General features: G+C 47.0%; 196 protein-coding genes, 17 tRNA genes, 8 rRNA genes and 1 riboswitch (2 of these 222 running past the window's edge). Of the genes, 134 read left to right on the top strand and 87 right to left on the bottom strand.

Translation table 11 applies throughout. The features are described 5' to 3' along the window. The 10 genes in view from gspL to gspC are tightly spaced (at most 45 nt apart) and all read right to left on the bottom strand, a layout consistent with a single transcriptional unit that may run on beyond the window. Nucleotides 1-534, bottom strand: partial view of a type II secretion system protein GspL gene (gene gspL / locus U9J37_RS11885; protein WP_005472454.1) — the start only. 678 nt of this gene lie to the left of the window's left edge; the window shows 534 of its 1,212 coding nt (coding positions 1-534); its start codon is at nt 532-534; the stop codon falls past the left edge of the window. After that, nucleotides 500-1,519, bottom strand: a complete 1,020-nt coding sequence (gspK, locus tag U9J37_RS11880; protein ID WP_005472558.1) for a type II secretion system minor pseudopilin GspK — start codon at nt 1,517-1,519, stop codon at nt 500-502. Before gspK ends, gspL begins: the two co-directional genes overlap by 35 nt. Further along, nucleotides 1,506-2,162 (bottom strand): type II secretion system minor pseudopilin GspJ, encoded by a 657-nt coding sequence (gene gspJ / locus U9J37_RS11875; protein ID WP_005472512.1) that lies wholly within the window; start codon nt 2,160-2,162, stop codon nt 1,506-1,508. The genes gspK and gspJ overlap by 14 nt, the downstream gene beginning before the upstream one ends. Then, entirely contained in the window at nt 2,149-2,505 is a 357-nt protein-coding gene (gspI, locus tag U9J37_RS11870; protein WP_005472493.1) for a type II secretion system minor pseudopilin GspI, read from the bottom strand. The genes gspJ and gspI overlap by 14 nt, the downstream gene beginning before the upstream one ends. Beyond that, nucleotides 2,489-3,076, bottom strand: a complete 588-nt coding sequence (gene gspH / locus U9J37_RS11865; RefSeq protein ID WP_005472571.1) for a type II secretion system minor pseudopilin GspH — start codon at nt 3,074-3,076, stop codon at nt 2,489-2,491. The genes gspI and gspH overlap by 17 nt, the downstream gene beginning before the upstream one ends. A 44-nt stretch (nt 3,077-3,120) precedes the next feature. Further along, a complete protein-coding gene (gspG, locus tag U9J37_RS11860) occupies nt 3,121-3,564 on the bottom strand; it encodes a type II secretion system major pseudopilin GspG (protein ID WP_005472556.1) in 444 nt (147 codons plus the stop codon). Between the two features lie 45 nt (nt 3,565-3,609). Next, nucleotides 3,610-4,833, bottom strand: a complete 1,224-nt coding sequence (gene gspF / locus U9J37_RS11855; protein ID WP_005472568.1) for a type II secretion system inner membrane protein GspF — start codon at nt 4,831-4,833, stop codon at nt 3,610-3,612. After that, the gene (gspE, locus tag U9J37_RS11850) at nt 4,833-6,323 is read right to left on the bottom strand and encodes a type II secretion system ATPase GspE (RefSeq protein WP_038213293.1); all 1,491 of its coding nucleotides are present in this window, start codon (nt 6,321-6,323) and stop codon (nt 4,833-4,835) included. Before gspE ends, gspF begins: the two co-directional genes overlap by 1 nt. After that, nucleotides 6,323-8,359: a type II secretion system secretin GspD gene (gspD, locus tag U9J37_RS11845; protein WP_005472447.1), complete on the bottom strand. Its 2,037-nt coding sequence runs from the start codon at nt 8,357-8,359 to the stop codon at nt 6,323-6,325. Before gspD ends, gspE begins: the two co-directional genes overlap by 1 nt. A gap of 38 nt (nt 8,360-8,397) precedes the next feature. Next, nucleotides 8,398-9,288, bottom strand: coding sequence for a type II secretion system protein GspC (gene gspC / locus U9J37_RS11840; protein WP_005472460.1), 891 nt, complete (start codon nt 9,286-9,288; stop codon nt 8,398-8,400). Between the two features lie 224 nt (nt 9,289-9,512). On the opposite strand from gspC, the gene hslR reads away from it, so the two are divergent. The 4 genes from hslR (at nt 9,513) to U9J37_RS11820 (ending at nt 14,840) form a co-directional block, all read left to right on the top strand. Beyond that, nucleotides 9,513-9,899: a ribosome-associated heat shock protein Hsp15 gene (hslR, locus tag U9J37_RS11835; RefSeq protein ID WP_005472530.1), complete on the top strand. Its 387-nt coding sequence runs from the start codon at nt 9,513-9,515 to the stop codon at nt 9,897-9,899. Between the two features lie 27 nt (nt 9,900-9,926). Beyond that, nucleotides 9,927-10,802 (top strand): Hsp33 family molecular chaperone HslO, encoded by an 876-nt coding sequence (hslO, locus tag U9J37_RS11830; RefSeq protein ID WP_005472509.1) that lies wholly within the window; start codon nt 9,927-9,929, stop codon nt 10,800-10,802. 338 nt (nt 10,803-11,140) lie between these two features. After that, nucleotides 11,141-12,772, top strand: coding sequence for a phosphoenolpyruvate carboxykinase (ATP) (gene pckA, locus U9J37_RS11825; RefSeq protein WP_005472588.1), 1,632 nt, complete (start codon nt 11,141-11,143; stop codon nt 12,770-12,772). Nucleotides 12,773-12,881: 109 nt separating this feature from the next. Beyond that, nucleotides 12,882-14,840 carry an AsmA family protein gene (locus tag U9J37_RS11820; RefSeq protein WP_043886988.1) on the top strand — a complete coding sequence of 653 codons (1,959 nt, stop codon included), beginning with the start codon at nt 12,882-12,884 and terminating at the stop codon, nt 14,838-14,840. Here U9J37_RS11820 and U9J37_RS11815 read toward each other — a convergent pair. From U9J37_RS11815 to U9J37_RS11805, 3 genes are all read right to left on the bottom strand, one after another. After that, nucleotides 14,798-15,733, bottom strand: coding sequence for a bifunctional GNAT family N-acetyltransferase/hotdog fold thioesterase (locus tag U9J37_RS11815; protein ID WP_005472601.1), 936 nt, complete (start codon nt 15,731-15,733; stop codon nt 14,798-14,800). The genes U9J37_RS11820 and U9J37_RS11815 overlap by 43 nt on opposite strands. Before the next feature lie 66 nt (nt 15,734-15,799). After that, nucleotides 15,800-16,234 (bottom strand): D-aminoacyl-tRNA deacylase, encoded by a 435-nt coding sequence (gene dtd, locus U9J37_RS11810; protein WP_043886987.1) that lies wholly within the window; start codon nt 16,232-16,234, stop codon nt 15,800-15,802. Beyond that, nucleotides 16,206-17,153, bottom strand: a complete 948-nt coding sequence (locus U9J37_RS11805; RefSeq protein ID WP_411572129.1) for a virulence factor BrkB family protein — start codon at nt 17,151-17,153, stop codon at nt 16,206-16,208. Before U9J37_RS11805 ends, dtd begins: the two co-directional genes overlap by 29 nt. A gap of 35 nt (nt 17,154-17,188) precedes the next feature. Between U9J37_RS11805 and U9J37_RS11800 the strand changes: the two genes are divergently transcribed. Beyond that, nucleotides 17,189-17,830 (top strand): DUF2959 domain-containing protein, encoded by a 642-nt coding sequence (locus U9J37_RS11800; protein ID WP_005472618.1) that lies wholly within the window; start codon nt 17,189-17,191, stop codon nt 17,828-17,830. A 30-nt stretch (nt 17,831-17,860) separates the two neighbouring features. On the opposite strand, the gene U9J37_RS11795 is transcribed toward U9J37_RS11800, so the two are convergent. Further along, complete coding sequence (locus U9J37_RS11795; protein WP_005472482.1) at nt 17,861-18,397, bottom strand: AAA family ATPase; 537 nt, start codon at nt 18,395-18,397, stop codon at nt 17,861-17,863. Nucleotides 18,398-18,471: 74 nt separating this feature from the next. After that, on the bottom strand, nt 18,472-20,301 hold the full coding sequence (gene typA / locus U9J37_RS11790; RefSeq protein WP_005472550.1) for a translational GTPase TypA: 1,830 nt from the start codon (nt 20,299-20,301) through the stop codon (nt 18,472-18,474). Between the two features lie 476 nt (nt 20,302-20,777). Between typA and glnA the strand changes: the two genes are divergently transcribed. The 6 genes from glnA to U9J37_RS11760 all read left to right on the top strand — a co-directional run bounded on the left by glnA (nt 20,778) and on the right by U9J37_RS11760 (nt 28,901). After that, nucleotides 20,778-22,187: a glutamate--ammonia ligase gene (gene glnA / locus U9J37_RS11785; protein WP_005472535.1), complete on the top strand. Its 1,410-nt coding sequence runs from the start codon at nt 20,778-20,780 to the stop codon at nt 22,185-22,187. Between the two features lie 136 nt (nt 22,188-22,323). Further along, nucleotides 22,324-22,884 carry a DUF4124 domain-containing protein gene (locus U9J37_RS11780; protein WP_005472608.1) on the top strand — a complete coding sequence of 187 codons (561 nt, stop codon included), beginning with the start codon at nt 22,324-22,326 and terminating at the stop codon, nt 22,882-22,884. 91 nt (nt 22,885-22,975) lie between these two features. After that, entirely contained in the window at nt 22,976-24,040 is a 1,065-nt protein-coding gene (gene glnL / locus U9J37_RS11775) for a nitrogen regulation protein NR(II) (protein WP_005472605.1), read from the top strand. A 39-nt stretch (nt 24,041-24,079) separates the two neighbouring features. Next, on the top strand, nt 24,080-25,483 hold the full coding sequence (glnG, locus tag U9J37_RS11770; RefSeq protein ID WP_005472508.1) for a nitrogen regulation protein NR(I): 1,404 nt from the start codon (nt 24,080-24,082) through the stop codon (nt 25,481-25,483). Nucleotides 25,484-25,639: 156 nt separating this feature from the next. After that, the gene (locus U9J37_RS11765; RefSeq protein ID WP_043886986.1) at nt 25,640-28,171 is read left to right on the top strand and encodes a phosphodiesterase GepA; all 2,532 of its coding nucleotides are present in this window, start codon (nt 25,640-25,642) and stop codon (nt 28,169-28,171) included. 163 nt (nt 28,172-28,334) lie between these two features. Next, nucleotides 28,335-28,901 carry a substrate-binding periplasmic protein gene (locus U9J37_RS11760; RefSeq protein ID WP_322413818.1) on the top strand — a complete coding sequence of 189 codons (567 nt, stop codon included), beginning with the start codon at nt 28,335-28,337 and terminating at the stop codon, nt 28,899-28,901. Between the two features lie 200 nt (nt 28,902-29,101). On the opposite strand, the gene U9J37_RS11755 is transcribed toward U9J37_RS11760, so the two are convergent. The 7 genes from U9J37_RS11755 to U9J37_RS11725 form a co-directional block, all read right to left on the bottom strand. Beyond that, nucleotides 29,102-29,192 (bottom strand) — tRNA-Ser (locus U9J37_RS11755). Nucleotides 29,193-29,298: 106 nt separating this feature from the next. Then, nucleotides 29,299-29,414 (bottom strand): 5S ribosomal RNA (gene rrf / locus U9J37_RS11750). A gap of 84 nt (nt 29,415-29,498) precedes the next feature. Next, nucleotides 29,499-32,387: ribosomal RNA gene (locus U9J37_RS11745) — 23S ribosomal RNA — on the bottom strand. 308 nt (nt 32,388-32,695) lie between these two features. Next, nucleotides 32,696-32,771: transfer RNA gene (locus U9J37_RS11740), tRNA-Val, on the bottom strand. 30 nt (nt 32,772-32,801) lie between these two features. Then, a tRNA-Lys gene (locus U9J37_RS11735) sits at nt 32,802-32,877 on the bottom strand. Between the two features lie 2 nt (nt 32,878-32,879). Then, nucleotides 32,880-32,955 (bottom strand) — tRNA-Glu (locus U9J37_RS11730). Nucleotides 32,956-33,043: 88 nt separating this feature from the next. Beyond that, nucleotides 33,044-34,595: ribosomal RNA gene (locus tag U9J37_RS11725) — 16S ribosomal RNA — on the bottom strand. Between the two features lie 501 nt (nt 34,596-35,096). On the opposite strand from U9J37_RS11725, the gene U9J37_RS11720 reads away from it, so the two are divergent. Further along, the gene (locus U9J37_RS11720) at nt 35,097-35,645 is read left to right on the top strand and encodes a gamma carbonic anhydrase family protein (protein ID WP_322413817.1); all 549 of its coding nucleotides are present in this window, start codon (nt 35,097-35,099) and stop codon (nt 35,643-35,645) included. Here U9J37_RS11720 and U9J37_RS11715 read toward each other — a convergent pair. From U9J37_RS11715 to U9J37_RS11700, 4 genes are all read right to left on the bottom strand, one after another. After that, a complete protein-coding gene (locus tag U9J37_RS11715) occupies nt 35,638-35,904 on the bottom strand; it encodes a DUF1488 family protein (protein WP_005472590.1) in 267 nt (88 codons plus the stop codon). The genes U9J37_RS11720 and U9J37_RS11715 overlap by 8 nt on opposite strands. Next, entirely contained in the window at nt 35,904-36,737 is an 834-nt protein-coding gene (aroE, locus tag U9J37_RS11710) for a shikimate dehydrogenase (RefSeq protein WP_043886984.1), read from the bottom strand. The genes U9J37_RS11715 and aroE overlap by 1 nt, the downstream gene beginning before the upstream one ends. Nucleotides 36,738-36,813: 76 nt before the next feature. Next, entirely contained in the window at nt 36,814-37,731 is a 918-nt protein-coding gene (gene hemF, locus U9J37_RS11705; protein ID WP_005472448.1) for an oxygen-dependent coproporphyrinogen oxidase, read from the bottom strand. Between the two features lie 18 nt (nt 37,732-37,749). After that, a complete protein-coding gene (locus U9J37_RS11700) occupies nt 37,750-38,307 on the bottom strand; it encodes an L-threonylcarbamoyladenylate synthase type 1 TsaC (RefSeq protein WP_038141280.1) in 558 nt (185 codons plus the stop codon). Nucleotides 38,308-38,499: 192 nt separating this feature from the next. On the opposite strand from U9J37_RS11700, the gene purE reads away from it, so the two are divergent. Then, on the top strand, nt 38,500-38,985 hold the full coding sequence (purE, locus tag U9J37_RS11695) for a 5-(carboxyamino)imidazole ribonucleotide mutase (protein WP_004410971.1): 486 nt from the start codon (nt 38,500-38,502) through the stop codon (nt 38,983-38,985). A gap of 4 nt (nt 38,986-38,989) precedes the next feature. Continuing rightward, nucleotides 38,990-40,123, top strand: coding sequence for a 5-(carboxyamino)imidazole ribonucleotide synthase (locus tag U9J37_RS11690; protein ID WP_005472459.1), 1,134 nt, complete (start codon nt 38,990-38,992; stop codon nt 40,121-40,123). 45 nt (nt 40,124-40,168) lie between these two features. Here the strand turns inward: U9J37_RS11690 and U9J37_RS11685 are convergent, their stop codons facing one another. Genes U9J37_RS11685 through U9J37_RS11670 form a run of 4 tightly spaced genes read right to left on the bottom strand, consistent with a single transcriptional unit; the run spans nt 40,169 to nt 43,388 of the window. Beyond that, entirely contained in the window at nt 40,169-40,759 is a 591-nt protein-coding gene (locus U9J37_RS11685) for a DNA topoisomerase family protein (protein ID WP_005472528.1), read from the bottom strand. A gap of 12 nt (nt 40,760-40,771) precedes the next feature. Continuing rightward, nucleotides 40,772-41,251 carry a DUF494 family protein gene (locus U9J37_RS11680; RefSeq protein ID WP_005472594.1) on the bottom strand — a complete coding sequence of 160 codons (480 nt, stop codon included), beginning with the start codon at nt 41,249-41,251 and terminating at the stop codon, nt 40,772-40,774. After that, nucleotides 41,248-42,369 carry a DNA-processing protein DprA gene (dprA, locus tag U9J37_RS11675; RefSeq protein WP_005472488.1) on the bottom strand — a complete coding sequence of 374 codons (1,122 nt, stop codon included), beginning with the start codon at nt 42,367-42,369 and terminating at the stop codon, nt 41,248-41,250. Before dprA ends, U9J37_RS11680 begins: the two co-directional genes overlap by 4 nt. Then, entirely contained in the window at nt 42,369-43,388 is a 1,020-nt protein-coding gene (locus tag U9J37_RS11670; RefSeq protein WP_043886981.1) for a LysM peptidoglycan-binding domain-containing protein, read from the bottom strand. The genes dprA and U9J37_RS11670 overlap by 1 nt, the downstream gene beginning before the upstream one ends. Before the next feature lie 164 nt (nt 43,389-43,552). On the opposite strand from U9J37_RS11670, the gene def reads away from it, so the two are divergent. From def to U9J37_RS11645, 5 genes are all read left to right on the top strand, one after another. Next, nucleotides 43,553-44,071 (top strand): peptide deformylase, encoded by a 519-nt coding sequence (def, locus tag U9J37_RS11665; RefSeq protein WP_005472495.1) that lies wholly within the window; start codon nt 43,553-43,555, stop codon nt 44,069-44,071. A gap of 25 nt (nt 44,072-44,096) precedes the next feature. Next, nucleotides 44,097-45,044, top strand: a complete 948-nt coding sequence (gene fmt / locus U9J37_RS11660) for a methionyl-tRNA formyltransferase (RefSeq protein ID WP_005472603.1) — start codon at nt 44,097-44,099, stop codon at nt 45,042-45,044. 71 nt (nt 45,045-45,115) lie between these two features. Further along, the gene (gene rsmB, locus U9J37_RS11655; protein WP_005472536.1) at nt 45,116-46,396 is read left to right on the top strand and encodes a 16S rRNA (cytosine(967)-C(5))-methyltransferase RsmB; all 1,281 of its coding nucleotides are present in this window, start codon (nt 45,116-45,118) and stop codon (nt 46,394-46,396) included. Nucleotides 46,397-46,497: 101 nt separating this feature from the next. Continuing rightward, nucleotides 46,498-47,874 (top strand): Trk system potassium transporter TrkA, encoded by a 1,377-nt coding sequence (trkA, locus tag U9J37_RS11650; protein WP_005472471.1) that lies wholly within the window; start codon nt 46,498-46,500, stop codon nt 47,872-47,874. Between the two features lie 10 nt (nt 47,875-47,884). After that, on the top strand, nt 47,885-49,330 hold the full coding sequence (locus tag U9J37_RS11645) for a TrkH family potassium uptake protein (RefSeq protein WP_038215845.1): 1,446 nt from the start codon (nt 47,885-47,887) through the stop codon (nt 49,328-49,330). Here U9J37_RS11645 and trhA read toward each other — a convergent pair. Together trhA and U9J37_RS11635 are read right to left on the bottom strand one after the other, a co-directional pair. Continuing rightward, nucleotides 49,327-49,980, bottom strand: coding sequence for a PAQR family membrane homeostasis protein TrhA (gene trhA, locus U9J37_RS11640; RefSeq protein WP_005472564.1), 654 nt, complete (start codon nt 49,978-49,980; stop codon nt 49,327-49,329). The genes U9J37_RS11645 and trhA overlap by 4 nt on opposite strands. Nucleotides 49,981-50,067: 87 nt before the next feature. After that, a complete protein-coding gene (locus U9J37_RS11635; protein WP_005472489.1) occupies nt 50,068-50,865 on the bottom strand; it encodes a sporulation protein in 798 nt (265 codons plus the stop codon). Between the two features lie 305 nt (nt 50,866-51,170). Between U9J37_RS11635 and U9J37_RS11630 the strand changes: the two genes are divergently transcribed. The 5 genes from U9J37_RS11630 to U9J37_RS11610 all read left to right on the top strand — a co-directional run bounded on the left by U9J37_RS11630 (nt 51,171) and on the right by U9J37_RS11610 (nt 55,041). Continuing rightward, nucleotides 51,171-51,338 (top strand): hypothetical protein, encoded by a 168-nt coding sequence (locus tag U9J37_RS11630; RefSeq protein WP_086028707.1) that lies wholly within the window; start codon nt 51,171-51,173, stop codon nt 51,336-51,338. Nucleotides 51,339-51,435: 97 nt separating this feature from the next. Continuing rightward, a complete protein-coding gene (locus U9J37_RS11625; RefSeq protein WP_005472551.1) occupies nt 51,436-51,702 on the top strand; it encodes a YihD family protein in 267 nt (88 codons plus the stop codon). A gap of 249 nt (nt 51,703-51,951) precedes the next feature. Next, nucleotides 51,952-53,370, top strand: coding sequence for a cytochrome c oxidase accessory protein CcoG (gene ccoG / locus U9J37_RS11620; RefSeq protein WP_005472451.1), 1,419 nt, complete (start codon nt 51,952-51,954; stop codon nt 53,368-53,370). A gap of 49 nt (nt 53,371-53,419) precedes the next feature. Next, complete coding sequence (locus tag U9J37_RS11615) at nt 53,420-54,406, top strand: serine/threonine protein kinase (RefSeq protein WP_005472580.1); 987 nt, start codon at nt 53,420-53,422, stop codon at nt 54,404-54,406. A 32-nt stretch (nt 54,407-54,438) separates the two neighbouring features. Beyond that, nucleotides 54,439-55,041 carry a thiol:disulfide interchange protein DsbA/DsbL gene (locus U9J37_RS11610; RefSeq protein ID WP_043886978.1) on the top strand — a complete coding sequence of 201 codons (603 nt, stop codon included), beginning with the start codon at nt 54,439-54,441 and terminating at the stop codon, nt 55,039-55,041. A gap of 33 nt (nt 55,042-55,074) precedes the next feature. On the opposite strand, the gene U9J37_RS11605 is transcribed toward U9J37_RS11610, so the two are convergent. Then, on the bottom strand, nt 55,075-55,962 hold the full coding sequence (locus tag U9J37_RS11605; protein WP_005472613.1) for a 1-acylglycerol-3-phosphate O-acyltransferase, YihG family: 888 nt from the start codon (nt 55,960-55,962) through the stop codon (nt 55,075-55,077). A gap of 169 nt (nt 55,963-56,131) precedes the next feature. On the opposite strand from U9J37_RS11605, the gene U9J37_RS11600 reads away from it, so the two are divergent. Further along, the gene (locus U9J37_RS11600; RefSeq protein ID WP_005472462.1) at nt 56,132-57,112 is read left to right on the top strand and encodes a DUF2860 domain-containing protein; all 981 of its coding nucleotides are present in this window, start codon (nt 56,132-56,134) and stop codon (nt 57,110-57,112) included. Between the two features lie 52 nt (nt 57,113-57,164). On the opposite strand, the gene U9J37_RS11595 is transcribed toward U9J37_RS11600, so the two are convergent. Further along, nucleotides 57,165-58,688, bottom strand: a complete 1,524-nt coding sequence (locus U9J37_RS11595; RefSeq protein ID WP_005472480.1) for a YifB family Mg chelatase-like AAA ATPase — start codon at nt 58,686-58,688, stop codon at nt 57,165-57,167. A gap of 479 nt (nt 58,689-59,167) precedes the next feature. Here U9J37_RS11595 and ilvG point away from each other — a divergent pair, with 479 nt between their 5' ends. From ilvG to U9J37_RS11565, 6 genes are all read left to right on the top strand, one after another. Then, entirely contained in the window at nt 59,168-60,814 is a 1,647-nt protein-coding gene (gene ilvG, locus U9J37_RS11590) for an acetolactate synthase 2 catalytic subunit (protein WP_005472582.1), read from the top strand. A gap of 1 nt (nt 60,815) precedes the next feature. After that, the gene (gene ilvM, locus U9J37_RS11585) at nt 60,816-61,100 is read left to right on the top strand and encodes an acetolactate synthase 2 small subunit (protein ID WP_005472540.1); all 285 of its coding nucleotides are present in this window, start codon (nt 60,816-60,818) and stop codon (nt 61,098-61,100) included. Nucleotides 61,101-61,112: 12 nt separating this feature from the next. After that, nucleotides 61,113-62,060 (top strand): branched-chain-amino-acid transaminase, encoded by a 948-nt coding sequence (gene ilvE, locus U9J37_RS11580; RefSeq protein ID WP_005472570.1) that lies wholly within the window; start codon nt 61,113-61,115, stop codon nt 62,058-62,060. Between the two features lie 30 nt (nt 62,061-62,090). Continuing rightward, the gene (gene ilvD, locus U9J37_RS11575) at nt 62,091-63,932 is read left to right on the top strand and encodes a dihydroxy-acid dehydratase (protein ID WP_043886977.1); all 1,842 of its coding nucleotides are present in this window, start codon (nt 62,091-62,093) and stop codon (nt 63,930-63,932) included. Between the two features lie 3 nt (nt 63,933-63,935). Beyond that, entirely contained in the window at nt 63,936-65,465 is a 1,530-nt protein-coding gene (gene ilvA, locus U9J37_RS11570; RefSeq protein WP_005472468.1) for a threonine ammonia-lyase, biosynthetic, read from the top strand. A 166-nt stretch (nt 65,466-65,631) separates the two neighbouring features. Next, nucleotides 65,632-66,612, top strand: coding sequence for an acrylyl-CoA reductase (NADPH) (locus tag U9J37_RS11565; protein ID WP_005472498.1), 981 nt, complete (start codon nt 65,632-65,634; stop codon nt 66,610-66,612). A gap of 52 nt (nt 66,613-66,664) precedes the next feature. Here the strand turns inward: U9J37_RS11565 and U9J37_RS11560 are convergent, their stop codons facing one another. Further along, nucleotides 66,665-67,606, bottom strand: a complete 942-nt coding sequence (locus U9J37_RS11560) for a LysR family transcriptional regulator (RefSeq protein ID WP_005472544.1) — start codon at nt 67,604-67,606, stop codon at nt 66,665-66,667. A 149-nt stretch (nt 67,607-67,755) separates the two neighbouring features. Continuing rightward, entirely contained in the window at nt 67,756-67,950 is a 195-nt protein-coding gene (locus U9J37_RS11555; protein ID WP_038141338.1) for a hypothetical protein, read from the bottom strand. 134 nt (nt 67,951-68,084) lie between these two features. Between U9J37_RS11555 and tusA the strand changes: the two genes are divergently transcribed. The 3 genes from tusA (at nt 68,085) to U9J37_RS11540 (ending at nt 69,976) form a co-directional block, all read left to right on the top strand. After that, nucleotides 68,085-68,333, top strand: coding sequence for a sulfurtransferase TusA (gene tusA, locus U9J37_RS11550; RefSeq protein WP_038141339.1), 249 nt, complete (start codon nt 68,085-68,087; stop codon nt 68,331-68,333). A gap of 98 nt (nt 68,334-68,431) precedes the next feature. Then, nucleotides 68,432-69,541: an OpgC domain-containing protein gene (gene opgC, locus U9J37_RS11545; RefSeq protein WP_005472553.1), complete on the top strand. Its 1,110-nt coding sequence runs from the start codon at nt 68,432-68,434 to the stop codon at nt 69,539-69,541. Continuing rightward, entirely contained in the window at nt 69,542-69,976 is a 435-nt protein-coding gene (locus tag U9J37_RS11540) for a DUF2141 domain-containing protein (RefSeq protein WP_052131378.1), read from the top strand. It begins immediately after the preceding gene. Here U9J37_RS11540 and U9J37_RS11535 read toward each other — a convergent pair. The 4 genes from U9J37_RS11535 to U9J37_RS11520 all read right to left on the bottom strand — a co-directional run bounded on the left by U9J37_RS11535 (nt 69,973) and on the right by U9J37_RS11520 (nt 74,368). Further along, nucleotides 69,973-71,298: a helix-turn-helix transcriptional regulator gene (locus U9J37_RS11535; RefSeq protein WP_005472615.1), complete on the bottom strand. Its 1,326-nt coding sequence runs from the start codon at nt 71,296-71,298 to the stop codon at nt 69,973-69,975. The two genes, U9J37_RS11540 and U9J37_RS11535, sit on opposite strands and share 4 nt — an antisense overlap. 105 nt (nt 71,299-71,403) lie before the next feature. Then, nucleotides 71,404-71,664, bottom strand: a complete 261-nt coding sequence (locus U9J37_RS11530; RefSeq protein ID WP_038141340.1) for a hypothetical protein — start codon at nt 71,662-71,664, stop codon at nt 71,404-71,406. A 178-nt stretch (nt 71,665-71,842) separates the two neighbouring features. After that, nucleotides 71,843-73,516 carry an ABC transporter substrate-binding protein gene (locus tag U9J37_RS11525; RefSeq protein ID WP_043886975.1) on the bottom strand — a complete coding sequence of 558 codons (1,674 nt, stop codon included), beginning with the start codon at nt 73,514-73,516 and terminating at the stop codon, nt 71,843-71,845. A 294-nt stretch (nt 73,517-73,810) separates the two neighbouring features. Further along, complete coding sequence (locus U9J37_RS11520) at nt 73,811-74,368, bottom strand: TMEM165/GDT1 family protein (RefSeq protein WP_005472519.1); 558 nt, start codon at nt 74,366-74,368, stop codon at nt 73,811-73,813. Nucleotides 74,369-74,796: 428 nt separating this feature from the next. Here U9J37_RS11520 and glyQ point away from each other — a divergent pair, with 428 nt between their 5' ends. The 3 genes from glyQ to U9J37_RS11505 all read left to right on the top strand — a co-directional run bounded on the left by glyQ (nt 74,797) and on the right by U9J37_RS11505 (nt 79,258). After that, nucleotides 74,797-75,717, top strand: a complete 921-nt coding sequence (gene glyQ / locus U9J37_RS11515; protein ID WP_005472497.1) for a glycine--tRNA ligase subunit alpha — start codon at nt 74,797-74,799, stop codon at nt 75,715-75,717. A 2-nt stretch (nt 75,718-75,719) separates the two neighbouring features. Then, entirely contained in the window at nt 75,720-77,786 is a 2,067-nt protein-coding gene (gene glyS, locus U9J37_RS11510) for a glycine--tRNA ligase subunit beta (protein ID WP_322413816.1), read from the top strand. Between the two features lie 221 nt (nt 77,787-78,007). Next, nucleotides 78,008-79,258: a valine--pyruvate transaminase gene (locus U9J37_RS11505; RefSeq protein ID WP_005472566.1), complete on the top strand. Its 1,251-nt coding sequence runs from the start codon at nt 78,008-78,010 to the stop codon at nt 79,256-79,258. A gap of 99 nt (nt 79,259-79,357) precedes the next feature. On the opposite strand, the gene U9J37_RS11500 is transcribed toward U9J37_RS11505, so the two are convergent. From U9J37_RS11500 to dnaA, 5 genes are all read right to left on the bottom strand, one after another. Further along, a complete protein-coding gene (locus U9J37_RS11500) occupies nt 79,358-79,795 on the bottom strand; it encodes an Hsp20 family protein (RefSeq protein ID WP_005472612.1) in 438 nt (145 codons plus the stop codon). 538 nt (nt 79,796-80,333) lie between these two features. Beyond that, a complete protein-coding gene (gene gyrB / locus U9J37_RS11495; RefSeq protein WP_005472610.1) occupies nt 80,334-82,751 on the bottom strand; it encodes a DNA topoisomerase (ATP-hydrolyzing) subunit B in 2,418 nt (805 codons plus the stop codon). 13 nt (nt 82,752-82,764) lie between these two features. After that, the gene (gene recF, locus U9J37_RS11490) at nt 82,765-83,847 is read right to left on the bottom strand and encodes a DNA replication/repair protein RecF (protein ID WP_005472484.1); all 1,083 of its coding nucleotides are present in this window, start codon (nt 83,845-83,847) and stop codon (nt 82,765-82,767) included. 1 nt (nt 83,848) lies between these two features. Then, on the bottom strand, nt 83,849-84,949 hold the full coding sequence (gene dnaN / locus U9J37_RS11485; RefSeq protein ID WP_005472478.1) for a DNA polymerase III subunit beta: 1,101 nt from the start codon (nt 84,947-84,949) through the stop codon (nt 83,849-83,851). 92 nt (nt 84,950-85,041) lie between these two features. Beyond that, entirely contained in the window at nt 85,042-86,448 is a 1,407-nt protein-coding gene (gene dnaA, locus U9J37_RS11480; protein WP_038215816.1) for a chromosomal replication initiator protein DnaA, read from the bottom strand. Nucleotides 86,449-86,846: 398 nt separating this feature from the next. Between dnaA and U9J37_RS11475 the strand changes: the two genes are divergently transcribed. The 23 genes from U9J37_RS11475 (at nt 86,847) to glmU (ending at nt 106,998) form a co-directional block, all read left to right on the top strand. Continuing rightward, on the top strand, nt 86,847-87,593 hold the full coding sequence (locus U9J37_RS11475) for an amino acid ABC transporter substrate-binding protein (protein WP_039478832.1): 747 nt from the start codon (nt 86,847-86,849) through the stop codon (nt 87,591-87,593). A 106-nt stretch (nt 87,594-87,699) separates the two neighbouring features. Beyond that, nucleotides 87,700-88,371, top strand: coding sequence for an amino acid ABC transporter permease (locus U9J37_RS11470; RefSeq protein ID WP_005472539.1), 672 nt, complete (start codon nt 87,700-87,702; stop codon nt 88,369-88,371). Beyond that, nucleotides 88,368-89,105: an amino acid ABC transporter ATP-binding protein gene (locus U9J37_RS11465; RefSeq protein WP_005472464.1), complete on the top strand. Its 738-nt coding sequence runs from the start codon at nt 88,368-88,370 to the stop codon at nt 89,103-89,105. The genes U9J37_RS11470 and U9J37_RS11465 overlap by 4 nt, the downstream gene beginning before the upstream one ends. Before the next feature lie 230 nt (nt 89,106-89,335). Then, nucleotides 89,336-89,473, top strand: a complete 138-nt coding sequence (gene rpmH, locus U9J37_RS11460) for a 50S ribosomal protein L34 (RefSeq protein WP_038141364.1) — start codon at nt 89,336-89,338, stop codon at nt 89,471-89,473. 45 nt (nt 89,474-89,518) lie between these two features. After that, nucleotides 89,519-89,842: a ribonuclease P protein component gene (gene rnpA / locus U9J37_RS11455; protein WP_050796250.1), complete on the top strand. Its 324-nt coding sequence runs from the start codon at nt 89,519-89,521 to the stop codon at nt 89,840-89,842. Further along, nucleotides 89,809-90,072 carry a membrane protein insertion efficiency factor YidD gene (gene yidD / locus U9J37_RS11450; RefSeq protein ID WP_072016668.1) on the top strand — a complete coding sequence of 88 codons (264 nt, stop codon included), beginning with the start codon at nt 89,809-89,811 and terminating at the stop codon, nt 90,070-90,072. The genes rnpA and yidD overlap by 34 nt, the downstream gene beginning before the upstream one ends. Before the next feature lie 2 nt (nt 90,073-90,074). Continuing rightward, a complete protein-coding gene (gene yidC / locus U9J37_RS11445) occupies nt 90,075-91,694 on the top strand; it encodes a membrane protein insertase YidC (protein ID WP_322413815.1) in 1,620 nt (539 codons plus the stop codon). Nucleotides 91,695-91,815: 121 nt separating this feature from the next. Further along, nucleotides 91,816-93,177: a tRNA uridine-5-carboxymethylaminomethyl(34) synthesis GTPase MnmE gene (gene mnmE, locus U9J37_RS11440; RefSeq protein WP_005476209.1), complete on the top strand. Its 1,362-nt coding sequence runs from the start codon at nt 91,816-91,818 to the stop codon at nt 93,175-93,177. Nucleotides 93,178-93,228: 51 nt separating this feature from the next. Next, complete coding sequence (gene mioC / locus U9J37_RS11435) at nt 93,229-93,663, top strand: FMN-binding protein MioC (protein WP_038141374.1); 435 nt, start codon at nt 93,229-93,231, stop codon at nt 93,661-93,663. Nucleotides 93,664-94,128: 465 nt separating this feature from the next. After that, complete coding sequence (mnmG, locus tag U9J37_RS11430; protein WP_005476191.1) at nt 94,129-96,024, top strand: tRNA uridine-5-carboxymethylaminomethyl(34) synthesis enzyme MnmG; 1,896 nt, start codon at nt 94,129-94,131, stop codon at nt 96,022-96,024. Further along, nucleotides 96,024-96,656: a 16S rRNA (guanine(527)-N(7))-methyltransferase RsmG gene (gene rsmG, locus U9J37_RS11425; protein WP_005476187.1), complete on the top strand. Its 633-nt coding sequence runs from the start codon at nt 96,024-96,026 to the stop codon at nt 96,654-96,656. Before mnmG ends, rsmG begins: the two co-directional genes overlap by 1 nt. A gap of 14 nt (nt 96,657-96,670) precedes the next feature. Further along, nucleotides 96,671-97,444 (top strand): ParA family protein, encoded by a 774-nt coding sequence (locus tag U9J37_RS11420; RefSeq protein WP_005476196.1) that lies wholly within the window; start codon nt 96,671-96,673, stop codon nt 97,442-97,444. Nucleotides 97,445-97,467: 23 nt separating this feature from the next. Further along, on the top strand, nt 97,468-98,349 hold the full coding sequence (locus U9J37_RS11415) for a ParB/RepB/Spo0J family partition protein (protein WP_005476204.1): 882 nt from the start codon (nt 97,468-97,470) through the stop codon (nt 98,347-98,349). Between the two features lie 189 nt (nt 98,350-98,538). Further along, nucleotides 98,539-98,928 (top strand): F0F1 ATP synthase subunit I, encoded by a 390-nt coding sequence (locus tag U9J37_RS11410; protein WP_005476182.1) that lies wholly within the window; start codon nt 98,539-98,541, stop codon nt 98,926-98,928. Between the two features lie 8 nt (nt 98,929-98,936). Further along, on the top strand, nt 98,937-99,749 hold the full coding sequence (gene atpB / locus U9J37_RS11405) for a F0F1 ATP synthase subunit A (protein WP_005476192.1): 813 nt from the start codon (nt 98,937-98,939) through the stop codon (nt 99,747-99,749). A gap of 43 nt (nt 99,750-99,792) precedes the next feature. Then, nucleotides 99,793-100,050 (top strand): F0F1 ATP synthase subunit C, encoded by a 258-nt coding sequence (gene atpE, locus U9J37_RS11400; RefSeq protein WP_000450922.1) that lies wholly within the window; start codon nt 99,793-99,795, stop codon nt 100,048-100,050. Nucleotides 100,051-100,122: 72 nt separating this feature from the next. Next, on the top strand, nt 100,123-100,593 hold the full coding sequence (atpF, locus tag U9J37_RS11395; RefSeq protein WP_043887446.1) for a F0F1 ATP synthase subunit B: 471 nt from the start codon (nt 100,123-100,125) through the stop codon (nt 100,591-100,593). A gap of 14 nt (nt 100,594-100,607) precedes the next feature. Further along, a complete protein-coding gene (atpH, locus tag U9J37_RS11390) occupies nt 100,608-101,141 on the top strand; it encodes a F0F1 ATP synthase subunit delta (protein WP_005476190.1) in 534 nt (177 codons plus the stop codon). 13 nt (nt 101,142-101,154) lie between these two features. Beyond that, a complete protein-coding gene (atpA, locus tag U9J37_RS11385) occupies nt 101,155-102,696 on the top strand; it encodes a F0F1 ATP synthase subunit alpha (protein ID WP_005476202.1) in 1,542 nt (513 codons plus the stop codon). 42 nt (nt 102,697-102,738) lie between these two features. Further along, a complete protein-coding gene (gene atpG / locus U9J37_RS11380; RefSeq protein WP_005476185.1) occupies nt 102,739-103,605 on the top strand; it encodes a F0F1 ATP synthase subunit gamma in 867 nt (288 codons plus the stop codon). 35 nt (nt 103,606-103,640) lie between these two features. Beyond that, nucleotides 103,641-105,044 carry a F0F1 ATP synthase subunit beta gene (gene atpD / locus U9J37_RS11375; RefSeq protein WP_005476194.1) on the top strand — a complete coding sequence of 468 codons (1,404 nt, stop codon included), beginning with the start codon at nt 103,641-103,643 and terminating at the stop codon, nt 105,042-105,044. Between the two features lie 18 nt (nt 105,045-105,062). Next, a complete protein-coding gene (locus tag U9J37_RS11370; protein WP_005476200.1) occupies nt 105,063-105,485 on the top strand; it encodes a F0F1 ATP synthase subunit epsilon in 423 nt (140 codons plus the stop codon). A 151-nt stretch (nt 105,486-105,636) separates the two neighbouring features. Further along, nucleotides 105,637-106,998, top strand: a complete 1,362-nt coding sequence (gene glmU / locus U9J37_RS11365; RefSeq protein ID WP_005476183.1) for a bifunctional UDP-N-acetylglucosamine diphosphorylase/glucosamine-1-phosphate N-acetyltransferase GlmU — start codon at nt 105,637-105,639, stop codon at nt 106,996-106,998. A 64-nt stretch (nt 106,999-107,062) separates the two neighbouring features. On the opposite strand, the gene U9J37_RS11360 is transcribed toward glmU, so the two are convergent. After that, nucleotides 107,063-107,803, bottom strand: coding sequence for an amino acid ABC transporter permease (locus tag U9J37_RS11360; protein WP_005476213.1), 741 nt, complete (start codon nt 107,801-107,803; stop codon nt 107,063-107,065). Nucleotides 107,804-107,905: 102 nt separating this feature from the next. Between U9J37_RS11360 and U9J37_RS11355 the strand changes: the two genes are divergently transcribed. After that, on the top strand, nt 107,906-108,682 hold the full coding sequence (locus U9J37_RS11355) for a transporter substrate-binding domain-containing protein (RefSeq protein WP_005476211.1): 777 nt from the start codon (nt 107,906-107,908) through the stop codon (nt 108,680-108,682). Between the two features lie 52 nt (nt 108,683-108,734). On the opposite strand, the gene punC is transcribed toward U9J37_RS11355, so the two are convergent. After that, nucleotides 108,735-109,940: a purine nucleoside transporter PunC gene (punC, locus tag U9J37_RS11350; protein ID WP_043887444.1), complete on the bottom strand. Its 1,206-nt coding sequence runs from the start codon at nt 109,938-109,940 to the stop codon at nt 108,735-108,737. Nucleotides 109,941-110,081: 141 nt separating this feature from the next. Between punC and punR the strand changes: the two genes are divergently transcribed. Further along, a complete protein-coding gene (gene punR, locus U9J37_RS11345) occupies nt 110,082-110,990 on the top strand; it encodes a DNA-binding transcriptional activator PunR (RefSeq protein ID WP_005476188.1) in 909 nt (302 codons plus the stop codon). A 57-nt stretch (nt 110,991-111,047) separates the two neighbouring features. Here the strand turns inward: punR and fadA are convergent, their stop codons facing one another. Further along, nucleotides 111,048-112,223, bottom strand: a complete 1,176-nt coding sequence (gene fadA / locus U9J37_RS11340) for an acetyl-CoA C-acyltransferase FadA (protein ID WP_043887442.1) — start codon at nt 112,221-112,223, stop codon at nt 111,048-111,050. Between the two features lie 14 nt (nt 112,224-112,237). Next, nucleotides 112,238-114,409, bottom strand: a complete 2,172-nt coding sequence (fadB, locus tag U9J37_RS11335) for a fatty acid oxidation complex subunit alpha FadB (RefSeq protein WP_005476206.1) — start codon at nt 114,407-114,409, stop codon at nt 112,238-112,240. 250 nt (nt 114,410-114,659) lie between these two features. Here fadB and U9J37_RS11330 point away from each other — a divergent pair, with 250 nt between their 5' ends. From U9J37_RS11330 to thiH, 19 genes are all read left to right on the top strand, one after another. Then, on the top strand, nt 114,660-115,283 hold the full coding sequence (locus tag U9J37_RS11330; protein WP_005476215.1) for a YigZ family protein: 624 nt from the start codon (nt 114,660-114,662) through the stop codon (nt 115,281-115,283). 42 nt (nt 115,284-115,325) lie between these two features. Further along, nucleotides 115,326-116,783, top strand: coding sequence for a TrkH family potassium uptake protein (locus U9J37_RS11325; protein WP_005476124.1), 1,458 nt, complete (start codon nt 115,326-115,328; stop codon nt 116,781-116,783). Nucleotides 116,784-116,792: 9 nt separating this feature from the next. Beyond that, nucleotides 116,793-117,320 (top strand): menaquinone-dependent protoporphyrinogen IX dehydrogenase, encoded by a 528-nt coding sequence (gene hemG, locus U9J37_RS11320; RefSeq protein ID WP_005476198.1) that lies wholly within the window; start codon nt 116,793-116,795, stop codon nt 117,318-117,320. A gap of 468 nt (nt 117,321-117,788) precedes the next feature. Next, nucleotides 117,789-119,340, top strand: a 16S ribosomal RNA gene (locus U9J37_RS11315). Between the two features lie 88 nt (nt 119,341-119,428). Beyond that, a tRNA-Glu gene (locus tag U9J37_RS11310) sits at nt 119,429-119,504 on the top strand. Nucleotides 119,505-119,506: 2 nt separating this feature from the next. Further along, nucleotides 119,507-119,582: transfer RNA gene (locus U9J37_RS11305), tRNA-Lys, on the top strand. Between the two features lie 9 nt (nt 119,583-119,591). After that, a tRNA-Ala gene (locus U9J37_RS11300) sits at nt 119,592-119,667 on the top strand. A 38-nt stretch (nt 119,668-119,705) separates the two neighbouring features. Next, a tRNA-Val gene (locus U9J37_RS11295) sits at nt 119,706-119,781 on the top strand. A 265-nt stretch (nt 119,782-120,046) separates the two neighbouring features. Continuing rightward, nucleotides 120,047-122,935, top strand: a 23S ribosomal RNA gene (locus tag U9J37_RS11290). Between the two features lie 90 nt (nt 122,936-123,025). After that, nucleotides 123,026-123,141, top strand: a 5S ribosomal RNA gene (rrf, locus tag U9J37_RS11285). Between the two features lie 41 nt (nt 123,142-123,182). After that, nucleotides 123,183-123,259, top strand: a tRNA-Asp gene (locus U9J37_RS11280). Between the two features lie 62 nt (nt 123,260-123,321). Then, nucleotides 123,322-123,398: transfer RNA gene (locus U9J37_RS11275), tRNA-Trp, on the top strand. A 582-nt stretch (nt 123,399-123,980) separates the two neighbouring features. Next, nucleotides 123,981-124,364 (top strand): fluoride efflux transporter CrcB, encoded by a 384-nt coding sequence (gene crcB / locus U9J37_RS11270; protein ID WP_005474414.1) that lies wholly within the window; start codon nt 123,981-123,983, stop codon nt 124,362-124,364. 68 nt (nt 124,365-124,432) lie between these two features. Further along, nucleotides 124,433-124,531: riboswitch (TPP riboswitch) on the top strand. A 125-nt stretch (nt 124,532-124,656) separates the two neighbouring features. After that, complete coding sequence (thiC, locus tag U9J37_RS11265) at nt 124,657-126,597, top strand: phosphomethylpyrimidine synthase ThiC (RefSeq protein WP_005474464.1); 1,941 nt, start codon at nt 124,657-124,659, stop codon at nt 126,595-126,597. Continuing rightward, on the top strand, nt 126,597-128,012 hold the full coding sequence (locus U9J37_RS11260; RefSeq protein ID WP_005474445.1) for a thiamine phosphate synthase: 1,416 nt from the start codon (nt 126,597-126,599) through the stop codon (nt 128,010-128,012). Before thiC ends, U9J37_RS11260 begins: the two co-directional genes overlap by 1 nt. Beyond that, the gene (locus U9J37_RS11255; RefSeq protein WP_005474408.1) at nt 127,999-128,772 is read left to right on the top strand and encodes a HesA/MoeB/ThiF family protein; all 774 of its coding nucleotides are present in this window, start codon (nt 127,999-128,001) and stop codon (nt 128,770-128,772) included. The genes U9J37_RS11260 and U9J37_RS11255 overlap by 14 nt, the downstream gene beginning before the upstream one ends. 38 nt (nt 128,773-128,810) lie before the next feature. Beyond that, nucleotides 128,811-129,065, top strand: a complete 255-nt coding sequence (thiS, locus tag U9J37_RS11250) for a sulfur carrier protein ThiS (RefSeq protein ID WP_005474472.1) — start codon at nt 128,811-128,813, stop codon at nt 129,063-129,065. Nucleotides 129,066-129,070: 5 nt separating this feature from the next. Beyond that, nucleotides 129,071-129,838, top strand: coding sequence for a thiazole synthase (locus U9J37_RS11245; RefSeq protein WP_005474379.1), 768 nt, complete (start codon nt 129,071-129,073; stop codon nt 129,836-129,838). A gap of 34 nt (nt 129,839-129,872) precedes the next feature. Then, nucleotides 129,873-130,985 carry a 2-iminoacetate synthase ThiH gene (gene thiH, locus U9J37_RS11240; RefSeq protein WP_005474474.1) on the top strand — a complete coding sequence of 371 codons (1,113 nt, stop codon included), beginning with the start codon at nt 129,873-129,875 and terminating at the stop codon, nt 130,983-130,985. A gap of 134 nt (nt 130,986-131,119) precedes the next feature. Here thiH and U9J37_RS11235 read toward each other — a convergent pair whose 3' ends face one another. Beyond that, nucleotides 131,120-132,910 (bottom strand): aminopeptidase P family protein, encoded by a 1,791-nt coding sequence (locus U9J37_RS11235; protein WP_005474427.1) that lies wholly within the window; start codon nt 132,908-132,910, stop codon nt 131,120-131,122. An 86-nt stretch (nt 132,911-132,996) separates the two neighbouring features. Then, nucleotides 132,997-133,938, bottom strand: a complete 942-nt coding sequence (locus U9J37_RS11230; RefSeq protein ID WP_039479028.1) for a LysR family transcriptional regulator — start codon at nt 133,936-133,938, stop codon at nt 132,997-132,999. Between the two features lie 106 nt (nt 133,939-134,044). Between U9J37_RS11230 and U9J37_RS11225 the strand changes: the two genes are divergently transcribed. After that, nucleotides 134,045-135,241: a multidrug effflux MFS transporter gene (locus tag U9J37_RS11225; protein ID WP_043887206.1), complete on the top strand. Its 1,197-nt coding sequence runs from the start codon at nt 134,045-134,047 to the stop codon at nt 135,239-135,241. A gap of 82 nt (nt 135,242-135,323) precedes the next feature. Beyond that, the gene (locus U9J37_RS11220) at nt 135,324-135,608 is read left to right on the top strand and encodes an H-NS-like global regulator TsrA (RefSeq protein WP_005474424.1); all 285 of its coding nucleotides are present in this window, start codon (nt 135,324-135,326) and stop codon (nt 135,606-135,608) included. Nucleotides 135,609-135,639: 31 nt separating this feature from the next. Here U9J37_RS11220 and asnC read toward each other — a convergent pair whose 3' ends face one another. After that, nucleotides 135,640-136,047 (bottom strand): transcriptional regulator AsnC, encoded by a 408-nt coding sequence (gene asnC / locus U9J37_RS11215; RefSeq protein WP_005474435.1) that lies wholly within the window; start codon nt 136,045-136,047, stop codon nt 135,640-135,642. Nucleotides 136,048-136,196: 149 nt separating this feature from the next. On the opposite strand from asnC, the gene U9J37_RS11210 reads away from it, so the two are divergent. The 3 genes from U9J37_RS11210 (at nt 136,197) to U9J37_RS11200 (ending at nt 140,825) form a co-directional block, all read left to right on the top strand. Further along, nucleotides 136,197-139,340 carry an EAL domain-containing protein gene (locus tag U9J37_RS11210; protein ID WP_005474407.1) on the top strand — a complete coding sequence of 1,048 codons (3,144 nt, stop codon included), beginning with the start codon at nt 136,197-136,199 and terminating at the stop codon, nt 139,338-139,340. Nucleotides 139,341-139,390: 50 nt separating this feature from the next. Beyond that, a complete protein-coding gene (locus tag U9J37_RS11205) occupies nt 139,391-140,170 on the top strand; it encodes a class I SAM-dependent methyltransferase (protein WP_005474457.1) in 780 nt (259 codons plus the stop codon). Between the two features lie 100 nt (nt 140,171-140,270). After that, on the top strand, nt 140,271-140,825 hold the full coding sequence (locus U9J37_RS11200) for a hypothetical protein (RefSeq protein WP_005474387.1): 555 nt from the start codon (nt 140,271-140,273) through the stop codon (nt 140,823-140,825). A 37-nt stretch (nt 140,826-140,862) separates the two neighbouring features. Here U9J37_RS11200 and U9J37_RS11195 read toward each other — a convergent pair whose 3' ends face one another. Both U9J37_RS11195 and uspA read right to left on the bottom strand, forming a co-directional pair. Further along, entirely contained in the window at nt 140,863-141,741 is an 879-nt protein-coding gene (locus U9J37_RS11195) for a carboxylate/amino acid/amine transporter (RefSeq protein WP_005474381.1), read from the bottom strand. 56 nt (nt 141,742-141,797) lie between these two features. Then, nucleotides 141,798-142,223 (bottom strand): universal stress protein UspA, encoded by a 426-nt coding sequence (gene uspA, locus U9J37_RS11190; RefSeq protein WP_005474439.1) that lies wholly within the window; start codon nt 142,221-142,223, stop codon nt 141,798-141,800. Nucleotides 142,224-142,377: 154 nt separating this feature from the next. Between uspA and ftnA the strand changes: the two genes are divergently transcribed. The 4 genes from ftnA (at nt 142,378) to U9J37_RS11170 (ending at nt 145,515) form a co-directional block, all read left to right on the top strand. After that, nucleotides 142,378-142,905, top strand: coding sequence for a non-heme ferritin (ftnA, locus tag U9J37_RS11185; RefSeq protein WP_005474447.1), 528 nt, complete (start codon nt 142,378-142,380; stop codon nt 142,903-142,905). Nucleotides 142,906-142,976: 71 nt separating this feature from the next. Beyond that, nucleotides 142,977-143,300, top strand: a complete 324-nt coding sequence (uspB, locus tag U9J37_RS11180; RefSeq protein ID WP_005474468.1) for a universal stress protein UspB — start codon at nt 142,977-142,979, stop codon at nt 143,298-143,300. 111 nt (nt 143,301-143,411) lie between these two features. Then, nucleotides 143,412-144,605 carry a BaiN/RdsA family NAD(P)/FAD-dependent oxidoreductase gene (locus U9J37_RS11175; protein WP_043887205.1) on the top strand — a complete coding sequence of 398 codons (1,194 nt, stop codon included), beginning with the start codon at nt 143,412-143,414 and terminating at the stop codon, nt 144,603-144,605. An 85-nt stretch (nt 144,606-144,690) separates the two neighbouring features. Then, entirely contained in the window at nt 144,691-145,515 is an 825-nt protein-coding gene (locus tag U9J37_RS11170; protein WP_005474459.1) for an HDOD domain-containing protein, read from the top strand. Here U9J37_RS11170 and U9J37_RS11165 read toward each other — a convergent pair. Beyond that, nucleotides 145,512-146,435 carry a DMT family transporter gene (locus tag U9J37_RS11165; RefSeq protein ID WP_038216060.1) on the bottom strand — a complete coding sequence of 308 codons (924 nt, stop codon included), beginning with the start codon at nt 146,433-146,435 and terminating at the stop codon, nt 145,512-145,514. The two genes, U9J37_RS11170 and U9J37_RS11165, sit on opposite strands and share 4 nt — an antisense overlap. Nucleotides 146,436-146,601: 166 nt before the next feature. Between U9J37_RS11165 and rmuC the strand changes: the two genes are divergently transcribed. From rmuC to tatC, 7 genes are all read left to right on the top strand, one after another. Beyond that, complete coding sequence (rmuC, locus tag U9J37_RS11160) at nt 146,602-148,152, top strand: DNA recombination protein RmuC (RefSeq protein ID WP_005474425.1); 1,551 nt, start codon at nt 146,602-146,604, stop codon at nt 148,150-148,152. A gap of 57 nt (nt 148,153-148,209) precedes the next feature. Next, complete coding sequence (ubiE, locus tag U9J37_RS11155) at nt 148,210-148,992, top strand: bifunctional demethylmenaquinone methyltransferase/2-methoxy-6-polyprenyl-1,4-benzoquinol methylase UbiE (protein ID WP_005474404.1); 783 nt, start codon at nt 148,210-148,212, stop codon at nt 148,990-148,992. A gap of 11 nt (nt 148,993-149,003) precedes the next feature. Then, complete coding sequence (locus U9J37_RS11150) at nt 149,004-149,609, top strand: ubiquinone biosynthesis accessory factor UbiJ (protein WP_005474410.1); 606 nt, start codon at nt 149,004-149,006, stop codon at nt 149,607-149,609. Then, nucleotides 149,606-151,240 carry a ubiquinone biosynthesis regulatory protein kinase UbiB gene (ubiB, locus tag U9J37_RS11145; RefSeq protein ID WP_005474418.1) on the top strand — a complete coding sequence of 545 codons (1,635 nt, stop codon included), beginning with the start codon at nt 149,606-149,608 and terminating at the stop codon, nt 151,238-151,240. The genes U9J37_RS11150 and ubiB overlap by 4 nt, the downstream gene beginning before the upstream one ends. Before the next feature lie 48 nt (nt 151,241-151,288). After that, a complete protein-coding gene (gene tatA / locus U9J37_RS11140) occupies nt 151,289-151,543 on the top strand; it encodes a Sec-independent protein translocase subunit TatA (RefSeq protein ID WP_005474461.1) in 255 nt (84 codons plus the stop codon). Nucleotides 151,544-151,546: 3 nt separating this feature from the next. Continuing rightward, nucleotides 151,547-151,978, top strand: a complete 432-nt coding sequence (gene tatB / locus U9J37_RS11135) for a Sec-independent protein translocase protein TatB (RefSeq protein WP_005474370.1) — start codon at nt 151,547-151,549, stop codon at nt 151,976-151,978. A gap of 64 nt (nt 151,979-152,042) precedes the next feature. Further along, complete coding sequence (gene tatC, locus U9J37_RS11130) at nt 152,043-152,795, top strand: twin-arginine translocase subunit TatC (RefSeq protein ID WP_005474477.1); 753 nt, start codon at nt 152,043-152,045, stop codon at nt 152,793-152,795. A gap of 331 nt (nt 152,796-153,126) precedes the next feature. Here tatC and U9J37_RS11125 read toward each other — a convergent pair whose 3' ends face one another. Next, nucleotides 153,127-153,888 carry a TatD family hydrolase gene (locus U9J37_RS11125; RefSeq protein WP_005474416.1) on the bottom strand — a complete coding sequence of 254 codons (762 nt, stop codon included), beginning with the start codon at nt 153,886-153,888 and terminating at the stop codon, nt 153,127-153,129. A gap of 147 nt (nt 153,889-154,035) precedes the next feature. On the opposite strand from U9J37_RS11125, the gene hemB reads away from it, so the two are divergent. From hemB to polA, 3 genes are all read left to right on the top strand, one after another. Then, on the top strand, nt 154,036-155,085 hold the full coding sequence (hemB, locus tag U9J37_RS11120) for a porphobilinogen synthase (RefSeq protein ID WP_005474478.1): 1,050 nt from the start codon (nt 154,036-154,038) through the stop codon (nt 155,083-155,085). Between the two features lie 62 nt (nt 155,086-155,147). Beyond that, nucleotides 155,148-155,603 (top strand): GNAT family N-acetyltransferase, encoded by a 456-nt coding sequence (locus U9J37_RS11115; RefSeq protein WP_038192489.1) that lies wholly within the window; start codon nt 155,148-155,150, stop codon nt 155,601-155,603. A 605-nt stretch (nt 155,604-156,208) separates the two neighbouring features. Then, nucleotides 156,209-159,004, top strand: coding sequence for a DNA polymerase I (gene polA, locus U9J37_RS11110; protein WP_005474383.1), 2,796 nt, complete (start codon nt 156,209-156,211; stop codon nt 159,002-159,004). A gap of 727 nt (nt 159,005-159,731) precedes the next feature. Here the strand turns inward: polA and yihA are convergent. Continuing rightward, on the bottom strand, nt 159,732-160,397 hold the full coding sequence (gene yihA, locus U9J37_RS11105; RefSeq protein WP_043887204.1) for a ribosome biogenesis GTP-binding protein YihA/YsxC: 666 nt from the start codon (nt 160,395-160,397) through the stop codon (nt 159,732-159,734). A gap of 148 nt (nt 160,398-160,545) precedes the next feature. On the opposite strand from yihA, the gene U9J37_RS11100 reads away from it, so the two are divergent. The 5 genes from U9J37_RS11100 to hemN all read left to right on the top strand — a co-directional run bounded on the left by U9J37_RS11100 (nt 160,546) and on the right by hemN (nt 165,123). After that, nucleotides 160,546-161,163 (top strand): c-type cytochrome, encoded by a 618-nt coding sequence (locus U9J37_RS11100; RefSeq protein ID WP_005474466.1) that lies wholly within the window; start codon nt 160,546-160,548, stop codon nt 161,161-161,163. 723 nt (nt 161,164-161,886) lie between these two features. Beyond that, nucleotides 161,887-162,525, top strand: a complete 639-nt coding sequence (locus U9J37_RS11095) for a class I SAM-dependent methyltransferase (RefSeq protein ID WP_005474479.1) — start codon at nt 161,887-161,889, stop codon at nt 162,523-162,525. Continuing rightward, complete coding sequence (gene yihI / locus U9J37_RS11090) at nt 162,525-163,067, top strand: Der GTPase-activating protein YihI (RefSeq protein WP_005474403.1); 543 nt, start codon at nt 162,525-162,527, stop codon at nt 163,065-163,067. The genes U9J37_RS11095 and yihI overlap by 1 nt, the downstream gene beginning before the upstream one ends. A 7-nt stretch (nt 163,068-163,074) precedes the next feature. Next, the gene (locus U9J37_RS11085) at nt 163,075-163,563 is read left to right on the top strand and encodes a DUF2489 domain-containing protein (protein WP_005474481.1); all 489 of its coding nucleotides are present in this window, start codon (nt 163,075-163,077) and stop codon (nt 163,561-163,563) included. A 171-nt stretch (nt 163,564-163,734) separates the two neighbouring features. Beyond that, entirely contained in the window at nt 163,735-165,123 is a 1,389-nt protein-coding gene (gene hemN, locus U9J37_RS11080; RefSeq protein ID WP_005474431.1) for an oxygen-independent coproporphyrinogen III oxidase, read from the top strand. 212 nt (nt 165,124-165,335) lie between these two features. Here the strand turns inward: hemN and ilvY are convergent, their stop codons facing one another. Beyond that, complete coding sequence (ilvY, locus tag U9J37_RS11075; RefSeq protein ID WP_005474389.1) at nt 165,336-166,226, bottom strand: HTH-type transcriptional activator IlvY; 891 nt, start codon at nt 166,224-166,226, stop codon at nt 165,336-165,338. Nucleotides 166,227-166,369: 143 nt separating this feature from the next. On the opposite strand from ilvY, the gene ilvC reads away from it, so the two are divergent. Continuing rightward, the gene (gene ilvC, locus U9J37_RS11070; RefSeq protein WP_005474476.1) at nt 166,370-167,854 is read left to right on the top strand and encodes a ketol-acid reductoisomerase; all 1,485 of its coding nucleotides are present in this window, start codon (nt 166,370-166,372) and stop codon (nt 167,852-167,854) included. Between the two features lie 336 nt (nt 167,855-168,190). Here the strand turns inward: ilvC and ubiK are convergent, their stop codons facing one another. From ubiK to U9J37_RS11050, 4 genes are all read right to left on the bottom strand, one after another. Then, the gene (gene ubiK, locus U9J37_RS11065) at nt 168,191-168,442 is read right to left on the bottom strand and encodes a ubiquinone biosynthesis accessory factor UbiK (RefSeq protein ID WP_005474420.1); all 252 of its coding nucleotides are present in this window, start codon (nt 168,440-168,442) and stop codon (nt 168,191-168,193) included. 134 nt (nt 168,443-168,576) lie between these two features. Further along, nucleotides 168,577-171,711 carry a multidrug efflux RND transporter permease subunit gene (locus U9J37_RS11060; RefSeq protein ID WP_039481855.1) on the bottom strand — a complete coding sequence of 1,045 codons (3,135 nt, stop codon included), beginning with the start codon at nt 171,709-171,711 and terminating at the stop codon, nt 168,577-168,579. Between the two features lie 11 nt (nt 171,712-171,722). After that, the gene (locus U9J37_RS11055) at nt 171,723-172,829 is read right to left on the bottom strand and encodes an efflux RND transporter periplasmic adaptor subunit (protein ID WP_005474359.1); all 1,107 of its coding nucleotides are present in this window, start codon (nt 172,827-172,829) and stop codon (nt 171,723-171,725) included. An 18-nt stretch (nt 172,830-172,847) separates the two neighbouring features. Next, nucleotides 172,848-173,429 carry a TetR/AcrR family transcriptional regulator gene (locus tag U9J37_RS11050; protein WP_269979466.1) on the bottom strand — a complete coding sequence of 194 codons (582 nt, stop codon included), beginning with the start codon at nt 173,427-173,429 and terminating at the stop codon, nt 172,848-172,850. Nucleotides 173,430-173,628: 199 nt separating this feature from the next. On the opposite strand from U9J37_RS11050, the gene rep reads away from it, so the two are divergent. Next, complete coding sequence (rep, locus tag U9J37_RS11045; RefSeq protein WP_322413814.1) at nt 173,629-175,647, top strand: DNA helicase Rep; 2,019 nt, start codon at nt 173,629-173,631, stop codon at nt 175,645-175,647. 69 nt (nt 175,648-175,716) lie between these two features. Here the strand turns inward: rep and U9J37_RS11040 are convergent, their stop codons facing one another. Beyond that, entirely contained in the window at nt 175,717-176,130 is a 414-nt protein-coding gene (locus tag U9J37_RS11040; RefSeq protein ID WP_005474391.1) for a c-type cytochrome, read from the bottom strand. A 313-nt stretch (nt 176,131-176,443) separates the two neighbouring features. On the opposite strand from U9J37_RS11040, the gene U9J37_RS11035 reads away from it, so the two are divergent. From U9J37_RS11035 to U9J37_RS10985, 11 genes are all read left to right on the top strand, one after another. Further along, nucleotides 176,444-176,520 (top strand) — tRNA-Arg (locus U9J37_RS11035). A 33-nt stretch (nt 176,521-176,553) separates the two neighbouring features. Further along, nucleotides 176,554-176,629 (top strand) — tRNA-His (locus tag U9J37_RS11030). Between the two features lie 71 nt (nt 176,630-176,700). Beyond that, a tRNA-Pro gene (locus U9J37_RS11025) sits at nt 176,701-176,777 on the top strand. A gap of 46 nt (nt 176,778-176,823) precedes the next feature. After that, nucleotides 176,824-176,899 (top strand) — tRNA-His (locus U9J37_RS11020). A 53-nt stretch (nt 176,900-176,952) separates the two neighbouring features. Beyond that, nucleotides 176,953-177,029 (top strand) — tRNA-Pro (locus U9J37_RS11015). A 755-nt stretch (nt 177,030-177,784) separates the two neighbouring features. Next, nucleotides 177,785-179,500, top strand: coding sequence for a dipeptide ABC transporter ATP-binding protein (locus U9J37_RS11010; protein WP_005475073.1), 1,716 nt, complete (start codon nt 177,785-177,787; stop codon nt 179,498-179,500). 90 nt (nt 179,501-179,590) lie between these two features. Further along, nucleotides 179,591-181,144: an ABC transporter substrate-binding protein gene (locus tag U9J37_RS11005; protein WP_005475040.1), complete on the top strand. Its 1,554-nt coding sequence runs from the start codon at nt 179,591-179,593 to the stop codon at nt 181,142-181,144. 190 nt (nt 181,145-181,334) lie between these two features. After that, nucleotides 181,335-182,312 (top strand): ABC transporter permease, encoded by a 978-nt coding sequence (locus tag U9J37_RS11000; protein WP_005475081.1) that lies wholly within the window; start codon nt 181,335-181,337, stop codon nt 182,310-182,312. A 2-nt stretch (nt 182,313-182,314) separates the two neighbouring features. Further along, complete coding sequence (locus U9J37_RS10995; protein WP_005475087.1) at nt 182,315-183,253, top strand: ABC transporter permease; 939 nt, start codon at nt 182,315-182,317, stop codon at nt 183,251-183,253. A 158-nt stretch (nt 183,254-183,411) separates the two neighbouring features. After that, complete coding sequence (locus U9J37_RS10990; RefSeq protein WP_232280843.1) at nt 183,412-184,365, top strand: SPOR domain-containing protein; 954 nt, start codon at nt 183,412-183,414, stop codon at nt 184,363-184,365. A 149-nt stretch (nt 184,366-184,514) separates the two neighbouring features. Further along, complete coding sequence (locus U9J37_RS10985) at nt 184,515-185,765, top strand: NADH:ubiquinone reductase (Na(+)-transporting) subunit B (protein WP_005475056.1); 1,251 nt, start codon at nt 184,515-184,517, stop codon at nt 185,763-185,765. A gap of 35 nt (nt 185,766-185,800) precedes the next feature. Here the strand turns inward: U9J37_RS10985 and U9J37_RS10980 are convergent, their stop codons facing one another. The 15 genes from U9J37_RS10980 to U9J37_RS10910 form a co-directional block, all read right to left on the bottom strand. Then, nucleotides 185,801-186,073, bottom strand: coding sequence for a DUF6482 family protein (locus U9J37_RS10980; protein WP_269722139.1), 273 nt, complete (start codon nt 186,071-186,073; stop codon nt 185,801-185,803). 104 nt (nt 186,074-186,177) lie between these two features. Beyond that, nucleotides 186,178-188,487, bottom strand: a complete 2,310-nt coding sequence (locus tag U9J37_RS10975) for a hypothetical protein (protein ID WP_005475038.1) — start codon at nt 188,485-188,487, stop codon at nt 186,178-186,180. A 191-nt stretch (nt 188,488-188,678) separates the two neighbouring features. Then, a complete protein-coding gene (locus tag U9J37_RS10970; RefSeq protein ID WP_005475090.1) occupies nt 188,679-190,235 on the bottom strand; it encodes a hypothetical protein in 1,557 nt (518 codons plus the stop codon). Then, a complete protein-coding gene (locus U9J37_RS10965; RefSeq protein WP_005475111.1) occupies nt 190,232-190,807 on the bottom strand; it encodes an ECF-type sigma factor in 576 nt (191 codons plus the stop codon). The genes U9J37_RS10970 and U9J37_RS10965 overlap by 4 nt, the downstream gene beginning before the upstream one ends. Continuing rightward, a complete protein-coding gene (locus U9J37_RS10960; protein ID WP_005475071.1) occupies nt 190,807-192,258 on the bottom strand; it encodes a hypothetical protein in 1,452 nt (483 codons plus the stop codon). Before U9J37_RS10960 ends, U9J37_RS10965 begins: the two co-directional genes overlap by 1 nt. A 1-nt stretch (nt 192,259) precedes the next feature. Further along, nucleotides 192,260-193,585 carry a serine/threonine protein kinase gene (locus U9J37_RS10955; protein WP_005475025.1) on the bottom strand — a complete coding sequence of 442 codons (1,326 nt, stop codon included), beginning with the start codon at nt 193,583-193,585 and terminating at the stop codon, nt 192,260-192,262. Between the two features lie 374 nt (nt 193,586-193,959). Further along, nucleotides 193,960-194,499 carry a hypothetical protein gene (locus tag U9J37_RS10950; RefSeq protein ID WP_005475026.1) on the bottom strand — a complete coding sequence of 180 codons (540 nt, stop codon included), beginning with the start codon at nt 194,497-194,499 and terminating at the stop codon, nt 193,960-193,962. Continuing rightward, complete coding sequence (locus U9J37_RS10945) at nt 194,500-195,036, bottom strand: hypothetical protein (protein ID WP_157607868.1); 537 nt, start codon at nt 195,034-195,036, stop codon at nt 194,500-194,502. Between the two features lie 8 nt (nt 195,037-195,044). Beyond that, entirely contained in the window at nt 195,045-195,740 is a 696-nt protein-coding gene (locus tag U9J37_RS10940; protein ID WP_052297974.1) for a hypothetical protein, read from the bottom strand. 121 nt (nt 195,741-195,861) lie between these two features. After that, nucleotides 195,862-196,335 carry a hypothetical protein gene (locus U9J37_RS10935; RefSeq protein ID WP_005475031.1) on the bottom strand — a complete coding sequence of 158 codons (474 nt, stop codon included), beginning with the start codon at nt 196,333-196,335 and terminating at the stop codon, nt 195,862-195,864. 2 nt (nt 196,336-196,337) lie between these two features. Further along, the gene (locus U9J37_RS10930; protein WP_005475042.1) at nt 196,338-198,398 is read right to left on the bottom strand and encodes a hypothetical protein; all 2,061 of its coding nucleotides are present in this window, start codon (nt 198,396-198,398) and stop codon (nt 196,338-196,340) included. Then, nucleotides 198,395-200,137, bottom strand: a complete 1,743-nt coding sequence (locus tag U9J37_RS10925) for a hypothetical protein (protein ID WP_005475093.1) — start codon at nt 200,135-200,137, stop codon at nt 198,395-198,397. The genes U9J37_RS10930 and U9J37_RS10925 overlap by 4 nt, the downstream gene beginning before the upstream one ends. Beyond that, complete coding sequence (locus tag U9J37_RS10920; RefSeq protein ID WP_005475064.1) at nt 200,130-201,449, bottom strand: tyrosine-type recombinase/integrase; 1,320 nt, start codon at nt 201,447-201,449, stop codon at nt 200,130-200,132. The genes U9J37_RS10925 and U9J37_RS10920 overlap by 8 nt, the downstream gene beginning before the upstream one ends. A gap of 95 nt (nt 201,450-201,544) precedes the next feature. Beyond that, the gene (gorA, locus tag U9J37_RS10915) at nt 201,545-202,903 is read right to left on the bottom strand and encodes a glutathione-disulfide reductase (RefSeq protein ID WP_005475053.1); all 1,359 of its coding nucleotides are present in this window, start codon (nt 202,901-202,903) and stop codon (nt 201,545-201,547) included. Between the two features lie 202 nt (nt 202,904-203,105). Further along, nucleotides 203,106-203,945, bottom strand: a complete 840-nt coding sequence (locus tag U9J37_RS10910; RefSeq protein WP_005475054.1) for a 23S rRNA (adenine(2030)-N(6))-methyltransferase RlmJ — start codon at nt 203,943-203,945, stop codon at nt 203,106-203,108. A gap of 152 nt (nt 203,946-204,097) precedes the next feature. Here U9J37_RS10910 and prlC point away from each other — a divergent pair, with 152 nt between their 5' ends. Both prlC and U9J37_RS10900 read left to right on the top strand, forming a co-directional pair. Continuing rightward, nucleotides 204,098-206,140, top strand: a complete 2,043-nt coding sequence (prlC, locus tag U9J37_RS10905; RefSeq protein WP_005475037.1) for an oligopeptidase A — start codon at nt 204,098-204,100, stop codon at nt 206,138-206,140. Between the two features lie 95 nt (nt 206,141-206,235). Further along, nucleotides 206,236-206,454, top strand: a complete 219-nt coding sequence (locus tag U9J37_RS10900) for a hypothetical protein (protein WP_043887271.1) — start codon at nt 206,236-206,238, stop codon at nt 206,452-206,454. Here the strand turns inward: U9J37_RS10900 and U9J37_RS10895 are convergent. The 4 genes from U9J37_RS10895 to U9J37_RS10880 form a co-directional block, all read right to left on the bottom strand. Then, nucleotides 206,451-206,906 (bottom strand): DoxX family protein, encoded by a 456-nt coding sequence (locus U9J37_RS10895; RefSeq protein ID WP_005475062.1) that lies wholly within the window; start codon nt 206,904-206,906, stop codon nt 206,451-206,453. The genes U9J37_RS10900 and U9J37_RS10895 overlap by 4 nt on opposite strands. 9 nt (nt 206,907-206,915) lie before the next feature. Continuing rightward, nucleotides 206,916-207,677, bottom strand: a complete 762-nt coding sequence (locus U9J37_RS10890; protein ID WP_005475059.1) for an HvfC/BufC N-terminal domain-containing protein — start codon at nt 207,675-207,677, stop codon at nt 206,916-206,918. Further along, nucleotides 207,674-208,537 (bottom strand): MNIO family bufferin maturase, encoded by an 864-nt coding sequence (locus U9J37_RS10885; RefSeq protein ID WP_005475022.1) that lies wholly within the window; start codon nt 208,535-208,537, stop codon nt 207,674-207,676. Before U9J37_RS10885 ends, U9J37_RS10890 begins: the two co-directional genes overlap by 4 nt. Before the next feature lie 79 nt (nt 208,538-208,616). Beyond that, nucleotides 208,617-208,877, bottom strand: a complete 261-nt coding sequence (locus U9J37_RS10880) for a BufA1 family periplasmic bufferin-type metallophore (RefSeq protein ID WP_005475027.1) — start codon at nt 208,875-208,877, stop codon at nt 208,617-208,619. A gap of 269 nt (nt 208,878-209,146) precedes the next feature. Here U9J37_RS10880 and uvrD point away from each other — a divergent pair, with 269 nt between their 5' ends. After that, nucleotides 209,147-211,318, top strand: coding sequence for a DNA helicase II (gene uvrD / locus U9J37_RS10875; RefSeq protein WP_005475069.1), 2,172 nt, complete (start codon nt 209,147-209,149; stop codon nt 211,316-211,318). Between the two features lie 887 nt (nt 211,319-212,205). On the opposite strand, the gene U9J37_RS10870 is transcribed toward uvrD, so the two are convergent. The 3 genes from U9J37_RS10870 to rarD all read right to left on the bottom strand — a co-directional run bounded on the left by U9J37_RS10870 (nt 212,206) and on the right by rarD (nt 214,723). Next, on the bottom strand, nt 212,206-212,868 hold the full coding sequence (locus tag U9J37_RS10870) for a LysE family translocator (RefSeq protein ID WP_005475077.1): 663 nt from the start codon (nt 212,866-212,868) through the stop codon (nt 212,206-212,208). Nucleotides 212,869-212,941: 73 nt separating this feature from the next. Further along, entirely contained in the window at nt 212,942-213,736 is a 795-nt protein-coding gene (locus tag U9J37_RS10865) for an AraC family transcriptional regulator (RefSeq protein ID WP_005475032.1), read from the bottom strand. Between the two features lie 72 nt (nt 213,737-213,808). Next, a complete protein-coding gene (gene rarD / locus U9J37_RS10860; protein WP_005475113.1) occupies nt 213,809-214,723 on the bottom strand; it encodes an EamA family transporter RarD in 915 nt (304 codons plus the stop codon). A gap of 152 nt (nt 214,724-214,875) precedes the next feature. On the opposite strand from rarD, the gene recQ reads away from it, so the two are divergent. The 3 genes from recQ (at nt 214,876) to U9J37_RS10845 (ending at nt 217,892) form a co-directional block, all read left to right on the top strand. Continuing rightward, entirely contained in the window at nt 214,876-216,711 is a 1,836-nt protein-coding gene (recQ, locus tag U9J37_RS10855) for an ATP-dependent DNA helicase RecQ (RefSeq protein ID WP_005475098.1), read from the top strand. Further along, nucleotides 216,704-217,021, top strand: a complete 318-nt coding sequence (locus tag U9J37_RS10850) for a DUF3630 family protein (protein WP_005475036.1) — start codon at nt 216,704-216,706, stop codon at nt 217,019-217,021. Before recQ ends, U9J37_RS10850 begins: the two co-directional genes overlap by 8 nt. A 205-nt stretch (nt 217,022-217,226) precedes the next feature. After that, nucleotides 217,227-217,892 (top strand): 7-cyano-7-deazaguanine/7-aminomethyl-7-deazaguanine transporter, encoded by a 666-nt coding sequence (locus U9J37_RS10845; RefSeq protein ID WP_005475039.1) that lies wholly within the window; start codon nt 217,227-217,229, stop codon nt 217,890-217,892. A gap of 119 nt (nt 217,893-218,011) precedes the next feature. Here the strand turns inward: U9J37_RS10845 and gppA are convergent, their stop codons facing one another. Then, the gene (gene gppA / locus U9J37_RS10840; protein WP_005475083.1) at nt 218,012-219,502 is read right to left on the bottom strand and encodes a guanosine-5'-triphosphate,3'-diphosphate diphosphatase; all 1,491 of its coding nucleotides are present in this window, start codon (nt 219,500-219,502) and stop codon (nt 218,012-218,014) included. A gap of 6 nt (nt 219,503-219,508) precedes the next feature. After that, nucleotides 219,509-220,810 carry an ATP-dependent RNA helicase RhlB gene (rhlB, locus tag U9J37_RS10835; RefSeq protein WP_005475024.1) on the bottom strand — a complete coding sequence of 434 codons (1,302 nt, stop codon included), beginning with the start codon at nt 220,808-220,810 and terminating at the stop codon, nt 219,509-219,511. A gap of 111 nt (nt 220,811-220,921) precedes the next feature. On the opposite strand from rhlB, the gene trxA reads away from it, so the two are divergent. From trxA to U9J37_RS10785, 10 genes are all read left to right on the top strand, one after another. Beyond that, nucleotides 220,922-221,248 (top strand): thioredoxin TrxA, encoded by a 327-nt coding sequence (gene trxA / locus U9J37_RS10830; RefSeq protein ID WP_038139762.1) that lies wholly within the window; start codon nt 220,922-220,924, stop codon nt 221,246-221,248. Between the two features lie 192 nt (nt 221,249-221,440). Next, entirely contained in the window at nt 221,441-222,700 is a 1,260-nt protein-coding gene (rho, locus tag U9J37_RS10825) for a transcription termination factor Rho (protein WP_005475035.1), read from the top strand. Nucleotides 222,701-222,808: 108 nt separating this feature from the next. Further along, complete coding sequence (locus U9J37_RS10820; protein ID WP_005475052.1) at nt 222,809-223,801, top strand: hypothetical protein; 993 nt, start codon at nt 222,809-222,811, stop codon at nt 223,799-223,801. 95 nt (nt 223,802-223,896) lie between these two features. After that, complete coding sequence (gene ubiD, locus U9J37_RS10815; protein WP_005475075.1) at nt 223,897-225,753, top strand: 4-hydroxy-3-polyprenylbenzoate decarboxylase; 1,857 nt, start codon at nt 223,897-223,899, stop codon at nt 225,751-225,753. Continuing rightward, nucleotides 225,750-226,019, top strand: a complete 270-nt coding sequence (locus tag U9J37_RS10810) for a 2Fe-2S iron-sulfur cluster-binding protein (protein ID WP_038139759.1) — start codon at nt 225,750-225,752, stop codon at nt 226,017-226,019. The genes ubiD and U9J37_RS10810 overlap by 4 nt, the downstream gene beginning before the upstream one ends. A gap of 14 nt (nt 226,020-226,033) precedes the next feature. Next, on the top strand, nt 226,034-226,747 hold the full coding sequence (gene fre, locus U9J37_RS10805) for an NAD(P)H-flavin reductase (protein ID WP_038193155.1): 714 nt from the start codon (nt 226,034-226,036) through the stop codon (nt 226,745-226,747). 495 nt (nt 226,748-227,242) lie between these two features. Beyond that, a 16S ribosomal RNA gene (locus tag U9J37_RS10800) occupies nt 227,243-228,794 on the top strand. 64 nt (nt 228,795-228,858) lie between these two features. Beyond that, a tRNA-Ile gene (locus U9J37_RS10795) sits at nt 228,859-228,935 on the top strand. 38 nt (nt 228,936-228,973) lie between these two features. Further along, nucleotides 228,974-229,049 (top strand) — tRNA-Ala (locus U9J37_RS10790). Nucleotides 229,050-229,314: 265 nt separating this feature from the next. Then, nucleotides 229,315-230,686: ribosomal RNA gene (locus tag U9J37_RS10785) — 23S ribosomal RNA — on the top strand (it continues 1,517 nt past the right edge of the window).

The following is a 230,686-nucleotide window of genomic DNA, read 5'->3' as shown; positions in this document are numbered from 1 at the left end:
CGCCACCATGCCTAGCCACTCTGAGTGAATAGCAAGGCCTTGATGCGGCCCTTTTTTCAGTAGCCACATGTCATCTAACTCAACCGCGCTGATGCCCTCTTGCGTTGGTAGCGCCAGCACGTCAGGCATCACCTTTTGGACTTGGCAGCCTGCCTCCGCCAACCCATGAAGAATCTGCTTCAACCAACTTTTTTCAACCGCACACACTTGAGCGTGGCCAGCCTGTTTACCCAAAATAGTAAAGTGAAGCTGCTCTACATCTTGAGCCAATTCATCTTCAACAATAAATGGCAGCATGGCTTCAAATTGGCGGCTGCCACCCGCGGGAATTTCAACCTCAGTCAAAACAATGCTCGCCGTCGATAGCAGCACAATGGTGCGACGGTTGTCAGCATAATCGGTCAGATCAGAGAGATGCTCCCAACTCGCCAGCTCTCCGCTCGCGATCACTTCCTTTTGCTGCTCAGACCAAACCAACCATTGAATGACGGCGTTGGTATTATTGCTCAGTCGAACGATCAGAAACTCGCTCACCGATACCTCCAAAGCGACGGCTAATTACCGTGGCAGTTTCTCGATTATCACTAAATAGCAGGCTACGAATCCGCACTCGCGAATCCCCTACTAGTATTTCTGCATCCATTTCAAAATATTTACTATCAACCGATAGGTAACCTTTGATGGGTTTCAATGTTTCTTGTTTGATACTTGCAAACGCACCTTCATTCAAAAAGTCTTCGACGCTTGCCCAGCCGTCAAACGGTCGATCTTCCAATACCTGCTTGGCTTGGTCGACACTGATATGGGGCTGAAACAACGCACTCAGGAGTTCTGCTTGCTCTGGGCGAACGGTATTGACGTTCAATCGAAACTCCGTCGTGGGTATGGCGCAAACGTAAGGCGCTAAGGTATTCATCACCTCGCCAGAGACTTGGTGGATTGCGCGCAATTCAGAACTGTCTGCCAGCAAGCCGTTAGCCGCTAAGTAGGCAGGCGTCATTGACTCGTAGTAGCTGTCTTCCACGCCAGAAACGGAGTTAACCGTGGTATTTCGGTCAACAAATTCCCATACGGACTGGGCAACCGCTTCTGCTTGGTAATTCTCAACTTCTAACTGTTCCATCAGGTTCTGTAGGCTCTCGACAAGATACGGTACTTTATCTGAGCCAGCATCTTGCTTCGCATCCACTAAGGCATTGAGGTTAAAACAAGCCTGCTGATCCACCAATCGGCCTTTTAGGGTGCCGTAATCAAGTGGGTAAGTCTGCTCTTCGAGCGCCCAAGGCTGTGACAGGTTGATGGTGTCCGCATCTTTGTAGCTCTGTTCAATACCAACCTTAGCCAAGGCTTCGACGCCAATGCTGTACCAGTAGGCTTGCTGGTAATTAATTTGATTAGTGGCTCGCTTAAACTGACCAAATAGGCGATCGGCCATACTCGCAGCAATACTGACCATAACCGCCAGAAGGAGTAATACGACGATCAAAGCAACACCGCGCTGAGGCTTAACTCGACTCATCGGTACCTCCGGTCGGCGTCAACTCACCACCATTGGTGAGATAAATTCGCTCAATGCGCCCGTAATCCTTAAGCTCCAAAATGACCGTGATGGCTTGAGGCAGAGCGTTTTTCTTTTCCCACGTTTGTTGCCAGTTTTGACCATCAAAAAAGCGCAAATCAAAACTCTCGACCTTATCAATCAGTGGCATCACCACAGGCGCTTGCCCTGCTGGTGTGTCTGGGTATCGCCACCACACACGCTCAAGTTGTTCATCTTTGATTCGATACCCCACTTTGGTTACCTCTCCACGAGGAAACTGCTGCTGTGGGTTATGCCAGCCACTACGAGCAAACATCACCCCTTTGGAGTCTGAGTCGAGCAGATAATCTTGCCAATGAACAAGCTGTGACGACGGCACCTCACCTTGAGTACGTGTTTGTCTGAGAGCCATTTGGCGAAAGTCATTGTTCATAAAGACCAAGGCGCGCTGCAAGGTTTTAAGCCGCTCGCTGCGCTCCAAAGAGAGCTCATTACTGCGCTGAACTTGGTTTAGCACTTGATAGGCTCCAACACTCAAGCTGGCAAAAATAGCTATCGCAACCAAAACCTCAATAAGAGTAAAGCCTTGCTGGCGGCGCTGGGAACGCTTATTTGGCGACATAGCTTCTTACCGTCACGATGGAGGCGCCACCTTTTTGGTCTGACACACTGACATCAAAAGCCTGCAATAAATCGCCAGTTGTCGAAACAGGCTCGATTGTCCAGAACCACTCTCGACCAGCCAACTCTTCGCTTCCTTGTTTCTTGGTGGGTTTGCGACCCGACAAGATCACTTTCGCCATTTGATTATCCACCACCATTGAAGCGAAGGTTTTTTCCTCTAGGTAGCTGAGCGTATTAATGTGCTGACTCACTGAACGAATCGTAGCGATGGCAGCGGTGGCAAAAATCGCCAATGCAACCAACACCTCTAACAAGGTGAAACCTTTATTGTTCTTCTTCATCGCTCTCTCCCGGGGCTAGAACAATGATTTGGCCATTTTCTTTTGCCACTACGCGCCATGCATCCTTTTCGACACTTCGCTCTTGAGGATAAATGGCAATAGAAAATGGGGTCACTTCTCCGCTCGACATAATAAACACTTGCGGCGGCTTGAGCTTTTTCTCATCTTCGACATCGGCAAACATCTCCTCATCAAACAGGCTACCTGGTTTGAAAAGTCGATCTTCGTCTTTCCAACTGTTTCCACCTAACTCCAGGAGCATCGCCAGTGAATCAGGTAGTTGTGCTTGTTCCGGAATCTGTTCATCGTCGAGTTTTTTCCAACCTTCGCTCTCAAGTGCCATTAAAAGGTAACTCGAGCGTTTTTCGTCAAAGCGCACACCGTAATCTCGGCCACTCAAAATCGCCTCCTCATTGAGAAGTTGTAAGCGATGATAAAGGGAGAGCGCCTGACTTTTCGCTTCGTCTGAGCTTTTCTGCGGTAATGTTGAGATGACAGCGACCGATGCAACTGAAAGCAGCACAAGTACTAATAAGATCTCAATGAGGGTAAACCCTTTACGGCTGAGCATAAGAATCGGGAGCAGCTGCCTGCCCCCTTTGCAAAGATTAGCGGTTACTGGAAGTCTTGAATGTTCCAGTTACCAATATCGGCATTGGCACCTTCACCACCTTCTTGACCATCAGCACCTAGCGTGAAGATGTCCACTGACCCTTTGTCGCCCGGGCTTAGGTATTGGTAGTCGTTACCCCAAGGGTCTGTCGGTAGACGCTTGATATAACCACCATCGCGATAGTTGCGTGGCTCTGGGCTAGATGGTTTGGTAACTAGTGCATCCAACCCTTGGTCTGTATTCGGGTACACGCTGTTATCAAGCTTGTACATGTCTAGCGCATTTTCCAATGCCACGATATCAGTGATCGCTTTTTGTTGATCGGCTTTCTCTTTGTTGCCCAGCAAGTTAGGCACAACAAAGCTCGCCAGAATGCCTAAGATAACAACAACAACCATGACTTCCAGTAAGGTAAAGCCAGACTGTTTCTTAGTTTTATTTTTCATTATTTTCTCCAAACCAAAATCTGAGGTACACGAGTGTCCTCTACGTTATCCACTCATTAAGTTGTTCATTTCTAGAATTGGCATCAAGGTCGCCATCACAATGAACAGTACTAACCCCGCCATCAAAGCAATCAACGCAGGGGTGAAAATTCCTAAAGCAATATTGATGGTCGACTCGAAGTTAGCGTCTTGGTTGTCCGCTGCACGGGTCAGCATCCCTTCCAGTTCACCACTTTGCTCACCACTGGCAATCATATGCAGCATCATCGGTGGGAACAACTTGGTCTGATCGAGAGCTTTGCGCAAACTTGCCCCTTCACGGACATTATCTCGCGCCAACATCACTTGCTGTTTAACAAAATGGTTGGACATAACATCCACCGCCACTTTCATCCCATCCAGAATCGGGATTGCGCTCGAGGTACAAATAGAGAGCGTTCGCGCAAATCGAGAGGTGTTGAGCCCGCGCGATATTTTACCAATTAGAGGCAAACGGACGACACGGCGATCCCAATTCAATCGCACGTTTGGCGAGCGCAGCATCATCTTGATCGCGTAAACCAAGACGATAATCGCAAGCAGCAGTTGCAAGCCCCAGTGCTGAATAAAATCACTGGACGCCAACAAAAACTGCGTTGATTGAGGCAATTCTTGGCCCATTTGCACAAACTGACCGACGATTTTTGGCACCACTGCCGCAAGCAAGAACGCCACGATACCAACAGCAAACACCACCAGCACTACCGGATAAATCATCGCTTGCTGCAACTTTGAGCGCAGCTTCTGGCGATTTTCCGCATAGTCAGCTAGACGCTCGAGTACGCCATCAAGGTGACCTGATTTTTCGCCCGCTTGAACCATCGAACGAAACAGTTCGTCAAAGATGTGTGGGTAGTCCGCTAAGCTGTCGGCTAAGGTATAACCTTCAACCACTTTTGAGCGCACCGCGAGCAACATGGTGCGAATACGTGGCTTCTCGGATTGCTCAGAGACCGCCTTCAAGCACTCTTCCAGCGGCATACCGGATTGAACTAGGGTCGCAAGTTGACGAGTGATCAGCGCTAAATCCGGCGTACTGATACCACGCTTGAAACTTAGGGTCGATTGGCTACTCTGCTTCTTGGCTTTTTGGCGAGTTTCGTTCACCTCAACCGGCACCAGCCCTTGCTCTTTAAGACGAGCACGCACCTGACGGGCGTTATCACCTTCGATCACGCCTTTCTGAGTCTTACCTTTGGCATTGAGAGCCTTATACTCAAATGCTGCCATTACCCTTCCTTAGTCACTCGCATCACTTCTTCAAGAGAGGTGATCCCATTGCGCACTTTGGATAAACCGTCTTCACGAATACTCGGTACGTCCTCACGAATCGCTTTTTCAATCGCTTGTTCACCCGCTTCACCATGAATCAATTCTTGGACTTGCTCGTTCACCACCAAGAGTTCATGGATACCGGTACGTCCGCGATAACCTTTAAAGTTACACGCCTCACAGCCACAAGCGCGATATAGCGTAAGATCTTCTTTCTTCTTCAGACCAAACAGCTTTTTGGTCTCTTTGTCTGCTTCATAAGGCTCTTTACAGTCCGAGCACAACGTTCTGACTAGTCTCTGAGCCAGCACGCCAAGTAGTGAAGAAGAAATCAGGAAAGGTTCAATGCCCATATCACGAAGACGTGTAATGGCACCTACTGCGGTATTGGTGTGCAGCGTCGACATCACTAAGTGACCTGTCAACGAGGCTTGGACTGCGATTTGCGCCGTTTCCAAGTCACGGATCTCACCGACCATCACCACATCAGGGTCTTGACGCAAAATAGCACGCAAACCGCGAGCAAAGGTCATATCGACCTTCGGGTTGACCTGCGTTTGGCCAATTCCATCAATATCAAATTCAATCGGGTCTTCGACGGTCAGGATATTTCGCTCGTTGCTGTTGAGCTCTTGTAAACCTGCGTACAAGGTTGTCGACTTACCCGAGCCAGTTGGACCGGTCACCAAAATGATGCCGTGCGGTCGCGCAATCATGGTTCGGAAGTGATCATGGTTACGCTCTGTCATGCCCAAGCTGTGTAAATCTAAGCGGGTCGCATTTTTATCAAGCAGACGCATTACCACGCGTTCACCATGGGATGAAGGCATGGTTGAAACACGCACATCCACCGCTCGGCCACCGATACGCAGGGAAATACGGCCATCTTGTGGCACGCGCTTTTCTGCAATATCCAGTTTGGCCATTACCTTGACACGAGAAACCAACAGCGGTGACAGCTTGCGGCTTGGAGACAAGACGTCACGAAGCACACCATCCACGCGGAATCGAATCGCTAGGCTCTTTTCAAACGTCTCAATATGAATATCAGAGGCGCCTTCTTTGATGGCTTCACCCAACATCGCGTTGATCAACTTGATGATTGGCGCATCGTCTTCTGATTCGAGCAAATCTTCATCTTGAGGAAGGTCTTCTGCAAGCGAGAAGAAATCGTCATTATCAGCGCCAATGTCTTCCATTAACTGGCGAGCTTCCGACGAGTCACGCTGATACGCCTGCGTGAGCTTGTGTTCAAACGCCTCTTTCGTGAGCTCTTCTAGGGTGATGTTTTGCCCAGCCACGCGCTGCACTTCAAGCAGCGCCGGCACTGCGAGAGGCGCAATGTAATAGAGTACTGCCCCACGCTCGCTTGGTTCTAGAACCAATTTAAAACGATTAGCGAAGCTGAAAGGCAAACGACGCACCGTGGTTACCGCTTCCATAGTCATTAGTTGGTTTCCATTTGATCAACGAATGCTTGGATTTCGGCAGGGTGGCGAATGTCATCCCCATATTTCGGCAGTACTGGAATATGACCATCATCCATCAATTTCAAACCTTGGTCGGCTTTATAGAGCTGTTCCGCTCGGATGAAGTTGTACTTACGCTGGGTAATACCATCGGCCGTCATGCCATCGCGAATGATGGTTGGCTTGATAAATACCATGAGGTTTTTCTTTTCAACCTGAGTGCTGGTCGACTTGAACAAATGCCCGAGAACAGGGATATCGCCAAGCAACGGCACTTTTGATTCACTTTCTAACGCTCGCTCGTCAATCAATCCACCTAGCACAATCATCTGGCCGTCATTCACCATCACCGACGTGTTCAATTGACGCTTAGCAAAACGTACGTCCACAGCGCCATTTGCACCCAAGACGTTAGAAACTTCTTGCTCAATGTTAAGTTGAACAGAGTTACCTTCATTGATTTGTGGAACCACTTTAAGCTTGATGCCCACTTCTTTACGATCAACGGTTTGGAATGGATTGTCGTTATTTGAGCCTGCGGTAGAACCTGTGATAACTGGCACTTCTTCACCAACAATGAACGACGCTTCACCATTATCCATAACGGTAATACTTGGAGAGGACAGGATGTTTGAGTTTGAATCGGTCGACACGGCACTGATCAACGCAGTCCAGTCTCCCATCACTAGGCTCACCGCCGCGCCGTTTACGCCAGCCAAAGCAGCTGCTAATGTCGAGTAATCGCCTTGTTTAGTCGTTTCTTCGTAATACTTAATGGCACCGGTATTACTATCGCGAATTGGTTTCTTTTCGGTAGTGTCTTTCGCCTCTTCTAGGCCTACCATCACCTGACCAATTGGTGCACCTGCGTTGCCATACTGAATCATGGCACCCGTCTCTAACGAGCCCCATTGCACGCCAAGATTAATACCGTCACCTTCAGCCATCTCAACAATAAGTGCCTCAATCAATACCTGAGCTCGGCGAATATCTAGCTGAGAAATCACATCTTGAAGTGCATTCATGATATCTGGCGGCGCAGTCAGTACTAGCGCATTGGTATCTGGATGCGCTGCGATCATCACTTCACCACGCTTGGCACTTGAACTGCTCTTGCTTCCCGCAGACTTTTCAGCTTGAAGGTTGTCTGACACGCCTTTAAGCACATCAACCAACTCTTCTGCTTTGGCATATTTAAGATACACAACGCGATTGTTGCCTTTCGACGCCATTTCTACATCAAGCTGCTTGATCAACTTACGTAAACGCTGACGCACTTGAGGGTCACCAGAAATGAGGATTGAGTTTGTTCGGTCGTCAGCCACAAGTTTAGGCTGTAGAAAAGCAGGGGTATTTTTGCTGTCATTGGTTTTATTAAGAGCTTCAACGATTCGCACCATTTCAGCGGCTGATGCGTTATCAAGATCAACCACTTCGATCTCTTTGTCACCCGCTTGGTCGACACGCTTAATGATGTCAGCCAAACGGTTCACAACCGCAGCACGGCCTGTAATCAAGATGATGTTTGCCGGATCGTAGTGCACGACGTTACCCGCACCGGCATTGTCGTTTAACTGGCGTAATAGAGGAGAAAGCTCACGGACAGAAACGTTGCGCACCGCGACCACTCGCGTCACGACTTCATCGCCTTTTACCGAGCCGTCGCCCACCACTGGAATCGCAGAAGTCTTGGCGTCTTTCGACTTAACGACCTTAACAACGCCGTTGTCCATTTCAACCACGGCATAACCATACACTTCCAATACATTGAGGAAGAAGCTGTAGTATTGCTCTTCCGTCAACATATCGTAACTACGCACGTCCACTTTGCCGCGAACGGAAGGGTCAACAATAATGGTTTTATCTAGGTTACGGCCAACAATATTGATGAATTCTTGAATGTCTGTGCCTTTGAAGCTGGCACTGAACGTGTTTTCGTTCGCCGTGACTAAGCTAGGTGCGGTCAGTAAGCTTCCTGCTAAAAGCCATGCGCTTTTCTTGAGCCAATGGTTCACTCGTTACTCCTCATGCGATGAACAAAGCCAACGCTGTTTTATAATTCAATGTATATCTCGTAGGGTTGGCCATCTCGCTCAACCGTGAGAGTCAACTCAGTCATGTCAGAGATGGTTTGGAAAATCTCTCCCATCGCCGCTGAGTCTTTTAAATCCAATCCATTTATTTGTGTCGCGACATCGCCCGGTTTTAAACCTACAGAGTCAAACAGCGCTTTATCTTTACCTGGTGTCAGTCGATAACCCAAGACGTCGCCATCTCGCTTCACCTGTGACATTCGGACATATTGGAAGATTTGCTTCGCGTCCTGTTGGATCTCTTGGCGAATCTGCTCGAGTTTTTGCTCTGAGACTTGAGCAGGTTGGCGAACAGGTGAAGTGTCTGGTGTCGGCTGAGGTTTGGTGTACTTCAAGCCTTCCAACATGACCGTCTCGTTACGACCGGCATTGTCGATAATCACACGGTCAACCTGTACTTGGTATAATTTCGCTCGCGTGCCTTCTATAACTTCGCCAATCCCGTAGGTGGCTTGCTTGCCTCGATTGGCGATCACCGCGAGGCTCTTATTAGAGTTTGTACTCTGAACCACGCCCACCAATACCACATTCAAACGGCTTTTCGGAGCATCTTCGACTTTTGGTTGTGTAACAACTTGACGTTGCTCCTGATATTCACCGAATAAGTGACTATTCTGCAGCTCTGACAAGTTGACGGTTTGTGAGGTGGTAGGCTTCCCAGACGAGGCGAGGACAGGTTGCCATTTCGTCACGCTATCAGACACTAAAGGTTGCCAAATCAGTTGTCCTAAAATCCACGCACTCAACGCGAGCAACAACGTCATTAAGGTAAAGCTAATACGCTGCTGCACTTGAACTTCTTTTACTGACTCGCCCAACTTATAAAGTGCGCTTACGCCTTGTTGCTTCACTGAATATCCTTCTCGTTTGCGCTGAGTAAAAATGGCGCCCGATAATCAAAAGGGCAGCCAATCATTGTACCAAAATATGAAACAAGCTAAACCGTTTACTCTATTTGTACAGCCTTGCAAAAGACATTTTTGCAACTCTCGCTTGAAAAATGGGCGGCATGTCACCATTGTTACTTCAACATATTGGCATCCACATCCACCATCCTTAGAGGTCACTATTCCCAATGGGTTCCCAAACAGAAGCAGTCAGACTCGATAAATGGCTTTGGGCCGCGCGCTTTTATAAGACTCGCTCCATTGCTCGAAATATGGTCGATGGCGGCAAAGTTCACTATAATGGCCAACGAAGCAAGCCGAGTAAGGCTGTTGAACTCGGTGCCATCATTACCCTTCGTCAAGGTCACGAAGAGAAAACCGTTGTAATAGAAAAGATTTCTGATCAACGCCGTGGCGCCCCAGAAGCTCAAACCCTATACAGTGAAACCGCCGAAAGCGTAAATAAGCGTGAAGAAAACGCCATGCAGCGCAAACTTCATGCTCACAACCCTAGCCCTGATCGTCGCCCCGATAAGAAACAGCGTCGCGACATCATCAAGTTTAAACATCAGTAAGTACCATACGTACGAGGAAACCACTCCATGTCAAACAACGTATTAAACCGCTACCTTTTCGAAGATCTCTCTGTACGTGGTGAGTTGGTACAATTGGATGAAGCATACCAACGTATTATTTCTAGCAAGGAATACCCAGCTGCACTGCAAAAGCTGCTTGGTGAGCTACTCGTTTCAACAACCCTTCTTACGGCAACACTAAAGTTCGAAGGTTCCATTACCATGCAACTTCAAGGTGATGGACCGGTATCACTGGCGGTTATCAACGGTGATCACGACCAAAAGATCCGTGGCGTTGCACGCTGGGAAGGTGACATCGCTGAAGACGCGTCAATCCATGACATGATGGGTAAAGGTTATCTTGTCATTACGATTGAGCCGAAAAAAGGTGAGCGATACCAAGGTATTGTTGCGCTAGAAGGCGACAATCTGGCAGAAATCCTAGAAGGTTACTTCGCCAACTCCGAGCAGCTTAAAACGCGCATTTGGATCCGCAATGGCGAGATCGACGGCAAGAAGCACGCTGCAGGTATGCTTATTCAGGTAATGCCAGACGGTACAGGCTCACCAGAGGACTTTGAGCACCTCGAGCAGTTGACGGACACCGTCAAAAACGAAGAGTTGTTCACGCTTGAAGCCAATGAGCTGCTATATCGTTTATACAATCAGGAGAAAGTTCGTCTATTTGAACCGCAACCTGTTGAATTCCACTGTGGCTGTTCACGTGAACGCAGCGGTGCCGCGATCGTGACGATCGATCGAGCAGAAGTGAACGACATTTTAGCCGAGCTTGGTTCAATTTCTTTACATTGTGATTACTGCGGCACGACATATACGTATGACGAAGCAGAGGTCTCTGAGCTATTTATTGAAGCAAATTCGGGCAATAAAACCCTGCATTAATTTTCATAGCTTATCAAGCACGTAATTTTCCTATCAAAAGGCCTGCACCACGCAGGCCTTTTTGTGATCAAAAGCCCGCTACACCTAGCCTGAACTGTAATAAAACAACTGGTTAATTTTAATCAATTATTAATTCTTTTGCCCTAGCGCAAAGCTTTGCGCACACGATAAACTATCCCAGCCAATATGTGATGAGTCGCTTAAAACCCCACGAAAATCATGGATATTTTTTGAGCTATATCCCTGTTTTCTCGCAAGCCCATTGCTAGCATGGTGAGCAGATAAAAATTACAAAAATTCTTACAAAATCCCTACAAATATTCCGATAAGGAGCACCTATGACCGTTATGGAACATACAAAGGCTGCAACAATTGATCTTACTAAACATGGGCTGCAAAACGTAAAAGAGGTTGTTCGTAACCCAAGCTACGAAATGTTGTTCGAAGAAGAGACTCGTGCTGATCTGGAAGGCTACGAAAAAGGTGTAGTCACCGAATTAGGCGCTGTTGCAGTTGATACCGGTATTTTTACTGGCCGCTCACCGAAAGATAAGTACATCGTCAAAGACGCAACCACAGAAGAGCATATGTGGTGGACCTCTGACGCCGTTAAAAATGACAATAAGCCAATCGATCAAGCGGTATGGAATGATCTTAAAAAACTCGTGACCAACCAGCTTTCTGGTAAACGCGTGTTTGTCATTGACGGTTACTGTGGTGCAAACCCTGATACTCGTTTGAGTATTCGTGTTATCACCGAGGTGGCATGGCAAGCGCACTTCGTGAAAAACATGTTCATCCGCCCTTCAGAAGAAGAGCTTGCAACGTTTGAACCTGACTTCGTGGTCATGAATGGCGCAAAATGCACCAACCAGAAGTGGAAAGAGCATGGTCTGAACTCTGAAAACTTCACCGTGTTTAACTTAACTGAGCGCATGCAGTTAATCGGCGGTACTTGGTATGGCGGCGAGATGAAGAAAGGTATGTTCGCCATGATGAACTACTTCCTGCCACTTAAAGGTATCGCGTCAATGCACTGTAGTGCGAACAAGTGCAAAGAAAACGGCGATGTGGCGATCTTCTTTGGCCTTTCTGGTACGGGTAAAACAACCCTATCGACAGACCCTAAACGTGAGTTAATCGGCGACGATGAGCACGGCTGGGACGACGACGGTATCTTCAACTTCGAAGGCGGTTGTTACGCGAAGACAATCAAGCTCTCTAAAGAAGCTGAGCCGGACATCTACAACGCGATTCGCCGTGATGCGCTGCTAGAAAACGTCACCGTACGTAATGATGGTTCTATTGACTTTGATGACGGTTCTAAAACAGAGAACACGCGTGTCTCTTACCCAATCGAGCACATTGAGAACATCGTGAAGCCGGTGTCTAAAGCAGGCCATGCCAACAAGGTTATCTTCCTATCAGCAGATGCGTTTGGTGTACTTCCACCAGTATCAAAACTGACTCCGGAACAAACTAAGTACCACTTCCTATCAGGCTTTACCGCAAAACTGGCGGGCACTGAGCGTGGCATTACAGAGCCAACACCAACGTTCTCAGCGTGTTTTGGCGCGGCATTCCTGACACTGCACCCAACCAAATACGCTGAAGTATTGGTTAAGCGTATGGAAGCGGCAGGCGCAGAGGCGTACCTTGTCAACACGGGCTGGAACGGCAGCGGTAAACGTATCTCTATCCAAGATACGCGCGGCATCATTGACGCAATCCTAGATGGCTCTATCGAAGAAGCGGAAACGAAGCACATTCCGATCTTCAACCTAGAAGTGCCAACCGCGCTACACGATGTGGATCCGACCATTCTCGACCCTCGCGATACTTACACTGACCCACTTCAATGGGAAAGTAAGGCAAAAGATCTTGCGAGCCGCTTTATCAATAACTTTGATAAGTACACCGACAACGATGAAGGTAAATCATTAGTCGCAGCTGGTCCTCAGCTTGATTAGTGATATCGACATCAAATCGTAATCTAAGCCCCTCTTTTGAGGGGCTTTTTGTTGCCTGATGGTCAAAAATGTTTCAAGCTAACAGCACTAAAGCGAGGGAATACGTGCTGTGAAGAAACCGCTGATACTGACCACCATCATCCTGATAAGCCTAATTTGCCTTTCGTTGCTATCGTTGTTTGCCATACTGCAGACACGCCACGCGCCGCAAGTGGTTAGCTATTTGTTCGAGCAACTCACCCCCTACCGAGTAAATGCCCAGCAAGTTACCTACACACCACCACTCCAGCTTTCTCTACAGGATGTGGTTGTCGAACGAGAACAACAACAAGCACGCATTCCAAAGCTGACCGTATGGCTCAGCCAGTCGTTCTGGCAAAATGGCAAGCTCGCTTTCGATTCATTACTCGTTGAAAGCGCAATACTCGACCTTAGCCACAATTACGCTTCGATGCTGGACGGCATTACCCTTCGCCAAGTGGCGCTGCAGCATGTCGATCTTACTTCGGAGCAATGGTCAGCAAGAGAGGTCAATTTGCAGGTCGAGAATCCTGAATGGAAGCAAAACAATCAGGCCCTGCCCTTTGGCGATATTCAATTTTCAGCAAAACAGCTTTATGTTCGTGGCGAAGCCCTGAACGACGTCTTAGTTGATGCTCAATACAAACCTCAGAACAGCACTCTCTATGGCGCATCATTCAAATGGCATGGCGCTGAGTTCTCTGGTCAAGCAGAGCAATTTCAACAAGGCTGGTCACTCATCAATGTGACGGTTTTTGATCTCAATCTCGACAGCGTTGCCCCGGCAACAAAACTGGTCAACACATTGAACTCTCTAGAGTTTCCGGTCTACCACATCAACAGCCTTGATATACTGCGAAGCAACGTTAACTACCAAGGTTGGCATTTTGAACAGTTGGATGCCTCAATCGAGAATCTTTATCTCAATCAGTCGCTTTGGCAACAGGAAAATGGCTACTTCTCGTTTGATGCCGAACTGCTCACCTACCAAGAGTTAAGGTTTATTAACCCAACGGCCGAGCTTGGATTTGGGAACAATGACATTAACGTTGAGCTGTTTAACGCCGACTTCAAACAAGGCTGGCTGCAATTTAAAGGCAAACTATCCCAAGAACGTATTGCACTTGATGAGCTTAGAGTCTCTGGCGTGAAGTGGCTTGAAGACCTTCCTCAGATGAGCAGCGAGTTAAAGGCGTTGGTTTCATCACTTAGCTCTCTGACCATCAAAGAGCTCGACGTGCGTAACAGTCAATTTATTCAAGTGGAAAAACGCCCCTATTGGCAGGTATCAGGACTGAGCATCGAAGGGCGTGACCTTGAGTTCATCAATCCCCAGCAAACAGGATTACTGAACGGCAAAATTGAGCTAAGCGCCAGTAACGCCAGCCTAGATAACCTATTGAGCACTCAGTTGGTTGTGGAGATGCAAGCTGAGCAAGGGAAACTGAATCTGGAGCGCGCTTTCTTCCCGCTTCAGGCTGGCTACATCGAAGCCAATGGCCAGTGGGATCGTAGCAGCATCAGCGCTCCGTGGAGGCTGACCCTGCATGCCGATGGCGTACCTACCGACTTACCACTGTTTGATGCACAGCTGCCATTTCACCTGCAAGGGATGGCGGAAGTGGAGCTTGAGCTATCCGGTTTATCTGGTGATTACGCCATGTTTGCACATAGCCTGTCCGGAGATGCCAAACTGCAACTGCATCAAACCACGCTCAAAGCAAAGAGCGCCGACGGTGAAACCAGTTTTGAACAGGAATGGCCATTAGAGACGATTTCGATTCAGGCCGACCGAGGGCGGCTGAGCCTTTCTTCCAAAGGAGAAGAAGCCGAACTGACAGGGCATATTGATATGCTAAAGTCGGAATTTGCGACGCTGCTCTTTCGCACTCAAACCCCATGTCAGCGGTTGTGGTCGGATATTTTCAGTTTAACCAATGTAATTGAACAAACCTGCCAAGAGGCAGAGGCCGCGCCACCAGCCCATGCTGATGGCGTGCAACATCAAGAAGAGGCGTCTGACTCTTCCGGCAAAATCGCCTTGTAGTTGGGTAGCAGCATGTAGGTGCCAATGAACTCAACGGCGGCGTCATCACCGCTGTAGATAGTCACATGAATGACAATCCGCGCTTTGCGGCCAGACGCAAGTCGGTCTAAATCTCCGCTGATGCCGTCAAGAGATGTCGACGCAACTGGATTCTGGGTCACTGGATGACGATAGCGGATCTGGCTGTCTGCCAGCACGATATCTCCGGTAAGATTACGCTCTTTCATCAATAACCATGTCATGCCCCATCCGGTTAAGGTCGCCAGCGTAAAGGCCGAGCCAGCAAACATCGTATTGTGTGGGTTTAGGTTGGGGTTTAACTGGGCACTACACTCAAACTGATAACCCGTGTATTGGTTAATCTTGATGCCCATTTTGTCACTGATGGGAATTTGATTCTCCCAACGCTCTTGCAGCTCCGTGCACCACTCCGGCTTGCGAAGGACATTGGCCATTGGGTCAAGGGGTTTAACCATCTGTAGGTGGCGAACAGGGCCACGCTCATCCGTCAACTCACCTCGCCTCTCAAAGCCGTTTTTCTCATAGAAGGCGATCGCATCTTCACGAGCATTACACACCAAGCGCTTTGCCCCTTCTTGGCGAGCCAAGGATTCAAGAGCAACAAGCACAAGCGACCCCATCCCTTTGCTTCGGCGAGCACCTTTTACCGCCATGTAACGAATCTGACCTTCGCTATCAGGGGTGATGTATAAGCGCCCAATCGCCATAGGTCGTCCACGGCCATCGACAATCATGCGGTGGTGACTCATTGGATCGTACTCATCTCGCTCTGAACCAAGCGGCATGCGCCAAGGCTCACGCAGCATTTGCCAACGAAAGTGATAGTACTTGTTCAGTTGGTTTTCCGTTTTTGGCGTAATCAGCTTAAACATAAAAGTCCTTTTTTATGAAAGAGCACCGCTCTTCCCTTCTAGCCTTTGTCTTTCATTATAGTGTGGCTAAACTTGTAGCCAGAATGTCACGGGGCCGTCATTCACCAGCGACACTTTCATATCTGCGGCAAACTGGCCTCGCTCCGTGGGTAATACCTCTGCACAGCGATCGGCAAAATATTCGTACAAGCGCTCAGCGTCTGCAGGGTGAGCACCACGAGAAAACCCTGCGCGTGTTCCCTTCTTGGTATCAGCGGGCAACGTAAACTGCGACACTACTAAGACCTTGCCCTCAACTTGTTTGACATTGAGGTTCATTTTGCCTTCGTCGTCACCAAACACACGGTAGGTGGTGACTCGCTCCATAAGACGCTTCGCTTTTGCTTCGTCGTCACCTTTTTCAACGCCCAATAGCACCAAAAGGCCGTGCTCAATTTCGCCAACGACTTCACCGTCGACACGAACGGCGGCTTCACTCACTCTCTGGATCAGGGCTATCACTGTGGTTTCCTTTCTTAGATGTTGATTGCGTTAAGTTTTCAGGCGAGTGTACCATTTCTTGCGGCTTGCTCCAGTGCTCTTTCTCCCCGAGCGCCGCGGTCACTTCAGCGCCAACAAGCACAATCAGCCAACACAAATAGACCCAAACAAACAAGATTGGGATAGCGGCTAACGCGCCATAAATCAATTGATAAGAAGGGAACTGGGTAATGTAAGCCGCAAATCCTTTCTTACTCGCTTCAAACAAAATGGCCGCAACAACAGCACCAATTAAAGCATGAGAAATGTGTACTTTTTTGTTGGGGACCAAAAGATAGAGGCCAACAAAGGCAAACAGGGAGAGCAAAAACGGTAACCAGCGCAACAATAAGTTATACACACCCGATACCGCTTCACTTTCTATAATTTTCAGCGAAGTCACGTAAGAGGTCGCGGCAATACTGGCTCCAACCAGAATTGGCCCTAAAGTCAGTACCATCCAATACATCGAGAAAGAGAACACCGCTCTGCGCTTGCGTCTGACTCGCCAGATGTAATTCAAATTCTTATCAATGTTAGAGATCAACATCAACGCAGCCACAAACAGAAAGCCACCACCGACCGCACTCATCTTGCCGGTATTTGAGACAAACTCGAGCAACGCTCCTTTCACTGCATCACCCGCAGCAGGGACGAAATGGGTAATCACAAAGTCTTGAATCGCGTCACCCGCGTTTTCGAAAATGGAGAATGATGACAGAACAGACAACAACACCGTCAACATGGGTACGATCGACAATAAAGTAATATACGCAAGGTAGCCCGCATTGACGTTGACGCGATCATGCGCCATTCGGGCGATCAAATATTGCCCAAAAATCAGACTTTGCTTAAGAGTTTGCTCTAATTTCAACTTGTATCTCCTGACCGTCTCAGCCATCCTAACATCGTAATTCTAAAAGAAAGGACACAATCATGCCGTACATACTGGCTTTGGTATTATCCATTTTTACTCTAACAGGCTGCCAGTCCGCCTACTACTCAGCCATGGAACAAGTAGGCTACCACAAACGTGACATTATGGTGGATCGCGTTGAAGAAGCCAAAAAATCACAACAAGAAGCACAGCAAGAGTTCACGAGTGCACTGGACGCGCTCTCAGCACTCACCAACTTTGATGGTGGCGAGCTAGAAAGCGTCTATAACCAGATTAACGACAAATACCAAGACAGCGAAAAAGCAGCAGAAGATGTACGTTCACGTATTGCGGCGATTGAAGATGTGTCCGACGCTCTCTTTGCCGAGTGGCAAGATGAGTTAGAACTGTATACCAGCTCAAAACTGCGTCGTGCGAGCGAACAGAAGCTACGTGATACCAAATCGTCATACGCCACCATGCTTAAAGCGATGAAGCGTGCTGAGCAGAAAATGACGCCAGTCCTCAATACTCTGCGCGACAATACGCTCTATTTGAAACATAACCTCAATGCGAGTGCGATTGGCTCCCTACAAGGCGAGTTTTCGAATCTCGAGCAAGACATTCAGTTCGCAATCAAACAAATGAATGCCGCGATAGCGGAATCGGATAAGTTCTTGCAAAAACTCAACCAAAAGTAAACAGACTCACCTCCTCCTTGTGGGGAGGTTTTAGCTTTCCCTCTCAAGCCCCAACGTTATTCGAACAAAGTCCACCCGCTCCGCCACACTTCCCCAAGGTACTTCCACCACGTGATAGCCAAGCTCTGCATAAGTCTCGACTAGGGTTTGATGAATTTGCAGCGCTTCTTCGAAACTGTGTGGGCGCACTTCATCTTGAACATAGATAGAGGCTTCTGTTCGACAAGCAAGTACCTGGGAATGATATTCCCTACTCTCAGTGATAAACCTTGGCTCAACGTTACAGCCACCCACCTGAAGATACGCCACAATATCTGGGATTGCTCGGTCAACAAACGCAACCTTGTGGTTCTCTGCTTCTCGCTTCTGATTTCCCATTAGCTCAAGGCACAAGTTGGCGAACTCAGGCAAGTTCGTCCAAGGCAGAATCCCCTCATCGAGTTGGCTTTGCTGTTCAATCAAGGTACGTGAACCTTCAGCAAACGTGGCGTAGCCTAACTCTCCAAGCGCATTGAGCAAGGTGGTTTTGCCTGCTCCTGGCCCACCAGTGATGACAATTGGCTTCACAATGTTATTCCTTCAAATACAAAAAGCCCCAAGCAATGCTCGGGGCTTTAATGATTCTAATCTGTTAGCGCAGATTATTTTGCAGCGCGAGACGCACGCTTACGATCCGACTCTGTTAGGAACTTCTTACGGATACGAATGCTTTCCGGCGTCACTTCTACTAGTTCGTCGTCATCGATGAACTCTAGAGCTTGCTCAAGCGTCATCACGATTGGCGGAGTAAGAACCTGTGCGTCATCCGTACCTGATGCACGAACGTTGGTTAGCTGCTTACCTTTCAGTACGTTTACGGTTAGGTCGTTGTCACGGCTGTGGATACCAACAACCATGCCTTCGTATACTTCAACACCGTGACCAATGAACATACGGCCACGCTCTTGTAGGTTGAATAGTGCGTTTGTAAGCGCCTTACCCATACCGTTGGAGATAAGTACACCGTTGATACGCTGGCCGATCTCGCCGCCTTTGTGTGGACCGTAGTGATCAAATGTATGGTAAAGAAGACCAGAACCTGACGTTAGCGTCATGAATTCAGTTTGGAAACCAATCAGACCACGAGATGGCATGATGAAGTCCATACGCACACGGCCTTTACCATCTGGAGACATGTCAGTCAGCTCACCTTTACGTAGGCCGATGTTCTCCATGATGCCACCTTGGTGCTCTTCCATCACGTCGATAGTTACCGTTTCAAACGGTTCCATTAGCTGGCCATCTTCTTCTTTGATGATAACTTCTGGACGAGATACTGCTAGCTCGAAGCCTTCACGACGCATGTTTTCGATCAGGATAGATAGGTGAAGTTCACCACGGCCTGATACGCGGAATTTGTCTGGATCGTCAGTTTGCTCTACACGTAGTGCAACGTTGTGTACCAATTCTTTCTCAAGGCGCTCAAGGATGTTACGTGAAGTCACGAACTTACCTTCTTTACCCGCGAATGGAGACGTGTTTACTTGGAACGTCATGGTTACTGTTGGTTCATCTACAGACAGTGCAGGAAGCGCTTCTACTGCGTTTTGTGCACAGATAGTGTCAGAGATTTTCAGCTCACCAAGGCCAGTGATTGCGATGATATCACCCGCGTTTGCTTGCTCTACTTCATGACGCTCTAGGCCAAGGTAGCCCATTACTGTGCCTACTTTACCGTTGCGAGTCTTACCGTCTGCACCGATAACTGTTACCTGTTGGTTTGGCTTAACAGAGCCACGAGTTACACGCGCAACACCGATAACACCAACGTAAGAGCTGTAGTCTAGCTGAGAAACTTGCATCTGCAGTGGACCTTCAAGGTCAACATTTGGCGCATCAACAACGTCAACGATAGTTTGGAATAGAGGTTCCATGTTCTCGCCAGTTTCGCCTTCTTCTAGAGAAGCCCAACCGTTTAGTGCAGAAGCATAAACCACTTTAAAGTCTAGCTGGTCGTCAGTTGCACCTAGGTTATCGAATAGGTCGAAGACTTGATCCATAACCCAATCAGGACGCGCGCCTGGGCGGTCAATCTTGTTGATAACAACGATAGGCTTAAGACCGTGAGCAAAAGCTTTCTGTGTTACGAAACGCGTTTGTGGCATTGGGCCATCTACTGCGTCAACGATAAGTAGTACTGAATCTACCATCGACATGATACGTTCTACTTCACCACCGAAGTCCGCGTGTCCCGGAGTATCTACGATGTTGATACGGTAGTCATTCCAGTTGATTGCTGTGTTTTTAGCAAGAATGGTAATGCCACGCTCTTTTTCGATGTCATTCGAGTCCATGACGCGCTCTTCTGCTTCGCCGCGAGACTCTAAAGTACCTGATTGCTGTAGTAGTTTATCAACCAGTGTAGTTTTACCGTGGTCAACGTGCGCGATGATCGCGATATTTCTTAATTTATCAATCTGTGGAGTAGCCATGGATTTGATTCACTCGATATAAGAAGCTCGCCGAGAATCTCCGCGAACTTATTTGATTAAAAAAACGGCCATAATGTACCAGATTTTAGCGAAAAACCCAGAAATATGTGATCTGTTCCGCTTCTTTTCAGCAGATATTTGATGACCACACCCAAGTTCCTTGTCCGATAAGCGAAAACCTCATTGACATAAGGGGTAAAACTAGGCTGAATGGAGTACGATTTTGTTTACTCTTGGTGCAACACAGATACAAATGCACCAATTTAGTGCAAAACAAGATCATTTTGGTGCAACTTTTCTGCACCAAGGTTAATCAAGCCCGCTAATTTATTGAAATTAATGGATTAATTTTTTTGGCACGGTTTTGGCTTTATTAAATTCAGCATCGATTAATACGATTGAAACGAAGTTAATCAATGCTGGATTATGAAACCAATCGAGCTAAACCGCTTTAATAACACTGGAGGTTATCCAAGATGTCAGTAGAAAACGTTCTATCGCTGATCCAAGAAAACGAAGTTAAGTTTGTTGACCTACGTTTTACAGATACAAAAGGTAAAGAGCAGCACGTATCTATCCCTGCTCACCAAGTGGACGCAGACTTCTTTGAAGAAGGTAAGATGTTCGATGGTTCTTCAGTTGCTGGCTGGAAGGGTATCAACGAATCTGACATGGTAATGATGCCAGACGCAGCATCTGCTGTTCTTGACCCATTCACAGAAGACGCAACACTAAACATCCGTTGTGACATTCTTGAGCCTGCAACAATGCAAGGCTACGATCGTGACCCACGTTCTATTGCTAAACGTGCTGAAGACTACCTACGTGCAACTGGCATCGCTGATACTGTTCTTGTTGGTCCAGAGCCAGAGTTCTTCCTATTTGACGATGTTAAGTTCGCAACTGACATGTCAGGTTCTTTCTTCAAAATTGACGACGTAGAAGCAGCTTGGAACACAGGTTCTGACTACGAAGGTGGTAACAAAGGTCACCGCCCAGGCGTTAAAGGTGGTTACTTCCCAGTAGCTCCAGTGGATTCTTCTCAAGACATCCGCTCTGCAATGTGTCTAATCCTTGAAGAGATGGGCCAAGTTGTAGAAGCGCACCACCACGAAGTTGCAACTGCGGGTCAGAACGAAATCGCTACTCGCTTCAACACGCTAACAGCTAAAGCTGATGAAATTCAGGTTTACAAGTACGTTGTTCATAACGTTGCTCACGCGTTCGGCAAAACAGCGACATTTATGCCTAAGCCACTCGTTGGCGACAACGGTAGCGGCATGCACGTTCACCAATCTCTAGCGAAAGACGGTGTTAACCTATTCGCGGGTGACAAGTACGGCGGCCTATCTGAAATGGCACTTTACTACATCGGTGGTGTTATCAAGCACGCTAAAGCAATCAACGCATTTGCTAACGCATCAACGAACTCGTACAAGCGTCTTGTACCTGGTTTCGAAGCGCCTGTTATGCTTGCATACTCTGCACGTAACCGCTCTGCTTCTATCCGTATCCCTGTGGTACCAAGCCCTAAAGCACGTCGTATCGAGCTACGTTTCGGTGACCCATCAGCGAACCCATACCTATGTTTCGCAGCAATGTTAATGGCTGGTCTTGACGGTATTAAGAACAAGATCCACCCAGGCGAAGCGATGGATAAAGACCTTTACGACCTACCTGCAGAAGAAGCAGCAGAAATCCCAACAGTGGCTTACTCACTAAAAGAAGCGCTAGAGTGTCTAGACGCTGACCGTGAGTTCCTAACCGCTGGTGGTGTATTCTCTGACGACTTCATCGACTCTTACATCGACCTTAAGTCTCAAGATGTAGAGAAAGTGAACATGACAACTCACCCACTAGAGTTCGAACTTTACTACTCTGTTTAATCAGATTACGTAAGCAACAAAACGCTTTGTTGCACAAATTCAAGGCTCGCCTCGCAGGCGGGCCTTTTTCATATTTGTCACCTGACCGAGACCCTTTAGTATCATGCTGTCCACGATAATCCATCCGGAGAACAAGATGCACAAAGTGATCACTCTTCTAAGCATACTGCTCACCATATCCAGCTTAGCTTTCGCTCAAACTGTCTATACGTGGACAGACAACAATGGCGTGATTCATTTCAGTGACACTCCGAGTGGTAAGAACGTCAAAGCAATCCAAATGCCAGACTATCATCAGCCGTCCCCACCCCCTGCTTTTGAAGCTGAAACAAAAGTTGACCCTAAGTCAGACAAAAAAGATAACCAACCAACAGCCTTGTCCCCTCTTGAAATCACGATAACCTCCCCTGAGCACGATCAGGCCTTACGTAGCAATGCCGGTATGATAACCATACGAGCCGAACTTAATCGTAAACTCTCTGTTGATGAGACCCTCCAACTCCAGATGGATGGTGCCCATTATCACGCTCCTACGACTCGCCCTCTATGGGAACTAAGAAACATCGATCGTGGAACTCATACCTTTGCCATTCAAGCCTATAGAGACGGCAAGCTTATTGCATCATCAAGTCCTATAACGGTGCATCTACTACGCAGTAGCCAGCAAAAAGCAGTCTCTCCAGTCAAAGCTCAGTAAATTGGTGACTTTTTTCTTCTGCTACGCCTAATCATGCGCCATACTTGAAAGAATCGTCGCACCATAATGGTGCAATGCACATTTTAAGTTCATGGATGAGAGGTTTTTTGTGAGTAGCGAGCTCGATACGATTGTTTTAAATCACCAAGTCACCGCGATTTTAGTGATGAATGAAACACTGCAAGTCAAATATGCCAATCCTTCAGCGGAGCAATTGTTTTCACAAAGTGCAAAACGCATTGTTGAACAACCTTTGTCTAAGCTCATCCAACACGCCTCGATGGACCTCGCGTTGCTTTCTCAGCCACTGCAAAGCGGACAAAGTATCACCGATAGCGACGTCACTTTTGTGGTCGATGGCAAACCCTTAATGCTTGAGGTCACGGTGAGCCCAATTTCCTGGCATAGAGAACTGATGTTGCTAGTGGAAATGCGCAAAATCGGTCAACAACGACGTCTATCTCAAGAGCTCAACCAACATGCGCAGCAACAAGCGGCCAAACTACTGGTCAGAGGCTTAGCCCATGAAATCAAAAATCCGCTTGGTGGTCTGAGAGGGGCGGCTCAGCTGCTGGAGCGTATGCTACCCGATCAATCATTAACCGAATACACTCAAATCATCATTGAGCAAGCCGATCGCCTTAGAAATTTGGTCGACCGACTACTGGGGCCACAAAAGCCAGGGAAAAAGCAGCACGAAAATCTGCATTTAATCTTGGAGAAAGTTCGCCAACTGGTCGAGCTTGAGATTGGTCAATCGATCGTCATCGAACGCGACTACGACCCGAGCCTACCGGAGTTCTTAATGGATGCCGATCAAATAGAGCAAGCACTACTCAATATCGTTAGCAACGCGGGGCAAATCCTACAAGGCCAAGAAAACGGTAAGATCGTCATACGCACCAGAACAGTGCATCAAGCCAACATCCATGGTCAGCGCTGCAAGCTCGCCGCTCGAATCGAGATCATGGATAACGGCCCCGGCATTCCAGCCGATTTACAAGACACCCTTTTCTACCCGATGGTCAGCGGTAGAGAAGGCGGGACAGGCTTAGGGCTATCGATTTCTCAAAACCTGATCGATCAGCATCAAGGCAAGATTGATGTCGAAAGCTGGCCAGGCAGAACCATTTTTACAATTTACCTGCCAATTTAATATTAAACACCATTTGCATTGCTGTGAGGATACCAGAATATGAGTAAAGGATACGTTTGGGTGGTCGACGATGACAGTTCCATCCGTTGGGTAATGGAGAAAACCCTCTCTTCAGCAGGCATTAAATGCGACACTTTTTCCGATGCCGAAAGCGTTCTGCTCGCATTAGAGCGTGAAAGCCCCGATGTTTTGGTATCGGATATCCGTATGCCTGGCATCGATGGTATAGAGTTATTACGCCAAGTGCATGAGCGATCACCCGATTTACCGGTCATCATTATGACAGCTCACTCTGATTTGGATGCAGCTGTGAATGCCTACCAAAAAGGGGCATTTGAATATCTACCAAAGCCATTCGATGTTGATGAAACACTGACCCTGGTTGAACGAGCGATTACACACAGCCACGAACAACGCCGAGAACAAGCCAATGCCGACACTGGCGATTACAGTGCGCCAGAAATCATAGGTGAAGCACCGGCCATGCAGGAGGTATTTCGCGCGATTGGACGCCTCTCTCGCTCTTCAATTTCTGTTTTAATCAATGGTGAATCAGGCACAGGTAAGGAGCTGGTCGCCCATGCACTACATAGACATAGTCCAAGAGCGGCTAAACCATTTATTGCGCTGAATATGGCAGCCATTCCCAAAGATCTCATCGAATCCGAGCTTTTTGGTCACGAAAAAGGGGCTTTTACTGGCGCTAACACGGTACGACAAGGGCGATTTGAACAAGCCAATGGCGGAACACTGTTTCTCGATGAAATTGGCGATATGCCACTCGATATTCAAACCCGACTGCTGCGTGTACTCGCTGATGGTCAGTTTTATCGAGTGGGGGGGCACTCTCCCATCAAAGTCGACGTGAGAATTGTGGCAGCGACTCACCAAAACTTGGAAAAACTGGTTCATCAAGGGGATTTTCGTGAAGACCTTTTTCACCGTTTGAACGTCATTCGAATTCAAATCCCAGCCCTACGAGAGCGCAGACAAGACATCGAAAAACTCACTTTACACTTTCTGGCTCTTGCCGCGGAAGAATTGGGCGTCGATGTAAAAACACTTCATCCTTCAACGGTGGAGCGCCTCAATAACCTCGAGTGGCCAGGCAACGTACGCCAGCTAGAAAACATCTGCCGTTGGCTAACCGTTATGGCAAGTGGCAGTGAAGTCTTACCAAATGACTTACCTGCAGAATTGATTGAAGAGAAGCCTCATTTAGGTTTTGATAGCGACACGACTTGGCAAAAACAGCTCGCGACGTGGGCAAAAAAGTCGCTCACCCAAGGAGATACCGAGTTACTTTCTTACGCACTTCCTGAATTTGAACGTATACTTTTGGAAGTAGCACTCGAACATACGAATGGTCATAAGCAAGATGCCGCAAAAGTTTTGGGGTGGGGACGCAACACACTCACTAGGAAACTCAAAGAGCTTTACTAAAGAAAGATATACTCAGTAATGCAAAAAAGAGGCGTAAAAAACGCTCGTAAGTTCTCGCTTCTAAAAACACAGTGGTCTCTTTTTCACCAAAAATGGCTCGCTCGTTGTATTTAAAGAATATAGAATCCAGTATATTGCATTAATAGAATTAATAGTATGTCAACGACCACACAGATTACGCTCCGAACTGCCGTTGTCCTCCCATTCGTAATGATTTTTATTATTACAATTGGGGTGATTATCGCTGTTCAGAAAAAGAGCTATGAAGAGATGGTGGTTGACATCAGTGATAAGCAGCTCTCTTCGTTAACTGACAATGTGACACTGGAGCTCAATAAGTTCTTAACCAAACCTTTCGAAGCGAGCCTCGCCCTCAGTCATAGTATTGGCTACAACCAACTCTACACCCCCGGAAATACGACCCAGATTGAACAATTTCTTCTTTCAAGCTTTAGAGATCTGTATCAATCCATCCCTCACCTCGATGTGATTGGGTTCGGCGGCGAGAATGCCGAATATACTGGCTTTCGCAAGGAGGCGAACAAAGGCTACACCCTAATGATTCAAGATGACCGTACAGAGCAAAAGCTGGTGATATATCGCGGTCAGGTAATCAGTGAAGATGTACGTTCGGTCATTCATGGCTATGACCCTAGAGTGCGCCCTTGGTACGCTCCTGTAGCGGATCGCCAAGTGCCCATGTGGTCGTCGATTTATGCCAACGCTGATGAGCGTCAAGAAATTACGCTCTCCGCGCTCACTCCTGTATTTCATGGCGATGAGTTTCAAGGAGTCGTCGTCACAGACGTAAAAATTGATACCTTCAATACTTTCTTAAATCGACTTCAACAAAACACCAATGCCGTCGTTTTTATTGTCGATGATAAGAAGCGCTTGGTCGCTCACTCCACAGGTGGCAGTGTTGTCTCTTGGGGTACCCCCTATAGTAAAAAAGGTGACCGTTTATTAGCAGTAGAGAGTGCGAACCCTGTCGTCAATTCAAGCGCAGAGTATGCTGAGTCATTGGGCCTGTATGAGAAACAAGAAACCCAGCACTTTACTGTCGATATTAATGGTGAACGTTACTTCAATCATCTCACCCCTTATGTTGATCAGTACGGTCTGAACTGGCAAATAGGCATGGCGATCTCTGAGTCAGACCTGCTCGGTAAACTTCCCGAGAGCCAAAGACACAGTTGGATTTTGGGGATTGTGGCCAGCTTAATTGGTATCTTCATTGGCTTAATCGCCTTCAATCGCATCGTCGCACCCATTACCTCTACCGCTGATGCAGCCAAACATCTAGCGAAGGGGGACTGGGATAGTCACATGCCAAAACCTGGAAGCATCTACGAAACCAGTATGTTGGTGTTTGCTTTCAATGAAATGGCCAACAACCTCAAAGCCTCTTTTCGGGCCCTACGCACGCAATTGCTCTACGATTCACTGACAAAACTCTACAGTCGTGAAGGTTTGATCGATACCTGTGACACCCTTGATAAGCTCGATGGCACACTCATGCTTATTGGGATAAATAAGTTTAGAGACATCAATGACAGCTTAGGCCACTACAAAGGGGATCAACTTCTCGTCATCATCTCTGAGCGTTTGAGGTCTGTATTCTCCAATGAGTGCTATTTATCTCGAATTGGCGGTGATGAGTTCGCGATCTACATCCCTGGTCCTCAAGACAAAGAACAAAATAGCTTAACGGCAAATCGAGTATTGCAGGCTTTTGCTTCTCCATTTGTTATGGAGTACGAGAGTATTTTGGTCAGCATCTCTGTAGGGATCGTTACTCAAGGTCCAGACCAAAATATGACTCTATGGCTAAGAAACGGCAGTATTGCTCTGAGCAATGCGAAACAAGAGCTCACTCGAATCAGTTACTACAGCCCAGAGATGGCCGATGTGTCACGTAAACGAACTCTGATGCTATCAAAAATTAGAGAAGCTATTGAGAACAAAGAGTTTATTCCTTTCTACCAGCCAATTGTTGATATCCGCAGTGGCAAAGTATTAGGCGCAGAAGCACTCGCTCGCTGGCAGTCTCCGAGCTCAGGCCTCGTTTCCCCACTCGACTTCATTCCAATCGCGGAAGAAAGCGGGTTAATCGGTCAAATAGGTGAGCAAATTCTCATGCAGGCGTGTAACGATGCCGTAAAAGGCATAAGAGAAGGCAAGTGGGATACGGAGTTCCACCTACACGTTAACCTTTCGGTGAACCAACTGTCACAACCGGACTTCATCGAGACATTGCAAAAAGTGCTGACTATCTCAGATTTAAATCCGAGCAACTTAACCTTAGAAATCACCGAGTCTCGCATCGTCGATAACGATCCAGTGACGATTCAAAACATGCAGGCAATTAGAGAGCTAGGTGTGCAAATCGCGATAGATGACTTCGGTACAGGCTACAGTTCACTTGCCTACTTGCATAAACTACCCTTTGATTGCCTCAAAATAGACAGAACTTTCATCAACAAGTTAACTCCCAACGATCTCGATACTTCAATTGTTGCCGCTGTCATCAACATGACGCGCGGAATGAAAGTCGACATTGTCGCAGAAGGGGTCGAGACAACAGAACAGGCTAAGATGCTTGCTCAGTTGAACTGCCATCAAGCACAAGGATTCCTTTATAGCCGCCCCGTTCCTTTCCAGGAGTGGCCGTCTAACTTGGGTTAATGGTACCAATCCCCCCTCCCAGTTTTCAAATTAGAGCTACAGTTGCAATCCACCTCTTACGATCCATATCCCTCAACGTTGGCTAAACTGTATGTGTTCCCTCAACATAATTTTGAAGGAGTACAGCATGCAATGGAAGGCTTGGATATGGTGGTCATTACTCATGTACGCTAGCAGTTCATGGTCTGCCGACACCTGCATCTTAAAAATGGGTTATCGCACGAATGAAAGGCTCCCACTGATTTCCGCTTCCCCTGACAACAGTGGTCTTTATCAACACTTCTATCAAGCCATGGCGGATCATCTAGGTTGTGAATTGAAAATTATTCGTGGACCCAAGAAACGTATCCTGAAACAGCTCGAAGATGGTGAAATAGACTTCTATCCAGGCTTTAACTACAACGAGTACAGAGCCCTGTACACCTACTACATTGAAAACGGATTTCCCGGAGGGGAAATAGGCATATCACGCTCTGACTTTGCTGATATAAATCATTTGGAAGAGTTAGAAGGCGCAACAATCCTGCAATCTCTTGGCTCTCCAGACTTTGTCCGAGATCTCGAGAACATTCGCATCTATGCTGTCCCGGAAATGACTATCGACAAAGCAGTCTATCTATTGAGGAAAAAACGAGGCGACTTTTATATCTATAACCGCGCTTCACTGCTCTACTATCTGAGCACTATTCGGAAGCCCCAAATCCCCATTTTGATCCTAGCCAAGAGTTGAGTCCCACTAACTTTCCCGTAACGCTCAGTACAGATTCCAAAGTATTCCAGATTGAAAAGATATTAAGGGAAATGAAAGAGAGTGGAGAAACAGACGCCATCTACAAGCAATACTACTAAGCACTCACTGATGACAGAAACGCAATTTATACAGAGATGAAATGAAAAAAGCCTCGCTATTTCTAGCGAGGCTTTTCAATGTGGCGGAGAGATAGGGATTTGAACCCTAGATACGCTATTAACGTATGCCGGTTTTCAAGACCGGTGCTTTCAACCACTCAGCCATCTCTCCACAAATTGTCATCGTCAGATTAGTACACTGATGATGTTGTTACACGTATTACGGGTAACGATACCTTTTTGTCTTCACTTTTTAAAAAAGTGAAAATAAATTGGAAGCCTGGCGATGTCCTACTCTCACATGGGGAAGCCCCACACTACCATCGGCGCTAATTCGTTTCACTTCTGAGTTCGGCATGGAATCAGGTGGGTCCAAATCGCTATGGTCGCCAAGCAAATTCTTTAATCTGGAAAGCTGTTTGCGTTCTTACACATTCAATGTTCTAGTTTGAGTCCATCAAAACCCTTTGGGTGTTGTATGGTTAAGCCTCACGGGCAATTAGTACAGGTTAGCTCAATGCCTCACAGCACTTACACACCCTGCCTATCAACGTTCTAGTCTCGAACAACCCTTTAGGACTCTCAAGGAGTCAGGGAAGACTCATCTCAGGGCTCGCTTCCCGCTTAGATGCTTTCAGCGGTTATCGATTCCGAACTTAGCTACCGGGCAATGCGTCTGGCGACACAACCCGAACACCAGAGGTTCGTCCACTCCGGTCCTCTCGTACTAGGAGCAGCCCCCTTCAATCTTCCAACGCCCACGGCAGATAGGGACCGAACTGTCTCACGACGTTCTAAACCCAGCTCGCGTACCACTTTAAATGGCGAACAGCCATACCCTTGGGACCGACTTCAGCCCCAGGATGTGATGAGCCGACATCGAGGTGCCAAACACCGCCGTCGATATGAACTCTTGGGCGGTATCAGCCTGTTATCCCCGGAGTACCTTTTATCCGTTGAGCGATGGCCCTTCCATTCAGAACCACCGGATCACTATGACCTGCTTTCGCACCTGCTCGAATTGTCATTCTCGCAGTCAAGCGGGCTTATGCCATTGCACTAACCTCACGATGTCCAACCGTGATTAGCCCACCTTCGTGCTCCTCCGTTACTCTTTGGGAGGAGACCGCCCCAGTCAAACTACCCACCAGGCACTGTCCTCATCCCCGATTAGGGGACCAAGTTAGAACATCAACACTACAAGGGTGGTATTTCAAGGACGGCTCCAACGATACTGGCGTACCGTCTTCAAAGCCTCCCACCTATCCTACACATGTAGGGTCAATGTTCAGTGCCAAGCTGTAGTAAAGGTTCACGGGGTCTTTCCGTCTAGCCGCGGGTACACTGCATCTTCACAGCGATTTCAATTTCACTGAGTCTCGGGTGGAGACAGCGTGGCCATCATTACGCCATTCGTGCAGGTCGGAACTTACCCGACAAGGAATTTCGCTACCTTAGGACCGTTATAGTTACGGCCGCCGTTTACCGGGGCTTCGATCAAGAGCTTCGACCGAAGTCTAACCCCATCAATTAACCTTCCGGCACCGGGCAGGCGTCACACCGTATACGTCATCTTACGATTTTGCACAGTGCTGTGTTTTTAATAAACAGTTGCAGCCACCTGGTATCTGCGACTCTCAATAGCTCCATCCGCAAGGGACTTCACCGTCAAGAGCGTACCTTCTCCCGAAGTTACGGTACCATTTTGCCTAGTTCCTTCACCCGAGTTCTCTCAAGCGCCTTGGTATTCTCTACCCGACCACCTGTGTCGGTTTGGGGTACGATTCCTTACAATCTGAAGCTTAGAGGCTTTTCCTGGAAGCATGGCATCAATGACTTCACACCCGTAGGTGCTCGACGTCGTGTCTCAGCCTTAAAGAGAGCCGGATTTACCTAACTCTCAAGCCTACGCACTTGAACCTGGACAACCGTCGCCAGGCCCACCTAGCCTTCTCCGTCCCCCCATCGCAATTGTAAGAAGTACGGGAATATTAACCCGTTTCCCATCGACTACGCCTTTCGGCCTCGCCTTAGGGGTCGACTTACCCTGCCCCGATTAACGTTGGACAGGAACCCTTGGTCTTCCGGCGAGGAGGTTTTTCACCCCCTTTATCGTTACTCATGTCAGCATTCGCACTTCTGATACCTCCAGCATGCTTTACAACACACCTTCAACGGCTTACAGAACGCTCCCCTACCCAATGACTAAAAGTCATTGCCGCAGCTTCGGTTTATAGCTTAGCCCCGTTACATCTTCCGCGCAGGCCGACTCGACTAGTGAGCTATTACGCTTTCTTTAAATGATGGCTGCTTCTAAGCCAACATCCTAGCTGTCTAAGCCTTCCCACATCGTTTCCCACTTAGCTATAATTTGGGACCTTAGCTGGCGGTCTGGGTTGTTTCCCTCTCCACGACGGACGTTAGCACCCGCCGTGTGTCTCCCGGATAGTACTTACTGGTATTCGGAGTTTGCAAAGGGTTGGTAAGTCGGGATGACCCCCTAGCCTTAACAGTGCTCTACCCCCAGTAGTATTCATCCGAGGCTCTACCTAAATAGATTTCGGGGAGAACCAGCTATCTCCAGGTTTGATTGGCCTTTCACCCCTAGCCACAAGTCATCCGCTAATTTTTCAACATTAGTCGGTTCGGTCCTCCAGTTGATGTTACTCAACCTTCAACCTGCCCATGGCTAGATCACCTGGTTTCGGGTCTATATCCAGCAACTCGACGCCCAGTTAAGACTCGATTTCTCTACGGCTCCCCTAGATGGTTAACCTTGCTACTGAATATAAGTCGCTGACCCATTATACAAAAGGTACGCAGTCACACCACGAAGGTGCTCCTACTGCTTGTACGTACACGGTTTCAGGTTCTATTTCACTCCCCTCACAGGGGTTCTTTTCGCCTTTCCCTCACGGTACTGGTTCACTATCGGTCAGTCAGTAGTATTTAGCCTTGGAGGATGGTCCCCCCATATTCAGACAGGATATCACGTGTCCCGCCCTACTCGATTTCACTGAACACACATCGTCAACTACGGGACTATCACCCTGTATCGTCGGACTTTCCAGACCGTTCGTCTAACGTGTGTAAAGCTTAAGGGCTAGTCCAATTTCGCTCGCCGCTACTTTCGGAATCTCGGTTGATTTCTTTTCCTCGGGGTACTTAGATGTTTCAGTTCCCCCGGTTCGCCCTGTTAACCTATGTATTCAGTTAACAGTAACTGCTTATGCAGTTGGGTTTCCCCATTCGGAAATCCCAGACTCAAATGGTTTTTACTACCTAATCTGGGCTTATCGCAAGTTAATACGTCCTTCATCGCCTCTGACTGCCAAGGCATCCACCGTGTACGCTTAGTCACTTAACCATACAACCCCAAAGGGTCTTTGTTACGTAACCAAAGTTGTCTGCATTTTTATACATGTGCAGACACGATTTTGCCGGACTCAAATTCCAAGAACACTTGAATGTGTTGTTTGGTGTTTGTCATAAAGACAAACATTGAGAACTTTACAATCAACAATAATTTGTTGATTTGTCAGCTTTCCAAATTGTTAAAGAGCTATGCTTTCCGAAGAAATACATTTTCTAAATATTCTTAGACGGTCGAAAACTCCAACCACACACGTTTTACTGAAGTGGTTTGGAAATCCTAATCCAAAAACATTTAGAGAATGGTGGGCGATACCGGGCTCGAACCAGTGACCCCCTGCTTGTAAGGCAGGTGCTCTCCCAACTGAGCTAATCGCCCACATAAGTTTTGATTCTTCGTGGAGAAGAATGGTGGGTCGTGCAGGATTCGAACCTGCGACCAATTGATTAAAAGTCAACTGCTCTACCAACTGAGCTAACGACCCAATGGTATCCCGTAGGGGAGTCGAACCCCTGTTACCGCCGTGAAAGGGCGGTGTCCTAGGCCTCTAGACGAACGGGACACTAAGTTGAAGATATTGGGATATCTTCTATCTCTTAAACTTTATAAACCATCAATCTGTGTGAACACTCATCGCAATAATCATCGTATAAGGAGGTGATCCAGCGCCAGGTTCCCCTAGCGCTACCTTGTTACGACTTCACCCCAGTCATGAACCACAAAGTGGTGAGCGTCCCCCCGAAGGTTAAACTACCCACTTCTTTTGCAGCCCACTCCCATGGTGTGACGGGCGGTGTGTACAAGGCCCGGGAACGTATTCACCGTGGCATTCTGATCCACGATTACTAGCGATTCCGACTTCATGGAGTCGAGTTGCAGACTCCAATCCGGACTACGACGCACTTTTTGGGATTCGCTCACTCTCGCAAGTTGGCCGCCCTCTGTATGCGCCATTGTAGCACGTGTGTAGCCCTACTCGTAAGGGCCATGATGACTTGACGTCGTCCCCACCTTCCTCCGGTTTATCACCGGCAGTCTCCCTGGAGTTCCCACCCGAAGTGCTGGCAAACAAGGATAAGGGTTGCGCTCGTTGCGGGACTTAACCCAACATTTCACAACACGAGCTGACGACAGCCATGCAGCACCTGTCTCTCAGTTCCCGAAGGCACACTCGTATCTCTACAAGCTTCTGAGGATGTCAAGAGTAGGTAAGGTTCTTCGCGTTGCATCGAATTAAACCACATGCTCCACCGCTTGTGCGGGCCCCCGTCAATTCATTTGAGTTTTAATCTTGCGACCGTACTCCCCAGGCGGTCTACTTAACGCGTTAGCTCCGAAAGCCACGGCTCAAGGCCACAACCTCCAAGTAGACATCGTTTACGGCGTGGACTACCAGGGTATCTAATCCTGTTTGCTCCCCACGCTTTCGCATCTGAGTGTCAGTATCTGTCCAGGGGGCCGCCTTCGCCACCGGTATTCCTTCAGATCTCTACGCATTTCACCGCTACACCTGAAATTCTACCCCCCTCTACAGTACTCTAGTCTGCCAGTTTCAAATGCAATTCCGAGGTTGAGCCCCGGGCTTTCACATCTGACTTAACAAACCACCTGCATGCGCTTTACGCCCAGTAATTCCGATTAACGCTCGCACCCTCCGTATTACCGCGGCTGCTGGCACGGAGTTAGCCGGTGCTTCTTCTGCAGCTAACGTCAAATGGTGCCGCTATTAACGACAACACCTTCCTCACTGCTGAAAGTACTTTACAACCCGAAGGCCTTCTTCATACACGCGGCATGGCTGCATCAGGCTTGCGCCCATTGTGCAATATTCCCCACTGCTGCCTCCCGTAGGAGTCTGGACCGTGTCTCAGTTCCAGTGTGGCTGATCATCCTCTCAGACCAGCTAGGGATCGTCGCCTTGGTGAGCCCTTACCTCACCAACTAGCTAATCCCACCTGGGCATATCCTGACGCGAGAGGCCCGAAGGTCCCCCTCTTTGAGCCGAAGCTATTATGCGGTATTAGCCATCGTTTCCAATGGTTATCCCCCACATCAGGGCAATTTCCCAGGCATTACTCACCCGTCCGCCGCTCGACGCCGTTATCGTTCCCCGAAGGTTCAGATAACTCGTTTCCGCTCGACTTGCATGTGTTAGGCCTGCCGCCAGCGTTCAATCTGAGCCATGATCAAACTCTTCAATTTAAGATTTTGTCGGCTCAATGAATACTGAACATTACATAAAGTAATGTTTGAATTGACTGTGCTGAATCTTTCGATTCAGTGGTCACTTCGTTTCATTGAAACCTAAATTGTTTCCGAAGAAACTATTTGGATTATCATCAACGAGTGCCCACACAGATTGATAGGTTTATATTGTTAAAGAGCTCTCTTCTTTGTGACTCATATCACTTCGGAAGAGGCGGTCATTTTAGCGAGATAAAGTTTAGTGTCAACCACTTTTTTCAAACTTTTTTCAAGCGTTTCCGCTTGGCTAATTGACCTTGCTAACTGGGCTCTCGTTTCTTTCGAAGCGTTCCCGTGTCAGCGAGGGGGCATTATAGAGATCGCCATCACATTGGCAAGCCCTTTTTGCAGTTTTTTTTGATTTTTTTATTGTTTGGGTATTTTCTATTCAAAACGACCTATTTTTAGTACTTTTCTAAGCCTATAAGCACGATATAACAAGAGTAAAAGGATAAATACATGAGCTCACTACGCAGTTACAAAGGTATTTCCCCTCAGATTGGTGAGCGCGTCTATATAGATAGTAGCTCTGTTTTGGTTGGTGATATCAAAATCGGCAGCGACTCAAGCATCTGGCCATTGGTGGCTGCACGAGGTGATGTAAACCATATCCATATCGGCGAACGCACTAATGTTCAAGATGGTAGTGTTTTGCATGTCACCCATAAGAATAAAGAGAACCCTAACGGATACCCTCTGATTATTGGAAATGATGTCACGATCGGACATAAGGTGATGCTGCATGGCTGCGTGATTAAAGATCGCGTTTTGGTCGGTATGGGCGCGATTGTATTAGACGCCGCTATTATAGAAGAAGAGGTAATGATTGGTGCGGGCAGTCTGGTCCCCCCAGGAAAGCGACTCGAAAGCGGTTACCTTTATGTAGGAAGTCCGGTCAAGCAAGCTCGCCCCCTCAACGATAAGGAACGAGCTTTCTTACAGAAGTCTGCGGATAACTATGTGCAGAATAAAGAAGATTACCTACATGAGGTTAAAAAGATTAACTAACAACCTCTATATTACCTTCTGAGTTGAATTCTTCCTCTTCAATTAGTTCTTCAGCAAGCTCTTCAAGATCGAATCGATATTGTGAAAAGACTTCCAGAGCTTGCTGTTCGTTCTCGATGTCCTGTCCCGACAGCTGTTTCAGTTCACTGATACTCACTAGGCATTGAATCAGAGCACCTGATTGCTGCGCTGGAAAGAGAACAGCTTGTTTGTCTTCATCCCATGTTTGCATGTCTGGGAATAAGATCGATTGATTCATTACAATCCCTCTAGGTTCTTTCTCAACTCACGTAAAATTTGTTTGGTACCTGGTCTTAAACCACGCCAAAGCATAAAGCTTTCTGCCGCTTGACCGACCAGCATTCCTAATCCATCAAAGACTTGCACCACCCCATGCTCATGTGCCCACTGATTGAAGGTCGTTTTACCCGCGCCATACATCATGTCATACACTACCGCCTGTTCCGTAAAGATAGCTGCGGATATCTCTGGTAGTTCACCGCTCAAGCTAGAAGAGGTGGAGTTGATGATCACGTCAAACGCTTGGTTGACGTCACTCATCTCACAAGCGCTAATCGTTCCATACGGAGCAAACATCTCGGCAAGCAGTTGCGCTTTAGCAAAGGTTCGGTTGGTAACAACAAGTTCAGCGGGCTGCTGATCTAATAGTGGCTTAATGACGCCACGCGCGGCACCACCTGCACCAATAAGTAAAATACGCGCTCCTTTTAAAGGCGCTTGATATTGAAGTAAGTCTTGCACTAGCCCTTCACCATCGGTGTTGTCACCAATAATCTCACCATCATCGAGCTTCTTTAGCGTATTCACCGCCCCAGCCAACTGAGCACGCTCTGTCAGTCGATTGGCAAAGCGATAAGCATCTTCCTTAAATGGAACCGTGACATTGCAGCCTTTACCACCTTGAGCAAAAAACTCAGACGCCGCTTGTTGAAACGCGTCCTTATTTGGGCTTTCTGCAGTATAGATCAATGACTGATTGGTTTGACGAGCAAATAGGGTATGAATAAAAGGCGATTTACTTTGAGAGATGGGATTACCAAAAACGGCGTAACGATCTATTTGCTGAGTCATTTCCTTTACCTGCAGAACTAAAAAAGGGCCAATGCGAAACATTGACCCTATCACTATCTATATATTGAAGAAAGTCTTACCACTCTCTTGGTTTGAGGTAATGATCGTATAGTTCAGCTTCTGCAGAACCCGGCTCAACTTGGTAAGCATATTCCCAGCGCGCTAACGGTGGCATCGACATCAAGATAGATTCTGTGCGCCCACCGCTCTGAAGGCCAAATAGAGTGCCACGGTCAAACACTAGGTTAAATTCAACGTAACGACCTCGGCGATATAGTTGGAACTGACGTTCACGCTCGCCGTATTCTGTTTCTTTGCGACGCTCTACAATCGGTAGGTAGGCATCTGTATAACCTTGGCCAACCGCTTTGATGTACTCAAAGCACTTATCAAACTCCCAATGATTAAGATCATCAAAGAACAAGCCACCGACGCCTCTGGTTTCATCACGGTGTGGCAGGTAAAAGTATTTATCACACCACGCTTTATGCTCAGAGTAGACTTCACTGCCAAATGGCGCGCACACTTCTTTCGCAGTGTTGTGCCAATATTGCGCGTCTTCTTCAAAAGGATAAAACGGTGTTAGGTCAAAGCCCCCACCAAACCACCAAATTGGCTCTTCGCCCTCTTTTTCGGCAATAAAGAAACGAACGTTAGCGTGAGAAGTTGGGACATAAGGGTTGTTCGGGTGCATAACTAAAGACACCCCCATCGCTTCAAAGCGTCGACCAGCTAACTCAGGTCGGTGAGCCGTTGCTGAAGCCGGCATTTCTTTTCCTTGCACATGAGAAAAGTTCACGCCGCCTTGCTCAAACACTGCGCCTTCTTTCATCACGCGAGTTCGACCACCACCACCTAACTTCTCACCAGGTTCGCGATGCCATGCATCTTCAACAAATTCTGCCTGACCGTCTGCTGCTTCTAACTTCTGACAGATCGAGTCTTGCAGTTCCATTAAGAATTGCTTTACCGCTTGTTTATCAATTGCCGACATCTTTCTTCCTTTGCAAGGTTAGCCTTGTCTTAATACTTGTGACGTTTTCGCATCACGAATCTCACTAGGCTTTTCTCTTCCACCCGTTTCACCTTCCAAAACAGCCACCAGCTTATCGCCTAGCTGCTGATAGACTTGTTCTGTGGTCATACATGGCGGTTCACCGGTTAGGTTCGCGCTGGTAGAGGTTAACGGCTTTCCAAACGCATTACACATCTTTTGTACCAAAGGATGATCCGTTACACGCACTGCAATAGAATCGAATTGGCCAGAAACCCAGTTGGACACTTTATCGCTGCAAGGCATTATCCAAGTGACTGGACCTGGCCAAGTTTGATGGACTTGCTCAAGCTGCTGCGCAGTCAATTGTGATTCATCAATGTAGGGCAGCAGCTGCTCATAGCTTGCAGCAATCAAAATCAACCCTTTTTCGACAGGGCGCTGCTTGAGCTCTAGTAGTTTTTGAATAGCTTCTGGGTTATCCGGATCACACCCGACACCAAATACGCCCTCTGTAGGGTAGGCAATCACTTCACCATCATTTAAAGCGTTGAGCGCTCGATCAAAATTATCCACGAATACTTCCTGTTCAATCTTTGTTTTTGATAAGTGTACAAACAATCACAACCAGTGACTAAAGCTATTTATTTATAAATTGTATCAATCTGATTTCAACGCCGGCGCAAACGTTTGCTTAAGAGTAAAATCCCCGTATAATGCGCACAAATTGAATGCTCACCTATTACGCGCAGCTTTAAGGAGTTCGAGATGAAAGTCGGTATCATCATGGGTTCAAAATCAGATTGGCCAACAATGAAACTAGCAGCAGAAATGCTAGACAGATTCGGAGTTGAGTACGAAACAAAAGTCGTCTCTGCACACCGCACTCCTCAACTTCTCGCTGATTACGCGACTAGCGCGAAAGAACGTGGCCTTAAAGTGATCATCGCCGGCGCCGGCGGCGCTGCTCACTTACCTGGCATGGCAGCGGCGTTTACGTCTTTGCCTGTTCTTGGTGTTCCTGTTCAGTCACGAGCATTGAGTGGCTTAGATTCTCTCTATTCTATTGTTCAAATGCCAAAAGGGATTGCGGTAGGCACGCTAGCCATCGGTGAAGCTGGCGCAGCAAACGCAGGTATACTAGCGGCACAAATCCTTGGTACGCATGACGAAGAAGTGATGGCTAAGGTTGAAGCGTTCCGCAGTGAACAGACTGAAACTGTATTAGCTAACCCAAATCCGGCAGAGGACTAATACTATGCATGTGTTAGTGCTAGGTGCCGGTCAACTGGCTCGTATGATGTCATTGGCAGGCGCACCTCTTAACATCGAGATCTCTGCGTACGATGTGGGGAGCAAAAATATCGTTCATCCGCTAACCCAAATGGTGACTGGCCATGGTTTAGAGAATGCGATTGCGCAAGCTGACGTCATCACTGCTGAGTTTGAGCATATCCCTCATGACATTCTTGCGGTGTGTGAGCAAAGTGGCAAGTTCTTACCATCAACACAGGCCATTAAAGCTGGTGGTGACCGCCGCATCGAGAAGCAGTTACTCGATGATGCTGGCGTACGCAATGCAAAATACTACGTCATCAACTCCCGTGAAGACTTTGATCATGCAATCCATCACGTAGGCATTCCTATGGTGCTTAAAAGCGCTTTGGGCGGATACGACGGAAAGGGCCAGTGGCGCTTAAGAGATGCAGATCAAGCAGATGCAATCTGGGCTGAAATGGCAGAATGCATTGCCGCGACAGAAACCCAAGCGATTGTCGCTGAAGAGTTTGTCCCGTTTAATCGTGAAGTCTCTCTGGTTGGTGCCCGTGGCAAAGATGGCAACGTGGCGGTTTACCCTCTAGCGGAGAACGTTCATACCAATGGTGTCCTGACACTGTCTACCGCTATTGCAGACACAGATCTACAAGAACAAGCGAAGAACATGTTCACTGCGGTTGCCAACAGCCTCGACTACGTGGGCGTGTTAGCCCTCGAGTTCTTTGATGTAGATGGCACTTTACTCGTCAATGAAATCGCACCGCGCGTTCACAACTCTGGTCACTGGACTCAACAAGGCGCGGAAACGTGTCAGTTTGAGAACCACCTGCGCGCCGTTTGTGGCATGCCACTGGGGTCAACCAAGCTGATCCGATCCACATCGATGATCAACATTTTGGGTGAAGATACGTTACCAGAAGCTGTGATCGCGATGGATGGTTGCCATGTGCATTGGTACGGAAAAGAGAAACGCGAAGGCCGTAAAATGGGCCACATCAATGTGTGTGGTGATTACAATGGCGAACTGCAACGCAAATTATGTGCGCTCGCCGATGTCCTAGACAAGAAGGCTTTTCCAGCCGTACATAATTTCGCAGAGAACTTCACTGAGTAATCTTAATAACCAGTAAACAAAAACGGCGCTCTAGGCGCCGTTTTGCTATTTGTTCTCTTGGGTGTGATGACATTTACGATTAGCACACTGTAATCGGTCCCCACTGGCTAGCTTTTTCTCAATCAGTAATGGAAAACCACACTTCTCGCACTGCCCAGCGACTGGAGGCAGGTTAACCGCAAACTTGCATTTAGGGTAGTTATCACAGGCATAGAATAACTTACCAAAGCGTGTTTTGCGCTCAACTAGATGGCCTTTGTGACATTCCGGGCAAGTTAAATGCGGTGACTCTGGCTCTTCTTCAGGTTGATCCTGAGACTCAATATGGTGGCACTGCGGATAATGGCTACAACCAATAAACATACCGTAACGCCCTTGGCGAAGGACCAACTCGTTGCCACATTCTGGGCAAGGCACACCAAGCTCTTTGATGATATGCCCATCATTTTGATGTAATGGTTTAATGTAATCGCAGGTTGGATACAGGGTACAGCCAAGAAATGGGCCATGCTTGCCATGGCGAAGCTGAAGCTCGCCATCGCGCTGCTCGGATTGGCATTTCGGGCACGCTTGATGCTCTAATGCGTGTTCATGAGCTGAAAACAGCTGCTGATCTATTTTACTGTTTTTGGTCACTTGGAAAGCTCGTTAATGTAGAACACCTTGTTCTTTGGTGTATAACAGCTCTTCCATAAGCGTATAAGCGTTTTCATTGCCTGGTACATTGAACAGCACCATCAATACAATCCACTTGAGATCATCCAGCTCAAACTCATCCGTCTCGAGGCCCATAATGCGGTCAATCACCATTTCACGCGTTTCCGTTGTCAACACGTTCACTTGTTCAAGGAAAGTAATGAAACCGCGGCACTCTAGACTCAAACGCTCACACTCTTTGGTGGTGTAAATACGTGTCGAGGTCGATGTACTGCACACAGAAATCGCTGAGTGGGCCTCGCTTTGCTGCAGAGCGGCTAACTCTTCCAGCCAGACAAGGGCTTTATAGATGTCATTTTGATGAAAGCCTGCACGAAGCAACTCTTCTTCAAGCTCATCTTGATTGACTTGTAACTCTGCATCGCTATGGATGTAAGTCTCGAACAGATACATTAGGATATCCATCATCATAGCTCGCCCCTCCCCTTTCGAATATAGCCACCGGAAACTGCAACAACATGCCCTGAGAGCTCAAGCTCTAAGAGCTGCATCATGACTTCTTGAACAGGTATATTGGTCCTGCTTGCAAGAATATCAACTGGTGTAGCCCTACTTCCTACGTTAGCTAACAGCTGAGGAAATGGCAATTCTTCTTTGCTATCTTCTAGAGGAAAAATTTCCTGCTGAACTGCACCGATACCTTGATCAGACCAGCGAACCAGTGTCTCGATTTCAGCGACAATATCTTCGACATTCTGAACCAAGCAAGCACCTTGCTTTATCAATAGGTTACAGCCACGACCTTGAGTGTGGTGAATAGAGCTTGGAATCGCAAACACGTCTCTACCTTGCTCCGCGGCATAACGCGCGGTAATCAAAGAACCGCTTTTTTCTGCTGCTTCAATCACCAGCACTCCTGCCGATAAGCCACTAATAATTCTATTTCTGCGAGGAAAATGATCCGCCTTCGGTTTTGCCAGTGGGTGAAATTCGGAAATCAATGCTCCACTTTGGCATATTCTTTCAGCCAACTGACGATGGCGAGCAGGATATACTGAGTCCAACCCACTCCCCAGTACCGCTACTGTTTTCCCTCCCCCCTGCAAGGCACCATCATGCGCATAGCCATCAACTCCCAAAGCCAGACCACTGGTAATTACCAGTCCATGTTCAACAAGTGATTGAGCAAAACGGCGGGCACAGTTCAAGCCATCGATACTGGCATTGCGACTGCCAACCATGGCCAGTTGAGGGTGAGATAAACAAGAAACATCACCTTCAACAAATAGTATTGCTGGAGCGGTGCCTGTTTGTTTCAATAGTGGAGGGTAGGCTGAGTCTCGCAACGTCAATATCGCCCGCTGCGAGCAAGCATCTAGCCAATTGAAGCAATCGACAATGTCTTTCTCAGCGCGATGCTTTAAGTACTCAATTTGCTGCGTGCTAAAACCTACCGATTGAAGCTCTGAAACGCTTAATTGAGCAATACTTTCAGGGCTCTCGATTGCTGTTAGCTTAGCAAATGTTTTGGGGCCAACGCGCGGGGTAAAATAGAGAGCTAGCCAAGCTGCTAAAGCTTCTCGATTCATTATTCCAAAGTGTCTAACGGTGACCGAAGTAACGTTTGCTGACTGATAGGCTGAGCGCTTTGCGTTACCAATGCCAAACTAAAATGTTCGTACGGGCGAATCACCATTAAATGGCCAATGAAGGTATCTGGCAGGTGTTTACCATCCTCAATCTTCGCACCCGGAGAATAGAGTTCAAACATGGAACCTTGGCGCAGTTGGTCTATGTCACCTCGGTCGATAACCACAACTTGGTTTTGCCCCACATAATGACTGCCCTCCAGCGAGCCTAACAAGTTCGCCACACTCTGCGAAGGAGAAGGCGCAGGGTAAAAGGTCGTAGATAGCGAATCAGTAACACCTTCAATCACTGGTAGTGCGATGTCATCTGCCAGAATCTCTTGGTTCTGGACACTAATTTCCAAACCACTAAAGCCTTGCCCTTGCGAGTTCAACGTCGCCTTAGCTATCTGTTTAAGCGCCGTCATTTTGTGCGTGTCGCGCTGGTATTCATCAAGCGGTCGGTAGATCACCCAGTCTGAGTGATTGTGCTCCCCCGTGATGTAAATGAGTTTGTGGTTTGTTAAATATTGATCGCCATCGCTCGAGCCAAGCACGCGAGCGCTTGTCGATAACTCTTCCCCTGTCAGTAGGCGATCCGACTCTAAATAAGGCAAGACTAAGGATTCATTGATGGTAGGCAGCGCCTTTTTATCCAAAACACGGACTTTAGGGCTCAGTTTCACCATCGGCTTCAAGCTCAGTACTGGCTGCCCATTGTGCCAAACTAAACTGAGTTTATCGCCTGGGTAAATAAGGTGGGGGTTATCGATCTCTGGGTTGACCTGCCACAATCGTGGCCACAACCATGGGCTATCTAAATAGAGCGCCGAAATATCCCATAAGGTATCCCCTTTCACCACGGTATAGGTCGTAGGCGCACCCTTTTTTACGGTGAGAACTTCTTCCTGTGCAAAAACGAAATGTGAGGCACAAAAAGACAACAATGCCACAAGCGAAAACCCGAACCGTACTGACATAACCGTTCATCCCTGAGAGTAAAAAGTGGTGGTGATTAGAATCGCGAGAACTGCCTATAAACGCGTCAAAAACGCAATGATGCTGTCATTTGGTCTACAAAATGTCTAGAATTGAGCCATCAAGGATTATCCTGATTCGGCACAGTTCAACATTTCGAGTGTATATGTCTGTATTACAAGTATTAACATTCCCAGATGATCGCCTTCGCACCGTCGCAAAGCCGGTTGAAGCCGTGACTCCTGAGATTCAAAAATTCGTTGATGACATGATTGAAACCATGTACGACGAAGAAGGTATTGGCTTGGCAGCAACCCAAGTTGATTTCCACCAACGCATTGTTGTTATCGATATTTCTGAGACTCGTGACGAGCCAATGGTTCTGATCAACCCAGAAATCATCGAGAAACGCGGTGAAGATGGCATCGAAGAAGGCTGTCTATCTGTTCCTGGTGCAAGAGCACTCGTACCACGTGCGGCAGAAGTAACAGTAAAAGCGCTTAACCGTGATGGCGAAGAGTACACTTTTGAAGCTGATGACCTATTAGCAATCTGTGTACAGCACGAACTTGATCACCTAGAAGGCAAACTGTTTGTAGACTACCTTTCGCCTTTAAAACGCAAGCGTATTCAAGACAAGCTAGCTAAGATCAAGCGCTTCAACGAGAAAAACGCTAAAGCTTAACCGCCATAAATAGAAGGAAGGTACCTTGAGCAAACCTTTGAAGATTGTTTTTGCTGGTACTCCGGATTTCGCCGCCCATCACTTGGCGGCGTTGTTGTCTTCGGAGCATGAAGTTATTGCTGTTTACACACAGCCAGATCGCCCAGCAGGTCGCGGTAAAAAGCTTACTGCCAGCCCAGTGAAGAACATTGCCCTAGAGCACAACATTCCGGTTTATCAACCTGAAAACTTTAAGTCTGATGAAGCCAAACAAGAGCTTGCAGATCTCAACGCTGACATCATGGTTGTAGTGGCTTATGGCCTACTGCTTCCTCAAGCGGTACTGGACACACCAAAGCTAGGTTGTATCAACGTTCATGGTTCAATCTTACCTCGCTGGCGTGGCGCCGCTCCGATTCAACGTTCAATTTGGGCGGGTGATAACGAGACTGGCGTAACCATCATGCAAATGGACATCGGCCTTGATACTGGTGACATGCTAAAAATCGCGACCTTGCCAATTGAAGCGACTGACACCAGTGCCACTATGTATGAAAAGCTGGCAGAGCTTGGTCCTGATGCATTGGTTGAATGCTTGGCCGATATTGCAGAAGGTAAAGCAGTGCCTGAAAAGCAAGATGATGAACTGGCAAACTACGCGAAGAAACTGAGTAAAGAAGAAGCGCGTATTAACTGGGCTGACGATGCTGCGCACATTGAACGCTGCGTACGCGCTTTCAATCCATGGCCAATGAGCTACTTTGAAGCGGCTGAAAACAGCATCAAAGTCTGGCAAAGCCGAGTTGATGAGCAAACGTCAGACAAACCAGCAGGCACCATCCTGCAAGCGGATAAAACCGGTATCTACGTTGCCACTGGCAATGGCGTACTAGTACTAGAACAACTGCAAGTACCAGGTAAAAAAGCCATGTCAGTTCAAGACATTTTGAACTCACGTGCTAGCTGGTTTGAAGTCGGCACTCAACTGGTTTAAACACATTATCCCTAACGGGAAACGTACATTTTGAGGGTGGAGACACCCTCCCTTAATTTAAGGTATTCATCATGAATGTTCGCGCTGCTGCAGCCAACGTCCTATTCCAAGTGGTCGACAAAGGCCAATCTCTTTCACATGCACTACCTGCGGCGCAAAAAACCATCAGACCAAGAGACCATGCTCTCTTACAAGAGATCTGTTATGGCGCACTGCGTTACTTGCCACGTTTGGAATCCATCGCCAATGAGCTGATGGATAATCCGCTGAAAGGGAAAAAGCGTGTATTCCACCATCTAATTCTGGTTGGTATTTACCAACTTAGCTTTATGCGTATTCCCGCTCATGCGGCAGTAGCAGAAACGGTGGAAGGCACCAAGACGTTAAAAGGTCCAAGCCTGCGCGGCCTAATCAATGCCGTATTACGTAGCTACTTACGTGATCAAGAAGCATTAGATGAAAAAGCCGTTAGTCATAATGCTGGCAAATATGGTCACCCGAATTGGCTATTGAATATGCTGCGTGAAAGCTACCCAGAGCAATGGGAGCAATTGGTCGAAGCAAACAACAGCAAGGCACCAATGTGGCTACGCGTGAATCGCCAGCACCACACGCGCGATGAATACCTAGAACTGCTGAAAGATGCAAACATTGAATTCAGCATTCACCCAGAAGCAGAAGATGCCATAAAATTGGCCTCGCCTTGTGACGTAACCCTCCTTCCAGGCTTTGACCGCGGTTGGGTATCAGTCCAAGACGCTGCCGCTCAGCTGTCTGTAAACTACTTACAGCCACAAAATGGCGAGCTGATCCTTGATTGCTGTGCGGCGCCAGGTGGCAAAACCGCCCACATTCTTGAGCACACAGAAGATACCGAAGTGGTTGCGATTGATTGTGATGCTAAGCGTCTTGATCGCGTCTATGACAACTTAGAGCGTCTACAACTGCGTGCGGATGTGATTTGTGGCGATGCTCGCTACCCTCAAGAGTGGTGGAGCGGCGAAAAATTTGACCGAATTCTGCTTGATGCCCCGTGTTCAGCGACTGGCGTTATCCGCCGTCACCCTGATATTAAGTGGCTACGCCGAGCAAACGACATTGATGCGCTTGCTGAGCTGCAAAGTGAAATCATGGATGCAATGTGGGGTCAACTGAAAGCCGGTGGCACTATGGTTTACGCAACCTGCTCAATTACGCCAAAAGAGAATGTCCTTCAAGTGAAATCATTCTTAGAACGCACAAGTGATGCGACACTAGTCGGCTCTGACATCAACAATCCAGGACGCCAAATCTTACCTGGCGAAGAGGATATGGATGGTTTCTACTACGCAGTGCTAGTGAAACAAGCATAATTAATTTGAGCGGCTAATGACTTTGTCTTAGCCGCTATTTCATTGCAACGAGTAAATACTTAAGCTGTATTCAACCAGCTAAGCGAATAAAGAGAAAAGCTATGAAAATCATCATTCTTGGCGCAGGTCAGGTCGGCGGTACTTTGGCTGAAAACCTGGTAGGTGAAAACAACGACATTACCATCGTTGACCGAGATAATGACCGGCTGCGTGAACTGCAAGACAAGTATGACTTACGTGTCGTCCACGGTCATGCAAGCCACCCAGACTCTCTGCGTGAAGCAGGGGCCCAAGATGCCGATATGCTGGTTGCGGTCACCAATACCGATGAAACCAATATGGCCGCGTGTCAGGTCGCGTTTTCTCTCTTTAACACGCCAAACCGAATTGCTCGCATTCGATCTCCACAATACCTTGCTGAAAAAGAAGCACTCTTCCAATCAGGCGCCGTTCCAGTCGATCACCTGATTGCGCCAGAAGAGTTGGTGACAAGCTACATTGAGCGTTTAATCCAATACCCAGGTGCGCTGCAAGTGGTGAGCTTTGCCGAGCAAAAAGTCAGCTTAGTTGCCGTTAAAGCCTACTATGGGGGTCCACTGGTTGGTAATGCTCTTTCCACTCTACGCGAGCACATGCCACACATCGATACTCGTGTTGCGGCTATCTTCCGTCAAGGGCGCCCAATTCGCCCACAAGGCACCACCATTATCGAAGCGGATGACGAAGTCTTCTTCGTGGCGGCAAGTAACCATATTCGTTCAGTGATGAGTGAACTGCAGCGCCTAGAAAAACCGTACCGCCGCATCATGATTGTCGGTGGGGGTAACATCGGCGCAAGCTTGGCACGACGCCTTGAACAGACTTACAGCGTAAAACTGATTGAGCGCAGCTATCAACGTGCAGAAAAACTCTCTGAAGAGTTAGAGAATACCATCGTTTTCTGTGGTGACGCCGCAGACCAAGAACTGCTAAGCGAAGAGAACGTCGACCAAGTGGACGTGTTCATCGCCCTCACCAACGAAGATGAAACCAACATCATGTCAGCCATGCTTGCCAAACGCATGGGGGCGAAAAAAGTGATGGTGCTTATCCAGCGTGGCGCCTATGTTGATCTCGTCCAAGGTGGCGCAATTGATGTAGCCATCTCACCTCAGCAAGCCACCATCTCTGCGCTTCTCACTCACGTACGCCGTGCTGACATTGTCAATGTATCCTCATTACGCCGTGGTGCGGCCGAAGCCATCGAAGCCGTTGCCCATGGCGATGAAACTACTTCGAAAGTGGTGGGACGTGCGATTGGTGATATCAAACTACCACCGGGCACCACCATCGGTGCGATTGTCCGCGGTGAAGAAGTCCTGATCGCCCATGACCGAACCGTGATTGAACAAGATGACCACGTGGTGATGTTCTTAGTTGATAAGAAATATGTACCAGACGTGGAAGCGCTATTCCAACCGAGCCCATTCTTCCTTTAGGATTGGCACAATGGTCAATTTCCGCCCTGTATTGTTCGTGATAGGGCTAGTGCTTTCGAAACTAGCTCTGTTCATGTACGTGCCAACACTGGTGGCATTTTTTAGTGGTACTCCGGGATTCTTGGAGTTTGGTCAAGCGGTACTGATCACCCATCTGGCCGCCTTTGCCTGCCTCAGTTTAGGCAGAACCAAAAACTTTAAGCTCAGCGTGCGCGACATGTTCCTAATTACCAGCTTGGTTTGGACCATCGCCAGCGCTTTCGCCGCCTTACCATTTGTATTTATCAACCACATTAGCTTTACCGACGCGTACTTTGAGACCATGTCTGGCATCACCACCACAGGCTCTACAGTGCTGAGTGGCCTAGATAACATGGCACCCAGTATTTTGCTGTGGCGCTCTATCTTGCAGTGGTTAGGTGGGATTGGCTTCATAGTGATGGCGGTAGCGGTATTGCCGATGCTCAACGTCGGCGGGATGAAACTATTCCACACCGAGTCTTCGGATTGGTCAGATAAAAGCAGCCCTCGAGCTAAAACCGTCGCCAAAAACATTATGTCCGTGTATGTGGTACTGACAGGGCTTTGCCTGATTGGCTTTATGCTGACTGGGATGAACTTGTTTGAAGCCATCAACCATTCGTTTACCACGTTATCAACGGGTGGCTATTCAACCTCCGATGGGTCAATGAACCACTTTTCGAATGGCGCTCATTGGGTCGCAACCTTGTTTATGTTCTTGGGTGGCTTGCCGTTCTTGTTGTTCGTGTCTGCGATCCGTAAACGCCGCCTCGACGAACTGTTAGAAGATGCACAAGTTCGTGGTTTTACCTACCTGTTCCTTGGCAGCAGCTTAGTGATTGCCGCATGGTTAGTGATTCGAGATGGCTACACCGTCCTTGATGCGCTGCGCGTATCCATGTTCAACATAGTATCAGTCGTCACAACAACAGGATTCGGCTTAGAAGACTTTACCGCTTGGGGCGCACTGCCAACCACACTCTTTGCCTTTTTGATGATGGCTGGCGCTTGCTCGGGTTCAACCTCGGGCGGAATCAAAATCTTCCGCTTTCAGATTGCTCTGACTCTGTTAAACAAACAGATGATGAAGTTGATTCATCCTTCAGGTGTCTTTGTCCAGCGCTACAATCGCCGTCCAGTGAATGATGATATTGTCCGCTCAATCGTCGCGTTTGGGTTGATGTTTTTCATCACCATCATTGTCGTTGCTGGCTGCTTGAGTGCAATGGGGCTTGACCCAATCACCAGCATTTCTGGCGCGATTACCGCCGTGGCCAATGTCGGTCCTGGGATGGGCAGCATTATAGGACCAACGGGCAACTTTGCTCCTCTACCAGACGCTGCGAAATGGATACTGAGCTTAGGCATGCTGATGGGGAGGCTTGAAATTCTTACCTTACTGGTGCTGTTCTTCCCGGCATTTTGGCGCCGTTAGATGGGTTTTACATACAGATAAATAGCAAAGAAGTGGCAAGCGCAACCCGCTAGTACAAACCCGTGCCAAATCGCGTGGTTGTATGGGATGCGTTTCGCCACATAGAAAATAACCCCTAGCGAGTAAATTAAACCGCCGACAGCCAAAAGGGTCAGGCCACCTACTTCCAAGTTCAGCGCTAACTGATAAATCACGATCAATGATAACCACCCCATCAGCAGGTAGGTCACCAAAGATAGTTTCTTAAAGCGATAAACAAAGGCAAGCTTCATAATGATGCCGATCAGCGCTATCGACCAAATCACAATCATCAAACCGATCGCAAGTGGCGTTCTTAAGCTGACCAGTAAAAACGGCGTGTAACTGCCAGCAATTAATAAGTAAATCGCGCAATGATCAAAGGTTTTTAACGCTCGTTTGGCGCGCTGATAAGGAATGGCATGGTACAGCGTCGAAGCGAGAAACAGCACGATAATACTACTGCCGTAAATGCTCATACTGGTGATGGTCAGTGCGTCGGCATTGTGATCAATCGCTTTGACCAACAATAGAACCAGGCCAACAATGCCCAGCACCATGCCTAGTGCATGCGTAATCGTATTGGCGATCTCTTCTTTGACGCTATATTGAGATGACTCGCTGACGGACATAGCAGTGCCTACTCCAGAATTTGAATAATTACTCCAGAGTATGGCACATTCAGCTTACACTTGTAAGCCTAAAATATGAAAGCTAGGTTAAGAGTGGTTATCTAAGTACTCAAGGACCAGTTCACCGGCTGTTTCAGCGGAGGTGTGCAATGGGATTTTCAGCTCTCGCTTTAACTGGCCAACCCCCAACAGACTCGCGAGCATTCCTTTCGCCCCCTCGCGATGGCGATCGATTTCAAACCACATCTGAAGCGATTCTTCACTGCGATACGCGACCACTTCCAATTCACGCCAGCGACCATGAAATGGCCCCGTGGTTGGAACAAATTCAAACTCCTGAACAAAGGGCATCGCAAACCCATCCACTTGCTCACACTCAACCTGGCGGATACGCAGACCTTGCTCTTCCAACGCGGTAAAGATGCCATCTAAAAGCGGGTCAGGACGTACTGTTAAGATGTCTTTATCGCTAGGGTCTTTGGCCATCGCAATGTCGAGACCAGTCTCTAACCATACTTTGGAGTCGCCAATCGTCACTGGTGTGTTCCATGGCACCTCTAATTCGACATCAAACGTCCGTTCCTCGCCAGGTTGCAGAGTAAAAGCGTACGGCAGTTTCCAGTCGGCGAGTTGATAACTGGCTGGGACACGGCGCATTCGTCCTGCCGTGTGCTTGTTCTTATCATGATCCGCAGGCACTTCTTTGATATAGCGACAAAAGAGTTTGAGCTCTATGTTGTCGATTTCTTGCGCCGTCGCGCCACCATAAACATGGATCACCACATTCGCCTTTTGGCCAGGATAAAGGACCTCTTGCTGCAACACAGAATCAACTTTCGCTGAACCGATTCCAAAACTCGCCAGTGTCTTTTTAAAAAACGACATGCGCTCCTCCTTGGCAATCTTCGCTTTAACTATGCTTAAAGTAACATACTAATCTGCCACGATGTATCAGGGATGCAACACCTCTCACAGAAACTTTCTCCTACGACTAAGGCCGTAGTGAATAGCTGTCGATCAATAAAAGTCTTGGTGCTAATCTAACCAATGATATGCACGCATATCAGCATTCCTGTCCCGCAGTTTGGATTGGCGAAAGCCAGAGAGCCACCCTTCAGTAATGAAGCTCAACTCAAAGCGGGCCAGGCCATTACATTGGCAATGGAATTGCCTGACAGTTAGGTCAAGAAATGCGCCCAACAACCGTCAGGTTCTCGCACACTAACCGTAGTGCGATGCGTCGTCGCAGTGGCTTTGTGGCTGCTCCAACGGCAAAGAAATCAGCTCCTGGTATGACTTTAGTGGAAAAGAGTGTCTTCATGAGCTCAACACCCACCAAAATCGTTAAAGCAGCTTAATAAAAAGCGCGGCTTCGGCTGCGCTTTTTTCTTAACTCAAATACGCCAATCTGATACCTTAATCAGCAAATCATTATAATTATTGTGGAGAAAGAAGATGAAATGTCATCGCATTGAGGAGCTGCTTGAGCTACTAGAGCCAGAATGGCAAAAAGACCAAGAGCTCAACTTACTGCAAATGATCGTAAAACTGGCTCAAGAAGCGGGCTACGAAGGTAAGCTGGAAGAGTTGACCGATGATGTCCTCATCTACCATCTCAAAATGCGCAACAGCGCCAAAGATGAAATGATTCCGGGTCTAAAAAAGGACCAAGAAGATGACTTTAAAACCGCGATTCTTCGCGCTCGCGGCATCATCAAATAAAACAAACAGATTCGGTTAAGGCGGCCACTTGGTCGCCTTTTTTATACCCAAACCATCACAACACCACGAACTGTTAGGACATTTATTTATAAAACTGTACTGACCTTTGTTGTTAAAGGTTGATAACCTTAAAGAAATAAAAATGTTATTGCGTATATAATCGCCGCCCATAAGTATTTACTAAAATAGCAATGTCTACAGAGTGTGAGCTCAATAAATCACACCGTTCAAGCCTAAGAAGGAAGCTTCATGAGTCAGGATAAGATCGATGTAAAAGATGTGACTCCTAAAACCTTTAACCCTAAGACCCATAAAACTAAGGGCGACAGGTTTAACCCAAGTAATCGTATTTACGTGCGAGAAAGTAAAGGCACATTCCAAAAGCTACGCCGCTACGGGGGATGGTTTTTACTGGTGCTTTTCGCCTCCATTCCATGGTTTTCGTACGGCGATCGCCAGGCTATCTTGCTCGACATTGGTAACCAACAGTTCAACTTTATTGGCACAACCCTTTACCCTCAAGATCTCACCCTACTCGCGCTGCTATTTATGATTGCCGCGTTCGGCTTATTCTTTATTACCACCTTTTTGGGCCGTGTGTGGTGTGGTTATCTTTGCCCGCAAACCGTTTGGACTTTTATGTACATCTGGTTTGAAGAAAAACTCGAAGGCAGCGCGAACAAACGACGCAAACAAGATTCCAATAAGCTCACCTCGAATCTACTGATGCGTAAAGTGGCCAAACATGCTGCTTGGATTGCCATTGCTATCGCCACAGGCCTGACATTCGTCGGCTATTTTGTTCCCGTGAAAGAGCTGGTAGTGGGCTTCTTTACCTTTGATGCCGATTTCTGGCCCGTGTTTTGGGTACTGTTCTTTGCAGGATGTACCTATGCCAACGCGGGTTGGATGCGCTCTATCGTATGTGTTCATATGTGTCCTTACGCGCGATTCCAATCGGCCATGTTTGATAAAGATACCTTTATCGTTGGCTACGACAGCCAGCGAGGAGAGAACCGAGGACCGCGTTCACGCAAAGCGGATCCGAAAGCACTGGGTTTGGGTGACTGTATCGACTGTGACCTGTGTGTTCAGGTATGTCCAACCGGTATCGACATCCGTGACGGCCTGCAATATGAATGTATCAACTGTGGTGCCTGTATCGATGCGTGTGACAAGACTATGGAGCGTATGGGGTATGACAAAGGCCTCATTAGCTACACGACTGAGCATAGATTGTCGGGCAAACACACCAAAGTACTGCGCCCTAAACTGCTGGGCTATGGCGCCGTCCTGCTTGTTATGATTGGGTTGTTCTTCGCTCAAATTGCGGCCGTCGAACCTGCGGGCTTAAGTGTGCTTCGCGATCGAAACCAGCTCTTCCGCGTCAACAGTGCCGGAGAAGTCGAAAACACCTACACGCTAAAAGTAATCAATAAAACTCAACAGCAGCAGGTTTACAATCTAGATGTAGAAGGGCTGGGCGATGTCTCTTGGTATGGCAAACAAACCGTTCAAGTTGCACCAGGTGAAGTACTGAGCTTACCAATGAGCCTAGGCGTCAACCCTGAGAATCTAGACTCTTCCGTTTCCAAGATTCAGTTTATACTGTCTGACAGCGAAGACTTTACGATAGCCGTCGAGAGCCGATTCATTAAGAAGCTCTAGACCTTCATTACTCTATGGAAAAAGGCTCAGCAATGAGCCTTTTTTATTTATGACTCAACACGCTTTTAACTTTGATGCTCTGACGCCAGACTTTATGTGGTACGCACTGGAAAGCATTGGCATTCGCGCAGAATCCGGTTTCTTGGCCCTCAACAGCTACGAAAACCGCGTCTACCAATTTACTGATGAAGAGCGCCAACGCTACGTGGTTAAGTTTTACCGACCAGAACGCTGGAGCCAAGCTCAGATTCAAGAAGAGCACGACTTTACCCTCGAGTTGATCGAATCCGAGATTCCAGTCGCGCCTCCTGTGATCATCAACGGTCAGTCACTCCATCAATACCAAGGCTATCTGTTTGCTTTGTTTGCGAGCGTCGGCGGACGTCAGTTTGAAGTGGATAATTTGGAACAACTCGAAGGGGTTGGCCGTTTCCTAGGGCGCATTCACAAGGTTGGCGAAAAACAGACATTTGAGCACCGCCCCTCCATCAGCTTAGAGGAATACCTTTATCAGCCTCGCACCTTGCTGCAAAACTCTCAGTTTATTCCAATGCACCTAGAGAATGCTTTTTTTAACGATCTAGACCTACTGATCAAAACGCTTGAACAGCATTGGACAACGCCAAGTTCCCAGATTCGTCTCCACGGCGATTGCCACCCTGGTAACATCTTATGGCGTGATGGACCTATGTTTGTCGACTTGGATGACGCTCGCAATGGACCCGCGATTCAAGATCTATGGATGTTGCTCAACGGAGAGCATGCCGATAAGCTGATGCAACTGGACATTCTCTTGGAAGCCTACCAAGAATTTAGTGACTTTGATTCGAATCAATTGAAACTAATCGAACCATTACGCGGTCTACGTATGGTGCACTATATGGCATGGTTAGCAAAAAGATGGCAGGATCCTGCTTTCCCGCTCGCCTTCCCATGGTTTGATGATCCAAAATATTGGGAAAGCCAAGTGTTGGCATTCAAAGAACAAATCTCAGCACTGAATGAGCCACCATTATCACTGATGCCGCAGTGGTAAAAAGCCAAACAACGACAAACATGGAGTCAATAATGAAAAAGCTGTTTGCACTATTTGCAACCTTGATGCTGAGCCTTACTGCTCACGCAGCGCAATTTAAAGAAGGCGAGTATTTTAAGGTTCTTGAGCTAGAAGCATCTAAAAAGCCAACTGTGACCGAATTTTTCTCTTTCTACTGCCCTCACTGTAATACCTTTGAACCTATCATTCAGCAGTTGAAAGCGCAGTTGCCTGACAACGCAAAGTTCCAAAAGAACCACGTTTCGTTTATGGGTGGAAACATGGGCGAGTCCATGAGCAAGGCATACGCAACCATGCTGGTGCTAAAAGTGGAAGACAAAATGACACCTGTGCTGTTTAACCGCATTCATAACATGCGCAAAGCCCCTAAAAATGACGAAGAGTTACGCCAGATTTTCCTAGATGAAGGTGTGGATGCGAAAAAATTTGACGCGGCATTTAACGGTTTTGCGGTGGACTCAATGGTTCGTCGCTTCGACAAACAGTTTAAAGATAGCGGCTTATCAGGTGTACCCGCTGTAGTGGTGAATAACAAGTACTTGGTTCAAGCACAAAGCATCAAAACGATCGATGAATACTTTGAACTGGTTAACTACTTGCTGACACAAAAATAAACACACTAAAAAGGGAGCGTTTCGCTCCCTTTTCTATGATTGCTTGTGATAAATCTCTTTCAGTAACTCATCTTTCTCTTGCCATACATTACCCAGCCACTGCTGGAACTGACGCTTAAACGGCTTATCTTTAAAGTAATCACCTCGAACTTGCTGATCGACAGGCAAGACATTTATCCGAACCACCACTTTCGTCATTCGCCCCATCAACATGTCTCGAAAAGGTTTATGGGTGTTTTCTGGGTAGGCGAGAGTCACATCAATAATATTCTCAAACTGATCCCCCATTGCCGCTAGCGTATAGGCGATGCCACCCGTTTTGGGTTGAAGTAGGTAATCGTAACCGGCTTTACTCTTGCGCTGCTTTTCCGGTGTAAAGCGCGTGCCTTCCACATAGTTCACCACCGTTGTGGGAGAGTATTTGAACTTTTCACATGAACGGCGCGTCGTTTCTAAGTCTTTACCCCGCATTTCCGGATGACGAATCAAGTATTCTCGCGAGTAACGACGCATAAACGGCATATCGAGCGCCCAGCAAGCCATCCCAATAAATGGCACATACAGTAGCTGCTGTTTAAGGAAAAACTTCGGCATCGGAATACGATCTTTAAACACGCAGCAAAGCACCACGATATCGGTCCAACTTAAATGGTTGCTAATCAGCAAGTACCAACCGTGCTTTTTCAGCTCATCTCCACCTTCTATGTCCCAATCAACTCGATTGAACATGGCCAAGATGACTGCATTAATGGATGCCCAAAGCCACATTGTCTTGTTCGCCATTTCAGTCGCTTTAGCTTTTAACAGGGCGGTGGGCAATACAATCTTAAACACAGCGATGATACAAATGATTAAAGAGCAGACAGCGGAGTTTAAAGCAACCAACACAACGTTTAGGATAAGAGTCAGATAGGCCAACATAGCGATTAATTGTGAGCTCCGTATGAAAGTTTAATGAGGTTCATATATGAACAATAAAACAGCGTGTAATTATACTGGTCCTCAAGCACATTGGAATCACTGCGACTATGGTCAGATTAGTTAGGTTACTCAGGCCATACAACCAACGTTAGATCTAGGAAGAAAATTTATGAAAACAACATTATCAGTGCTTACTCTCTCGCTCTTTGCCAGCCCAGCTTTCGCCCAACTCTCGGATAGCGCGGGTTTTAGTGGAGAGCTGAGCTTTAATGTAGGATACACCTCTTCCACATCCAACTTTAATACGTCTGGTGATAAAACCATCGATAGCCTTGATCATCAGCCATCAAGTGACAATGGCTTTATTGCCGCCCCCCTTGGCAATTTAGCCTATACCTTTGGCGTACCACTTAATCAGCAATTTTATGTGGGTACGTCCCGTGAAGATTTGGCGGTAGGTACGCTAGCACTCGAAGTGGGCTACAAGCATAAGCTCGGTTCAGGTACCGTTGTCGACATTTCATACCTACCGACAATTATGTCAGGCAAGACATGGGAAGACCCTTATCTCGTCGGAGAAAAACGCAGTACAACAGAAGAAACTGGTCATGCCTACCGACTCAAACTCAGCAATCTGTTTGGCAGCGGCTTGAGTATCGATACCGCTTATGCCAATAAAAACGTGGAAGACGAAGCGTCGGGCACGTCTCAGCTTAATAGCGCTGAAGCAAATCGTCTCAGACGTGATGCCCAATCCTACTACATCAAAGGCAGTTACCGATTCCCTCTAAGCCGAACCGCTTTTATCCAACCCTCGATGACGTTTATCAAAACCGACGCCAAGGGAGAGGCGAATTCTCTTAACTCTGTCGGCGGCGAAATTTCCTACTTCAAGATCATGAATCGTCATCAGCTCGCTCTCACGGCAGGCTACACCACTCGTTCTTATGACGAAGAAAATCCGCTGTATAACAAAACACGCGAGGATGGCGAGTGGAGCTTATTCGCCGCCTACGAGTACAAGCAGTTTATGGGATGGCAAAACTGGTCGCTGATTGGTCTTGCGGGTTACGGCTCTAACCAAGCCAATATAAACTTTTACGATACCCAAGAGTCACTGGTTTCCGCTGGTATAAACTACCGCTTTTAACGCAAAGCTCCCTTACTCTCAGACGATCAAGGCTCGCATTTCGCGAGCCTTTCTATACAGCTTGAGCCGTTAACTGTTTGAGCAGCCTATCCATCGAACGATAACCTAACGCTTCCGCCAAATGATTACGTTCAATGTGCTCTGCCCCCTCCAAATCAGCAATGGTGCGTGCCACCTTGATAATTCGATGATAAGCACGAATAGACAATCCCAATCGGTGTAACGCGCTTTCCAGAAACTGGGCATCTTCTTTACGTAGCGGGCAATATCGCTCAATTTCACGACTGCCTAGCAAAGCATTCACTTTGTTTGATCGACTCAACATTCTCTCGCGCGCCTCAATGACTCGCTGCTTCACCACTTGAGTTGTTTCACCGCGATCTCCTCCTTCCGCCAAGGTTCCTTTGGGCAAAGCGGGAATCTCTAGCGACATATCAAACCGGTCTAATAACGGCCCAGATAGGCGACTTAAATAACGCAAAATCACTTGAGGGTTCACTCGAGACTGATTGCCTTCATAGTAACCTGTCGGACTTGGGTTGAGTGCGCCGACCAATTGAAAGCGAGCAGGAAAACGCGTTTTCCCTTGAGCACGAGAAATAATAATTTCCCCTGATTCCAAAGGCTCACGCAAAGAATCCAACACTTTCCGCTCAAACTCGGGCATTTCATCAAGAAACAGCAAACCATTGTGCGCCAAAGAGATCTCTCCGGGTCTCGGTACTGACCCACCGCCCACCAATGCTGCGGTCGAGCTAGAGTGGTGCGGCGAGCGAAATGGACGCTGTTTCCAGTTGTAGGCGTTGATTTCTTGTTGCGTTAGAGAGGCAACGGAGGCCGTTTCCATCGCCTCTTCATCGGTCATTTCAGGCAACAAATCACAAAGGCGAGAGGCAAGCATGGTTTTCCCTGTCCCCGGCGGACCAAGAAATAAGAGGTTGTGATTGCCTGCAGCAGCGATCTCTAGTGCACGCTTCCCTTGTTGCTGACCAATAATATCTTGCAAGTCACGCTCTAGCGCGGGTGACGACATCTTGTGTGGAGATTGGTGGAGCTGCAGTTCATTTTGGCCACACAACGCCGCGCAGACCTCCAGTAAAGTGCTGGCTGACTTATGTTGTTTTTCTCCAACTAACGCCGCTTGGTCGCCATTGCTCTGCGGAACCACCAAACAACGTTGTGCTTGATTCACCGCCAATGCCGCAGGTAACACACCTTTTACGCGCCGCAACTCTCCCGATAACGCCAATTCACCAATAAACTCCTTGTCGGCCAAATGGGTTAACGGGATCTGCTCTGAAGCGGCAAGGATGCCCAGCGCGATCGGCAGATCAAAGCGGCCTCCCTCTTTAGGTAAATCTGCTGGGGCTAAATTGACCGTAATCCGCTTGGCTGGAAACTCAAAACGAGAGTTAATAATCGCGCTACGCACCCGATCGCGGGATTCTTTGACGGTTGTTTCCGGTAGACCAACCAAGGTAAACCCTGGCATTCCATTACTGATGTGTACTTCAACTGTGACGCTGGGCGCTTCAACTCCCACAGACGCTCGGCTATGGATGATGGCTAACCCCATAATTGACTCACATTCCAATCCATTATTTATCTCCCTGATAGTTCGCTGAATTTGTCATCAAGGTTGTTATATAGCCTGCCCAGTTGCTGAAAGAATGTGAAAAAAGTATGAGTTTTTGCTTGTCATTTAACGGAATTGTATGTTACCACTAGTGACGCAAACAATTTCGTACCAGTATTGAGTACCAAAAGACTTAAAAGAACTATGAATTTAAACGCCCGCTTCAACGCACTGATTCTCCTGATTATCGTGGTCATTATTGATTCCACGCGGGGGCTAGTGGGCGACAAATAACCACAGCATTTTAAAAACCCCCGCACTGAAAAGTCCGGGGGTTTTTTTACAACTTACGCCAGACAATTAAAATAGAGTTCATCTTGGTCAACGTCGTTCTTGACCCTGATGACAGGAAGAATGGGAGCGCACATGAAGTGCAATGCAACACAACATCGCTCAAGCGGTAAACAAGGAGGCTTACGATGACAGGTGCCGAATTAGTCGTAGCCGCATTAAAACAACAAGGGATCAAAACCGTATTTGGTTATCCTGGTGGTGCCATAATGCCAATCTATGACGCCCTTTATGATGGTGGCGTCGAACACATTCTTTGCCGCCATGAACAAGGCGCTGCAATGGCTGCCATAGGAATGGCACGAGCAACGCAAGATGTTGCCGTGTGTATGGCCACTTCTGGACCCGGCGCAACCAATCTAGTGACAGGTCTTGCCGATGCCTTTATGGACTCCATCCCCCTTGTGGCGATAACAGGTCAGGTTGCCAGCTCCCACATCGGTACCGATGCATTCCAAGAAATGGATGTGATCGGTATGTCACTCTCCTGTACCAAGCACAGTTATCTTGTCACTGACATCCATGAGCTAGCACCAACCCTTGCTGAAGCGTTTGAAGTGGCAAAAACGGGGCGACCCGGTCCAGTCATTGTCGATATCGCAAAAGATGTTCAATTAGGTCAAGCACCTGTCACTCTTCTTCCTCCTTTCACACCACCTGCAATGCCAGTTGCAAGCAACGACGATATAGCCAAAGCGCAAGCCTTGTTATCGCAAAGTTCACGTCCTGTCATGTATGTTGGTGGCGGTGTTCAGCTTGGTCATGCGACTGACGCAGTGCGCGAGTTCTTGCGTTTAAATCCAATGCCATCGGTCAGTACGCTAAAAGGCTTAGGTACTATTGAACGTCACGACCCGCACTATCTCGGTATGCTAGGCATGCACGGAACCAAAGCGGCGAACTTAGTGGTGCAAGAGTGTGACCTATTGATTGCTGTGGGTGCCCGTTTCGATGACCGAGTTACGGGTAAGCTCGATACCTTTGCGCCAAACGCTAAAGTCATCCATATCGATATCGATGCCGCAGAAATCCACAAGTTGCGCCAAGCCAATGCACCAGTTCGTGGAGAGATCCCTGCCGTGCTTCCTCAACTTGAATTGACGCAAGACATCACCCCTTGGGTGAAGCACAGTGAAAGTCTGCGTAGTGACTTTAAATGGAACTACAATCACCCAGGCGAACTTATCTACGCCCCAGGTCTGCTGAATCAGCTGTCTGACATGATGCCAGACAGCTCGATCGTCTCAACCGACGTTGGTCAACACCAAATGTGGGCAGCGCAGCACATTCAACCACGCGAACCACAAAACTTCATCACGTCGGCAGGCCTTGGCACCATGGGCTTTGGCCTTCCTGCTGCCATGGGTGCGGCAGTGGCGCGTCCTGATGACCAATCTATCCTTATTACAGGTGATGGGTCGTTTATGATGAACGTGCAGGAACTTGGGACACTTAAGCGTCGTCAAATCCCAGTGAAAATCGTCCTGCTCAATAACCAACGCCTAGGCATGGTTCGTCAATGGCAATCACTGTTCTTTGATGGACGCCACAGTGAAACGATTTTGGATGACAACCCAGATTTCGTCATGCTAGCAAAAGCTTTTGATATTCCTGGAAAAACCATCACCAAGAAAGAAGAAGTTGAGCCAGCACTGAAAGAAATGCTAGAAAGTAAGACGTCATACTTACTTCATGTTTTAATCGATGAAGAAGAAAACGTATGGCCACTTGTACCGCCAGGTGCATCAAACAATGACATGCTGGAGAACACCTAACATGGAAAGATACTTAATCGACATCAAAGCTGACGATAAACCGGTACTGTTAGAGCGTGTTCTTCGCGTCGTGCGTCACCGCGGATTTGTGGTGAAACAAGTGGCTGGCACTCAAAATCACGAAAGCAAGGTTGCCAGCGTTGAAATCATTGTCGACAGCGATCGCCCTATCTCATTCTTAACCAATCAAATTGAGAAGCTTTGGGATGTGCGCACTGTTGAAGTCACGCAAATCGCTCGTGACGAACTCCCAAATAACAATCTACAACAAAAAATCTGTGCATAAGGAAGGCAATAAATGGCTACAAAAACAGCAGACTACATTTGGTTTAATGGTGAAATGGTTCCTTGGGCGGAGGCAAATGTACACGTTTTGACTCACGCGATGCACTATGGAACGTCAGTATTCGAAGGTGTACGTTGCTACAACACACCCAAAGGCCCAATTGTCTTCCGCCATCTAGAGCACGCAAAGCGCCTTAAAGATTCGGCAAAAATCTATCGCTTCCCAATCCCATACACGGTTGAGGAGATCATGGAAGCAACGCGTGAAACACTGCGTCAAAACAAACTTGAAAGCGCCTACATTCGTCCACTGGGCTTTGTTGGTAATGTAGGTCTAGGTGTATGCCCGCCTGTCGGCACTGAAATGGATCTGATCATTGCGGCTTTCCCTTGGGGGTCTTACCTAGGTGAAGAAGCACTAGAGAAAGGCGTAGACGCGATGATCTCTAGCTGGAACCGCGCAGCACCAAACACCATTCCTACCGCAGCAAAAGCGGGGGGTAACTACCTATCATCACTACTTGTCGGCGGTGAAGCCCGTCGTCACGGTTACGACGAAGGTATCGCGCTAAGCGTTGATGGTTACCTATCTGAAGGTGCGGGCGAAAACATCTTTGTGATTAAAGATGGTGTTATCACCACGCCACCAGCAACCAGTGCAATCCTGCCGGGTATCACTCGCGATTCCATCATGACAATCGCTCGTGATCGCGGTTATGAAGTTCGTGAAGCAAACATTGCTCGTGAAGCACTTTACCTAGCAGATGAAGTCTTTATGACCGGTACAGCAGCAGAGGTCGTTCCTGTTGCCACTATCGATAAGATTGAAGTCGGCACAGGCAAACGCGGCCCAATCACCAAAGAGCTCCAAGAAGCTTACTTCGGCCTATTCAATGGCACTACAGAAGATAAATGGGGTTGGCTCGATTACGTGTACCCACAAGACGCAGAAAAAGCTTAAAAAGCACCGGCAAATATAGGAAGTAACACAATGCCAAAATACAGATCAGCAACCACAACACATGGACGCAATATGGCCGGTGCGCGCGCTTTATGGCGTGCGACAGGTGTCAAAGACGAAGATTTCGGTAAACCGATCATCGCCGTGGTGAACTCATTCACCCAGTTTGTACCAGGCCACGTTCACCTAAAAGATATGGGCCAATTGGTTGCAGGTGAAATCGAAAAAGCGGGCGGTATCGCCAAAGAATTTAACACCATCGCCGTTGATGATGGTATCGCAATGGGTCACGGCGGCATGCTGTACTCACTGCCTTCACGTGAGCTTATCGCAGATTCGGTAGAGTACATGGTCAACGCACACTGCGCCGATGCCATGGTATGTATCTCTAACTGTGACAAAATCACTCCGGGAATGCTGATGGCGTCAATGCGCCTAAACATCCCAGTAATCTTTGTCTCTGGCGGTCCAATGGAAGCGGGTAAAACCAAGCTTTCTGACCAAATCATCAAGCTCGACCTTGTTGATGCGATGATCCAAGGCGCAGACCCGAAAGTCTCAGACGAGCAGAGTGAGCAGATCGAGCGTAGTGCGTGTCCGACTTGCGGTTCATGTTCAGGCATGTTCACAGCAAACTCGATGAACTGTCTAACAGAAGCGCTAGGTCTTTCTCAGCCAGGTAATGGCTCAATGCTAGCAACGCACGCAGACCGTGAGCAGCTGTTCATCAACGCGGGTAAACGCATTGTTGAACTAACTAAACGTTACTACGAGCAAGACGATGAATCTGCATTGCCACGCAACATCGCAACGTTTGATGCGTTTGAAAATGCGATGGCACTCGATATCGCGATGGGTGGATCTACCAACACTATCCTTCATCTACTCGCGGCAGCGCAAGAAGGTGAAGTTGACTTCGATATGGAAGATATCGATCGCCTATCTCGCCAAGTTCCTCACCTATGTAAAGTGGCGCCATCAACCCAGAAATATCACATGGAAGATGTACACCGCGCTGGTGGTGTCATGGCGATCCTTGGTGAACTGGACCGCGCAGGCCTACTTCATAATCAAGCTCGCACGGTACTTGGCTTGTCCATGAAAGAGCAACTTGCGAAATACGACATCATCCAAACGGAAGACGAAGACGTATTGAAGTTCTTCCGCGCAGGCCCTGCTGGTATTCGTACCACTAAAGCGTTTTCACAAGATTGTCGCTGGGACCGTCTTGATGATGACCGCGCTGAAGGTTGTATCCGTTCCATCGATAACGCGTTCTCACAAGAAGGTGGCTTAGCAGTGCTTTCAGGCAATATCGCCCTTGATGGCTGTATCGTTAAGACAGCGGGTGTTGATGAAAGCATCCACAAATTCACCGGACCTGCGGTGGTATTTGAAAGCCAAGAAGATGCGGTTGAAGGCATCTTAGGCGGCAAAGTCAAAGCCGGTGATGTTGTAGTGATTCGTTATGAAGGCCCTAAAGGTGGTCCGGGAATGCAAGAAATGCTCTATCCAACCACTTATCTAAAATCGATGGGTCTTGGTAAAGAGTGTGCACTGCTGACGGATGGCCGTTTCTCGGGTGGTACATCAGGTTTGTCTATCGGTCACGCTTCTCCTGAAGCAGCAAATGGCGGCGCAATTGGTCTGGTAAAACAAGGCGATATTATCGCGATTGATATTCCAAACCGTTCAATTTCTTTAGAAGTTTCTGAACAAGAGCTTGAAGAGCGCCGTGCAAAACAAGACGAGTTAGGCTGGAAACCAGTTGACCGTCAACGTGAAGTTTCATTTGCACTAAAAGCGTACGCAAGTATGGCGACCAGTGCAGACAAAGGCGCTGTACGAGATAAATCTAAGCTAGAGGACTAGCTTATGACTCTGACAAACCAAACTGGCGCAGATTATCTGCGCCAGATATTAAGAGCTCCAGTCTACGAAGTGGCAACGGTAACGCCACTTCAAGAGATGCCTCGCTTAGCCGCTCGCATTGGCAACAATGTACAAATCAAACGTGAAGACCGCCAACCGGTGCACTCGTTCAAGCTGCGCGGTGCGTACAACATGGTAGCAAGCCTCACGGATGAGCAAAAAGCAGCAGGTGTAATTGCAGCATCAGCAGGTAATCACGCTCAAGGCATGGCGCTGTCTGGCACCAAGCTGGGGATTAAGACCACCATTGTGATGCCAAAAACCACCCCAGACATCAAAGTCGAGGCGGTGCGCGGTTTTGGTGGTAACGTGGTGCTGCACGGTAGCAACTTTGATGAAGCTAAAGCCGAAGCAGAGCGCTTATCTGCTGAGCATGGCTACACCTTTGTGCCCCCATTCGATCACCCACTTGTGATTGCAGGTCAAGGGACGATTGGTATGGAGATGCTGCAGCAAAATGGCCATCTCGATTACATCTTCGTGCCTGTCGGTGGCGGCGGTCTTGCTGCAGGTGTTGCGGTACTGGTGAAACAGCTGATGCCTGAAATCAAAGTGATTGCGGTTGAGCCTGAAGATTCTGCTTGTCTAAAAGCAGCACTCGATGCGGGCGAACCTGTGGTGCTTGACCAAGTCAGCATGTTTGCCGACGGTGTTGCGGTAAAACGCATCGGTGAAGAGACGTTCCGTTTATGTCAGCAATTCATCGATGGTCATATTTCGGTATCCAGTGATGAAATCTGTGCAGCAGTCAAAGATATCTTTGAAGATACTCGTGCGATTGCTGAACCTTCTGGTGCGTTAGCTTTGGCGGGATTGAAGAAGTTTGCCGAGCAAAACGAGCTTAAGGGTCAGAATCTAGGTACGGTTTTATCAGGGGCCAATACCAACTTCCACGGTCTACGCTACGTTTCTGAGCGTTGTGAACTGGGTGAAAAACGTGAAGGCTTGCTGGCAGTGACGATTCCTGAACGTCAGGGCGCTTTCTTTGAGTTCTGCAATCTCATTGGCGGCCGAGCGGTAACGGAATTTAACTACCGTTACAACGATGATGCGTTAGCCAATATTTTCGTCGGTGTCCGCCTGCAAGGTGGCCAAGATGAGCTAAACCACATCATTCACGATCTACGTGACGGAGGCTACCCAGTGGTTGACCTCTCCGATGACGAAATGGCAAAACTGCACGTACGCTACATGATTGGTGGTAAGCCTTCCAAGCCTCTCAAAGAACGTTTGTACAGCTTTGAGTTCCCAGAGTACCCAGGAGCGCTACTGAAGTTCTTGAGCACGCTCGGGACACACTGGAACATTAGCTTGTTCAACTATCGCAATCACGGTGCGGATTATGGTCGTGTCCTATGTGGTTTTGAGCTTGATGAATCAGACTTATCACGCTTCTCAGCACATCTGCGCGAACTTGGTTACCAGTGCAAGGACGAAACCGACAACCCGTCATACAAGTTCTTCCTCTCTTAACAATCTTAGAGCCAGTCAATCGACTGGCTTTAATTTTTATTGCAGCATTGCCACAGAATGCGTGATACGCATAGATATAATGCTAAAGTTTCATTTTAGTCATACCCAAATTAGGTCTACACTCATAACCAGTTTTTAAATTGCTGCTCTATTTGTGGAGATCACTATGTTTAACGCACTGATTCTAAACCAAGAAGAAAAACGTACTATCGCAACCATCGAACAGATCGATGAAGCGCAACTGCCGGAAGGCGAAGTACTGATCGATGTGGACTACTCATCACTAAACTACAAAGACGGTTTAGCAATCACAGGTAAGGGAAAAATCATCCGTAACTTCCCTATGGTACCGGGTATCGACCTCGCGGGTACGGTAGTGAGCTCAGTCGATGACCGTTACCAAGCAGGCGACAAAGTTGTGCTTACTGGTTGGGGTGTGGGTGAGAACCACTGGGGCGGCATGGCACAGCGTGCACGCCTAAAAGCAGATTGGCTAGTGCCACTACCAAAAGGTATCGACAGCAAAAAAGCCATGATGGTCGGTACAGCGGGCTTCACGGCAATGCTGTGTGTTCAAGCCATCATTGATGGTGGTGTGAAACCAGAAGACGGTGAAATCCTAGTCACTGGCGCAAGTGGTGGTGTTGGCTCAGTAGCAGTGACGCTTCTATCAACACTAGGCTACAAAGTGGCAGCAGTGACAGGCCGCATTGAACAGAACGGTCCACTACTTGAAAAACTTGGCGCGAGCCGCATCATTGAGCGTGGCGAGTTTGAAGAGCCAGCGCGTCCACTCGAAAAACAAGTTTGGGCAGGTGCGGTTGATACCGTTGGTAGCAAAGTGCTCGCGAAAGTTCTCGCTCAAATGGATTACAACAGCGTAGTTGCAGCGTGTGGTCTGGCTGGTGGCTTTGACCTACCAACAACAGTAATGCCATTCATCCTACGTAACGTGCGCTTACAGGGTGTGGACTCGGTCATGTGTCCAACAGACAAACGAATCGCAGCATGGGAAAAACTGGTTGAGCTACTTCCAGAGAGCTACTTTGAGCAAGCATGTACCGAAGTTGAATTAGCCGAAGCACCAAAATACGCAGAAGACATCACTAACGGCCAAGTCACGGGTCGCGTTGTGATTAAGCTGTAATAAACGCTACAAAGAAAAAGAGCCAGCACCTGTAATGCTGGCTCTTTTACATTTAGTCCAATCCAATGTCGTCAATGCGTTTAGCAATCAAGCGACTGCACTCTTCCTTTACAATTCCCCGCAACCACTCTTGAGCCGGAGAGTGCTCACAGCGTGGGTGCCAAATCATTGAGTAGTCAAACGGCGTAAACTGAAATGGTAACGGCTTGATGACTAAGTCGTAACGCTCTGCGACTAGATACGCTAAGTCAGCGGGTACGGTAATAATGATAGGCATGGTATCGACAATCGCTAATGCCGCTTCCAAATGATAAGCACGCAGCACCATCTTACGCTTTGGCTGATCGACCAGAGCCCCCTCAATTAACGCTTTCACTCCATCACTGATTGCGATCATCGCGTGCGGATAAGTCAGATAATCCGCCAAGCTCATTTCTGCGTCCGCTAAAGGATGCTGTTTAGAGAGCAAACAAAGCACCCCCACTCGGCCTAAGATCTCGCTACGCAGAGGCTCAACAGGACCAATCGGGCGACAAATGGCTAAATCGGCATTCTCGTAAGTGAGTTGGTCTGCCAATCTGTCATGCTGCAAGGGTAAAAAGTTAAACGAGACATTTGGCGCTTCTTGATAAATACGCGGCAAGGCAAACGGCAATATGGTTTGCATCGCGTAATCGGTCGTGGCGATAGTAAAGGTCTGATCGCAGCTTTGTGGATCGAACTCCAACGGTGACAGCAACTGACGCAATGACTCTAGCGGTTCTCCCAAAGACCGATCAATTTCCAGTGCTTTTTCGGTCGGAATCAAATGTTGTCCTTGGCGGGTAAAGAGCGGGTCTCCTAACATGTCACGCAACCGCCCCAGCACTCGACTCATCGCCGATTGGCTTAGATTTAAACGGTTTGCCGCTTTGCTTACACTGCATTCTTCGATTAAAACTCGCAGTGCCACCAGCAAATTCAGATCACGACGATAGATGTCTTCTAGTTCCACGTTCTGCCAAGGTCATTAAAATGGGATGCGCTATTGTACCTTTTTCAGGCAAAAAAAATCCCGCTTTTCAGCGGGGAAGCCCAAGAAAACTGGGGATAGTGTCGGAATGTAGTTGAGTGTAGTGGCAAGTGCGGTCAATAGTTGGAAGTCTATTGACCGTTCTCATGCTCTTCAGATGCACTCGGCCAGCGGTGCATCTCGAGCCAAATCCCTACGACCGTCGCGCCCATACCAAGTAACGGCATAAATGACGACGATTCAGATGGTGAACGTAAAACAAGAGCGCAAAAGGAAATAAAACACAGCACTGAATAGATTGTTAGCCGATCTAAAGCTGTCATAATATCTGCTCTCCGTTTTAAATGTTACCAACTTGTTAACTAAGTTAAAACAAAATGATCACTTTGCCAAGGGGTTATTGAATATTTTTTCTTCAGCAGTATCATCTAGGCCCAATTGAGGTAAAACAGATATGACCATGACATTCAATCCAGAACAGGCAAATAAAACACTAGAGGCAGAAGGATTACGTTGCCCAGAGCCAGTAATGATGGTCAGGAAGACAATTCGAACTATGCAAGATGGGGAAGTTTTGTTGGTCAAAGCAGACGACCCATCAACCACTCGAGATATCCCGAGTTTCTGTCGCTTTATGGATCATCAATTAATTGGTTCTCAGACAGAGGCGTTACCCTACCTGTATCTCATCAAGAAAGGGCTTAGCTAGACTAACCGCCGGATCGCACTTCATCGATTCACCACACAATTAGTCAGTTTTTCATTTTTCCTCCCTTCTAAGCTAGCAGCATTAAGGGAGGAAATTTTATGCAACGTAATCATTCCATTGATGCCATTCGCGGCACTTTGCTGCTGATCATGTCCGTTAACCACTTTATTTGGCTTACTGTGGGGTGGACAGAGATTCAATACTTTACTCTTCAACCGCTCGGGCAAGTCGGGGCTGCGGAAGGCTTTATTCTCATTTCAGGCCTGATGGTTGGGCTAATATACTCGGCCTATGATCGCCAAGTGACCCGCCAAAAACTGTTCCGCAGAGCCAAGCAACTCTACTTCTATCACATGGCAGCGATTGTCGGTTTACTGATCATCGCGTCGCTACAAATTGCGCTGGAACCTTCGATTCAAGCCTTTTACAACAAGATATTTCCTGGCCTAATGGAGAACAAACTGCTTGCGGTCGCGGCGAGTGCCACCTTGATTCACAAGCCGGCGTACTTCGATATTTTGCCCATGTACATTGTTTTCCTGCTACTTGCTCCACTTGTCCTGAGCCAGTTGCAAAACGGTCGCACGGCCCAAGTGCTGATCGTCAGTGTTTTGCTCTGGCTGTCGAGTCGAGTGATAAATCTGTCTGAGTGGCTCACTCCATATTTCCCCGACAGCGAACTCAATACTGGCTACTTCAGTTTACTGGCTTGGCAGTTGATATTTGTAATTGGCATCACCTTGGGATACTACGCAAAGTACCAGCCGATAAACTGGTTTAAATATCGCGCTGTCACGGTTGCCGTAGCTATCATCGCGACGATCATTTTCTTTCTCAATCGCAACGTATTGGCCGAGTATGGCATCCACTATGGAACGCTGTATGAACTTGCAGATAAGCCGCTCATCGGCTGGCTAAGAGCCTTTAACTTGTTGCTGTTAGTCTACTTATTTTCTTGGCTGTTGCACTGCAAACCCAATGCGCTCGCCTTTAAGCCACTGGCCCTTCTTGGCCGCTATTCCCTACACGTTTTTACTTGGCACTACGTGGTGATTTTTGCTTTAGCACCGTTTGCATTAGGTCACTTTAACTTCCAGCCAAATTTCAACCTCTGCTTAGTTGCTGTCGCATTGTTGCTCTTTATTCCACCACTCATTAAACAGCGACAACAACAGCTCAATACATTAAATCTGACAAGGAGTTCCTAAATGAAAAGAAAACTGATTGCCCTAATGGTGACCTCTATTGCCTTAATCGGGTGTAACGAGAGTGAAGAAGTCACCGTAGATGCGAGTAAAAAGCATGATCTGCAAGTGACTGTCACAGGTATCACCGAAGAGGGCGGAAATCTCTATATTGGAGTACGGGATAAACACAGTAATGTGGTCGCGGAGCATATGGCGCAGGCAGTAGCAGCATCGTCATCAATCCTGCTTGAGCAAATCCCTGCTGGAGAGTATGACATTTTTACTTTTCAAGATATTGACGGGAATAATGAACTGACCATGGCCGGTATGATGCCAAAAGAGCCGCTTGGCTACTCTGGCAATAACATTCTGACAGGTCCACCCCAGTTCTCTTCGACCAGTTTTAAACTGACTCAAAATAGCGAACAAACCGTCACGTTGTTTGATTATCGCTAACGCTTAGAAACCGGGATAAGCAGTTCAATACACCACTCTTGTCCCGGTAATTCGTCTGCTCGGGTTATCCACTCAAACCCTTGACGCAATACATACCCCACTTCGTGTAGGTGAGAGAAGTAAAGGCTATCAAGGTCTTCGCCAATTTTTGCCAAGCTTCCTTGCAAAACACACTTTAAGATCATGCCCGACTCTACACCGTTTGTACTGCCACCTTCTGGGGTAATCCGGCTCACACGGTAATCGTGGTTAGGCGCATAATCCGAGCTCATTGGTCGCCCAATCAGCCACTTTTCAGCGCCGGAGTTTAGCTTGGGTAATGATGCTCGAAAGTGGTTTAACACAAACGCTAAGCGCTGGTATTTCTCCACACAAGTCTGTGGAATATCCGCCCCTTCAAGGCGACCAGAGAAAGATTGCCCTTCCACTCGAGTAAGCAATTGAATCGACGAGGGCAGCGTTACTGGGCCTGCAAAACTTCTGAGTTCGACCCAAAACACCAACTCTCCTTCGCTATCCATTTGCCAAATGTAAGGTAAACGCTTAAGCGTCAGTTTACGTGGGATACAAAAGACTTGGTTGAGGTAGACAAATAAGGCCTTTAGAGGTGGGTTGTGGGACAATTGAAAACGCCACATTTTACGCTGTGGCAGGTCGATCCGCGCTATAGGATATGGGGACTCCTCTTTCTCCCCATTGCACACCGCCAGCATCTGAAATTGACCGGACCTTACCGAACAATTATTACGATATTCCAACGCATAGTAGTCCCGTGCTTCATGTTGCCAGTCCGCAGTCGCCTCAACAAACGTTTGCCACATCTGCTCAACTTTATCGCCAGTCTCTTTCTCATCAAAAAAGACCGAAGCAAAATCACTGACCACGCCATAAAAGGTATCCGCAGGGAAGATCACCTCCTCAGGTGGACAAGATTGCATTCGCTGAAAAAACGTTAAGTAGCTGATATCAATTGGCGGCACACCGAAGTACTTGGCCAAGGTTGGGTTGCGTTTAAAGTGCTTTGGAGAGATGAGGAAGTTTTGTCTAACAGCGCGATACAAGGCTTCTTGCGATTCAAACCCATAGTCGAGCGCAATATCGAGCACATTTCGCTCTGAACACGCCAGCGCCTTCATCGCTAACGTCAGCAACCGCAAGCGGTAGTAACGCCCCAGAGGAATCCCCGTATAACGCTTAAATTCATGCTGAAGATGCCATCGACTGACGTTTAAAGTGTCAGCAAGTGCGTTGATCTCAAGCTTGCACGGTAAGCGAGTTTCAACGGCTTCAACAATACGTAAAATAAAACAAAACTGGCGCATAACGCTAGTTGTAACAGCCCCTTAGAGCAGAGCAACAGCCTTACCGAGAGTTTACGTTTCACTTCAAAAATTGGACAAAAAAAGCAGCCTGACGGCTGCTTTCAATTATTCATCATATTCTAAGGTGCGGACTTCCGATTGGAGCTTATTGATCTGTTTTCTCATCGCTCTCATCTCCTCATGCATAGGAATAATGTGTGCGACGCGAATCCACGCCTCTACCGTCAACCCAGTTAAAATAAACGTCCCGGCGACAATGGGTAACCACATGTCGGTGAGTACCATTGCTAGTAAGCATAAGGCGAGACCAAAGGTGAACAAATAACTCTGACTTTTTGGGGTCATCCCCATGTAACGTGTAAGCATAAACTAGCCCTCTCGCTATCATCCACAAGATTAAATTAGCATGACAATTGTGACACTAATATGTCAGCGATCACGACTTCCACCGAATCTATTCAATGCGTCACGAAACTTGCTTTCTCATTGAAAAATAAAGGCCCTAATCGAAATCAGGGCCTTGAAGGTTGGGGGTATCTTGCCCCTAGCTACGAGGCTTTAAGTCAAGCACATGCAGTAAGCGCTCAGGTGTGCCTTCCCAAATCATTGGGCGCCCTTTCGGATTATCCGCATTCCACCAGCCGGTAAAGCGGGTCGTATTGTATTGGTAGAAGTTCGGCCCAGACAAAACAGGAACCGTGACCTGATTTTCAGCAATGGTCTTTTGGATTGAGTGAGCGATGGCTCTCTGCTCTTTAATATCAGCCGTCTTATAGAAACTGTCTAACAAGTTATCTAACTTTTCACTCTTCCAGTGGTGCATGGCAAATCGTGGCATTCCTTCCGATGCTTGCAAGCGTGAGTGATAGCCACTGTCCCAATATTTGTGTGGCGTCGGTCCATGGAAATAGTTGGTATACGCAATGTCGTAGTCCGCCCCTAACATACTCTTGTTGTAGATTGAAAAATCAGGCGTACGTGCTTTGACCTTAATCCCAACACTGACGAGCTGCTCTGCGGCCAGCATGACCGTATTATTGAAATCGGTCCATCCTTGCGGAGACTGAATACTCAACTCAAATTTGTCACCCGACGGAGACTCAACAAAGCCATCATTGTCGATATCTTTATAACCTGACTTGGCAAGTAACGCTTTGGCCTTCTCAGGCGAGTAAGTCATAAATGGCTTGTACTGGTTATGCACTTTTTCATCTGACCAAGCTTCAAACGCGTAGCCCAAACCAGAAGCAAAGTCATTCAAGACCGCATTTCCGTAGTTAGCGATGTCAATCAGTGTCTGACGGTCGATCGCCATAGAGAAAGCACGACGGAAGTTAATATCGTTCAGCACCGCATGTTTGACTTTATCTTTCGATGCATAGTTAAACATAAATGCTTGAGTCCCTGCGGGTGGATACCAGTAACCATGGTGGCTTGACGCTTTCATGTAGGTTTGGTCAATATCAGGAACAAAAGAGCCAGCCCAGTCAATGCGCGAGTTCATCAACTCTGCAAGTACTTGGTCATTATGATTCATTTGCGGGACGCGTAAGCAGTCGACATCTAGGTTAGCTTGATCCCAATAGTGCGCATTACGACACTGGAGAAATAGTGTTGAAGTGAATTGAGGCAGCTCAGTAAATGGTCCAGTACCAACAGGATTTGGGTTCATGAATGCGGCAGGATCGTCAACGGACTTCCATTGATGCTCAGGAACAACAGGTACTTGAGCGATCTCATAACCGATATTGGTATTCACCTTGTCTAGATTGAAACGCACCAGATATGGCCCTAACTTCTCAACCGACTTAATTTTGCTGTTGATACCACGATCATCGATATTCGGGTTTTTACGCACAAGGTCAAAGGTAAACAACACATCATCGGCATCGAAGGTTTCACCGTCTGACCATTTCACTCCTTCGCGAAGGTCAAAAGTGATACTCAGTAGATCATCACTCATCGTATACCCCGTCGCAAGGCGGTACTCAGGGACATTGCCTTTTAGTTCATTGAAGATAACCAAAGGCTCAAAAATGAAGTCTCGAGCCGTATGCAAACGAGAAACCGCATAAGGGTTGAAGTTTCGAATCAGAGAAGGGTTGTGATTGGGAATGATCGTCAACTTCGACATGTTGTCTAAGTTAGCATCGGCCACAGAATGGGCGGAAAATACTAATGATGACGTAATCAGAGTAGATAGAAGTTTTGTTTTCATGGCAATACCTTACGAGTAGAGATGCATAAAAACTAACCGGACTATCGCTCTGCTTCAATATGAGTAATTTTTGATAAAAAACAGAAAGTTGCAAAAATAACACAAGCAAACACTGTTTAATTATTAAGCAACCACAATTCTATCAAGATAGCGGATCCTTTGCGTGTCATATCATTAAATGACGCCGTGTTTGAAGGAAAATTACCACATATTCCAGTGACATCAACAACATACCAATCAACAAAAATGCGACCAGATTAAAACTCTTTCTGGTCGCCTTGAGAATACCGACGTTTAAGAGAAAACCGCAGCGGCAACAGCCAAAGCAACAAACAGCAATGCGGTCACTTTTCGGATCAAGCCAAGGGGCATCTTATCGGCGGACAATTTGCCAATCAGCACAACCGGAACATTGGCAAGCAGCATACCAATCGTGGTACCTAGAATGACCCAAGTTAAGGCATCGGAGTACTGCGCCCCTAAGATAGAGGTAGCGATCTGCGTTTTATCGCCAATTTCCGCAATGAAAAAGGCAATAAAACTGGCAACAAAAGGACCGCGATTGGAGATCTCTTCATCGTCATCCAGTTTGTCTGGAATCAACACCCAAGCTGCCATGGCTAAAAAGCTAACAACGACCACCCACTTTAAGACTTCTGGAGAAAGGTAATCCGCCACTACAACCCCAAGCCATGCCGCTAACGCATGATTGGCAATAGTGGCAAAAAAGATCGCTGCAACAATGGGAATGGGTTTACGGTATCGACTGGCCAGTAGCAAGGATAGCAATTGGGTCTTATCGCCAATTTCTGCTAAGGCTACGGTAGTAATTGAAATAGCTAAAACGCTCACGACATGCTCATTGGGGCAGGGATTATAGTTTTTTAACCATAGACAAACCTCGCGCCCTACCCCGGTTCACGATGTTTATCTAAGGTCTTGCTAAGCTCATGTGCATGAGCCTCGAACGCCATGGTGATTTTGCACCAATTATGTTGACGGACGAACCTGATAAACGTGGTATCTATCAAGTAAGCTACTCCCCAAAGATGGCTGCATTTTAGTCATCTCATTGCAACATCTCAAGCAATAAACTGGTGAAAAACTCCCTTTTAGGAAAATTTGGACGAATAAGCCATTAAAAATCTACTAAAGGAGAATTTCGACTAGGAATTAATCAAGATTAGCGCTACTCCCATGCCAATTATCTGGGTATACTTGATTGTTATTTTTTGTCTATTTTAGACACAACTATTACTCAAAGAATCGCGCGAATTACTATGCAAAAATACGATATCAAAACCTTCCAGGGAATGATCCTCGCGCTGCAGGATTACTGGGCACAAAACGGTTGTACCATTGTTCAACCTCTAGATATGGAAGTAGGTGCTGGCACCTCTCACCCAATGACATGTCTACGTGCACTTGGCCCAGAGCCAATGTCGACAGCTTACGTTCAACCTTCACGTCGCCCGACCGATGGTCGCTACGGTGAAAACCCGAACCGTCTGCAGCACTATTATCAGTTCCAAGTAGCTCTAAAACCTTCTCCAGATAACATTCAGGAGTTGTACCTAGGCTCGCTTGAAGTTCTTGGTATCGACCCGCTAGTTCACGATATTCGTTTCGTAGAAGATAACTGGGAAAACCCAACGCTAGGCGCATGGGGTCTTGGTTGGGAAGTATGGCTAAACGGTATGGAAGTGACTCAGTTTACTTACTTCCAGCAAGTTGGTGGCCTTGAGTGTAAACCAGTTACTGGCGAGATCACTTACGGTATCGAACGTCTAGCTATGTACATCCAAGAAGTAGACTCAGTTTACGACCTAGTATGGAACGTAGCACCAGACGGTTCTAACGTAACTTACGGTGACATCTTCCACCAAAATGAAGTTGAGCAATCAACGTACAACTTTGAACACGCTGACGTTGATTTCCTATTCAGCTTCTTCGACCAGTGTGAAAAAGAATCAAAAGAACTATTAGAGCTAGAGAAGCCTCTACCTCTACCAGCTTACGAGCGCATCCTAAAAGCGGCACACGCTTTCAACTTGTTAGACGCACGTAAAGCTATCTCTGTTACAGAGCGCCAACGTTACATCCTTCGTATCCGCAACCTGACCAAATCAGTTGCTGAAGCATACTACGCATCACGTGAAGCGCTTGGCTTCCCAATGTGCAAGAAGGACGAGGAGAAGTAATCATGGCAAAAGAATTTCTAATTGAACTTGGTACTGAAGAGCTACCACCAACGCAGCTTCGCACTCTAGCGGAAGCGTTCGCAGCAAACTTCGAAGCTGAGCTAAAAGGCGCAGACCTAGCACATGAAGGTGTGAAATGGTACGCCGCTCCTCGTCGTCTAGCGCTTAAGGTTTCAGCTCTAGCTGAAGGCCAAGCAGACAAAGTGGTTGAGAAGCGTGGTCCTGCAGTTTCTGTCGCATTCGATGCTGACGGCAATGCAACTAAAGCGGCTCAAGGCTGGGCGCGTGGTAACGGTATCACTGTTGAACAAGCTGACCGTCTAGTGACAGACAAAGGCGAATGGCTACTGTTCAAACAAGAAGTGAAAGGCCAAGCTACGTCTGAAATCGTTGTTGAGCTGGCAGCAAAAGCATTAGGTAACCTACCTATCGCTAAGCCGATGCGTTGGGGTAACAAGACCACTCAGTTTATCCGCCCGGTTAAAACACTAACTATGCTAATGGGCTCTGACCTTATTGAAGGTGAGATCCTAGGCGTAGCATCAGACCGCACTATCCGTGGTCACCGTTTCATGGGTGAGCAAGAGTTCACTATCGAATCTGCAGAGCAATACCCAGCGATCCTAGAAGAGCGCGGTAAAGTAATGGCAGATTACGAAGCGCGTAAAGCGATCATCCTTGCTGATTCGCAAAAAGCAGCAGCAGCGGTTGGTGGTACAGCGGATCTAGAAGATGACCTAGTAGAAGAAGTAACGTCTCTGGTTGAGTGGCCAGTAGTCCTAACGGCGAAGTTTGAAGAAGAGTTCCTAAAAGTGCCTTCTGAAGCTTTGGTTTACACCATGAAGGGTGATCAGAAGTACTTCCCTGTTTACGATAACAACAAGAAGCTACTACCTAACTTCATCTTCGTTTCAAACATCGAATCAAAAGAGCCTCGCTACGTAATCGAAGGTAACGAGAAGGTTGTACGTCCACGTCTTGCGGATGCAGAATTCTTCTTCAACACTGACCGTAAGCGTCCTCTAATCGATCGTCTACCTGAGCTAGAGCAAGCTATCTTCCAGAAGCAGCTTGGTACTATCAAAGACAAGACTGACCGTATTACTGAACTAGCTGGCTACATCGCTGAGCAGATCGATGCTGACGTTGAAAAGTCGAAGCGTGCTGGTCTACTGGCGAAGTGTGACCTAATGACCTCTATGGTATTCGAGTTTACCGATACTCAAGGTGTCATGGGCATGCACTATGCGACTCACGATGGTGAAGACGAGCAAGTTGCACTAGCACTTTACGAGCAGTACATGCCTCGTTTCGCTGGTGATGACCTACCAAGCACAGGTATCTCATCTGCTGTAGCAATGGCAGACAAGCTAGATACTATCGTTGGTATTTTCGGTATTGGCCAAGCGCCTAAAGGCAGCGACCCATTCGCACTTCGTCGTGCATCACTAGGTGTACTACGTATCATCGTAGAAAACGGCTACAACCTAGACCTAACTGACCTAATCGCGAAATCTCAGTCTCTATTCGGCGACAAGCTGACTAACGCAAATGTTGCGGACGACGTTATCGAGTTTATGCTTGGTCGCTTCAATGCATGGTACAAAGACCAAGGCTTCAGCGTGGATATCATCCAAGCGGTACTGGCTAACCGTCCAACTAAACCTGCAGACTTCGACCAGCGTGTGAAAGCGGTATCTCACTTCCGTGAACTAGAAGCCGCTGAAGCACTAGCCGCTGCGAACAAGCGTGTAGGCAACATCCTTGCGAAGTTCGACGGTGAACTCGCTGCTGAGATCAACCTAGCTCTTCTACAAGAAGACGCAGAGAAAGCTCTAGCAGAAAGCGTTGAAGTAATGACAGAAGCGCTAGAGCCGGCATTCGCTACAGGTAACTACCAAGAAGCGCTAAGCAAGCTAGCGGGTCTACGCGAGCCTGTTGATGCCTTCTTCGATAACGTAATGGTAATGGCTGACGACGAAGCTCTGAAGAAGAACCGTCTAACACTACTGAACAACCTACGTAACCTGTTCCTACAGATTGCAGATATCTCTTTACTACAAAAGTAAGCCTTCGATTAAACCTCAGAAGACCTTACTTAAAGTAAGACCTTTAAAGCCCAACTCCACGGAGTTGGGCTTTATTTTTCCGCTTATTCTAGCCTGCCCCAATTTAGTGCTTTTCGTCTTATGACCATTAAGGTATGTTCAAGGATTACTCGATTGATCAGCCACGCACTGATCTCTGATAACAAAAAGCAATGACAATAATGAATTAGGTAAAATCTGCGATGCAATTCTCTCAATTTGGTGAAAAATTTAATCAGTACTCAGGTATCACACAATTAATGGATGATCTCAATGATGGTCTACGCACTCCAGGTGCCATCATGCTCGGAGGCGGTAACCCTGCCGCGATTCCAGCCATGCTCGATTACTTTCATCAAACCAGTGAAGAGATGCTCGCCAGTGGTGAACTCGTGGCCGCCATGGCGAACTACGATGGTCCCCAGGGCAAAGATGCCTTTGTTAAAGCACTCGCTCAATTACTCAAAGATACCTATGGTTGGAACATCAGCGAGAAGAACATTAGCCTGACCAATGGCAGTCAAAGTGGCTTCTTCTACTTATTCAACTTACTGGCAGGCAAGCAACCTGACGGTTCGCATAAAAAGATTCTTCTGCCGCTTGCCCCTGAATACATCGGCTATGGCGACGCTGGCATTGATGAAGATATCTTCGTCTCTTACCACCCAGAAATTGAGCTACTTGATAACGGCTTGTTTAAATACCACGTTGATTTTGAACAGCTTAAAGTCGATGACTCAGTTGCCGCAATTTGTGCCTCTCGCCCAACCAACCCGACAGGTAATGTACTCACTGATGAAGAAATCCATAAATTGGATAAGCTAGCACGTGAAAACAACATTCCACTGATCATCGATAACGCCTACGGTTTACCGTTCCCAAATATTATTTTTGAAGACGTTGAACCCTTCTGGAATGAGAACACCATCCTGTGTATGAGCCTGTCCAAACTCGGTCTACCAGGTGTTCGCTGCGGGATTGTGATTGCGAGTGAAGAGATAACCCAAGCGATGACCAACATGAATGGCATCATCAGCCTAGCTCCAGGCAGCTTAGGCCCTGCGATGGCCAATCGTATGATCGAAAAAGGCGATCTGCTTGAGCTGAGTTCCAATGTGATTAAGCCGTTTTACCAACAAAAGTCTCAACGTGCGGTTCAATTGCTGCAAGAAGCCATTACCGATAAGCGCTTTCGTATCCATAAACCTGAAGGCGCCATCTTCCTATGGCTATGGTTTGATGAGCTGCCTATCACCACAATGGAGCTCTACAAACGCCTTAAATCCCTTGGTGTATTGATTGTCCCAGGTGAGTACTTCTTTATCGGTCAAGAAGATGACTGGGAGCATGCGCATCAGTGCTTGCGCATGAACTATGTTCAGGATGACGAGATGATGCAGAAAGGCATCAAGATTATCGCTGAAGAGGTCGAAAAGGCGTACCAACAAGGATAATACCTAGCCAGCGACCTGAATAATGAATGCTTGCCAAGTCGCTTACGCAAGATACAAAAAAGAGCACCTAGATGGTGCTCTTTCACTCGTTACTCGCAATTATTTGCTTTCAATAAGCTTGCTGCCGTTAATCGCAATTTTACGTGGCTGCATCGCTTCTGGGATTTCGCGTTCTAGGTCAATATGCAGTAGACCATTTTCCATAGTTGCCCCCACGACTTTCACGTAGTCTGCCAGCTGGAATTTTCGCTCAAAATCGCGCTCTGCAATACCTTGATAAACGTATTGTTTCTCTTCTTCTGCTTTACGCTCACCTTTAACAATTAGCATGTTCTCTTTCTGAGTCAGATCTAACTGCTCTTCTGCAAAACCCGCCACGGCCATGGTAATACGGTAGTGGTTTTCGTCTTGCTGCTCGATGTTGTATGGAGGGTAACCGCCAGAAGAGTTCTTTGATGTATTCGCTTCCATCATATTCAAAAGACGATCGAAGCCAATTGCGTTGCGGTAAAGTGGAGTGAAATCTACAGTTCTCATAATGCTATCCTCATAATAAGCAATAGTCTTAGCCGTGAGTTTGCTCAGATCGATGCTCTGTTCGATCCTTGCCAGCTAAGGGATTTATCTTCTACTCCTCGGGCTCAATCAGCACTGGGACGTAGTAATAAATCAGTTCAATTGTGTGCCTCTAAAGTCATCCTCTCTTGAGCGATACCTTATCAGCGAGTCCAGAGGCCTGTTTCTTCTCTCTTGAGCAAGACAGCTTTCCTCTTCACCAATAGATATGTGGATACCACAAATCAGTTTCAAGGGATCGGATTAAAAAATTTTCTATACGCTTCTAGATATCCCCAACTAGGTCGTTCCTCTCTCTTGAGGATAACGCTCCAGCCAATTGAAAAATAATGAAAACATCGGAAATAAAAAAGACCACCATTTCTGGCAGTCCTTTAAAAATTTAGTTTTTTGAGACGAAGCTATTTGGCTTTAGTTCAAGGAAGAGGCGCGGAGCATACGAAGGTATGTGAGCACCTCTGACACAGAAATTAAGCTAAAGAGCGAAGTATCAAAGATACTAAACGTCCAGGTTAGCTACTTTCAATGCATTCTCTTCGATGAAGTTACGACGCGGCTCAACTTGGTCACCCATTAGTGTCGTGAACAACTGGTCAGCACCAACTGCATCTTCGATCGTTACTTGCATCATACGGCGCGTTTCTGGGTCCATTGTGGTTTCCCAAAGCTGATCTGGGTTCATCTCACCTAGACCTTTGTAGCGCTGTAGACTTAGACCGCGACGCGACTCTTTGATTAGCCACTCTAGTGCATCAACAAAGCTTGCAACAGGCTGAGTACGCTCACCACGTTTAATGTATGCGCCCTCTTCGATCAGGCCATCTAGTGCTTCCGATAGGCTTGCTAGCTTGCCGTACTCTTTCGAATTAACTAGGTCAATGCTTAGTACATGCTCATGCGTCACGCCGTGAGTGCGTACCACAATCTTAGGTAGGCTTAGACCTAGCTCTGCGTGCTGCTCAACTTCTGCGTTGTATTGGCTTGCGCCCACTTCTTTCGCGTTTAGCTGCTCGACAAGTTGCTTAGTCCAAGCTTCTACTGCCGCGGCGTCATGACACTGTTCAGCAGTTAAACGCGGCGTGTAGATGAACTCATGAACGAGCGCGCGTGGGTAACGACGGCTCATGCGATCCACCAGCTTGATGCCAGCGTTGTATTGCTGAACCAGTTTCTCTAGTGCTTCACCCGCCAGTGCTGGTGCTTCTGCGTTTACGTGCAGAGATGCGTTATCAAGCGCCAATGCCACTTGGTATTGGTTCATCGCATCTTCATCTTTAATGTACTGCTCTTGCTTACCTTTCTTCACTTTGTAAAGCGGTGGCTGAGCAATGTACACGTAGCCACGCTCGATAAGCTCTGGCATTTGACGGTAGAAGAAGGTCAATAGTAGCGTACGGATGTGCGAACCATCGACGTCAGCATCGGTCATGATGATGATGTTGTGGTAACGCAGTTTGTCTGGGTTGTACTCGTCACGACCGATACCACAGCCTAGTGCAGTAATCAGCGTTGCGACTTCTTGAGAAGAAAGCATCTTGTCGAAACGCGCTTTCTCTACGTTAAGGATTTTACCTTTCAGAGGAAGAATCGCTTGGTTCTTACGGTTACGGCCTTGTTTTGCGGAGCCGCCTGCCGAGTCACCCTCCACTATGTACAGTTCAGAGAGCGCTGGATCTTTTTCCTGACAGTCCGCCAATTTGCCTGGTAGACCGGCTAAGTCTAGTGCGCCTTTCCGACGAGTCATCTCACGTGCTTTACGCGCTGCATCACGAGCACGTGCCGCATCAATGATCTTGGTACAAACGATTTTTGCTTCTGTTGGATGCTCCACAAGGAATTCTGACAGTTTCTCGCCCATTGCAGACTCAACCGCAGATTTCACTTCAGAAGAAACCAGCTTGTCTTTGGTTTGGCTTGAGAATTTTGGATCTGGCACTTTCACCGAGATAACCGCCGTTAGACCTTCACGCGCATCATCACCAGAAGTCGCGGTTTTCGCTTTCTTCGAGAAGCCTTCTTTGTCCATGAACGAGTTCAAGGTACGCGTTAGCGCAGCACGGAAACCCGCAAGGTGGGTACCACCATCACGCTGAGGAATGTTGTTGGTGAAACAGAAGATGTTCTCTTGGTAACCGTCATTCCACTGCATCGCCACTTCAACTGCGATACCATCTTCACGCTCTGCGTTGAAGTGGAAGACTTTCTCGATAATTGGAGTCTTGTTGGTGTTCAAGTGATCAACAAAGGCTTGAATACCACCTTCGTACATGAAGTGATCTTGTTTGTCTTCTTCACGCTCGTCACGTAGCTTGATCGATACGCCAGAGTTTAGAAAAGATAGCTCACGCAGACGTTTTGCGAGAATATCGTAATGGAACTCAGTGTTAGAGAAAGTCTCTTCACTCGGCCAGAAACGGATTTCTGTACCCGTTTTATCTGTCTCACCAATCACAGCCAGTGGTGCTTGAGGCTCACCATGATGATAAGTTTGAGTGTGAATTTGCCCACCGCGATGGATTGTCAGCGTTACTTGCTTAGACAGTGCGTTTACTACCGAAACACCAACACCGTGCAGACCACCCGATACCTTGTATGAGTTGTCGTCAAACTTACCACCCGCGTGAAGTACCGTCATGATAACTTCCGCCGCTGAGACTTTTTCTTCTGGGTGCATCTCGGTAGGGATACCACGACCATCGTCGCGTACCGATACCGAGTTATCTTCATGAATTGTAACCACGATGTCCTGACAGTGACCCGCTAACGCTTCATCAATTGAGTTATCCACCACCTCAAAAACCATGTGGTGCAGACCGGTACCATCATCCGTGTCGCCGATGTACATACCAGGACGCTTACGTACCGCGTCCAGACCTTTTAGTACTTTAATACTCGATGAATCGTAATTTTCAGACATGAGTTATCTTCCACTATATATTTTGCTCTATTGTGCCATGTTCCACATGGAACATCTTACCATTTTCATCTGCCATATCGGCAATCTGGCTTTGCGTAATAGAGCTTACAAAAACTTGTGCCCCCGTCTCTTTTAAGCAGTCCGCAAGACGCTCCCGACGTTGGCTATCTAATTCCGATGCAAAGTCATCTATAAGGTAAACACACTGTTTGCCTGTCATTTCAGTCAAGTGTTGGCCTTGCGCCACTCGTAAGGCACATACCATCAACTTCAGTTGGCCACGAGATAACACATCCTCAACAGGCGTGCCATTTACCTTAATTTTTAAATCTGCCTTATTTGGGCCACTAAAGGTGTAACCTAGGGCCTGATCCCGTTCAAAATTCTTCTCCAGAATTTGCTGATATGGGGTCTCTTTGTCCCAGCCTCGGTAATACTTCAACTGGATATCAAACTCCGGCAGGAAAGTTTGACAGATTTCTTCAGCCTTTGACTTCATTTGCTCAACATACACTGAGCGCCACTGACTGATATTTTCAGCCAACCGAGCCATCTCTTGATCCCAATAACTGAGCTCTCGATAACTGGTTGCTGTTTTCAATAAGGCATTGCGCTGCTTGTTCAAGCGCTTAAATCGCCCCCACGCATCATAGAATGCCGACTCGGTATGAAATACCCCCCAATCGATAAATGCGCGGCGATGTTTCGGCCCATCCGTCAGCAAATCGAACCCTTCAGGGTGTATTAATTGCAGGGGTAAAACCTGCGCCAACTGAGCGAGCTTTTGCCCAGATTGACCGCCTATTTTAACCTCTGTTGAGCCATCACGCTGCTTATTAATGCCAATTGGTAGCTCAAATTGATCCGAGTTCAAAAAACGCCCATGAACAAACAGTTCATTACAGTCATTTTGAATAATTCTGCCGGTCAAAGAGCTCTTGAAAGAACGGCCGTGACCCAACAAATAGATCGCCTCTAAGACGCTGGTTTTGCCACTGCCATTCGGGCCAATAAGAAAGTTAAAGCCTGCTGACAGGTTAATGTCACAGGCTTCAATGTTTCTAAACTGCTTAATGATGAGACGTGTAAGCGGCATGCTAGAGTCGAATTGGCATCACCACGTACATGGCACTGTCGTCTTCTGCGTTTTCAATCAGAGCACTGGCATTCGCATCCGACATCGAGACCCGTACTTTTTCGCAGCGTAACGTGTTGAGCACATCCAATACGTAGCTAACGTTGAAGCCAATTTCGATCGGCTCACCATCAAAGCTCACATCCAACATCTCTTCCGCTTCTTCCTGCTCTGGGTTGTTGGCGGTAATGCGCATTTCAGTATCGGCTAGATTAACGCGAACCCCACGGAATTTTTCGTTGGAAAGAATCGCAGCTCGAGAAAATGCGGAACGCAATTCGTCGCAACCCGCTTCCAACGTCTTGGTTGTATTTTGCGGCATTACGCGGCGATAATCTGGGAAACGGCCATCAACAAGCTTGGATGTGAAGACAAAGTTATTCACTTCAGCGCGCACATTGGAGCTGCCAATTTGCAACGTGACGGGTTGCTCTGGCGCATCCATCAACTTGACCAGCTCAAGGACCCCTTTACGCGGCACAATGATCTGTTGCTGAGCAAAATCAGCGCCCAGTGCCGTTTGCGAAACGGCCATTCGGTGACCATCAGTCGCCACACTGCGTAATGTTGAACCTTCAATTTCAAACAACATACCATTGAGGTAGTAGCGCACATCTTGGTTGGCCATTGAGAACTGAGTTTTCTCAATCAGACCGCGCAGCTCTGCTTGGGTCAATGAGATTTCAACTTCGCTTTGCCAATCTTCGATATTCGGAAAGTCATTAGCTGGTAGCGTCGCTAGAGAGAAGCGGCTACGACCAGAGCGAACTTGAACGCGATCACCTTCTAAGACAAAGGTAATCACCGAGTCATCGGGTAAACCACGACAAATATCAAGGAACTTACGCGACGGGACAGTAATGCTCCCCGCCTCAAAATCGCCTTCTAACGTCACTCGGCTGATCAATTCCACTTCTAAGTCGGTTGCTGTCATTGACAGTACATTGTCTTCGACTTTGAGTAGCAGGTTACCAAGAATAGGCAGAGTTGGACGACCACCTAAAGCCCCTGAGACTTGCTGGAGAGGCTTCAGTAAATGGCTACGCTCAATGGAAAATTTCATAGGACGCTCTTATCAGAATTCTTCTAGCTTTATAAAAGAGATTAGTTCAGGTGCAATGGCCTCGAACATTCAAGGCCATAGAATACTTCGAATTACGAAGAAAGGGTACGAATCAAATTCGAGTAGTCTTCTTTGATGTCATGGCTCTCTTCGCGAAGCTGCTCAATCTTACGACAAGCATGTAAAACTGTCGTGTGGTCACGACCACCAAACGCATCACCGATTTCAGGCAAGCTGTGGTTGGTGAGCTCTTTGGCCAATGCCATCGCAAGCTGACGCGGACGAGCCACCGAACGTGAACGGCGTTTGGACAGGAGATCCGCCACTTTAATCTTGTAGTATTCCGCGACCGTCTTTTGAATGTTATCAATGGTCACTAGCTTCTCTTGCAGAGCAAGCAAGTCGCGCAGTGCTTCACGAACAAAGTCGATGGTAATAGGACGACCAGTAAAGTTAGCGTTGGCGATAACACGGTTCAATGCCCCTTCCAACTCACGAACATTAGAGCGCAGGCGCTTAGCAATGAAGAATGCCACTTCATCTGCAAGGTGGATTTGGTGGTCTTCCGCTTTTTTCATCAAGATCGCAACGCGCGTTTCAAGCTCAGGTGGCTCGATCGCAACCGTCAGACCCCAACCAAAACGGGATTTTAAACGATCTTCTACACCGTTGATCTCTTTCGGGTAACGGTCAGATGTGAGGATGATCTGTTGATTGCCTTCCAATAACGCATTGAAGGTATGGAAAAACTCTTCTTGCGAACGCTCTTTGTTGGCGAAAAATTGAATATCATCGATAAGTAGAGCGTCAACACTGCGATAGTAACGTTTGAACTCTTCGATCGCGTTATTCTGTAGCGCTTTTACCATATCTTGCACGAAACGCTCAGAATGCATGTAAACCACTTTAGCATTCGGTTTGTTGTCCACAATCGCGTTACCGACCGCGTGCAACAAGTGTGTTTTACCTAGGCCAGTACCACCGTATAAGAACAGCGGGTTGTATGCTGAACCAGGGTTATCCGACACCTGACGCGCTGCCGCTAAACCGAGCTGGTTCGATTTACCTTCAACGAAGTTAGTAAACTTGTGTTTTGGGTTGACGTTAGAGCGGTGATTAATGTCTGCAATGGCTTGTGCGTCGTCATCCCAGGTTTTATGAACCGGTTTACGAGCTTGCAATTGTGCCGGTGCCGACGACTCTGCAGCAACATCGGCTGGCGTGCGTTTCGGTGTCGGCTTAGGTGCAGAAACAGGTCTGCTACCCACTTCAAAGCGTAGGCTCGGAATGTCATTACCACAATACTCTTGCAGCAGTCGATTAATGCTGTTGAGGTACTTATCGCGAACCCAATCGAGGACAAAGCGGTTTGGGGCAAACAAGGTGAGCGTATTGTCATTAAGCTCCGCTTGTAGCGGACGAACCCACATGCTGAATTCAGTTGCTGGTAGCTCTTCTTGAAGCTGTTGCAGACATTGCAACCAAAGCGAAGATGACACGGTGCCCCCACTCGAAGTAATTGATTGGAAAAGATTGGCAATTTTACCTGTTGATAACCAAGATCGCTAGCAATAGATCGACGATCCAGTGAATAAGATCCAAGTTATTCACAATATTTTCGACATTATTCGGCGGATCCCCACACACTGCCCCATTTTTACTCACACATTGATCCACATAAGGGCAATTTCCGCCCGATCCTGACTCTGGTGATAACTCTGTGCATGAAATATCGATCGCCACCGTCACAGGATCGAAAAATAATCCTCTGAGCCGTAAGATTTAGACCAAAATATCAACCTTATTACTCTACTATCTAGGATATTTCTCTTAGTTATTTATCTAATTAACTAAAGTAACAGTAATATTTATCCCCATAATTATATGGAGTTGTACTATGAAAATCTGGTTTAAGGCTGCAGTTGCAGCAATCGCTCTGTCTGCTGCGACTGTGCAGGCTGCTACGGAAGTCAAAGTCGGCATGTCTGGCCGTTACTTCCCATTCACTTTCGTTAAGCAAGATCAGCTACAAGGCTTCGAAGTGGACCTATGGGACGAGATTGGTAAACGTAATGATTACAAAGTGGAATACGTAACCGCAAACTTCTCTGGTTTGTTCGGTCTACTCGAAACAGGCCGCATCGATACAATTTCTAACCAAATTACAATGACAGACGCTCGTAAAGCAAAATACCTATTTGCTGACCCATACGTGGTGGATGGTGCACAAATTACGGTTCGTAAAGGCAACGACGAGATCAAAGGTGTTCAAGATCTTGCGGGCAAGACGGTAGCTGTAAACCTAGGTTCAAACTTTGAACAGCTACTGCGTGATTACGACAAAGATGGCAAGATCAATATCAAAACTTACGACACAGGTATCGAGCACGATGTTGCACTAGGCCGCGCTGATGCATTCGTGATGGATCGCCTTTCAGCACTAGAGCTAATTAAAAAGACAGGTCTTCCTCTTCAACTTGCAGGCGAACCGTTTGAAACGATTCAAAACGCTTGGCCATTTGTAAACAATGAAAATGGTAAGAAACTGCAAGCAGAAGTTAACCAAGCGCTTGCAGCAATGCGCGCAGACGGTACTCTAGCGCAAATTTCTGAAAAGTGGTTTGGTGCAGACATCACTAAATAATGTGACCACTCCGCTACTTTTGTTGAAGTAGGCTTTTCTAACCCACTGCTTTCCTTCCTTTGCAGTGGGTTTTGCTTTTCTATGTCGTTATACACTGGGACACGTTATGGGATTCGATTTTAACTACATGCTGGAGTTGATGCCGATACTGCTTAAGTATCTGGGAACAACTATGGAGATGGCCGTTTGGGGTCTGATCTTCTCTTTAATACTGTCAGTGATTCTCGCCAATATCCGCGTATTCAAGGTTCCAGTGCTCGATCAACTGAGCCAGCTGTATATCAGCTTCTTCCGTGGCACGCCTCTGTTAGTACAGCTATTTTTGCTTTACTACGGCTTACCACAGATTTTCCCATGGATGGTCGGGCTAGATGCTTTCAGTGCCGCTGTCATCGGTTTGACCTTGCACTTCGCCGCCTACATGGCAGAAAGTATTCGCGCTGCCATTATTGGTATTGATCGTAGCCAGATGGAAGCGAGCCTCTCAGTTGGCATGACGACGACACAAGCGATGCGTCGCGTCATTTTGCCGCAAGCGACTCGTGTGGCCTTGCCTTCACTGATGAACTACTTCATCGATATGATCAAATCAACGTCACTGGCCTTTACGCTAGGCGTTGCAGAGATTATGGCCAAAGCACAAATGGAGGCATCATCAAGCTTCCGTTTCTTTGAAGCGTTTCTTGCGGTTGCACTTATTTACTGGGGTGTGGTGGTTATCCTTACTCGTGTTCAAATCTGGGCAGAAGCTAAACTCAATAAGGCGTACGTACGATGATCAAACTGAGCAATATTCGAAAACGCTTCGGGGATACTGAAGTGCTAAAAGGGATTGACCTTGAGATAAAACAAGGTGAGATCATCGTCATTATTGGCTCTAGCGGAACAGGCAAGTCGACATTACTTCGCACAGTAAATTTCTTAGAGAATGCCGACAAAGGGGTCATCACGATTGATGATGTCAGCGTCGATAGTGAAAATCACACCAAAGCCGAAGTTCTCGCTTTGCGTCGTAAGACAGGCTTTGTGTTCCAAAACTATGCGCTTTTCGCCCACATGACCGCGAGACAAAACATCGCTGAAGGGCTGATGACTGTGCGTGGTTGGAAAAAAACAGACGCACTTCAACGCGCGCAAGAGATTCTTGATGATATTGGCTTAGGCGATAAGGGTGACAGTTATCCAGCAGCGCTGTCTGGTGGTCAACAGCAGCGTGTGGGTATCGGACGCGCTATGGCGCTGCAACCAGAACTGCTGCTTTTCGATGAGCCAACATCGGCACTTGATCCTGAATGGGTGGGTGAAGTTCTTAATTTAATGAAGGACTTAGCTACAAAACATCAGACCATGCTGGTGGTCACTCATGAGATGCAATTTGCTAGAGAGGTCGCCGATCGGGTGATCTTTATGGCAGAAGGGCACATTGTTGAGCAAGGTTCTCCACAGGATATCTTTGGAAATCCACAAGATCCTCGCTTACAAAAATTCCTTCGACAAGTTGGTGCAGAGTAAAGATCACAAAAGAGGATCGTTTGATCCTTGAGATTTTGCTCACACTACGTATAATCGCTCGGCCGGAATTTAGCGCTTGCACAAAGATTGACACTTTGTGTGACTGTGATTACAATTCCGCCTCTTTGTTGAGAGGCGTCGGTTTGTCCTCTTTATATATAGAGAAGACCTCGTATACCCACGCCGGGTTAACATTGACCTAAAACTACTGATCAGTAAAGGTAATAACCATGTCTAAACGCACTTTTCAACCTTCAGTTCTAAAGCGCAAGCGTACTCACGGTTTCCGTGCACGTATGGCTACTAAGAACGGTCGTGCAACAATCAACGCACGTCGTGCTAAAGGCCGTAAGCGTCTTTCTAAGTAATCTTCGATTATTTTGAATACGTACGCGTTCAATCGGGAGTTACGCTTGTTAACTCCCGAGCATTATCAAAATGTCTTTCAGCAAGCTCATCGAGCTGGCTCTCCTCATTTCACTATCATTGCTCGCAAAAATTCCTTATCTCACCCAAGACTAGGTTTAGCCGTTCCGAAGAAACAGATTAAAACTGCTGTTGGTCGTAATCGCTTCAAGCGTCTCGCTCGCGAAAGCTTTCGTAACAAACAACATCAGCTTCCTAACAAAGATTTTGTTGTTATTGCCAAGAAAAGCGCGCAAGATTTAAGCAACGATGAAATGTTTAAACTGTTTGATAAATTATGGCAGCGTCTGTCTCGCCCCTCTCGCGGTTAGCGATCGGCCTCGTCCGACTCTATCAAGGCTTTATTAGTCCACTTCTTGGACCGCGTTGTCGTTTTACTCCAACCTGCTCTACTTATGCCATTGAAGCGTTGAAAGCTCACGGTTTTGTAAAAGGGTGTTGGTTATCAAGCAAACGTCTATTAAAATGCAACCCTTTAAATAAAAAGGGTTGGACATACGACCCCGTTCCACCAGTCCAAAAACAAGACAGAGACAATTAACGATGGATTCTCAACGTAATATCCTGTTAATCGCGCTAGCACTGGTTTCTTTCCTATTGTTCCAACAATGGCAAGTTGCAAAGAACCCAACGCCTCAGCCGGTTGAGCAGGCTCAATCAAGCAGTACTCTACCTGCCCCATCTTTTGCTGACGAGCTAGATCCAGCTCCTGGTCAGCAAGCTTCTGCTAAAACGATTACCGTGACCACTGATGCATTGACTCTGTCGATTGATACAGTTGGTGGTGATGTCATTCACGCAGATCTAAACCAATACTCGGCTGAGATGGATTCTGCTGATGCATTCGTTTTACTTAAAAACGAGCCTGGTCACCAGTTCATCGCTCAAAGTGGCCTTGTTGGCCCTCAAGGTATCGACCTAAGCAGTACTAACCGTCCTGCATACGCAGTCAGCACGGATAGCTTCACTCTAGCAGATGGCCAAGATGAACTTCGCGTTCCAATGACATACGCAGCAAACGGCTTAGAGTACACTAAGACATTCATCCTTAAGCGTGGCAGCTACGCGATCGACGTTGAATACAACGTTGTGAACAACTCTGGCAACAACGCGACATTCGGTATGTACGCTCACCTACGTCAAAACCTTCTTGACGCTGGTGGCAGCATCACAATGCCAACTTACCGTGGTGGCGCATACTCAACAGAAGATACGCGCTACAAGAAATACAGCTTCGAAGATATGCAAGATCGTAACTTGTCTCTAAACCTGCCAGATGGTCAAGGTTGGGCGGCAATGATCCAGCACTACTTCGCATCAGCATGGATTCCACGCAACGAGCCAGGCACCAACCTATACACTCGCGTTATTGGCAATCTTGGCGATATCGGCGTTCGTATGCCGAACAAAACCATCGCAACCGGTGACAGCGCTCAAATGACGGCAACGCTTTGGGTCGGTCCAAAACTTCAAGACCAGATGGCTGAAGTTGCACCAAACCTAGACCTGGTTGTCGATTACGGCTGGCTATGGTTCATTGCGAAACCTCTGCACTCACTGCTTTCGTTTATTCAAAGCTTTGTTGGCAACTGGGGTGTGGCAATCATCTGTTTAACGTTCATCGTACGTGGTGCCATGTACCCACTAACGAAAGCGCAATACACATCTATGGCGAAAATGCGCATGCTGCAACCTAAACTGCAAGCAATGCGTGAGCGTATTGGCGATGACCGTCAGCGCATGAGTCAAGAAATGATGGAACTGTACAAGAAAGAGAAAGTGAACCCACTAGGTGGCTGTCTTCCTCTTATCCTACAGATGCCTATCTTCATCGCACTATACTGGGCACTGATGGAATCGGTTGAGCTACGTCACTCGCCATTCTTCGGTTGGATTCATGACCTTTCAGCGCAAGACCCGTACTACATCTTGCCACTACTGATGGGTGCATCCATGTTCCTAATCCAGAAGATGAGCCCGACGACCGTGACGGATCCAATGCAGCAGAAGATCATGACCTTTATGCCGGTTATGTTTACTTTCTTCTTCCTGTTCTTCCCATCAGGTCTGGTTCTATACTGGCTAGTATCGAACATCGTAACGCTTATCCAACAAACGCTTATTTACAAAGCATTGGAGAAAAAAGGCTTACACTCTAAGTAACCTTTAATGCGAAATTATTATCAAAGGCGGCCAAAAGGTCGCCTTTTTTATTTGAGCTGATTACAATTCATCACATTACTTATTTGCCATGCAATGGCACCGAGATTCTACAGGCACAACTATGACTACAGATACCATTGTCGCCCAAGCAACCGCCCCTGGTCGTGGCGGCGTCGGCATTATTCGAGTATCCGGCCCACTGGCAGAGAAAGTCGCTCAAGAAGTAACAGGGAAAACACTGCGTCCACGCTATGCAGAATACTTACCCTTTACCTCGCAAGATGGCTCCCAACTTGACCAAGGTATCGCATTGTACTTCCCGAACCCGCATTCATTCACTGGTGAAGATGTCCTTGAACTGCAAGGTCATGGCGGCCCTGTCGTGATGGACATGCTAATAAAACGCATCCTACAAATACCGGGGATTCGTACCGCAAGACCGGGGGAATTTTCAGAGCGCGCATTTTTAAATGACAAACTCGATCTCGCTCAAGCAGAAGCCATTGCTGACTTAATCGATGCGAGTTCGGAAGAAGCGGCTAAATCCGCCCTACAATCACTGCAAGGTGCGTTCTCGCAACGTATTCACACTCTGGTCGAATCCCTGATCCACCTTCGCATCTATGTTGAAGCGGCAATTGACTTCCCAGAAGAAGAGATCGACTTTCTGGCTGATGGAAAAGTAGCAGGCGATCTGCAAGCCATCATTGATAACCTGAGTGCGGTACGCCAAGAGGCGAACCAAGGCGCGATTATGCGTGAAGGCATGAAGGTGGTTATCGCTGGTCGTCCGAATGCGGGTAAATCAAGCCTGCTCAATGCACTATCAGGCAAAGAGTCGGCCATTGTGACCGACATCGCAGGAACTACACGTGACGTGCTGCGTGAACATATCCATATCGATGGCATGCCACTACATATCATTGATACTGCCGGTCTGCGTGACGCCTCTGATGAAGTCGAGAAAATCGGCATTGAACGCGCTTGGGACGAAATCGCTCAAGCGGACCGCGTACTCTTTATGGTTGATGGCACAACCACAGATGCCACCGATCCAAAAGAAATTTGGCCAGACTTCGTTGATCGCCTACCAGATAACATTGGTATGACAGTGATCCGCAATAAAGCTGATCAAACCGGTGAAGATCTTGGCATTTGTCATGTCAACGCTCCAACTCTTATCCGCTTATCAGCGAAGACGGGTGAAGGTGTCGAGTCACTACGCAGCCATTTAAAAGAGTGCATGGGCTTTGCTGGAGGTAATGAAGGCGGCTTTATGGCTCGTCGCAGACACCTAGAGGCACTGGAACGCGCAGCCGAACACCTAGACATTGGTCAACAGCAGCTTGAGGGCTATATGGCTGGGGAGATTTTGGCAGAAGAGCTGCGTATCGCTCAGCAACATTTGAGTGAAATCACTGGCGAGTTCAGCTCAGATGACCTACTGGGCCGCATCTTCTCTTCTTTCTGTATCGGTAAATAATCATCGACAGTGCGACCTCTAGGTCGCACTTCTTTTAGTAAAGGACGAACAATGATTCACATTATAACAGGCAGCACTTTAGGCGGAGCTGAATATGTGGGTGACCACCTAAGCGATCTTCTGATTGAGAAAGGGTTTGAAACCACAATCCACAACCAACCAGACATTAACGATATTGAAAACAAAGGGACATGGCTTGTTATCACATCAACGCATGGTGCGGGCGAATATCCAGATAACATTCAGCCCTTCATTAGCGCATTGCAAAACACACCACCTAAAATGAGTGAGGTTAAGTATGCCGTGATCGCGATTGGTGACTCGAGCTACGACACCTTCTGTGCCGCTGGAAAACATGCCCATGACCTTCTGGAAGATATTGGTGCAGCCCCCATTACTGACTGTTTAACCATCGATGTACTCAGCCACTCAGTACCCGAAGATGCAGCTGAAACTTGGTTACTAGAACATATTGAACGCTTCTAATCCCCAATTCAGAGTCGTTTTTCGGCTCTGATTTCCTCTCTGTGAATAACTTCTCCCACCACTTTTAAGTTTACTTGGTCAAAAAGCGACCATTCGGTCTGTGGATAAACTAGATCAAATCCAGTGACTTTCCTATAGTTATCCCAATAACAACTCGGATCCTTTTTTACCCCTGTGTATAACCATCAAATTTGATCTCAGGAAATCCTCGATCTGATCAAGGGCTGATCACAGATTACGATCCATAAAACATCCATGATCTTGTTGATCATTTTTGAGTTATCCACAGAGATCGTCGATCCTAATAATAGATCTAATAAAAGATCATATATATAGATCTTATATATATAAGTCTTTCAAGCCTTTAAATGAAAAGTCTCAAAAGCGTTTCCACACTCTGTGAAAGAAGGTAGAATAACGCTCTTTTATCTTTCTATAGCTTGATTGAATACCTGAGGTCAGTTCATGCTCTATCACGAAAACTTTGACGTCATTGTCGTTGGTGGCGGTCACGCAGGAACGGAAGCCGCATTAGCATCTGCACGGACAGGTCAAAAGACCCTTTTGCTTACTCACAATATCGATACTTTGGGCCAAATGTCATGTAACCCAGCAATCGGTGGTATTGGTAAAGGTCACCTAGTCAAAGAAGTCGATGCAATGGGTGGTTTAATGGCTCAGGCTATCGATCATGCGGGTATTCAATTTCGAACGCTCAATGCCTCTAAAGGCCCAGCTGTACGAGCGACTCGAGCGCAAGCAGACCGTGCTCTGTACAAAGCGTATGTTCGTGAAGCCCTTGAAAATGCTGACAACTTAACGCTTTTCCAACAGTCAGTGGATGACCTAATTGTGGAAAATGACACCGCTGTAGGTGTTGTAACCCAAATGGGGCTTAAGTTTCGAGCAAAAGCCGTGGTCCTTACCGTCGGCACCTTTTTAGGTGGCAAGATCCATATTGGTATGGAGAGCTCTTCAGGTGGTCGAGCTGGGGATCCACCTTCGATCGCGCTAGCTGATCGTCTCCGTGAGCTCCCATTCCGTGTTGATCGTCTTAAAACAGGGACACCTCCAAGGATCGATGCTCGAAGTGTCGATTTCTCAGAGTTGGAAGTACAACATGGTGATAATCCAACACCAGTATTTTCATTCATGGGACAACGCACTCAGCATCCTCGTCAAATCCCATGTTTCATCACGCATACTAACGAAAGTACGCATGAAGTGATCCGCAACAACCTTGATCGCAGTCCAATGTACGCTGGAGTGATTGAAGGGATTGGTCCTCGTTACTGTCCTTCGATCGAGGACAAAGTGATGCGTTTTGCTGACAAAAACAGCCACCAGATTTTTATTGAACCAGAAGGTTTGACGACTCACGAACTCTATCCAAATGGTATTTCCACCAGCTTACCATTTGATGTTCAGGTTCAGATCGTGCGTTCGATGAAAGGGTTTGAAAACGCGCATATTGTTCGTCCTGGTTATGCGATTGAATACGATTTCTTTGACCCACGTGATTTGAAACAGACTTACGAAACCAAGTTTATTAGCGGTCTGTTTTTTGCCGGCCAAATCAACGGCACAACGGGTTACGAAGAAGCAGCTGCACAGGGCTTGATGGCGGGCTTGAACGCAAGCTTGCACAGCCAAGGTAAAGAAGGCTGGAGCCCACGTCGCGATCAAGCTTACATGGGCGTGCTAATTGACGATTTGTCTACCATGGGTACCAAAGAACCGTACCGCATGTTCACCTCTCGTGCAGAATACCGCCTCTTGTTGCGTGAAGATAACGCAGACTTGCGTTTGACAGAAAAAGCTCGCGAGCTAGGTTTGATTGATGATGCGCGTTGGGCACGTTTCAACGAAAAAATCGACAACATGGAAAAAGAGCGTCAACGTCTGAAAGAAACGTGGATGAATCCTAAATCAGAAGGTATCGATGCCCTTAATGCGATTCTAAAATCGCCAATGTCTCGTGAAGCAAGTGGCGAAGATCTTCTGCGTCGTCCTGAGATGACCTATTCACAGCTCACGGCTCTGGATCGTTTTGCGCCTGCACTTGAGGATCAACAAGCCGCTGAGCAAGTTGAAATCCAAGTGAAATACGAAGGTTACATTCAGCGACAGCAAGATGAGATCGAAAAATCTCTGCGTCATGAGAACACGAAACTACCTGTCGATATGGATTACTCCAAAGTTAGTGGTCTCTCCAATGAAGTAGTCGCAAAACTGACGGAAGCGAAACCTGAAAGTATCGGTATTGCTTCTCGTATTTCTGGTATTACACCAGCTGCGATTTCCATTTTGCTGGTTCACTTGAAAAAGCAAGGCATTTTAAAAAAAGGTGAGGTCGCGTAATGAGCCAACTTCGTAATAAGCTTGATGAACTCATCGCGCAAACTGACTTAGAAGTGTCTGAACTGCAACGTAACCAACTGGTTGGTTACGTTGAAATGCTCAATAAGTGGAACAAAGCGTACAACTTGACTTCGGTTCGTGATCCCGAAGAAATGCTAGTGAAACATATTCTAGATAGCATTATCGTTAGCACTCACTTACAAGGTGAGCGCTTTATTGATGTAGGCACAGGTCCTGGACTTCCGGGAATTCCTCTGGCCATTATGTGCCCAGATAAGCACTTTCACTTACTCGACAGCCTTGGCAAGCGTATCCGTTTTATCAAGCAAGCACTCCATGAGCTGAAGATCGAAAATGTGATGCCGATTCAAAGTCGCGTCGAAGAGTTTCAACCACAAGAAAAATTTGATGCCGTACTGAGCCGAGCATTCGCATCTATGGTAGATATGGTAAGTTGGTGTCACCACCTTCCAAAAGCCGAAACAGGGCTATTTTTGGCACTGAAGGGGCAATTACCACAGGGTGAGATTGATGAACTTCCTGAGTGGTGTTGTGTGACCGACATCAAAGCTTTGAATGTTCCTCAATTGGAAGGTGAGCGTCATCTAGTAATCTTATCGCGCAAGGAATAATAGCGAGGTCCATTGTGGGTAAAATCGTAGCGATCGCCAACCAGAAAGGTGGAGTTGGTAAGACAACAACCTGTATCAACTTAGCGGCCTCTATGGCTGCGACTAAGCGTAAAGTCTTGGTGATTGATCTTGATCCACAAGGGAACGCAACCATGGCCAGTGGCGTTGACAAGTATCAAGTCGATGCGACTGCCTATGAACTTCTCGTCGAAGATGTGCCGTTTTCTGAAGTGGTCTGTACGAACACATCAGGAAACTATGATTTGATTGCCGCGAACGGAGATGTGACGGCGGCTGAAATCAAGCTAATGGAAGTCTTCGCTCGAGAAGTACGCCTAAAGCACGCTCTTGCGTCAGTTCGCGATAACTATGATTTCATCTTTATCGATTGTCCTCCCTCTCTAAACCTTCTTACAATCAATGCCATGGCCGCAGCGGATTCGGTCTTGGTTCCTATGCAGTGTGAGTACTTTGCATTAGAAGGTTTAACGGCGTTAATGGACACAATCAGTAAACTTGCGGCCGTGGTGAATGAGAACCTAAAGATTGAAGGGTTGCTGCGCACCATGTATGACCCTCGCAATCGGCTCTCGAATGAAGTGTCCGATCAACTGAAGAAGCACTTTGGCAACAAGGTGTACCGCACTGTTATTCCTCGTAATGTTCGTTTGGCTGAAGCGCCAAGCCATGGCAAACCAGCCATGTACTACGACAAATACTCTGCAGGCGCAAAAGCCTATCTCGCGCTTGCTGGCGAAATGCTTCGCCGTGAAGAAGTACCTGCATAAACCAACCAAAGGAACTCCGTCTCATGTCTAAACGTGGTTTGGGTAAAGGGCTTGATGCTCTGCTTTCGACTAGTTCGCTAGCGCGTGAAAAACAGCAAAATGCGCTCCAGAGTCAACAGCTCTCATCTGAAGGTGAATTGACCGACTTAAGCATCAACAGTCTTAAGCCTGGCGTTTATCAACCACGCAAAGATATGTCACCTGAGGCACTAGAGGAGTTGGCAGCGTCGATTGAATCCCAAGGCATTATCCAGCCGATTGTCGTTCGTCAGGTTGAACACGACAAATTTGAGATTATCGCGGGTGAACGGCGCTGGCGTGCGGCGCGGAAAGCGGGTCTAAAACAAGTGCCTTGTGTGATCAAAAATGTGGAAGATCGCGCGGCGATCGCGATGGCATTGATCGAAAACATTCAACGCGAAGATCTCAACGTGATTGAAGAGGCGGTTGCGCTTGAGCGTTTGCAAACAGAATTCTCACTGACTCATCAGCAGGTCGCTGATGTGATAGGTAAGTCTCGAGCGGCTGTCAGCAACATATTACGTCTTAATCAGTTAGAAAATGACGTAAAAGGTTTGGTTTCAGACAATTTGCTCGATATGGGGCATGCTCGAGCACTGCTAGCTCTTGAGGGCGAACAACAAATCGAAGTTGCCCAACAAGTGGCCAAGAAGCAATTAACGGTTCGTCAAACGGAACAACTTGTAAAAAAATGTCTGCAACCGGCAGTTGAAGATAAAAATGCTCCTCAAGATGTGGAGATACAAGAATTGTCACAAAAATTGAGTGTAATGCTCGGGGGTAAAGTTGCTATTGTCCGAAACCCTAGCGGAAAGTCGAAAGTGACGATTAGTCTTGATGAGCCTCACAAATTAGAGCAACTGATTGCCAAGCTAGAGAGCTAAATGAGATAATTGATCTCAATCAATTATGTAAAAAACTATTTTTTGTGCGAAAGTTGTCGGTTTGTAAACAAAAATGTAACTTTTTGCGGGCTTTTAATTGCATTAAGGCACACTGACCGTATAATTTTTGCCAATTTCCCAGCACAGAGTGAAGTCGTGCAAAGTGGATATTACTAGAGGTACGAATACATGGTGGCTGCGTTAGCTAGACCAGGACGAGAGCTTGCTAAGCGATTGTTGTTGATCGAAATGGGCGCGGTTACGTTAGTGGCAGCAGGAATGGCGATTGCTGTAAATACTGAATGGGGAGTTTCAGCGCTAATTGGTGGTGGCATTTTTGTTATCGCTAATGCTGTATTTGCCTTGTGTGCTTTTCTCTTTGTAGGGGCTCGTGCTGCCAAAATGGTTGCTGCGTCTTTCTACACTGGGGAAGCACTAAAGATTCTCATCACAGTGGCACTCTTTTCCGTTGCTTACATGTATATGCAGGTGGAACTCGTTCCCCTGAAACTAACCTATTTGCTGGTACTTGGGATTAACATCTTTGCGCCAGCGCTATTCATTAACAACAAAAAATAGGATGAGTTATGGCTGCGCCAGGTGAAGCGCTAACAGCTTCCGGTTACATCACTCACCACCTTACTCACCTTTCAACTTACAAGTTGGGGTTAGTGGCGGAAGAGACGAGTTTCTGGAACATACACATCGATAGCCTGTTGTTTTCTTGGATCACTGGTTTAATGTTCTTAGGAGTGTTTTACAAAGTAGCTAAGAAGTCGACAGTAGGTGTGCCGGGTAAGCTTCAATGTTTTGTTGAAATGATCGTAGAATTTGTCGCGGAAAACGTCAAAGATACGTTCCATGGACGCAACCCATTGATTGCCCCTCTCGCACTGACTATCTTTTGTTGGGTATTTTTAATGAACTTGATGGACCTTGTGCCTATCGATTTCTTACCTTACCCAGCAGAGCATTGGCTAGGTATTCCTTATCTTAAGATAGTACCTTCTGCTGATGCGAACATCACCATGGGAATGGCAATAGGCGTATTCGCTCTGATGATTTTCTACAGCATCAAAGTGAAAGGTCTAGGTGGGTTTGCCAAAGAACTAGCATTACATCCATTTAATCACTGGACGATGATTCCGTTTAACCTACTGATTGAAGTGGTATCGCTACTAGCGAAACCTCTATCACTTGGTATGCGTCTATTCGGTAACATGTTCGCAGGTGAGGTTGTATTCATTCTTTGTGCGGCAATGCTACCATGGTTCCTTCAATGGATGGGTTCACTTCCGTGGGCGATTTTCCATATTCTGGTAATCACGATTCAGGCCTTCGTGTTTATGATGCTAACGATTGTTTATATGTCAATGGCACACGAAGACAGCGATCACTAATTTTTTAAACTCTTATTAGTCAAAAGTATATTTGGAGATAGTAATGGAAACTGTATTGAGCTTTTCAGCAATCGCAGTAGCAATCATCGTTGGTCTATGTGCAGTAGGTACTGCAATCGGCTTCGCAGTACTAGGTGGTAAATTCCTAGAAGGTGCTGCACGTCAACCAGAAATGGCACCAATGCTACAAGTTAAGATGTTCATCATCGCGGGTCTACTGGATGCGGTTCCAATGATCGGTATCGTAATCGCTCTACTATTTACTTTCGCAAACCCATTCGTTGGTCAACTAGCTGGTTAATCTTTGCTTTTCAAAGGCAAGCATCGGTTTGTCATTGATTAACACTAAGTCCAATAAAGAGGGGTAGCTGTTGTGAATATGAACGCAACTCTGCTAGGTCAAGCAATCTCGTTCGCACTATTTGTGTGGTTCTGCATGAAATATGTATGGCCGCCAATCATGAACGCTATTGAAGAACGTCAGAAAAAAATCGCTGATGGCCTTCAAGCGGCAGAACGAGCTGAGAAAGACTTGAATCTAGCTCAAGCTAATGCTTCTTCTCAAATGAAAGAAGCGAAGCGCACAGCAACTGAGGTCATTGAGCAAGCGAACAAGCGTAAGACTCAAATTCTAGACGAAGCTCGCGAGGAAGCTCAGGCAGAACGCCAGAAAATCCTTGCTCAAGCGGAAGCTGAAATTGAAGCTGAACGCAACCGTGCGCGCGATGAACTGCGCAAACAAGTTGCAACTCTGGCTTTAGCTGGTGCTGAGAAAATCCTTGAGCGTTCAATCGATAAAGATGCGCACAAAGATCTTCTCGACAACATTACTGCAAAACTTTAAGTCTGGGGGCGCACATGGCTGATATGACTACTATCGCACGCCCCTATGCTAAAGCAGCATTCGACTTTGCTGTTGAAAAAGACCAACTAGACCAATGGGGTCAAATGTTGTCTTTTGCAGCGGAAGTTGCCAATAACGAACAAATTCATGAGCTGTTAACCAGCTCAATGTCTGCAGACAAACTTGCAGAAGTATTTGTTGCGGTATGTGGCGAACAAGTTGATGAGTTCGGTCAAAACCTGATTAAGGTGATGGCTGAGAATGGTCGATTACAGGCCCTTCCTGATGTATGCGCTGAGTTCTTGTTACTTAAGCAAGAACACGAGAAAGAAATCACCGTTGAAGTTACTTCAGCAACAGAACTTTCTGACCAGCAAAAAGCAGACATCAGCAGCAAACTTGAAACGCGTCTTGAACGCAAAGTCCAGCTGAATTGCAGCGTAGATGAGGCCCTACTTGGTGGGGTTATTATTAGAGCCGGAGACTTAGTCATCGATAACTCAGCACGTGGCCGTTTAAGCCGCCTGAGCGATGCATTGCAGTCTTAATGGGGATTGGAGCATGCAACTTAATTCCACGGAAATTAGCGATCTAATCAAACAACGTATCGAATCTTTCGAAGTTGTTAGTGAAGCTCGCAACGAAGGTACTATCGTATCGGTAAGCGACGGTATCATTCGCATTCACGGCCTAGCGGACGTGATGCAAGGTGAAATGATTGAATTACCGGGTGGCCGTTATGCACTAGCACTTAACCTTGAGCGTGACTCGGTTGGTGCGGTTGTAATGGGTCCATATGCTGACCTTAAGGAAGGCATGAAAGTTACAGGTACTGGTCGTATTCTTGAAGTACCAGTTGGTCCTGAATTGCTTGGTCGTGTTGTAAACACGCTAGGTGAGCCAATTGATGGTAAAGGTCCAATCGAAGCGAAACTGTCTTCGCCTGTAGAAGTGATTGCACCAGGTGTAATCGATCGTAAGTCGGTTGATCAACCTGTTCAAACTGGTTACAAATCTGTTGACTCAATGATCCCAATTGGTCGTGGTCAGCGTGAGCTTGTAATCGGTGACCGTCAGACTGGTAAAACAGCAATGGCGATCGATGCAATCATCAACCAGAAAAACTCTGGTATTTTCTCAATCTACGTAGCTATCGGTCAGAAAGCATCGACTATCGCTAACGTAGTTCGCAAACTAGAAGAGCACGGCGCGCTAGCAAACACTATCGTTGTTGTTGCATCGGCTTCTGAATCTGCAGCGCTACAATACCTAGCGCCATACGCAGGTTGTGCGATGGGTGAATACTTCCGTGATCGCGGAGAAGACGCACTGATTGTTTATGATGATCTATCTAAGCAAGCGGTAGCTTACCGTCAGATCTCTCTACTACTAAAACGCCCACCAGGTCGTGAAGCATTCCCAGGTGACGTTTTCTACCTCCACTCACGTCTACTAGAGCGTGCAGCTCGTGTAAGCGAAGAGTACGTAGAAAAGTTCACTAACGGTGAAGTGAAAGGTAAGACAGGTTCTTTAACTGCACTGCCTATCATTGAAACTCAAGCTGGTGACGTTTCAGCATTCGTACCGACAAACGTAATCTCGATTACTGACGGTCAGATCTTCCTACAGACTGAGCTATTCAACGCGGGTGTTCGCCCAGCGGTTGACCCAGGTATCTCAGTATCTCGTGTTGGTGGTTCTGCACAGACGAAAATCATCAAGAAGCTATCAGGCGGTATCCGTACAGCACTAGCTCAGTACCGTGAACTTGCGGCATTCGCACAGTTCTCATCTGACCTTGATGAAGCGACAAAGAAACAGCTAGACCACGGTCAGAAAGTTACAGAACTAATGAAGCAGAAGCAGTACGCTCCTATGTCTGTATTTGACCAAGCGCTAGTAATCTTTGCGGCAGAGCGCGGCTACCTAGCAGATGTTGAACTAAGCAAACTGCTAGATTTCGAAGCGGCTCTACTATCGTTCGCTCGCGGTCAATACGCTGAATTTGCAGCTGAGATCGACAAGACGGGTGCATACAACGATGAAGTTGAAGCGCAGCTTAAGAAGCTGACTGACGACTTCGTAGCAACCCAAACTTGGTAATAGGTCGGTGGCAGTAATGCCACCAACTAATGGAGAGTAACGATGGCCGGCGCAAAAGAGATACGTAATAAAATCGGTAGTGTTAAAAGCACTCAGAAGATTACGAAAGCAATGGAAATGGTAGCAGCTTCAAAAATGCGTCGTTCTCAAGATGCAATGGAAGCTTCTCGTCCATACGCTGAAACAATACGTAAAGTGATCGGTCACGTAGCTAACGCGAGTCTAGAGTATCGTCATCCATACCTAGAAGAGCGTGAAGCTAAGCGTGTTGGTTACATCATCGTTTCTACAGACCGTGGCCTATGTGGCGGCTTGAACATTAACGTGTTCAAAAAAGCAGTCACAGACATGCAAAGCTGGAAAGAGAAAGGCGCTGAAATTGAACTGGCATTGATTGGTTCTAAAGCAACTGGCTTCTTTAACAACAGCGGTGCAAAAGTAGCGGCACAGGTTTCTGGTCTAGGTGATAAGCCTAGCCTTGAAGACCTAATCGGTTCTGTAAGCGTAATGCTGAAGAAATACGATGAAGGTGAGTTGGACCGTTTATACGTAGTTAGCAACAAGTTTGTGAACACTATGGTTCAACAACCAACGATCGATCAATTACTACCTTTGCCTAAATCGGACAGCGAAGAGATGCAGCGTACCCACCAGTGGGACTACATCTACGAGCCAGAACCAAAAGCGCTACTAGATACGCTTCTAGTGCGTTATGTGGAATCTCAAGTATACCAAGGTGTGGTTGAGAACCTTGCTTGTGAGCAAGCGGCTCGAATGATTGCAATGAAAGCTGCAACTGATAATGCGAGCAACTTGATTGATGATTTAGAACTTGTGTACAACAAAGCCCGTCAGGCTGCGATCACACAAGAGCTATCTGAAATCGTTTCAGGTGCGGCAGCGGTTTAAGCTTAGGTAAAACGAAACAGTTTAGAGGATTAACGATGGCTACAGGTAAGATCGTACAGATCATCGGTGCAGTAGTCGACGTAGAGTTCCCACAGAGTGAAGTACCAAGTGTATATGACGCTCTGAACGTAACAGAATCAAAAGAGCGTCTAGTTCTTGAGGTTCAGCAACAGCTAGGCGGTGGCGTAGTTCGTTGTATCGTAATGGGTAGCTCTGATGGTTTACGTCGTGGAGTTGAAGTAGTAAATACAGGCGCTCCAATTTCAGTACCAGTAGGTACTAAGACCCTAGGTCGTATCATGAACGTTCTAGGTGACGCAATTGACGAGTGTGGTGAAATCGGTGCGGAAGAGACTTACTCTATCCACCGTGAAGCACCAAGCTACGAAGAGCAATCAAACGAGATCGCTCTACTAGAGACTGGCGTTAAAGTAATCGACCTAGTTTGTCCATTCGCTAAGGGTGGTAAAATCGGTCTATTCGGTGGTGCTGGTGTAGGTAAGACCGTTAACATGATGGAACTTATCAACAACATCGCACTTCAGCACTCTGGTCTATCAGTATTTGCTGGTGTAGGTGAGCGTACTCGTGAAGGTAACGATTTCTACTTTGAAATGCAGGAAGCGGGCGTTGTAAACGTTGAAAATCCTGAAGAGTCTAAGGTAGCGATGGTTTACGGTCAGATGAACGAGCCACCAGGTAACCGTCTGCGTGTTGCACTGACTGGTCTAACAATGGCAGAGAAGTTCCGTGACGAAGGTCGTGACGTTCTACTGTTCGTTGATAACATCTACCGTTACACACTTGCAGGTACAGAGGTATCAGCACTGCTAGGTCGTATGCCTTCAGCGGTAGGTTACCAGCCAACTCTTGCAGAAGAGATGGGTGTACTACAGGAGCGTATCACGTCAACGAAATCAGGTTCTATCACGTCTGTACAGGCGGTATACGTACCTGCGGATGACTTGACTGACCCGTCTCCAGCAACAACGTTCGCGCACTTGGATGCAACGGTTGTACTTAACCGTAACATCGCTGCAATGGGTCTATACCCTGCGATCGACCCACTAGATTCAACATCTCGTATGCTTGACCCTCTAGTTGTTGGTCAAGAGCACTACGACATTGCTCGTGGCGTTCAGCAGACACTTCAGCGCTACAAAGAGCTGAAAGACATCATTGCGATTCTAGGTATGGACGAGCTATCTGAAGAAGATAAGCAAGTTGTATCTCGTGCACGTAAGATTGAGCGTTTCCTAACTCAGCCTTACCACGTAGCGGAAGTATTTACTGGCGACCCAGGTGTTTACGTACCTCTAAAAGAGACTCTACGTGGCTTTAAAGGTCTACTAGCTGGTGATTACGATGACATTCCAGAGCAAGCTTTCATGTACTGTGGTGCAATTGAAGATGCTATCGAGAATGCGAAGAAGCTATAAGGCTAACTAGGAGGCGATATGGCAGCAATAACCTTTCACCTAGACGTAGTAAGCGCTGAGAAGAAAATCTTCTCTGGTCGTGTTGAAACGTTTCAGGTGACCGGTAGCGAAGGTGAACTTGGTATCTTCCATGGACACACTCCGCTGCTAACCGCTATCACGCCTGGGATGGTGCGACTTGTTAAGCAGCACGGCCACGAGGAATTTATTTATGTTTCTGGTGGTATGGTAGAAGTTCAACCTGGTACAGCGACTGTACTGGCTGATACAGCTATCCGTGGTGAAGAACTGGACGCAGCTAAGGCTGAAGAAGCTAAGCGTTGTGCTCAAGAAGCAATTCAAAACCAGCACGGTGATATGGACTTCGCTCAAGCGGCTAGTGAACTGGCTAAAGCCATTGCTCAGCTACGAGTAATCGAGCTGACGAAACAGCGTCGTTAAGCCACGGTGTTGTTTTAAAAGTGATAAAGGCGGTCAATTGACCGCCTTTTTGCTTATTTTTTATTAGAAATTTTTCCTGATCAATTAACTAATTAACGATTAGTGTCTAAAATACCTCTCAATTTTAATACAACGTCATACAGGTCCATTCATGAAATTTAGCGCGGTGATTCTCGCAGCGGGTAAAGGTACTCGCATGTACTCTAACAAGCCTAAGGTGCTCCATACGTTGGCAGGTAAACCTATGGTCAAACATGTGATTGATACTTGTAATAGCCTCGGAGCGCAGAATATTCATTTGGTTTATGGTCACGGTGGTGATCAAATGCAAACAGAACTCGCGCAAGAGAATGTGAACTGGGTACTTCAGGCGGATCAATTGGGTACAGGTCATGCAGTGGATCAAGCTTCTCCTCAGTTTGAAGATGACGAAAAGATCCTCGTGCTTTACGGTGATGTACCACTGATCTCGGAAGAAACGATCGAAGGTTTGTTGGATGCGCAGCCTACAGGTGGTATTGCACTGCTGACTGTCGTCCTTGATAACCCAATGGGCTATGGTCGTATCGTTCGTCGCAATGGTCCTGTTGTTGCTATCGTCGAGCAAAAAGATGCAACCGATGAACAGAAGTTGATCAAAGAAATTAATACTGGCGTCATGGTAGCAACTGGCGGCGATCTTAAGCGCTGGCTATCGGGTCTTAATAATGAAAATGCACAGGGTGAATACTACCTAACGGATGTCATTGCGGCTGCACACGACGAAGGTCGAGCGGTAGAGGCGGTACACCCTGTTAACCCAATCGAAGTTGAGGGTGTGAACGACCGAGCTCAGTTGGCTCGACTTGAGCGCGCATTTCAGTCAATGCAGGCAAAAAAACTGCTTGAGCAAGGGGTAATGTTGCGCGACCCAGCACGTTTTGATCTACGTGGTGAGCTTCAATGTGGTATGGATTGTGAAATTGATGCCAACGTTATCATCGAAGGTAACGTATCTCTGGGTGACAATGTCGTAATCGGCACGGGTTGTGTTTTGAAAGATTGTGAAATCGACGACAACACGGTTATTCGCCCATACAGTGTAATCGAAGGTGCTACTGTTGGCGAAGAATGTACAGTGGGGCCATTCACTCGCCTGCGTCCAGGTGCTGAGATGCGTAACGATTCTCACGTCGGTAACTTCGTTGAAGTGAAGAATGCACGTATTGGTGAAGGCTCTAAAGCTAATCACTTAACTTACTTAGGTGATGCAGAGATCGGCCAGCGTACAAATATCGGCGCAGGTACTATTACGTGCAACTACGACGGTGCAAACAAGTTTAAGACTATGATCGGTAACGATGTGTTTGTTGGCTCTGACAGCCAGCTTGTTGCGCCAGTGACTATTGCTGATGGCGCAACGATTGGGGCAGGCACGACGCTGACCAAAGATGTCGCTGAGGGTGAACTAGTCATCACTCGTGCGAAAGAGCGTAAGATTACCGGTTGGCAGCGTCCTGTAAAAAAGAAGTAAGCACTAACAAGCTTTAAGTCATTTTTTCTAAGCCGCTCTTTATGAGCGGCTTTATTATTGAGGGTTAATGGCTTGGAATAGCGATACGTTTCTCTAGCCAGCGCACGGCTTGAGAAACCAGCAAAATCAACACTAAGTACTCGAGAACTAAGAAGGTGTAAATTTCTAGAGGTAAGTACTCATTAACCACTAGTTCATTGGCTCGTCTTGTTAGGTCACTCAAACCAATCACACTCACCAAAGAGCTCATCTTAAGGATATAAACAAACTGGTTGCCAAGCGGCGGTAAGATTTGCCTAAACGCTTGGGGTAGAATCACCAAGCGCATCTTCTGCCAATAACTTAGCCCCAACGATTCCGCTGCTTCATGCTGACCACGACTTATCGCTTGGATCCCTCCCCGAAAGACTTCGGCCATAAAAGCACTTTCGGCGACGGTTAGAGCAATCACCCCTGCCCAGAAGTGATCCAAAGACACATCCAGCAACGTTGGCATTCCATAATAGACCCACAGCAATAGTACTAAGACGGGTATCGAACGAATGATCTCCACATAGAGGCGATTTATCCCCTTTAGGATAGGTGAGTTGGAAAGTGCAGGGAGTGCGACGAGCAAACCGATGGTCATGGCAAACAACATGCTAAGAAGAGAAACTTGAATCGTGTCGTTGAACCCAGCAATCAGAAAGCGGATGTTAGTGAGTCCTTGCTCGGTTGAAGGATCCAGCACATACCAACCCCACTGATAATCCGAGCAACCAGTCAGTAAAAATGGGAAAAATAGCCACAGAGTTCGATTGTTCAATCTTCATTTCCTAACTTGACTAATAAATGCCGCTTGTTACTGCTATGTTATCAAGAGTGTTTTTAGAAATCTCGAATCAAAATAAATATATAAGGAAATAAAATGAGAAAGCTAATTTTTGCTGTTGGTCTTTGGTTACTCGCGCTTACTCAGTTGGCTTATGCGGATAGCCGATTACACGAAATACTAGAGAATGGTGTGTTACGTGTTGGCACCACTGGAGACTGGAATCCAATGACAATGAAAGATCCCGCGACGAACAGTTACCGTGGGTTCGATATTGATGTGACCACAGAGTTAGCAAAAGATTTGGGTGTTGAGGTGGAGTTTGTCGCTACCGATTGGAAAACACTCGTGAATGGGATTACTGCGAACAAATATGACATCACCGGCAGTGCGTCGTTAAATATGTCACGAGCGAAGGTAGCGGGTTATAGCCAACCATATTTCTACCTCGCGTTTGTACCTGTGGTGCAAAAGAAAGATTTGGCGAAATTCTCTGACTGGGCTGATTTCGATAAGCCGGATGTAAAAGTGGCTGCAACGCTTGGTACTGTACAAGAAAAAATGGTCAAAGACTTCTTCCCATCTGCGCAACACATTGTGATTGAAGCGCCTGCTCGTGATTTCCAAGAACTGCTTGCCCGCAGAGCTGATGTTTCCGTTACCTCAAATGTAGAAGCCGCAACGCTGGTGGAAAAGTTTAAGCAGTTGGCTATTGTACCGGTGAAAGAACCACGCAAACCAACGCCAATTGCCATGTTGTTACCGCAAGATGACCAAGTATGGATCAACTACATTAACCACTGGGTTGAACTGAAAAAAACGCAAGGCTTCTTCAAGCAAACCGCCGAAAAGTGGGGCTTAAAGAGTATGTAACGTCTCTAATTGAGATAGAGAGCCGCACAACAGCGGCTCTTACGATTAAAAATTAGAGTTCCTCTTCACTCACGACGCGAGCATTATCAGGCGTTGTGAAGTGCTGAGAGAGTTCTCGATTTGACACGATATAACCCACCCATAGTCCACCCATACAGATGATGATTGCAACGCCTGTGACCATCTGAGCTTGGCTTGCCATCGCGGCAACAAGTGCACTTGAAAGGCTGCTCACGGTAATTTGTAGGCTGTTTTGCAGACCAGCAGCCGTCGCTGGGCTTTGCTTCGCACTTGCTAATGCACGGTTTACCACGATTGGGTACAGCGCACCATTCGCTACCGCAATCAAGCAGAAAGGCGCTAGGATTGGCCAGATTGATGTTAGTTGCCACTGTGAAGCGAGGAAAATAAGCAGAGCAGCAACGCTGAACAGACCTATCAGTTGGCGCAGCACTTTCTCATCACCAAACTTGCGTACGCCCACTTTACCCAAGTAACCACCTAGCATGAAGGCGATGGTTTGTGGGATAAAACTTAAACCAATGTCCTTCGCTTCGTAGCCCAGTTGCGCCATGATTTCTGGCATTCCGGTCAGGTAAGCAAAGAACGCCGCAGAGGCGGTGGCGAACATCAACACGTTACCGAGGTACGTTTTAGAGCCGAGTAGAGCCTTAATGTCTGACGATATGCTGGTTTGCTTTGACTCTACTTCTTCATTGTTTTGTGCCATCGTCGCTATAACTAGCATGATGCCCATTAGCGTGAGCGCAATAAAAATACTGCTCCAGCCAAAATTATCGGCGAGAAGCACGCCTAATTGTGGGGCTAATGCGGGGGATAATGCGACTAATGGCATGATGGTAGCAAAAATTTGTTGGCTACTGCTCGAGTAACGCTTAATGACCATCGCTTGCCAGATTACAGCTGGCGCGCACACACCGATCGCTTGGACAAAGCGCAATGTGAGAAGTTGCCACACTTGGTCACTGTAAGCCAAGCCAAATGAAGCAACGGTGAATAGTGTTAGACCCGCCGCCAGAGTATTTCTATGACCAAATTTATCCGAAGCTAGGCCCCATAAGAGTTGGCCAAGTGCCATACCCACTAAGAATACGGTCAGAGATAGGGCGATTTGCTCTGGTCCTGTAGCAAAATCTATCTCCATCGCTTTAAATGCAGGCAAATACATATCAGTAGCAATGAAGCCGAGCATAGATAAAAGAGCTAAGTAAAAAAGTTGTAATTTTGAAATATTCATCATTTTTCCATTCAAAATAATTGATAGATATTTATCAGTCGGCGCCAACATTTTTATTAACTTGAGTAGTCTATTCTTCACTTTTAATAAAATGAAACGCTAAAATTTGCAGTTATCAATCAAAAAAATTGAAAGGTAGTTATGAGTGCTTTTTCCCAATCGTCCCTAGAGCTGGTGGACACCGTTGCGCGGCTAGAGAGTTTTACCGCTGCCGCTGAGGTATTACATAAAGTACCTTCTGCCATCAGTTATAGCATTCGGCAAATAGAACAAGAGTTGGATGTGGTTTTGTTTAAACGACTGCCAAGAAAGGTAGAGCTGACTCCTGCGGGAGAGCTTTTCCTTACTCAAGCTAGAACGATGCTTAGGCAGATGGAAGAGGTAAAAGCCCAGACTCGACGGGTAGCTCAAGGGTGGAAGAAAACGCTTAAGTTGACGTTGGATAATGTGGTTAAGCTGGAGCGGCTCAAGCCTCTTATTGAAGATTTCTATCAAACGTTTCCCAATGCGGAGCTGCAGATCAATATGGAAGTGTTCAATGGCTCGTGGGAGGCTATTTCACAGGGGCGTGCCGATATTGTTGTTGGCGCGACATCGGCCATTCCTGTCGGTGGAGACTTTGAAGTTAAAGCCATGGGTCTCTTGGATTGGGCATTTGTAATGTCATCAAGCCATGCCTGTGTTAAACAGCAGCACCTAACAGAAGAGTTTGTCAGCCAATTCCCTGCAATTTGTTTAGATGATACCTCGAGTGTACTACCAAAGCGTCACACCGTTCATTATCCAAAGCAACGTCGATTGTTATTGCCGAACTGGTATAGCGCTATTGAATGCTTAAAGCATGGTGTCGGGGTGGGTTATATGCCACGCCATATCGCGCAGCCGTTGATCACTGAAGGCGTTTTGGTCGAGAAAATTCTTCCTGAAGATAAGCCGTTGAGTCACTGTTGCCTAGTTTGGCGTAAAGATGAAAACCACAAAATGATTCAATGGATGGTTGATTATTTGGGGCCGAGTGATCAGCTCTATCAAGATTGGTTACAAGCGTAATGAAAAAGCGCCAGTGTGGACTGGCGCTTTGATTACAAAAATATATAGCTTAGCTTACTAAGGGCGCTCAAATACGGTCGCAATACCCTGACCTAAACCAATGCACATGGTTGCCAGGCCGTATTTCGCGTCTTTGGCTTCCATCAGGTTGATTAACGTTGTTGAGATACGTGATCCAGAACAACCAAGCGGGTGACCCAATGCAATTGCACCACCGTTAAGGTTGACCTTCTCATCCATCACATCAAGTAGCCCCAAGTCTTTAGCACATGGTAGAGATTGCGCAGCAAATGCTTCGTTTAGCTCAACCACATCCATGTCTTCAATTGAAAGACCAGCACGCTTGAGCGCTTTTTGCGTGGCAGGTACAGGACCGTAACCCATAATAGAAGGATCGCAGCCCGCAATGGCCATACCTTTAATGCGTGCGCGAATCTTCAAACCAAGTTCATTGGCTTTCTCTTCGCTCATGATCAACATCGCTGATGCACCATCAGACAGCGCTGATGATGTGCCAGCTGTTACTGTACCGTTTGCTGGGTCGAAAACAGGACGAAGTTGAGATAGACCTTTAACGGATGTTTCAGGGCGAATCACTTCATCGTAATCCAGAGTGAACAGCGTGCCGTCAGCCGCATGACCTTCAATTGGCAGGATTTCGTTTTTAAAACGACCCTCTACGGTTGCAGCATGTGCACGAGCATGAGAACGTGCAGCAAACTTGTCTTGTTGCTCACGGCTAATGCCATGCAGCTTACCAAGCATTTCTGCTGTTAAGCCCATCATGCCTGCTGCTTTTGCAACTGTCTTGGACATGCCAGGGTGGAAGTCCACGCCGTGGTTCATTGGTACGTGTCCCATGTGCTCAACACCACCAATTAGGCAGATTTCAGCGTCACCCGTCATGATGGCACGTGTACCGTCGTGAAGCGCTTGCATTGATGAACCACACAGGCGGTTCACCGTCACGGCGCCAATCTCAATTGGTAGGCCAGCAAGTAGCGCCGCATTACGTGCCACGTTAAAGCCTTGTTCTAGGGTTTGTTGTACACAGCCCCAGTAGATATCTTCAATCTCGCTTGGGTTTACCTGTGGGTTACGCGCAAGAATGCCCTTCATCAGGCGCGCAGATAGATCTTCTGCTCGAGTATGACGGAAAGCACCACCTTTAGAGCGACCCATTGGAGTACGTAGACAATCGACTACGACAACATTTCTTGTTTGATTAGTCATTTTAGAATCCCTCCTTAGATAGAACCTTGCTGTTGTGCACCGTAAAAGCTTTCACCTTTCGCCGCCATATCAATCAGCATCTGTGGTACTTGGTACATTGCACCGAGCTCTGAGTATTGTTTTGCCATTGCAACAAACTCAGCAATACCTACGCTATCTAGGTAGCGGAATACGCCACCGCGGAATGGAGGGAAGCCAAGACCGTAAACCAGTGCCATATCCGCTTCTTGTGGAGTGGCAATGATGCCTTCTTGTAGACACAGTACCACTTCGTTGATCATTGGAATCATCATGCGTTGAATGATGGTTTGTTCGTCAAAGTCCTGTTTATCGGCACAAACGTCAGCGAGTACCGGCAAGATTTCTTCAGAGAAGGTTTTCTTCGGCTTACCTTTTCTATCAATGGTGTAGCTGTAGAAGCCATTGCCATTCTTCTGGCCGTATTTATCTGCTTCGAACAGCGCATCTATTGCGTCACGACCTTGTTTGCCCATACGTTCAGGGAATCCTTGTGCCATAACGGCTTGTGCGTGGTGAGCAGTATCAATACCAACAACATCGAGCAAGTATGCAGGTCCCATCGGCCAGCCAAACTTACGTTCCATGATTTTGTCGATTTTCGTAAAGTCAGCGCCATCGCGAAGTAGCATGCTGAAGCCACCAAAGTATGGGAACAATACGCGGTTTACAAAGAACCCAGGGCAGTCATTAACGACAATTGGTGATTTGCCCATTTTCGCTGCGTACGCAACAACGCGATTTATGGTTTCCTCAGAGGTATGTTCACCACGGATGATCTCAACAAGAGGCATGCGGTGCACTGGGTTGAAAAAGTGCATGCCACAGAAGTTTTCTGGGCGTTTTAGCGATTTCGCTAATAGATTGATTGGAATCGTCGAGGTGTTTGAGGTGATAACCGTGTCTTCACCGACATGCGATTCGACTTCACTCAAAACTGCTGCTTTTACTTTCGGGTTTTCTACTACGGCTTCAACAATCACGTCTGATTCTTCGATGCCTGCGTAATGTAGGCTCGGTGTGATAGACGCTAAAATACCAGCCATCTTAAAGCCATCAATACGACCACGAGATAAGCGTTTATTTAGCAGCTTAGATGCTTCAGTCATGCCTAAATCGAGTGAAGGTTGCGCGATGTCTTTCATTAACACCGGCACGCCTTTTAATGCAGATTGGTAAGCGATGCCGCCGCCCATGATACCTGCACCAAGTACAGCTGCACGCTGCGTGTCTTTACTCGCTGACTTAGCTGATTTTTTAGCAAGCCCTTTGATGTATTGGTCGTTGAGGAATAAACCAACCAGTGATTTTGCTTCTTCAGACTTAGCCAGTTTTACGAAGTGCTTACGTTCAATGTCGAGTGCTTCGTTACGAGCAAAGCGAGCACCTTCTTCAATAGTAATAACGGCTGTCATTGGAGCAGGGTAGTGAGGACCTGCTTTTTGTGCCACTAGACCCTTCGCCATGGTAAAGCTCATCATTGATTCGAGCTTACTTAGCGTAAGTGGTGATGTCTTTTGCTTACGACGAGATTGCCAGTCCAACTTCTCGTTGATTGCCGAAGTCAGTGTCTTGAGTGCTGACTCATAGAGTGCGTCGCTATCAACAACCGCATCCAGAAGACCAATCTTTAATGCCTCATCCGCACGACACGCTTTGCCTTGTGTGATCACTTCCATTGCGCTGTCGGCGCCAATAACACGTGGCAGACGCACACAACCACCAAAGCCCGGCATGATACCCAGTTTTGTCTCTGGTAGACCGATGCTGGTGGTCTCATCACCAATTCGGATGTCAGTTGCAAGCACGCACTCACAACCGCCACCTAACGTGTGGCCTTTTAGTACCGAGATAGTCGGGACCGGTAAGTCTTCTAGCTTGTTAAAGATGCTGTTAGCAAATTGCAGCCACTGATCGAGCTCAGCGTCTGTCTTAGCGAAAAGACCTAAGAATTCGGTGATATCTGCGCCAACAATGAACGCGTCTTTATCTGAGGTGAGCATCAAGCCCTTCAGTCCTTGGTGCGCTTTTAGTGCATCAAGGGCTTTGTCGAGTGACTCTAGTGTCGCTAGGTCGAGCTTGTTAACGGATTTTGGAGAGCAGAAGCTAAGCTCTGCTATACCATCTTGTACTTCCTTTACCTGTAGGGTTTCGGCTTGGTAAATCATTGTCTATCTCCATGACATACAATCTTGGATTGTGTGTTCACCTGTCACATAAGGCACGTAACAGGCAAGCAGGAAAGTTGTTATATTTTTAATCTGGTTTGACCAGTGAGATTAGTTTGGATCGGTCTTTGGTTAAATTCAATACATTTTTTAAACAAGTGTTTAACATTGTGCGCTGGTGCAGATCAAGGGCGACGAGTAAAGAGTGGTCGTGATAGACTCAAATGAACTGAGAAAACCTAGCGTTATTATGAACGACACACCTTATTTAATACCTTCTGAACCTTGTCAGTTTGAAGAAGAAATAAAGAAAAGCGTATTTATTACCTACTTAGCTCACACGCCAAATATTGATGCAGCGAAAGCTTTTGTCGAAAAAATAAAAAACAAACATTCAGGCGCTCGCCATAATTGTTGGGGATTCGTTGCTGGGCGACCAGAAGATTCCATGCAGTGGGGCTTCAGTGATGATGGAGAACCTTCAGGGACTGCGGGAAAGCCGATTCTTGCTCAGTTGTCTGGCTCCGGGGTTGGTGAGATCACCGCGGTAGTCACTCGTTACTCTGGTGGTATTAAGCTCGGTACAGGTGGCTTGGTCAAAGCTTATGGCGGCGGCGTGCAACAAGCGCTCAAGCTGCTTCAAACAATTGAGAAAAAAATAACCGCACAATTGAAACTAGAGTTAGACTATGGGTTCATGCCTATTGCTCAGTCCCTCATCGGCCAATTTGAAGGCCATGAAATATCGGCAGAGTATAGTGACCAAGTGCGAATGGTGGTTGAGATCGAGCGCAGACATGTCGCAGATTTCACCCAGAGCGTAATCAATAAAAGTGGTGCAAAAGCACATGTTACCCCTCTGAAGGGACAATAAATACTAGGAAGTTGGAAGCTCTGCTTCATTCATTAATCACACATGCAATTTCGTTCAATTATTCGCATTGTCGGGCTATTGCTCGCCCTTTTTAGTGTCTCCATGCTTGCGCCCGCTTTGGTTGCGCTTATTTATCGTGATGGCGCGGGGGTTGCGTTTGTTACTACTTTTTTCGTACTGCTATTTTGTGGTGCAGTATGTTGGTTCCCCAATCGTCGGTTTAAGCACGAATTAAAAGCTCGAGATGGCTTTTTGATCGTCGTCCTGTTTTGGACTGTACTTGGTAGTGCCGGCTCTATTCCCTTTTTACTCTCAGATAACCCAAATATTTCGGTAACCGACGCGTTCTTTGAATCCTTTTCTGCCTTAACAACCACTGGTGCTACAGTGATTGTTGGTTTGGATGATTTGCCAAAAGCGATCTTGTTCTATCGCCAGTTTCTGCAATGGTTTGGTGGTATGGGCATCATCGTTCTCGCCGTTGCCATCCTTCCAGTATTAGGTATCGGTGGTATGCAGCTTTACCGCGCAGAAATCCCTGGTCCGGTAAAAGACTCCAAGATGACTCCTAGGATTGCTGAGACAGCAAAAGCGCTTTGGTATATCTATCTGAGTTTAACTTTGGCCTGTGCTGGTGCGTTTTGGCTAGCGGGCATGACCCCATTCGATGCGATTAGTCATAGCTTCTCTACTATCGCAATTGGTGGCTTCTCCACACACGATGCGAGTATGGGGTACTTTGATAGTTACGCCATTAACATGATTACCGTTGTCTTCTTGTTAATCTCGGCATGTAACTATTCTTTGCACTTCGCCGCGTTTGCATCTGGTGGAGTACATCCTAAATACTATTGGAAAGATCCAGAGTTTCGCGCCTTTCTATTCATTCAAGCGATCTTGTTTGTTGTATGTTTTTTAGTGCTGTTGAATCACCACTCTTATGATTCGGTGTACGACGCATTTGACCAAGCGCTATTCCAAACTGTTTCCATATCAACTACAGCGGGTTTTACCACAACAGGTTTCTCTGATTGGCCATTGTTCTTACCAGTGTTGCTATTGTTTTCTTCTTTTATCGGTGGTTGTGCAGGCTCGACAGGTGGTGGTATGAAAGTGATCCGTATTCTGCTACTGACCTTACAAGGTGCTCGTGAGCTGAAGCGTTTGGTTCACCCGCGTGCGGTTTATACCATCAAAGTGGGTGGTACCGCCTTGTCACAGCGTGTTGTTGATGCGGTTTGGGGATTCTTCTCTGCATATGCGCTAGTGTTCGTGGTTTGTATGCTAGCGTTAATCGCGACGGGTATTGATGAGCTGAGCGCTTTCTCTGCGGTCGCAGCGACATTGAACAATTTAGGCCCTGGTTTAGGTGAGGTGGCGCTTCATTTTGGTGATATTAATGACAAAGCAAAGTGGGTGTTGATCGTATCCATGCTGTTTGGTCGTCTAGAAGTGTTCACTCTTCTTATACTACTCACGCCTACGTTTTGGCGGAGTTAAGGAACAATTTTGGCTAAAGCACTATTTTTATACTCTTCTCGTGAAGGGCAGACAAAAAAAATTCTTCACTATATAGAAGAACAGCTAACAGACTTCGAGTGTGAGCTGGTGGACCTACATACTGTCACAACGGTCGACTTCAGTCATTACGACAGGGTCTTGATTGGGGCTTCTATTCGTTATGGTCACCTTAATAAGAAACTGTATCAGTTTATTGAGCAGAATCTTGAACATCTAGAACGAAATAAAGTCGCATTCTTTTGCGTGAATCTAACCGCTCGTAAAGAAGAGCAGGGAAAAGATACACCTGAAGGCAGTGCCTATATTCGTACCTTCTTGAAAAAGTCGCCCTGGCATCCTGAGCTTATCGGTGTGTTTGCTGGTGCTCTCTATTATCCTCGCTATGGTCTATTCGATAAAATGATGATTAAGCTGATCATGACCCTGACTGGTGGAGAGACAGATACAACAAAAGAAGTGGAGTACACCAACTGGGAAAAAGTCGCCTTATTTAGCCAAAAGTTTGTAGATTTGTAATCATAAGGTATGTTTTTAGCTGTTTTGGCCTAATTATTGACCGAACAGTTAAAAAGTTAGAAAAAAAGGCAAAAAGGGCTTGCCAAGATAATTCCGATCCCTATAATGCCACCTCGCTGACACGGCAACGCTTCAAAAGAAACGAAAGCCCAGTTAGCAAGGTCAATTAGCCAAGCGGAAACGTTTGAAAAAAGTTTGAAAAAAGTGGTTGACACTAAACTTTATCTCGCTAAAATGGCCGTCCGATTTGAGCGAAGCTCAAGCGGAAAGCTCTTTAACAATATAAACCTATCAATCTGTGTGGGCACTCGTTGATGATAATCCAATTAGATACTTCGGTATCAAATTTGGTTTCAATGAAACGAAGTGACCATTGAATCGAAAGATTCAGCACAGTCAATTCAAACATTACTTATGCTATTTATTAGCAAAAGCAATGTTCAGTATTCATTGAGCCGACAAAATCTTAAATTGAAGAGTTTGATCATGGCTCAGATTGAACGCTGGCGGCAGGCCTAACACATGCAAGTCGAGCGGAAACGAGTTATCTGGACCTTCGGGGAACGATAACGGCGTCGAGCGGCGGACGGGTGAGTAATGCCTGGGAAATTGCCCTGATGTGGGGGATAACCATTGGAAACGATGGCTAATACCGCATAATAGCTTCGGCTCAAAGAGGGGGACCTTCGGGCCTCTCGCGTCAGGATATGCCCAGGTGGGATTAGCTAGTTGGTGAGGTAAGGGCTCACCAAGGCGACGATCCCTAGCTGGTCTGAGAGGATGATCAGCCACACTGGAACTGAGACACGGTCCAGACTCCTACGGGAGGCAGCAGTGGGGAATATTGCACAATGGGCGCAAGCCTGATGCAGCCATGCCGCGTGTATGAAGAAGGCCTTCGGGTTGTAAAGTACTTTCAGCAGTGAGGAAGGTGTTGTCGTTAATAGCGGCATCATTTGACGTTAGCTGCAGAAGAAGCACCGGCTAACTCCGTGCCAGCAGCCGCGGTAATACGGAGGGTGCGAGCGTTAATCGGAATTACTGGGCGTAAAGCGCATGCAGGTGGTTTGTTAAGTCAGATGTGAAAGCCCGGGGCTCAACCTCGGAATTGCATTTGAAACTGGCAGACTAGAGTACTGTAGAGGGGGGTAGAATTTCAGGTGTAGCGGTGAAATGCGTAGAGATCTGAAGGAATACCGGTGGCGAAGGCGGCCCCCTGGACAGATACTGACACTCAGATGCGAAAGCGTGGGGAGCAAACAGGATTAGATACCCTGGTAGTCCACGCCGTAAACGATGTCTACTTGGAGGTTGTGGCCTTGAGCCGTGGCTTTCGGAGCTAACGCGTTAAGTAGACCGCCTGGGGAGTACGGTCGCAAGATTAAAACTCAAATGAATTGACGGGGGCCCGCACAAGCGGTGGAGCATGTGGTTTAATTCGATGCAACGCGAAGAACCTTACCTACTCTTGACATCCTCAGAAGCTTGTAGAGATACGAGTGTGCCTTCGGGAACTGAGAGACAGGTGCTGCATGGCTGTCGTCAGCTCGTGTTGTGAAATGTTGGGTTAAGTCCCGCAACGAGCGCAACCCTTATCCTTGTTTGCCAGCACTTCGGGTGGGAACTCCAGGGAGACTGCCGGTGATAAACCGGAGGAAGGTGGGGACGACGTCAAGTCATCATGGCCCTTACGAGTAGGGCTACACACGTGCTACAATGGCGCATACAGAGGGCGGCCAACTTGCGAGAGTGAGCGAATCCCAAAAAGTGCGTCGTAGTCCGGATTGGAGTCTGCAACTCGACTCCATGAAGTCGGAATCGCTAGTAATCGTGGATCAGAATGCCACGGTGAATACGTTCCCGGGCCTTGTACACACCGCCCGTCACACCATGGGAGTGGGCTGCAAAAGAAGTGGGTAGTTTAACCTTCGGGGGGACGCTCACCACTTTGTGGTTCATGACTGGGGTGAAGTCGTAACAAGGTAGCGCTAGGGGAACCTGGCGCTGGATCACCTCCTTATACGATGATTATTGCGATGAGTGTTCACACAGATTGATGGTTTATAAAGTTTAAGAGATAGAAGATATCCCAATATCTTCAACTTAGTGTCCCGTTCGTCTAGAGGCCTAGGACACCGCCCTTTCACGGCGGTAACAGGGGTTCGACTCCCCTACGGGATACCATTGGGTCGTTAGCTCAGTTGGTAGAGCAGTTGACTTTTAATCAATTGGTCGCAGGTTCGAATCCTGCACGACCCACCATTTCTCGATGGGGCTATAGCTCAGCTGGGAGAGCGCCTGCCTTGCACGCAGGAGGTCTGCGGTTCGATCCCGCATAGCTCCACCATTCGAGAAACTTCTTCCTATAAGAAATAAAACTAATATGGGCGATTAGCTCAGTTGGGAGAGCACCTGCCTTACAAGCAGGGGGTCACTGGTTCGAGCCCGGTATCGCCCACCATCTTTAAGTGTTCTTTCAAAAGAATCTTTAAAAATGGTTTCTTTCTTTAAATAGAAAGTCAAATCTAGCTCTTTAACAATTTGGAAAGCTGACAAATCAACAAATTATTGTTGATTGTAAAGTTCTCAATGTTTGTCTTTATGACAAACACCAAACAACACATTCAAGTGTTCTTGGAATTTGAGTCCGGCAAAATCGTGTCTGCACATGTATAAAAATGCAGACAACTTTGGTTAGTTGACTAGAAGACCCTTTGGGGTTGTATGGTTAAGTGACTAAGCGTACACGGTGGATGCCTTGGCAGTCAGAGGCGATGAAGGACGTATTAACTTGCGATAAGCCCAGATTAGGTAGTAAAAACCATTTGAGTCTGGGATTTCCGAATGGGGAAACCCACTTACATAAGTAAGTATCGTTATGTGAATACATAGCATAACGAGGCGAACCGGGGGAACTGAAACATCTAAGTACCCCGAGGAAAAGAAATCAACCGAGATTCCGAAAGTAGCGGCGAGCGAAATTGGACTAGCCCTTAAGCTTTACACGCGTTAGACGAACGGTCTGGAAAGTCCGACGATACAGGGTGATAGTCCCGTAGTTGACGATGTGTGTTCAGTGAAATCGAGTAGGGCGGGACACGTGATATCCTGTCTGAATATGGGGGGACCATCCTCCAAGGCTAAATACTACTGACTGACCGATAGTGAACCAGTACCGTGAGGGAAAGGCGAAAAGAACCCCTGTGAGGGGAGTGAAATAGAACCTGAAACCGTGTACGTACAAGCAGTAGGAGCACCTTCGTGGTGTGACTGCGTACCTTTTGTATAATGGGTCAGCGACTTATATTCAGTAGCAAGGTTAACCATCTAGGGGAGCCGTAGAGAAATCGAGTCTTAACTGGGCGTCGAGTTGCTGGATATAGACCCGAAACCAGGTGATCTAGCCATGGGCAGGTTGAAGGTTGAGTAACATCAACTGGAGGACCGAACCGACTAATGTTGAAAAATTAGCGGATGACTTGTGGCTAGGGGTGAAAGGCCAATCAAACCTGGAGATAGCTGGTTCTCCCCGAAATCTATTTAGGTAGAGCCTCGGATGAATACTACTGGGGGTAGAGCACTGTTAAGGCTAGGGGGTCATCCCGACTTACCAACCCTTTGCAAACTCCGAATACCAGTAAGTACTATCCGGGAGACACACGGCGGGTGCTAACGTCCGTCGTGGAGAGGGAAACAACCCAGACCGCCAGCTAAGGTCCCAAATTATAGCTAAGTGGGAAACGATGTGGGAAGGCTTAGACAGCTAGGATGTTGGCTTAGAAGCAGCCATCATTTAAAGAAAGCGTAATAGCTCACTAGTCGAGTCGGCCTGCGCGGAAGATGTAACGGGGCTAAGCTATAAACCGAAGCTGCGGCAATGACTTTTAGTCATTGGGTAGGGGAGCGTTCTGTAAGCCGTTGAAGGTGTGTTGTAAAGCATGCTGGAGGTATCAGAAGTGCGAATGCTGACATGAGTAACGATAAAGGGGGTGAAAAACCTCCTCGCCGGAAGACCAAGGGTTCCTGTCCAACGTTAATCGGGGCAGGGTAAGTCGACCCCTAAGGCGAGGCCGAAAGGCGTAGTCGATGGGAAACGGGTTAATATTCCCGTACTTCTTACAATTGCGATGGGGGGACGGAGAAGGCTAGGTGGGCCTGGCGACGGTTGTCCAGGTTCAAGTGCGTAGGCTTGAGAGTTAGGTAAATCCGGCTCTCTTTAAGGCTGAGACACGACGTCGAGCACCTACGGGTGTGAAGTCATTGATGCCATGCTTCCAGGAAAAGCCTCTAAGCTTCAGATTGTAAGGAATCGTACCCCAAACCGACACAGGTGGTCGGGTAGAGAATACCAAGGCGCTTGAGAGAACTCGGGTGAAGGAACTAGGCAAAATGGTACCGTAACTTCGGGAGAAGGTACGCTCTTGACGGTGAAGTCCCTTGCGGATGGAGCTATTGAGAGTCGCAGATACCAGGTGGCTGCAACTGTTTATTAAAAACACAGCACTGTGCAAAATCGTAAGATGACGTATACGGTGTGACGCCTGCCCGGTGCCGGAAGGTTAATTGATGGGGTTAGTACTTGTACGAAGCTCTTGATCGAAGCCCCGGTAAACGGCGGCCGTAACTATAACGGTCCTAAGGTAGCGAAATTCCTTGTCGGGTAAGTTCCGACCTGCACGAATGGCGTAATGATGGCCACGCTGTCTCCACCCGAGACTCAGTGAAATTGAAATCGCTGTGAAGATGCAGTGTACCCGCGGCTAGACGGAAAGACCCCGTGAACCTTTACTACAGCTTGGCACTGAACATTGACCCTACATGTGTAGGATAGGTGGGAGGCTTTGAAACCGGTACGCCAGTATCGGTGGAGCCGTCCTTGAAATACCACCCTTGTAGTGTTGATGTTCTAACGTTGACCCCTTATCGGGGTTGCGGACAGTGCCTGGTGGGTAGTTTGACTGGGGCGGTCTCCTCCCAAAGAGTAACGGAGGAGCACGAAGGTGGGCTAATCACGGTTGGACATCGTGAGGTTAGTGCAATGGCATAAGCCCGCTTGACTGCGAGAATGACAATTCGAGCAGGTGCGAAAGCAGGTCATAGTGATCCGGTGGTTCTGAATGGAAGGGCCATCGCTCAACGGATAAAAGGTACTCCGGGGATAACAGGCTGATACCGCCCAAGAGTTCATATCGACGGCGGTGTTTGGCACCTCGATGTCGGCTCATCACATCCTGGGGCTGAAGTCGGTCCCAAGGGTATGGCTGTTCGCCATTTAAAGTGGTACGCGAGCTGGGTTTAGAACGTCGTGAGACAGTTCGGTCCCTATCTGCCGTGGGCGTTGGAAGATTGAAGGGGGCTGCTCCTAGTACGAGAGGACCGGAGTGGACGAACCTCTGGTGTTCGGGTTGTGTCGCCAGACGCATTGCCCGGTAGCTAAGTTCGGAATCGATAACCGCTGAAAGCATCTAAGCGGGAAGCGAGCCCTGAGATGAGTCTTCCCTGACTCCTTGAGAGTCCTAAAGGGTTGTTCGAGACTAGAACGTTGATAGGCAGGGTGTGTAAGTGCTGTGAGGCATTGAGCTAACCTGTACTAATTGCCCGTGAGGCTTAACCATACAACACCCAAAGGGTTTTGATGGACTCGATACAAGAATTACTTGATTGTGTTTTGAGAGCACAAACAGCTTTCCAGATTAAAGAATTTGCTTGGCGACCATAGCGATTTGGACCCACCTGATTCCATGCCGAACTCAGAAGTGAAACGAATTAGCGCCGATGGTAGTGTGGGGCTTCCCCATGTGAGAGTAGGACATCGCCAGGCTTTAAATTATGGACACTTGCTTGTAGCGAGTACGCCACTGCGGAGTGGTAGTTCAGTTGGTTAGAATACCGGCCTGTCACGCCGGGGGTCGCGGGTTCGAGTCCCGTCCACTCCGCCACTTATCTCGAAACCTCGCTTAATGCGAGGTTTTTTCGAATCTACAATTTGAAAAGGTTCTACAGGGGTGTAGCTCCAATTGGCAGAGCAGCGGATTCCAAATCCGCGTGTTGGGAGTTCGAATCTCTCCACCCCTGCCATATTTAAGGCTCTAGTCGAAAGACTGGGGCCTTTTTACTTTTTTGATGTTGAAGTAATCAATTGGCTGAGCAGCGGATTCTCCGACTTATCAAAAAACAGCGCGAGTTGGGAGTTCGAATCTCTGGAGCACCAGCCCGGTCCACCCCTGCCATATTCAAAAACCTCAGCAGAAATGCTGAGGTTTTTTTGTATTTGAAGCAATGTTATTTATCTTGAGTCTCTAGTTCGATTAAGCCCTCATCTTGTCAGTCTCTTCTGTTTCTTCCATATTCAAAGCTACGGAGCGGGTATTTGTGTGAGCTAGTCAAATTAACAGAGTAACTATTCTCGCTCGTACAGTTCAAAGACTAAGCTCTGTCCACAAATAAGTCATCTTTACACGGAGGAAACTCATTGAAGTTTTCCCTCCATCCTAAGGCTAATACGATAAAGTTGTATGCGTGTATTATTTGTATACAACGGGAAAAGTGATGCCTGTAACTTTTGAAATTTCAAACTTTGATTGAGATAAGTTAGCCATTTTCTGATCGATAAATAGCGAGTAAAAGCTACAATAGTGAGCAGTTAAATATGGGGGTGTCATGGGACAACTGTCTATTCTTGGGTTTATTGCACTAGGTGGTGCATTTGGTGCGTGTTCTCGTTACCTAATTTCTGAGCTGTGTGTCGTATTGCTGGGGCGAGGTTTTCCTTACGGTACGCTAACTGTTAATGTGGTTGGCTCTTTCATTATGGGCTTGCTCATTGCAGCTTTCGAAAATGAGCTGATTGCAACTGAGCCTTGGCGTCAAATCATTGGCCTTGGTTTCCTTGGAGCATTAACAACTTTTTCAACATTCTCTATGGATAATGTTCTTTTGATGCAGCAAGGTGCTTTTTTCAAGATGGGACTCAATGTGCTGCTTAATGTTGTTCTGAGTATCTCTGCAGCGTGGATAGGATTCCAGCTACTTATTAAGAGTTAGCAATACGGCTCTTCTCGTTATTTTTATACAGGTCGGCTTGGTTTAACCAAGCCGATTTTATATACTGTTTTCACTTGTCGGAGTGCCATAAGGCTGAGACCGTTAGTTCGGGATCCGTTGAACCTGATCAGATTAGAATCTGCGAAGGGAACAGGAGAAGAGATCACTATATTTCCCCGTCAGTGATCTATCTATATTCAAGCAACACATTTCGTGGTGTCTTGAAACCTCTTGTCGCATCTTTCCGCCAAGCATTTTTATCCAAACTAATTACAAAGCAAGGAAAAATGCTATGTCGAGTCGCAAGCAAGCGAGACTGGAAGCAAAACAGTTCATTGATACACTCTCGGTACAACCGTACCCAAATTCAAGCAAAGTCTACGTAGAGGGTTCACGTCCCGATATTCGTGTGCCAATGCGTGAAATATCACTCGCTGATAGCCTTATTGGAGGCACGAAAGAAGCGCCTATTTTTGAGCCTAATGAGCCAGTTCGCGTTTACGATACCTCAGGTGTATACACAGACCCAAATCACACCATAGACCTTTACAATGGCTTGCCTAAGTTGAGAGAAGGGTGGATTGAAGAGCGTGCCGATACTGAACTACTTGATGAAGTAAGCTCTGTATACACCAAAGAGCGCCTAGAAGATGAAACGCTAGACGATCTTCGTTACGGCAATCTACCACGTATTCGACGTGCTAAAGATGGGCAGTGCGTGACTCAATTGCACTATGCTCGCAAAGGTATTATCACCCCTGAAATGGAATACATCGCTCTGCGTGAGAATATGGGACGCGCTCAATACCGTGATGAAGTGTTGAATCAGCAGCATCCAGGTCAAAGCTTCGGGGCGAACCTTCCAAAAGACATTACCGCCGAATTTGTGCGTAAAGAAGTCGCCGAAGGTCGCGCAATTATCCCTTCTAATATCAATCACCCAGAATCCGAACCAATGATCATTGGCCGTAACTTTTTGGTTAAAGTGAATGCCAACATCGGTAACTCATCGGTGACGTCTTCGATTGAGGAAGAAGTAGAGAAGCTCGTGTGGGCGACGCGCTGGGGTGGGGATACCGTTATGGACCTTTCTACTGGACGTAATATTCACGAAACTCGCGAGTGGATTCTACGTAACAGTCCGGTTCCGATCGGTACCGTACCAATGTACCAAGCGCTTGAGAAAGTGAATGGTGTTGCGGAAAACCTTAACTGGGAAGTGATGCGCGATACTCTGATTGAGCAAGCAGAGCAGGGCGTTGACTATTTCACTATCCATGCCGGTTTACTACTTCGCTATGTACCAATGACAGCAAAACGCGTTACTGGCATCGTTTCTCGTGGTGGTTCGATCATCGCGAAATGGTGTTTAGCCCATCACCAAGAAAGCTTCTTATATACCCACTTCCGAGAGATCTGTGAAATCTGTGCCAAGTATGATGTGGCACTTTCTCTCGGTGATGGTCTGCGTCCTGGTTCTGTTGCCGATGCTAACGACGAAGCGCAATTTGCAGAGCTTCGTACCCTTGGTGAGTTAACCAAGATAGCGTGGGAATACGACGTACAGGTGATTATCGAAGGTCCTGGTCATGTTCCAATGCACATGATCAAAGAGAACATGGAAGAGCAACTAGAGCACTGTCATGAGGCTCCTTTCTACACACTTGGTCCACTGACGACAGACGTCGCTCCTGGTTACGACCATATTACTTCTGGCATCGGCGCTGCCATGATTGGTTGGTATGGCTGTGCAATGCTTTGCTACGTCACTCCTAAAGAGCATCTTGGTTTACCAAACAAAGAAGACGTGAAAGTAGGCATGATCACTTACAAGCTTGCTGCGCACGCCGCTGATTTGGCGAAAGGACACCCTGGTGCACAAGTTCGTGATAACGCGCTTTCTAAGGCTCGCTTCGAGTTCCGTTGGGAAGACCAATTTAACTTGTCACTCGACCCCGATACCGCTCGTGCCTTCCATGATGAAACCTTGCCTCAAGAGTCTGGAAAAGTTGCTCACTTCTGTTCGATGTGCGGGCCAAAGTTTTGCTCGATGAAGATTTCGCAAGAGGTACGAGAGTACGCGAAAGATACTGAGCAAGTGGCTGCGGATCAAGCTATTTCGATCAAGATGCTTGATGATCCTTTGGAGGGGATGCGTCAGAAATCGCAAGAATTTAGAGAGTCAGGTTCTGAGTTATACCACCCAGCAGCACATGCCGAGGTAAGTGACTAATGAGCAAAATCCTTATTCCGTCATCACTGATTGAACTGACAGGCCTAGTTCAAGAATGTCTGTTGTTGGCGAAAGGACAGGGTTTTAGCATTGAAGACATTGAGTTGGGCATTAGCCCAACTCAATCTATTCAGCTTGTTCGCGACCAACAGACCACACACATAACGACTGATCTTATTGATGGTTATGACTCTTATCGTGAGTGTTCATTTACGCTCTATTACTGCTCTGCTTTATCGGTAGAAGCATGTGCTAAGCAACCGTCGAAAGCGATTTATATTGGCATTGCTGATACGCAGCTATCCGATAAAAAGGAGAATGTGCTTCAGCTTGATATCTGGCGTCACCCAATTAACAACGAAGTGAGAGCGCTTTCTGTTAAGTCCAAACTCAACGCAATGTTCAATCCCGAACATCACCTTGCTTGGATAGTTACACTGACAGTTCTCGATTTTCCTATCGAAGATGCGTTAACACTTGCTCGAGGAATGCTAACTCAACAAGCGAATGTTTCACGTGAAACACTGTTGAATGACAACCTTGATGAGGGACGGCCTACACAGTGGGCTGACCAGTTTGATGATTTCCCCACTCCTGTACTGGAGGATAACCGACTAGGTATTCAAGTTGGTTGGTCTGCACAAGGAGAGAGCGTTAGATTTCCATCTCTAACTAAGCAAAGTCTAGGGCTCTATCCAGTCGTTGATGATGTCGCTTGGATTGAGCGTTTACTGCCTTTAGGCATCAACACTATTCAGCTACGAATCAAGAACCAACAACAAGCCGATTTAGAACAACAGATCATTCGAGCAATTGAGCTAGGTCGTCAGTATCAAGCACAAGTGTTCATCAATGACTATTGGCAGTTGGCAATCAAGCATAGCGCTTATGGTGTTCATCTCGGACAAGAAGACATTGAAGAATCGAATTTAGCTCAGCTAACTAAAGCCGGTATTCGTCTTGGTCTTTCTACTCATGGTTATTATGAGCTACTGCGCATCGTACAAATTCATCCTAGTTACATCGCGCTAGGGCATATTTTCCCAACCACCACTAAACAGATGCCATCGAAACCACAAGGTTTGGTGCGCTTGGCTTTGTATCAAAAGCTGATTGATAGCATTCCTTATACAAATACAGAGGCTGCTTTCCGTCCTGCAAAAGACAAAGCCGTGAGTGACTATGTGCTTGGCTTTCCGACGGTCGCGATTGGTGGTATTGACCAATCTAATGCAGGCCAAGTTTGGCAAACAGGTGTTTCTAGTTTGGCAGTTGTGCGAGCTATTACCTTGGCAGAATCACCTAAGTCCGTCATCGAGTTCTTCGCACAACTGATGAAGGAAAGACAGCTAACGTTTGCTGATCAGAATAGTGAACTGACGCATACCAAGAGAGGCGAACATGCTCACGGATAAGCAGTTCCTTCGCTATCAACGTCAAGTTGCTCTGCCTGAAATTGCTGAAAGTGGGCAAGAGCGTTTGAGCAAATCGCATGTGCTGATCATCGGTTGTGGTGGATTAGGGAGCGCAGCGAGTTTGTACTTGGCATCAGCGGGCGTTGGTAAATTGGTTGTGGTTGATGACGATGAAGTTGATAGCAGTAACCTACAGCGTCAGATCATTTATCGTGAACAAGACCTCCAAGTTGCAAAAACAAAAGCGACTGTAAAGCAACTCACTGAACTTAATTCTATGGTTCAAATTCGTGCTCTCAATAAGCGGTTAGACAAAGCGCAGCTGCAGCTTGAGGTGATGCTGGCGGATGTGGTGTTGGACTGCACCGATAACATGCCAACGCGCCAGCTCATTAATCAAGTTTGTTTCGAGCAAAATACGCCACTTATCTCAGCGGCGGCAATTGGTTGGCAAGGGCAATTCGCTGTCTTTGATTACCAAACACCAAGTGAACAACAAGCGCAGAGAAAAGCCTGTTACCGCTGTTTGTATCCGTTTGACGAATTACCGCAAACGCAAAAGTGCAGTGAGAGCGGGGTCGTCGGTCCGGTGGTGGGCACACTTGGCAACTACCAAGCGATAGCAGCAATTCAAAAACTGGCGACGGGAAAGTTTCATGTCGAGACTGCCAAGTTGCACCTGTTTGATGGATTGAAACTGCAATGGCAAACCATGGCGATAAGCAACGACAAACAGTGCCAAGTGTGTGCTCAGATTTAGCTTACGAGTAGTGGGCAGAATTAAGAGAGTTGGAAGCAATGACGTTAACAGAACAACAAACAACACAAATGACCGCTGCTGACTTAGATGTGATCACTATTGTCATCAATGACCAGTTGCATCAAGTTGCCAGTGAGTCGAATCTACAGCAAATCATTAGTCAATTTGCGCTGCCTGAAATGGGCTGTGTTTTTGCAATCAATAACAATGTTGTGCCGCGCAGTGAGTGGGCTAGCACAGTTCTTTCACAGGGAGATAGCATATCTCTGTTTCAAGCGATCGCAGGGGGCTAAAGTCGATGCTTAAAATTGGTGATAAACAATTCGAATCAAGACTGTTCATGGGAACAGGGAAGTTTGCCAACAGCCGATTAATGGCGGAAGCGATTCAAGTATCGGGTTCTCAACTTGCGACCATGGCATTGAAGCGTGTGGATGTGAACGACCAACAAGACGATATTTTACTGCCGCTAGTACAAGCGGGTGTGAACTTATTGCCGAACACCTCAGGTGCAAAGACTGCTAAAGATGCTGTGTTTGCTGCACAATTGGCGAGAGAAGCGTTAGGTACAAACTGGCTAAAACTGGAAATTCACCCAGACCCGAAGTACTTGATGCCCGATCCAATTGAGACGCTTGCGGCCGCTGAACAACTGGTTCGTGAAGGTTTCATCGTGCTTCCTTATTGTCATGCTGACCCAGTTCTGTGTAAACGATTGGAAGAGGTAGGCTGTGCTGCGGTAATGCCGTTGGGTGCGCCGATCGGCTCCAACAAAGGGATAGTTTCTCACGATTTCCTAGAGATCATCATCGACCAAGCTAATGTTCCTGTCATTGTTGATGCGGGTATTGGTGCTCCTTCACATGCCGCGCGTGCGATGGAAATGGGCGCGGATGCCGTGCTCGTCAATACTGCGATTGCAGCTTCGCGCGATCCCGTTGCTATGGCGAAGGCATTTAAGTTGGCGGTAGAGTCAGGGCGTATGGCTTATGAAGCCGGACTTGCTGGTCAGGTTTCTCATGCGGTTGCGTCGAGTCCACTGACGTCATTCCTAGATGAGCTTTAGTCCTAGATTGGTTTAGCTATTAAGCGAGGAAAACATGAGCTTCGTTGAACAATTTAAGCAGCTGAATTGGGATGACATTTCGATGTCGATCTACGCGAAAACGGCACAAGATGTCGAGCGAGCATTGAATAAACCCAAGCGTGATTTGGAAGACTTTAAAGCGCTAATTTCACCAGCGGCTGAAGCGTACTTAGAGCAAATGGCGCAGCTGTCATACTCGGCAACTCGCAAGCGTTTTGGTAATACCATGTCGCTATACATTCCACTGTACCTTTCTAACTTGTGCGCCAATGCTTGTACTTATTGTGGCTTCTCAATGGAGAACAGAATCAAGCGTCGTACCTTGAATAGATACGAAGTGGCTGCAGAAGTTGAAGCTATTAAACGCATGAAGTTCGATAGCGTATTGCTGGTGACTGGTGAACACGAAACCAAAGTGGGCATGAAATACTTTCGCGAAATGGTGCCGATGATTAAGAAGCGCTTTAACTATTTGGCGATGGAAGTGCAGCCGCTAGATCAAGACGAATACGCAGAGCTCAAGACATTGGGTTTAGATGCGGTGATGGTCTATCAAGAAACATATCATCCTTCGACTTACGCCGAGCACCATCTGCGTGGCAATAAGATGGATTTCGAATACCGATTGGATACACCCGATCGTCTTGCAAAAGCAGGCATCGATAAGATCGGTATTGGCGCATTGATAGGGTTGGAAGAGTGGCGTACCGACTGTTTTTATGTGGCAGCGCACTTGGACTATCTTGAGCGCACGTATTGGCAGACTCGTTACTCGATTTCTTTCCCACGTTTGCGTCCTTGTAAGGGTGCGCTCCAACCCAAATCAGTCATGACGGATAAGCAACTTGTTCAGCTGATTTGCGCTTATCGTTTGTTGAATCCAGAAGTGGAGTTGTCATTATCGACTCGTGAGTCACCGAAGTTTAGAGATAACGCATTGCCTTTAGGCATTACCAGTATGTCTGCAGCATCGAAAACTCAGCCGGGTGGTTATGCGATGGATGATGTTGAACTCGAGCAGTTTGAGATCAGTGATGAGCGAAGCGCGGGTTCTGTTGAAGATATGATTCGAGCCAAAGGCTTTGATCCTGTATGGCGAGATTGGCACTCAGCGTATTCTGGTTAAGCAGTAAATAAAGCCACTGGTCATCGTTATGTTTCACGTGAAACATAAGTAAAAAAAGAGGGTTGATGCAAAACATCAACCCTCTACTTTTTCTAGCTTCTAGCTTCTAGCTTCTAGCTTCTAGCTTCTAGCTTCTAGCTGTGTGCTACTGGTAGCGTTGCTTGACGAAGCCACTCTTTCACATCACCTTCAACAAGTGGGCTGATCTCATCCCATACCTTCTGATGGTAGTCATTCAGCCAAGCAAGTTCTGGACGAGTTAGCATATCAACGTTGATGTTGCGCTTGTCGATTGGGCAGCGTGTTAGCGACTCAAATGACAGAACAGGGAAGTCACCGTTAGTTGGGGTTTCAACAACAAGCTCTAGGTTCTCGATACGGATACCAAACGCATCTGCACGGTAGTAACCTGGCTCGTTGGATAGCACCATACCTTCTGTTAGAGGCACGTCGATTTGCTTCTTAGAAATGCTCGCCGGACCTTCATGAACACTTAGGAAGTGACCAACACCGTGACCAGTACCGTGATCGTAATCGTAGCCTTCCGCCCACAGGTGCTGACGAGCTAGCGTATCGATTTGGTAACCACGTGTGCCTTTCGGGAAGCGTGCACGAGCAACACCGATGTGACCTTTTAGCGCGAGAGTGAATTGTTTAATCATCTCTTGTGAAGGCTGACCGATCGCAATAGTACGCGTGATGTCTGTCGTGCCATCTAGGTACTGACCGCCTGAATCCACTAGGTAAAGTGTGTTCAGCTCTAGCTTGCCAGGTTCAGGTTGGTTCTCGTGGTTGTAGTGACACATCGCTGCATTGCCACCTGCTGCCGAAATAGTATCGAAGCTAAGATCCATCAGTGTTGGGTCTTCGCTACGGAACGCTTCCAGTTTGTCTGCCAGCGCCGCTTCATCATGCAGGTTACCCGCAACGACTTCTGCATCTAACCAAGATAGGAACTTACTCATCGCCACGCCATCACGGATATGACACGCTTTCATACCTGCGATTTCAACTGCGTTTTTCGCCGCTTTTGGCATTAGGCATGGATCAGCCTTACTCACCACTGACGCGCCAGCATTTTGTAGAACCAGCTTAAACCATGCGTTACTTGTCGCAGGGTCAACCAGTACATTCTTGCCAGTAAGAGTTTCTAGTCGTGCTTGCAATGCTTCTGGGTGATGAACTGTTACGCCCGCACCAACATGAGCGTCAAACTCAGCAGGTAGACGAGTTGGATCTAGGAAGTATTCCACGCTTGAATCTGAGTGCAGAATCGCGTGAGAAAGCAGAACTGGTAGACGTGATACATCTAGACCACGAACGTTAAGCAGCCAACAGATAGAATCAAGTGCTGTGATCACTGCGCTGTCTGCGCCGGCTTTTTTCACCAGCTCTGCGATTTCTTGGCGTTTGCTTTCACTTGATTGGCCAACTGCTTCTGTTGCCATTAGGCGAACATCAGAAACTACAGGAGCAGGGCGGTCGTGCCACAGCTCATCAATTGGGTTGCTGTCGAGAATCTTAAGCTCAAGTGCACCTGCAAGTTTTGCTTGTGCCATGTCTAGCCAAGCAGAGTTGTGCATGCGAGGGTCGATTGCCACAGACGCGCCATTTACAAGATGGTCTTTAATCCAATCTAGTGCAGGCTCTTCAATCAGGTGACGGTATTCGAAGAGATCAGCAGGAACCTGCTTGGTTACTTGTACCGTGTAGCGACCATCAACAAAGATAGCGGCTTTGTCTTTGGTGATTACCGCAGCACCAGCAGAACCGGTAAAACCCGTTAGCCAATGTAAACGCTCGTTGTGCGCTGGTACGTATTCGCCCAAGTACTCGTCTTCATGTGGGACAAGTAGGGCATCAATATTATGTTGTGCTAGCCATTGGCGGATAGCTGACACACGCTGTTCAGTAGTGCTGAGCATGGGTTATTCCTTCATATTTCTTAGGCGTCCATTTCACATCTCGGGACGATGGCAATAAGCTACTCCTTTTACCAAAAGGCTGCAAATTATCTAAGAGATTCGGTCTTTTCTTTGATGATCTGTCGCAACCACGTCAATGCAAGGTCGTTTTCTCTATCTCTGTGCCAAAAAAGCGTATAGGCCATGGGTGGAAACTCCATGGGTAATGGGCGCACGGTTAGGTTGAGTTGCTCGGAGGCGAGTTTAACGAAATGGCTGGGCGCGGTGAATATGAAGTCGGTGTAAGAACAAAGGCTTGCAGCACTGTTGAAATCAGGCACCATAATCGCGATATCACGCTCTTTACCTATGTCTGCCAACCTATAGTCGAGTAACCAACGCTCATTGCCATCACATCGCACTTGGACATGTCGATGTGCGAGATAGCTATCCAGATTCCATGGTTGCTGCAAGACTGGGTGATCGTTGCGCATCAGGCACATTTGGCTATCACGATAGATTTCTGCTTCGCAAATATCATTTGGTGGGTACATGGTCAGTTTGGCGTCATTGATGTCGATGTCTTTGCCAGTAATGCCAAGATCGAGTTCACCTCGCTGGAGCATTTTGAATGTGGTATCGGACCACGCGTGAGTGCTGATAGTAACGCCGGGTGCTTGGCTAAAAATTGCAGGTAAGAAATGAGGAAGTATCAATGGGTAGACACTCTCCACCGCAGCAATTTGGAAACGATAAGAACTAGTCTCGGGGGCGAACTCTTCCGGTTGAGTGATTTGTTCAAGTTGGTGAATGAGTGATTCCAGCTTCGGTTTTAAGAAAAGTGCTTTTGGTGTTGGTGTTAGCCCATGAGCATTGCGCACAAACAAGGGATCATCGAACTGGGTTCGTAGTTTAGCTAGGCTTTTACTGACCGCTGATTGGCTGAGGCACAGCCTATGGGCTGCACGCGTGACATTGAGCTCCTCAATCAACACTTTTAGGCAGATTAGAAGATTAAGGTCGAGTCGAACCAGTTTCTCTAAACTCACAAGAAATTCTCCTTAGGAATATCACCAATGATTATTTGTCATTGGAATTCATATCTTATCGTAGCTTAGAATCCCACCAATTACATTAGTTCTTGTGGAGATTAAAGTGCATTCAAGTAACCAACTGCAGCACTCAAAAATACAGCTTACTCTCTTAACGCTGTTGGTGTTGTTTAGCCCACTGGCGATTGATATTTATCTTCCGGCTTTGCCACTAATATCGTCATCGTTTCACGTGGAACATGCACTTGCTCAAGACACAATCACTTGGTTTTTGTTCGCGATGGGTGTAGGCCAACTGTTTGCTGGACCACTCGCGGACAAATATGGACGTCGAACTGTTGCATTGGTAGGCATTAGTATTTACGCAATGAGTGCTTTATTGGCGTGGAGCGCTCAAAACATTGAGTGGATGCTAACGGCCCGATTGCTACAAGGCTTAGGTGCGTGTGCGACATCGGTAGCAGCCTTTGCAACAGTTCGCGATATGTTTGGACCGGAAAAAAGCGGCAAGATGATCAGTTATCTCAATGGCGCAATCTGTTTTGTTCCGGCACTGGCGCCAATATTGGGCAGTTGGTTAACGCAACAGTTTGGCTGGCGCTCAAACTTTAGCTTTATGGCGGGCTTTGCTTTGATAGCTTTGGTTGCCATGATCATTAAGCTCAAAGAGACCAACCCAGCACCAAGCTCAGAAGCTGTGTTTAAACCGAGTCGCTACTGGGCGGTGTTGAAAACGCCTTCGTTTATCTTTCACGCTTCATTGTGCATGTGTGCTATGGCGGTCATTTTGGCGTACGTGACTTCGGCACCTGTGGTACTGATGGAAAACCTTGGTTTGAGCATGAACGAGTTCACCCTATGGTTTGGGATTAATGCGGCTATCAATATTGTTGCGTGTATGACGGCACCAAAATTTATGGAGAAGTTTGGTACTCATAAAACGTTGGTAGTCGGTATCGTGACCCTTGCCATCGCAGGCATTGTTATGTTGGTTCTAGCTGAGCAAGCAACCGCGTTTGCGTTTATGTTACCCATCTTTATGTCTTCAATCGGCTTTGCTTGGATTCTTGGCGCAGCGGCTGGCAAAGCGCTTGCACCATTTGGTGATAAAGCGGGCACGGCTGCCGCACTGCTTGGTTTATTCCAGATGAGTGGATCTGGTTTGGTGGTGGGCAGCGTTCAAAGGTTGGGCTTGGAACCACAACTTATGATAGCCATTCAGATGCTTATCTTGCTGCCGGGCTTACTCATCTTGATGAGCAAGAGTGGCAAACACTGGCACGTGGCTGCTGCGCAATAAGTTGTGATTTGCTTTGATGCGTTACCAAAACGTTGTATATTTGAGCTCCTTTGCTAACTAATACTGTGGACTTAAAACGACGATGTCGATGACAACCTACGAAATGGCTCGTGTTTTGGAGCAACTAGAAGATTCTCCAGAAAAAATCATGTTTGGTAAATTACTCAACGAGCTAGGTAATCAGAGTGGAGAGCGCATTCGAAGTGCGGCGAAACAAGTTCCGCTGCATATGCTTCGTGATATTGTTTATCAGTTCCAGCAAGTAATCGAGTCGCGCAAAGATGAGCAAGTGGAATTGCTTGCTAAATCGATAGCAGAGCAAGGTATTTCAGCGGAAGAGCTTAAGCAGTATTTAGAATCCCGTTAAAAAAATGGCCCCTAAACGTAGGGGCCATTTTTTATGGATTCACATTTCGGTTGATGGGGTTTTGCAGTGAAATCAGCGTCTCTGTCGATTGCACTTCATCAATGGCTTGGAGTTTGTCGATGAGCACGTATTGCAGCTCCTCAATAGAACGACACATCAACTTTACAAAGATATTGTAAGCCCCCGTGGTGTAGTAGGCTTCCACGACTTCTTCCAATGCATTGAGTTTTTCGAGTGCCGAGTGGTAGTCTCGCGCGGCATTCAAGTTAATGCCGATAAAGCAGCAAACGTCGTAGCCAAGCTTTTTGGTGTCGACAATGACTTCTGTTCCTTGAATGATGTCAGCTGACTTCATTTTCTCTATTCGTACATGAACAGTGGCGGGGCTAACATTAAACTGCTTGGCCATTTCGGCATAAGGTGTTCGTGCGTCTTCCATGAGCGTCTTTAAAATCGCGCGATCGAGGTCGTCGAGTTTTACATTGTGTGCGTGCACATTTCTCTCCCAATAAGGTCGGGCTCTTAGTTCAAAATATCAACAAGAGTGATACTATTAAAAGAGTTATTTCCCATCTGAGAGCTATTTTAGTGCGCTTTAGTCTGATTCTTCTAGCGGTATTTCTATCTTCTTCGATTTATGCGAAAGACACTGACGTACTGGTCGTTCACTCATACCATCAAGGATTTTTCTGGACCGACAGTTTTCAAGAAGGTCTAGAGAACGCTCTAAAAGATTCAGGGATTTCCACCCGAGTCGTCTACCTCGATACCAAACGTAATCAAAGCCAAGAGTACCTCGACTTGCTGCTTGATCTGTATATCACCAAATTTGGCCAAGAACAGTTTCAAGCGGTTGTGGTAAGCGATAACAATGCGCTCAACCTTATGAATCGTTTGGGGGAGCAGCTGGGTAGTACGCCGGTAGTCTTTGGCGGAATCAACAACTATGACCCCAGTCTGCATAGTAATTTAACCGCAACGGGGCTGATTGAAGACATTGACCTCTACAGCAACATTTCGCTTATTGAGCGTCTGCAACCTAATGTCGAGTCGATTTATGTGATTAGCGATCATTCCGTAACAGGCGAGGCGGTGAGACAACAAGTGGGAAAGTTCATTGATACTTACCCTAATTACCGCAACAAAATTACTCAGTTGGTCCCAGAAAGTTACGATCAATTACTTGATACGCTTAGCGAGCTAAACGCAAAGAGTGCCGCACTGTTTTGGGTCTACTACCGTGACAAAAATGGCCACGTGATTTCCGACAAGCAACTTTGGAAAGAACTGAATCTACGTTCAGCAGCCCCCGTTTATATGGTTCATGATCTCGGGCTAGGTTATGGTGCGGTCGGCGGTGTCATACAAAGTGGTTTGGTCCATGGGTTGCAAACAGGGGAAATGCTCAGAGAAATTATTGAGCGCGGAGAATTGCCTAAGGTTCGAGTTGGTACGCCAGAGATCAAGTTAGATTACGTTGCTGTAAAGAAATGGGGACTTGGGGCAGAAGACGTGGCGGCGTCGATGTTTTTTAATAAACCTCAATCGTTTGCCGATCGCTACCAAAGTGAACTTAATCTAGCAGCCAGTCTGGTTTCAGTGTTGCTTATCATCATTTTGGTGTTGGTGTACTACCTGAGCCGATTAAAGCGCAGTGAACAGTTGGCGACGGAAAGCCAAATGCTGACTGAAATGGTGTTTGACCAAAGCTACCACTTTATTGGTGTGCTCGATTCAAAGGGAGGCGTGACATCAAGCAACCGTAAGTTGCAAGAGTTGCTTTACAGTCAGGATTTCAGCCAAGACTTGCCCATTTGGCAACATCGTTACTGGCAAGAAGACGCCGTTGCTCAGTTCAAACGCTTCTTAGATGAAAAGCAAGCCGAGACGGTAACCCAATTTGAGGCAGAAATCTGGCATGAAGAGCTGGGCGCGTTAGTTCTTGAAGTCTCTCTCAAACCGATCCCGTCAGGCGTAGAGTCCGCGCGTTACTTACTTGAAGCCAAAGACATTACTACTCGGAAAATTACCGAAGAGCGTTTGTATCAACGTGAGGCTAACTTGAGTCATTATTACGACCAACAGCCGGTGATGATGGTGACGCTCGATGACCAAAACCGCATCCAACAAGTGAATCAATTTGCTGAACAGTTGCTTGGTTACACGCCAGACCAAATTTTAGGTCATCGCTTGAGAGAGTTTTATCTGCATGAGGATGCGCTTATTCCGCGTCAGGTACTGCTGCAACCTAAACAAGTGATGAAAGGGGTCTGGCGACGTGAGATTGAGTATCGCCACGCAGACGGACAAGTGTTGTGGATTCGCGAAAATATCCGTCCTTTGGTCGAGTCGGGGCATTTACTCATTGTCGGAGAGGACATCACCGAGACGCGCAAACTGTCCGATCAATTGGCGTATCAAGCCAGACATGATCTTCTAACCGGCACTTTTAGTCGCAACTTTTTCGAAAAAGAGCTCACCAAAGCACTTAAGGAAGTGGAAAGCTATACGCGCACTCACGCAATGCTGTATCTCGATCTTGACCAGCTTAAGGTATTAAACGACACCGCAGGTCATGAAGCAGGGGACGAAGCGATCAAATTCTGTGCGCGAACGCTGGAAGAAGTCTTGCCTTACAACACTGTCTTAGCTCGGATGGGAGGCGATGAGTTCGCCATTCTTCTCAAAGATTGTACTGAGTTAGACGCGAAGAAACTGGCGAAAATGATCATCGATAATCTGGGTGAGCAACCTTTCGTCTGGCAAGACATCCGATTAAGCCTCAACTGTTCCATTGGTATTCGATTGATTGACCATACTGCTTCTTCACCGCAAATGGTCCATGCACAAGCGGATACCGCGTGTCATGTCGCGAAGGAAGAAGGGCGCAATCGCTACAGCTTATACTGCCTTGATGATCAAGAGCTGCGCCGCCGTGAGCAAGAAATGGAGAGCGTGAACTTAGTACATGATGCTCTTGCTAACCAACGCATTGAGCTGTTCGCCCAGCGCATTATTGCCTTAGACAACGATGACAAAGGCATGCACTTTGAAATCTTGGTTAGGATTCGTGATGTGAATGGAGATTACATCTCACCGGGTATCTTTATGCCTGCATCTGAGCGTTACAACATTGCGCATTTGATCGACCGAGAAGTGGTAAGCCAAACCTTGGATTGGTTTGGCGCGAACCCTGCTGCACTGGAAAATCTCAGTCAGGTTGCGATCAACCTGTCTGGTCATTCAATGGGTAATCAAGAGTTCATCCAGTTTTTGCTCAACAAGCTAAAAGATAGCGCGGTGCCGTGTAACAAGGTCTGCTTAGAAATTACCGAAACCGCGGCCATGAGCAACATGAAGCAAGCCATCGAATTCTTTAGCCAGTTAAAAGCACTGGGGTGTTTGATCGCTTTGGATGACTTTGGCTCAGGACTCTCTTCGTTTGGCTACCTGAAAAAATTGCCTGTCGATATTGTGAAAATAGACGGCATCTTTGTTCGCGATATCGATGTCAATGAGATGGACCATTTGATGGTGCGTTCAATCAATGATTTGGCGAAACAAATGGGTAAGCGAACCGTGGCTGAGTTTGTCGAGAACACGCGCATTATTGACCAATTGATGGAGCTTGGCGTGGATTACGCGCAAGGTTACATTATCGGTAAACCTAAACCCCTGCCGACGCTGGTGGAGGAGTTGATCGATGAGAATAGGGTTAGTGCCCAATCTTAAAATCCATTACACTTGCGCCAGTTTTATTGCCCCTCAAATCGGAGCCTAATGTGCAGTTACAACTTATTTGTCAATCTCCAGACCAGAATGAACAGCTTGAGCGCATCGCTCAGCGTTGGGGATTAGAGCACAGCCCGCAAAGCCAGTTTGCTTTAGTGCTTACCGCAGAGCGTCTTGAGCTGCGCAAAGTCGACGAGCCTAAGCTAGGCGCCATTTACGTTGACTTGATTGGCGGTGCGGTAGGTCATCGACGTAAATTCGGTGGCGGCAAGGGGCAAGCTATTGCGAAGGCGGCGGGGCTCAACAAAGGGGCGACCCCTCATGTATTGGACGGCACGGCGGGGCTTGGGCGCGATGCCTTTGTATTGGCTTCGCTAGGGTGCAAAGTACAAATGGTTGAGCGCCACCCTGTGGTTGCGGCTTTGCTTGATGATGGGCTGACTCGTGCTCAGCAAGATCCAGAGATCGGTACCTGGGTAAGTGAGCGTATGTCTTTGATCCATGCCTCTAGCCATACTGCGTTGCAAGACCTTGTGAACGACAAGTCCTTTGTTAGACCCGATGTCGTCTACTTGGATCCAATGTACCCTCATCCTGAGAACAAAAAGAAAAGTGCGTTAGTGAAGAAAGAGATGCGAGTATTTCAATCTTTAGTCGGCGCAGACTTGGATGCGGATGGTCTGTTAGCACCTGCACTTGAACTGGCAACGAAGCGAGTGGTGGTGAAGCGTCCTGACTACGCAAACTGGCTTGATGAACAGCGCCCGGCGATGGCGATTGAAACGAAAAAAAATCGTTTTGATGTTTATGTCAAAGCATCAATGACTTAGTGCTCAAAGCCGATTAAATCTTCATTTAGTGCTTGCTAATTAACCGTCATGTAGGTATATCTTACTAAGAATTATTCGTATTCTTAGCTGGAGTAGTAGCATGGCTAAACGTCTTTGTAAGATGAATCGCAAGCAGATCGCTGAAAACCTAGGGGACATTCATCGTTTGGTGATTGAACCTAAGTTTGTCTGCCGCTCGTGCGCGCGTTCGTCTTCTTCACAAGGCTCGTTGTGTAAGCCTGCTGCGATTCCTCCTCAAAAGTGCCAAGATAAGCCGATAGAGCAACAAAGAGCTTGCGGCTTACTTGCAGAAGCGTTGCCAACAAAAGATCGCGCAGATGTCGTTGATGCCAAGAAAGCACAGGCCGTTAGACGTGTGATTGACAAAGTTAAACAAAAAGCAGCAACAAAGGCGACTCACAAGCCGTCACTGACCACAGAGTCGGTGGTTGATATCTCGAGTAACACATCAATTAAAGCAGCGAAGAAGGCGCTTAAAAAACAGTATAAGCAGCAGAAGAAGCTCCTCAAATTGGCGAAGAAGCAACGCAAATTGCTCAAGAAGCAGCACAAACTTGAAGCTCAAGTCGAGCGCCAAACACCTTTGATTATTCCAGAACTGGTTGCAGCACAGGCCGACGCTGCGGTGCATTAACAATAAAAAACGCTCTCGATCAGGAGAGCGTTCTTGTTTATGCCGATTGATAGCTTTGTTCAACCTTTCTTTTGACCCAGGTTTCGTTGACCCACAACGATAACATGATGATCGCGCCGCCAATGGTGAGTCGAACTAGGTCGACATCTCGATTCCAGATCAGAATATTCACGATTAAGCCTGCAGGAACCAGTGCATTGTTCATGACTGCCAGTGCCCCTGCATTAACCATGGTGGCGCCTTTGTTCCACGCAAAGTAGCCCAAGCCTGACGCGATCAAGCCCAAGTAGATCAAGATTCCCCATTGTGTTTGAGTGGTCGGAAGCTTATCTAGGTTGCCCATCAAGGCAAAGGCGATCGTTGCTACGCAGAGCGCACCCAAGTAGAAATAGCCAAACACCGTATGTTGTGGCAGGTCAACTGGGCTTTTCTCCATGATGTATTTGTAGCCCACTTGGCCAATGGCGAAGCACAGGTTCGCCCCTTGAACCACTAAGAAGCCCAGCACGAAGTTTTCATTGATTCCAGCAAACTTAATGAAAGCTGCGCCCGCCACGGCAATTATCGCAGTCACTAAGTACCACGGTGAAAATCGTCCTTTTAAAAGATCATAAATCAAGGTGACATAGATTGGCGTGAAGACGGTAAACAAAAGGACTTCTGGAACGGAAAGCAGTAAGAAAGATTGGTAGTAGAAGCAGTACATCAAGCCAAGCTGAAAACCACCAACGGTCATCAGTTTTGCAATGAGCCCACGGTCGATACCTTTAAAACGTAGGAAAGGTAAGAACACTAGGCTGGCGAGTGCGACACGGATAAAGACCGAGAACCAAGAGTCAACCTGACCGGCGAGGTAAACGCCGATCAAGCTAAACGAGAATGCCCATAAAAGGGTGACGGCAGAGAGATAACCCATAACTAATACTCATTATCAATAAATGCTCTGCAGTCTAGCGGAAATTTTCCTCTCGATCAGTCTTTAAGTGGCACGACCAACATATCGACAGGAGAGCAATTGATTAATTGTCGGGTAGAGGAAAGCAACTTACTCCAAAAATCTTGGTGATGACCACATACCACCAGATCAATGTTGAACTCTTGAATGGTTTCACACAGTTCATTACCCAAATCACCACTGCCCACTAGCGTATGTTTGATAGGGTAATTGGCGTGATCGGCAAACTCTTGAAGTTGCGCTTGAGACGCTTGCACTGCTTGATGCTGGGTTTCGGCTAGGTTGATATCAATCAGCCCAGTGTAGAGCTCAGCATAGTTGACATCGATATGCACAAACGACACGGCAGCTTCAAGTGGTTTGGCAAGAGAAACGGCTTTTTCAATCAAAAGTTTGCTGTCTTCAGAGAGGTCGACGGCAACCAAAATATGTTGATAACTCATAGTGCTATCTCCTTTAGGTGTCTGTTTAAAGATTAGCACCCCCAACCAATAAATTTTGTTGTAGTGATCTCAGATCCACATTCATACGTCAAAGTGTTAAAGTAACAAACATGTTATAGTCATTTACAGTTCATAGACTTAGTAGGAGAAGCAGATGCTTTCACAAGCAATGGTTGAACAATTGAATGAGCAAATTAATCTCGAATTTTTCTCATCCAATCTATACTTACAAATGAGTGCTTGGTGCGAAGACAAAGGTTTTGAAGGCGCGGCTGAATTTTTACGCGCACATGCCGTAGAAGAGATGGAGCACATGCAACGTCTATTTACGTATGTAAGTGAGACAGGCGCGATGCCAATCTTAGGTGCGATTGATGCGCCTAAGCATGAGTTCTCAAGCCTTGGCGAAGTATTTCGTGAAACGTTCGAGCATGAGCAAATGATCACTCAGAAGATTAACAAGCTCGCTCACGTGGCATTTACGTCTCAAGACTACTCAACTTTCAACTTCTTACAGTGGTACGTTGCTGAGCAGCACGAGGAAGAGAAGTTATTTAAAGGGATTTTAGATAAGCTAGAACTCGTTGGTGAAGATGGTAAAGCGCTATTCTTTATCGACAAAGATCTAGCCGCTCTAGCTAAAGAAGGCTCATCTTCTATCATGGATGCCTCTGCTGAATAACTTTCAGCGAAAGACGTTGTAAAGGTCGTCTTTTTCTTCTGGGCATTCTGAGAAGATGTAGGGAGGAAAAGATGATCAATGCAGACACAATTCTATTCACGCTAATGTTGGTGACTCTCGTCAATTTAGCCAGATACCTCACTGCGCTCCGTTCTCTTATTTACATCATGCGTGAAGCCCATCCGCTGTTATACCAGCAAGTTGATGGCAACGGTTTCTTCACCACGCACGGTAATGTCACCAAGCAAGTGCGCCTCTATCACTACCTAAAAAGCAAAGAGTATCACCATCATCATGATGAGGTATTTACGGGTAAATGTGAGCGAGTCAGAGAGTTGTTTATTTTGTCGACTTCCCTGCTAGGTGTTACGTTACTTGCGGCGTTCATTCTCTAAGCGTTGATGATTTGGCAAGCAACACGAATACCGCTAGAATAGCGGACCTAAATTGCTAAGGATGTGCATTGTGCACATCCTTTTTTATTGGTCTTTGATTGAGTGGGTATCATGGCGGAAAAGTTTGATGTGGTCATTATTGGTGCGGGTGCGGCCGGTTTAATGTGCGCTGCAGAAGCAGGTAAACGAGGGCGCAGTGTGCTGCTGCTCGACCACGCCAAAAAGCCTGGTCGCAAAATCCTAATTGCGGGTGGCGGTCGTTGTAATTTCACCAACTACGATGTCACGGCTAAACACTACCTTTGTCAAAACCCACACTTCGTAAAATCCGCGTTGGCTCAATACACCAACTGGGACTTTATCTCGATGATCTACAAACATGGCATCGAGTTTGAAGAGCGCGATCATGGCCAGCTATTTTGCGTGGGCGATTACAACTCAAAAGACATCGTGAAGATGCTGCTTGCGGAGTGTCAGTTACCATCGGTAGAGCAGCGCTACCAGCAAGATATTCACCATATCGAACAGACAGAGTCAGGCTTTGAGCTGCACGCCAACACCAGCGTGATAGAGTGCCAGTCATTGGTTGTCGCTACGGGTGGCTTATCCATGCCCAAGCTAGGTGCGACACCATTTGGCTATAAGATTGCCGAGCAGTTTGGGTTGTCTATCGTCCCAACAACGGCCGGCTTGGTGCCGTTTACCTTGCACAAAGAAGACAAAGAAGATTTTGCTGAATTGTCCGGCATCGCGATTCCGGTCGAATTGACAGCAGAAAACAACACCGTCTTTAAAGAGGCTCTGTTGTTTACTCACCGTGGTTTATCAGGTCCTTCTGTTTTGCAGATATCTTCGTACTGGAAGCCGGGTGAGACGGTGACCATCAACCTGGTGCCTGACGTTGATATGGATGAGTTACTCAGTCAAAACTTGGAAAAACATCCGAATCAAAGTTTGAAGAATACGTTGGCTAAAGTCCTGCCGAAGCGACTGGTTGAGGTACTGATAGAACGTAAAGTACTAGAAGATAAGCCACTCAAGCAGTTTGGTGTGAATCAACTTAAAGCGATCAGCCAAACCTTACAGCATTGGCAGATTGTACCGAATGGTACCGAAGGTTACCGCACCGCCGAGGTGACGTTAGGTGGTGTGAATACCGATCATATCTCTTCAAAGACCATGGAGTGTAAGCAAGTTAAAGGGCTGTACTTTATCGGTGAGGTGGTGGACGTAACTGGTTGGTTGGGAGGCTATAACTTCCAGTGGTGTTGGAGTTCAGGTTTCGTAGCTGGCCAGTGGGTGTAAAGTCACACGAATAATTACTGAGAATTCACTCTTTAGTACTACACTTAGTTAGTGAGATAGCAGTGTGGTCAAAGGAGTGAATCCTATGAGTCAAGAAGCGTTAATTTCCCGTATTAACGAACTACCCAGAATTGAAAGCGTCCTGCAAGAGTTACTCGAAATGGTCAATCGAGAGACGATCGACTTTGGCGAGTTAGCGCGCAAAATGTCGATGGATCAGGTGTTGTTGGCTCGTGTGTTGAGGATGGCGAACTCCGCACAGTTTGGCGGCGTGAAAGGCATCGCCAACATCAATGACGCCATTGTTCGAATTGGGATTGGCGCCATTCGTAACCTCATCTCTTCCTCGATTCTCGCGACAACCTTCCCTAAGCTCGAAACCCTCAATATCAAAGATTATTGGGCTGGTACCTTTGAAGTGGCGACAATTGCCAGCACCATTGCTAAAGACATCAAGCTGGACCCGAATGAAGCGTTTACCACAGGGATATTACACAACATTGGCGAGCTGATGATACATGCCTTGGAGCCAGAAAAAGCCGTCGATATTCAGCAAAGAGTGTGGAATGGGGAAAATGCCGCGCAGGTTCAACGTGAAGTATTAGGTACTGACGCGCAGCAACTGGGTGCCGTGCTTGCAGAGAGCTGGCAATTCCCCAATGAGCTGGTGGATGCCATCGCCAATGTTAACCACCCTGCGAAGGCGGTAGAGTCGAAACGTTTGGCATGTTTACTCTACTTAGCGCGAGACATTCACCAACGTTGGGACAACATGCTTGATGAGCAAGAGAAGCAGCACTACCTGACAACGAGCAAAGCCGCGATAGCACTGCATGTTTCTCCAACACTTGCGTCGAGTATTGATGCCGTTCGCGGTCAGGGCAGTGAACTGGCGTATCAACTTTTCTAGCTATTGTGTGCGTTAGAGTGGTCGTTTTGAACGCGATCTTTTTTGCCGATTTTGATCTGCTGGATCACCAAGCCTGTGATAATCAGCACCAGTCCAAATAGCGTTGCTGGGTGGATTTCCTCACCAATAATCGAAGCCAACAGCATTAACGAAATGAAGGGCGATGCGAAAATGAGGTTACTGATACGCGCCGTATTTTGCGTGGCCTTTAGAGCACTTAGCCAAAGGACGAACGTCACCCCCATTTCAAACAAGCCGACGTACGTAACCGCAAGCCAACCTTTGTTGGTGATGTGACTAAAACTTGCGCCTTCGTAGAGTGTTAAGCCAATAGCAAAAGGAATGGCGACCAAAAAGCCAAGTAACACACCAACAACCGGATCGGCTTTATTCTTCGCGTTTAAGATCCAATAACCAGCCCAAAGCAGCGTAGATAGCAACGCGAGTCCAACACCTAATGGGCTGTCAAAATTAAGACCTAGCACATCCCCTTTGGTCGCGATAACGATCACGCCCAGATAGCTGAACGTACAAGCGACCCAATCCTGTTTGCGAATCTTTTGCCCTAAGAAAACCGCTGCCATTAAGGTTAAGGTGATCGCCCAGCTGTAGTTGATGGCTTGCGCTTGTGAGGCAGGCAAAAGGTCGTAGGCTTTGAACAATATGATGTAGTAAGCCAGCGGATTGATGACACCAAGTAGCAGGTAGTACCAAGGATTAGATAGAAACGTGCGGGGTAATTGCTTCAGCTTACCGGTGGCCGCGCAGATAATCATCAGCGCCAGTGCCGAGACAATACTCGCCACGGTTAACATCTGAATCGGGGTGAATTCGGCTAACGTGAGCTTAAAAGCAGTCGCTACTGTTGACCAGAGTAGTACAGCAGATAAACCTAATCCTAAAGCGCGGCGCTCGTTCATGATGTTCCTTTCATCAAACCAGCAGTGATATTGCGCTGGTTGTTGGTATGGCTGAGGGTATGAAGCGCCTAGTCTAGCTGTTCGATAACTGGCCGACAAACTGGACATTTATCCAGTGCTAAAATACCATTGAGTGAAGACGATAAACACGAGTTAAGCCTTTACTATGCAATGGATTCTAGAGAATCAAACTTTATTGATGTCATCCATCACCAGTGCCGTTGTCGGTGGTTTTGTTGTCGGTTGGTGGGTAAAACAAAAAATGCAGTTTCAGCAACAACTCACTGAGCAGCAACTAGAATCCAATCAACAACTTGCCAACAGCCAGATCCAACAGTTGCAGCGAGAGCTCGAACAATGCCAGCAAGAATTGGACGAATTAGACAGCGAAAGAGACAAAGCCGCTTATGAGCTGAAACAAGCACACGGTAAGTTGATGGCGGTGATGGAAAAGTTGCGTTACTTTGATGCTGTGAAACAAGAACGTCAGCAATACGCTGACGACCTTAACATCGCAAGAGAGCAGAAGTCACAACTTGATGCTCAGCTTCGCGAACAACAAGCCCGCCATGAACAAGAAAACAAAGCCAATCAAGAGAAACTGCAATTACTCGAGCAAGCCGAAGTACGCCTGAAGCAACAGTTTGAACACCTTGCCAACCAACTGTTTGAAGAAAAAACCGCCAAAGTCGACCAACAAAACCGCCAAAGTTTAGAAGGCTTGCTCTCACCATTGAAAGAGCAGTTGGAAGGCTTTAAACGCCAAGTCAACGACAGCTTTACGGTCGAAGCCAAAGAGCGTCATACCCTGGTTCATGAGCTGAAAAACCTGCAACGTTTGAACGAACAAATGACCCGAGAGGCTGTGAATCTCACTCAGGCTCTGAAAGGGGACAACAAACAGCAAGGCAACTGGGGAGAGGTCGTGTTGGCGCGGGTGCTTGCCGAATCAGGCTTGCGAGAAGGGCATGAATATCAAACTCAGGTTAGCTTGCAAAATGAAGCGGGTAAACGTTATCAGCCGGATGTGATTGTTCACTTACCACAAGATAAGCAGGTGGTTGTTGACTCAAAAATGGCGCTCGTGGCTTACGAGCGTTACTTTAATGCAGAAACCGATGCTCAGCGAGAGAAAGCCCTAAGTGACCACTTACTTGCATTGAGAGCGCATATCAAGGGGTTATCGAACAAGGATTATCACCAGTTGAAAGGCATTCAGAGTCTCGACTACGTGCTGATGTTTATCCCTGTCGAGCCCGCTTTTCAGATCGCCATTCAAGCAGACCCAAGCTTGGTTAAAGAGGCAATGGAGCACAACATTATTTTGGTCAGCCCGACCACTTTGCTGGTGGCGCTTCGAACCATTGATAACTTGTGGCGCAATGAGCGACAAAATCAAAACGCGCAAGTGATTGCTGAGCGTGCCAGCAAGCTGTACGACAAACTGCGATTGTTTGTTGACGATATGGAGAGCTTGGGCGGCGCGCTTGATCGAGCCAACCAGAACTACCAAGGTGCGATGAACAAATTGGCTACCGGGCGCGGAAACGTCATTCGCCAAGCGGAGAGCTTCAAACAGTTAGGGGTGGAGGTCAAAAAACCGATCTCTAGCGCGCTCACTCAAATGGCTCAATATGAAGGGCTCACAGAAAATCGTGCATTGAATGAAAATGATTCTATCGTACAAAGACATCCGGATGAGGATAAAGTAAACTAATCGCCCGCAGTGCTCAGGTCGTAATTAATAATCAGCATTGCTCGAAGAGGAATCATCATGACGGATACAAGCGTGCAATCAAACCCAGCGTTAGAATCGAGTGAAACTACCCACTTTGGTTTCACCACCGTGGCAAAAGAACAAAAAGTTGAAAAAGTAGCAGAAGTTTTTCACTCTGTTGCAGCTAAATACGACATCATGAATGATTTGATGTCGGGTGGTATTCATCGTCTTTGGAAGCGCTTTACCATCGATTGTAGTGGTGTGCGACCAGGCCACCGCGTCCTTGACCTTGGTGGCGGTACCGGTGATTTGACGGCTAAGTTTTCACGTATTGTCGGTGAAAAAGGCCATGTTATTTTGGCGGATATCAACAACTCTATGCTCAATGTTGGCCGCGATAAACTGCGCGACATTGGTGTTGTTGGTAACGTGCACTACGTACAAGCGAATGCGGAAGAGCTGCCGTTCCCAGATGACTATTTTGATGCGATCACTATTAGCTTTTGTTTACGTAACGTAACCGACAAAGACAAAGCGCTTCGTTCGATGTATCGCGTTCTTAAGCCTGGTGGTCGTCTATTAGTGCTTGAGTTTTCTAAACCCGTCTTAGAGCCGCTATCAAAAGTCTACGATGCGTACTCATTCCACTTGCTACCTAAAATGGGTGAGTTGGTGGCCAATGATTCAGAAAGTTACCGTTACCTTGCTGAGTCGATCCGTATGCACCCAGATCAAGAAACGCTTAAAGGCATGATGAATGACGCTGGTTTCGATAACACCAGCTACTACAACTTGACGGGTGGTATCGTTGCGCTTCATCGCGGCTACAAGTTCTAAGGTCACGCACTATGCCATTTGAACCTCTCATTACGGCAGTGATAGAAACTTCACTGAATACTCTCATTAACGATGACCCAGAGCTGGGTCGTCGTCTTGGCCGCCTTAAAGGTCAAGTGATTCAAGTTCATCTCAAAGAAATCAACAAGACATTGACCTTTGTTTTTAGTCAGCAAATCGATGTCTTGGCCAACTATGAAGGTGGGCCTGACTGCTACCTTTCCTTAAACCTAGCGGTGCTTCCTGAACTGCGTGATCAATCCAACATCACCAAGCTCATCAAGCAAGACAAGTTAGTACTGGAAGGTGACATCCAACTGGCGCAAAAATTTGCTCAATTGATGACAGATTGCAAGCCAGACATCGAAGAGTGGCTGTCACGAGTAACGGGCGATGTCGTAGCACATACCTTGGTAAAAGGTGTCAGTGGTTTTGGTCAGATCGTGACGAGCCAAGCCGCTAAACATCAGCGTCATTTGGGGCAGGTTCTTACCGAAGAGTGGCGTATCGCGCCCGCGCCTTTGGAAGTTGCCCACTTTTGCGATCAAGTGGATGACGTGAAAAGCCAAGCGGCAAAAGTTGAAGCTCGTTTGAATCAGCTGTTGGAGCGCGCATGACCCCAGCAGAGTTAAAGCGCTTATACCGAATTATCAAGGTTCAACTAGAGTATGGTTTGGACGAACTCTTGCCAGACCATCAATTAATGAAGGCTCCACTGCTGGCACGTAAAAGTCTGTTCTGGATTAAGAATCAGCATCCAGAAAAAGACCTTGGCGAGCGCCTGCGTTTAGCTTTGCAAGAGCTTGGTCCGGTATGGATCAAGTTTGGCCAGATGATGTCGACGCGTCGCGATCTCTTTCCTCCTCATATTGCCGACCCGCTCGCGTTGCTCCAAGACCAGGTGTCTCCGTTTGATGGCCAATTGGCGAAAGAGCAGATTGAGCTCGCACTCGGTGGTCCACTTGAGACTTGGTTTGATGATTTTGATATCGAGCCGCTTGCCTCAGCGTCGATCGCTCAAGTGCACACTGCGAAGCTCAAATCGACTAACCAAGAAGTGGTATTAAAAGTCATCCGGCCCGATATTCGCCCAGTCATTGATGCAGATCTAAAACTGATGTACCGCATGGCGCGTATAGTCGCCAAGGCGCTTCCTGAAGCACGTCGTTTAAAACCTGTCGAAGTGGTGCGCGAGTACGAAAAGACTCTGCTTGATGAATTGGATTTACGTCGTGAGGCGGCTAATGCGATTCAGCTGCGCCGAAATTTTGCTGGCAGTGAAGAACTGTATGTTCCAGAAGTTTTTACCGACTTCAGTAATAAAACTGTCATGGTTTCTGAGCGAATATACGGCATTCAGGTTTCGGACATAGAAGGTTTACACGCAAACGGCACCAATATGAAATTGTTGGCTGAGCGTGGCGTGAGTGTTTTCTTTACTCAAGTCTTTCGCGATAGCTTCTTTCACGCTGACATGCACCCAGGTAATGTCTTTGTTGAACCGCAGCATCCTGAAAACCCGCGTTGGATTGGCTTAGATTGCGGCATCGTTGGGACATTGAACAGTGAAGATAAGCGCTACCTAGCAGAAAACTTCTTGGCGTTCTTTAACCGTGATTACCGCCGTGTGGCCGAGTTGCACGTTGAGTCCGGATGGGTTCCACGTGAAACCAATGTCGATGAGTTTGAGTTCGCGATTCGAATCGTTTGTGAACCGATCTTTGCCAAGCCGCTCTGTGAAATTTCGTTTGGTCACGTGCTGTTGAACCTATTTAATACGGCGCGTCGCTTCAATATGGAAGTTCAGCCGCAGTTGGTTCTGCTGCAAAAAACCTTACTCTATGTTGAAGGGTTAGGGCGTCAGCTATACCCACAGCTTGATTTATGGGAAACCGCTAAGCCATTTCTTGAAGAGTGGATGATGAATCAAGTCGGCCCGCAAGCGGTGATCAACGCGGTGAAAGATCGCGCTCCGTTCTGGGCGGAAAAACTTCCGGAGCTACCTGAGTTGCTGTACGACAGTTTGCGCCAAGGTAAAATGATGAACCAGCGAATGGATCAGCTTTATCAAGGCTACCGTTCAAGCAAACGTCAGCAGGCAACAGGTAAATTTTTATTTGGTGTTGGTGCCACATTAGTCGTATGCTCGGCAATATTGGTCAACAGCACCTATGAGCAACTTTCTATGTTCAGCGCCCTAGGTGGTGTCACATTTTGGTTGCTTAGTTGGCGAGCTTACCGTCAATAGACGTTAAACTCTTGAAATAAATTTGTTTATAGACCCGAGGTAAAAAGAATGGGTGGTATTAGTATTTGGCAACTTCTGATTATTGCTGTCATCGTCGTTCTACTATTCGGTACTAAGAAGCTACGTGGTATTGGTGGCGATCTAGGTAGTGCAGTGAAAGGCTTCAAGAAAGCAATGAGCGAAGATGAGACAGCAAAGAAAGACGCTGACTTTGAGCCAAAAGCTGTCGATCAGCAAAAGAGCGTAGAACAGCAGAAAACAGAAGCGACTGCTGAAACTAAGAAAGACAAAGAGCAGGCGTAGCACGTGTTTGATATCGGTTTTTGGGAACTGGTATTAATATCTGTCGTCGGGCTTGTGGTTCTAGGGCCTGAGCGTTTGCCTCATGCGATCCGCAGCGTGTCCAAATTTATTGGCGCAGCGAAAAACATGGCAAACAGCGTGAAGGATGAACTTTCTCATGAATTGAAAGTTCAAGAGCTGCAAGAAAATCTGCGCAAAGCTGAGCAAATGGGGATGGAAGATCTCTCTCCAGAGCTCAAATCTTCAGTTGAAGAGTTGAAGCAAGCTGCTCAAGATGTGCAACGCCCATATGCGAGCAAAAGCGACTCAGCAGAGCAAGCTGCTGAGACTTTGAACGAGAAACAAGACTCTGTTCAAAGTGCCAATGACTCAGCAGGTGCAGTCGAGAGCTTAACCACTCCAGACTCACCACAGGCAGATAAGAAAGCCGAATAGTCTCGCATTAGGAGGAGCTACTAACCAGTAGCTCCTTTTCGATCGTTTATAGTATGAGGTCTCCATGTCTTCTGTAGAGCAGACACAGCCTTTGATCAGCCATTTGTTGGAACTCCGTAATCGTCTGCTCCGTGCGATATTAGCGGTGCTGGTGGTGTTCATTGGACTGGTTTATTTCGCAAATGATATCTATGAATTTATCTCCGCACCTTTGGTAGAGCGTCTACCTGAAGGGGCAACGATGATTGCCACGGATGTCGCATCTCCCTTCTTTACACCCCTAAAGCTGACCTTAATCGCGTCAATTTTTGTCGCTGTGCCTTTTATCTTGTATCAAGTCTGGGCGTTTGTCGCTCCAGGTTTATATAAGCATGAGCGCCGATTGATCATGCCATTGATGTTCTCAAGCTCGTTGCTGTTTTATTGTGGGGTTGCCTTTGCCTACTTTGTGGTATTCCCGCTGGTATTTGGCTTCTTTACTGCGATTTCTCTCGGTGGCGTGGAATTTGCGACTGATATTTCGAGTTATCTCGACTTTGTATTGGCGCTGTTTTTGGCTTTTGGTATCGCTTTTGAAGTGCCGGTTGCTATTATCCTGCTTTGTTGGACAGGGGCGACAAACCCGAAAAGTTTGAGTGAGAAACGTCCGTACATAATCGTCGGGGCGTTTATTGTCGGTATGATGCTGACACCACCGGATATGATCTCCCAGACACTGCTAGCAATACCTATGTGCTTGTTGTTTGAGGTCGGACTGTTTTTCGCCCGTTTTTATGTACGTAAAGATGAAACGGAAGAAGAGCAGCAGGACGTATAAAACTAGCTGTCATCTGAAACAAAAAAAGCTTGCCGAGTGGCAAGCTTTTTTTGTTTTCTGACAGTAACGATACATCTCATACTATCGCAAGGAACTACTTAACCTTGATGATATGCCCACATTGGGAGCATAGGTAGATTTCTTTAATGCCTAGCAACTTTTGCCAAAATGTACGGTGCTGTCTTTGTAAGTAACTACTGTGGTTGCACATACAAGACGCCTTCTAATATTTGAGACGCAATACTAAACCAGTCGCATTTACTTTTAAAGGTTAAAGTGTGACTTACATCTCACTATTATGAGAAATTTAACGGATTCTAATTGTTGATTTTCACAATAAAAACAGTTTCTTAACATTTTTGCTGGTAACTGTTGTAACTTCATTGATAGAGCAACTACGTAGATCGGCGATTCTTTGTGCAACCAATGAAACATAAGCGGGCTCATTTCGTTTGCCACGATGTGGAACTGGGGCCAAGTAAGGACAATCTGTTTCTAAAATCACGTAGTTCATGTCTAGATGTGGAATTACCTTGTCCATTCCACCATTTTTAAATGTGGATACGCCACCAAGCCCTAAGTGAAACCCGAGATCATTGATCGCTTTCGCCTCCTCAACGCTCCCACCAAAGCAGTGAAAGACGCCGGAAAGTGAGCCGTCTTGCTCTTTACGCAGCAAGGTAAGTGTTTCCTCAATCGAATCGCGAGTGTGGATGACGACTGGGAGCTTCTTCTCTTTTGCCCAGTTTAGCTGAGTAATAAATGCCATCTCTTGCTCAGCTTTATAGGTTTTGTCCCAATACAAATCGATACCGATCTCACCCACAGCAATAAAATTGTGTTTATCAAACCACGAGTGAATGACGTCCAAGGTTTGCTTAACGTTGCCATCAACATAGCAAGGGTGAAGCCCCATCATTGAGCGACACACCTTTGGGTAAGCGGCTTCGGTTTTCAGCATCGGTTCGATGGACTCTAAGTCGATGTTGGGCAGTAGAATTTTCTCAACCCCTTGCTCAAGTGCGCGGCGTACAACGTCATCGCGATCGTGGTCAAATTCACTGGCGTAGATATGGGCATGGGTATCGATCATGGTGATTCTCTTTGCTATTTCGAGAGGTCAGTATACGGCAGTGTGAGCTTTTGGTCATTTTCTGCATTTTTCTCGACTCGCTCTGGCGTCTCAAGTTTGGAGTGATATGATGCGAATCAAGCACTTTCACCATACAAGGAGAACAGAGTGTCAGTTTCTATTCAAGGTCAGTTCCCTGGCCGTCGTATGCGCCGTATGCGTAAGCATGACTTTAGCCGTCGCCTTATGGCGGAAAACCAATTATCGGTGAGTGATCTGATTTACCCTATGTTTATTTTGATGGGCAAAGATCGACGTGAAACTGTGGAGTCAATGCCGGGTGTCGAGCGTTTGTCTATCGACCTAATGTTGGAAGAAGCACAATACCTTGCGCAGCTGGGTGTGCCTGCAATTGCTCTGTTTCCTGTGGTAAACCAAGATGCGAAGAGCCTTTGTGCGGCGGAAGCATACAACCCTGAGGGCTTGGTTCAACGTGCAGTTCGTTCGCTGAAAGAGCATGTGCCTGAAATTGGAGTGATTACAGATATCGCGCTGGATCCATTTACCACACACGGCCAAGACGGCATCATTGATGAAGATGGCTACGTTCTAAATGATGAAACGACTAAGGTTCTGGTTAAACAAGCGCTGTCTCACGCTGAAGCTGGGGCCGATGTGGTAGCGCCTTCAGATATGATGGACGGTCGTATTGGTGCAATCCGTGAAGCACTCGAGAACGCAGGCCATATCAATACCCAAATCATGGCTTACTCTGCGAAGTATGCCTCTTGTTACTACGGTCCGTTCCGTGATGCGGTCGGCAGTGCTAGTAACCTAAAAGGTGGTAACAAGAAGAACTATCAAATGGATCCTGCGAACAGCGACGAAGCGATCCACGAAGTGGCGATGGATATCAATGAAGGCGCGGATATGGTCATGGTCAAACCGGGCATGCCATACCTAGATGTGGTTCGCCGCGTCAAATCAGAGTTGCAAGTGCCGACGTTTGCTTATCAAGTATCCGGTGAGTACGCGATGCATAAAGCCGCGTTTGCTAATGGCTGGTTAAAAGAGCGCGATACCGTGATGGAATCTCTGCTTTGCTTTAAGCGAGCGGGTGCAGACGGGATCTTAACCTACTTTGCCAAAGACGTTGCAGAGTGGCTAGCTGAAGAAAATGCACAAGCTGCAACGTTTTTGAAAAACGAGCAAGAATAAACACCGATCATTGATTTCAAAGGCTGGCAATTGTCAGCCTTTTTTAGTTTTGGAGGGGCATCGTGACCATTATATATCGTGAGGGCACGTTGGAAGAGTGCGTACAAGTGGTGGAACAGATCACCGAGTTTGTACACAAAGAAACCGTTGAAAGTTTATCTGCGCGACTTCGTGATAAGCCGCGGTTTTTAGTCCAAGTGGCCGAAGAGGGTGAGCAGTTACTCGGATTTAAGATTGGCTATCAATTGGACAGCCAAACATTCTACAGTTGGTTTGGTGGCGTCTCATCACTTGCTCGAAATAAGGGAGTCGCACAGCGGCTACTTGAAATACAGGAAGACTGGGTGGCAGAGCAGGGCTATCAATACCTTAAGGTAAAGTCTCGTAATCAGTTTCCTTCAATGCTGAGACTGTTGATCAAAAATGGTTACCTGATAGAGAACTATGAAGCAAGAGAGCCACTGCTAGAGAGTCGCATTCACTTTGTAAAAGTACTCAGAACCAGTCATAAAAATTAAATGAGATTTTTTCTCATTTAGGTGTTGACGACTTAAATGAGAATGGTTATTATTTATCTCGTCTTAGGGAATGAGAGAAGTTCACAAGGACGTTGAGTTACCAGATTCAAATTGGAGACGGTGATGACACTGAACTTAATCGAACTTGCACGAGTTCTTTTTGACACGACATTGCTCACATTGCTTCCAGTGTAATTTATAGCTTTATGGCAAAGCACTTTATTCACCTAATTTCGCTTTGACCCCTTTTTGCTAGGCGACATCATACGATGTCGCTTTTTTTATGCCTGTCATTCAGAATGAACAAAAGGACACCAGCAGCCTTTTCCACAGTCAAGGATCGTAACTCGATCGATCTCTAGATGATCGATCGAATAATACATCTTTAAATTACAAACACTTAGTCTTGAATTTCATGGGGTGAAAGCGTTTTTTATATCTTGTGGATAAATAATATAAACAGAGTTATCCACAAGCAAGTCATCCCATTGGCAAAAGAATCGACAAATGTGTGAATGGGCTCGAGAGAGTTAAAATGGATTCACCGCGACAGTCATGGCATCCTAGGCAGATCTTTCTGCATTTTCTTTGGATACGTAAAGACTATGGCTAATATTCCTGATAACCCATTGATTCTGATCGATGGTTCTTCCTACTTATATCGTGCGTTTCATGCTTACCCAGAAACCATGAGCAACGGAGATATTCCGACAAACGCCGTCTATGGTGTAGTGAATATGCTGCGTAGCATGATGCGTCAATTCTCTTCAGATCGAATGGCAGTGGTCTTTGATGCGAAAGGCAAAACCTTCCGCGATGATATGTATCCAGAGTACAAAGCCAATCGACCACCAATGCCAGATGATCTTCGCTGTCAAATTGAGCCGCTGCACAATGTGATTCGCGCAATGGGCTTGCCACTTATCTGTGTGCCAGGTGTAGAAGCCGACGACGTGATCGGCACGTTAGCGTATCAGGCGTCGCAAGCGGGTATGCCTGTTTTGATCAGTACGGGTGATAAGGACATGGCACAGCTCGTGGATGACAACGTTACCTTGATCAACACCATGACCAACGTTGTGATGGATCGTGACGGAGTGGTAGAAAAATTTGGCATTCCACCAGAATTGATCATCGATTACCTCGCGTTGATGGGAGATAAGGTCGATAACATTCCTGGCGTTCCGGGGGTGGGTGATAAAACCGCGAAAGCGCTCCTTCAAGGTATTGGTAGTCTAGAAAAACTGTATGAGAACCTTGATGATATCGCGCCACTTGGTTTCCGTGGTTCAAAGACGATGGCGAAAAAACTGGTTGATAACAAAGACAACGCCATGCTGTCTTATGAGTTGGCAACCATCAAACTGGATGTGGAACTCGAAGAAACGCCAGAATCTTTGCTAAAAAATGAGCCGAATAAAGATGAGCTGATTAAGCTTTACGGCCAGCTTGTGTTTAAGTCATGGCTAAACGAGCTGCTTGATGGTGGTTCGAGCGTTGTAGAAGCCGATGAAAAGTCTGGTGCAGCCGTTTCTTCAGCGAAGAGTACTAGTACGGTTGAGATGGATACTTCCGCTGTCACCATTGATCGCAGCCAATACGAAACCATCCTAGATGAAGCCACATTTAACACTTGGCTTGAGAAGTTAAAAGCCGCCGATGTCTTTGCATTTGATACCGAGACAGACAGCCTAGACTACATGGTTGCTAATCTGGTTGGTCTGTCGTTTGCAACAGAAGAAGGTGTTGCCGCTTATGTACCGGTCGCTCATGACTACCTAGATGCGCCACAGCAACTTGATCGTGATTGGGTATTGGCACAGCTGAAACCTATCTTGGAAGATGATACCCAAGCGAAAGTTGGTCAAAACTTAAAGTATGACGCAAGCGTGTTGGCTCGTTACAACATTGAAATGAAGGGCATCAAGCATGACACCATGTTAGCTTCATACGTGTATAACAGCGTAGGTGGTAAGCATGACATGGACAGCTTAGCCCTGCGCTTCCTTCAGCACAGCTGCATCTCGTTTGAACAAATCGCGGGTAAAGGCAAGAAACAGCTCACGTTCAACCAAATAGAGCTTGATCAAGCCTCACCGTATGCGGCGGAAGATGCGGACGTAACATTACGCTTGCACAACCGCCTCATGGCAAATATCGAAAAAGATGAGCAGTTGAAAGCGATTTATGAAGAGATAGAAGTGCCGCTTGTCCCAGTGCTATCACGCATTGAGCGTACTGGCGTCTTGATCGACGATATGAAGCTCGCGGCTCAGTCGCAAGAGATTGCACAACGCCTAGATGAACTCGAGCAGAAAGCGTATGAAATTGCCGAGCAAGAATTCAACATGAATTCACCTAAGCAACTGCAAGCACTTCTGTTCGAAAAAATGGGTCTGCCGGTTATCAAGAAGACGCCATCAGGCACGCCTTCAACCAATGAAGAAGTACTGCAAGAGTTGGCGTTGGACTACCCATTACCAAAACTGATCCTTGAATATCGTGGTTTAGCCAAACTGAAATCGACTTACACCGATAAGTTGCCGAAGATGATTAACCCAGAGACGGGTCGAGTGCACACCTCTTATCATCAAGCAGTGACAGCGACAGGGCGTTTATCTTCGACCGATCCAAACTTGCAGAATATCCCTATTCGAAATGATGAAGGCCGTCGTATCCGCCAAGCATTTATTGCGCCGCATGGTTACAAGATCATGGCTGTCGACTATTCACAGATTGAATTGCGTATTATGGCGCACCTGTCGGGTGATAAAGCGTTGTTGGATGCTTTCCAACAAGGCAAAGATATCCACGCTGCGACGGCGGCAGAAATTATGGGAACAACCATCGACCAAGTCAGCTCAGAGCAGCGTCGCCGAGCGAAAGCAGTCAACTTTGGTCTTATCTACGGTATGAGTGCGTTTGGTCTCGCAAAACAGTTAGGGATTCCCCGCGGTGAAGCTCAGGACTACATGAACACCTACTTTGAACGCTACCCTGGTGTCATGCAGTACATGGAAGACACTCGCAGTGCCGCTGCTGAGCAAGGTTACGTAGAAACGATATTTGGTCGCCGTTTACACCTTCCTGAAATCAAGTCTCGCAATGGGATGCGCCGAAAAGCAGCAGAACGTGCCGCGATCAACGCACCGATGCAAGGCACTGCTGCTGATATCATCAAAAAAGCGATGCTGCTTGTCGATGAGTGGATTCAGGCGGAAGGTGATGGTCGCGTTAAACTACTGATGCAAGTGCACGATGAATTGGTATTTGAAGTTCAGGAGTCAGCTTTGACCGAAATTGAAAGTAAAGTACAACAATTGATGGAGTCTGCAGCGGCACTCGATGTACCGTTAGTGGCTGAAGCTGGTCATGGTGACAACTGGGATCAGGCACACTAGACACAAAACAGGCTAAATTGAGCAAATAACATGAGCCAGCGCACAAACGCTGGCTTTTTTTTATCAATAAATAAGTAGGGGTAAGTTTGGCCTAAATGTTATTTAACAAAATTTTAATGAAAAAAACTTACAAAAATTGTTTTCATTTCTGACCAAATGTTGTACATTAATCGGCGTAGGGTACAGAGGTAAGATGTTCTATCTTTCAGACCTTTTGTTTCACGTTATTGGATTAGGCTGATTCAGCCGCCCCAGTCAGCTTTTGACTGGGGCGTTTTTTATTGTGGCAAAGAAAAAGTCAGCTCATGCGAGTAAAACGTCACAACCCGCACTAAAAACACCCGTATTCATTCAGTTTATGTCGTCCACACGCCACTCAGCTTAGACCCCTCTGTCTGTAATTTTCACAACGTTTGTAAATAAATACCAATCACACTTTGGTTATTTTTGTTAGGAAACTAACGGGCGGTTTGATGTGCCAGATTTCGCTGTAGGCTATCTAAGTTATTATAAAACAATAACTTGTTTTCTTGTGGGGGAAGGGGTTGCTTCGAAATCCTCACTAAAACCAGAATTGCATTGTCGACAGGTATCGATGATTATCAGCACACAATAATTATTACCTATCTATATTCTCTCCCGTTGCCCCGCCTAAAGGCGGGGTTTTTTATGCCCATAACAAAAAGCCCCGCCAAGGTGGCAGGGCTTCAAGCTTTATTTTGTCAGGCTAGTCGTCTTGATTATCCTGATTCTCTTCGTTGATGATGCCATCTGTGATTGCATCCGCCAGTGCTGGCGCAAACCACTCATCAAGTTTGTTTCGTAGTGTGTCAACACCAATCCCTTTGAGTGAAGAAAACGCTGCAACGCTTACATCACCACCAAACCCAACGGCATCTTTCTTAATCTTCAACACTTGTGCTTTGCGTGCGCCGCTCTTGAGCTTGTCTGCTTTGGTCAGCAGAACTTGTACAGGAATGCCGCTGTCTACCGCCCAGAAGATAAGCTGTTGGTCGAGGTCTTTCATCGGGTGACGGATATCCATCAACACCACGAGACCTTTCAAGCTTTGGCGTTTTTGCAGATATTCACCCAGTGACTTTTGCCATTTTTTCTTCATTTCTAATGGCACTTGAGCAAAGCCGTAACCCGGTAAGTCGACGATGTGGCAACCGTCGGTCACCTTAAAAAGGTTAATTAATTGTGTACGGCCAGGTGTTTTACTGGTTTTTGCTAGGCTACGCTGATTGGTCAATCGGTTTAGGGAGCTGGATTTGCCCGCATTGGAGCGACCTGCAAACGCAACTTCGATACCTTCATCTGCTGGCAAGGCGCGGATATCCGGCGCACTCGTGATGAAATGCGTGTTTTGATAATGAATTTTTACGCTCACTGTTAACTCCATCTCGACTTTGTGTAGTCGATTGATTACTTTTTTGTGAAATTGTGTAAAATAACCGTGCTCGGCATAAGGTCGCCTATTGTATCACGACTGGCAACAGCAAGTGGTACTGGAAGCTTGATAATTATAATGGAATGTCATGAAGAAATTAGCGCTAATCTTGAGTCTTTTAGCCAGCTGCTCTGTATGGGCCCAAGGCAGTATTGAAGCTGGTAAAGCAAAATCCCAAACCTGTGTTGCCTGCCATGGTGCTGATGGCAACAGTCAACTCGCTATGTACCCTAAACTTGCAGGTCAGCATGCTAAATATATTGAAAAGCAGCTGAAAGAATTCAAGTTGGGTATGACTAGCAATGGAAAGCAAGGTCGTATGGATCCTGTGATGAGTGGTATGGCAATGCCGCTATCAGAGCAAGATATGAAAGACCTAGCGGCTTACTATGCGTCGCTTCCGATCTCACACAACACAACACCAGAAAATGTTGTCGATGCGGGTAAAGCACTTTACACCGCGGGTGATGCTGAGCGTGGTCTAACAGCGTGTATTGCTTGTCATGGTCCTCGTGGTAACGGCACAGAGCTTTCTGGCTTCCCTAAGATTTCTGGCCAGCATGCTGACTACATTAAAGCTCAGTTAGAGAAGTTCCGTGATGGCTCTCGCAACAACGATATGAACGCCATGATGCGTGATATTGCGAAGAAGCTGACGGACGAAGATATCGATACTCTTTCTAAATACGTTGGCGGCCTGCACTAAGCCCTATCATTTGTTCGAGCGCAAAGTTGTATTGAAAAAGCCCAGAGATTGTCTCTGGGCTTTTTCGTTTGATAGAGCTCACTTCTTAGTTTGCGCCTAGTCACTGCTTGTTTCTCAGTGCTGTGTGAGATATTTGCCATACTTGCGTCCATTAATATCCACCTATTAAAAATAAGTAATTGAAAATTATGGGGTAATGAAAGGAGTTAAAAATTATCTCGATTTATTTCTCCCAGCTAATTGCGCAGAGAGAGGAAAGCGGTAGAGTGTACTCATCGGCAGGGAGCTGAGTAAGGATTTCAGACCAGGAGGTCTCCAAGGATGCAAGCTAGGATTGCTTGGGTGATCAGCAGGATGCAGGGTAGGTAGGAAGCCTACTGGATAGGGATGGTCAATTTGTCTAATGGTTTAAGACAGTGAAACGGATCAGGTTAAGGACTAACTCAGGTAGCAGGAAGTAAAAGGAAAGCCAAAACTCACCAGGATGGTGGCAAACAACATTTTTGGCAGGGAAAGCACCAAAAACAAACGGAATATTGGTGTACTGAAATCAGTACCACACAGTTTGGCCGCAAGGCATTTAGAAAGCGTTAGTTAACCCTATCGCTTTTTTTATCTCTTAATTTCAATGAATCGATGATTATTTGCACAATAGTGCTCCACTCTAACGCCAGTTTCTGGTATGTTTCGCATCCCGTTTGAGGATGAGTCAGCGTAGACGCTATGCATAATTGCCCCCTTTGCCAAAGCCCAGAGACTAAGCGCTATTTTCAAGATAAGCGCCGAGAATATCTTCAGTGCTTGCAATGTGAACTGGTGTTCGTTAATCCAGACCAGCGTTTGGATGAAGAACAAGAAAAAGCGCACTATGATATGCATGAAAACAACCCACAAGATGAAGGCTACCGACGCTTTTTATCTCGGGTTGCAGACCCCATATTAGAGCGTATTGAACCTAACTCTCACGGGATCGATTTTGGCTGTGGCCCTGGCCCAACATTATCTTTAATGTTGGAAGAGCAAGGACACACCATGAGTCTTTACGATATTTACTATCACCCAGATAAATCGGTGCTAGCAGAGTCGTATGATTTTATGACTGCTACTGAAGTGATCGAGCACCTCTATACGCCGAACTTGGTGTGGCAGCAATGGTTAAATTTGGTTAAGCCTGGTGGCTGGATTGGTCTTATGACCAAAATGGTCATTGATGTTGAAGCATTTGCCTCTTGGCATTACAAAAACGATCTGACCCATGTGGTGTTTTTCAGTCGTAAAACGTTTCAATATTTGGCAGAGCGGGATCAGCTCGAGCTTGAATTTATTGGTAATGATGTAATTTTACTGAGGAAAGCCCAGTAATGAGCCGTAGTAAAAAAGTAAGATCTGGCGGTAATGGCGACGTTGTTGTCGTTCGTAATCGCACTCAATCAGATGTTGAAGGACGTCTGCGTAAAAAAGATAAAAAGCGCAAAGGCCTAAAAACAGGTGGCCGTAACTCTGAAGCTAAAGCAAGTAAGCAACAGACAGCAGGGCAGAAGCGTGATCCGCGTTTAGGCAGCAAAAAGAAAATTCCACTTGTGGTTGAGCCGCAGAAGAAAAAAAGCAAAGCGGATCGTCGTTTAAGCGCAGAGCAAGAGCTTGCAATGCTAGAAAACGATGCGCAGCTTAATGTGTTGCTAGACCGTATTGAAGAAGGTGAAAGCCTAGGTTCAGGTCTACAGAAGTACGTAGATGAGAAACTGGCGCGCATTGAAGTTCTGATGAAACAGCTTGGTATCTACGATGAAGATGAGTCAGAGCAAGAAGAGCACACCGAGCAAACGTTGAGTCGTGAACTAGGGTCTGATGACGACCTACTTTCACAATTTGAAGATTTGGATTTAGACCAATTTAAAGGATAAGTAAGCGATGAATGTAACCTTATTAGCCATTGCAGGTGGAGCGATTATCCTCGGCTTAGCCTCATATGCAGGTTACCTTCTGCTCCAGCTTAAGAAGCAAAAGGAGTTGCAACTGCAGCACCAAAAGCTAGCCATTGAAAAGCGAAACGCGAACATCTTTGAAAGTGTTCACGTGCTTTGTTTGGCGGGTATTCAAGGCCAATGTGATTTGTCGGAAATCAGTATTCGCCTGTACAACATCATGGATTACGTTCAAGGTGACGATAGAGTCGATTTTGACGCCGAGTATCCAGCGACATCCGAACTGTTCCATATCGTAAAAGATATGGCTCGTGGTGAAGAACGCCAGAACTTGGTTAAGAAAGAGCGCATGAAACAAAACCTTGAACGCCATAAAGCCGAAACGCGTCTACAAGATGCGATCATTGAAGAGCTCAAGCGACTGCAGAAAAAGGTTCAACCTCTCAACAACCAGATCAACATCCAAATGATCTAGGTCGGTGCAACTATCACTCGATCGCTTACACTTAGTGGGTAGTGATCGAGTTATCAATTCTGAGTATTGCTACTCAAAAAGCAGCCAGCCTTTCCGCCAGTTTCACTGAGGTGTGGCAAAATAGCCTGCTAATTATAAGTTAAGCATTACAGCCCAAACGGAAAAACCAACATGTCGCAGCCTGTCGTCGCAAGCCAACAAATTGTCTGGGATCAAGCCATACTGGATAAGTACAACTACTCTGGTCCTCGCTATACCTCTTACCCAACAGCACTCGAGTTTCATGAAGCCTTTACGGTTTCGGATTACGACATGGCTTGTACACAGTACCCAGAGCGTCCTCTTTCGCTGTACATTCACATTCCGTTTTGTCACAAGCTTTGCTACTACTGCGGCTGTAATAAAGTGATTACGCGCCATGCCCACAAAGCGGATGAGTATCTTGACGTGTTGGAGCTTGAGATCCGCACTCGAGCGGCTTTGCTTCAAGAGCGTAAAGTTACTCAACTGCACTTTGGTGGTGGCACGCCAACTTTCTTGACCAAAGCGCAAATTAGTCGTCTGATGGCCATTCTTCGTGGAGAGTTCTGCTTCGAAGGCGATGCTGAAATCAGCATTGAGGTAGACCCACGTGAAATCGAGTTGGACATGCTTGATCACCTGCGCGGCGAAGGGTTTAACCGCTTGAGCATTGGTGTGCAGGACTTCAATAAAGAAGTACAAAAACTGGTCAACCGTGAACAAGATGAAGCGTTCATTTTTGCTATGGTTGCCCGCGCAAAAGAGCTGGGCTTTCGTTCAACCAATCTCGATTTAATCTACGGATTGCCAAAGCAAACCAAAGACTCCTTTGCCGAGACGCTAAAACAAGTGCTAGAGATGCAGCCGGGTCGATTGTCCGTGTTTAACTACGCTCACATGCCCCAACTGTTTGCGGCGCAGCGTAAGATTAAAGATGAAGACCTGCCGGTCGCCGAAGAGAAGATGGCGATTCTACAAGATACTATCGCAACCCTTACCGATGCTGGCTACCAGTTTATCGGTATGGATCACTTTGCTCAGCCGGATGATGAGCTGGCGGTGGCTCAGCGTGAAGGGGTGCTTCATCGCAATTTCCAAGGTTACACGACTCAAGGTGAAGCCGATCTTGTCGGGTTCGGTGTCTCTGCGATTTCAATGATTGGTGATGCTTACGCCCAGAACCAAAAAGAGCTGAAAAAGTACTACGCGCAAGTGAGTGACCAGCGCCATGCATTATGGAAAGGGGTCGCACTGGATAGTGATGACTTACTGCGTCGTGAGGTGATTAAACAGCTCATTTGTAACTTTAAACTCGACAAAACGGCGATAGAGTCGGAGTTTGACGTGATATTTAACGACTACTTTAAAGAAGACTTAGAGCTGCTTCAGACATTTATCAACGATGAGTTGGTTGAAGTCGATGGTAAAGAAATTCGCGTGACATTGCGTGGCCGTTTGCTGATTCGTAACATCTGTATGTGTTTCGATAAGTATTTAAGAGCGAAGGCTAGGCAGCAGCAGTTCTCTCGCGTCATCTAAGTTTTCGTCTTATTTGAAGCCACAGCGTCGTTGCCTTCATAACCTTCCCGGAGCGCCGGCCGCCCCAATCACATAGCGGACTATGCTCAGGGGAATAAGGTTGTTTGACGCCTAGCGGCGACTCCAACTATTTAGAAAACTGCTTTAATTGCAAGAGCCACCGTGCTTTCTATATCTGAAAAAACGGTGGCTTTGTTGTATCTGATGCAAGGTTAGGGGGCGATATACGTATTCTGCGCCATATCCCACAGCGCCTTGACGAGGGGGTTGTCCAACTGCGAGCGCTTACAACATACGCCTAACCTAAATGGCTTGATGGAGACGACTTTTAGTCGCTGAATCTTCTCTTTGACGGGGCTGTTGTTAATCACCACATCGGGAGCAATGCCCACGCCACAGCCCAATGCCACCATACTCGCGATTGCTTCATGTCCTGAGACTTGAGCGTAAATGTTGGGTTTGATCTTCATTGCTTTAAACCAAGTGTTGGCGCGCTCTCTGGCCGTGCCTGACTCAGGAACAATGAAAGGGATCACTGACCAATCTGGGCTCTCTTTTTGCAGTTCTTGGGCGAAATTGCTCACACCAACTGGGGCGATAACCGAGAGTGGAATTTCACTGATGGTTTCGAACTCGATTCGTGCTGGGAGCTGTTCAGGTTTTGCTGAGATTGCGATATCCGCTTCGTCTGCCAGAACTTTCTCTATAGCTTGAGCAGGGTCGCCAGTCGACAGTTTAAATTCAATGAAAGGGTGCTGGAGTCTAAACTCAGACAGCAGCTCTGGAAGGTGGCTATAACTGGCGGTCACCGAGCAAAACAAGCGGATCTCACCTTTTAATTCCTCTTCATGACCATTCAACTGAGCATTGTAATTCTGCCATTCGCTAACAATGTTGAGTGCCACGGGCAGCAGCTTCTTGGCGGCCGGAGTAAGCTCAACACTGCGGTTGTCGCGCACAAACAAGATTTGATTAGTGTCGCTTTCGAGCTTTTGTATTTGTCTACTGAGCGCTGATGGGCTGATATGCATCGCTGAAGCGGTTTTCGCAAAACTCTTACTATCACACAGATGAATGAACAGCTGCAGACATTTAATGTTCATAAATTGGTTACACCTTGTTGCATTTATTGCAATTACTAATTGTGAATATATCACTTTAAGCAACAAAGTTCCTGAATTAGTATGAATGCATTCGGTAAGAAAACGACCGACCTCAATGGAAAAATTCTTTAAGGAGCGCCCAGATGGCTAACTATTTCAATACTTTAAACCTACGCGAGCAACTAGACCAATTAGGTCGTTGTCGTTTTATGGACCGCAGCGAGTTCGCAACTGAAGCGGATTACCTAAAAGGTAAGAAAGTCGTTATTGTTGGTTGTGGTGCTCAAGGCCTAAACCAAGGTCTAAACATGCGTGACTCTGGCCTAAACGTAGCCTACGCACTACGTCAGGCAGCGATTGACGAGCAGCGTCAATCTTACAAAAACGCTAAAGAGAACGGTTTTGAAGTTGGCAGCTACGAGAACCTTATTCCTGAAGCAGACCTAGTGATCAACCTAACGCCAGACAAGCAGCACACTAACGTTGTAGAAACGGTAATGCCGCTAATGAAAGAAGGCGCTGCACTGGGTTACTCACACGGCTTCAACGTGGTTGAAGAAGGCATGCAAATCCGTAAAGACCTAACGGTTGTCATGGTTGCACCTAAGTGTCCTGGTACAGAAGTACGTGAAGAGTACAAGCGTGGCTTCGGCGTTCCAACACTCATCGCTGTTCACCCAGAGAACGATCCAAAAGGTGAAGGTTGGGATATCGCCAAAGCATGGGCGGCAGGTACAGGTGGTCACCGCGCGGGCTGTCTAGAATCTTCATTCGTTGCAGAAGTTAAATCTGACCTAATGGGTGAGCAAACTATTCTATGTGGCATGCTACAAGCTGGTTCTATCGTTTCTTACGAGAAGATGGTTGCTGACGGCATCGACCCAAGCTACGCAGGTAAACTGCTACAGTACGGTTGGGAAACCATCACAGAAGCACTGAAATTCGGTGGCATCACGCACATGATGGACCGTCTATCTAACCCTGCGAAAATCAAAGCATTTGAGCTTTCTGAAGAGCTAAAAGAGCTAATGCGTCCGCTTTACAACAAGCACATGGATGACATCATCACGGGTGAATTCTCTCGCACTATGATGGCTGACTGGGCGAACGATGACGCAAACCTACTAGGCTGGCGTGCAGAGACTGGCGAAACAGCATTCGAAAACTATCCAGCAGGCGACGTAGAAATCTCTGAGCAAGAGTACTTCGACAACGGTATTTTGATGGTTGCAATGGTTCGCGCTGGTGTTGAACTAGCATTCGAAGCAATGACTGCATCAGGCATCATCGATGAATCAGCGTACTACGAATCACTACACGAGCTACCACTAATCGCAAACACAGTAGCACGTAAGCGTCTATACGAAATGAACGTCGTAATCTCAGACACAGCAGAATACGGTAACTACCTATTTGCTAACGTAGCAACGCCGCTACTACGTGAGAAGTTTATGCCTTCAGTCGGTACAGACGTAATCGGTAAAGGTCTAGGCGAAACATCTAACCAAGTTGATAACGCAACGCTAATCGCCGTAAACGATACTATCCGTAACCACCCAGTTGAGTACATCGGTGAAGAGCTACGTGGTTACATGACGGATATGAAGAACATCGCGGTAGGTGGCTAATTACTTGCCTTAAGGTTCCATTTCGGTGTCGAAGGTGCTCATTTACTATCGTAAACTCCGCGCCTTCTCCTAGAAATGAAACCTTAATTCTTCGCAATTCGTTCAAGGGACTTAAGCTCTTAGCTTCGAATATACAATCTGCGTAATTGCACCAAAGCAAAGCAGTAAGAACTCCAGGCAGACTGGGGTGATAAATACAAAATAAAACACAACATCTAATTAAAAGGCTTGGTCTCCGTTGACCAAGCCTTTTTGCTTTTCTGTTTTGGTCGATGTGTTGGGAATAAAAAAAGCTCACCATGAAGGGTGAGCTTTGAACATCAATACATGAAGCAGTTACTTGCCAGCCAGTTTTTCTTCTAGGTCAGCCAGTTTCTTTTCCATTTCAGTCAACTTTTGACGAGTGCGTAGCAAGACTTGAGTTTGCACATCGAACTCTTCGCGGCTGACAACATCGAGTTTGTTTAGTTGGCCTTGGATGACTTGGCGAACTTTTTGGTCGACGTCCGCACCAAGCTCTTTAACTGGCGCTGGCATCGACTCATGAATCTGTTTAGCAATCTGCTCTAGTTTCTTTGGGTCAAACATGTGACTAAAACTCCTATATCTTTGTCTACATTCTATTTAAACGTTACAAGAAAGTCGCTAGTTCAATGGTAAAAAAGAGACCAGTAATAAAAAAGGTCACCGAAGTGACCTTTTAGGAGTATTTCAACCACCACTTAGTGGTTGTCTGCCAATTCACGCTGCGCAGCTTTCGCTTCATCGATGCGTGCTAGCTTCTCTAGATCTTTGTCTTCAACAAACACCGGTAGAGGTTTGTGTTTCTCGGCTAGGTAGCTGTAGATTACTGGCAGTACGAATAGCGTAAATAGCGTACCAATCGCAAGACCAGCAACGATAACAATACCGATACTGAAGCGCTGAGCCGCACCTGCACCACTTGCATACATCAATGGAATCAGACCAGCGATCATCGCCGCCGTGGTCATTAGGATAGGACGTAGACGTACTTTCGCCGCTTCCATTACCGCTTCCATTCTGCCTAGTTTGTTGTGCAGCTGCTCTTCTTTCGCGACTTCACAGATCAAGATACCGTGCTTGGTAATCAGACCAACTAGGGTGATCAGACCAACCTGCGAGTAGATGTTCATCGTCATTGTGCCGAAGAACGCTCCCCATGCCATGGCTATCAAGGCTCCGCATACCGCAAGCGGTACCGATACCATGATAACGATCGGGTCTTTCAAAGATTCAAATTGAATCGCCAGAACCAAGAAGATGATCGCCAGTGCCAAACCAAATGTGGCATACAGCGCGCTACCTTCTGTTACATACTGACGGGCTTCACCCATGTAGTCGTGGTTGTAGCCGCTAGGCAGCTTGTCTACGGCAATCCCTTCAAACCAGTCGATAGCGTCACCCATTGCTGTGCCTGGTGATGGTACCGCACCAACCGTTGCTGAGTTGAGCTGGTTGAAGTGAGGCAATGAGCGTGGCTCAGCGACAACATCGATAGTGATCAGGCTGCCTAATGGTACGGCTTTCCCGTTGGCACTGCGTACATAGTAGTTGTTCATCGATTCAGGGTTGAGACGCCATTTGCGCTCGACCTGAGGGATAACTTCGTATGAGCGGCCATTAAGGTCGATACGGTTTACGTAGCCATCCGCCATCATGGTACTTAGGGTGATACCAATGTCTTGCATGGTGACACCGTACGCCCCCGCTTTGTCTTTATCGATATTGATTTTCATCGTTGCCGAATCGTAGTTTAAATCAAGCGTCGAATAGACAAACATTGGGCTCGATTGCACTTCTGTTAACACATCCGTTGCGATTGAGAATAGGCTCTCAAATGCATTTGGCGTAGTGATAACAAACTGAATCGGTAGGCCTGAACCTGCGCCTGGTAGCTCTGGCATCTGGAAGGCGGTGACTGCCATACCAGGTACATTACCAACTAACGCTCCCACGCGGTTTGCGACTTCAGATTGGCTCGCTTCACGTTCACTCCACGGCACCATAGAGGCAATACCAAACGCTTGATTTGAGCTAGGCACACCAGTAAACACCTGTGCAAACGCCACCTCTGGCTGATCAGACAGAATTTGGTTTACGTCATTCATGGTGTTTTGCATAAAGTCTAGGTTGGCATTTGATGGGGCCGTACCCATCAGCATCACCACGCCTTTATCTTCCGATGGTGCCAGTTCACTTGGAATGAACTTAAACAGCACTGGCAAGCTTGCAAATACGATAACAGCAAACGCGAGCATAACCGGACGATGCATCATGACCGCTTTAAGCATGCCTTCATAGCGATTGGTCATGCCATCAAGAACATGATGCACTTTTTGTTCAAATTTACTTGGCTGCTCATTGGCCTTCAGCATTTTTGAACACATCATTGGTGATAACGTCAGTGCCACGATACCAGAAACAAATACTGAACCTGCTAGCGTCAAGGCGAATTCTTTAAATAGCGAGCCTGTAATACCACCCATTAGTGCAATCGGTGCATAAACGGCACCCAGCGTTAAGGTCATCGCGATAACTGGTACCGCAATTTCACGCGTACCAATGATCGCTGCACGGAATGGGGATTCACCCAATTTGATGTGACGGTCTACGTTCTCAAGAACAACGATCGCATCGTCTACTACCAGACCGATAGCGAGAACCATCGCCAGTAGTGTCATCAAGTTCCATGAGAAGCCCATCGCTTGCATTACCATCGCAACACCAATCAACGAGAGTGGGATAGTGACGATAGGGATGATTACCGCGCGGAACGATCCGAGGAACAGGGTAATTACCACGAGTACGATAAGTGCGGCTTCAACAATCGTTTTGACAACTTCGTTGATAGACTCGTTGATCGCGATCGTTGAGTCGTACATCACGTTCATCTTGATGGTACTTGGTAGGTTGCGCTCAAGTTGAGGCAATAACTCAAGTACATCGGCTGCGATGTTGATAGGGTTCGCACTTGGCGCGGCGTTAATTGCCGCTACAACAGCTTCTTGGCCATTTGCACTGGCGCGGTACACATCGTGACTCTTCTCAAGCGATACTTTGGCAATATCGCTCAGGCGAGTAACGTCACCGTCATCGGTACTTACGACGAGGTTTGATAGCTCATCAACGTTTGATACTTGTGTGTCTGCACTGCCGTTGTAAAGGACGAACTCACCAATTGCCTGACCTGTCGCTGACTGGTAGTTATTGGCATTGAGAACACCCATGACGTCTGTCGCGGTAAGACCCAAAGCCGCCATTTTGGCTGGATCTAACCAGATGCGCAGGGCGTATTTCATGCCGCCGTAAAGGTCAACTTTAGAAACACCGTTTACCGTGAACAGTTGAGGGTTAATTACACGCTCTAGGTAGTCAGTGATTTGGCTTGAAGAGAGCTCATCACTGGTGAAACCAATGTAAAGTACCGCCGTTGTCGAGCCAGTAGACATGGTCACTGTTGGGTCTTCAGCTTCCTTAGGAAGTTGCGAACGAACAGAGTTTGTCTTTGCCAGAATGTCTGACAAGGCTGCGTTCGGATCGGTATTTAACTTCATGTTGACGGTAATGGTCGATTTGCCCAGTACCGACTGTGAAGTCATGTAATCTATGTTGTCAGCCTGTGCGACCGCTTGCTCCAAAGGTTGAGTAATAAAACCTTGGATAAGATCTGCACTGGCACCGTAGTAACTGGTTGAGACCGTCACAACGGTATTCGTCATTTCAGGGTATTCACGAACCTGCATCTTGAAGACTGCTTGTAAGCCAAGCAGTGCAATCAAAAAGCTGATCGATACCGCTAAAACTGGACGTTTAATAAAAACATCAGTAAAGCGCATGAAGCCTCCAATTACAGCATTGGTGTTTCAGCTGGTGGAGTAGTTGCATCGCTTTCTACTACACGAACTTTTGCGTGGTTGCTTAGACGAACTTGGCCTGAAGTAACAACAACGTCACCTGGCTTAACGCCCTCTAGAATGTGTGCGATATCTTGAGTTCGTTCGCCCACTTTCACTACTTGTTGTGTTACCCGTTTTTCGCCATCTTTTTCAGAGACAATGTAGACATTGTCACCGTACAGCGTGAACGTGATAGCCGTTTGTGGCAGCGTGACCTGATTTTCCAATTTAGGTAGGATGATGTTGGCACGAGCGAACATACCGCTGCGAAGTTTACCGTCGCTGTTTGGAATATCTGCTTGAACTTGGATCAGACCGCTTTGGATATCAACGGCAGGCTCAATCGCTGAAATTGATCCTTTAAAGGCAATTTCTGGGTAAGCGTCGACGAAGATATCCACCTCTTGCTCTAGGCTGATGCGAGAGATATCGGTTTGAGGAACAGTGAAACGTAGGCGCATCACGCTGGTGTCTTCTAGGCGAACGATGTCGGTACCCGATTGAAGGTACTGACCGAGATACACATTACGGATACCAACCACGCCTGCAAACGGCGCTTTAATTTCACGGCGATCGATCGCCGCTTTTAGGCTCTCAATATCTGCTTGAAGTGAGAAGTAATTAGCTTCCGCTTCATCATACGCTTCTTTAGAGATAGAGCCTTTCTTGTACAGGCCTTGATAGCGCTTGTATTTCGCTTCTGCAGCAGGCAGTTTCGCTTGAGCGCTCTTCAAGTTTGCTTTTTCAACTTCGGAGTCCAGCAGCACCAAAGGTTGGCCTTCTTCCACCTGAGTACCGGAGTCAAACGAAATCTTGTCGATGACGCCGCTTGTTTCGTTGGCAACCGTAACCCCTTGGTTAGGTTCGATGAAACCGATCGCTTCAATGACAGGAACCCAATCAACAGGCTGAACGTCTGTTACTGTAACAGGGAACTCAGGCTCAGGGCGATTTGCCATGTAGTCAGCAACCATCTGCTGCTTATAGAGGTTGACACCTATCACACTGCCAAACAGCAGTATTGCGATAATCAACATGAAGAAAGTCCACTTTTTCATTCTTACTAGAACTCCAAATTAGTGATTAATGATTGCATCCCAACTGGCTTCGATCGCGGCATCTAACGCGTCGTCGTTCAGTTGGTAAAATCCCAAAGCATGTTTTCGAGCCAGTGCAACACTGGCTTCAAAACTCAGCCCTGACAAAATTTCGTTATCGAGTGGTTTAAAGACCCCTTGCTCTTTACCTTCAACAAACATCCGCTCGACTTGAGAAAACATCTCGCGTTCGAGTTTTCTTGTTGTGTGCTTATGTGCACAGGGTAAAGACTCATATTGAGCGCGATTGCTGATGGTATCAATATTTGAAGCGGCTAAATTCCAAATATTGATCCACATTTTGCGGTAGCGCTCTTTTAAAGGCATGTCATCACTGACTCCAGCTTGTACAGCGTCAGCAATGCGTTTTGAAACCATTAAACGTACTTCATCAAGGAGGTGCTCCTTATCTGAGAAATAACGGTAGATTGTACCCGCGGCCACGCCTGCCTCATTGGCGAGCTTTTGCATTGAGAGTCCTTGAAAACCAGACACTGCAATCAGCTTTTCCGCCGCGTGAAGGATTTGTTCGCGTTTATCTACCTGGGTGTTATTAGACATGATCTACACCACAATGAATGAACGTTCATTCATTATAGCCTCAAAACTATACGGTTGTGCAATAAAGTATTTTAATTAATCAGATTAATTTATTTTAATTAAGAAAATAGGGTGTCTAAGTTTGGTTTACGATTAACCATAGCAATCGTTCAATGGCACCATTATTATATGCGCCACATTTTTCACCTTTGAGACACTTATGAAGCTGAATCCAAGACAAGACGAAGCCGTCAAATATGTATCAGGACCATGCCTTGTGCTGGCTGGCGCTGGTTCAGGTAAAACACGTGTGATTACCAATAAGATCGCCTACTTGGTTCAGCAGTGCGGTTACAAGGCGAGAAATATTGCGGCGGTTACCTTTACCAACAAAGCGGCTCGCGAGATGAAAGAGCGAGTAGGGCAAACGCTGGGTAAGAACGAGTCCAAAGGCTTAATGGTATCGACATTTCATACCTTGGGTCTCAACATCATCAAGCGAGAGTACAAATCGCTCGGGCTAAAATCGGGTTTTTCGCTGTTCGATGATCAAGACCAGCTTGCGTTGCTTAAAGAGCTGACCGAACAACAATTGGATGGCGACAAAGATCTCCTGCGCCAACTGTTAAGCTGCATCTCCAACTGGAAAAATGACATGCTTACGCCTGACCAAGCAAAAGCGCAGGCTAAAGGTGAGCAACAGCAACTGTTTGCTTTCTGCTTCGAGATGTACCAAAAGCAGATGAAAGCGTACAACGCGCTCGATTTTGATGACTTAATTTCACTGCCTGTGTTGCTGCTGAAAACCAATGAAGAAGTACGTCAGCGTTGGCAAAATCGAATTCGCTATTTGCTGGTGGATGAGTATCAAGATACCAACACCAGCCAATATGATTTGGTGAAATTGATTGTCGGCGAGCGTGGCCGCCTGACCGTGGTAGGCGATGACGATCAATCTATCTATTCATGGCGAGGTGCGAAGCCGCAAAACTTAGTGCTGTTAGGGCAAGATTACCCTAACTTACGCCTCATCAAGTTGGAACAAAACTATCGCTCAACCAGTCGTATTCTGCGCGCGGCGAATATTTTGATCGCCAATAACCCGCACGTGTATGAAAAATCACTGTTCTCAGAAATCCCCGACGGCGAAAAACTCAAAGTTCTGTTGGCGAAAAACGAAGAGCATGAAGCGGAGCGGGTAACGGGGGAACTGATTGCCCATAAGTTCCTCAATCGAACCGACTACAAAGATTACGCGATTTTGTATCGTGGCAACCATCAGTCACGTTTGATTGAAAAATCACTGATGCAAAACCGAGTGCCGTACAAGCTCTCTGGTGGAACATCCTTTTTTTCTCGAGCAGAAATCAAAGACATCATGGCGTACTTGCGTGTGCTCGTGAACCCAGATGATGACAACGCTTTCCTACGCATTGTGAACACACCACGCCGTGAGATTGGCCCAGTGACATTAGAAAAGCTCGGTAGCTACGCCAATATGCGCGGTAAGAGCTTATTCGAAGCGAGTTTCGAGATGGGGCTTGAGCAAACTTTGTCGGGGCGCGGGTTAGAGAACTTGCGCCGCTTCACGGCTTGGTTAGTGAAGATTGCTGATCAAGCAGAGCGCGGTGACACAGTCGAAGCGGTGCGTTCTTTGGTTCGAGATATCAATTACGAAGATTGGTTGTATGAAACCTCTGCGAGCCCGAAAGCGGCAGAGATGCGCATGAAGAACGTTTCTGACCTGTATTCTTGGATCGTTGCAGACCTTGAAGGGGATAACTATGACCAAGAAGAGAAAACCATTAAGGAAGTGGTTCAGCGCTTAACCTTACGTGACATGATGGAGCGTGGTGAAGAAGATGAAGACAGCGATGCGGTGCAGTTAATGACACTGCATGCGTCGAAAGGTTTGGAGTTTCCTTACGTCTACTTAATTGGCTCAGAAGAGGGCATCTTGCCGCACCAAACCAGCATAGATGAAGACAATGTTGAAGAAGAACGTCGTCTAATGTACGTGGGTATTACGCGTGCGCAGCGTGAGCTAACTTTCACCATGTGTAAAGAACGCCGCCAGTTTGGGGAGTTGATTAAGCCAAGCCAAAGTCGCTTCCTTGATGAATTACCATTTGATGATGTCGAATGGGAAGTGAATAAGAAACCACAAACTCAAGAAGAGCGAATGGCAAAAGGGCAAGCACACATTGCGAACCTAAAAGCGATGTTTAATAAAAGCTAGCGATAAATAAGACAAACAAAAAGGGCTTGGTATAAATACCAAGCCCTTCTTCTATATTAGGTTTGAGTCTTACAGACCTTTAATCATATGATCAATTGCAGCGATGATTTCGTCATCTGAACAATCCATACATGAACCCTTCGCCGGCATCGCGTTGAAACCGTTGATAGCATGGTTGTTGAGTACATCGCGGCCCTGTGCAATACGCGGTGCCCAATCACCTGCGTCGCCTGTCTTAGGTGCTCCGCTAACGCCTGACGCATGACACGCAATACAGAAAGTGCCGTAGACCGTTGCGCCATCACGTGGGCCAGTGGGTTCTGCTTTTACAGGTTCTGCACCCGCAAGGTAAACATCACCGACAGGTGCAATGCGCTCAGCAATTGCGTCGTATTCTTCTTGGCTTACGTTAGCTGCGAAAGAGGCGCTAGAAAAAGTAACTGCAGCGACCAAAGCGGTTAAGATTTTTCGAGACATATCCATTAAACTCACTTTACATTCCTGAAGGTAAGTTCGTGCTTACCCATTATTAGAGTGTGATTATGACCAACAGTGTTTAACTTTTCGTAGAAAGAAAAGCATTGGCTGTTAAATCAATGTAAATAATGGGTGATTATATCCTGTTAACTTGTTGCAATAAACAGCAAGTTACCCCCTTGTAATCAGTTATCTAATGGGAAATAGGGGTTTATCACACTTTAATTGTTGAAAAAGGCGCCAAACGATAAAAAAAGTTGAAAAAGTACTAGACGCCCTAGTGTGATATACGTATTATTCCACTCCGCCGATGGGGCATGCGCCCGTAGCTCAGTTGGATAGAGCGTTGGCCTCCGGAGCCAAAGGTCGAAGGTTCGAATCCTTTCGGGCGTGCCAATCGCCTAAAGGTTTATCGGTGAAATATCAGTGGTGGCTATAGCTCAGTTGGTAGAGCCCTGGATTGTGATTCCAGTTGTCGCGGGTTCAAGTCCCGTTAGCCACCCCATTTACCTTTTCTTATAAAGGTAGATTCGGTAGCTTAGCTCCCTTTCTCAATACGTTGAGATAAAACATTGTCGGTGAATAGCGCAGCTTGGTAGCGCATCTGGTTTGGGACCAGAGGGTCGGGGGTTCGAATCCCTCTTCACCGACCACTATTTCGTTTAACGCTGATTTAGCGGTAAACTCAAAAAGTTAGCGGTGGCTATAGCTCAGTTGGTAGAGCCCTGGATTGTGATTCCAGTTGTCGCGGGTTCAAGTCCCGTTAGCCACCCCATTATTTAGGTAACTTCGGTTTCCTGTTCCGATAAATTGGAACAAAACACAAATCGGTGAATAGCGCAGCTTGGTAGCGCATCTGGTTTGGGACCAGAGGGTCGGGGGTTCGAATCCCTCTTCACCGACCACTATTGAAGCCCTAGTCGAAAGACTAGGGCTTTTTGCTATTTGCAATTTAGTCGATTCGAACTCAAAGCGGGGTTCGTCTGATGTTCAAGGAATGTCTCTTCATCGACCACTATTGACGCTCTAGGCTGGCTGGCCGCGACGAAAGATTAGGGCTTCTTGTGTCCGTTCAAGTCTAACGAAACCTCCTTATCTGACCATGCTAAAAGCATCGGTTTTCCCCTCGCACCACTTTCTAATACTTAAGCATTAACGATGATCTGGTCGTGCGTTGATGTACATTATTGGAGGTAGTGGTTGTCACCAAATAAGTTCGCTATGTCTTTGTTTAAATTTGGAACAAATCGTTATATTTGGTCTTATTGACTGACTTTGTCTTTATTTATAGTTTTATGTTTTATTTTTGTTAATTGCAGTGCGGTACGGTTCTTTGAATTAGTATTCATTTTTTAACTTGGATTGAGATGAGAAAAGAACTTATAAAATAACGCCGAGTAAGCATTTTAGAGGGCTAGAGGCGTTTTTTCATCAGGTCCGATCAACGAATCGTTTTGTTGTTGTGCATATTTATTTTGCTATGCTGCTTGTTTTTTGTTCGATTTCAACTTTTTATACTACCTTTGTTGCTTTTCTGTGAATTTTTTGCCAAATTGATGACCTTATAAATTGTCAGGATGTCATACCGATATTCCCTGACTCGAATGGATTCACTTTTCAGACAGGGCAGAAAGCTGCCGAAGCAGTAGAGGTCTGGTTAATGTCACTTTTAGAAGTAAAAAATCTTCGCATCGAGTACCCATCACGTCATGGTGTGCATGCGGCTGTTAAGTCACTGTCGTTCAATATTGAGCGCGGTGAAATTGTGGGTGTTGTTGGGGAATCTGGCGCGGGTAAGTCTACCGTGGGTAATGCCGTGATTGACCTTCTCAGCCCTCCAGGCCGCATCGCAAGTGGTGATGTCTATCTCGACGGCGAGCTCATCTCAGGTCTTTCACCAGAACAAATGCGCTCTGTTCGTGGTTCAAAAATAGGCTTTATTTTCCAAGACCCGATGACTTCGCTAAACCCTCTATTCACTGTCGAACAACAACTGAAAGAAACCATCCATGCCAATATGAAGGTGTCGGATGAAGAGGCTTACAAGCGCGCGCTTTCTTTAATGCAGCAAGTAGGTATTCCACAACCTGAAAACCGTTTAAAACAATACCCTCACCAATTTTCTGGCGGCATGCGTCAGCGTGTGGTTATTGCGATTGCACTGGCTGGCGAGCCTGATCTTATCATCGCTGATGAACCGACCACGGCACTTGATGTTTCCATCCAAGATCAGATTTTGAGTTTGATTCGCGATCTATGTATCAAGAACAATGTGGGTTGTATGTTGGTAACCCACGATATGGGGGTAGTGTCGAATGTGACGGATCGCGTGGCGGTTATGTACCGTGGTGATTTAGTCGAATTTGGCCCAACAGCGAAGGTGCTTGGCAACCCGGATCATTCTTATACTCGCAGTCTTATTTCAGCAGTGCCGCGTTCAGATATGAAGCTGGATCGCTTCCCACTGGTTAGCTACATCGAAGAAGCACACGAGATGGAGCCGCTCGATGTTAAAAATCACTGGTTAGGGCAGAGCCAAGATCACCGTGAATACACAGGCTCTTTGTTGACTGTCGAGAATGTAAATCTACGCTTTGTCACCAAAGACTCGTTGTTTGAGAGCCGCCGTGAATACGTACAGGCATCGAACAATGTTAGTTTTGAAGTCTTTGAGGGTGAAACGTTTGGTCTTGTTGGAGAGTCGGGTTCTGGTAAGTCGACCATTGCACGAGTGATTGCCGGTCTATACGAACCAAACTCGGGCAAAGTGACGTTTGAAGGGATCGATCTGACGTCGTTAAAATCTGAGAAAGAGCGTCGACCACTTCGTCGCCAGATGCAGATGGTATTCCAAAACCCGTATACCTCGATGAACCCGCGAATGAAAATCTTCGATATCATCGCTGAGCCTATTCGTTTCCATAAGCTGACTAACAGTGAGGCGGAAACCAGACAGATCGTTAATGATCTCCTTGATCACGTCGGCTTGGGTCAGATGGCGGGAGTGAAATATCCGCACGAATTCTCTGGCGGTCAAAGACAGCGTATCTCTATTGCTCGCGCTTTGGCGACCCGCCCTCGTTTGCTGATTTGTGATGAGCCAACGTCAGCTTTGGACGTTTCAGTACAAGCGCAAATCCTCAACCTGTTGAAAGACTTACAAGATGAGTTGAACCTCACCATGCTGTTCATTAGTCACGACTTGCCTGTCATTCGTCAGATGTGTGACCGTGTTGGCGTGATGCAAATGGGGAAACTACTGGAAGTAGCACCTACTGAGCAATTGTTCAACTCGCCTCAGCATGAGTACAGCAAGCAACTGATTTCTTTAATGCCAGAATTTACTGGCTTAAGAGAAGAAGTAAAAACGGCTTAAGCCGTGACCCTTCCGCCTTTCAATAGAGGCGGACAAAACAGAAGCACACACAACAACTAGGGATAGAAATCCCGCATAAGGAGTTATGCAATGAAAACCATGAAAAGCAAACTGGTAGTGGCTTTAATGGCAGCTGGCCTTAGCTTTGGTGCAGCCGCTGCAGATATTACCGTCGCTTATGATGCAGACCCAGTATCACTGGATCCACATGAGCAGCTATCTGGTGGCACACTGCAAATGTCTCACATGGTATTTGATCCACTTATTCGCTTTAACCAGAAAATGGAATTTGAACCTCGTTTGGCTGAGTCTTGGGAGCGTATTGACGGCGAAACCATGCACTTCAACATTCGCCAAGGCGTGAAGTTCCATTCCGGTAACATGCTGACGGCTGACGACGTTGTTTGGACATTCGATCGTTTGAAAAACTCACCAGACTTCAAAGGTATTTTTGGCCCAATCAAGTCAATTACCAAAGCGGGTGACTACAAAGTAGAGATCAAAACAGATGGCGTTTATCCACTGGTAGAAAACGTCATGACTTACCTATTCCCAATGGATAGCAAGTTCTACTCAGGGAAAACGGATGATGGCAAAGACAAAGCAGAGTTAGTGAAGCACGGTAACTCGTTCGCATCAACCAATGTTTCTGGTACAGGTCCATTTGTGATCACTCAGCGTGAACAGGGCGTTAAAGTGACGTTCGAGCGTTTTGATGATTACTGGGACAATGCGTCTGGCGGTAACGTTGATAAGCTGACTCTAGTACCAATCAAAGAAGACGCGACTCGTGTTGCAGCGCTACTTTCTGGTGACGTAGACATGATCGCACCGGTTGCACCAAACGACTACAAACGTATCGAGAAAGCGGACAGTGTAGATCTGTACACCATGCCTGGTACGCGTGTTATTACGTTCCAAATGAACCAAAACAGCAACCCAGCACTGAAAGATGTACGTGTTCGTCAGGCGATTGTGTATGCCATCAACAACGAAGGTATCACTAAGAAAGTCATGAAGGGCGCGGCAACGGCTGCGGGTCAACAAAGCCCAGTTGGTTTCGTTGGTCACAACCCAGACCTAAAACCTCGCTACGATCTGAAGAAAGCGAAGCAGCTAATGAAAGAAGCGGGTTACGAGAAAGGTTTCACGCTAACGATGATGGCGCCAAACAACCGTTACGTGAACGATGACAAAATCGCTCAAGCATCGGCGGCTATGCTATCTAAGATCGGTATCAAGGTTGACTTGAAGACCATGCCTAAAGCGCAATACTGGCCTGAGTTCGACAAGTGTGCGGCGGATATGCTGATGATCGGTTGGCACCCAGATACAGAAGATTCAGGTAACTTCACTGAGTTCCTAGCGATGACGCGTAATGCTGAAACGGGTAAAGGCCAATACAACTGTGGTCACTACTCAAACGCAGAAGTCGACAAGTTGATCGAAGAGACCAACAAGATGACTGACCTAGAGAAACGCAGCGCAGCACTGAAGAAAGTTGAAGAGATTCTTTACAATGAAGCGGCGTTTGTCCCTCTACATTGGCAAGATCCATCATGGGCAGCGAAAGGTAACGTTGAGATTGGTCCAATCATCAACGGTATGAACTTCCCATACTTCGGTGACCTAGTTGTTAAGTAAACCCTAGTGAACCAGACCAAGTACTCGTAGAGTGCTTGGTCATTTTTTGGTGCCTAGCTCTGTTTCAGTCGGGTTAGGTGCCATTTTTAAGACTGAAAGTTGCGACCGCTTTCGCGGCGAGTTTGGTAATACCAACTGGTGAAAGAGAAAGTCGCAGACTGAAATCTATGGAAAGTTAAAGGGGCAAGGAATGTTTTCGTTTCTGGTCAAGCGCCTGTTTCAGGCACTGATAGTGATGTTTGTGATCAGTTTAGTGGCGTTTGCCATTCAGGATAACCTCGGAGACCCGCTGCGTGAGCTCGTTGGTCAATCGGTTTCAGAGTCAGAGCGTCAAGCTCTGCGTGACGAACTCGGTCTGAATGATCCCTTCATTACAAAATACACTCGCTTTGTCGGCAATGCCCTACAAGGTGACTTAGGCACATCGTACTTCTTCAAGCGCCCAGCGGTTGAAGTGATTCTTGATAAATTGGTTGCGACACTCGAGTTAGTCTTTGGCGCGACACTGATCATCATAGTCTGTTCGATTCCACTTGGCGTCTACTCGGCCATCCACCCAAAAAGTATCTTCACCAAAATTGTTATGGCGGGCAGCAGTATCGGTATCTCTATCCCGGTGTTCTTAACCGCGATCATGCTGATGTATGTCTTTTCGATTGAGCTTGGCTGGCTGCCGTCTTATGGACGTGGCGAGACCGCGAATGTGCTCGGTTGGGAGTCCGGCTACTTTACATTAGATGGATTAGCACACCTTGTTCTGCCATGTATTGCACTGGCGTCTATCATGTTGCCACTGTTTATTCGCTTGGTGCGTTCAGAAATGCTGGAAGTGCTCAGCTCTGAGTACATCAAGTTTGGTAAGGCGAAAGGGCTGGCACTGAACAAGATCTATTACCAACACGCTTTGAAAAATACCATGCTGCCAGTGTTGACGGTGGGTGGCGTGCAAATCGGTACCATGGTGGCTTACACCATTTTGACTGAAACCGTTTTCCAGTGGCCTGGAACTGGCTTCCTTTTCCTAGAAGCAATCAACCGTGTTGATACTCCGCTTATCACGGCATACGTCATTTTTGTTGGTCTAATTTTCGTGGTGACCAACACCATTGTTGACTTGCTATACGGCATCATCAACCCGACGGTTAATCTAACTGGTAAAGGAGCGTAATCATGACTCAATTAGCTGCAGCTCCTTCTCGCTGGGAGCGATTCAAGCAATCGGATTTCTTGTACTACTTTAAGCGCGATAAAGTCGCTATGGCGAGCTTTACCGTGTTTATGATGTTCTTGGTGATGGCCTTGGCTGCGCCAGTTATTTCTCCAACCGACCCCTATGATTTGTCGTCGATTGACATCATGGACTCGGAGCTTCCTCCTTCTTGGATGGAAGATGGCGATGAACGCTTCCTACTGGGTACTGACGAGCAAGGACGCGACATTTTTTCGACGATTTTGTATGGCTCTCGCCTGTCGTTGACGATCGGTTTTCTTGCCGTTGGTCTTCAACTGATTCTGGGTATCGTTATCGGCTTATCAGCGGGTTACTTTGGTGGTCGTATTGATAGCTTCTTGATGCGTTTTGCCGATGTTCAGTTATCGTTTTCGACCATGATGGTGGCGATTATTGTATCAGCCATCTTTAAAGCCAGTTTTGGTAGTGACTTTTACAGCCAATACGCGGTGGTGATGCTGGTGGTGATTATCGGTGTTGCTGAGTGGCCGCAATACGCCCGTACCATACGCGCTTCGGTGTTGGCAGAGAAGAAGAAAGAGTATGTCGAAGCAGCGCGCGTCATGGGCTTTAAAGCGCCGCGTATTATGTTCCGTCATATCCTACCAAATTGTCTGTCACCGATCTTGGTTATCTCAACGGTACAGGTTGCAAATGCGATCATGTCAGAAGCGGCACTCTCTTTCCTAGGTTTGGGTCTGCCGGTAGATCAGCCTTCGTTGGGTGCATTAATCAGTATTGGTTTTAACTACATCTTCTCTGGTGCTTGGTGGATCACGGCGTTTCCTGGCATTGTGTTGGTGACGCTAGTGTTGGTGATTAACCTTCTGGGTGACTGGCTACGTGATGTATTTAACCCGAAAATCTACAAAGGTTGATCTAACCCTTAGATTTTCATATAAAAACCTCACTAAACTAAGAGTCGTAACGTGTTACGGCTCTTTTTTTGCATTATTTTTGGTCTCAGCGATGAGTCGTCAATAATGTCACACTATCCAAAGGCTTGGATCAGAATTAGAAGGTTGGAATATAGAGTATGGATATGAGGATGGCAGTAAAGCCAAAACGACCTTTTGTGAAACTGTTGAGCTTTGCACTGTTAACGGTGCCGGTGTTTTCTTCGTCTGTGTATGCGCAAGAATTTCTCTGTGATGCCATTCAGGTATCAGCGACCGAGTTGCCTCAGTTGGATCAAGCTTGCCCAATCGGCAAAGGGCTTTGGGGAAAGCAGAAACCTAAAGGTCAATCGTCCCAGTTCTGGATCCAATGTGGCGTTTACAGTAAGCCTCTCTCGCTTGATAAAGCCAAAAACCTCTACAAACACATCTCAAAAGACGTTTGGCTGAAACCAGAAGGTAAGACTTATCGTTGCCTACTTGGCCCTTATAAGCAGTTTTCAGTGGCTAGATCGGAGCTTAAGCAAGTCCAAAAAGAGCCAGGATACAAAGAAGCGTTTATCCGTGAAATTGTCAGGGGCGCACCTGCGAAACCTCTCAAATCTGAGTCTAAATCTAATCCCAAAAAAGCCCCGAGTAAGCCGGCACCAGTCGCCACGCCTAAAGCAAAACCAGAAGTTGCTCGCGCCGCAACCGTGTTACCTGCCGTGGTGGCTCCGAGTGTCGATATGGCAAAGTCCTCACCAAAGAAAAAACTAGAGACTGAGGTTTCGGTTCGCTTAGCGACAACGATTAATGGGGTTGAGTATCAAGTTCCTTACCTCATGTTCAGCGATGACCAGTTCTACATGGAACACGATTTGCCTTGGAACCGTATGAGTTACGAAAGAGCGTATAAAACCTGTTACCGACAGGGGATGCGTTTAGCGAGTGCGGATGAGTGGCAAGCATTGCTTGATTCTGGCGTGATGGCGAAAGACAAATGGCCAATGCACTTACCTTATTGGGGCACTCAGAAAACAGGTTTATTCTACAGCGGCAAGGTCAACCAACTGAAAGGCAGCTCACTGCTTAATGTGATGTGCGTGAAGTAACCTCTAACCTTATCCTAGCTCCGTTTGGTGACGGAGCTGGTCCCTTCTTTTCTTCTGCTTAAAAAACACACGAAATTACCACTCAACTTGTGCCAATTGGTTTCGAACAACGTAAGAAACTACAGCTCAAGTAAAGAGAGGTAGTTGTGATGAGTCTTAAAGACCGTTTAGAGCGGTGGGAGCCGCATTTTGAAGCTGGGGGAAAGTTTCAGCGTTTCTATCCTTTGTATGAGGCCGCCGCGACCATTTTTTATACGCCAGGTGCGGTGAATAAAGGTCAAACCCATGTCCGAGATAGTATCGATCTAAAACGCATTATGATCATGGTGTGGTTGGCGACCTTTCCTGTGATGTTTTGGGGGATGTACAACACTGGTCATCAGGCTGTTAGTGCCTTGCTTGCCACCTATTCACAATCGGAGCTTGTTGCTTTAATCGAGCAAAGTTGGCGGTTGAGCTGGGTATTTGGCTCTCCACAAGCCATGGTCGACAGCCATTGGGCGATGCAAATGTGGCTAGGTGCCAGCTATTTTTTACCCGTCTATATGACGGTGTTTATTGTTGGTGCTTTTTGGGAAGTGCTGTTTGCTGTTGTTCGCAAACATGAAATTAATGAAGGTTTTTTTGTTAGCTCGGTCCTGTTTTCATTAACCTTGCCGCCGACCATTCCGCTCTGGCAGGCCGCGTTGGGGATCACCTTTGGTATTGTGGTGGCGAAAGAAATATTTGGCGGAACGGGGCGAAATTTCCTTAACCCTGCGCTGGCTGGTCGTGCTTTTCTCTATTTTGCATACCCAGCAAACATGTCTGGTGGTGCGGTGTGGGTTGCCGCGGATGGGTACACGGGCGCTACGCCGCTCAGCCAGTGGTATGAGGCAGGTGGAGACGGCTTAATCAATAACATCAGTGGCGATGCGATATCTTGGACCGACGCGTTTATTGGCAGCATGCCGGGCTCGATGGGTGAAGTCTCAACCTTGCTGATTGCCTTGAGTGGCTTAGCGTTGATCGCAATGCGTATTGCGTCATGGCGGATTGTCGCTGGTGTGTTTTTGGGTGCGCTACTCACATCGACGCTTTTGAATCTTATTGGCTCAGACACGAATCCAATGTTCTCAATGCCGTTCTATTGGCACCTAGTGTTAGGTGGCTTAGCATTTGGCGCCTTTTTCATGGCCACCGACCCTGTCTCGGCTGCGTTTACAAATAAAGGTAAGTGGGCGTATGGCTTGTTGATTGGCGTAATGACGATTGGTATTCGTGTGCTTAACCCTGCCTACCCAGAGGGGATCATGCTCGCTATTCTGTTCGCCAACTTGTTTGCTCCGCTGTTTGACCACTTAGTCAAAGAAGGCAACATAAAGCGGCGACGCAATCGGGCGATCAAACGCCAAGCATAAAGAAAGGCCACCCTGACTGGGGTGGCCTTAAACATTTAGTGCCAGCATAAATCAATCTCGAGTGGGGGAGAGTTACCATCATCTTCACCGCACATTTCATCGTAGGCGTTGTTGTGAATTAGAGTGGCAGATGAAAATGAGTCGTCCCGAAAGTGGTGCTTGACTTGTTCCAAGCTGAGAAACTTGAGAGGGTGCTGTTTCTCGTCTCTGATTAGGTGTTTTTGCTGGTTCTCAACTCGGTAAGCTAAGTAAATACCGCCTTCAAATGACTCGATAAGCAAATTCATAACAAACTCCTTTGTGTGAATGCTAGTCTTTGTTACGAAGGCTGGTGGCAGAAGTTCAAATGTATGTGAAAGCGAAAAAGCCCCGCAGTCGCGGGGCTTATAGTTAGTATTGATAGGCGCTTGATTTAGTCGTAAGCACTATCACCGACATACTGAATGTTCATATTGAAGGAAGGTACTTGATCAGTAAGGCCCATTAGGTGGATACGATGAGTGCTTGGGTTGCTAAACTCATTGCTGTAGTCAAAGTCTAAGCTTACGTATTCCTTACCGTCTTCAGTCTGTGTCCAGCAATTGAAGCCTTCATTAAAGCTTGCGTGTTGGTCACCAAAGAAGCCGCCATCAAACGAGTTTTGCATATCTGAACAAGTGATATCACCATTTGGGTTATCAATGAATAGATCGGCATCAGCAATCCCGTCATTACCACCATCTTCTTCGTTACGCATTTGTGGGGTGATGTACAGCTCGACGTAATCTCCATTAATGAAGAGTGTGGTTAATTGAGCAATATTTTCCCATGAACCTGTCGAGAGAGCACTTAGTCGACCTTCTGCATCCGCTTTGTTCGTCAGCGCTTCAAATGCGGAGTAGTAGTCATCATCACCTGTATCTAGTTCGACACTGTTTACAATGTAGCGCGTGTTGTCACCCAATGCTGAAGTATGCGCAATCTCTAGCGTCATCGGATCATAATGGTCTTCGACGATGGTGATCACGTCCCCTTCAATGGTGTAGGTTGCGCTTGCGTTTTCCGCCACAGGTGCACAGCTCTTGGTGACATCGCCAGTATAAGACTCACTGCCGAAGTACACTTTACCGTTTTCCAAATAGAAGGTTTCACAGTAATTCAGCTGAACCTCATCGTCGCCTTCTGGTGTTTCGATAAAGTACAATGTTTTACCTTCCAACGGATGCAATGGGCTTGGAGGTGGTGTTGCTGCCTGCTGAACATCCGGTAGCTCGAGTTCCACTGTGGTCGACAAGCCAAGCTCGTCTGTTGCAGTCAGTTTGATGGTGTAGTCGGTGTCATCGTCTTCTGCAGAGCGAACAGGTTTACCTTGAACGCCAATCACCCCAGAGCCCATGTTGTCGAAGATAAGGCCGTTAGTTGTCGCGTTTGAAGAGAAGGTTAGAACTGCGTCCTTGTTGTCGAATAGGTTGGTGAAATCCACGGTGTAGCCTTCACCCAGATCTTTACCTTCGACCAGTTCCCAAAGGTCCACGCCGACTTGCAGACCTGCAAGAGCGTCGTCTGAGTAGGTAGGCTCCGTGACATCGCCTTCATCCACTTCTAATGTGAAGTAAGCAGGCGTGTAATTGGTATTGTCTGAGTTACCGATCATGATGATGATTTCAAACTCACCCGCCTTGGTAATCTTGTCACTTGGGCTAACACCAATGTTGAGCTTGTTGTTGTCGTAGTCATATACCGCTTTGATATTGCTACCCGCAAGTGCGGTGTCATCAACTTTAATTAAGCCAAGGTCGATCTCTTCAACGTCTTTATCTTCAAATAGGCCTTTCAGGTCCAATTGAACAAGATAGTTGCTCGCACCTTGCATGCCTAATTCGAGTTCGACATCATCTAGCGCTTCTTGCACGGCGTCGTAGACATCGTCGTTGACAGTGGTTTTATAGCTCGGGTTTTCAATCTCACCTGATGGAATTTCCGTGACGTTGCCGTCAGTATCGACTGGGACAACGGGCTTGAAGCTGTCTTCGTCAAGCAGTTCAGGTTTGCTCTGTGCGATGGCTTCAACGGCTTTGTCTGCTTCTTTAGCAATTGCCGTGGCAGCATCGTGGTAAGTGCTTGGGTTTGCGGCTTTTGTTTCCGTTAGAATTTGCGCAGTTTTGTGCAGCTTTGAGTCAGCTTTTGCCCCTTCCACGTAGTCAGAGTAGAGGTCGATGTCACCCGATGCGTCACCTGTAAGTGCTTGGGCAACCGCAGCTTCCGCCTGTTCGATGGTTTTGCCCTTGCTTACCTCAATAGCGACAAGATCGGTGATAGGAGAGATCACGTTTGAGGAGTTCGGCGCGCGGAACACCAGTTCATGCTCCATTGGTTGGCCTGGTAGGTCCATATCAACCGTGTAAATGCCAGCGTACTTCTCTGAGTCAATCGCGATCAGTTTACCTTGCGCTGTGCCACCCGGTGTCAGGGTTTGAATCGCCAACGTGCCTTCAGGCTTGGTCTCGCCAACATCCAATTGACCTTTGCTGTTTGTCAGGCCCAAGAAGCTATCGGTGCTTGGCTCCCAGCTGCCATTTTGGTTGTTATCGATAAACACCACGGCATTTTTAAAGTAACCATCAAAGCCTGTAAGTACCACGCCTTGACGTGCAACGTTATCATCGCCACTGCCACCCGAACCGCCGCCACAGCCGGTAAGTGCGATTGCCACTGATGTTGCCAGTAAACTGATCTTTTTCATTCTGAATTGTTCCTTGCTTGGTTAAGCTGCTTGTTTGTACTCAGCGAACCAAGTTCTAAGCCAAAAGTTTAGTTCGCTGATAAATTAGTCACTTTTTATAATCTCTACTTAATAAACTCAAGACACGAAAAGCAGAGCAAAAACCGTAATTTAATTTAGGTTTATTTACTCAATTTTTGGCAGAAGGGGAGCTAAGGGGTTGAACGATAAATCATATTGATTTTAAGTTCTTCTAACCGTTCGGCGTACTGCGGATAAGGCCTGAGAATATAGCTGTATATTTCCCCTTCCGCGAACTTGTCGTACGGCGTGTAAGCGCCATCAAAGGCGATAGAGATTCGGCCTGTCACACTATTACTTTGAAACTCAACGCACTCCACATTGTGGTCTGGAATGGTGCGGTCAGACGATGAAATGATGTCGATACCATACTCACCTAGACCACCCACCACATCCATTTGATACCACTTGGCAATTTGAGTGCAGCTTAGGTTGTGCTGTGGCGCGACGAGATTCAGATCCGAGTCGACGGTTTCACTGTTTGGCCCCACCACTTGATGGCCATAGTCATAAAGATAATTACCCACTTCAATAGGCAGATATTGGTCATCCGGAAGTGGCAGTAGGTAGTCAAATTTGGTCAATTGAAACTGCTTTTGCCCCGTTACCGCTGTGAGCCTTTTCTCCATTTCGGCGCGTGATTTTTGCATGGTGTAGCTTTCAAACTGGCGACCATTATCAACGGCCACCAAATAGTTGCTCACCTCTGGCGACACGTTGGATGAGTACTGATGTTTGAGTGTCCATATTTGGTCCGCATCAAGACTGGAAAGTTGGCTAGCCATGATGAGCTTGTCTCCGTCGAGGTAATAACTGCCAATTTTCTGTAGCTGAGACTCTGTCGGGCATGACGTTTTATTGTTTGATGCCGCAAAGTAGACCTCCTGCTGAGTGAACTGAAACGCTTGGCAGTAAACCACTTCGTAGAGGGTAAATTGCCCATTCAACTCATGGGTCGTTTCAAGTCGATAGAGGATATCGCCTTCTAGCGGATGTTGAGCATGGGCCAAACGATCATGCAGTGGCAGGGCAAACCGTGCGCTTATCCAGTTCTCTTCAAACTGAGCACTCTCTCGGGCGGAGATTGTCAGTGATGGATTGGACGTAGAGGCGGGGGTGCCACTGATAGTGAGTATCGGACCTCCGCTCAGACTCATCCCCGCGAGGTTCAAGGAGATGCGAGTGGCAAGCAAATCGTTGTCTGGGTCATCAAACAAGTTACTGATATTGAGCTTCAGCTGGGTAGGTTCCCCCACAGTAAGTGCCCATTGATTGATAAGAGTGAGAAGCCGTTGGTACTCCTCTTCGACGATAAATGGGGGCGAGTTTTCACGGCTTGCCATGTGAACTTGCGTGTCGCGAGTAATCAGAGTGCTAGTGGTTGGCTCGACGGACTCCTCGAGTGGCAATTGCTCGTCTTGACGCTCTGCCTGTGGCGCTTTCGCTGGTTTGTCCGGTGGCGTACTTTCCGATGCCGCGCTAGGGCTAGACTGCTTAGCCACTTCAACGGCGCGTGGTCCTTTCACTTGGTCTTTTACCGTGGCCGAAGGAGTGGGCGTTAGGGTTAACACTTGGCGGCGAGGTTTTATTTCGTCAGTGGCAGTGTGTGTACTCACTTGAAGGGGGAACACACACCAGCCAATGAATGCGCCAAGCGTGACAATCGCGGCGGTAACGCGTTTTTTCATGACAGTGTCATTCTCGCCTGTAGCCAGCTGCGAGAGAACTTAAGGTCCTTTTCTATCAGGCTATTACTGCACTCAAGCAGTTGGCTAATTTCTTGGTTTTTTAGTCCCATCAGATATTTGAGCTTGAGCGCATTGGATTGCCTCGGATAGCGGACGCTGAAACTGTCTAACGCACGGTCAAGGATAAACAGTTGCTCGAATTTATGCTGTTGGCAGTCTTGCTCTTCAGCTTGCTGCTGACGCTTTTGTGCTTGATGCGCCCGCGAGTTATCGATCAATATCTGACGCATAATCTTCGCGGCCATCAGGTAGAACTCGCGTTGAGATTGTACGTCGCTGAGGTCGGCGGTCGACATCTTCAAGTAGGCTTCATGGATCAACGCGGTAGTGCTGTTGACACTATCGGCGAGTACTTGGTTTTCATCGCCATATTTTTCTGCGCTGCGTGCTCGCTCTTGCTGAGCAATTTTCCTCAACTGCAAATACGCAAATTGATAGAGTTTGTTTTCTGCCTGTTTGTCACCCGCTTGCCACAGTTGGATGATTTCAGTCAGTGAATGCTTGGTCGTCACTAAATGGTCTCCTGCACTTTTACAAATTCAGAGATGGAGTAGGTGTCTAGCTGTTCATCACCGTGCGCACTGCGAGTGAGGTTTTGTTGGTAGCGGTACAGAACACCTTTGTCCCACGATTTTCCAGCGGGTAGATATTCCCACGTGGTGTAAAGAGGCTTTGGTTGTTTGGGTTGATACCAGCGGACAATTAAATTGAGCTGTTCGATTGATGCGGTTGGTGACTCCGGCGAGACCCACCACATATCGCCATAGGCATGAGTGACATCGTCTGCGTAGTCGCGCGCCTGTGTTGGGCATTGACCATCAATGAGCTTGCTTTGCTTGATACGACTCTGTTCGATGAGAAGGCAGGTTTCTTGAAGCTCACCTTTGTGGTAGGTGGTTTGTTGCCATACGCCTTGATAGTCGATTTGGGTATATTGGTGTTTCGGGTAGGTAAACCACAGCATCTCACCTTTATTCGGTCGAGTGACCTTATCGGTTTGTCCGAGACCTTGAGATTTCTCCATCAATAGCTGAGTGGTCGGGTCGAAATTGATCGCCAACGAGCGGTATTTCCAATCCCCTTCGTCATTGAAGTCATCAATGGCAAAGCCATTAAGGTCATTGCGAGTACAGCCCCGATTCGCGCAATGGAAGGTGCCAAAGTCATCAGGATAGTGTTCGATGGGGGTGGTGATAGTTTGCTGACGCTCACTTGGCTGAAGCTGACAGCCATTGAAGTGGTCACCAAGGCTCGGGTATTCGATCACCGAGTCGGCGGTGATGCGATAGGTTAAGCTGCCAATCGGCGGGCGATAGTGAGGGTGGTTTTTGAGTCTCACATCATAGGCACATAAGCGGCCATTGCCGTCACGTTGTTTGACGATAACGTTTTGCAGTTCGAGGTTAAGTGGCTCAAACACAATCGCCTCTGACTGAAAATGGTCACGAATGTAGACATTGCTCTCGTTGAGGTGCTCGACAGCGTCGCTGACAGACGCGGACTGTGATTGGGTGAGCCGTTGTAGGTCAGCGTCCACCAACTGGTTTAAATCTAGTGTTCTTAGGTTGTCTTGAAACTCACGATTGCTGAGCTGCGAATCAAGCAGCAGAATCTCTTTACGGTTCTCCGGTGTGCTGTCTAACGAGAGCAGCAGTCGGGTGATATTGATACTGCGACTGGGCTTGGTTGATATGGATGTTGGTGTAATGACTTCTTGAGCGGACACGGTAGAGAGCAAGTAACGGCGGTTGTTGTCACCAAGATAAAAACTGATCACATCACCGGGGCGATACTGGAACGCGCCTTTCTCGGTTTGTCCAGAGAGCTGCGAGCTGGTTTGGTAATGCATGCCTGTCACAGGCGCATCAATAAAGAACCCTGTTTGAATGTTGTCAGATTGGGCAACGCTCATCGCTGACACACTCATTAGCAATACGCTGGTTAAAAGTGTTGAGGTGCGCATTTTATTTGACTTTGTCCTTGTCTGTTGAGGAAGGCGACGCCGCTTTCTCTTCGATTGGCGTCATCATCACGAGAAGCAACTTTTGCTTGATGTGTTTGGGCATGTCGGGATTGGCTAGAATCCGGCGACGCGTGAGGTCCAGAAACGACGGGAGCGGCATTTGTTGCGCGGCTTGGCTTTTGGAATGAAACATCATGCTAGAAACCTCAAAGATCATGTTCTCAGCGATGCGTTTTTCGTGTTCCAGTTGCTGATTTTTGTACGCAAGAGAAGACGAGAAGTAACCGCCTAAACCGATCAGCAATAAGCACAAAGAGCTGATCACTGGGTTGCGTTGAAACAAGCGCAAGCTGCGATAAAACGGCACGTGTCGTTTGAGTGAGATAGGTCTTTTCTCAAGCAGGGCTTCGATGTCTTGCTTGAGCGTTGTCACAGACCCAAAACGCTTGGCGCTATGGTGTTCTGTTGCGCGCTGCTGAATCATGCCTAGGTCAGAAAAACGGGCTTGATGAGGGCATAGCCACATCAGTAGTTTGCCGAGTGCATAGATGTCGCTGCTGGCGGTCACCGGTTTGCCTTGCTGTTGTTCTGGGCTGGCGAACGCTTTGCTAAATGCCGTTAAACACTCAGAGTAACCCAATGAGACATTCGCTTTCTGAGTGAGATTGAAATCAATCAGTTTGATGTGCTGATACTCATCAACCAGAATGTTCTCCGGCTTAATATCGCCGTGAACAATGCCTTGGTGATGGGAGTACTCTAGCGCGCTGCATACTTGACCAAACAGGTTGAGTTTTTGTGTCAAAGAAAGAGCGTGTTGACTAAGAAATGTATCGAGCGATGTGCCTTCGACATGTTCCATCACAATGTAGACTTCGCCATTGTGGATTCCGCCATCGAAGACTTTGGCAATATTAGGGTGATTGAGCTTCGCCAGAAGTTGCGCTTCACCAAATAGCGCTCGATTGTCGAACACTTGGACTAAATCGGATTGCAGGAGTTTGATGGCGAGCTTCTGTTCAAAGGCTTTATCAGCACGACAGGCAGCGTAAACCACGCCCATTCCTCCACGGCCGAGCTCATGGAGAATGTGGTATTTGTCGATTTGTTGATCGGTATAGTCTACTTGCGAAGAGGCACTATGCTCAAAAGTGAACTGAAACAACTGATCAAGATGATCAGAGCTTTCAGCCGCAACTAGTGGAGCAACTTGTTGATACAGTTCGGGTTGGTGCTTTTGGAGCTTGTCTAGCGCTTCTCTTTTTTGCTGGTCATCTAAATCCAACAGCAAGTAATACACATCGGTTTTACTTGAATCTAGCTTCACTGAACGTCAGTTTATATTTCATTTTTATCGGCACAGTCTATAGAAAAACCGGGTGTCTTTCTTACTAAATTTATCGAATTTGAGAATACTTGAGGCTTATTTGATAAATCTCATAATAAAAAAGCAGCCATGAGGCTGCTTTGTGACATTAATTTGTTGCTTAGCGCATGGTAACAGAATACCAACACAGGTCGATTCTGAAATAAATCTGGAAAGGAACAAAGGAAAAGGCATGTGAGCCTTTTCCAGAAAAATTAACTTGTGAGGTATTTTCCCTAAAAATGTGGACCATAGTACTTAATTTTTCCAGAAGCTAGTCTAACAATGCATAAGGCACTGGTGTAATTCTAGTTAGCTATTGGAGTTTTTAGGGCTTAAGAACTAGCCGCCGCTCTTTGACGATACTTGTTGACACCATCTATCCACTTGTCGGAAAGAAGATTAAGATCAAATGTATCCTCTTTAGCGGCCCACTCGGATACTAGTTTGATCAAAGCGGGCTTAGTGATGCTTTTTCGGTTCGCTGAGTCGAGAAACTGCTTTACGATATGCTCACTAACAATTGCTAACTTTTGGTGATCAAGTTCAGCGATATCTTTGTGGAGGTCATTTATTTTTTCAAACTCTGTTTCTGCTTTAGTGCTAATAATAAGTAGTCCGTGCTCGGCTAGCTTTTTTTCTTCAAGCCAAATAACATCAATTTTTGCTGGTTGCGGCATCGTGATAGCTAAGGCCACTATGATCTGCTCAACTGACTCATCAGTAAAGTCATTGGTATCAGAGTGCCAAACAGAAAGAGTATTTTGTTGAGTTCTATTACATCCCGTTATCGCATCAGCAGTGTAGTTTTCAGGGCTTAGTTCGAGATTAGGCTGCCATTTATTGGGACTGATTTTTCTAAGTAGAAAAGCCATTTACGCAAGCTCCTTTAAGAATTCGATAGTTTCCAGTCGATATTCTTCAAGCCAATCAACGCTGAACGGCTCTATGTTTTCAAGGTACTTGGCATGTTCTGGTCTCTCCCAAGATTCCGCCATTCGAATACATGCTTCATTGACTAGATTATTCTTGTGAGCTGAGCATCCAATTATTAAGGCGACACCGTGAGTATCCAACCATTCATAAGGTATGCAAGAAGCGATGCTAGCAAATGTATATAAGTGCTTAGGGTTATCTAGTGCGAACAATCTGAGCCAAGCTTTTTGGAAAGACTCTTTAAAGGTTGCAACTCCCTTATCTAAAAGCATTTTTTCAAGATAAAGCTGAGTTTTGCTAACTTCACCTTCAATGTAATCATCTCTCAAAACAAATTGAGTTAGTTCAATAGCACATCGCTCAACTGTCAGGTCAAAGGTGCTATCGGATGCTACAGTTGAGTTTATTGAACGTAGGTGGCTTCTAGTCGCTGAACTTGATTGTAGTAATGATGTATGATTTTGCATATTTTCCATCTCCGACCTCAACCAAAGTAACGGCTTAGCTCACTTGATACTCTGTGGGTGCTAGAAAATAGTTCTTCGAATACGCCTGTACTGTTAGAAAGGGAAAAGCGGAAATCTTTATTTTGAAATATTGTGTTGGTATCAATATCAACGACAATCATATCTTTAGGTTGACCTTTCATTGAAAATGGCCCTTGGACTTCTAATCTTCTAATTGCGCTGATGCTATTGATTTTCTCTCCTGAGCGTTCAAGAGTTAGACGCTGAACAATCCGATTGTCCCATTCAAATGGTTGAGCTGACCTATAGGTGAATAGCTCGCGATATAAGTTGTTGTAATTTTCTTCGGAGCCAGAATAAAACTTGCTAGTTAACACGGATAAACGATTGGCATGTTTCATTGGGAACAGGTTGTTTAGTGAACTTAAGATTTTAATGCAGAGCTCTTGGAACTCATCGAGAGTACCACCTTCTTTAAAGATTACAGTTTCATTGCTAGGGAACTCGATTCTAGTTTTTCCATCGGGGGTTGTTAAGACTAGAAAGTCTCGTTGAAGGCCTTTCATTGGTTCAAACTCTCGACCAGTATTCGGGACTAAAGATAGATGCTCACTCAAGTTTTGAGTCATCGCACTAACAAACAAGCTATTTGCTTCAATATCGTTGTTATTTGAAAAGAAATGTAATTGATGGCTTTCGTGCTCAAGTTTCATTTTTAAGCTCATTTAGTCGAGAGAATGTGGTAATGCTTGCTATCCATTTACTATAAAACTAGATGGGTAAAAAGTCATCTATGTAGTCGTTCTACTCATTGTTTGAATATAGATTATTGTTCTATTGTGACTTATCTCCACTAATAAGCGTTACTTTTCGCCTGTTCATCTGTGCCAGCTTCTCCCTTAGCTCAGCATTCTCATATTCCAACTCATCAATACGAGCCAATGCTTGAACCAACTTGTCGTTTAGGTGGTGCTGTGCCGTTGCAAACAGAGCTAGCTTCTCCCGTTCAGCATCATACTTGGCTTTGAAGTTTTCTTTGATGCGCTTTTGCTCTTTGAGCTTAGTGCGTACCGTCTGTATCTCTGGCTGAACGATATCACCTTTGCCTTCTGCAATTTCAGCTTTGGTCTGTTTTACTTTTTCCACAAAATCAGGGTAGTAATAACCACTGCCATTGCCGAGCTTTGCTTCTTCCTCAACCGCTCTCACACTCAATTTGCGACTTTTGGGGATGTGCTTAGGTTTTCCATTGGCTATTCGGTCTAATGCAGCCTCAAGGGCGACTAATGTATTTTCACTCTTACCCATGATTAAACCTCCGTGATATTAAGTTCAGCTTCAAAAGGAGTAAATTCCATCCCAAAGTCCCGCATAACGTTTTCTGCCGCTCTAACTTGAGTAATGTAATGGCTTCTATCCGTGACCGTAATATCGTCCCCTGTTGCCATATAGGCCGATAAACTACGATGCCTCTTTTGCCACCACTTTGCTTGTTGCTTATCAATGATGCTGCTTCCAGACGAACAATCGACGCAAAACTGCGGTGCAACAACGCTATCCATATCGCAATCATAGCCGCTCTTGCAGTAGCTGTGCAGTGAGCCATGAAGCGTGAGTTTACCGTCTTTTACCGCCTTATAGATGGTGTCCCAAGAGCTGTAAATCGTTGGGACATCACCTCGCATTTTCATGATGGCTTTGCCATGTACACCCGATAATGTTTCATCAGAATGCCATTGTTTGAAGATTTTATTGGTAGTGGATTCAGCGTTAATCTCATCAAGCGCTTGTTGGATTTTCGGATCGACCGTTAAATCACGAAGGCTGGCTAGCAGCCCGCCATTTGTGTACCACTCTGTCATAGCCAAATACAGATGTTTGAATTGCTGCTTGAGTGCAACCAGCGAGCTTAATCGGTTTTTAACGCAGTAGAACGCTAGGCTGCGTCTAAATTGGTGAGTACTCATAGGCCAAGGTTGACCAACCATAACCTGTTTTTCAATTTTAACCTGTGAGCGAGGGTTCGACTCAACACACTTTTGGTAATCGTCATCAGTCACAACAAATTTAAACTGCTTGCAAAACCGTTGTAGCCGGCGATTCCAATCTGAAATTAATTTCGGTGCATGAGAGCGGTAAACTTGATTGACCCAAAGCGTATTTGTGTATTTCTCATCGGGGTATTGCACCTCAATTCGCCATCTTTTTGTGAGGATAGACATCAAATCAATCGCTGTTTTTGATACGGCTGCCGTTACCCACGTTTCTCGTTTTTCACCCAATTTAAACGTATGAGATTGAAGAAGGTGAAGCACTCGGCCGCTCAGCGAGTCTTGATAATAACTGTTAGGAGTGAGCTTATCGAGTTCACTATCACGCATACCACTAAAGCCGCCGCACACAATGTAACTTGCCGTGATTAGTTGCCCCAAGTATCGCTGAAAATCTACTCCATTCTTCAAGGGGATATTGGGTAGCGTTATTGCCAGTGGCTTAATCAGCTCACTTGGTTGTTTGGGTTGATTGCTCAGAACGGCGCTAGCAACCTTATGATTATCAATACTCCCATCGGAATTCATGAAGGTGAAGACACTGCCAGCCTTCATCTTATCCTCTAAGATTCGTTTGCCTTGTATGTAGTTATCTTGGAGGTCACGTTCAGTCTCGGCAATGAGCGAGGCATGAGGACGCGCTTCTTCAATAAGAATCATGGCTTTGCCATAGATGGCGTGGCAAAGGCGCTCAGGAATAACCAGAGTTTGTTGCGCTTCTAGCTCACTTAAACGCTTAGCTTCTTTCTTTGGTTTGATTGGAGTAAAGCCCAACGCTATCTTATGCCAAGGGTTGTACTCAATGGCTTTGTTGATGGCTGTAAATGCTTTCTCAAGTGTGCCAACGTTCGACTCACGTTCGATAAGGTACTCATCGAACTTCTGACGCATAGTAGTCGATGAAAGGGCAGAGAGTGTGTGCGCATTTTGTTGAGCGAGAAATTGGTAGGTTATCAAAGCACTGTTAAGTCGACTGTGAACGGTTGAAAATTTTGGTGCCTTCCTTTTTTGTGGAGAGAGATTAAATAACCAACCGTAAGTAAAGAGCTTCAACTCTCGTTGTAATTCTGGATGGGCATCTAATTCCGAAAATGTAAGATTGTTCCTTCCTTTTTTACGTGAAAAAGCAAAGCAATCCCAACTGTTTTGACCGAAGGTGGTGGTGACGTTACCGTCCTTATCGCGACAAACCACCACGGCATCCAATTCGTTGAACCGCTGCTCATGGTACAAGGTGACAATATCGGCAGGCTGGACTTTATGCTCAACGGGAAAGTCAGCTAGATATAAATGGTCAGTATTGAATTTATCACTGCTCATTTGGATGTCTCCTGTGATGGAGTAAGGCTAAGCACTGATTCGGCATCATCCCAATTCGGGTGTAAGCCTTCATCGTCCAATTTATCTTCTGCCGCTTTAAGTAGAGAGGCCTTAATGTTGGGCAGAATCTGGGTATCAATAAACACAATGATGTCTTCAAAGTTTTGTCCGTAGTGATGAGCATCAAGGTGGCGATATAGGGATTCTTCAATACAGCTTTTGAAGCTTAATAGGCACCAAATATCTGAGAGAGATTGAACAATGACCTGGTCTGGACAACCGAAACAACCAAGTAAGTCGGCACACGCCAATCTCTCACCGTCTTTAATTAATCCATGCTTGAGAGCTTTTCTTGTGTATTTTTCTGACTTTTCACCAAAAGGCTCAGAGCAACTTCCTCCGTTCGGAGTGCGACTCAAGTTAGGGTGGTTGATTTTGTTTTCTGCCTCGATAACCAACACATCAATGCCTAAGCTTTTTTGGGCTTCTTTTGTGTTTTCACCTTGCTTAATCTCTTGCTCTCGCAAGGACATCGCATCTTGCATCATCCCATTATTGGCAGTTCGGTTGCCCATGCTGTAGCTTTGCTTTCTCGTGTTAGAGGTGTTGTTGAGCATGATGTCGTTCACCAGCTCTCCTTGATGGTAAGTCGTGATTTGTGCGCCTGTTTCTCGAAAGCGACTGATGACAGGGCGCAAGTGACGACCCGTTTGGTCGGTAAAGGTAAAGTGTTTTTCGACCCATCGCTTTAAGAAAGCCTGCAAGGTTCCACGCTTCAGCGGAGCGGCTTGCTTTGAGGCGACCGCTTGCAATAATGTCGCGTTGGGAGCTGTGGAAATCAGGCGGGAGGCTTCGAGCAGAGTATCAAAGAAGCTCATTGCGTACTTGGGAATCTCCAACTCATGACCGCCCATCTCAACGTGGATGGTTTTGAATGCTCGGCGCTTAAAAGCGGGCATGGTGTACCAAATTTCACCGACTGATGTAGAGGCGTTATCCGGTTGCTGTAGTTGGAATAAATCACTGGTATTAGCGTAGGTGTAGTAAGCCAGTAGGTACGTGCCCGCACACATCATTTTGCTGATGCCACCACATAGTTTGTATTGCTCTCCGTTCCAGTTAAACGTCATGGTCGGGGCGTTCTTATAAGCATCTATGTGCTTTTCAGGGTTTTTAATAAACTGTTTGGCAGTTTGCTTAAAGAGACTGCGCAAAAAAGGCAGTAATTGATTGAGGTCACTGCGAGTATAAGCCTCAAAGGGCTCCTTATCGCTATTATCCGTGACGGTGATGTGGTCGAAATACGCACTTGGCAGGTCTAAGTAATCGCAAAAGAAACGCAGCATGCGAGAGCGTTTCCCTTTGTAGGAAGTGCACTTTATTTTTCCAAGCAATACCTTTTTATACAGAAATACGAAGTAAGCTTCAGTGGCGTTTTGTGTGAACGCCTCTTCATCATGTTCATCGCACCAACGAAGATATTGAGAACATGCTAAATAGGCAGAGTACAGTGACTGATGGCTTTTTCCTTCGCCTATGAAATCATCAAAACGAGATTTCATTTGAAGGACAAAACCTTCCCTATTTGCATCTTCAAAGTGACTTCCTTGTTGTAATGACGCTGTGGAGGGGAATCCCTTGACCATGAAGCGATTAAAGTCAGCCAAAGAGTTTTGATCGTTATCTAATCGAATACAAAGCTCTGGCTTCCAGCCGTGCAAATAAGAGATATTACTCATTTTCACTGCCTAACGCTTCATGCATGATGCCGTCTAAAATGCCGAATTTAACTTTGAAAGCCTCTTTGCGCTTCAAGTAGCGCAAGTATTTCCAAGTGGTTGATTCGTTTCGGTGCCCCATCCATCCTATTAGTAGTCCCAAACTTTCTGAAGAAGATAGCCCAGCTTCAAGCATATCATTTAGTCGATAGGTGCCATAAGTCGAACGCAAGTCATGAAAGCGGTGCGTGAATGTAGGGTGGTTTTTTTTAATCTCGGCTCTAAGCTCTGTCCAACGAGCTTCTATCGACTTAGCGGTTACGGGGTTGCCTTGCTCACTGACGAACAAAGGTTCGTGGCGCTCAGATAGCTCCAATCGCTCAAGCGTCTCTTTCTTCAGCGTTTCAGCCATTTCCGGCAGTGCTTCAAGTTTTTGGTCAAGCTTGTTTACACGCTTGATTCGTCGCTCTGAAACGCGATATTCATTCAATGTCGACAATAACTCGGCAGAGATTTCCACTTGGCGAGATTTGAGGTATTTGGTCATCACACCTGTTGCTTGAGGTGATAGCGACAACTCATAGCGGTGCTTACTTTCAGCTACCGGCGTCGCTGTCTCGATAGCTTTAGTGGATAACGTGGCTATCTCTTGGATACGCATTCCCGTATCAAGAGAAATAAGCACCTGTAAGCGCAGTTCCTCTGAAGCTTTGGGTAGATATTGAGTGAGAATACTCAGTGACTCTTGGCTCAGCGGAGTGAGAGGGCGGATGTTGCTACTGTCGGCATCTTTAGGGACTTTAATGCGTAGGTCACTTGCTTCTACGGTAAAAGTGGGTGAAACGTGAGCTAACATTCCCGAGCTCTGAACAGAAACAAATTCCATTTTGAATGGCGCTTCTTTCTCGTTCTTTATCTTTAGATAACCGTCATGCATCAACCACTTATAGTAATTGACAATTTGGTTCATGCGAATGCTGGCAGTGCTATGCGCCAAGTCGCCATTTTTAATCTGCTTTAGTAGGTGAGAGCGGAATAGATAAGTCGGTTTTAGCCTCTTGACGGGAGGGAATGTATCCCATGCTAAGTTCTCATCTTCAAGGAATTGATAATAGGCATAAAGAGCTTGGGAGCAGGGATTAAGGTCTTTGGCATCTTTAACCGCTTTTTGGTAAAAGAGGTAGCTATTAGCTTCATGGTTGAATGAACCATCACCATTGAACAGTGTTGGGAGAGAGCCAATATTCTCCTTCTCAGGAGAGCATCTACAGGTGTTGTCACTGATTGATAGTTCTGCCTGTTTATAGACATTGCTTGATTGTATGAGATACATAAAGTCACCTAGAAAACCACTGACTATATATACAGCATAGTCAGTGGATGATTATTTTCCAGATTTATTTATGTGTGCAAGATGCTTTTCCTACACTAACCCGTCATGGTAACGAACTCTTCAGAGCCCGTTGGGTGAATCGCCACAACAGAGTCGAAGTCTGCTTTGGTTGCGCCCATCTTCATTGCTACGCCGAAGCCTTGAATCATCTCATCAACGGTGAAACCGATGCCGTGTAGGCCAACAACTTTTTCTTCTTCGCCCGCACAAACCAGCTTCATCTTACATGGCTGACGGTGCTTAGTGACGGCGGTGTACATTGCGGTAAAGCCAGACGTGTACACTTTCACGTTGTCTTTGCCGTACTTCTCTTCCGCTTCTTGCGTTGTTAGACCAATCGTGCCGATCGGTGGGTGGCTAAACACAACAGTTGGCACTAGGTTGTAGTCCATTTTCGCATTGGTTTTGCCGTTGAACAGACGCTCTGAAAGCTGGCGACCTGCTTTAACCGCAACTGGCGTCAGCTCGATACCGCCTTCCATGATGTCACCGACACAGTAGATGCCTTTGACGTTGGTCTCTTGGTATTCGTTTACCTTGATGTAACCACGATCGTTAGTTTCAACGCCAGTAGATGCAAGGTTGATAGCATCCGTGGCTGGGTGACGGCCGATTGCCCAGATCAGTTGGTCAACGTTTTGCGTGTTGCCGTTTTCTAGGTGCAGAGTCAGGCTGCCATCCGCTTCTTTTACGATCTCTTTTGGAATCGAATGCGTGTGCAGCTTAGGACCTTCTGCGTCCATTACCTCAACTAGCGTTTCAATGATCATTGGGTCAAAGCTACGTAGTGGAGATTCTTTACGAACGAATAGGTGAGTTTCAGTACCTAGCGCGTTCAGTACACCAGCGATTTCTACCGCAATGTAACCTGCGCCGATCACGGCCACGCGTTTTGGTTGCTCGTTTAGCTCGAAGAAGCCGTTAGAGTCGATGCCGTATTCCGCACCTGGAATGTTCGGAATAGTTGGACGACCGCCAACAGCAATCAGGATATGATCGGCTGTGTAGTGCTCGCCATTTACTTCCACCGTTTTCTCATCAACAAACTTAGCAAAGCCTTTAATGACGTTAACTTTGTTGTTGCCCAGTACGCGATCGTAAGATTGGTGAATACGACCAATGTACGCTTGGCGACTTTCTACCAGTTTGCTCCAGTCGAAGCCTTTTACATCGATATCGAAGCCGTAGTCTTCAGCGTATAGATTCATTGCATCTGCAATTTGAGCGCCGTGCCACATCACTTTCTTCGGTACACAGCCTACGTTGACACAGGTACCGCCAAGGTCTTGAGCTTCGATTAGGGCTACTTTCGCGCCGTACATCGCCGCGCGGTTTGCTGATGCGATGCCGCCTGAGCCGCCGCCGATACAGATGTAATCAAAATGAGTCGCCATTACTTTCTCCGAGCTTTTTGAATTATTGATTGCTATGCCAATGACATTGGGGCGAGGAGTCTGAAACTCAATCGCAGCACATAGCTGTCCTTATCTCTTATCATAAATCGACCATCATCGATTTCCCAATGGGAAAAAGTGCGTGTCGTTATGACATTTAGCGATAAAGCAGAGCGTTTTGGCTCTGCCGTCTAGAAATCGATTATTCCGGAACAATCCATTCCACTTTGAAGTGACCGGTTGCTGGTGCAATCGCTTCCTTCAAAAATGGCAAAATTTCTTTCATTTGGCTTTCTAGCTTCCACGGTGGGTTGATCACAATCATGCCTGATGCCGTCATGCCACGTTCGTTGGTGTCTGGGGCAACGCCAAGTTCGATTTGTAGAATTTTGCGAATGCCTAACCCTTCCAAGCCTTCAATCATGTCTTCGATGTCACAGCGGTTGACCACTGGGTACCAAATCGCATAAATGCCCGTTGCCCAGCGCTTGTAACTTTGGAAGATCGCTTGCACCACATCGCGATACTCTTTTGCCAGCTCGTAGGGTGGGTCAATCAACACCAAACCACGGCGCTCTTGCGGTGGCAAGCTCGCTTTTAGGCGTTTGAATCCATCTTCTTTATAAATGGCCACTTGGCGATCGCGATGGAACTCTTGTTCAAGCAATGGGTGATCAGCAGGGTGCAGTTCGGTTAGAACCATGCGATCTTGCGGGCGAATTTGCGCGCGTGCGACTCGTGGTGAGCCAGGGTAGTAGCGCAGAGTGTTACCGTTGTTGAGTGTTTTGATGGCGTCAAGGTAGCCTTGAAGCTCAGCTGGAATCGCTTTTTGGTCCCACACGCGGGCAATGCCTTGCTTGTATTCACCGGTTTTCTCTGACCATTCGTGAGTCAAATCGTAGCGACCAACGCCAGAGTGCGTGTCATGGTAAACAAAAGGCTTATCTTTTTGCTTTAGAGAATCCAAGATAAGGCTTTGAACAATATGCTTAATCACGTCAGCGTGGTTGCCTGCGTGAAAACTGTGGCGGTAACTTAACAAAATATTTCTCTCAGAATAGGTGCAAAGAGCATGATGAATGATGGCTCTTAGTATACGTTACTATTGAAAATTGCTGAACCTACCTATATTTAGTATCTAACAGAAATAAAAGATGTCGCTGAAGAACGTCTTTGAATCAAAAGGAATGCTTTATGTCTAACCCATTACTGACTTTCACGGATCTTCCCCCGTTTTCACAGATTAAGCCTGAGCACGTTAAGCCTGCGGTTGAGCAAGCTATCGAGGCGTGCCGCGCTAAAATTGACTCGGTACTGGAAAACAATACCGCGCCAAGCTGGGAGAACGTTGTGGCGCCTATCGAAGAGGTGGATGATCACTTAAGTCGTATTTGGTCTCCGGTGAGCCACATGAACTCAGTGGTCAATAGTGATGAGCTGCGTGAAGCATACGAAAGCTGCCTACCATTACTTTCTGAGTACGGTACTTGGGTTGGTCAGCACAAAGGACTGTTCGAAGCGTACAAAGCGATCAAAGCGAGCGATGCGTTTGCGAAACTGAGCCAAGCGCAGAAGAAAACCATTACTGATTCTCTACGCGACTTTGAGCTGTCGGGCATTGGCTTGCCTGCGGATGAGCAGCATCGTTATGGTGAGATCAGCAAACGTATGTCTGAGCTAGGTTCTAAATTCTCTAACAACGTGCTAGATGCCACTATGGGTTGGACTAAGCATGTTGCAGATGAGAAAGAGCTCGCGGGTATGCCAGAGTCAGCGCTAGCGGCAGCCAAAGCCGCGGCAGAAGCCAAAGAGCTTGAGGGCTACTTGCTCACGCTTGATATCCCGTCTTACCTACCCGTGATGACGTACTGTGATAACCAAGAGTTACGTAAAGAGTTGTATGAAGCGTATGTAACGCGTGCGTCGGATCGAGGTCCGAAAGCAGGTGAGTGGGACAACACTGAGATCATCAATGAACAGCTCAAGCTGCGCCATGAGATTGCTCGTATGCTTGGTTTTAATACCTACAGCGAGAAGTCTCTAGCCACCAAAATGGCAGAGAATACCTCTCAAGTACTTGGTTTCTTAAATGATTTGGCGAGCAAAGCGAAACCGCAAGGCGAGCGTGAAGTGGAAGAACTGCGCCAATTCGCTAAAGCAGAGTTCGGTGTTGAAGAGCTCAACTTGTGGGACATCGCTTACTACAGCGAAAAACAAAAGCAGCACCTGTTCCAAATCTCGGATGAAGAGCTGCGTCCTTACTTCCCTGAGTCGAAAGCGGTGAGCGGTCTGTTTGAAGTGCTAAAACGTGTCTTCGGTATGACGGTTCAAGAGCGAGAGGGCGTGGATACATGGCATGAGTCAGTACGCTTCTTCGATATTTTCGATGCTGACAACAACTTGCGTGGCAGCTTCTACCTAGACTTGTATGCTCGTGAACATAAACGCGGTGGCGCGTGGATGGATGAGTGTCGAGTGCGTCGTATCAATGCTCAAGGTGAACTGCAATCGCCTGTGGCGTATCTGACGTGTAACTTTAACCGCCCAGTGGGAGACAAGCCTGCGCTGTTCACCCATGATGAAGTGGTAACGCTATTCCACGAGTTTGGTCATGGTATTCACCATATGTTGACGCAAGTGGATACCGGTGCGGTATCGGGCATCAATGGTGTGCCGTGGGATGCGGTTGAATTGCCAAGCCAGTTCCTAGAAAACTGGTGCTGGGAAGAAGAAGCGCTGGCGTTTATCTCGGGTCACTTTGAAACGGGTGAGCCACTGCCAAAAGAGATGTTGGATAAGATGCTCGCAGCGAAGAACTTCCAATCAGCGATGTTTATTTTGCGCCAGTTAGAATTTGGCTTGTTTGATTTCACGCTGCACACGGAATTTGATCCGGAAGTAGGACCTCGTGTCTTAGAAACCCTAGCTGAAGTGAAGTCGAAAGTGGCGGTGTTGCCAAGCTTAGAGTGGAATCGTTTCTCGCATAGCTTTAGCCATATCTTTGCTGGTGGTTACAGCGCTGGTTACTACAGCTACCTATGGGCGGAAGTGTTGTCGTCGGATGCATTCTCACGTTTTGAAGAAGAAGGCATCTTCAACGCGGAAACCGGTCAAAGTTTCTTAAACAACATTCTTGAAATGGGTGGCAGTGAAGAGCCAATGGAGCTGTTTAAACGCTTCCGTGGTCGTGAGCCTCAAATTGATGCGCTATTGCGCCACTCGGGTATCAGCGCTTAATTTGTTTTAGTCGCAATCATAAAACGCCCCTGATTCATTGAGTCAGGGGCGTTTTTTATTGATATGATAATCACCTTAGTACGCAAGGAGGTCATATGCTGAAACTAGGTAAGATGTTTGTATTGAGCGCATTAGTACTACTAGGTGCGTCTGGTTGTGCGGAGTTAAAGCAAGCAGGCACGGAAATTGGTCATGCGACTCGTGATGCTGCGACAACCATTGGCCATGCAACGCGAGACACCACCAAAGCCATTGGCCATGCCTCACGTGACGCCGTGAATTCAGTCAAAGAAGACTTGAACGACGGTAACTAATCAGCCAACTTTCCGCGCAATAACTTATCAACGGATAGTGGTCCTGGTCCCCATACCACAACGATTAGGATCATTAATCCCCATAGTTGGTGGTCATAAAAGCCTTGCTCCCATAATACCGGGTAAGAGACGACGGCAATAATATTGAACGCAAATAGCATCGCTGCGGTGGGTCTTGTCAACAAGCCCAACGCAACAAAGATAGGCAAGATAAGCTCTGCACCCGTTCCCAAATAAGCCGCCAGTTGCCAAGGTAGTAGCGGAACTTGGTATTCATATTCAAATAAGAACAGTGTGCTATCCCATGTCGATATTTTGGTTAAGCCCGCATTGAAAAAGACCCAAGCGACCCACACTCGACAAAAAAGCAAAAGTAATGGCACCACAACCGCCTGCGATTTTTCGATCAGAGCATCGTAGTGATTGAGCATGTTTTTTATAGATTCAGACATCGTCTCCCCTTACCGCGCGAGCGAAAATCCAGCAACCACGTTGCTTTCGACAAAATAATTTAGGTGTTGGAGTGTATGAGGTGGTATCTCACCCAAGGTACGACCAGAATGCAGGTGTTGCAGCAGTTCAAAAGCCTCACCGTCGAGAGGCTGCATCCACACTTCACCCTGTTGGGAGCAGCAGATCACGCCCTGTTGAGGCTTATCTAAAACCAAATCATCAAACTGATTGCTTTCAATGGCTTTTTTTAGCGCAAATAGCGCATATTGGGATTGAAATGGCATCACACCTGGCCACAAATGTAGATGAATTGAGGTTTGCTGCACCGGCTCTACCTCGGCTAACTTGGCTAAAGGCAATAGAGTGTCTGGCGCAGATACATTGCCTTGTTGCTGCTGAGCCATATCGATACACCATTCGAAACGGGCGACATCGGTGGCATAAGGCGCAGCTTCAACAACCGCTGGGAAGCGTTCGATAGTGTGCGAAAAATGCTCTCCATAATCACTGACATCCCCGACTTGCAATGGGTAGGCAAGCACATGCTGGCGGGCTAATTGGCCAAAGCACTCTTCGCCAACCAAAGCGCAAACCATGGGGTACGTTGCCTCTAGAACTTCACTCAAGCCAATGATGAAGTTGTTGCGATAAATCTGCATACGTTCATCAGCGGTAAAGTGGTCGCTGACTATCTCACACTCTTCACCGGTTGCTTGGTAGTGCAGCGCCTTGGCAAATTGATGTTGTAACTGGGCTAGGGAAAGAGTCATGACGCTCTCCTTGGCTGACTTTCTTCAAGATGCTGGTGCAGATAATCATTCGCTTTGCCAGCTTCCGCGAGCAAAACCTCAGGCTGCGGAATATCGAGATCCCATTCGATGAGCGTATGGCGAGAGCCGTGTTGCGATAGCCATTGTGTGTAGAGTTGCCAAACTTCGTCACTGACTGGTTGGCTATGGGTATCAATCCAGACTTCGCCTTTCTCTAGCTGTTTGATGGTGAATCCTGCCAAATGAATTTCATCCACATGCTCAGCCGGAATCGCATCCAAATAGGTTTGGGTATCGAAGCCGTGATTGAAAGCGGAAACGTGAATATTGTTCAAATCCAATAGAAGTCGACAATCAGTGCGACGTTGAACCTCGGCTAGAAACTCCCACTCAGGAATGGTGGAATGGGCAAACTTAACGTAGCTTGACGGATTCTCTATCAGGATTGGGCGTTGTAAGTGGTCTTGCACTTCCGCGACGTTACGACAAAAAACGTCTAGCGCTTCAACGGTGTAGGGAAGTGGCAGCAGGTCATTGAAGTGGTGACCGCCGTTTTCACTCCAGCTTAAATGGTCAGAGACAAGAAACGGCTCTAACTCGTCGACTAAGCTTTTGATTTGTTGAAGGTGTGTTTGATCTACCCGAGCAACACTGCCTAAAGATAAACCAATCCCATGACAGCTAATTTGGTAGTCTTGGGCGATTTGGCGCAGTTGTTGGCGAGCGGCTGAGTAAGGACGAAAGTAGTTTTCGCTGTGGATTTCTAACCAAGAGAGCGCAGGCTTCTGGTGGGTAAAATAATCCAAGTGTGGCGTTCGTAACCCCACACCAATATGGTTGTGATAGTTATGATTTTTCACGGGCGAATCCTTGGCGAGTGGGGGAAGGTAAACGGCTTGTTGAGCCTAAACCGTTTACCTTACGGACAGACAATAGGTGTTATGAAGATTGAGTGCTGCCGCCCGTCAACTTGCCACACAGTCCTTTAGGGACAACCACAAACGCGTCAGTTTGATTGTCTTCTTTTGCAGTACCAGCACATGAACTGGTTTTGGTTGCACAGTCGTTTTTGCCCGCTTTAGAGACGCCGTAGCATTTCTCTTTTTCTGCCGCTAGCGCAGGGGCAGCAGTCAACATTGAACCACCTAGAGCCAGTAAACCTGTAACAGCAGCAGTAACAGCAAGATTCGATTTTTTCATTGTATTATCCTCAGACTTAATTCCTTTACTTATGTGGGCAAGTGGCGGTTGTTTTTCCAGCAACTTGCTTACTAAACAAGATAGAAAGGGGATGAAAAAACTTTCAAAAAATTTATCGAAAACCACTGATCCATTTTTTATTTTTATTTAAGTGGTTAATTTATATCGATTTTTATCGCGTAAATTTTTCTTGTTTTTGTTCTGAAATGCGGGGGCTGTTTAGGTTATAATCACTTTTCATGTATAGATAACCAGTAGCTGAGCACAGAATGGATCCTTCATTACTCCTCGATGGTCTGAACGATAAACAGCGTGAAGCCGTTGCCGCCCCTCTAGAAAACTTACTTGTCCTTGCTGGTGCGGGAAGTGGTAAGACACGAGTCCTAGTGCACCGCATTGCTTGGTTAATGTCAGTTGAGCAGGCATCACCGTTTTCTATCATGTCGGTGACCTTTACCAACAAGGCCGCGGCAGAAATGCGTGGTCGTATTGAAGAGTTAATGATGGGCAGTGCCTCTGGGATGTGGAACGGGACTTTCCATGGTATTTGCCATCGAATCCTTCGCGCTCACTATCTTGATGCCAAGCTGCCAGAAGACTTCCAGATCATCGACAGTGATGATCAGCAACGCTTACTGCGCCGCTTGATTAAGGCACAAAATCTGGATGAGAAACAGTGGCCAGCACGCCAGGTCAGCTGGTGGATTAACGGTAAAAAAGATGAAGGTCTTCGCCCGAATCACATTGATGCCTATGGCGATCCAATCACCAAAACTTACCTTCAACTGTATACCGCGTACCAAGAAGCGTGCGATCGTGCTGGCTTAGTCGACTTTGCCGAAATTCTACTTCGTGCCCATGAGTTACTGCGCGATAAAAAGCACATTCGTGAGCATTACCAAGCGCGCTTTAAGCACATTCTGGTTGACGAATTCCAAGATACCAACAACATCCAATATGCTTGGTTGCGTATGATGGCAGGGCCAGATTCGCATGTAATGATTGTTGGGGATGACGACCAGTCTATCTATGGTTGGCGTGGTGCTAAAATCGAAAACATCGAGAAGTTCACCTTAGAGTTTCCAAGCGTGAATACCATTCGTTTGGAGCAAAACTACCGCTCAACCAAAACCATCCTTGAAGCATCGAATGCTCTGATCGCCAATAACACGGAACGTATGGGTAAAGAGTTGTGGACTGAAGGTGCAGAAGGTGAGCCTATTTCGGTTTATTCGGCTTACAACGAGCTTGATGAAGCACGCTTTGCCGTCAACAAAGTGAAAGAGTGGCAAGACAAAGGCGGTGCTTTGAATGATGCCGCCATGCTCTACCGCAACAACGCCCAGTCACGTGTTCTAGAAGAAGCGCTAATCCAAGCGGGGTTGCCTTACCGAATCTATGGCGGAATGCGATTCTTCGAGCGTCAAGAAATTAAAGATGCGCTTAGTTACCTGCGTTTGATGGCTAACCGCAACGACGACGCAGCATTTGAACGTGTTGTGAATACTCCGACTCGTGGCTTGGGTGATAAAACCTTAGAAACGATTCGCTTTGCCGCCCGAGATCAAGGTTGCACGATGTGGGAAGCGAGCATCCGCCTGCTAGATGATAAAGTGCTGGCTGGCCGTGCTGCAGGTGCCCTGAGTCGTTTTGTTGAATTGGTCAACGCACTAGAAGATGACACCTGTGAAATGCCGCTGCATGAACAAACCGACCACGTGATCAAGTATTCGGGTCTGTTCGCCATGTACGAGCAAGAGAAAGGTGAAAAGTCTAAAGCGCGTATTGAGAACTTGGAAGAGCTGGTTACGGCAACCCGCCAATTTGAAAAACCAGAAGAAGCGGAAGAGATGACGCTATTGACTGCGTTTTTAACTCACGCGGCTTTAGAAGCGGGAGAAGGCCAAGCGGATGAGTTTGAGGATGCCGTCCAACTGATGACGCTACACAGTGCCAAAGGCCTTGAGTTTCCATTGGTCTTTATGGTCGGTGTCGAAGAGGGGATGTTCCCAAGCCAGATGTCTGCGGAAGAAGCGGGCCGCTTGGAAGAGGAGCGTCGCCTTTGTTATGTGGGCATGACTCGTGCGATGGAAAAGCTCTACATCACCTACGCGGAAATGCGTCGCTTGTACGGTCAAGATAAGTACCACAAGCCGTCACGTTTTATCCGTGAGTTGCCAGAAACCTGTCTGGATGAAGTGCGTATGAAGGCGCAGGTAAGCAGGCCAACCAGTTCGGGTCGCTTTAGCCAAACTGTGGTGAAAGAGAACTTCAATGAAACAGGTTTTAGTTTGGGTTCACGCGTTATGCATCCGAAATTTGGCGAAGGTACCATCATCAACTTTGAAGGCAGTGGTCCGCAAAGCCGAGTTCAAGTTGCTTTTAACGGCGAAGGGATCAAATGGCTGGTAACGGCGTACGCTAAATTAGAAAAGTTGTAGTTTCTGTAAGTGATTTTTCAAAATGTTTGAGCTTTAGACGAGGCGGCAATCAAGCGAGACCCCAGAGCATTGTAAACCGATGTGATGGGGCTGACTGAAACTGAAAGCGGCCAACGTAGCAGCTATAGTTCAATTATGTAGAGAAAAGATAAAGAAAAACCCCGAGGGCTTGCGCCCATCGGGGTTATAGTCTTACTCGCAGCAATCCGGCTACTAAAAGTGCTCCATGCATCAAATCCTTGATAGTATGCTGATGTCCTTCAGCTTAGTCCTTTTCTCGCCATCCTAGCGGTGTCCTTGACCCTATCCTGGTCCACTAACAATCCTCGTTAGCTCACTTCGCTTGTTCCCTGAGCGGTGTCCCTTTCATCATCCTGATGATCGTTCCTTGCCTCGTCCAGAGGTGTCCATTTCCCTTCCTTAGTAGCAACCATCCTAGTCACTATTGCGTCCGTTCAATGTCCAATTTGCTATCCGTGCCGATTACTCATCCTAAGCAACCGTATCTTCTTCCTGAAGATTACCTAATCCGTGGTAATTTCCTGTTCCGTGTCAGCATCCTTCCGACAAGGTTCATATTACGCCAGTCGTAGATTTCAGCAATATGACGAAAACGATTTCCTAATAATCTCTTTGGCTTATTTTTGTACAAAGTCATCTAAATCAGTGGTTTATGTGTTTATAGTGATATTACTCTTAGCTAAAAAGCTATTTTGGCTCACTCACTTGTAAGAGATCTCGCACAAGGCTTCGGGGTGATCGTTGATCAAACCTCTCACACTGACATCCAATAATGACGTTTTTTTGCACACAAATTCACTCTTCGGCGAATAAAAATGCCTCTAAAAGCAGGATTGGTGACTAACTATTCGCCAAGGTCGTGGAGGCTAAATCAGTAAACTGCTTGCCGATTGCCACAAAATGCCTGCCCCAATGAGTGAAAAGATCACGCCACACAATCCATCAATATATAGGGTGATCGCCTGCAACTTGCGCTGCATCCGTTGTGTGGACAGCGCCCAAGCCAAAAATGAGAACCAAGCTAAAGAGAGTATCCACAAAATGGCGAGTGCAGCGCCTTTTCCACTCAGAGACATCGTTGCGGGAACCAGTGATGACATGAGGCTCACAAAAAAGACCAACGCTTTTGGGTTGAGGATGTTGGTCGCAAAGCCACGAGAGAAGGCTTGGCGTTTGTTACTGAGCAGCAACTGGGGAGCTTCGATATGGGTTGTGCTTGCGGGCTCGCGCTGCCAACTTACCCAAGTTGCTTTTAAGGCGCCATAACCCAAGTAAAACAGGTAGCTGCCGCCGGCAATTTGTACCAAAGCGAACAGAGTCGGTTGCTGATGCACTAAGTAGCTGACGCCCGTTAAACTCAAAATTGAGTGGAGCAAAATGCCACAAGATAGCCCGAGTGCGATGTACAAACCGGTTTGGCGACCATAGCGTGTCGCGTTTTGTACGACGAGGGCAAAATCTGGGCCTGGGCTCATAAGGGCAATGAAGTGGACGGTTGCTAATGTTGCAAGGATGGTGATTTCACTCATGGTAGTCACTGTTTAATAGGAATTTCGCTTAGTGTGCCAAATTCATTGCATGAGGAATTGTAAATTATTGGCACTAGCCAACTTGAGAAGGGGAGACGCCGTAGGTGGCTTTAAATGCTTTGCTGAAGTGAGCTTGATCGTAAAAGCCGATTTGGTGAGCGACATCGGTACCGCAGACTCCGCTCTTGAGAAGCTTCATGCCTTGCTCAAGGCGCAAGCGACTTAGCCAAGCGTATGGGGTTAGGCCCACTTTCGCCTTAAAGTGGCGTTGAAATTGAGTGGGGCTCAACTGGCATAAGTTCGATAACTGCTCCAGTTTGACGGGCTGGTCAAGATTCGCCATCAAGTACTCTTTGAGTGTCGCTACCGATTGATTGCCCAGTGGCACGACGCTTTTTTGCTCCTTCGCCCCATACTGCTCAAATAACCGAGCAAAACCTTCATAGGGTAAACAGTCTTGGGCGAGTTGACTGAGGCTAGGATTTGCTAGGTTCTGGTGTAGTTCCACTAAGGTATTGAATAAAAAGGCATCGTTAATCACCAACTGGTTAAATCCCACTATGTCGGACGATCGTTTTAGATCCGCAAGATCACTAAGCCAATGTGGATCCAATGAGAAGACTTTCACTTGGTAACCTGAGTCGAGCTTGGATTGCCCATCATGCATTTCGTCAGGCGGCATTAAGACGATTTGCCCCTTTCCTGCATGATATGAGTTGCCTTGATAATGAAACTTCTGCTCACCTTGAGTGATAAGGCCAATATGAAAATCAAGATGATAGTGGCGTTGAAAGGCAAACGTTCGGTAGTTTGCGTCGATCAAACCTATCTCTTGATTGGGTGCTGTTTGGTATTGAACCTTATCCATAAATACAAAAAAGCTTGGCGAATATTTCACCAAGCTTAGCGCGACTGTTTGAGTATGTCTTGTAAAAAACGATCACTTGGCCAAAGCGGCTTTACGTGTTTGTCGATTCGTTTTAAGGCCGTCAAAGCTGAAGATGACTAAGGCACCCCAGATAAAGGCAAAGGTAATGGCTTTATCTGCCGTGAAGGCTTCGCCGTAGACTAAGACGGCGAGCAAAAACATCAAACTTGGGCCAATGTATTGGAAAAAGCCCAGTGTTGATAGCTTCAATCGTGTTGCTGCGCCTGTGAAGCAAAGCAGTGGCAAGGTTGTAATGACACCTGCGGAAATCAGTAACAGATTGAGTGTCATTGGGTTGCTCAGCAAATCAGATGTGGCGCTATCAGCAATCCAAACTAGGTAGATGGCGGCAGCAGGTAACATGATAAGAGTTTCGATAAACAATCCAGTTTGTGCATCCAAGCTCACTTTCTTACGTAGCAAGCCATAGAAGCCAAAGCTGAGGGCAAGCGCGATTGCCACGGTTGGTACTGAGCCAAACGCTATCAGCTGAACCAACACGCCACACGCAGCGAGCACTACCGCAAACCACTGAAGTTTTCTGAGTCGTTCGCCAAGAAACAGCATGCCGAGTAATACATTGATCAGTGGGTTAATGTAGTAGCCTAAGCTGGCATCCAGCATATGGTTGGCGTTGACTGCCCAAATAAAAATCAGCCAGTTAACCCCGACCAAAAGTGAGGTCGAGATGAGAAACGCCATCTTCTTTTTTGAGCGAAGTACATCACGAACCCCGCGCCAACGACGGCCGATATGGAGCAAGAAAGCCAGCAGAACAAAAGACCAGACCACGCGGTGACTTAAGATCTCAAGCGGAGAGACATCGCTGATGGTTTTAAAGTAGATAGGGGCGATACCCCACATGGTGTAGGCTCCGATGGCAAGCAGTACCCCTTGCCGAGCTCTTTGTTGTTCTTCTAGTGTCATCGGTCGGTTCCCAACACTTCGTTTACAAAATGAAACATCCAGTATACGAATGACTCTGATAATCACCTAGTAATTTGCAGTTTTATTCACCATCAATCCCAATTACAATTAGCGCTTTGCTCTTCTGCACATCACCCCTAACTGAGAATTCAATGACTGCCACACTGTTAGCTGAACAATCTGAACCGATCCTCACTCCGCAAAGTGTTTTGGAGGAGGTGTTTGGTTATCAAACGTTCCGCGATGGTCAACGAGAGGTGATTGAATCTGCGGTGGCAGGACAAGACAGCCTAGTGATCATGCCTACCGGTGGCGGTAAGTCGCTATGCTACCAAATTCCGGCACTTGTTCGCAGCGGCCTGACGTTGGTGATCTCCCCTTTGATTTCGCTGATGAAAGACCAAGTCGACCAGCTAAAAGCCAATGGTGTCGCGGCGGAGTGCATCAATTCCACCATGCCACGGGAAGAGTTGATTGCGGTGTACAATCGCATGAATGCCGGCGTGACTAAGCTCGTGTATGTTTCCCCTGAGCGAGTGTTAATGCGTGACTTTATTGAAAGGCTGCAAGGTCTACCGTTGTCGATGATTGCGGTGGATGAAGCACACTGCATTTCCCAATGGGGACATGATTTTCGTCCAGAGTACGCATCGTTAGGCCAACTGAAACAAGCATTCTCTCATGTGCCCGTGATGGCGCTGACGGCAACCGCTGACGATGCAACGCGCAAAGACATCATGCAGCGTTTGCAGCTGAATGATCCGCACACCTATTTGGGGAGTTTTGACCGACCGAATATCCGTTACACGCTAGTGGAAAAGCACAAACCTGTCTCTCAGGTGGTGCGTTTTCTTGAAGGCCAACGTGGTCAATGCGGCATCATTTACTGCGGTAGCCGTAAGAAAGTGGAAATGGTCACCGAAAAACTGTGCAACAACGGTCTGCGCGCGGCGAGCTATCACGCGGGGCTAGATGCCGATGAGCGAGCGTATGTCCAAGACGCGTTCCAGCGTGACGACTTACAAATTGTTGTGGCGACCGTCGCCTTCGGTATGGGGATAAACAAACCCAACGTGCGCTTTGTGGTTCACTTTGATATTCCGCGTAATATCGAGTCTTACTACCAGGAGACGGGGCGAGCAGGGCGAGATGGCTTACCCGCAGAAGCGATGATGCTGTATGACCCAGCGGATATCGGTTGGTTGCGTCGTATGCTGGATGAAAAAGATGATGGCCCACAAAAGCAGGTTGAGGCGCACAAACTCAATGCGATGAGTGCCTTTGCAGAAGCGCAAACTTGTCGTCGCCAAGTGCTATTGAATTACTTTGGTGAGTACCGAGAGCAACCGTGTGGCAACTGCGATATTTGCCTCGATCCCCCCAAGCATTTTGATGCCACCGAGCAGGCGCAAAAAGCGCTTTCGTGTGTCTATCGCGTGAATCAAAGTTTTGGTATTGGCTATGTGGTCGAAGTGCTGCGCGGCATGCAAAATATCCGAGTACGCGAAAACGGTCATGACAAGCTATCGACTTACGGTCTTGGTCGAGAAAACAGCCATGACTATTGGGTGAGTATATTCCGTCAACTGATCCACAAAGGGTTACTGTTTCAAAACATCACTCGTAATTCCACCTTGCAACTGACGCCAGAAGCGCGACCTCTATTGCGTGGTGAAGTGTCATTGGAGTTAGCGGTGCCTCGCTTAGATACCGCAGCAAGGGCGGCCAAATCAGACAAGCTTGTCAGCAAAAACTACGATAAAAAGCTGTTTGCCAAATTGCGCAAATTGCGTAAAGCGATTGCAGATGAAGATGGCTTACCACCTTATGTGGTGTTCAGTGATGCCACATTAATTGATATGGCTGAAATTCTGCCGACTTCTTATGGTGAGATGTTAGCAGTAAACGGTGTGGGCCAACGCAAGTTGGAAAAATACGCCGATCCTTTCTTAGATTTGATTCAGGAGCACTTAACCCATCATGGTTGATTCGACGCAAAAGGAATTTGGTTTAGCTGAATACCAGCAACAAGAGGGACGCATCGTGATCACGGCGCCGCGTTTTGATTTTGACAGCTTTCCTGAGCTAGCGGAGAAGTTGGTCAAGTCGCTGTCAGCGTCGGTGATTGAGAAACAATGGGATGCCGATATCCACTCATGGTTGATTGATTTTGAAGGCTGCCAACTGTTCTTAAAGTCAGAGCATTACAGCGAAAGTGTCTGGTTTGAAGCGCTGGCTATCGATGATTCAAAAGAAGAACTCGACTTTCTCGCTGGGCTGTTTCAACGCGGCTTTTAGTGCCAAAACAATACGCCAACGATTGCGTAATAACTCTTGCTTGCGGCGTGAATTGGTTAATGTATAATCGCCCGCCGCGCTATGAGTCACATACTCGATAGTGCTTAAGTTTTTTTATTCACATTGTTGGTGAGACATTGTCTGTTGGCTTAGATGGTGTCGATTTGGGTTCCCTCACCCCCAAACCAAACTAAAAAGGTATCGCATGAGTAACTTTACCCCTGCGCAGCAGCGCAAAGCCCTTCTTTTATTGGTTTTATTCCATCTGATCATTATTGCATCGAGCAACTATTTGGTTCAGTTACCGTTTACGGTATTTGGTTTCCACACCACTTGGGGCGCATTTACCTTCCCATTTATCTTCTTAGCGACTGATTTAACCGTGCGCGTTTTCGGTGCTCAGCTTGCACGTCGTATTATCTTCTTAGTGATGCTACCAGCACTGGCGGTGTCGTATGCACTGTCGGTACTGTTTTTCGAAGGGCAATTCCAAGGCTTTTCCCATCTTGGGGAGTTTAACTTGTTTGTGGCTCGTATCGCGATTGCAAGCTTTATGGCTTATTTATTAGGTCAGATTCTTGATGTGCACGTATTTAACCGCCTGCGTCAGTTAAAGCAGTGGTGGGTAGCTCCAACCTGTTCGACACTATTTGGCAATGCGCTAGATACGATCGCGTTTTTTGCGATTGCTTTCTATCAGAGCCCAGATCCCTTTATGGCGGAGCACTGGACGGAAATCGCGCTGGTGGACTACGGCTTCAAATTGGTCATCAGCTTAGGTTTGTTTGTGCCTATGTACGGCGTGCTATTGAACTTCCTTGTGAGAAAGCTCACTGCCGTCAATCCAGACTTTAAAGTGGTTGGCCAGTGATAGGAAGAGAGGGTAAGTAACGCCTTCGGATTCTTAAGAGTGTTCTCTCGACTTTAAATCGAGATTCAAAACAAAAAGCCCGAGTGACAGTCACTCGGGCTTTTCTCTTTATGCGGTCATTATTGAGCGATAACAGTAAGAGGCCAGCCAATATCACTTTGGCGGTTGGCTTCAATTTCAAGCTCTGCGCTGGTCAGTGGGTTGGCGTTTAGCCATTTTGCATCAATGGTTAGGGTGAGTTTGTCACCCTCAGAGCTTAGGCTGATGTTTGGCTCAAGCTCAGGGTTACGACGATGCGTTAGTAGCACGGCTAGGCGAAGTAGGCGCAAAATGCGTTTTGCACTTGAACCTGACACGGCGTGCTGCTCAGGTAGAGAGGTCAGTTGCTCTCGGTAACGACGGGCAATTTCACCCAGTAAGTGTTTCTGAGCGCGAGTGTAGCCAGGCAGATCTAAGCTTTGCAGCAAGTAAGCGCTGTGCTCACCACCTTTTTTGAAGTCAATTGTTAAGCCGACTTCGTGCAGTTTGGCCGCTGTCTCGAGCAACACTTTACCTTGCTCCTCGACAATCCAATCCTGTTGGCACTGAGAGAGTAAACGCTGCGCTAGATGAGCCACTTGCTCGCCATACGCTTGATCAAGTTGGTATCGATGTTGGACGCTCGCAATGGTGCGGGCGCGAATATCGTCCTGCTTGAGTTCATCCACCATCTCGTACACTAAGCCTTCACGCAAAGCGCCGCCAGCCAGTGTCATAGAATCAATTTCTAACAATTCAAAGATCGCAATCAGAATTGATAAGCCACTTGGGAACACTAATGCGCGCTCTAGTGTGAGCCCTTCAATCTCTAACTCTTCTAAGTGATCCGCTCGCATGGCCTGTTTTTGTAGGCGTTTGAGTTTGGCATGGGTGATGACCTCATCCATGCCTTGCGCTAGCATAATTTCTTGTAGCGCTTGAACCGTGCCCGAGGCGCCGACACAGACATCCCAACCAATCTCTTGGTACTGCTCTAAGATTGGTTGTAAGGTCTCTTTGGCGGCAAGAATCGCGTTGTTGAAGTTTGTGACGGTTAACTGGCGATCTTTAAAGTGACGCTCAAGCCAAGTCACGCAGCCCATCTTTAAGCTTGTTAGTGCTTTGGCTTCAAAACCTTCACCAATAATTAGCTCGGTGCTTGCGCCGCCAATGTCTACCACCAAACGACGCCCACTGCCTCCAGAGGTATGAGCCACCCCTTTGTAGATGGTGGCCGCTTCTTCTTCGCCGCTGATCACTTCAATCTTGTGACCCAAGATTTGATTCGCTTTTTCCAAGAAAACGTCCACGTTGGTCGCGGTACGCAATGTGGCAGTGCCGACAATGCGAATGTTCTCTGTGGGGATATCTTGCAAGCGTTCGGCAAAAAGGCTCAAGCAGTCCCAGCCGCGTTGCATGGCTTCTAGACTCAAGGCGTTATGTTCGTCTAAACCTGCGGCAAGGCGAACTTTACGTTTGATTTTGGCCATGGTTTGAACGCTGCCATCAATGTGACGCACAACGAGCATATGAAAACTGTTCGACCCGAGATCGATGGCTGCGTAAAGCGGAGATGAAACGGCTTGGCTCATAGACGCTTAAGAATCCTTTGGTTGGCGCTGGCGAGAGCGATTGTTTTGACGACGGTTACCCGAGCGAGATCCACCTGTATTGGTGCGACGCTGCTGCGGACGGTTTGAACGCATGCGAATAGGCGCAGGTAAATCTTCGATTAGGGCACTTGGGTCATAATCCGATACCGGGATTGTGTGCTCAATGTATTCTTCGATCGGTGGGAGGTTGATCGCGTAATCTTCACACGCAAAGCTGATTGAGTGACCGCTTGCGCCAGCACGACCTGTACGGCCAATACGGTGAACGTAGTCTTCACAATCATCAGGTAGATCGAAGTTAAATACATGCGTCACTTGCGGGATATGCAAACCGCGCGCGGCAACATCGGTTGCAACCAGCAGATCGACATCACCTTTAGTGAATTGCTCAAGGATACGCTCACGTTTTTTCTGTGGCACATCACCTGTAAGAAGACCAACACGATGACCATCGGCCGCTAAGTGGCCCCAAATGGACTCACATTTGTGCTTAGTATTGGCGAAAATGATCGCACGCTCTGGCCACTCTTCTTCAATAAGTGTTTGCAGTAGCGCCATTTTGTGTTCGTTAGAAGGGTAGAACAACTCTTCTTGAATGCGGTGACCAGTTTTGACTTCTGGCTCAACAACAACATGCTCAGGGTTATGCATGTGTTCGAAAGCAAGCTCTTGAACGCGGTAAGAAAGTGTTGCTGAGAACAGCATGTTCAAGCGCTCTTTTGGCTCAGGCATACGACGGAACAAGAAACGGATGTCTTTAATAAAGCCAAGATCGAACATACGGTCTGCTTCATCAAGGACGACAGCTTGAATGTGGTTTAAGTTAAACACACGCTGCTTGTAGAAATCGATGATGCGACCCGTTGTACCAATCAATACGTCAACACCATCTTCAAGCTTAGCGAGCTGCTTATCATAGCTTTCACCGCCATAAGCAAGCGCAGCTTTGATACCTGTGCTTGCGATTAGTGGTTCAGCATCATTATAGATCTGAATCGCCAGCTCACGTGTTGGCGCCATAATGATTGCGCGTGGCTGAGTTGGCTTACGGCCTTCATGCTCAGACGTCGTGAGTAAGTGGTTAAAAGTAGCAGTCAGGAAGGCTAATGTCTTACCTGTACCCGTTTGGGCTTGGCCTGCGATGTCTTGGCCGGTGAGCAGTACCGGCAACGCCAAGGCTTGGATCGGGGTACAAAATTCGAACCCTTTTTTCTCCAGACCTTCAGTAATTTGAGGGTGTAAACCCAAATCGGCGAACTTTTGCTCTGTGATATGCGTCTTTTTCATGGCTATAGAATATCAGCTTAAGCTTGCAATACGAAAGTAAATACATTCCAATAGGGCATCTAAATACTGGTTATCATGCAACCAGTTCAGAAAAACACATTGGAGTGGAAGATGAGTGATAAGATTTTGCAGCTTACTGATGACGGTTTTGAAAACGATGTAATCAATGCTGCAGGCCCAGTTCTTGTTGATTTTTGGGCGGAGTGGTGTGGTCCTTGTAAGATGATCGCTCCTATCCTAGACGAAATCGCAGATGAGTACGAAGGCAAACTCACTATCGGTAAACTAAATATCGACCAAAACGCAGGTACACCACCTAAATTTGGTATCCGTGGTATTCCAACGTTGCTTCTATTTAAAGACGGTAACGTAGCAGCAACGAAAGTGGGCGCGCTGTCTAAAACTCAACTAAAAGAGTTCCTAGACGCAAACCTATAAGCGTTGTGAAAGAAGACCGTGCTTAAGGCACGGTTTTGTTTTTGAACATCAACAAAATCTAGACTAGGCTACTATTTAGTGCTAGTTTATCGCACGTTAATTATACAAGTTCTCTTCTTGGTCGATCCTGTGACCAAATCCATCTTAACCAAATAACAGATCCTTATTTTGACTAAACAAGCATCAACCACCATGAATCTAACAGAACTGAAGAACAGACCTGTGTCTGATCTTGTTAAACTTGGCGAAAGCCTAGGCCTAGAGAACCTAGCTCGTCTAAGAAAACAAGATATTATCTTCGCAATCCTAAAAGCGCATGCTAAGAGCGGCGAAGACATTTTCGGCGACGGGGTTCTAGAAATTCTGCAAGACGGCTTTGGTTTCTTGCGTAGTGCAGACAGCTCTTACCTAGCAGGTCCGGACGACATTTACGTGTCACCGAGTCAGATCCGTCGTTTTAACTTACGTACGGGTGATTCAATCGCTGGTAAGATTCGTCCACCTAAAGACGGTGAACGCTACTTTGCGCTACTGAAAGTCAATACAGTTAATGATGATAAGCCAGACAACGCGCGTAACAAGATTCTATTTGAAAACTTGACGCCACTGCACGCCAATGAGCGTATGGTGATGGAGCGTGGTAACGGTTCGACAGAAGATATCACAGCACGTGTTCTAGACTTAGCTTCACCAATTGGTAAAGGTCAACGTGGTCTGATTGTTGCTCCGCCAAAAGCGGGTAAAACAATGTTGCTACAGAACATCGCTCAAAGCATCGCTTACAACCACCCAGAGTGTGAGCTGATGGTACTTCTTATTGACGAACGTCCGGAAGAAGTAACTGAGATGCAACGCTTGGTTAAAGGTGAAGTAGTCGCGTCAACGTTTGATGAGCCAGCATCTCGCCACGTTCAAGTCGCAGAGATGGTAATCGAGAAAGCGAAACGTCTTGTTGAACACAAAAAAGACGTGGTTATCCTGCTTGACTCAATCACTCGTCTTGCTCGTGCATACAACACTGTTGTGCCTTCGTCAGGTAAAGTACTAACGGGTGGTGTGGATGCAAACGCACTTCACCGTCCTAAGCGTTTCTTCGGTGCAGCTCGTAATGTTGAAGAAGGCGGTAGCTTAACGATCCTTGCAACAGCGCTTGTTGATACAGGCTCTAAAATGGATGAAGTTATCTACGAAGAGTTTAAAGGTACAGGTAACATGGAAATCCACCTGAACCGTAAGATTGCAGAGAAGCGCGTCTTCCCAGCAATTGACTTCAACCGCTCGGGCACTCGTCGTGAAGAACTTCTAACGAAAAACGATGAACTACAGAAGATGTGGATTCTGCGTAAGATTGTTCACCCAATGGGCGAGATCGATGCAATGGAATTCCTAATCGATAAACTTGCGATGACAAAGACCAATGATGAGTTTTTCGATGCAATGCGTCGTCAGTAATCGCTGAAGATTTGATTCCCAAACGCCACCGCTAAGCCGGTGGCGTTTTTGTTTGCATTATCTACTGATAACACGCACAATGGAGTTAAATGTTACAAGGAGGTTAACATGCAACAAGGAATGTTGTCGTCGGTACTCCTATCCGCATTACTTTTAGGAGCGCCAACCGTCTCAGCAACGGAGATGGCACCTGCTCGAGTGGAATTGCTCTTGGAAGATGAGCAAATTCACCAAAAAGTCGCTCAATTACTTCAATATGCTGTTGAAGATAATATCGATTCCCTCAATTTCGCGCTCGAACGACTTTCTTTACCTCAGCAAGAGGTTTCTAGATACCTGCTTCTTGACAAAATCGAGCAGCAACAGGTCGTGCTTACCCCTAAAATGGCGTTATTTGTAGAGCAGCAAAAAACACGAGTCCCTACCTATCAAGTATTAGAACGGGGGGATGGTTATGAGTTTTCAGTTCCCGCGTTTAACTATCCCGCCATCGCAAGTCGCTTACTCAAGCAATGGCGTCAAGATCAATCAACTCTCGATTTTGTCTTGCAAGCAGAGCGAGGGGAGCTTGTTCTACAAGATTGGTTATCTGGCAGTGAATATCAGGTCCAAACACGTGAAGCATTACTTATCCGTGAACTAGATAGCTTGTCTCCAGAGGCGGTGAAAAGTATCACCCAGCAGTTCACAGACTCTGCCATTGTAAGTTGGTTGCCATCTTCCGATGTGATGGTTCGCTTGGCGCAAGTGAGTGAAGATGCGGATGTGTATAAACTGGTGTGGCTAATGCGCGCAGATTTTAACAGCCAGCAAGAACTCACGAGGTTGGCTAAGGTTGGCGATGACTTCTCGCTACAACAGATCATGCTTGCTTCGCAAAACCCGAGTTTAAAAGAACACGCATTAAAAGAGCTCACACGGATAAAACCTATGAATCAAGAGGTAAAAGCCTTCTTGATTGAGCGTATGGCACTGAAAGATGATGCCCCGTTTGTCGCTCAAGAGTTAGCCCGTCAGGGGTACAGTAACTGGCTTGAAGAGTTAGCCAGCCACAACCAAAAGGTCCGCAGTAGTGCCATTCTCAATGCTCTGGCTAAATAGCTGACTTAGCGTGAAATAACCACAATAAAAAGAGGGATCGGATGATCCCTCTTTTTGATATACTGCCTGTAGTTTAACCAGCCATTAGAAGGCCTATGAGTTTTAAGGATCTACGCGACTTTATTGCCCACTTAGAGCAAGAGGGCAAGCTGAAACGCATTACTCACCCTGTTGACCCACATTACGAAATGACCGAGATCAGCGACCGAACGCTTCGAGCGGGAGGCCCTGCTTTGTTGTTTGAAAACCCAATTGGTTATGACGTACCCGTGCTTACCAACTTATTTGGCACGCCAGAGCGCGTTGCTATTGGTATGGGACGTAGCGAAGTTAAAGAGCTACGTGAAGTGGGGAAATTGTTGGCTTACCTGAAAGAGCCTGAGCCGCCACGTGGTTTTAAAGACGCGATTGAAAAGATCCCCGTCTTTAAACAAGTACTCAATATGCCCGCTAAAAGGCTGCGTAAAGCACCTTGCCAAGAAGTAGTTTGGCAGGGTGAAGACGTGGACCTCGATAAAATCCCAGTGATGAGTTGCTGGCAAGATGACGTGGCCCCTTTATTGACTTGGGGTTTGACTGTTACGCGTGGCCCGCATAAGAAACGCCAGAACCTAGGTATTTACCGTCAGCAGAAGATTGGTAAAAACAAAATCATCATGCGTTGGCTGGCTCACCGTGGTGGAGCTCTTGATCTGCGTGATTGGATGGAAACCAATCCTGGAAAGCCTTTCCCAATATCAGTAGCTTTTGGTGCAGATCCGGCGACCATCTTAGGAGCGGTAACACCAGTACCAGATACATTATCTGAGTATGCATTTGCCGGCTTACTACGTGGCAGTAAAACTGAAGTCGTCAAATCGGTCAGTAACGATCTTGAAGTACCAGCAAGCGCGGAAATCGTGATGGAAGGGTATATCGATCCAAACGAATATGCGGATGAAGGGCCTTATGGCGATCATACTGGCTACTACAACGAAAAAGAAAAGCACCACGTGTTTACCATCACGCACATTACCATGCGTAAAGATCCCATTTATCACAGTACCTACACAGGTCGTCCGCCAGATGAACCTGCGGTATTGGGTGTCGCGCTGAATGAAGTGTTCGTGCCGATTTTGCAAAAGCAGTTTCCTGAGATAGAAGATTTTTATCTACCACCAGAAGGTTGCTCGTACCGAATGGCGGTGGTAACCATGAAGAAGCAATACCCAGGTCACGCCAAGCGCGTAATGCTTGGGGTATGGTCTTTCCTACGCCAGTTTATGTATACCAAATTTGTAGTGGTATGCGATGAGAGCGTTAATGCACGTTGCTGGGACGATGTGGTCAAAGCCATGGCTGACAATATGGAGCCAGTGCGTGACACACTCATGATAGAAAATACGCCTATTGATTCTCTCGATTTTGCATCTCCTGTTGTCGGTCTTGGTTCGAAGATGGGTATGGACGCAACGATTAAATGGGATGCAGAAAACGCCACTTCGCCAGAACTGAATGCAATCTCTCATGTTTCAGTAGATAGTGAGGCGCTCGCAAGGTTTAAATCCGATAATCCAGAGGTGGTGGATATCGCGCTGCCAAGTTCAGCACAGAATGATCGCTTTGTGATTATCTCTATGCGTAAGAACCAATCAGGCCAGTCAAGACAGCTGATGGAAAAAGTCTGGACGTGGTTAGAGCAACACACCGACAGTAAATTTGCCATCCTTTGCGATGAAGATGTCGATGTCCATGATTGGAATGATGTGATTTGGGCGATGACAACTCGTATGGATCCAGCCAGAGACACAGTACAAATTCGAGCTGAGAACGGACGCTGTTCTAAACTAGGGTTAGATGCGACAAATAAATTTGCTGGGGAAGTTGATCGAGAGTGGGGTATCCCAATTAAGAAAGACCCACAGTTAGTCGCACAAGTCGATGCTAAGTGGAGTAAGCTCGGTATATCATGAGCAAAATAATACGCTTGCAGCCTCAAGGAATTTGTTTTGAGGCGCAAGATGGGCAAACGGTGCTGGAAGCGGCGCTCAACAATAATATACGCTTTCCACATCGTTGCCAGGTTGGAGCGTGTGCAGCCTGTCTGTGCCGTAAACTTGAAGGAACAGTAAGTTACGATCTTGAACCCATGCTCACAGAGAAAGAGCAGCAACAAGGTTGGATATTTGCTTGTCAGGCAGTAGCCGAAAGTAATTTAGTACTTACTTTTGAGGAGTAAGTAAGAGGAAGACCATGACCATCCAATGTAAAGTAAAGTCTATTAAGCCGTTAGCTTGTAATACTTATCAAATTCTACTTCACCCAGAAACGCCTGTGGCATTTAAAGCAGGGCAATACCTTATGGTAGTGATGGGTGAAAAAGACAAACGTCCTTTCTCGATTGCAAGTAGCCCTTGTCGCCATGAAGGTGAGCTAGAGTTGCACATTGGTGCGGCAGAGCAGAATGCGTATGCTCTAGAAGTTGTTGAAGCAATGAAAGACGCGCTAGCAAACGGTGGTGATATTACTATCGATGCGCCACATGGTGATGCTTGGGTTCAAGAAGAAAGTGAACGTCCTATTCTTTTAATTGCGGGTGGTACAGGTTTTAGTTACGTACGCTCAATTCTGGATCACTGTGTGGCTCAAAGCTTGAATAACCAAATTCATTTGTATTGGGGGGGCCGTGATGATTGCCAACTGTATGCAAAAGAAGAGCTAGAGCAAATTGAAGCTAAACATGAAAATGTTCACTTTGTCCCTGTTGTCGAAGATGCTCCAACAGAGTGGACTGGAAAGGTCGGTAATGTGCTGCAGGCTGTAGAGCAAGATTTTGACTCTCTCGCAGAATATGACATCTATATAGCAGGGCGCTTTGAAATGGCTGGTGCTGCGCGCGAACAATTTACACAAAATAAAGGTGCGCAAAGCGATCGAATGTTCGCTGATGCCTATGCATTTATCTAAACTTAGTTAAAAAAGACCAAAAAGAGAGCAATTTGCTCTCTTTTTTTATGCTTTTGAATACTAATTCAACGAACAGTCATTTTTTCCAAATTTATTTAAAAAAGGGGTTGCGCTAGAGCAAGAACTCCCTATAATGCGCATCCACTGACACGGCAGACGCCACAAGGCTTCAGCGATAAATCAGTAAAGCCAACTAAGCAAATTTCGAATTGAAAAGTTTGAAATAAAAAATTCAAAAAAGTGTTTGACACTTGAGAATGAAACGCTAGAATGGCTGCCTCTTCCGAAGTGATGTGAGTCACAAAGAAGAAAGCTCTTTAACAATATAAACCTATCAATCTGTGTGGGCACTCGTTGATGATAATCCAATTCGATACTTCGGTATCAAATTAGGTTTCAATGAAACGAAGTGACCATTGAGTCTTCGGACTCAGCACAGTCAATTCAAACATTACTTATGTAATGTTCAGTATTCGTTGAGCCGAACAAAATCTTAAATTGAAGAGTTTGATCATGGCTCAGATTGAACGCTGGCGGCAGGCCTAACACATGCAAGTCGAGCGGAAACGAGTTATCTGAACCTTCGGGGAACGTTAACGGCGTCGAGCGGCGGACGGGTGAGTAATGCCTGGGAAATTGCCCTGATGTGGGGGATAACCATTGGAAACGATGGCTAATACCGCATAATAGCTTCGGCTCAAAGAGGGGGACCTTCGGGCCTCTCGCGTCAGGATATGCCCAGGTGGGATTAGCTAGTTGGTGAGGTAAGGGCTCACCAAGGCGACGATCCCTAGCTGGTCTGAGAGGATGATCAGCCACACTGGAACTGAGACACGGTCCAGACTCCTACGGGAGGCAGCAGTGGGGAATATTGCACAATGGGCGCAAGCCTGATGCAGCCATGCCGCGTGTATGAAGAAGGCCTTCGGGTTGTAAAGTACTTTCAGCAGTGAGGAAGGTGTTGTCGTTAATAGCGGCACCATTTGACGTTAGCTGCAGAAGAAGCACCGGCTAACTCCGTGCCAGCAGCCGCGGTAATACGGAGGGTGCGAGCGTTAATCGGAATTACTGGGCGTAAAGCGCATGCAGGTGGTTTGTTAAGTCAGATGTGAAAGCCCGGGGCTCAACCTCGGAATTGCATTTGAAACTGGCAGACTAGAGTACTGTAGAGGGGGGTAGAATTTCAGGTGTAGCGGTGAAATGCGTAGAGATCTGAAGGAATACCGGTGGCGAAGGCGGCCCCCTGGACAGATACTGACACTCAGATGCGAAAGCGTGGGGAGCAAACAGGATTAGATACCCTGGTAGTCCACGCCGTAAACGATGTCTACTTGGAGGTTGTGGCCTTGAGCCGTGGCTTTCGGAGCTAACGCGTTAAGTAGACCGCCTGGGGAGTACGGTCGCAAGATTAAAACTCAAATGAATTGACGGGGGCCCGCACAAGCGGTGGAGCATGTGGTTTAATTCGATGCAACGCGAAGAACCTTACCTACTCTTGACATCCTCAGAAGCTTGTAGAGATACGAGTGTGCCTTCGGGAACTGAGAGACAGGTGCTGCATGGCTGTCGTCAGCTCGTGTTGTGAAATGTTGGGTTAAGTCCCGCAACGAGCGCAACCCTTATCCTTGTTTGCCAGCACTTCGGGTGGGAACTCCAGGGAGACTGCCGGTGATAAACCGGAGGAAGGTGGGGACGACGTCAAGTCATCATGGCCCTTACGAGTAGGGCTACACACGTGCTACAATGGCGCATACAGAGGGCGGCCAACTTGCGAGAGTGAGCGAATCCCAAAAAGTGCGTCGTAGTCCGGATTGGAGTCTGCAACTCGACTCCATGAAGTCGGAATCGCTAGTAATCGTGGATCAGAATGCCACGGTGAATACGTTCCCGGGCCTTGTACACACCGCCCGTCACACCATGGGAGTGGGCTGCAAAAGAAGTGGGTAGTTTAACCTTCGGGGGGACGCTCACCACTTTGTGGTTCATGACTGGGGTGAAGTCGTAACAAGGTAGCGCTAGGGGAACCTGGCGCTGGATCACCTCCTTATACGATGATTATTGCGATGAGTGTTCACACAGATTGATGGTTTATACGTTTTAGAGACGATACTGGGTCTGTAGCTCAGGTGGTTAGAGCGTTCGCCTGATAAGCGAGAGGTCGGTGGTTCAAGTCCACTCAGACCCACCAATTTCCTTGAAGTTGGCATACAGTATCGACACCTTGATGGGGCTATAGCTCAGCTGGGAGAGCGCCTGCCTTGCACGCAGGAGGTCTGCGGTTCGATCCCGCATAGCTCCACCATCTTTAAGTGTTCTTCTTTCTTTAAATAGAAGGCAGAGTCTTTAAAAATGGTTTCATTAGAAATCTAGCTCTTTAACAATTTGGAAAGCTGACAAATCAACAAATTATTGTTGATTGTAAAGTTCTCAATGTTTGTCTTTATGACAAACACCAAACGACACATTCAAGTGTTCTTGGAATTTGAGTCCGGCAAAATCGTGTCTGCACATGTATAAAAATGCAGACAACTTTGGTTAGTTGACTAGAAGACCCTTTGGGGTTGTATGGTTAAGTGACTAAGCGTACACGGTGGATGCCTTGGCAGTCAGAGGCGATGAAGGACGTATTAACTTGCGATAAGCCCAGATTAGGTAGTAAAAACCATTTGAGTCTGGGATTTCCGAATGGGGAAACCCACTTACATAAGTAAGTATCGTTATGTGAATACATAGCATAACGAGGCGAACCGGGGGAACTGAAACATCTAAGTACCCCGAGGAAAAGAAATCAACCGAGATTCCGAAAGTAGCGGCGAGCGAAATTGGACTAGCCCTTAAGCTTTACACACGTTAGACGAACGGTCTGGAAAGTCCGACGATACAGGGTGATAGTCCCGTAGTTGACGATGTGTGTTCAGTGAAATCGAGTAGGGCGGGACACGTGATATCCTGTCTGAATATGGGGGGACCATCCTCCAAGGCTAAATACTACTGACTGACCGATAGTGAACCAGTACCGTGAGGGAAAGGCGAAAAGAACCCCTGTGAGGGGAGTGAAATAGAACCTGAAACCGTGTACGTACAAGCAGTAGGAGCACCTTCGTGGTGTGACTGCGTACCTTTTGTATAATGGGTCAGCGACTTATATTCAGTAGCAAGGTTAACCATCTAGGGGAGCCGTAGAGAAATCGAGTCTTAACTGGGCGTCGAGTTGCTGGATATAGACCCGAAACCAGGTGATCTAGCCATGGGCAGGTTGAAGGTTGAGTAACATCAACTGGAGGACCGAACCGACTAATGTTGAAAAATTAGCGGATGACTTGTGGCTAGGGGTGAAAGGCCAATCAAACCTGGAGATAGCTGGTTCTCCCCGAAATCTATTTAGGTAGAGCCTCGGATGAATACTACTGGGGGTAGAGCACTGTTAAGGCTAGGGGGTCATCCCGACTTACCAACCCTTTGCAAACTCCGAATACCAGTAAGTACTATCCGGGAGACACACGGCGGGTGCTAACGTCCGTCGTGGAGAGGGAAACAACCCAGACCGCCAGCTAAGGTCCCAAATTATAGCTAAGTGGGAAACGATGTGGGAAGGCTTAGACAGCTAGGATGTTGGCTTAGAAGCAGCCATCATTTAAAGAAAGCGTAATAGCTCACTAGTCGAGTCGGCCTGCGCGGAAGATGTAACGGGGCTAAGCTATAAACCGAAGCTGCGGCAATGACTTTTAGTCATTGGGTAGGGGAGCGTTCTGTAAGCCGTTGAAGGTGTGTTGTAAAGCATGCTGGAGGTATCAGAAGTGCGAATGCTGACATGAGTAACGATAAAGGGGGTGAAAAACCTCCTCGCCGGAAGACCAAGGGTTCCTGTCCAACGTTAATCGGGGCAGGGTAAGTCGACCCCTAAGGCGAGGCCGAAAGGCGTAGTCGATGGGAAACGGG

The organism is Vibrio sp. 16, assembly GCF_963681195.1.
In the GTDB taxonomy this organism is placed as follows: Bacteria; Pseudomonadota; Gammaproteobacteria; order Enterobacterales; family Vibrionaceae; genus Vibrio; species Vibrio sinaloensis_D.
The sequence above is the reverse complement of the archived record's forward strand: the minus strand, read 5'-3'. Positions and strand labels throughout refer to the sequence as shown.

Excerpts from the sequence above, each read along its gene's own strand:
- U9J37_RS11800 (WP_005472618.1), top strand. The coding sequence starts at position 17,189 with ATGCCGTACATACTGGCTTTGGTATTATCCATTTTTACTCTAACAGGC.
- U9J37_RS11085 (WP_005474481.1), top strand. The coding sequence starts at position 163,075 with ATGAATGTAACCTTATTAGCCATTGCAGGTGGAGCGATTATCCTCGGC.
- rep (WP_322413814.1), top strand. The coding sequence starts at position 173,629 with ATGAAGCTGAATCCAAGACAAGACGAAGCCGTCAAATATGTATCAGGA.
- dprA (WP_005472488.1), bottom strand. The coding sequence starts at position 42,369 with ATGAATCGAGAAGCTTTAGCAGCTTGGCTAGCTCTCTATTTTACCCCG.
- ilvG (WP_005472582.1), top strand. The coding sequence starts at position 59,168 with ATGACAGGTGCCGAATTAGTCGTAGCCGCATTAAAACAACAAGGGATC.
- U9J37_RS11260 (WP_005474445.1), top strand. The coding sequence starts at position 126,597 with ATGAGCAAAATCCTTATTCCGTCATCACTGATTGAACTGACAGGCCTA.
- U9J37_RS11470 (WP_005472539.1), top strand. The coding sequence starts at position 87,700 with ATGGGATTCGATTTTAACTACATGCTGGAGTTGATGCCGATACTGCTT.
- rhlB (WP_005475024.1), bottom strand. The coding sequence starts at position 220,810 with ATGAAAAAGACGCATATCACAGAGCAAAAGTTCGCCGATTTGGGTTTA.
- U9J37_RS10870 (WP_005475077.1), bottom strand. The coding sequence starts at position 212,868 with ATGAGTGAAATCACCATCCTTGCAACATTAGCAACCGTCCACTTCATT.
- U9J37_RS11615 (WP_005472580.1), top strand. The coding sequence starts at position 53,420 with ATGACTCAACACGCTTTTAACTTTGATGCTCTGACGCCAGACTTTATG.
- gppA (WP_005475083.1), bottom strand. The coding sequence starts at position 219,502 with ATGAGCCAAGCCGTTTCATCTCCGCTTTACGCAGCCATCGATCTCGGG.
- gyrB (WP_005472610.1), bottom strand. The coding sequence starts at position 82,751 with ATGTCTGAAAATTACGATTCATCGAGTATTAAAGTACTAAAAGGTCTG.
- U9J37_RS11815 (WP_005472601.1), bottom strand. The coding sequence starts at position 15,733 with ATGTTTAAGCTGATTACGCCAAAAACGGAAAACCAACTGAACAAGTAC.
- U9J37_RS11150 (WP_005474410.1), top strand. The coding sequence starts at position 149,004 with ATGCCATTTGAACCTCTCATTACGGCAGTGATAGAAACTTCACTGAAT.
- gspG (WP_005472556.1), bottom strand. The coding sequence starts at position 3,564 with ATGAAAAATAAAACTAAGAAACAGTCTGGCTTTACCTTACTGGAAGTC.
- U9J37_RS11200 (WP_005474387.1), top strand. The coding sequence starts at position 140,271 with ATGGCTAAACGTCTTTGTAAGATGAATCGCAAGCAGATCGCTGAAAAC.
- ubiE (WP_005474404.1), top strand. The coding sequence starts at position 148,210 with ATGACGGATACAAGCGTGCAATCAAACCCAGCGTTAGAATCGAGTGAA.
- U9J37_RS10920 (WP_005475064.1), bottom strand. The coding sequence starts at position 201,449 with ATGTATCTCATACAATCAAGCAATGTCTATAAACAGGCAGAACTATCA.
- U9J37_RS11680 (WP_005472594.1), bottom strand. The coding sequence starts at position 41,251 with ATGATGATGGATATCCTAATGTATCTGTTCGAGACTTACATCCATAGC.
- ubiB (WP_005474418.1), top strand. The coding sequence starts at position 149,606 with ATGACCCCAGCAGAGTTAAAGCGCTTATACCGAATTATCAAGGTTCAA.
- rarD (WP_005475113.1), bottom strand. The coding sequence starts at position 214,723 with ATGACACTAGAAGAACAACAAAGAGCTCGGCAAGGGGTACTGCTTGCC.
- gspF (WP_005472568.1), bottom strand. The coding sequence starts at position 4,833 with ATGGCAGCATTTGAGTATAAGGCTCTCAATGCCAAAGGTAAGACTCAG.
- punC (WP_043887444.1), bottom strand. The coding sequence starts at position 109,940 with ATGAATATTTCAAAATTACAACTTTTTTACTTAGCTCTTTTATCTATG.
- U9J37_RS10845 (WP_005475039.1), top strand. The coding sequence starts at position 217,227 with ATGAGTAACTTTACCCCTGCGCAGCAGCGCAAAGCCCTTCTTTTATTG.
- gspH (WP_005472571.1), bottom strand. The coding sequence starts at position 3,076 with ATGCTCAGCCGTAAAGGGTTTACCCTCATTGAGATCTTATTAGTACTT.
- U9J37_RS11475 (WP_039478832.1), top strand. The coding sequence starts at position 86,847 with ATGAAAATCTGGTTTAAGGCTGCAGTTGCAGCAATCGCTCTGTCTGCT.
- ubiK (WP_005474420.1), bottom strand. The coding sequence starts at position 168,442 with ATGTTTGACCCAAAGAAACTAGAGCAGATTGCTAAACAGATTCATGAG.
- U9J37_RS11760 (WP_322413818.1), top strand. The coding sequence starts at position 28,335 with ATGTACGCTAGCAGTTCATGGTCTGCCGACACCTGCATCTTAAAAATG.
- ubiD (WP_005475075.1), top strand. The coding sequence starts at position 223,897 with ATGAGTTTTAAGGATCTACGCGACTTTATTGCCCACTTAGAGCAAGAG.
- U9J37_RS11530 (WP_038141340.1), bottom strand. The coding sequence starts at position 71,664 with ATGCTTACACGTTACATGGGGATGACCCCAAAAAGTCAGAGTTATTTG.
- U9J37_RS10850 (WP_005475036.1), top strand. The coding sequence starts at position 216,704 with ATGGTTGATTCGACGCAAAAGGAATTTGGTTTAGCTGAATACCAGCAA.
- asnC (WP_005474435.1), bottom strand. The coding sequence starts at position 136,047 with ATGGAAGACGCACGAACACCTTATGCCGAAATGGCCAAGCAGTTTAAT.
- U9J37_RS11255 (WP_005474408.1), top strand. The coding sequence starts at position 127,999 with ATGCTCACGGATAAGCAGTTCCTTCGCTATCAACGTCAAGTTGCTCTG.
- fadA (WP_043887442.1), bottom strand. The coding sequence starts at position 112,223 with ATGACTAATCAAACAAGAAATGTTGTCGTAGTCGATTGTCTACGTACT.
- rho (WP_005475035.1), top strand. The coding sequence starts at position 221,441 with ATGAATCTAACAGAACTGAAGAACAGACCTGTGTCTGATCTTGTTAAA.
- U9J37_RS10960 (WP_005475071.1), bottom strand. The coding sequence starts at position 192,258 with ATGCGCACCTCAACACTTTTAACCAGCGTATTGCTAATGAGTGTGTCA.
- U9J37_RS11595 (WP_005472480.1), bottom strand. The coding sequence starts at position 58,688 with ATGGGGTTAGCCATCATCCATAGCCGAGCGTCTGTGGGAGTTGAAGCG.
- trhA (WP_005472564.1), bottom strand. The coding sequence starts at position 49,980 with ATGTCCGTCAGCGAGTCATCTCAATATAGCGTCAAAGAAGAGATCGCC.
- mnmE (WP_005476209.1), top strand. The coding sequence starts at position 91,816 with ATGACTACAGATACCATTGTCGCCCAAGCAACCGCCCCTGGTCGTGGC.
- U9J37_RS11005 (WP_005475040.1), top strand. The coding sequence starts at position 179,591 with ATGAAAACCATGAAAAGCAAACTGGTAGTGGCTTTAATGGCAGCTGGC.
- ilvC (WP_005474476.1), top strand. The coding sequence starts at position 166,370 with ATGGCTAACTATTTCAATACTTTAAACCTACGCGAGCAACTAGACCAA.
- U9J37_RS11195 (WP_005474381.1), bottom strand. The coding sequence starts at position 141,741 with ATGGGTTATCTCTCTGCCGTCACCCTTTTATGGGCATTCTCGTTTAGC.
- U9J37_RS11535 (WP_005472615.1), bottom strand. The coding sequence starts at position 71,298 with ATGCGCCAGTTTTGTTTTATTTTACGTATTGTTGAAGCCGTTGAAACT.
- hslO (WP_005472509.1), top strand. The coding sequence starts at position 9,927 with ATGTCAAACAACGTATTAAACCGCTACCTTTTCGAAGATCTCTCTGTA.
- purE (WP_004410971.1), top strand. The coding sequence starts at position 38,500 with ATGAAAGTCGGTATCATCATGGGTTCAAAATCAGATTGGCCAACAATG.
- gspJ (WP_005472512.1), bottom strand. The coding sequence starts at position 2,162 with ATGTCGCCAAATAAGCGTTCCCAGCGCCGCCAGCAAGGCTTTACTCTT.
- rpmH (WP_038141364.1), top strand. The coding sequence starts at position 89,336 with ATGTCTAAACGCACTTTTCAACCTTCAGTTCTAAAGCGCAAGCGTACT.
- U9J37_RS11125 (WP_005474416.1), bottom strand. The coding sequence starts at position 153,888 with ATGATCGATACCCATGCCCATATCTACGCCAGTGAATTTGACCACGAT.
- uvrD (WP_005475069.1), top strand. The coding sequence starts at position 209,147 with ATGGATCCTTCATTACTCCTCGATGGTCTGAACGATAAACAGCGTGAA.
- U9J37_RS11780 (WP_005472608.1), top strand. The coding sequence starts at position 22,324 with ATGCACAAAGTGATCACTCTTCTAAGCATACTGCTCACCATATCCAGC.
- tatC (WP_005474477.1), top strand. The coding sequence starts at position 152,043 with ATGTCTTCTGTAGAGCAGACACAGCCTTTGATCAGCCATTTGTTGGAA.
- glyS (WP_322413816.1), top strand. The coding sequence starts at position 75,720 with ATGGCAAAAGAATTTCTAATTGAACTTGGTACTGAAGAGCTACCACCA.
- U9J37_RS11175 (WP_043887205.1), top strand. The coding sequence starts at position 143,412 with ATGGCGGAAAAGTTTGATGTGGTCATTATTGGTGCGGGTGCGGCCGGT.
- rsmG (WP_005476187.1), top strand. The coding sequence starts at position 96,024 with ATGAGCCAACTTCGTAATAAGCTTGATGAACTCATCGCGCAAACTGAC.
- yidC (WP_322413815.1), top strand. The coding sequence starts at position 90,075 with ATGGATTCTCAACGTAATATCCTGTTAATCGCGCTAGCACTGGTTTCT.
- U9J37_RS11505 (WP_005472566.1), top strand. The coding sequence starts at position 78,008 with ATGCAATTCTCTCAATTTGGTGAAAAATTTAATCAGTACTCAGGTATC.
- fadB (WP_005476206.1), bottom strand. The coding sequence starts at position 114,409 with ATGATTTACCAAGCCGAAACCCTACAGGTAAAGGAAGTACAAGATGGT.
- U9J37_RS11540 (WP_052131378.1), top strand. The coding sequence starts at position 69,542 with ATGAAAAGAAAACTGATTGCCCTAATGGTGACCTCTATTGCCTTAATC.
- U9J37_RS11765 (WP_043886986.1), top strand. The coding sequence starts at position 25,640 with ATGTCAACGACCACACAGATTACGCTCCGAACTGCCGTTGTCCTCCCA.
- gorA (WP_005475053.1), bottom strand. The coding sequence starts at position 202,903 with ATGGCGACTCATTTTGATTACATCTGTATCGGCGGCGGCTCAGGCGGC.
- U9J37_RS11050 (WP_269979466.1), bottom strand. The coding sequence starts at position 173,429 with ATGTCTAATAACACCCAGGTAGATAAACGCGAACAAATCCTTCACGCG.
- U9J37_RS10925 (WP_005475093.1), bottom strand. The coding sequence starts at position 200,137 with ATGAGTAATATCTCTTATTTGCACGGCTGGAAGCCAGAGCTTTGTATT.
- U9J37_RS10935 (WP_005475031.1), bottom strand. The coding sequence starts at position 196,335 with ATGGGTAAGAGTGAAAATACATTAGTCGCCCTTGAGGCTGCATTAGAC.
- U9J37_RS11325 (WP_005476124.1), top strand. The coding sequence starts at position 115,326 with ATGCAATTTCGTTCAATTATTCGCATTGTCGGGCTATTGCTCGCCCTT.
- U9J37_RS10810 (WP_038139759.1), top strand. The coding sequence starts at position 225,750 with ATGAGCAAAATAATACGCTTGCAGCCTCAAGGAATTTGTTTTGAGGCG.
- U9J37_RS11415 (WP_005476204.1), top strand. The coding sequence starts at position 97,468 with ATGTCTAAACGTGGTTTGGGTAAAGGGCTTGATGCTCTGCTTTCGACT.
- glyQ (WP_005472497.1), top strand. The coding sequence starts at position 74,797 with ATGCAAAAATACGATATCAAAACCTTCCAGGGAATGATCCTCGCGCTG.
- recF (WP_005472484.1), bottom strand. The coding sequence starts at position 83,847 with ATGCCGCTTACACGTCTCATCATTAAGCAGTTTAGAAACATTGAAGCC.
- U9J37_RS11010 (WP_005475073.1), top strand. The coding sequence starts at position 177,785 with ATGTCACTTTTAGAAGTAAAAAATCTTCGCATCGAGTACCCATCACGT.
- fre (WP_038193155.1), top strand. The coding sequence starts at position 226,034 with ATGACCATCCAATGTAAAGTAAAGTCTATTAAGCCGTTAGCTTGTAAT.
- U9J37_RS10890 (WP_005475059.1), bottom strand. The coding sequence starts at position 207,677 with ATGACTCTTTCCCTAGCCCAGTTACAACATCAATTTGCCAAGGCGCTG.
- ilvM (WP_005472540.1), top strand. The coding sequence starts at position 60,816 with ATGGAAAGATACTTAATCGACATCAAAGCTGACGATAAACCGGTACTG.
- rmuC (WP_005474425.1), top strand. The coding sequence starts at position 146,602 with ATGCAATGGATTCTAGAGAATCAAACTTTATTGATGTCATCCATCACC.
- U9J37_RS11370 (WP_005476200.1), top strand. The coding sequence starts at position 105,063 with ATGGCAGCAATAACCTTTCACCTAGACGTAGTAAGCGCTGAGAAGAAA.
- U9J37_RS11600 (WP_005472462.1), top strand. The coding sequence starts at position 56,132 with ATGAAAACAACATTATCAGTGCTTACTCTCTCGCTCTTTGCCAGCCCA.
- U9J37_RS10950 (WP_005475026.1), bottom strand. The coding sequence starts at position 194,499 with ATGGCTTTTCTACTTAGAAAAATCAGTCCCAATAAATGGCAGCCTAAT.
- U9J37_RS11630 (WP_086028707.1), top strand. The coding sequence starts at position 51,171 with ATGCGCCCAACAACCGTCAGGTTCTCGCACACTAACCGTAGTGCGATG.
- opgC (WP_005472553.1), top strand. The coding sequence starts at position 68,432 with ATGCAACGTAATCATTCCATTGATGCCATTCGCGGCACTTTGCTGCTG.
- crcB (WP_005474414.1), top strand. The coding sequence starts at position 123,981 with ATGGGACAACTGTCTATTCTTGGGTTTATTGCACTAGGTGGTGCATTT.
- U9J37_RS11610 (WP_043886978.1), top strand. The coding sequence starts at position 54,439 with ATGAAAAAGCTGTTTGCACTATTTGCAACCTTGATGCTGAGCCTTACT.
- thiS (WP_005474472.1), top strand. The coding sequence starts at position 128,811 with ATGACGTTAACAGAACAACAAACAACACAAATGACCGCTGCTGACTTA.
- atpA (WP_005476202.1), top strand. The coding sequence starts at position 101,155 with ATGCAACTTAATTCCACGGAAATTAGCGATCTAATCAAACAACGTATC.
- glnG (WP_005472508.1), top strand. The coding sequence starts at position 24,080 with ATGAGTAAAGGATACGTTTGGGTGGTCGACGATGACAGTTCCATCCGT.
- U9J37_RS11100 (WP_005474466.1), top strand. The coding sequence starts at position 160,546 with ATGAAGAAATTAGCGCTAATCTTGAGTCTTTTAGCCAGCTGCTCTGTA.
- yidD (WP_072016668.1), top strand. The coding sequence starts at position 89,809 with ATGGCAGCGTCTGTCTCGCCCCTCTCGCGGTTAGCGATCGGCCTCGTC.
- U9J37_RS11170 (WP_005474459.1), top strand. The coding sequence starts at position 144,691 with ATGAGTCAAGAAGCGTTAATTTCCCGTATTAACGAACTACCCAGAATT.
- recQ (WP_005475098.1), top strand. The coding sequence starts at position 214,876 with ATGACTGCCACACTGTTAGCTGAACAATCTGAACCGATCCTCACTCCG.
- U9J37_RS11625 (WP_005472551.1), top strand. The coding sequence starts at position 51,436 with ATGAAATGTCATCGCATTGAGGAGCTGCTTGAGCTACTAGAGCCAGAA.
- typA (WP_005472550.1), bottom strand. The coding sequence starts at position 20,301 with ATGGCTACTCCACAGATTGATAAATTAAGAAATATCGCGATCATCGCG.
- U9J37_RS10970 (WP_005475090.1), bottom strand. The coding sequence starts at position 190,235 with ATGAAAAAACGCGTTACCGCCGCGATTGTCACGCTTGGCGCATTCATT.
- glnA (WP_005472535.1), top strand. The coding sequence starts at position 20,778 with ATGTCAGTAGAAAACGTTCTATCGCTGATCCAAGAAAACGAAGTTAAG.
- U9J37_RS11220 (WP_005474424.1), top strand. The coding sequence starts at position 135,324 with ATGTCGATGACAACCTACGAAATGGCTCGTGTTTTGGAGCAACTAGAA.
- U9J37_RS11000 (WP_005475081.1), top strand. The coding sequence starts at position 181,335 with ATGTTTTCGTTTCTGGTCAAGCGCCTGTTTCAGGCACTGATAGTGATG.
- rsmB (WP_005472536.1), top strand. The coding sequence starts at position 45,116 with ATGAATGTTCGCGCTGCTGCAGCCAACGTCCTATTCCAAGTGGTCGAC.
- def (WP_005472495.1), top strand. The coding sequence starts at position 43,553 with ATGTCTGTATTACAAGTATTAACATTCCCAGATGATCGCCTTCGCACC.
- U9J37_RS11055 (WP_005474359.1), bottom strand. The coding sequence starts at position 172,829 with ATGAAAAAGTGGACTTTCTTCATGTTGATTATCGCAATACTGCTGTTT.
- uspB (WP_005474468.1), top strand. The coding sequence starts at position 142,977 with ATGATCAATGCAGACACAATTCTATTCACGCTAATGTTGGTGACTCTC.
- aroE (WP_043886984.1), bottom strand. The coding sequence starts at position 36,737 with ATGACTCAGCAAATAGATCGTTACGCCGTTTTTGGTAATCCCATCTCT.
- atpB (WP_005476192.1), top strand. The coding sequence starts at position 98,937 with ATGGCTGCGCCAGGTGAAGCGCTAACAGCTTCCGGTTACATCACTCAC.
- tatA (WP_005474461.1), top strand. The coding sequence starts at position 151,289 with ATGGGTGGTATTAGTATTTGGCAACTTCTGATTATTGCTGTCATCGTC.
- U9J37_RS11715 (WP_005472590.1), bottom strand. The coding sequence starts at position 35,904 with ATGAATCAATCGATCTTATTCCCAGACATGCAAACATGGGATGAAGAC.
- uspA (WP_005474439.1), bottom strand. The coding sequence starts at position 142,223 with ATGAGTTATCAACATATTTTGGTTGCCGTCGACCTCTCTGAAGACAGC.
- U9J37_RS10945 (WP_157607868.1), bottom strand. The coding sequence starts at position 195,036 with ATGGAAAATATGCAAAATCATACATCATTACTACAATCAAGTTCAGCG.
- U9J37_RS11525 (WP_043886975.1), bottom strand. The coding sequence starts at position 73,516 with ATGAAAACAAAACTTCTATCTACTCTGATTACGTCATCATTAGTATTT.
- tusA (WP_038141339.1), top strand. The coding sequence starts at position 68,085 with ATGACATTCAATCCAGAACAGGCAAATAAAACACTAGAGGCAGAAGGA.
- U9J37_RS11805 (WP_411572129.1), bottom strand. The coding sequence starts at position 17,153 with ATGGCTGAGACGGTCAGGAGATACAAGTTGAAATTAGAGCAAACTCTT.
- trkA (WP_005472471.1), top strand. The coding sequence starts at position 46,498 with ATGAAAATCATCATTCTTGGCGCAGGTCAGGTCGGCGGTACTTTGGCT.
- U9J37_RS10990 (WP_232280843.1), top strand. The coding sequence starts at position 183,412 with ATGGATATGAGGATGGCAGTAAAGCCAAAACGACCTTTTGTGAAACTG.
- U9J37_RS11645 (WP_038215845.1), top strand. The coding sequence starts at position 47,885 with ATGGTCAATTTCCGCCCTGTATTGTTCGTGATAGGGCTAGTGCTTTCG.
- atpH (WP_005476190.1), top strand. The coding sequence starts at position 100,608 with ATGGCTGATATGACTACTATCGCACGCCCCTATGCTAAAGCAGCATTC.
- U9J37_RS10895 (WP_005475062.1), bottom strand. The coding sequence starts at position 206,906 with ATGTCTGAATCTATAAAAAACATGCTCAATCACTACGATGCTCTGATC.
- U9J37_RS11355 (WP_005476211.1), top strand. The coding sequence starts at position 107,906 with ATGAGAAAGCTAATTTTTGCTGTTGGTCTTTGGTTACTCGCGCTTACT.
- prlC (WP_005475037.1), top strand. The coding sequence starts at position 204,098 with ATGTCTAACCCATTACTGACTTTCACGGATCTTCCCCCGTTTTCACAG.
- ilvE (WP_005472570.1), top strand. The coding sequence starts at position 61,113 with ATGGCTACAAAAACAGCAGACTACATTTGGTTTAATGGTGAAATGGTT.
- hemF (WP_005472448.1), bottom strand. The coding sequence starts at position 37,731 with ATGTCGGCAATTGATAAACAAGCGGTAAAGCAATTCTTAATGGAACTG.
- U9J37_RS11670 (WP_043886981.1), bottom strand. The coding sequence starts at position 43,388 with ATGTCAGTACGGTTCGGGTTTTCGCTTGTGGCATTGTTGTCTTTTTGT.
- U9J37_RS10985 (WP_005475056.1), top strand. The coding sequence starts at position 184,515 with ATGAGTCTTAAAGACCGTTTAGAGCGGTGGGAGCCGCATTTTGAAGCT.
- U9J37_RS11465 (WP_005472464.1), top strand. The coding sequence starts at position 88,368 with ATGATCAAACTGAGCAATATTCGAAAACGCTTCGGGGATACTGAAGTG.
- mioC (WP_038141374.1), top strand. The coding sequence starts at position 93,229 with ATGATTCACATTATAACAGGCAGCACTTTAGGCGGAGCTGAATATGTG.
- ilvD (WP_043886977.1), top strand. The coding sequence starts at position 62,091 with ATGCCAAAATACAGATCAGCAACCACAACACATGGACGCAATATGGCC.
- thiH (WP_005474474.1), top strand. The coding sequence starts at position 129,873 with ATGAGCTTCGTTGAACAATTTAAGCAGCTGAATTGGGATGACATTTCG.
- ilvA (WP_005472468.1), top strand. The coding sequence starts at position 63,936 with ATGACTCTGACAAACCAAACTGGCGCAGATTATCTGCGCCAGATATTA.
- U9J37_RS10930 (WP_005475042.1), bottom strand. The coding sequence starts at position 198,398 with ATGAGCAGTGATAAATTCAATACTGACCATTTATATCTAGCTGACTTT.
- U9J37_RS11040 (WP_005474391.1), bottom strand. The coding sequence starts at position 176,130 with ATGGATATGTCTCGAAAAATCTTAACCGCTTTGGTCGCTGCAGTTACT.
- hemN (WP_005474431.1), top strand. The coding sequence starts at position 163,735 with ATGTCGCAGCCTGTCGTCGCAAGCCAACAAATTGTCTGGGATCAAGCC.
- gspI (WP_005472493.1), bottom strand. The coding sequence starts at position 2,505 with ATGAAGAAGAACAATAAAGGTTTCACCTTGTTAGAGGTGTTGGTTGCA.
- U9J37_RS11245 (WP_005474379.1), top strand. The coding sequence starts at position 129,071 with ATGCTTAAAATTGGTGATAAACAATTCGAATCAAGACTGTTCATGGGA.
- gspK (WP_005472558.1), bottom strand. The coding sequence starts at position 1,519 with ATGAGTCGAGTTAAGCCTCAGCGCGGTGTTGCTTTGATCGTCGTATTA.
- yihI (WP_005474403.1), top strand. The coding sequence starts at position 162,525 with ATGAGCCGTAGTAAAAAAGTAAGATCTGGCGGTAATGGCGACGTTGTT.
- U9J37_RS11500 (WP_005472612.1), bottom strand. The coding sequence starts at position 79,795 with ATGAGAACTGTAGATTTCACTCCACTTTACCGCAACGCAATTGGCTTC.
- gspE (WP_038213293.1), bottom strand. The coding sequence starts at position 6,323 with ATGACTATGGAAGCGGTAACCACGGTGCGTCGTTTGCCTTTCAGCTTC.
- glnL (WP_005472605.1), top strand. The coding sequence starts at position 22,976 with ATGGATGAGAGGTTTTTTGTGAGTAGCGAGCTCGATACGATTGTTTTA.
- ccoG (WP_005472451.1), top strand. The coding sequence starts at position 51,952 with ATGAGTCAGGATAAGATCGATGTAAAAGATGTGACTCCTAAAACCTTT.
- U9J37_RS11410 (WP_005476182.1), top strand. The coding sequence starts at position 98,539 with ATGGTGGCTGCGTTAGCTAGACCAGGACGAGAGCTTGCTAAGCGATTG.
- hslR (WP_005472530.1), top strand. The coding sequence starts at position 9,513 with ATGGGTTCCCAAACAGAAGCAGTCAGACTCGATAAATGGCTTTGGGCC.
- U9J37_RS11690 (WP_005472459.1), top strand. The coding sequence starts at position 38,990 with ATGCATGTGTTAGTGCTAGGTGCCGGTCAACTGGCTCGTATGATGTCA.
- U9J37_RS11635 (WP_005472489.1), bottom strand. The coding sequence starts at position 50,865 with ATGTCGTTTTTTAAAAAGACACTGGCGAGTTTTGGAATCGGTTCAGCG.
- trxA (WP_038139762.1), top strand. The coding sequence starts at position 220,922 with ATGAGTGATAAGATTTTGCAGCTTACTGATGACGGTTTTGAAAACGAT.
- U9J37_RS11095 (WP_005474479.1), top strand. The coding sequence starts at position 161,887 with ATGCATAATTGCCCCCTTTGCCAAAGCCCAGAGACTAAGCGCTATTTT.
- polA (WP_005474383.1), top strand. The coding sequence starts at position 156,209 with ATGGCTAATATTCCTGATAACCCATTGATTCTGATCGATGGTTCTTCC.
- mnmG (WP_005476191.1), top strand. The coding sequence starts at position 94,129 with ATGCTCTATCACGAAAACTTTGACGTCATTGTCGTTGGTGGCGGTCAC.
- U9J37_RS10995 (WP_005475087.1), top strand. The coding sequence starts at position 182,315 with ATGACTCAATTAGCTGCAGCTCCTTCTCGCTGGGAGCGATTCAAGCAA.
- U9J37_RS11165 (WP_038216060.1), bottom strand. The coding sequence starts at position 146,435 with ATGAACGAGCGCCGCGCTTTAGGATTAGGTTTATCTGCTGTACTACTC.
- U9J37_RS11330 (WP_005476215.1), top strand. The coding sequence starts at position 114,660 with ATGAACGACACACCTTATTTAATACCTTCTGAACCTTGTCAGTTTGAA.
- atpE (WP_000450922.1), top strand. The coding sequence starts at position 99,793 with ATGGAAACTGTATTGAGCTTTTCAGCAATCGCAGTAGCAATCATCGTT.
- pckA (WP_005472588.1), top strand. The coding sequence starts at position 11,141 with ATGACCGTTATGGAACATACAAAGGCTGCAACAATTGATCTTACTAAA.
- U9J37_RS11605 (WP_005472613.1), bottom strand. The coding sequence starts at position 55,962 with ATGTTGGCCTATCTGACTCTTATCCTAAACGTTGTGTTGGTTGCTTTA.
- U9J37_RS10975 (WP_005475038.1), bottom strand. The coding sequence starts at position 188,487 with ATGAAAAAGATCAGTTTACTGGCAACATCAGTGGCAATCGCACTTACC.
- U9J37_RS10940 (WP_052297974.1), bottom strand. The coding sequence starts at position 195,740 with ATGAAACTTGAGCACGAAAGCCATCAATTACATTTCTTTTCAAATAAC.
- U9J37_RS10880 (WP_005475027.1), bottom strand. The coding sequence starts at position 208,877 with ATGAAAAAATCGAATCTTGCTGTTACTGCTGCTGTTACAGGTTTACTG.
- U9J37_RS11720 (WP_322413817.1), top strand. The coding sequence starts at position 35,097 with ATGAGCTCACTACGCAGTTACAAAGGTATTTCCCCTCAGATTGGTGAG.
- atpD (WP_005476194.1), top strand. The coding sequence starts at position 103,641 with ATGGCTACAGGTAAGATCGTACAGATCATCGGTGCAGTAGTCGACGTA.
- U9J37_RS10900 (WP_043887271.1), top strand. The coding sequence starts at position 206,236 with ATGCTGAAACTAGGTAAGATGTTTGTATTGAGCGCATTAGTACTACTA.
- ilvY (WP_005474389.1), bottom strand. The coding sequence starts at position 166,226 with ATGAACATTAAATGTCTGCAGCTGTTCATTCATCTGTGTGATAGTAAG.
- U9J37_RS11235 (WP_005474427.1), bottom strand. The coding sequence starts at position 132,910 with ATGCTCAGCACTACTGAACAGCGTGTGTCAGCTATCCGCCAATGGCTA.
- ftnA (WP_005474447.1), top strand. The coding sequence starts at position 142,378 with ATGCTTTCACAAGCAATGGTTGAACAATTGAATGAGCAAATTAATCTC.
- U9J37_RS11565 (WP_005472498.1), top strand. The coding sequence starts at position 65,632 with ATGTTTAACGCACTGATTCTAAACCAAGAAGAAAAACGTACTATCGCA.
- dnaN (WP_005472478.1), bottom strand. The coding sequence starts at position 84,949 with ATGAAATTTTCCATTGAGCGTAGCCATTTACTGAAGCCTCTCCAGCAA.
- glmU (WP_005476183.1), top strand. The coding sequence starts at position 105,637 with ATGAAATTTAGCGCGGTGATTCTCGCAGCGGGTAAAGGTACTCGCATG.
- punR (WP_005476188.1), top strand. The coding sequence starts at position 110,082 with ATGAGTGCTTTTTCCCAATCGTCCCTAGAGCTGGTGGACACCGTTGCG.
- atpG (WP_005476185.1), top strand. The coding sequence starts at position 102,739 with ATGGCCGGCGCAAAAGAGATACGTAATAAAATCGGTAGTGTTAAAAGC.
- U9J37_RS11060 (WP_039481855.1), bottom strand. The coding sequence starts at position 171,711 with ATGCGCTTTACTGATGTTTTTATTAAACGTCCAGTTTTAGCGGTATCG.
- U9J37_RS10865 (WP_005475032.1), bottom strand. The coding sequence starts at position 213,736 with ATGGATAAGGTTCAATACCAAACAGCACCCAATCAAGAGATAGGTTTG.
- U9J37_RS10820 (WP_005475052.1), top strand. The coding sequence starts at position 222,809 with ATGCAACAAGGAATGTTGTCGTCGGTACTCCTATCCGCATTACTTTTA.
- thiC (WP_005474464.1), top strand. The coding sequence starts at position 124,657 with ATGTCGAGTCGCAAGCAAGCGAGACTGGAAGCAAAACAGTTCATTGAT.